Below are 230686 nucleotides of genomic sequence, written 5' to 3' on the forward strand. Positions count from 1 at the left end.
GGCGGGTACTGACCGCCGGCAGGCGGCGGGGTGTCTCCCGTGTTCGGCGGGGGAGTGTTCGGCGTTTCGGGTCGGCCGGGATCGGATCCCTGGCCGGGCCGCGGTTCGTCGGTCGGATCGTCGTTCACGTCGTTCTCCTGGTCTGTGGTCGGGACGCGTGGGGTGGTTCGGAGCACCGAGACCCCGAAACACTGTGAACGCAGACGAGCGGGCCTCCGCCTGATGTCGGAGGTCCGCTCGTGCGTGGACAGGTTGTTACGAGACGCTGATGACCTGGGTTCCGCCGGCGATCTCGTCGTGCTTGCCCTGTTTGGTCGGGCTGGAGTTGATGGTCACCGCAACGACGATGTACGCCACGATCACCAGGAAGCTGCCGACGACCGGCACGATGTTGAGCAGCAGGAAGGCATTGCGCTTGGCCGCCTCGGCCTGAGTGGGCAATCCGCCTGTTGCGCCGAGGGTGCGCAGGCCGAGGAGCTGCTTGCCCAGAGTCTGGCCGCGGGAGGACTCGAGCAGCGTGAAGTACGCGAAGCCGAGGAGCGCAGTCGCGAGGCCCATCAGGAAAGTTCCGAAGAACCCGCTGGGGAGAATCAAGTACAGGATGATCTGGACGAGCGCGAGAATGAGCAAGTCCAGGAAGCGCGCCGCGAAACGCGATCCGAGGCTGCCGGGCTGCGCGCCGCCGGGCAACTGCGAGCCCAGTCCGAATCCGGCGTTTCCGCCTACCGGCGGCGGTGGGTAGTTGCCCGGGGGCGGGTAGCTGCCGGGTGGTGGGTAGTTGCCGGGCGGCGGGTAACCGGACGCTGGATTCGTGGGGTACTGGGGTTGGTTCGGATCGGAGCCGTACTGCGGTCCGTTGGGTGGATTGTCACTCACGAGATTCCCTTTGGTTGCAAAGTGTGGCGTGCGTCGAACGAATACTCGATTCTCGCCGAGCGAACCCCACCACGAAGAGGGTGTCAAGCACTACACACCTGCCCGGTCGGTACATTTCGGACACGATTTCTCGCCGAGCGCACCGGGCCCGGTCCTACTAGGGTTGGGTGTTCTACCCATACCGGGACTATCACGAGGGGCTCGCCGTGGGCATCAAGGTTGCACTCGAACACCGCACCAGCTACCGATTCGACCGCACCGTCAAGATCTTTCCGCACGAAATTCGGCTGCGACCGGCACCGCATTCGCGCACTCCCATCGAGGCGTACTCGCTGAAGATCGAGCCGGCGGAGCATTTCGTCAATTGGCAGCAGGACGTGTTCGGAAACTTCCTCGCTCGGGTGGTCTTCCCCGAGCGAACCGATCACCTGTCGATCACCGTCGGACTCGTCGCGGACATGGCGTCCATCAATCCCCTCGACTTCTTCGTCGAGGAATGGGCCGAGCACTACGGCTTCGCGTACGAAGAGCACGACCTGCCCGACCTCGAGCCGTATCTACGGCCGGTGGACGAGGGCAAGGCCGGATCCGGACCGGGACCGGTGGTCTCGGCCTGGGTGGAGAAGCTGCAGGCGGCTGTCACCGAACGCGGAGAGTCGTTGCGCACCATCGATTTTCTCGTGATGGCAAACCAAGCCGTCATGGGCGACGTCGGGTACTCCGTGCGCATGGAACCCGGAGTGCAGACCCCCGATCTGACTCTGACGTCCGCCGTCGGGTCGTGCCGCGACTCGGCGTGGTTGCTGGTGTCGGTACTGCGTCAGATGGGTCTGGCAGCGCGGTTCGTCTCGGGTTACCTGGTTCAGTTGTCCTCCGACGTAAAGTCGCTGGACGGCCCGTCCGGGCCGGTGGAGGACTTCACCGATCTCCATGCCTGGACCGAGGTCTACCTCCCCGGTGCGGGCTGGGTCGGGATGGACCCGACATCGGGTCTGTTCGCCGGCGAGGGCCACATTCCACTGTCGGCCACACCGCACCCGTCGACGGCCGCCGCCATCTCCGGTGCGACGAGCAAGTGCAAGGCCGAACTCGACTTCTCGAACACCGTCGTCCGCGTCCACGAGGATCCGCGAACGACGTTGCCGTACACCGCCGAGCAGTGGGAATCGATCAAGGCCACAGCCGAGAAGATCGACGAGCGGATGCTCGATCAGGACATTCGGTTGACCGTCGGCGGCGAGCCCACGTTCGTCGCGATCGAGAATCAGGAAGCGCCCGAGTGGAACACCACTGCCGACGGTCCGCACAAGCGCAAGCTGGCAAGTGTGCTCGCCGAACGGCTTCGCACCATCTACGCACCGGACGGTCTGGTGCAGCGCAGCCAGGGCAAGTGGTACCCCGGCGAACCTCTGCCGCGGTGGCAGGTGGGACTGTTCTGGCGTACCGACGGTCAAGCTCTGTGGCACGACTCCGATCTGATCGCCGATCCCTGGTTGGCCGAGGACCTGCGCCCGGATCCGGTGGACAATTCGGCGTCGCAGGCATTGATCGACGAGTTGGTCAAGGCGCTCGGACTGCCCGCCTCACAGGCGCGTCCCGCCTACGAGGACCCGTTGGTGAAACTGTTGGACCTGGTTCGCCAGCCCTACGGTGATCCGCCCGCCGACGACGAGGATCTCGAACCGGGAGCCGATTCCGCGGATGCCAGAAAGAAACTGCTCGAACGGCTCGATGCCAGTACCGACGAGCCTGCGGCATTCGTTCTGCCCATCTCGCGCACCGAGGACGGCTCCGGCTGGGAGAGCTCGGACTGGAAGTTGCGCCGCGGCCGAATAGTGTTGCTGGAGGGCGATTCTCCCGCGGGCCTGCGGCTGCCACTTCGCGCGATCTCCTGGGACGGCGGTCCCGTCGAGAACCCGGCAGACCCCACCGCGCCCAAGCCGGATCTGCCCACACCGCAGCTGACCCAGCAACCGCCGCGTGCGGTGAACCCGGCCGAGTCGCGTTACGCGCAGTTGGTGAACGAGACGTCCGGGGTGGGCGGCACCGCCGTCACCGCACTGGTCGCCGAGGTTCGCGACGGCGTCCTGCACGTGTTCATGCCGCCGATGGATCGGTTGGACGACTTCGTCGATCTCGTCTCGCGGGTCGAGCAGGCGGCGTCGACCATCGACACGCCCGTCGTGATCGAGGGCTACGGTCCGCCGTCCGATCCGCGTATCCAAACCCTCACCGTCACACCGGATCCCGGTGTGATCGAGGTCAACGTGCAACCGACCTCCTCGTGGGCGGAACAGAACGATCTGATGGAGCGTCTCTACCTCGAGGCGCGTCAGTCCCGTTTGAGCACAGAGGGATTCGACAACGACGGCACCACTCGTGGAACGGGCGGTGGAAACCACATCACCCTCGGCGGCGTGACGCCGGTGGATTCACCCGTTCTGCGTCGACCGGACCTGTTGGTCTCGCTGCTGACGCACTGGCAGCGGCACCCGTCGCTGTCGTACCTGTTCTCGGGCCGCTTCATCGGCACCACGTCGCAGGCTCCTCGCGCCGACGAGGGACGCGAGGAATCGCTCTACGAGCTCGAGGTCGCATTCAGCGAGATCGAGCGACTGACCGGGGCCGACCGATCGGCGTCGCCCTGGGTCGTCGACCGAGCGCTGCGGCACCTGCTCACCGACATCACCGGCAACACGCACCGCGCCGAGTTCTGCATCGACAAGCTCTACAGTCCCGATTCCACTCGCGGACGACTGGGACTGCTCGAACTGCGCGGGTTCGAGATGCCGCCGCACCATCAGATGGCGATGGTGCAGTCGCTGCTCGTGCGATCGATGGTCTCGCGGTTCTGGGACACCCCGCTGAAGGCACCTCTCATCCGGCACGGTGCCAATCTGCACGGTCGGTACATGTTGCCGCACTTCGTCATCAACGATATCGGTCGTGTCGTCGAGGACCTCCGCGAGCACGGCATCGATTTCGACACCAGCTGGCTCGATCCGTTCACCGAGTTCAGATTCCCCCGAATCGGTACCACCGTGGTCGGTGACGCCGAGATCGAGCTGCGGGGTGCGATCGAGCCATGGAACACTCTCGGCGAAGAATCGACGTCCTCGGGCACCGCTCGGTACGTGGACTCTTCGGTGGAACGAATCCAGGTTCAGGTCGCCGGAGCCGACGCGGGCCGCTACATGGTGACGTGCAACGGGGTGCCGGTGCCGATGTTGCGGACCGAGCGTCAGGACGTGCAGGTCGCCGGTGTGCGTTACCGCGCTTGGCAGCCGCCGAGTGCTCTGCACCCGACGATCGACGTGCAGAGTCCGCTGCGTTTCGATCTGGTGGAAATGCAGACCGGACGTGCGGTCGGCGGGTGCTCGTACCACGTGGTGCACCCGGGCGGTCGCTCGTACGAGGGACCGCCGGTCAACTCCGTGGAAGCCGAAGCGCGCCGTAACGGCCGCTTCGAGGAGGGCGGGTTCACCTCGGGCAAGGTGGACGTAGCAAGATTGCTCGAGATGCACGCTCGCCAAGCGATCGATGTGTCCGCGCCCGGCATGCTCGACCTGCGCCGGACCGGAGTCATCACGTCCTGACGCGCGACTGCACAGGAGAACGAGTCGACCGGTAGCGATCTCGGTCCGACGCGTATCGGGTGGTTCCGCAGGCAGCGGAGTCACCCGGCGGCGGAGTGTGATCGACCGACGGAAGGAACAACGGCTCGATGGTGCCCGTGGATACCACCCTGAGTGGAGCCGGCAGGAACGACGATGTTTCGAGTGGTGCCGGCAGGAACGACGACGTTTCGAGTGGGGCCGGCAGGAACGACGACGTTTCGAGTGGTGCCGGGTCGCCGTGGCTGGCGTATCGCGGTCGGCGTGAGGCCGTGACCGGTCGTGTCGATCGGTTCGACGAGATGCTCGATGCCGACGACGCCGTCCGTCCGCACTGGGCGGAGTTGGTCGACGGTATGCGTGAGGCCGGCTCGGGTGCCATGCAGACGTTGCAGTCGCGGGTGAGCCGTTTGGTCGACGACCACGGCATCACCTACAACCCGATTCCGTCGGGTGGCAGCGAGGCGTTGCCCAGTGCTGTTCGGTGGGGGTTGGACAGTGTTCCGTTGGTCGTCGCGGCCGACGAGTGGGACCGTCTGGAAGCAGGTTTGGTTCAGCGGTCGATGTTGCTCGATGCGATGCTCACCGACATCTACGGTGCCCAGGAAACCGTTCGTCGGGGGTTGATTCCACCGGAGTTGGTCTTCGGCAACCCGGGCTATCTGCGGACGGCGCATGCGATCACCATTCCGGGGCCGCATCAGCTGTTCATGCATGCCGCCGATGTCGCCCGAGGTTCCGACGGCGACTTCCGGGTCGTCGCCGACCGCACGCAGGCACCGTCGGGAGTGGGCTATGCGCTCGCCGATCGTCGGGTGATGTCGCGCGCGATGCCGGAGTTGTTCCAGGCCAGCAATCCCAGGCCGCTGTCCACGTTCGCTCGGGCGGTTCGTCTGGCTCTTCGCGATGCGGCACCCGCATCGGCCGAGAATCCGGTCGTGGTGGTGCTCAGTCCCGGTTCGCACTCCGAGACGGCATTCGATCAGGCTTATCTCGCAACGGTTCTCGGCTTTCCTCTAGTGGAGAATGCCGATCTCGTGGTCCGCGACGGCTGTCTGTGGATGCGGTCGCTCGGCAAGCTGCGCCGGGTCGATGTGGTGCTGCGCCGAGTCGACGCCGAGTTCGCCGACCCACTCGATCTGCGCCCGGATTCGCATCTGGGAGTCGTCGGTCTGGTCGAAGTGCTGCGGCGCGGGGCCGTGAGCGTGGTGAACACGCTCGGTAGCGGTGTGCTCGAGAACCCGGCTCTGCTTCCGTTGCTTCCGGCGTTGAGTCGTGCCCTGCTGGACGAGGATCTGATTCTCGGTTCGGTACAGACCTACTGGGGTGGCGACCCGGATCAGCTCTCGCACATCGGAAGCCGGATGCGTTCGCTGGTGCTGCGCTCGACCACCTCACGTCGCACGGTGGTGGGGCACGATCTCACCGACGTCGCCGCGGAGGAGCTGTGGAAGCGAATTCTCGCCGAGCCGTGGAAGTGGACCGGGCAGGAAGTCCCCGAGTTCTCGTTGGCTCCGGTCGGTTCGTCGATCGACGGCGGCTCGGGTTCGCAGTTGTCGGTGGCGCCGGCGCAGGTGGGGATGCGGCTGTTCACGGTTGCGCAGCGGGGCGGGTACACGCCGATGCGCGGCGGACTGGGGCAGGTGGTGCTCACCGCACCGGTCACCGAACCGCTCATCACGGTGGCGTCGAAGGATGTGTGGGTCAAGTCGGTGGAACGGGTCACCCCGGCCGACTCCGCTCCGCACACCCCGCCCGCCACGGTGGAGGAGTTGCCGCAGTACGCCGCGTCCAACGTCGATGTCGTCAGTTCCCCGCGTGTGCTCGGCGACCTGTTCTGGTTCGGCCGCTACAGCGAGCGTGCCGAGGACATGACTCGATTGCTCATCGCTGCGCGCGAACGCAATCAGGACTATCGATCGATGCCCTGGCTCGAAGGCAGCGAAAGTCTGCCGATTCTTCTCGAAGCGGTCACGAAGGTCTCGCGCACCTGGCCGGGATTCCTCGACGAGAAGAACCGCGGTGATGCGAGCGTGGAAATGCGCTCGCTGATGCTCTCGACGGGACGTCCGGGTTCGCTGGCCCAATCGGTGGATCGGATGCAGCAAGCGGCGCGCGCGGTGCGCGACCAGCTCTCGAACGACACCTGGGCGGTGCTGAACCGCATCGACACCGCGCTCGAGGAGCTGGCCGAGTCGCCGGTTCACAACGGCGCGCAATTGGCGTCGTCGCAGTCGAGTGTGCTGCGCGGGTTGCTTGCGCTGGCCGGCTTGGCATCGGAATCGATGGTGCGAGACGCGGGCTGGTACCTGATGGATGCAGGCAAACGGATCGAGCGTGGTCTGCAGCTGACTGCGCTGCTCTCGGCCACGCTGAGCCACGCTCTCACGCCCTCCACCGAACAAGCGGTCATCGATTCGGTGCTGTCCGCGGCCGAGTCCTCGGTGATCTACCGCAGACGCAACAGCGGGCGCGCGCGTCCGGCTGCCGTCGCGCAACTGTTGTTGTTCGACGAGGGCAACCCGCGAGCGTTGGTCTACCAGCTCGATCGGCTGCGGGACGACCTGGGTTCGTTGCCCGACGCCTCGGGTACGTCGCGGCCCGAGCAGCTCGTCGAGCAGATGCGGGTGCGGTTGCGGCGCGTCGACCCGGGCGATCTGGAATCGGTCGATGCGAACGGCAGGCGAGTGGAGTTGCTCGAGCTGGTGGACGGCATCCACGACTCGCTGGAGGAATTGTCCCGCGTCGTCCTCGCCACGCACATGTCGTTGCCCGGTGGCACGCAGCCGCTGTGGGGCAGCGCCAACATCCGAACTGCGAACGGAGTGCGGTGATGAGTCGTCGGTACCGAATCAAGCACATCACCACCTACACGTATTCCGACCGCGTGACCTCGTCCTACGGGCGCGGATTCCTCGCGCCCCGCGACATGGACGGGCAGCACTGTCTGGAGAAGTCGGTCACGGTGGAGCCGGCTCCCACCGATCAATCCTTCGGCGTGGACGTCTACGGCAACGAGGACGTGTACTTCCACGTCACGCACGACCACGAGAAGCTGGTGGTCACGGCGGATTCGCTGGTGGAGGTCTATCCTCGTCCGGCGGACGAGACGACGTCGTGGCCGGCGACGGCATCCTGGGAGTCGGCTCGGATGGCGCTGTTCGATGCGAGCGTGCCTGCGGATCCGGCCCGCGCGTCGGCCGTGGAGTTCGCTCTCGATCTGCCGACTCCGGAGATAACCGACGAGGTGCGCGCCTACGCGGCCCCCAGCTTCTGGCCCGGTCGTCCCCTCGCGGACGTCGTCGTCGATCTGACGCATCGGATCTTCACCGACTTTCGCTATCTTTCCGGCTCGACGACGGTCTCGACCACCGTTGTCGACGTCCTCGCCGCGAGGTCGGGAGTGTGTCAGGACTTCGCTCGCCTTGCGATCGCGTGCTTGCGGTCCCAGGGTCTGGCGGCCCGGTACGTGTCGGGATACCTCGCAACCGAACCTCCGCCCGGCAAGGAACGGATGATCGGTGTCGACGCGACCCACGCGTGGGCTGCGGTGTGGATGCCGAACGATCGGTGGCTCGCGTTCGATCCCACCAACGATCAGCTGGTCGACGAGCGATACGCGACCGTGGCGTGGGGACGTGACTACGCCGACGTGCCGCCCCTGCGCGGGGTGATCTACACCGAAGCGGAGGAGAGCACCATCGCCGTATCGGTGGACGTTGCACCGCAGTAGCGAACCCGGCATAATTCGGTGGCTCGGGGGTAACCGACCATCTGGTCGAATCTACGAATGCAACGTGCGAAAAGCCGCAAAACGGACAATCGTTTCCCATTCGTAGTCACCGAGACGGCACAGCAGAACACACCGAACGGGTAGCTTGGATATCGATGACCGCAACACTGGCAGACCCTGTATCAGAGGTAGTAGCAGCAGCCCAGCGACTCCTCACCAAACGCACCGGAGCTCCGGTGACGTTGATCGACCCGGTGAATCTGGGGGGTAGCGGTCAAGCGATCGTGTTGCGAGTCAGAGTGTCCGAGAACCCGTTTCAGCTGCCCCGCACCCTGGTGATCAAGCAGGTCCGGGAGCTGCCCGCCGAATCGGAACTGCATGCCGAGCTCGCCGACGTCTCCGGTTCCAGCGCCTTCCTGCGCGAGGCGGCGTCGTACCAGTTCGCCAACGCTCTGGCCACGGACAGCAGGCCCGGACCCGAGCTGCACGCATACGACCTCGACGCGAGGTTGCTGGTGCTCAGCGATCTCGGCGACGCCAGTCCCATCACTGCTCTGCTGCGCAACTCGGACGAAGCCGCGGTGACCAATTCCTTGATGGCCATGGCGCAGGCGCTCGGCCGCATGCACGCCGCCACCGTCGGCCGTGAGGACGATTTCGCCGCTCTGCTGCGACGGGTGGGACAACCCGACTCCACCGACGGGATCTCCGCCCAGATACCCGACGCTCTTGCCGAGGTCCCCGGCCTGCTGACCGATCTTCTGGGCGTCGGAACGACTCCGGATGCCATTCTCGATCGAGTCTCTCGCAGCGGGCGACTGTTCGCGCACGGTGCCTTCCGCGCCTTCAGCCCGTCAGACCTGTGTCCCGACAACATCATCGTCAACGACGAAGGCGTGCGGTTCCTCGACTACGAGTGGGGCGGATTTCGTGACGCCACCCTCGACATCACCTACGCGTTGGCGTCGTTCCCCGGTTGCCTGTGCAGCTTCGAGCTCTCACACGATCGCGAGCAGGCGATGATCGACGCGTGGCGCTCGGAAGTGGTGGGGATCTGGCCAGCGTTGGCCGACGACACCACGCTGGCGAGCAAGATTCTCGACGCGCGTCTGATCTGGGTGTGGCTGAGCACCTACTGGTTCCTGCCCGACGACCACACTCGCATCGCAGCGGCGCGTGCTCATCACCTGTCGGTTCCGCGGTCGCAGGCACTGATCTCGCGGTGGACGACGCTGGCAGACAGTGCCGCGCGCGTCGGTGAGACCGACATCGCCGACTACGCGACGTCGGTCGCCACCGCTCTGCGCACCAAGTGGGAGCGCTGAGGAAGACGTCGTTCGCGCATCCGCCGGTCGCATCGGTAGCGTTCGACGGGTGAGCGGCGGCATCGGTAGTGACTTCTCCGGCGGGGACATCTCGGGAAGCGACGAGTTGGGCGACGGACTGTTCGACGCGCCTGCGCCCCCGGAGGCGATGATCGCCGAGTCCCGTCCCACGTCCACCTACGTCAGGCCCGACGCACCTCTGGCGGTGCGTATGCGTCCGACGAGCCTCGACGAGGTGGTGGGGCAGTCTCATCTGTTGGCTCCGGGCGCACCGCTGCGCCGGCTGGTCGAGGGCTCCGGTGCGTCCTCGGTGATGCTCTACGGTCCACCGGGAACCGGTAAGACGACGCTGGCGTCGCTGATCTCGGGGGCTACCGGACGCAAGTTCGAGGCGCTGTCGGCTCTCTCGGCCGGTGTCAAGGAAGTACGCAACGTCATCGAACTCGCGCGCCGCCGACTGCTCTCGGGCGAGCAGACGGTGCTGTTCATCGACGAGGTGCACCGATTCTCCAAGACGCAGCAGGATGCACTGCTCGCTGCCGTCGAGAATCGGATCGTGTTGTTGGTGGCTGCGACCACGGAGAACCCGTCGTTCTCGGTGGTGTCGCCGCTGCTGTCCCGGTCGTTGGTTCTGCAGTTGCAGCCGCTGGCATCCGAGGACATCGAGTTGTTGCTCACTCGCGCCGCCAACGATCCGCGCGGACTGGACGGTGCGGTGACCATCGCCGACGACGCGATGGATCACCTGGTGCGTCTCGCGGCCGGCGACGCCCGACGGGCGTTGACGGCACTCGAGGCGGCAGCGGGCGCTGCAACCGACGGGATGCTCGACCTCGCGACGGTCGAGGCCAGTGTCGACAAGGCCGCCGTGCGTTACGACCGCGACGGAGATCAGCACTACGACGTCATCAGCGCGTTCATCAAGTCGATCAGAGGGTCCGACGTCGACGCCGCCCTGCACTATCTGGCGCGGATGATCACGGCAGGCGAGGACGCGCGGTTCATCGCGAGACGTCTCGTGGTGCACGCCAGCGAGGACATCGGGATGGCCGACCCCACGGCACTGCAGACCGCGACGGCCGCTGCCAGCGCCGTGCAGATGATCGGTATGCCCGAGGCACGGTTGGCGCTGGCGCAGGCGACGATTCATCTGGCCACTGCGCCCAAATCCGGTGCCGTGATCGGCGCACTCGGTGCTGCCATGGCCGACGTGGCTGCAGGCAAGTCGGGATCGGTGCCGCCGCATCTGCGCGACGGCCACTACAAGGGCGCTCAAGGGCTGGGGAACGCCGTCGGGTATCGGTACCCGCACAGCAGTCCTGGCGGCGTACTGGGGCAGCAGTATCCGCCGGACGAACTGGTGGGCGTGAACTACTACGAGCCCACCGAGCACGGTGCCGAGCGGGAAATCGCGACCAGGGTCGGGAAACTGCGCCGCATCATCCGAGGCCGATAGGCCCTCGAGTCGGTGCGGGGTCCGACGACGCTAACCTGTATCCGTGCAGACCCATGAGATCCGCAGGCGTTTCCTCGACCATTTCGTGAAGGCGGGACACACCGAAGTACCCAGTGCGTCGTTGATCCTCGACGACCCCAATCTGCTGTTCGTCAATGCGGGCATGGTTCCGTTCGTGCCGTTCTTCCTCGGTCAGCAGACACCGCCGTACAAGACGGCGACGAGCGTCCAGAAGTGCGTGCGCACCCTCGACATCGAGAACGTCGGTATCACCACCCGCCACAACACGTTCTTCCAGATGGCAGGAAACTTCTCGTTCGGCGACTACTTCAAGCGAGACGCCATTCGGCACGCCTGGTCTCTGTTGACCGACAGCGTCGAGGACGGCGGATACGGGTTCGATCCCGAGCGCATCTGGGCCACCGCGTATCTCGACGACGACGAGGCGATCGAGCTTTGGAAGGAGATCGCAGGCCTGCCCGACGAGCGAATTCAGCGCCGAGGAATGGCCGACAACTACTGGTCCATGGGCATTCCCGGACCCTGTGGCCCGTGCTCGGAGATCTACTACGACCGAGGACCCGAGTTCGGTGCCGAGGGCGGTCCCGAGGCCGACGAGGATCGGTACATCGAGATCTGGAACCTCGTGTTCATGCAGAACGAACGCGGCAAGGGAATCAGCAAGGACGACTTCGAGATCCTCGGTCCGCTGCCGAAGCAGAACATCGACACCGGCATGGGCGTCGAGCGCGTCGCCTTCCTGCTGCAGGGCGTGGACAACGTCTACGAGACCGACCTCGTCCGACCGGTGATCGCCAAGGCCGAGGAACTCTCGGGACGCGCCTACGGTGCCAACCACGACGACGACGTGCGTTTCCGAGTCATCGCCGATCACGCCCGGACCGCCGCGCTGCTGATCTCCGACGGAGTCAATCCCGGCAACGACGGTCGCGGCTACGTGCTGCGCCGATTGCTGCGCCGCATCGTCCGATCGGCACGCCTGCTCGGCGCACCCGACGAGACCATGGCGCAGTTCGTCACCGTCGTACGAGACACTATGACCGAGTCGTACCCGAATCTGGTCACCGACTTCGATCGCATTCTGACCGTCGCAGTGGGGGAGGAGACGGCGTTCCTCAAGACCCTCACCTCGGGTTCTCGGCTGTTCGAGGGCGCAGCGGAGGCAGTCAAGGCGTCGGGTGCGAAGAAGATCGGCGGTGCCGAGGCATTCGCGCTGCACGACACCTACGGTTTCCCGATCGATCTGACGCTCGAGATGGCCGCCGAGGCCGGCCTGTCGGTGGACGAGGACGGTTTCCGCTCGCTGATGGCCGAGCAGCGCAACCGGGCCAAGGACGACGCCCGTGCCCGCAAGCACGCACACGCAGACCTCACGGTCTACAAGGATTTCGTCGACGGTTCGCCGACCGAGTTCACCGGATTCGACGAACTCGGCTCCGAGGCAACGGTATTGGCCCTGATCTCCAACGGCGTCCGCGTCCCGACCGCGGTTGCGGGAGACTCGGTGGAGATCATCCTCGACCGCAGCCCGCTCTACGCCGAGTCCGGTGGCCAGATCGCCGACATCGGCACGATCACTGCACCCGGCCTCGGCGTCAAGGTCAACGACGTGCAGAAGATCGCCAAGAAGCTCTGGACGCACAAGTCGGTGGTCGAGTCGGGTCAGATCACCGAGGGCGACACCGTGCACGTCGACGTCGACCACGCGTGGCGCAAGGGCGCGACTCAGGGCCACTCGGGTACCCACATGGTGCACGCGGCACTGCGACAGGTGCTCGGGCCGAACGCGACGCAGGCCGGATCGCTCAACAAGCCCGGCTACCTGCGATTCGACTTCTCGTGGCAGGGCGCGCTCTCGGAGGCGCAGCGCGACGACATCGAGAACGTCGCCAACGACGCGGTGGGCTCGGACTTCGCGGTCAACACCATGGTCACCGACCTCGACAGTGCCAAGAAGATGGGCGCCATGGCCCTGTTCGGTGAGAACTACGGCGACGAAGTGCGCGTCGTCGAGATCGGCGGACCGTTCTCGATGGAACTGTGCGGTGGTACGCACGTGCAGCACTCGTCGCAGATCGGCCCGGTCACCATTCTCGGTGAATCGTCCGTGGGCTCGGGAGTGCGCCGAGTCGAAGCCTTCGTCGGCCTCGACTCGTACCGCTATCTCGCCAAGGAACGCGCGCTGCTGGCCGGCATCGCGTCCTCGCTGAAGGTGCCGTCCGAGGAGGTTCCGACCCGCATCGAGACCCTGGTCGAGCGTCTGCGGGTCGCGGAGAAGGAACTCGACGCGGTCAAGGCCGCCGCAGTGCTGGCCTCGGCAGGTGAGTTCGTCGGCAAGGCCGAGCGATTCGGCGACGTGCGAGCGGTCATCGCGCAGGCACCGGACGGCGTCGGCGGCAACGACTTGCGCACCTTGGTCACCGATATCCGAGGCCGGCTGGGCGCGGACCCGGCCGTGGTGGTGCTGTTCGGCACCGTGAACGGCAAGGTCCCGTTCGTGGTCTCGACCAACAAGGCAGCTCAGGATGCAGGCATCGCGGCAGGCGATCTGGTGGCGGCCTTCGGTCCGAGTATCGGTGGCCGAGGCGGCGGCAAGCCCGAGTTGGCTCAGGGTTCGGGATCGGACGTCGCCGGAATTCCAGCCGGTATCGACGCAGCCCGGGCTCGATTGACCGAACTCACCACCCACTGACGATCGTGGTAGCTCAGGGGCGCGGCCCCGATCGGCCAGGAGTCGACGATCCCGGCCGCGGCCGTCGTATCGGCATCGACGTCGGCAGTGTGCGCATCGGTATCGCCTCGAGCGATCCCGACGGTGTACTCGCCACGCCGGTCGAGACCGTGCCGCGATCGAAGATCAAGGGTCCCGACGCCCCGGACGTGGCGCGGGTGGCGAAGATCGTCGCCGAATACGAGGCCGTCGAGATCGTCATCGGGCTTCCTCGGACGCTGCGCGGAGAGCGCGGCAACGCCGTCGACGCAGCCGAGAAATTCGGCCGCTCCCTGCACCGGCGACTGGGTGATGTGCCGATTCGGATGGCCGACGAGCGACTGACTACCGTGAGTGCATCGCGCGCGCTACGGGACAGTGGAGTGCGAGCCAAGAACCAACGATCGGTGATCGATCAGGCTGCGGCGGTCGCGATACTGCAGGGCTGGCTCGACGAGCGCCGTGCCGTATCGGATCGTGCAGCGAACAATTCAGGATCGACGGAGGTCGACGAGTGAACTACAAAGGGTCCGATCGGGACCGGCGAGATGCGCGCTCGGACGAGGCGCACACCGACCCGATCGGCTATCGCGTGGACGAGGGCAGCGAGTTCCACCGCACTGTGCACGGCCCGCCGCAGCATCAGGAGCCGCATCCCCGGTCCTCTCGTGACGCAGATCGGGAGCACGAGGCCGAGCGCGGAGCGTTGCCACAGGAGGTCGGCCGCAGCCGTGCCGCGACCCGGAAGGACCGAGCTGCCTCCAGCCGCAAGCGCCGCGGCCGCCTGATCGCTCTGGTACTCGGGCTCGTACTGGTCGTGGCAGTCGCGGGAGGAGCGTATTTCGCGGTGAACAAGTTCGGCAATCGCACGACACCGAACGCCGACTTCACCGCGGGCTCACCGGGGGACGGCGTGGTGATTCAGGTTCATCCCAACGACACCGCGCAACAGATCGGTACCCAGGCAGCGGACAAGGGTGTGGTCGCCAGTTCGGGAGCCTTCCTCGAAGCGGCGCTCCTGAACAACGCCATCACCTCGGTTCAACCCGGTTTCTATCTGCTCGCCAGCAACGTGCCTGCCTCGCAGGCCGTGAACGAACTCGTCGACCCCGCGTCCCGGGTGGGCAACATGGTGATCTCGGAGGGCCGTCAGCTGCACGACGCGCGCGACGTGAACACCGGTGCCGTCAAGAAGGGCATCTACACCCTGATCTCCGAGGCCAGCTGCGTGGACCGAACCGGCAGTGGAACCCCCACCTGCGTGAGCTACGACGACCTCAACGTGGCCGGAGCCGTGGACGACCCGGCCGCCTTGGGCGTGCCCGACTGGGCCACCGATCGCGTCGAGGGAGTCCCGGACCGCGATCGCCAGCTCGAAGGCCTGATCGCCGCAGGAACCTGGGACTTCGATCCCAGCGCGGCTCCGACCGACATTCTGAAGCAGCTGGTGTCCGAGAGCGCGACCCGCTACGAGGACACCGGAATCCTCACCGCGGGTGCCAACTCCGGGCTGACTCCGTACGACACCCTCGTCGCCGCGTCGCTCGTCGAGCGGGAGTCGCTGCCGCAGGACTTCAGCAAGGTGGCCCGGGTGATCCTCAATCGGCTCGCGGTGCCGCAGAAGCTCGAGTTCGACTCGACGGTCAACTACTCGCTCGATACGACCGAGGTGGCCACCACCGACGCCGACCGCGCCCGCGTCACCCCGTGGAACACCTATGCCAGCGAAGGGCTGCCGGCAACCCCGATCTCCTCGCCGAGTATCGGTGCGGTGCAGGCGGTCGAGATGCCCGCCGACGGTGACTGGCTGTACTTCGTGACCATCAACCAGGCGGGCGAAACCCTGTTCACCCGCAGCTACGAGGAACACCTGGCCAACATCACCAAGGTCGAGGGTGGCTTCCTCGACAGCGGCCGCTGACGTGCGCGCCGCTGTACTCGGAAGCCCTGTCGAACACTCGAAGTCGCCGGTGCTGCACTGTGCCGCGTACCGCGCGCTCGGCCTCGCCGACTGGACCTACGAGCGCATCGACTGCACCGGAGAGCAGCTGCCCGGCCTGCTCGACGGTTTCGGCCCCGAATGGGTCGGTGTCTCGGTCACCATGCCGGGCAAGGTCGCGGCTCTGGCGTACGCGACCGAGCGCACCGCGCGGGCAGTTCTGGCCGGCTCGGCGAACACCCTGGTGCGCACCGAGTCGGGCTGGCGCGCCGATTGCACGGACGTCGATGGGATAGTCGGTGCACTGCGCGACGCCGGAATCGAGGACCTGTCCGGTCGCACCGTGACGGTGGTCGGCGCAGGAGGAACGTCGAGGCCGGCGATCGTGGCGCTGGCCGGACTCGGAGCGACTGCGGTCACTGTCGTCGCGCGGTCGGCCGACCGAGCCCGAGACACACTGGACTGCGCCGTCGCCGCGGGGATGCGCGCGGAGTTCGCGGACATGACCGACCCTCGGCTCGCCACCGTCGCAGCGGCGTCCGCTGTGCTCGTCAGCACCGTGCCCGCGGCCGGGGCCGCGGACATCGCGTCGGATCTCGCCCAGGCGCCCCTGGTCCTCGACGCCATCTACGATCCATGGCCGACGCCCCTGGCAACTGCCGTGGACGCGGCCGGTGGAACCGTCATCAGCGGATTGTCGATGCTGCTCAATCAGGCGTACGGGCAAGTGGAACAGTTCACCGGCAGGCCCGCTCCGCGAGCGATCATGCGGGACGCACTGTTCACCGCATTGTGAGTTCGAGCCGGCGGTAGCCCACGGGCCGCGAGTTGTCCACAGGCCGCGAGTTGTCCACAGGGCAATGTTCCACCTGGGCTTTCGTCACAGACGATCGCTGCCGTGGTGCAAGCCTTCGGTCATGATTGTCGTGTGTGGTGCGGTCGTGGTCGGTGCCGTTGTGGGGCTGGCGATGCGCCGCTGTTTGGTCCGATGGAGTCCTCGGCTCCTGCCGCTGTTGTCTGCGATCGGTACCGGATGGGTCTGGTGGCGTTTCGGCGGTACCGAGTACGCGGTTCCGTTGTGCGTGACGACGTGGTGGTTCGCCGCACTCAGCGCGGTCGACCTGCAGCGACGCCGGTTGCCGAACGCCTTGACCGTCCCCGGGGCGGTCGTGGTGACGATCGCGCTCGTGTTCACCGGTTCGCCGGGGGCACTGCTGGGCGGTGCTCTGTTGTTCGCGATCTATCTCGTCGTTCACCTCCTCGCGCCCGCGGCATTCGGAGCGGGGGACGTCAAACTCGCCTGGTCGGTCGGCTCGATCGCGTGCGTCGGCGGCGGGGGAGGATGGGCGATCGCCGCGCTGTCGGCACCGGTGGCAACTGCCGTGGTGGGGGCGATCGCCGCGGCGTTGGGGCACCGGCGAGCCCGCATCCCGCACGGCCCGTCCATGTGCGCGGCCACCCTGCTGGCATCCGCGGCGTCCCTGGCGTGAAAAGATGTTCGAGTGCTGCGCTGGATAACTGCCGGAGAATCCCACGGACCCGCTCTCGTCGCCATTCTCGAAGGAATGGTCGCGGGAGTAGAGGTGACCTCGGACGACATTGCCTCTCAACTCGCTCGCCGTCGCCTCGGCTACGGCCGAGGTGCCCGCATGAAGTTCGAGGCCGACAAAGTGACCCTCACCGGCGGTGTCCGACACGGACGCACGATGGGTGGTCCGGTCGCGATCGAGGTCGGCAACACCGAGTGGCCCAAGTGGGAGCAGGTGATGTCGGCCGATCCCGTCGACGAGGCAGTGCTCGCGGATCTCGCGCGCAACTCTCCGTTGACACGGCCCCGGCCCGGCCACGCCGACTTCTCCGGGATGCTCAAGTACGGCTTCGACGACGCTCGCCCCGTGCTCGAACGCGCCAGCGCGCGTGAGACCGCCGCCCGAGTCGCCATCGGCACGGTCGCCCGCCTGTTCCTGAAGCAGGCGTTCGGAGTCGATGTGGTGTCCCATGTGATCTCCATCGGGGCATCCGACCCCTATGTCGGGCCGCCGCCCGCAGGCGCGGACCTCGACGCGATCGACGCATCCCCGGTTCGCGCCTTCGACAAGGCCGCCGAAGAATCGATGATCGCCGAGATCGAAGCAGCGAAGAAGGACGGTGACACCCTCGGCGGCGTCGTCGAGGTCGTGGTGCACGGTCTGCCCGTCGGCCTCGGGTCGTTCGTCTCCGGAGAACGCAAGCTCGACGCAAGACTCGCCGCGGCACTGATGGGAATCCAGGCCATCAAGGGGGTCGAGATCGGGGACGGCTTCGAGACCGCGCGTCGACGCGGAAGCGTCGCTCACGACGAGATCAAGCCCGGTCCGGACGGTGTGTTGCGCTCGACCAACCGGGCAGGCGGCATCGAGGGCGGTATGACCAACGGTGAGGCACTGCGAGTGCGGGCGGCGATGAAGCCCATCTCGACGGTTCCGCGCGCGTTGGCAACGGTCGACATGACGACCGGCGACGAGGCCGTGGCCATTCATCAGCGCTCGGACGTCTGCGCTGTTCCGGCTGCCGGTGTCGTGGCCGAGACGATGGTTGCCCTGGTCGTCGCGCAGGCAGCGTTGGAGAAGTTCGGTGGGGACTCGCTGGCGGAGACGACGAGCAACGTCGACCACTACGTGAAGGGCACCGCCGCCCGACCTCCACGATGACCCCGTACGCGGTCCTCGTCGGACCGCCGGGAGCAGGTAAGTCGACGATCGGTCGACGGCTGGCACAGGCTCTCGACCTGGACCTGTTCGACACCGATGTAGCCATCGAGCGAGACACCGGTCGTACGATCGCCGATATCTTCTCGCACGACGGCGAGCCGGCCTTCCGGCAGATCGAGGAGCGGATAGTCGCCGGTGCTCTGGCCTCGCACGACGGGATCGTCTCCCTCGGTGGTGGTGCTGTGCTGTCGCCCGCGACCCGCTCCCTACTGTCCGGGCACACCGTGGTGTACCTGGAAATCAGTGTGGCCGAAGGGCTTCGGCGTACCGGTGCGAACACGGTTCGGCCGTTGCTCGCCGGTCCTGATCCGCGTGCGAAGTACCAGGAACTGATGCGCCATCGGCGACCTCTCTATCGATCGGTGGCCACGGTGCGAGTGCGCACCGACAGCCGCAGCCCCGCTCGGGTCGTGGGCCAGTTGGTGTCGAAGCTGACCGCCATCGCCCCAGTTCCCGGGCGCGATGCGAACGAGAAAAACCCCCAGTAGATGAAGGTGATTCGATGACAGAGCCAGTGCGCGTCCAGGTCGAGACTGCCAACCCGTACCCGGTGATCATCGGCCGAGGTCTGTTGACGGATCTCGTCGACCAGCTCGCCGGAACGGCCACCGTGGCGATCTTCCACCAGCCTCCGCTGGCAGAGACCGCGGAAGCAGTGCGAGCGGCTCTGGCGGACAAGGGAATCGACGCCCATCGCATCGAGATTCCGGACGCCGAGGACGGCAAGGATCTGGCCGTGGCCGGGTTCTGCTGGGAGGTTCTCGGCCGAATCGGTCTCACTCGCAGCGACGCCATCGTCAGTCTGGGCGGCGGCGCGGCGACGGACCTGGCCGGATTCGTGGCCGCGACCTGGATGCGCGGAGTTCGTATCGTCCACGTCCCGACGACGCTGCTGGCCATGGTCGACGCGGCCGTGGGCGGCAAGACCGGCATCAACACCGATGCCGGCAAGAACCTCGTCGGCTCTTTCCACGAACCGGCTGCCGTGTTGATCGATCTGGCGACCCTGGAGACCGTGCCGAAGAACGAGATCGTCTCGGGCCTGGCCGAGGTGATCAAGACCGGATTCATCGCCGATCCGAAGATTTTGGACATCATCGAAGCCGATCCTGCCGCGGCGCTGGATCCGACCGGCGACGTGCTACCGGAGTTGATCCGGCGCTCCGTCGAGGTCAAGGCGAAGGTCGTGGCGGCAGATCTGCGTGAGTCGAACCTGCGCGAGATCCTGAACTACGGGCACACGCTTGCGCACGCCATAGAGCGGCGGGAGCAGTACCGGTGGCGTCACGGTGCCGCGGTGTCGGTCGGTCTGGTGTTCGCGGCCGAGCTGGGACGTTTGGCCGGACGCCTGGACGACGCCACTGCCGACCGCCACCGTTCGATTCTCGAATCGGTCGGCTTGCCGGTCACCTACGACGAGCATGCGTTCTCGGATCTGCTCAAGGGCATGCAGACGGACAAGAAGAACCGGGCCGGGCTGCTGCGGTTCGTGGTTCTGGACGGTTTGGCCAAGCCCGGACGGCTCGAAGGTCCGGATCCGGCACTGCTCGTCGCCGCATTCTCCGCGGTCGGCCGCGAGGCCCCGGCCGCAGGTGGGTCGGCCATCATGTTGTGACGCCGTCGGCCCGTCTCGGGGCCTGACGACAACGGGCGGTGATCGACGCATACAGCGTCGATCACCGCCCGTTGGTCGATGTAGGGGAGTCAGGAACCGTCGGCGCTGCCGTGGCGGCCGCGCTTGTCCAGCCGCGGCTTGCCGTCCGCGTCCACTGCCGAGAACACCTCGGTGTCGGCGTCGCCGTGCTCGGGAGCCCACTGCGTTTCGGTCGGCGTGGGTTCGGTCCGCGTCGCCTCTGCCTGACCCGAACGGTTCTCCTGGCCGGCGTTGACCAGCTGGCGGTCGTGCGCGCGTTCGGCGTCCGAGGTGGCCAACTTCTTCTTGGCCTCGCGGTTGACGATCTGTCGTCCCACGAACACCGCGACGCTGGCGCCGATGAAGATGGTGAGAATCGTGAACGCGGCTCCGGACGTGAGCTCGAAGACCAGACCGTTCTGCCCCAGGCTGAAGTCGACGAAGAAGTCGACGATCCAGCTCAGGAGACCACCAAGGAGTCCACCGACCACAGCGGCTTTGAGCCAGACCATGGTGAGGTCCTCGCCGTCCTCGGGGTCGGGATGCTTGCGCCGGTCGCGGATTCCATCGATGCCGGCCCACACGATGATGACGAGCAGCACGAGGGCGTATGCCACCCAGCGCAGTGCCGATCCGCTCAGCGGCCACATCGACACTGCTGCCCCCAGCAGCAGTCGAACGACGACGTTGACCAATCCCATACTTATGCCACGCACTGCCCACCCAGTCATGCGGCACAGCATATCCGCACGTCGAAGTTTGTGTGTCGGGGCCCACAAGTTCGACGAGCCGGTCGAGGGAGGGGGAGCCTGGGGAGCGACCGGTAATGTCGGGCTCATGCCTGCCGATTTCGGTGCCCGTCGTGGTGCCCTACGAGAACTGTTGGCCGCCGACGGACTCGATTCGATGCTGATCACCGATCTTCTCAACGTGCGATATCTGACGGGATTCACCGGGTCCAACGCGGCGCTACTGGTCTCGGTGGCCGATTCGGCCGGTGACGAGGATCGGACGGTGATCTGCACAGACGGTCGGTACGTCACCCAGGTGGCCGAGCAGGTGCCGGATCTGCGGGCCGAGATCGACCGGGCGTCGGCGATACACCTGCTTCGATCGGGCGTGTCGGGTAGCGGTGGGCGGATCGGTTTCGAGAGTCACGTGGTGACCGTCGACGCCCATCGCGCGTGGTCCGAGCTCGACGGTGCTGCGGAGTTGGTGCGTGCACCGGGTGTCGTGGAGTCGTTGCGCATGGTCAAGGACGAGTTCGAGGTGGGGTTGCTCCGGGACGCCTGCCGCGCCGCCGACGAAGCCCTGGCTCGATTGATCGGTGGGTGCGGTATCCGAGCAGGCCGGACCGAACGTGAGGTGGCCCGCGAGCTGGAATCGGCGATGCTCGACCACGGTGCCGATGCCATCTCGTTCGAGACCATCGTTGCGGCGGGTGCCAACTCGGCGGTCCCGCACCACCGGCCCACCGATGCAGTGTTGGCCGACGGCGACTTCGTCAAGCTCGACTTCGGTGCACTCGTCGGCGGCTACCACTCGGACATGACTCGAACCTTCGTCATCGGTAGTCCCGCGCAGTGGCAGCGCGATCTGTACGAGCTGGTGCAGCGGTCGCAGACTGCCGGTCGCGAAGCCCTGGCACCGGGAGTGACCACCGCCTCGGTCGACGCCGCGTCACGCTCGGTGATCGAGGACGCAGGGTACGGGGAGTACTTCCTCCACGGGCTCGGCCATGGCGTCGGCCTGGAAATCCACGAAGCGCCGGGAATCGCGAAGACGAGCACCGGTACACTGCTGAGCGGTGCAGCGGTCACCGTCGAGCCGGGTGTCTACTTCTCCGGTCGCGGCGGCGTTCGGATCGAGGACACACTCGTCGTTCGCGACGGGGGTCCGGAACTGCTCACCCTGACAAGCAAGGAACTCACGTCCGTCTAGCGCGCGGGCGGGAGCGAATCCCGCACGTGACCGACGGCGCGTCACGCGCACAAACGATTGAGGAGACGCGAAGCAAGTGGCTTCCACCAGCGATTTCAAGAACGGACTGGTTCTCAACCTGGAGAACCAGCTGTGGTCGATCATCGAATTCCAGCACGTCAAGCCCGGTAAGGGACCCGCATTCGTGCGGACCAAGCTCAAGAACGTGCTCTCGGGCAAGGTCGTCGACAAGACGTTCAACGCCGGTGTGAAGGTCGAGACCGCAACGGTCGACCGCCGCGACATGACGTACCTCTACCACGACGGCAGCGACTATGTGTTCATGGACGCCGACACATACGACCAGCTCTCGATCGGTGAGGCCACCGTCGGTGACGGCGCACGCTTCCTGCTCGAGAACCTCCGCGTTCAGGTCGCCATGCACGAGGGCGTTCCGCTGTACGTCGAGCTTCCCGTCACCGTCGAGCTCGAGGTCAAGCACACCGATCCAGGCCTGCAGGGCGATCGCTCCACTGGCGGCACAAAGCCGGCGACCCTCGAGACCGGAGCCGAGATCTCGGTGCCGCTGTTCATCAACACCGGCGACAAGCTCAAGGTCGACTCACGTGACGGAAACTACCTCGGGCGTGTGAACTCCTAACGTGTCATCGAAGAAGTCGACATCCTCCGCCTCGCAGAACGGTGCCCCCGGTGCGAAGAAGCTGGGTGCGCGTCACAAGGCCCGCAAGCGGGCGGTGGATTTTCTGTTCGAGGCGGAGGCGCGCAACGTCGACCCGGTGAACCTGACCACCGAGCGCATCGAACTCGCACGCGGCGACGACACGATCGCTCCCGTCAGTGATTACACCTCCACCTTGGTCGAGGGCGTCGCCGAGAATCTCGATCGACTCGACGGCGTGATCGCCGATCACCTCAAGGACTGGACGCTCACCCGTCTGCCTGCGGTGGACAGAGCCATCCTGCGCGTTGCGGTATGGGAGTTGTTCCACGCCACCGACGTGCCACCGGTCGTCGCCGTCGACGAAGCCGTCGAGCTGGCCAAACAGCTGTCCACCGACGATTCGCCCGGCTTCGTCAACGGCGTGCTGGGTCAGATCGTCCTGGTCGCGCCGCAGGTACGCGCCGCGGCCGCGGCCGTCTCGAGTCGTACACAGTCCGATGCGTCCGGTGAAGCGTCGGTCGACGCCGAGCAGTGATAGCACGGTCGACGCACGTGTGACCGAACGCTCTGCGAGCCTGCTGGTCTCGGTTCGCAGAGCGTTGCTAGGCTCTACGCAGTTCTTGTCAGACATCCTTTAACGATCCGTCCAGAGAGGCGGAGAAGGAGGTCGTAGTTTGCCTGCGCCCGAAAGCTCGTCCGCGAACCCCGCCGTTCGCGAATTGCTGTCCTCGGCCGATGTGGGACGCACCATCTCCCGCATGGCCCATCAGATCATCGAGAAGACGGCCCTCGACGCCGCGGACTCGCCGCGCGTGGTGCTACTGGGCATCCCCACGCGCGGGACCACGCTGGCGGAACGACTCGCAGAACGTATCGAGGCATTTTCGGGCGTGCGGCCTCCGCTCGGGTCCCTCGACATCACTCTCTACCGCGACGATCTGCGGAACAAGCCGCACCGACCACTCGAGCGCACCTCGGTGCCCACAGGCGGCGTCGACGACGCACTGGTCGTACTGGTCGACGACGTACTGTTCTCCGGGCGAACCGTACGGTCCGCGCTCGACGCACTGCGTGACCTCGGTCGCCCCCGCGCGGTGCAGCTGGCGGTCCTCATCGACCGCGGCCATCGCGAACTTCCGCTTCGTGCGGACTACGTCGGCAAGAACGTCCCCACAGCGCGCACCGAGGACGTGTCGGTGCTGCTCTCCGAACACGACGGCCGCGACGGCGTGAGCCTGTCCGAGGGAGGATCCGCTCGATGAAGCACTTGCTCTCGGTCGCCGACCTGACGGCCGAATCGGCCACCGAGATTCTCGACGAAGCCGAACGATTCGAGCAGGCGCTTCTCGGCCGCGAGGTCAAGAAACTACCGACACTGCGCGGACGCACCATCATGACGGTGTTCTTCGAGAACTCGACGCGCACCCGCGTCTCGTTCGAGGTCGCAGGCAAGTGGATGAGCGCCGATGTCATCAACGTCAGCGCCAGCAGCTCGTCGGTGTCGAAGGGGGAGTCGCTCCGCGACACCGCGATGACGTTGCGCGCCGCAGGAGCCGACGCCCTGATCGTCCGACACCCGGCATCGGGTGCTGCACACCAGATCGCACAATGGACCGCCGATCAAGGAGCTGGAGGGGGTCCTGCGGTGATCAACGCAGGCGACGGTACCCACGAACACCCCACCCAGGCCCTGCTCGACGCCCTGACGGTTCGTCAACGACTCGGGGACATCGCGGGCCGTCGGGTGGCGATCGTCGGCGACATCCTGCACAGCCGGGTGGCGCGCTCGAATGCGATCCTCCTGGCCACGCTCGGTGCCGAAGTGGTGCTGATCGCACCACCGACGCTGCTGCCCGTCGGAGTGACCGGCTGGCCGGTGCGGGTCTCGCACGATATCGACGCCGAACTGCCCGGTCTGGACGCGGTGCTGATGCTCAGAGTGCAGGCCGAGCGAATGAACGGCGGGTTCTTCCCCTCCGCTCGTGAATACTCGATCACGTACGGGCTCTCGCAGCGCCGCCTCGACCTGCTGCCCGAGCACGCCGTCGTCCTGCACCCGGGTCCGATGCTCCGCGGTATGGAGATCGCGTCCTCGGTGGCGGATTCTCCGAAAACTGCAGTTCTGCAACAGGTTACGAATGGAGTTCACGTGCGGATGGCGGTGCTGTTCCGATTGCTGGTCGGTTCGGACGGGGGTGCATCGTGAACGCACCTGCGACCTCCGTCCTGCTCCGCGGCGTGCTGCTGTACGGCGAGGGCCCCGAGACCGATGTTCTGATCACCGGCGAAGAGATCGCCGGAATCGGTGCTGACCTCGACGCCGACGGAGCCGAGGTGGTCGATGCCCGCGGCCAGATTCTGCTGCCCGGATTCGTCGACATGCACACGCACCTGCGCGAACCCGGCCGCGAGGACACCGAAACGATCGAATCCGGTTCGGCGGCAGCGGCTCTGGGCGGCTACACCGCGGTGTTCGCGATGGCGAACACCGATCCGGTTGCCGACTCGGTGGTGGTCACCGATCACGTCTGGCGTCGGGGGCAGGAAGTCGGCCTCGTCGACGTCCACCCGGTCGGTGCGATCACGGTCGGTTTGAAGGGCAAGCAGCTCGCCGAGATGGCCACGATGGCAGCGGGAATCGGCCGGGTGAAGATGTTCTCGGACGACGGCCACTGCGTCGACGATCCACTGATCATGCGTCGGGCGTTGGAATACTCGAGTTCGCTCGGTGTCCTAATCGCTCAGCACGCCGAGGAGCCCAGGCTCACCGTCGGTGCCGTCGCCCACGAGGGCCCCACTGCGGCGCGGCTCGGACTGGCCGGTTGGCCGCGTGCGGCCGAGGAATCGATCGTGGCACGGGACGCCCTGCTGGCCCGTGATGCGGGTGCGCGGGTGCACATCTGCCACGCGTCCACCGCGGGCACCGTCGAACTGATGAAATGGGCACGCGGACAGGGCATTTCGGTCACTGCCGAGGTCACCCCGCATCACCTGCTGCTGGACGACTCACGGCTCGAGACGTACGACGCGATCAACAAGGTGAACCCGCCGCTGCGCGAGAAGTCCGACGTCGACGCCCTGCGCAGAGGCCTGGCCGACGGTGTGATCGATTGTGTGGCAACCGATCACGCGCCGCATGCCGAACAGGACAAGTGCTGTGAGTTCTCGATCGCCCGTCCCGGGATGCTCGGGCTAGAAACCGCACTGTCGATCGTCGTCGACACGATGGTGACCCCGGGCCTGCTCGATTGGCGCGGCGTGGCGCGGGTGATGAGCGAGCGTCCCGCCGAAATCGTCGGACTGGCCGATCAGGGTCGACCCATCGAGGTCGGTGAGATCGCCAATCTGACGCTGGTGGATGCGAATTCGAGCTGGACGGTCTCGGGCAAGAAGCTGGCCAGCGTCGCACACAACACGCCGTTCGAGGACATGACCTTCTCCTCGAAGGTGACCACGACGGTGTTGCGCGGACGAATCACCGTCCGCGACGGAGTCGTGGCGAACAGAGCGGGAGAGTAGAGCCGTGGACAGAGTTCTCATCGTCATCGGATTCGTCCTGTTCTGGGCGCTGATGATCGCCCTGATCTTCTGGGGTTGGCGAGGACGGCAGAAGCGTCAGGAAGACCGAATCGGTGAGTTCCCGGCCGTGCCCGAAAATCTGGGTGCCACTCACATCGAGCCGGCCACCGGCCTGTACGTCGGCAGCACCATCGCGCCGAGCTGGCAGGACCGTATCGCCGTCGGCGACATCGGCCATCGCGCCACCGGCGAACTGTCGCGATACGAGAAGGGCATTCTGCTCGATCGAGACGGTGAATCTCCCATCTGGATTCCAGCGGAATCGATTCGTGCGATCCGCACCGAGCGCGGGTTGGCGGGCAAGGTCATGACCAAGGACGGGCTTCTGGTCATTCGTTGGGAGCTCCCGACGGGGACCGAGATAGACACCGGCTTCCGGGCCGACGACAAGCAGATCTACCCGGTGTGGACAGCGAGTTCCACCGGAGAAACCAAGGAGGAAACCGCGTGAGCAGCGCAGTTCTTGTTCTGGAGGACGGCCGGACATTCCGCGGCACCACATTCGGCGCACAGGGGCGCACCCTCGGCGAGGCCGTGTTCTGTACCGGAATGACCGGGTACCAGGAGACACTGACCGACCCGAGCTATCACCGACAGATCGTCGTCGCGACCGCGCCGCAGATCGGCAACACCGGCTGGAACCAGGAGGACGGTGAAGCCGCCAGCGCCCAGGATCCCAACAAGATCTGGGTCGCCGGATACGTCGTTCGAGATCCGGCGCGCCGCACCTCGAGTTGGCGCGCGACCGGAACTCTGCAGGATCAGCTCGAGGCCCAGAACGTCGTCGGCATCGCCGGAATCGACACACGCGCCCTGGTACGGCACCTGCGCACCCGCGGATCGATGCGAGCGGGAGTGTTCTCCGGCGACGCACTCGGCACCTCGGAGGAGATGCTCGAGCAGGTGGTCGGTCAGCCGTCCATGCTCGGTGCCGACCTCGCCGGTGAAGTGACCACCGGAGCCGGCTACACCATCGAGCCGTCCGGTGATGCTCGGTTCACCGTCGTCGCAGTCGATCTCGGTATCAAGACCAACACTCCGCGGATGTTCGCCGAGCGCGGTATCCGCGTGCACGTGGTGCCGTCGAACACCACCATCGAGCAGGTTCTGGAACTGAACCCGGACGGTGTCTTCCTCTCCAACGGACCAGGCGATCCGGCCACGGCGGACACCAGCGTCGCGTTGACCAGGCAGGTACTCGAACGTGAGCTGCCGCTGTTCGGTATCTGCTTCGGAAATCAGATCTTCGGGCGGGCACTGGGCCGTGGCACCTACAAGATGAAGTTCGGCCACCGCGGCATGAACATCCCGGTCATCGAGCACACCACCGGACGCATCGCGATCACCGCGCAGAATCACGGATTCGCACTCGAGGGCGAAGCGGGCGAGGAGTTCGACACCGACTTCGGCCGTGCCCGCATCAGCCACACCTGCGCCAACGACGGCACCGTCGAAGGCGTCGAACTGATCAGCGGTAGCGCCTTCTCCGTGCAGTACCACCCCGAGGCCGCGGCCGGTCCACACGATGCCGCCTACCTCTTCGACCGTTTCACCAGCGTCCTTCAGGAGAAGAAGTAATGCCACGCCGCACAGACCTGAACCACGTCCTGGTCATCGGATCCGGCCCGATCGTCATCGGTCAGGCCTGTGAGTTCGACTACTCCGGCACCCAGGCCTGCCGAGTGCTGCGCGAGGAGGGACTGCGCGTCAGCCTCGTCAACTCCAACCCCGCGACGATCATGACCGACCCCGAGTTCGCCGACGCCACCTACGTCGAGCCGATCACCGCGGAGTTCATCGAGAAGATCTTCGCCCGCGAGGCCGAGCAGGGTCACCCCATCCAGGCCGTGCTCGCCACGCTCGGTGGGCAGACAGCACTCAATGCCGCTGTCGCACTGCACGATCAGGGCATTCTCACCAAGTACGGTGTCGAGCTGATCGGTGCCGACTTCGACGCCATCCAGCGCGGCGAGGATCGCCAGAAGTTCAAGGACATCGTGGCCAAGGTCGGTGGCGAATCCGCCAAATCGGCCGTCTGTTACACGATGGACGAGGTGCGCGAGACCGTTGCCGAGCTCGGCTTCCCGGTCGTCGTCCGGCCGTCGTTCACGATGGGTGGTCTGGGTTCGGGACTGGCCTACAACGACGAGGATCTGACCCGGATCGCCGGCGGCGGGCTGGCCGCCTCGCCCACGGCGAACGTCCTCATCGAGGAGTCCATCCTCGGCTGGAAGGAATACGAGCTCGAGCTCATGCGCGACGGCCGCGACAACGTGGTCATCGTGTGCTCCATCGAGAACGTAGACCCAGTGGGCGTGCACACCGGCGACTCGGTGACCGTCGCCCCGGCCATGACGCTGACCGACCGCGAATACCAGAAGATGCGCGACCTCTCCATCGACATCCTGCGTGAGGTGGGCGTCGACACCGGTGGCTGCAACATCCAGTTCGCGATGGATCCGGCGGACGGCCGCCTCGTCGTCATCGAGATGAACCCCCGCGTGTCGCGCTCGTCGGCACTGGCATCGAAGGCAACCGGTTACCCGATCGCGAAGATGGCCGCCAAGCTGGCCATCGGCTACACCCTCGACGAGATCGTCAACGACATCACCCGCGAGACCCCGGCCTGCTTCGAGCCGACCCTGGACTACGTGGTCGTCAAGGCACCGCGGTTCGCGTTCGAGAAGTTCCCCGGTGCCGACGGCACGCTGACCACGACGATGAAGTCCGTCGGTGAAGCGATGTCCATTGGCCGCAACTTCACCGAGGCATTCGGCAAGGTGATGCGCTCGCTCGAAACCAAGCGCGCGGGGTACTGGACCGGCCCCGAGGTCGAGGCCGAGAGCCTCGACGCTCTGCTGAAGGACCTGTCCGTTCCTCAGGACGGTCGGATGTACGGGATCGAGAAGGCCTTCGCGATGGGCGCCACCCTCGAGCAGCTCTTCGAGGCCACCAAGATCGACCCCTGGTTCCTCGATCAGTTCCAGCAGATCCACGAACTCGGCGTCCAGGTCCGCGAGGCGGCCGAATTCGACGGGGCGCTGCTGCGTCAGGCGAAGTACCACGGACTGTCCGACCGACAGATCGCCGCTCTGCGTCCCGAACTCGGCGGTGAGGACGGTGTGCGTGCGCTGCGTACCGAGCTCGGTGTGCATCCGGTCTACAAGACGGTCGACACCTGCGCCGCCGAGTTCGAGGCCAAGACGCCGTACCACTACGGCACCTACGAACTCGACCCCGACGCCGAATCCGAGGTGGCCCCGCAGCCGGACCGCCCCAAGGTGCTCATCCTGGGCTCGGGTCCCAACCGCATCGGTCAGGGCATCGAATTCGACTACAGCTGTGTGCACGCGGCGCAGACACTGTCCGAGGCCGGGTACGAGACGGTGATGGTCAACTGCAACCCGGAAACCGTCTCCACCGACTACGACACCGCCGACCGCCTGTACTTCGAGCCACTGACCTTCGAGGACGTCCTCGAGGTGTACCGGGCCGAGGCCGCGTCGGGCACGGTGCGAGGCGTCATCGTCCAGCTCGGCGGTCAGACCCCGCTCGGACTCGCCAAGCGACTGAAGGCCGCGGGCGTCCCGATCGTCGGAACGTCGCCCGAGGCCATCGATCTCGCCGAGGACCGGGGCGAGTTCGGCAAGGTGCTCGACGCAGCCGGACTGCCGGCAGCGAAGTACGGCACCGCAACGACGTTCGACGGAGCCCGTGAGATCGCCGCCGGAATCGGTTACCCGGTGCTGGTGCGCCCGTCCTACGTGCTCGGCGGACGCGGCATGGAGATCGTGTACGACGAGGCATCGCTGGCCACGTACATCTCCAACGCGACGGAGATCTCGGACGACCGTCCGGTGCTGGTCGACCGGTTCCTCGAAGACGCAGTCGAAATCGACGTCGACGCACTGTGCGACGGCACCGAGGTCTACATCGGCGGCATCATGGAACACATCGAGGAGGCCGGTATCCACTCCGGCGACTCGGCCTGTGCGTTGCCGCCGATCACGCTGGGCAAGACCGACATCGAGAACGTCCGACGGTCCACCGAGGCGCTCGCGAAGGGCATCGGCGTACGCGGTCTGCTCAACGTGCAGTACGCACTCAAGGACGACATCCTGTACGTCCTCGAAGCCAATCCTCGCGCGAGCCGCACGGTTCCGTTCGTGTCCAAGGCGACGGCAGTTCAGCTCGCGAAGGCCTGCGCTCGCGTGATGCTCGGGGAGAGCATCGCCGAACTCCGGACCGCGGGAATCCTGCCCGAGACCGGAGACGGTGGCACCGTCCCGGCCGGATCCCCGATCGCCGTCAAGGAAGCGGTGTTGCCCTTCAACCGGTTCCGCCGCGCGGACGGGACCGGAGTGGACACCTTGCTGAGCCCGGAGATGAAGTCCACCGGTGAGGTGATGGGAATCGACTTCGATTTCGGTACCGCGTTCGCCAAGAGTCAGACTGCGGCGTACGGCTCGTTGCCTGCGGGTGGCGCGGTGTTCGTATCGGTGGCCAACAAGGACAAGCGATCACTGATCTTCCCGGTGAAGCGACTGGCGGATCTGGGCTTCACGATCCTGGCGACCGAAGGAACCGCAGATGTGTTGCGGCGCAACGGAATCAAATGCGAACAGGTCTACAAGCAGTCCGGTGAGGACGTGCCCGCAGGGGAGCGGACCATCGTCGACCGGATTCTCGCCGGTGACATCGCCATGGTGATCAACACCCCGTACGGCAACTCCGGCCCCCGCGTCGACGGATACGAGATCCGCAGCGCGGCAGTGGCGCAGAACATTCCGTGCATCACCACGGTGCAGGGTGCGTCGGCAGCGGTGCAGGGCATCGAAGCCGGCATCGCCGGAGGAATCGGTGTTCGCTCGTTGCAGGACCTGCACGCCGGTCTGAAGCAGGGTCTCGAAGGCTGAGGTAGGTCAGGGAGAGCGGGGAAAGCAATGAGTCATCACACGTGGTCGGATCGGTTGCGCGCCGCGGTTGCGGCCCGTGGTCGACTGTGTGTCGGAATCGATCCGCACCCGGCGCTGCTCGAGGCGTGGGGCCTGCCTCGCTCGGCGGACGGTCTCGAGGTGTTCGCCGAGCTGTGCGTCGAGGCGTTCGTCGGCGAGGTGGCCATCGTCAAGCCTCAGGTGGCGTTCTTCGAGGCGTACGGATCTGCCGGGTATGCGGTGCTCGAACGCACTGTGAGTGTTCTTCGGGATGCGGGCACCCTGGTGATCTCCGATGCGAAGCGCGGCGACATCGGAACCACGATGGATGCGTACGCGCAGGCCTGGCTGGAACCCGATTCTCCGTTGTCCTCGGATGCTGTGACGGTGTCGCCGTACCTGGGCTTCGATTCACTGGGGGAGACCGTCGATCGAGCGGTGCGACACCGGCGCGGTCTGTTCGTGCTGGCTCGGACCTCGAATGCGGAGGGCTCGGCCCTGCAGCAGGCGGCGACCTCGGACGGCGAGACGGTGGCTCAGTCGATCGTCGACGCGGCGGGGAAGCGCAACCGCGTCGACGCCGACACGGTGGGCTTGGTCGTCGGTGCCACTCGTGATCACGGTCTCGACCTGTCGAACTACACCGGACCCATCCTCGCGCCGGGTCTGGGAGCGCAGGGAGCAACGGTTGCAGATCTCGCGGAGATCTTCCGCGATTCGCGTGAGCTGTTGCTTCCCAACTCCTCTCGGGGTGTCCTGGCGGTAGGCCCGTCGGTGACGGCATTGCGCGACGCGGCGACGCGGTTGCGCGACGAGATCGAAGCCGGTCTCGCATAGTCGACGCTGCCGCGCTCCGGCATTCGGGGTCGGGTTAGCGGTGAGCGGCAGTCGTCGGTACGGTCGCTAGCGCTGCCGACGAACAGTGCGGATCTCCGGTGCGGAGCGCCGATGAACGTGGTCCGTGGCAGTGGAACATCGATGGTCGACGTGCCGACAGCGATCGTGCACGTCGTATCGCCCAGAACGAGAAGACGGAGGAACCGACAGTGGCCCTTCCCCAGTTGACGCCCGAGCAGCGTGCCGCTGCCCTCGAGAAGGCAGCGATCGCCAGGAAAGCGCGCGCCGAGCTCAAGGAGCGCCTCAAGCGCGGGGGCACCGATCTCAAGCAGGTGCTCACGGATGCCGAGACGGACGAGATTCTCGGAAAGATGAAGGTCTCCGCGTTGCTCGAGGCCCTGCCGAAGGTGGGCAAGGTCAAGGCCGCGGAGCTGATGACGGAATTGGAGATCGCGCCCACCCGTCGACTGCGCGGTCTCGGAGATCGGCAGCGCAAGGCGCTGTTGACGAAGTTCGATTTCGAGGCCTGACGACGGTGAGTGACACTGCGGCGACTTCGGTCCCGGAGATCGAGCGCGGCCGGTTGGTGGTGTTGTCCGGCCCCTCCGGCGTCGGCAAGTCCAGTGTCGTTCGGCTCGTGCGTGCTGCGCTGCCCGAGCTGGTGTTCAGCGTGTCGGTCACGACGCGAGCACCGCGGCCCGGTGAGGTGGACGGTCAGGATTACCACTTCGTGTCGGCCGATGAGTTCGATCGGATGATCGCCGACGACGAGTTGCTCGAGTGGGCGAGCATTCACGGTGGTCTGCAGCGGTCGGGGACTCCGGCCGCACCCGTGGAGGCCGCATTGGAGGCGGGTAGCCCGGTGTTGCTCGAGCTCGATCTGGCCGGTGCCCGTGCCGTGCGGGTGTCCAAGCCCGAGGCGATGCTGGTGTTCATGGCTCCACCGACGTGGGACGACCTCGTCTCTCGTCTGGTCGGGCGCGCGACCGAGGAGAGCGCGGCCACCGAGCGGAGATTGGAGACCGCACGGGTGGAACTGGCCGCACAGGACGAGTTCGACACGGTGGTTGTCAATACCGATGTCGACCATTCGTGCGAACAGTTGGTATCCTTGTTGGTCGGTAGGTCGTCGGTCGGCAACAGCTGACCAGTTTCACGGCGCACGAGGCCCCGACCAGCTAGTTCGTAGCACCAACGATGCAATTTCAGGAGATCATCAGTGAGCAGCATTTCAGCGGCCGTTTCCGACTTCGACGGACGCAGCGCTCTGCCGGCCTACGACACGCCGCTCGGCATCACCAATCCGCCCATCGACGAGCTGCTCGCCCGCACCTCGTCCAAGTACGCCCTCGTGATCTACGCAGCCAAGCGTGCCCGCCAGATCAACGACTACTACAACCAGCTCGGTGACGGCATCCTCGAGTACGTGGGACCGCTGGTCGAGCCGGGTCTGCAGGAGAAGCCGCTGTCGATCGCTCTTCGCGAGATCCACGCGGACCTGCTCGAGCACACCGAAGGCGAATAAGAACCTCACAGAGGACATCTGACTTGCACGTTGTCGTCGGAGTCGGCGGAGGTATCGCCGCCTACAAGAGTTGTTCGCTCATCCGTAGTTTCACCGAGAGCGGGCACCAGGTCCGGGTGATTCCGACCGCATCCGCCCTGGAGTTCGTCGGGCGTGCGACATTCGAGGCGTTGTCCGGCCAACCGGTACACACCGGGGTGTTCGCGGACGTGCCGGAGGTTCCGCATGTGCGCCTGGGTCAGGAGGCAGACCTCGTCGTCGTCGTCCCCGCCACCGCGGACCTCATGGCCCGCATCGCCGGGGGACGTGCAGACGATCTTCTGACGGCCACCCTGCTCACGGCGCGGTGCCCGGTGGTCCTGGCTCCGGCGATGCACACCGAGATGTGGGAGCACCCCGCCACGGTCGCCAACGTCGCGACCCTTCGTTCTCGCGGAACACACGTGATCGAGCCGGCATCGGGCCGTCTGACCGGGCGAGACACCGGATCGGGTCGGCTGCCGGAGCCGGACGAGATCTTCGCGCTCTCCATGCTGGTGACCGAGCGAGGGGATGCGCTCCCTCGGGATCTCGAAGGACGCCGTGTTCTGGTCTCTGCCGGGGGCACTCGCGAGCCTCTCGATCCGGTTCGTTTTCTGGGCAACCGAAGCTCGGGCAAGCAGGGATATGCGCTCGCCCGAGTGGCAGCGCAACGAGGAGCCCAGGTGACGTTGGTCGCCGGGTACACCAGTGACCTCGACGCTCCGGCCGCGGTCGACGTGGTGCACGTCAAGACTGCGTCGGACATGCAGGAGGCCGTTCGCAAACTTGCCGTCGGTGTCGACGCCGTGGTGATGGCGGCCGCGGTCGCCGACTTCCGCCCGGAGTCCATCGCGGGCAGCAAGATCAAGAAGGGGGCCGACGAGCCGTCGTCGATCCCGCTGGTCCGCAACGACGACATACTCGCCGGCCTCGTGTCGGCTCGCCGCGACGGTGAGCTCGAACCGTCGACGGTCATCGTCGGATTCGCCGCCGAGACCGGGGACGCGGACGGCGACGTGCTGACGTACGCGCGGGCCAAGCTCGAACGCAAGGGCTGCGACCTGCTCGTGGTCAACGCTGTCGGGGACGGCAAGGCGTTCGAGGTCGACCACAACGACGGCTGGCTGCTCGGTTCCGACGGTTCCGAGGCGGCGCTCGGCGAGGGCTCCAAAGCACTTCTCGCGAGCCGCGTGCTGGATTCGGTGGCGCAGATGCTCGATGCGCGGAGTACTCGACCGAAGTCGAATCCGTGACGATGCCGAGAGTGCACGATCGATGTCGTACCGGCTACCGTGCTGGGCACCACGTGTAGTGCCGTAGAGGTTTGCGCGGCTCCGGCAGGGGCGATAACACCGAGGGAACGTCAATTTTCGTGGAGTGCCCGACCGGCGCGAGGCGTCGGGTCGGGCAGGAACATGCGTCGAGAGGAAGTCCGTGAGCAAGTCCGGTAGTCGGCTTTTCACCAGCGAGTCCGTCACAGAGGGTCACCCCGACAAGATCTGTGACGCCATCAGCGATTCCATTCTCGATGCTCTGCTGACGGAGGATCCGCGTGCTCGGGTGGCCGTGGAGACCCTGGTCACCACCGGCCAGGTGCATGTCGCGGGTGAGGTCAACACCACCGCATACGCCGACATCCCCAAGATCGTGCGCGAGAAGGTGCTCGAGATCGGGTACGACTCGTCGGCCAAGGGGTTCGACGGAAATTCGTGCGGTGTCAACGTCGCGATCGGCGCGCAGTCGCCCGAGATCGCTCAGGGCGTCGATCACTCGCACGAGGCCCGGGTCGAGGGACTGTCCGACGACGAGATCGACCGTCAGGGCGCGGGGGACCAGGGGTTGATGTTCGGCTACGCCAACACCGACACTCCCGAGCTGATGCCGCTGCCGATCGCGTTGGCGCACCGGCTCTCTCGGCGACTGACCGAGGTTCGCAAGAGCGGAGTGCTGCCGTATCTGCGTCCGGACGGCAAGACACAGGTGACTATCGAATACGACGGTGACAACGCCGTTCGCCTCGACACCGTCGTGATCTCGACTCAGCACGCAGCCGACATCGACCTCGACAACCTGCTCACTCCGGACATTCGGGAGAAGGTGCTCGGCTCGGTGCTCGCCGAGTTGGACGTGCCGACACTGGACACGTCCGACGTGCGTCTGTTGGTCAATCCCACCGGAAAATTCGTGCTCGGCGGACCGATGGGCGACGCCGGGCTGACCGGTCGCAAGATCATCGTCGACACCTACGGCGGTATGGCACGCCACGGTGGTGGTGCGTTCTCCGGCAAGGACCCGTCCAAGGTCGACCGCAGTGCTGCGTACGCGATGCGCTGGGTCGCTAAGAACGCTGTCGCCGCCGGTCTCGCCGATCGCATCGAGGTCCAGGTGGCGTACGCCATCGGCAAGGCGGCACCGGTCGGGTTGTTCGTCGAGACGTTCGGCACCGAGAAGACCGATCCCGCGCGTATCCAGGCGGCGATCAGCGAGGTGTTCGACCTGCGTCCCGGTGCCATCATTCGTGATCTGGACCTGCTGCGACCGATCTACGCGCCCACCGCGGCGTACGGTCACTTCGGCCGCACCGACATCGATCTACCGTGGGAGTCCACCGACCGCGCCGGCAAGCTCCGGGAGGCTGCCGGACTCTGAGTTCGGTTTCGACCGTTCTGCACGTACCCTGCTCGCACCGGCTGGGTGCTCCGACATCGAGTGTGGGGTGAGAATCGAGGAGGAGGTGCGGTGGCGGGCGTAGCGCGGGTGGCGGCGTCGGATCTTCCGATCGCGCGCATTCTCCCGATGTTGCCGCTGCCGCATCTCGACCGCGAGTTCGACTACCTCGTTCCCGAAGAGGTGAGCAGTGATGCTCAGCCGGGTGTCCGAGTTCGGGTGCGGTTCGCAGGCCGGCTGGTCGACGGTTTCGTGCTGGCCAGACTGGCCGAGACCGAACACTCCGGCAAGCTCGGCTGGCTCGATCGGGTGGTGTCGGCGGAGCAGGTTCTGACCCCTGAGATCGCGGAACTCGCCGTGGCGGTGGCCGATCGATACGCCGGCACCAGGGCGGACGTGCTGCGGCTGGCGATCCCGGCTCGCCACGCCCGAGTCGAGGCGGAACAGACACCCGTCGTCGAGCCCCCGGCCGAGCCCGACATCGACCGGGCCGCCTGGTCGGCGTACACCCATGGCTCGAACTTCCTCGAGGCGTTGGCGTCGGGACGCATACCGCGCGCGGTATGGCAGGCGTTGCCCGGTGAGCTGTGGCCGGTGCGGTTGGCGGAGGCCGCCGCCGTGACCGTGGCCGGCGGTCGGTCCGCGGTGGTCGTGGTGCCCGATCAGCGAGACCTCGATCGTCTGGAGACGGCCTGCACGGCTCTGCTCGGTGCCGACCGGGTGGTGGCGCTGTCGGCCGGATTGGGCCCGGCGAAGCGGTATCGGCAATGGTTGCGTGGTCTGCGATCGGGCCCGGTCGTCGTGGTGGGGACGCGCAGCGCCGTGTTCGCTCCGGTGTCCACTCTCGGCATGATCGCCATCTGGGACGATGGTGACGACAGTTTCGCCGAGCCCCGTTCGCCGTATCCGCATGCCCGAGAAGTGGCGTTGCTGCGAGCGCACGTGTCCGCAGCCGCGGTGGTCATCGGCGGACATGCGCGGACTGCGGAGGCGGAAGCTCTCGTGGATTCCGGTTGGGCACACGACCTGGTGGCTCCTCGTGAGCTTGTCCGTGAGCGTCAACCCCACGTGGTGGCCTTGGCCGACTCGGACCATGCGCTCGCGCGGGATCCGGCAGCCCGTGTCGCCCGGTTGCCCGCGATCGCGTTCGAGGCGGCTCGGGCCGCACTGAAGGCGGATTCGCCTGTGCTGATTCAGGTTCCGCGCGGGGGCTACGTGCCGTCACTGGCGTGCGCGAAGTGTCGACATCCGGCTCGGTGTCGCCGGTGCAACGGTCCGTTGGCGCTTCCGTCGGCCCCGGGGAGCGACGGAGCAGGGAGTCCGACGTGCTCGTGGTGCGGAATCGCAGACACCGCGCATCGGTGCACGGCATGCGGATCGCGCAACCTGCGTGCGGTCGTGATCGGCGCGGGCCGTACCGCCGAGGAACTCGGACGGGCATTTCCCGGAGTACCGGTTCACAACTCGGGAGGCGCCGCCGTGCTCGACGCCGTCCGACCCGGTGCCGGTCTCGTCGTGTCCACCGTCGGTGCCGAGCCGACGGTCGACGGTGGATACGGTGCGGCCCTCTTGCTGGACGGCTGGGCCCTGCTCGGCCGGGCAGACCTGCGCGCGGCCGAGGAGACACTGCGTCGGTGGATGACCGCCGCGGCTTTGGTTCGGCCGGGCACGGCAGGCGGCCGAGTGGTCGTCGTCGCCGAGTCCGAGATACCCACGGTGCAGGCACTGGTTCGCTGGGACCCGCTGTGGCACGCCAGAAGTCAGTTGGACGAGCGAGTGGAGGTACGGTTCCCGCCTGCCGTGCACGTTGCGGCCGTCGACGGAACCACCGATGCGATCACCGCGCTGGTGGAGAGCGCAGATCTGCCCGAGTCGGTGGAAATACTCGGACCGGTCGATCTGCCGGACGGCCAACGGGCGCCGGCGGGCGGCGGTGAGGACGCACTTCCCGGTGATGTGCAGCGGTTGTTGATACGCGTGCCGCGCAGCACCGGGGCGGCGTTGGCGCGGGCACTGGCCACCGCGCAGGCATCGCGCAGTGCCAAGAAACTCGGCGGCGGAGTGCGGGTCCAGATAGACCCGATTCGAATCGGCTGATTCCGCCGTCCCGGCTCGACGTGGCCTAGGGTTGCCTCGGGGCGGCGCACGGGGCGCCGATGAAAGGTGGGTCGGGGACATGAAGAGAAGGCAGCTCTTTCGCCGTGCGATAACAGGTTTGGCAGTGGTGATCGGTGCCCGTCTGGCCGCACCTGCCACCGCCGACGCCCTGCCGGGTACCGGCTCGGCGCAGCCACCGACACCGGCCGTTCCGTTGGATCGAATGCTCCGGATCGTGTCCCTGTCGCACATCAACGATCCGGCGCTCACTCCGATCTTTCCCGGCGATCCCGAATTCTCGCTCGAGACGGCGTTCACCGTCGCAGACGACGGCTTCTACCTCCAGTACGTCAAGGAGGGCGAGCATACCGGCACGCACTGGGGCGCACCCGCGCACTTCCAGGAAGGTGGCCTGACCGCCGACCAGCTCGATCCGGAGGATCTGTTTCTGCCCGCGGTGAAGATCGACATTCGTGATCGGGCGGCGGCCGACGCCGACTACGCCGTGACCGTGGCCGACCTGCAGAACTGGGAAGCAGTCAACGGTGCCATTCCACCAGGGGCGGCTGTCGTTCTGTGGACGGGATGGGCGTCACGCTGGGGGACCGATGCGTACGCCAACGCGGACGCGGACGGTGTGACGCACCAACCCGGGTTCTCTCCGGAAGCAGCGCAGTGGTTGATCGACACGGGCAGGCTAGCCGACAGAGGTGCCCTCGGCACCGACACCTTCGGACCCGATCTGGGCAACGACGACACCTATCCGGTGTCGGTCAAGCTCTACGACCGGCGTCGGATCAGTCTGGAGAACCTGACCAATCTGGAGTCGATTCCGACCACGGGTGCCTACGTTCTGGTCGGCGGCCCGATCAACCGAGCCGGATCCGGTTCACCTGCAACCATTTTCGGCCTGGTCCCCAGGGTCGCCTGATCTGAGGTGCTCGGCACCGCGGTGAGTGCACCCGCGGTGTCGTAGGCGTAGATACCGGCCTTGCCCTCGCGTTTGGCCTCGTACATCGCTCGATCGGCCAGCCGCATCAGCTCGTCCTCGTCGGCGGTGTCGGAGCCGGCCACGGTCGTGGTGTCGTGGGGTGTGCGGTCGAGCTGACCGATCTGCACCACGCCCACGCACACGCCGACCGACACCGAATGGCCGTCGATCTCGTGGGCGGTCCGCATCGTCTCGGCGATGCGGACCGCCGTCGCGCGACCGGCATCGAGGTCGGCGTACACCAGGGCGGTGAACTCGTCGCCGCCGAAGCGCGCCACAACTCCGTCCACGACGCATCGCTCGAGGCGGCGTGCGAGTTCGACCAGTAGTCGGTCGCCGCCGCCGTGTCCGAATCTGTCGTTGACGCTCTTGAAGTCGTCGAGGTCGATGAGCAGCAGGACGGCGCGGCCCCGGCCCGCTCGGGCGTCGTGCACCGCCGCTCGAAGGTGCTCGTCGAACGACGACCGGTTGAGCAATCCGGTCAACCCGTCGTGATGCGCGCGGTACGTCAACTCGGCCTGCGCCCGAGTCAGGCTTCGCAGCAGATTGTCGTTCTGAACCAGGGTGATCACCTGGCGAACGAGTGAGAGCAACACCACTGCAACCCCGAGTACCACCACGGTCGAGTCCAGCTCCCCGGTCTGCACACGCAGTATCGCCAACACGATCCCGATCGCACCCATGAGTGCGTACGGCAACAGCAATTGCGTTCTCGCGCCGGTGACGGCCTCGGTGCAGTCCGACTCGGTGGGCTTCGATTCGTGCAGCGACGATCCGTACAGCGACGAGCTGTGTGTCGACGAGTCACGCGGTGCCGGGTTGTCGTCCACGGTCCTCGGGGCAGCAGCCGCGAGAGCGATGAGCGCTGTGCCTGCGATGAATCCGCCGTCGGTCAGAACCGGCATGAAGTCCGCACCCGTGGCGATGAGATACGCGTAGATGCTGTCGGATATCGCCATCATCAGGATTCCGGCGCCGAGCAGGGTGAGCTGCGTCCGATATCGCGCGGCGATCCTCGGGATCACGGCGAGCAGCACGATCATGGCCACGAGTACCAGGTCGGTGATGGGGTACATGATCGCCACCAGGAACTCGATCGAGTCGGATTCCGACGAATGCACGACCGCGCCGAGCACGGTTGCCCAGGAGAGAACGAAGAGCGACCCGACGACGACGGCCCCGTCGAGCAACGACATCACCCAGACATGGCGTGCACTGGAGGCAGCCCGCCAGGGCGACGGGCCGACGAAGGCCAGCAGGGCAGGCACGGCGAGGATCGGGAAGAGAAAGAATCCGACGTCGGCGACGGACGCGGTCGGCAGCGGCATGCCGAGAGCGGATCGATAGAAGGCCCAGACCGCCATGCCTGCACTCCAGCAGGCCATTCCGGCGGCCATCAGAACGCGCCACTGCCGTTCGGTGCCCGTTCTTCTCGACGCCGTCCGCCAGCAGACGATCGTCGCCGTGATACCTCCCGCGAGCTGTGCGATGTCGTCGATCAGTACGGAGGTTCGTTGGCCGAGAACGTTGGAGCCGGCGAGCAGGACGATGGCGAGGACGCATCCGAGCACGACGGTCACGCATCGCCTCGTCGATCCGGCCACACGGCCTCCCTCGTTGGTGCGCGAGCGTGGTTGCGCGAGCGCGGTAGAGCCGGCCGCTGTTTCGGTCCGTTGGACGAGAGCTCGTACCGACCGCGTCATCCTAGCGAGCGAGAGCCGTCCAGGGCGCGTTCCTCGGAGTCGGAAACGTAGAGGTTGCCTCTGGACCTTACCAAAGATCTATTGTCGATATATCGTCGATGTGTCAATCGATACTAAGGAGTACGACATGAATTACGCATTCGAAGGTTTCGCACACGAATTCGGACGTCGCGCAGGAGCACGTCGACACATGCGTGGCGCGCCGTTCCAGATGTGGGTCGCGCAGAGTGAGGACCGCGGCCCGTCGGACGATCACGGTCCACGAGAGCGCGGCCGCGGCAGGAGAGGTCACGGTGAACGGAGCAGGCACGGTGCCGGTGGGCCGTTCGGACGGGGACCGGAAGGCATGCGCCCCGGTTTCGGTCCCGGTGGTTTCGGGCCGAACGCAGATTTCGGTCGAGGTCGCGGTCGGGGAGGGCGAGGGCGTCGCGGGGACGTGCGCGCTGCAATCCTCCTGCTGCTCGAGGAACGTCCGATGCACGGATACGAACTGATCCAGCAGATCGCCGAGAAGAGCAACGGCACCTGGAAGCCGAGTCCTGGCTCCATCTATCCGGCCCTGTCGCAACTCGAAGACGAGGGCCTGGTCCTCATCGACAAGGTGGCCGGCCGCAAAACCGCTGCACTGACCGACGAGGGTCGAACGCACATCGAGGCCCATCGTGCCGACCTGGGCAGCCCGTGGGACGACGTGGCAGAGTCCGTCGGAGTCGACGCCCGGGATCTTCGGGCGCTGATCGGCCAGTTGATGGGCGCAGCCGGTCAGGTCGCCGGAGTGGGCACACCGAAACAGGTGGAGCAGGCCGCCGAGATTCTCACCGAAGCCCGCAGGTCGCTGTATCGGATACTCGCCGAGGACGGTTCGACCTATCGAGATCCCGACGACACGGTCGACGCCCCCGACGCGCCGTGACCGGCAGGTGCGGAATCGTCCGCAGTGCTCGTGACTCCCTAGGATGGACACCCGAGATCCTTTCGTCCATCCCAGGGAGTTGCTCGAGTGCGCGTCGTCTTTGCCGGTACACCGGAGCCCGCGGTCCCGTCGCTGCGGGCACTGCTCGAGTCCGAACGCCACGAGGTGATCGCCGTGGTGACTCGGCCCGACGCCGCTGCCGGTAGAGGTCGCAAGACGATGCGGTCACCGGTTGGGCAGCTGGCCGACGAGCACGGAATCCCCGTGTTCACACCCGCGAAGCCCGCGGATCCGGATTTCGTCTCACAGCTCACCGAACTCGCACCCGACGTGTGTCCGGTGGTCGCGTACGGGGCACTGCTGCCGCAGCCGGTGCTGGACATCCCTCGCTTCGGCTGGATCAATCTGCACTTCTCGTTGCTGCCCGCATGGCGAGGTGCCGCGCCGGTACAGGCCGCCATCGCCGCAGGCGACGAGATCACCGGTGCCTCCACCTTCCTGCTCGACGCGGGAATGGACACCGGCCCGGTACTCGGCGTCGTCACCGAGCGGGTACGCGCAACCGACACGACGGGGGACCTGCTCACCCGGCTGGCGTCGAGCGGAGCAGACCTACTCGCTGCCACCCTCGACGCGATCGAGGACGGGACGGCATCGGCGCATCCGCAGCCCGAGGACGGGATCTCCTACGCGAGCAAGGTCAGCGTCGACGCCGCACGCATCGACTGGACGCGGTCTGCTGCATTCGTCGATCGGCACATCAGATCGGTGACCCCCGCACCGGGCGCATGGACCACGATCGGTGAACTCCGCGTCAAGATCTCACCGGTTCAGCACTCCGAGGACACGCTCGCGCCGGGTTCGATCGAGGTGCGCAAGTCCGGGGTGCACATCGGAACAGGTACGACGGCAGTGGTTCTCGGCGAAGTTCAACCGCAGGGCAAGAAGCTCATGAAGGCACTCGACTGGGCGCGCGGCGCTCGGCTGGACGATACGGCGGTAGCGCGATGACAGAACCCGACAGGCCTCGAAAGCGCGAGTCGAGTCCGGCCCGAAAGACCACCAAGAAGTCGCCCGGTGCGCGTGGTCCGAAGGGAAACCGGCCCCCGCAGGGCGGGGGACCCCGTGCCGTCGACGCGATCGACCCGGCCCGTCGCGCGGCCAGGGACGTGCTGAAGGCCGTGCGCGAGCGGGATGCCTACGCCAACCTGGTGCTGCCCGGTTTGCTGCGAGAGCGCAAGCTCGACTCACGCGACGCGGCACTGGCCACCGAACTCGCGTACGGCGCGTCCCGAGCTCGTGGTGTGCTCGACGCGGTGATCGCCCACGCCGCCGGTCGGCCCGCCGCCGAGATCGACGGACCACTACTCGACATTCTGCGGCTCGGCTCGTATCAACTGCTGCGTACACGGGTGGCTCCTCACGCCGCCGTCGCCACGTCGGTGGACCTGGCTCGGTCCGAATTCGGTTCCGGCAAAGCCGGTTTCGTCAACGCCGTGTTGCGGCGCGTGTCCGAACGCACGGCGGCGCAGTGGGTCGACGAACTTGCGCCCGAGGCGGGGGTCGATCCCGTCGGCCACCTCGCGTTCGAGTACGCGCATCCCAACTGGATCGCGCAGGCCTTCGCCGATGCACTCGGTGCCGACGCCGGTGAACTCGCCGCCGTCCTCGAGGCCGACGACGCGCGCCCCTCGGTGCACCTGGTCGCCCGGCCCGGAGAGATCTCTGCCGAAGAACTGGCGCTGATCACCGGGGGAGAAGAGGGGCCCTATTCGCCGTATGCCGTGCACCTCGACGGCGGTGATCCCGGCAAGATCGACGCCGTCCGTGACGGGTTGGCCGGAGTGCAGGACGAAGGCAGTCAACTCGTCGGCCGGGCGCTCACCCTGGCACCGCTGGTCGGCGAGGACGGTGGCCGGTGGCTGGACCTGTGCGCCGGACCGGGCGGTAAAGCTGCCCTGATCGGTGCCATCGCCGAAATCGACGGTGCCACGGTCGACGCCGTCGAACCGACCCCGCACCGAGCCGATCTGGTGTCGAAGACGACGAAAGATCTTCCGGTGACGGTGCACACCGTCGACGGTCGAGCGTCCGGACTCGACGGCGGCTACGACCGAGTGCTCGTCGATGCGCCGTGCACCGGACTCGGTGCCCTGCGACGCAGGCCCGAAGCACGCTGGCGTCGACAACCTTCCGATGTGGCGGCGCTCGTGACTCTGCAGAAAGAACTGCTGGCAGCAGCAATAGAGCTGGTTCGCCCCGGTGGAGTGGTGCTGTACTCGACCTGCTCGCCGCATCTGTCCGAAACCACGGCCGTCGTCGCCGACGCGATCCGCCGCTACGGCGTCGAGCCGCTCGATACCCGTGAGCTGGTGCCGGGTGTCCCACAACTCGGAGACGGCACGTCGGTGCAACTGTGGCCGCACCGACACGGTACGGACGCGATGTTCATGGCGGCGCTGCGTAAACCGATGTGACCAGCAAACCGATGTGATCAGTCGCCGGCCAGGAACGTCTCGGCCACATCCTTCGGGGCGTAGACCAGCCAGCCGTCGACGATCAGTTCTCGCAGTTCGTCGTCGCCGGTGTTGTCGATGTCGACCAGAACGGCGGCGAACCCGTCGAAATGCGGGATGGTGAAGCACGCCCGCGGGTGGGCGGCGAGGATGGCTTCCTTTTCGTTCGGATCAGCGGTGCGGACCGCGAGGATCGGCCCGCTGGGCGGGATCTCGCTGCCGAACCGCTTCAGATCGGCCTTGCTGAACGGCCGAATCCACGCGAAGACGTTCTTGCCCACCGACCATGCCGGATGGCCGTACCGAACACCCTCGGTGACCTCGGGCAACTCGGCGATCACCGTCGCCGCGTAATCCATGGTGGTCATGGGCGAACGATACCGGCTGGGCTAGGCTCGTCAATCGTGGTTTCCCCGATGATTGCCCCCTCGATCCTGTCCGCTGATTTCGCTCGTCTGGCTGCCGAAGCCGAGGCGGTGGCCGGAGCCGACTGGCTGCACGTCGACGTCATGGACGCGCACTTCGTGCCGAACCTCACCCTGGGTCTGCCGGTCGTGGAGAGCTTGCTGAAGGCGACGAACATCCCCCTCGACTGCCACCTGATGATCGAGGACCCGGCCCGCTGGGCTCCGCCCTACGCCGAGGCCGGGGCGTACAACGTCACCTTCCACGCCGAGGCAACCGACGACCCGTCCGCAGTGGCACGCGACATCCGCGCCGCGGGCGCGAAAGCAGGCCTGTCCATCAAGCCGGGAACACCCATCGAGCCGTACCTCGAGATCCTGCGCGACTTCGACACCCTGCTGGTGATGAGCGTGGAGCCGGGCTTCGGCGGACAGTCGTTCATGCCCGAGGTGCTCTCCAAGGCGAAAGCTGTTCGGGCACTTGTCGATTCCGGTGATCTCCGGCTGATAGTGGAAATCGACGGCGGCATCAACTCCGATACGATCGAGCAGGCCGCGGAGGCCGGTATCGACTGTTTCGTGGCCGGATCGGCGGTCTACAACACCGCCGACCCCGCGGTCGCCGTGCGCGACCTCCGTGCCCGCGCCGCCCGCGCATCACATCACCTGTCGTAATGAACGGCCAGGGCGCAGCACTGTCCGTCGCGGACGCCATGGCCCTCGCCGTCGAGGCATCCGAAGCCGCCCGGGGCATCAGCAGTCCCAACCCCCCGGTCGGCGCGGTGATCCTCGATGCCGACGGCATCGTCGTCGGCATCGGTTCGACTCGCCCGCCCGGCGGGCCACACGCCGAGATCGTCGCGCTGGCCGAGGCCGGGGACCGAGCTCGCGGCGGTACCGCGGTGGTGACCCTCGAACCCTGCAACCACACCGGCCGCACCGGACCGTGCTCACAGGCCCTGATCGATGCGGGCATCGCCGCAGTCGTGCATGCCGTCGCAGATCCGAATCCGCTCGCATCGGGCGGCGGGTCAGCCCTGCGAGCGGCGGGCATTCGCGTCGAACAGGGGACCGGCGAGACCGAGGTGCGGCAGGGGCCGCTGCGAGCCTGGTTGCACAAGCAACGCACCGGGCGGCCGCACGTGACGTGGAAGTATGCCGCCACCCTGGACGGCCGTAGCGCGGCGGCGGACGGCACGAGCCAGTGGATCACCGGACCGCAGTCCCGGGCGCACGTCCACGCCGAACGGGCCAAGCTCGACGCCATCGTGGTGGGAACCGGCACCGTACTGGCCGACGACCCGCGCCTGACCGCACGACGTCCCGACGGAACCCTCGCACCCCACCAACCGGTGCGCGTTGTCGTCGGATCGCGGCCGACACCCCCGACCGCGGCAATCCGTGGATCCGACGCACCCACCGTGTTCCTGGACACACACGATCCCGCCGCCGTCATCGATGCTCTGCACGAGCACACCGACATCCAGCTCGAAGGCGGTCCGACGTTGGCCGGGGCGTTCCTCGCCGCCGGGCTCGTGGACCGCGTCGTGGCGTACGTCGCGCCGGCCGTGTTGGGCAGCGGGCCCGCAGCGGTGGAGAATGCGGGTATCGGAACAATTGCCGACGCAATTCGGTTCCGCACGGAGACAGTCACCATGATCGGCAACGACATTCTGATCGGCGTCGTGCCCGAAGGAGCGAAGTAGATGTTCACCGGAATTGTCGAAGAGCTCGGCGAGATCGTGGCCAAGGACGAACTTCCCGACGCCGCGCGGTTCACCGTCCGCGGACCGGTGGTGACCTCCGATGCAGGCCACGGCGACTCCATCGCCGTGAACGGGGTCTGCCTGACCGTCGTCGAGGTGCTGCCCGACGGCGGATTCACCGCCGACGTCATGCAGGAAACTCTGAACCGCTCGAGCCTCGGCGCCCTCGATGTGGGCAGCCGCGTCAACCTCGAGCGGGCAGCCGCGCTCGGCAGCCGTCTCGGTGGGCACCTGGTGCAGGGCCATGTGGACGGCACCGGGACCATCATTAGCCGGTCCCCGTCGGAGAACTGGACGGTCGTACGCATCGCACTGCCCACCTCGGTCGCACGCTACGTCGTAGAGAAGGGCTCGATCACCGTCGACGGCGTCTCGCTCACCGTCTCCGGACTCGGCACCGACGACGGTGCGCACTGGTTCGAGATCTCCCTGATCCCCACCACCCTCGACCTGACCACTCTCGGCACGGCCGAGGTCGGAACGCCGGTCAACCTCGAAGTCGACGTCATCGCCAAGTACGTGGAGCGGCTGCAGACGATCGACGCACAGTAAGTACTGTTGACGTGCACGCAATCGATGGTGCATCGGAGAATTTCCAGGGCGCTGAGCCAGGCCCGAGACGTATGGAGCACACCGTGGTGACCAGGTTCGACAGTATCGAGCGCGCAGTTGCGGACATCGCTGCGGGCAAAGCAGTGGTGGTCGTCGACGACGAGGACCGCGAGAACGAAGGCGACCTCATCTTCGCCGCCGAGAAGGCCACACCGGAACTGGTCGCCTTCATGGTCCGCTACACCTCCGGTTACCTCTGCGTTCCGCTCTCCGGTGAGGACTGCGACCGGCTCGGCCTGCCACCGATGTTCGCCACCAATCAGGACAAGCACGGCACCGCGTACACCGTCACCGTCGACGCCCGCGAAGGCATCGGCACCGGAATCTCGGCATCCGACCGGGCGGCCACCATGCGACTGCTCGCCGATCCCGACACCGGAGCCAACGACTTCACCCGGCCGGGCCACGTCGTACCCCTGCGCGCCAAGGACGGCGGAGTGCTGCGTCGCCCCGGCCACACCGAGGCGGCCGTCGACCTCGCGCGCATGGCAGACCTGAGGCCTGCGGGCGTCATCTGCGAAATCGTCAGTCAGAAGGACGAGGGCGCGATGGCCCAGACAGACGAACTGCGCGTCTTCGCCGACGAACACGACCTCGCTCTCATCTCCATCGCCGACCTCATCGCCTGGCGTCGCAAGCACGAGAAGCACGTCGTCCGCGTCGCCGACGCCCGAATCCCCACCAGCCACGGCACCTTCCGCGCCGTCGGCTACCAGAGCATCTACGACGAGGTCGAGCACGTCGCGCTCGTGCGCGGCGACATCGCGGGCCCCGACGGAGACGGCAACGACGTGCTCGTTCGGGTGCACTCCGAATGCCTCACCGGCGACGTGTTCGGATCACTGCGCTGCGACTGCGGACCACAGCTGGACGCGGCGCTGGAAATGGTCGCCGCCGAGGACCGCGGCATCGTGCTGTACATGCGCGGACACGAAGGTCGCGGCATCGGTCTGCTGCACAAGCTCCAGGCCTACCAACTCCAGGACGCAGGCTCCGACACCGTCGACGCCAACCTGCAGCTCGGACTCCCCGCCGACTCGCGCGACTACGGAATCGGTGCCCAGATCCTCGTCGACCTCGGCGTGTCCTCGATGCGGCTGCTGACCAACAACCCCGCCAAACGAGTGGGACTCGACGGCTACGGACTGCACGTGACCGAGCGAGTGCCGATGCCGTTGCGCGCCAACGCCGAGAACCTCACCTACCTGCGCACCAAGCGCGACCGCATGGGCCACGACCTCACCGGGCTCGACGACTTCGAAAATGGTCATTCCGCAGGCTCCACTCCCGCCCACGAGAATGGGGCCACATCATGAGCGGCGAAGGCGAACCCACCCTGCAGCTGGCAGGCGCGAGTGATCTCAAGCTGGCGATCGTGGCCGGTCAATGGCACCAGAAGATCTCCCAGGCGTTGCTCGACGGTGCACTTCGCAAAGCCGAGTCGGCGGGGATCGAGGACGTCACGGTCATCCGTGTCGCCGGAGCCATCGAACTGCCCGTCGTCGCGCAGGCGTTGGCCCGCAACCACGACGCCGTCGTCGCACTCGGCGTCGTCATCCGCGGTGGCACACCGCATTTCGAGTACGTGTGCGACGCCGTCACGGCCGGTCTGACGCGCGTCTCGCTCGACGAGGGCACTCCGGTCACCAACGGTGTGCTCACCACCAACGACGAGCAGCAGGCGCTCGATCGCGCAGGGTTGCCCGGTTCGTTCGAGGACAAGGGCGCGCAGGCCACGGCGGCCGCGATCGACACAGCGCTGACTCTCAAACACCTACGCCAACCCTGGACGAATCAGGAGTTCACGTGACCGGCAGCGCACCGTCCACCGAGTGGGACATGGTGGTGAAGTCGCGCAAGTCGGCTCGTTACGCCATCGCGACGGCGGTGTTGCTCGTGGTGGCGCATTCGACCGTCGCCGTCCTGCTGAGGGTCTCGCCGACCGGGGTGTACTTCAGAACCGCGGACCAACTGGCGATGGCAGGTATCGGACTTCTTCTGGGAGGCCTGGCGCTCGTGCTGACGCGCCCGCGCATTCGCGTCGGGCCTGCAGGTGTCGCGGTGCGGAACCTGTTGTCGGAGCGTCTGATCGAATGGGATCTGGTGCGTGGTCTGTCCTTCCCCGAAGGAGCGATGTGGGCCAGGATCGACATTCCCGACGACGAGTTCATCAACGTGATGGCCATCCAGTCCAACGATCGTGACCATGCGGTCGCGGCCGTACGAAAGTTCCGCACTCTCGAACGCACGTACGCGCCCGCCGCCTCCGTTCCGGACATCCCGGTCGATCGGGACTGACGTCCTACCTCCGCACCGCGGCTGAGCTGCGGATGCGGAGAACGTCGGACCCGACGGCTAACGTGGATGCCGTGTCCGACCCCGCTACCTACCGCCCGGCCACCGGAACCATCCCGGTGGAGCCGGGGGTGTACAAATTTCGCGATCCGCACGGCCGCGTCGTCTACGTGGGAAAGGCCAAGAGCCTCCGCAGTCGACTCAATTCCTACTTCGCAGACATAGCCTCGCTGCATCCGCGTACTCGCCAGATGGTCACCACCGCGGCATCGGTGGAGTGGACCGTGGTGACCACCGAAGTCGAGGCCCTCCAGCTCGAGTACAACTGGATCAAGGAATTCGATCCACGGTTCAACGTCCGCTACCGCGACGACAAGAGCTATCCGATGCTCGCGGTGACGATGAACGAGGAGTTTCCTCGGTTGTTCGTCTACCGCGGACCCCGGCGCAAGGGTGTCCGCTATTTCGGCCCCTACGCGCACGCGTGGGCCATTCGCGAGACGCTGGATCTGTTGCTGCGAGTATTTCCCGCGCGCACGTGCTCGACCGGAGTGTTCAAGCGCCACAATCAGATCGGCCGGCCCTGCCTGCTGGGCTACATCGACAAGTGCTCGGCACCGTGCGTCGGACGGGTCAGCGCCGACGAGCATCGGCGCACCGTCGAGGATTTCTGTGACTTCTTGGCCGGAAAGACGGACAAGCTCGTTCGTCAGCTCGAGAAGAAGATGCAGGCTGCATCCGAGGACCTGGATTTCGAGACCGCCGCACGTCTGCGAGACGACGTCGGTGCGCTGCGTCGGGCATTGGAGAAGCAGGCGGTGGTGCTCGGCGACGGCACCGACGCCGATCTCGTCGCCTTCGCCACCGACGCCCTCGAAGCTGCCGTTCAGGTCTTCCACGTCCGAGGCGGCCGCGTGCGCGGGCAGCGCGGCTGGGTGGTGGAGAAGGCAGGAGAGGTGATCGAACGCCAGGACGAGGCCGATCTGCCCGCTCTGGTCGAGCAGTTCCTGACGCAGTTCTACGGCGAGCAGGCCGCCCTGTCCGCACAGGCACCGGGCGGTGACGACGGTGGTTCCAACGCCGTCCCGAGGGAAGTGCTGGTTCCGGTCCTGCCGGACAACGCCGACGAGGTTCAGGCCTGGCTCAGTGAACTTCGGGGCTCGAACGTGACTCTGCGTGTTCCCCAGCGCGGCGACAAGAAGGCGTTGGCCGAGACCGTCGAACGCAACGCCAAGGAAGCCCTGCAGCAGCACAAGCTCAAGCGCGCGGGCGACTTCACATCGAGATCGGCTGCGCTGCAGGGTATTCAGGAGGCACTCGATCTGGACTCGGCACCGCTGCGCATCGAGTGCATCGATATCTCCCACGTGCAGGGAACCGATGTGGTGGCCTCGCTCGTCGTCTTCGAGGACGGATTGCCCCGCAAGAGCGACTACCGCCACTACGCGATCAAGGAAGCGGCAGGCGACGGGCACTCCGACGACGTGGCGAGCATCGCCGAGGTGACCCGTCGCCGGTTCCTACGGCACTCCGCGGACGGTTCGGCCGAGGGGACCGGAGGCGATCTCGCCCCCGAAGCGGCGTTGGATCCACAGACCGGCAGACCGCGCAAATTCGCGTATCCACCCAATCTGTTCGTCGTCGACGGCGGTGCCCCTCAGGTGGCCGCTGCCGCGGCCGTGCTGGACGAGCTCGGCGTGACCGACGTGGCCGTGGTCGGTCTGGCGAAGCGGCTGGAGGAGGTATGGGTTCCGGGGGAGGAGGATCCGGTGATCCTTCCGCGTACGAGCGAGTCGCTCTACCTGCTCCAACGGGTCCGCGACGAAGCGCACCGGTTCGCGATCACGTTCCATCGCAGCAAGCGATCGCGACGCATGACGGCCTCGGCTCTGGATTCGGTTCGCGGACTCGGCGAGTCGCGTCGAACGGCGCTGGTGGCACACTTCGGTTCGGTCGCCAACCTCAAGCGTGCAACGGTCGCGGAGATCGTCGAGGTTCCGGGAATCGGAGAGACCACGGCCAAGTCGGTGCTGGCCGCGCTGGGTTCCGACACGGACGACGCCGATGTAGGCGATGATGGCAACGCAAGTGCAACGACATCGGGCGAGAACACGGCGGAACATGCGATCGCACCGCGTGTGGAATCGGCGGGACAGGCTTCGTAGTGAGCGAACACCAGACACAGAGACATCCACCGTCCGAAGAACACCTCGAGCAGTCCATCGAGGGGGAGTCGCAGCACGACGAGATCGAGGTGGCGTTGGTCACCGGGGTGTCCGGTGCAGGATTGCGCACTGCGGCCAAGATTCTCGAGGATCTCGGCTGGTACGTCGCCGACAATCTACCGCCGGAGCTCATCTCCAAGATGGTCGATCTCGGACGCGAGTCCAAGCCCAGAATCGAGCGACTGGCACTGGTGATGGACGTCCGAAGCCGCCTGTTCACCGGCGATCTGGGCTGGGTGGTGAAAGAACTCGACTCCAAGGGCGTGCGCAACAGAGTGCTCTTCCTTGACGCGTCCGACGCCGTGCTGATCCGTCGATTCGAGTCCAACCGGCGTAGCCATCCCCTGCAGAACGACGGTCAGGACGGAACGCTGACCGAGGGCATCACCGCCGAACGGTTGCGACTCGCTCAGGTCAAGGCAGCTGCGGATCTCACGGTGGACACCACGTCCCTGTCCGTGCATCAACTCCGGCGCAAGATCGAGACGGTGTTCGGCGCGGCCGAGACCACAGGAGTGGGCGTCACCGTGCAGTCGTTCGGCTTCAAGTACGGCCTGCCGATGGACGCCGACCTGGTCTGCGACGTGCGCTTTCTGCCCAACCCACATTGGGTGCCCGAGCTGCGCGAACACACCGGCCAGGACGCGGACGTTCGCGACTACGTGTTGGGGCAGGACGGGGCACGCGATTACCTGCAGACGTACACGCACCTGCTGAATCTGACCATCGAGGGATACGTGCGGGAAGGCAAGAGGTACATGACGGTGGCCGTTGGCTGCACCGGAGGGAAGCATCGAAGTGTCGCGATGACCGAGGCACTGGCGGCAATTCTCGCCGACCAGGGTGATGTGTCGGTGCGCGTGCTGCATCGGGATCTGGGTCGCGAATGAGCGAGGTCGACACCGAAGTACCGACAGCGGGCCCCAGGATCGTCGCGCTCGGCGGCGGGCACGGCCTGTACGCCACGCTGTCGGCGGCCCGGCTGCTCGGTCCCGACGTCACCGCCATCGTCACGGTCGCCGACGACGGGGGATCCTCGGGGCGTCTGCGGGCCGAGCTCGGCGTCATTCCGCCCGGAGACCTGCGCATGGCACTGGCTGCGCTGGCACGATCGGACGAGAGGACGCAGCTCTGGACGGACGTCCTGCAGCACCGCTTCGGCGGCACGGGCGCTCTGGCCGGACATTCGGTGGGCAACCTCATCCTCGCCGGCCTCACCGAGGTACTGGGCGATCCGATCGCCGCACTCGACGAGATGGTGCGGATGCTCGGAATCGACGGACGGGTGCTTCCGATGTCGCCGATCGCACTCGACATCGAGGCCGATGTCTCCGGTCTGGAGGACGACCCACGTGTGAGCCGCGTCATTCGCGGACAGGTTGCGGTGGCGACGACTCCTGGCAAAGTTCGCCGCGTTCGACTGTTGCCACCCGAACCGCCTGCCTCGGCGGATGCACTCGCTGCGATCGATAAGGCCGACCTCGTGGTGCTCGGACCGGGATCGTGGTTCTCCAGCGTCATCCCGCACGTGTTGGTGCCCGATCAGCTCGCCGCGCTCGCTCGCACGAGCGCGCCGAAGGTACTGGTGTTGAACCTGGCACCGGAGCTGGGGGAGACCACCGGATTCTCCGCCGAGCGCCATGTCCACGTACTCTCCCAACACGCACCGGATTTGGGAATCGACTACGTGTTGGTCGATTCCGCCTCGGTCCCGGAAGGCAGCAACCGCGAGCACGTGGCGCGGGCAGCGGCCCGGCTCGGTGCCGAGGTCGTCTACGTCGACGTTGCCGAAAACGGCACCCACGCACATCATTACGGCAAGCTTGCTGCGGCTCTCGGTTCCATCGTGTCGTCCACCGACGGCACCGCACCGACTACCGCACGCAGAGAGGGGATCACTTCGTGGCCATGACAGCGGAGGTCAAGGACGAGCTGAGCAGGCTCACCGTCAGTCAGGTCAGTTGCCGCAAGGCCGAGGTGTCCGCACTCCTGCGATTCGCCGGCGGACTGCACATCGTGGCAGGCCGCGTGGTGGTCGAGGCAGAGGTGGATCTCGGGTCCATTGCGAGACGGCTGCGTCGGGAGATCTTCGAGCTGTACGGCTACTCCTCCGACGTGCACATGCTCGGAGCAGGCGGGCTCCGCAAGACCTCTCGCTACGTGGTGCGCGTGGCCAAGGACGGCGAGGCACTGGCGCGGCAGACCGGCCTGTTGGACCTGCGCGGTCGCCCGGTTCGCGGCCTGCCCGCCCAGGTGGTCGGCGGCACGGTGGGGGACTCCGAGGCGGCATGGCGGGGCGCATTCCTGGCGCACGGTTCACTCACCGAACCGGGTCGATCCTCGGCTCTGGAGATCAGCTGCCCGGGTCCCGAGGCAGCTCTCGCGCTCGTCGGAGCCGCTCGACGCCTCGGCGTGGCCGCCAAGGCACGCGAGGTCCGCGGCACCGATCGAGTGGTCGTCCGCGACGGCGAGGCGATCGGGGCACTGCTCACCCGCATGGGCGCACAGGACACCCGGTTGATCTGGGAAGAACGACGGATGCGACGCGAGGTCAGGGCAACCGCGAACCGGCTCGCCAACTTCGACGACGCCAACCTGCGCCGCTCGGCCAGGGCCGCCGTCGCCGCCGCAGCGCGCGTCGAGCGGGCCCTGCACATCCTCGGCGAGGACGTGCCGGATCATCTGGCCGCCGCGGGCTCGCTCCGGGTACAGCATCGCCAGGCGTCGCTCGAAGAACTCGGCCAGTTGGCCGACCCGCCGATGACCAAGGACGCTGTGGCAGGCCGAATTCGACGCCTGCTGTCCATGGCCGACCGCAAGGCGAAGGAAACCGGAATTCCGGACACCGAGTCCGCCGTCACCGCCGAGTTGCTCGACGAGGCATGACCGGCCCGATCACGTGATGCGCGCGCTCTGCCTGCGCGCACACTAGGGTGGGAACCGCGTGTGGCACCCCGCACGCAGGCACAATCAGACATCTGTTTTCACAACTTTTAGGAGCGAACAGTGACGATCCGGGTAGGCGTCAACGGCTTCGGCCGCATCGGGCGTAACTTCTTCAGGGCTGTCGATGCGCAGAAGGCGCTCGGTACCACCGACATCGAAATCGTTGCTGTCAACGACCTGACCGACAACGCATCGCTCGCACACCTGCTCAAGTACGACTCGATCCTGGGTCGCTTGCCGCACGATGTCTCGCTCGAGGGCGAGGACACCATCGTCGTCGGTGGCCAGAAGATCAAGGCGCTGTCGCTGCGTGAGGGCCCGTCCGCACTTCCGTGGGGTGACCTGGGTGTCGACGTCGTCGTCGAGTCCACCGGCATCTTCACCGACGCTGCCAAGGCACAGGGCCACATCGATGCCGGTGCCAAGAAGGTCATCATCTCCGCGCCCGCCAAGGGCGAGGACATCACCATCGTGATGGGCGTCAACGACGACAAGTACGACGGCAGCCAGAACATCATCTCCAACGCGTCGTGCACCACCAACTGCCTCGGCCCCATCGCCAAGGTTCTCGACGACGAGTTCGGCATCGTCTCGGGTCTGATGACCACCATTCACGCGTACACGCAGGACCAGAACCTGCAGGACGGCCCGCACAGCGATCTGCGTCGCGCCCGCGCTGCAGCCCTGAACGTGGTCCCGACCGGCACCGGCGCGGCCAAGGCCATCGGCCTGGTTCTCCCGCAGCTGCTCGGCAAGCTCGACGGCTACGCGCTTCGGGTACCGATCCCCACCGGCTCGGTCACCGACCTGACTGCGCTGTTGAAGAAGAAGGCAAGCGCCGACGACATCAACGCCGCCATGAAGGCCGCAGCCGAGGGCCCCCTCAAGGGCATCCTGAAGTACAACACCGATCCGATCGTCTCCTCGGACATCGTCACCGACCCGCACTCGTCGATCTTCGATGCGCCGCTGACGAAGGTCATCGACGATCAGGTCAAGATCGTCTCCTGGTACGACAACGAGTGGGGCTACTCCAACCGCCTCGCCGACCTCATCGGTCTCGTCGGCAAGTCCCTCTGACACCGATGGCTGTCAAGACACTGCAGGATCTGCTCGATGCCGGTGTCGAAGGCCGTGGCGTCCTCGTGCGATCGGACCTCAATGTCCCGCTCGAGGACGGCACGATCACCGACCCCGGCCGCATTCAGGCGTCGATCCCGACTCTCCGGGCACTGGTCGAGGCGGGTGCCAAAGTCATCGTGACCGCGCACCTCGGTCGTCCCGACGGCAAGCCCGACGCGAAGTACAGCCTGGCTCCGGTCGCAGCGAAGCTCGGCGAACTGCTCGGACGCCACGTTCAGCTCGCGGGCGACGTGGTGGGTCAGGACGCCGAGGCTCGGGCCGAGGGTCTGACCGACGGCGACGTGCTGCTGCTCGAGAACATTCGCTTCGATCCGCGCGAGACCAGCAAGGACGAATCCGAGCGAGCTGCTCTGGCTCGTGAGCTCGTTGCTCTGGCCGGCGACGACGCGGCCTTCGTCTCCGACGGATTCGGCGTCGTGCACCGCAAGCAGGCATCGGTCTACGACGTGGCGCAGTTGCTGCCCCACTACGCGGGCACTCTCGTCGCGGCCGAGGTCGAGGTACTGGCCAAGCTCACCGAGGACGCCGCGCGTCCGTACGCGGTGGTGCTCGGCGGCTCCAAGGTCTCGGACAAGCTCGGCGTCATCGAGGCGTTGGCCCCCAAGGTCGACACCCTGGTCATCGGCGGCGGCATGGCGTTCACTTTCCTTGCCGCGCAGGGATATTCGGTCGGCAACTCGTTGTTGCAGGAGGATCAGATCGGGGTCTGCAAGGACCTGCTCGAGCGTTTCGGTGACGTGATCCACCTGCCCGTCGACATCGTCGTCGGAGACAAGTTCGCGGCGGACGCCGAGGCGAAGACCGTGAAGGCATCCGAGATTCCGGACGGCTGGATGGGCCTCGACATCGGACCCGATTCGGTCAGCCGCTTCGCCGTCGTTCTCTCGAATGCCAAGACCGTCTTCTGGAACGGACCGGCCGGAGTGTTCGAGTTCGACAAGTTCTCGGCCGGCACCAAGGGTATCGCCGAAGCGATCATCGGAGCCACCGAGAAGGGCGCGTTCAGCGTCGTCGGTGGCGGCGACTCGGCCGCTGCGGTACGCACCCTCGGACTGCCCGACGACGGTTTCTCGCACATCTCCACCGGCGGCGGTGCATCCCTCGAATACCTCGAAGGCAAGCAGCTCCCCGGCCTATCCGTCCTGGAGGCGTAACGCATGGCACGTAAGCCGCTCATCGCGGGCAACTGGAAGATGAACCTCAACCACCTCGAGGCCATCTCGCTGGTGCAGAAGATCGCATTCTCGTTGCCCGAGAAGTACTTCGACAAGGTCGACGTGACGGTGATCCCGCCGTTCACCGACATCCGCAGCGTGCAGACCCTGGTCGAGGGCGACAAACTGCTGCTCACCTACGGTGCGCAGGACGTCTCGTCCGAGGACAAGGGTGCCTTCACCGGCGAGATCAGCGGATCGATGCTGGCCAAGCTGGGGTGCACCTTCGTCGTCGTCGGTCACTCCGAGCGACGCACGCTGCACAGCGAGGACGACGCCGTCGTGCTCGCCAAGACGAAGGCGGCCCTGAAGAACGGCCTCACTCCGATCGTGTGCATCGGCGAGGGTCTGAACATCCGTGAGGCCGGCGAGCACGTGGCCTACAACGTGGCACAGCTGCGAGGGTCACTCGAAGGACTGTCGGCCGACGACATCTCCAAGGTCGTCATCGCCTACGAGCCGGTATGGGCCATCGGTACCGGCCGGGTCGCGTCGGCGTCGGACGCTCAGGAAGTGTGCGGTGCCATTCGTGAGGAATTGAAGGCGCTGTCCTCGGACGAGGTCGCCGCGGGCGTGCGCGTGCTGTACGGCGGCTCGGTCAACGCGAAGAACGTCGGTGAGATCGTCGGACAGCCCGACGTCGACGGTGCCCTCGTCGGTGGCGCTTCGCTCAAGGCGGACGAGTTCGCCACGTTGTCGGCCATCGCCGCAGGTGGACCCCTGCCCTGATCGGCCATCGGCAACGCTGTATCGGACGGTTTTCGGACACCTCGCTTCGGCGGGGTGTCCGAAGCCGTTCGCGGGGCCAGGTAGGCTGCTGAAGGCATCGAATCGAGTTTGAGGTGGACATGGATCTGTTTCTGGATATTCTGCTGGTCGTCACCAGCCTGGCACTGATCTTGCTGATCCTGCTGCATCGCGGCAAGGGCGGCGGATTGTCCAGCCTGTTCGGTGGCGGAGTGCAGTCCAGCCTCTCCGGTTCCACCGTCGTCGAGAAGAACCTCGATCGCCTCACGGTCTTCACCGGCATCATCTGGCTCATCGCCATCCTCGGTATCGGCCTGGAGATCAAGTACACCTGATCGGATTCGGCTCCGAGTGCGAGTTGGTGACGGAGCGACGATACTGGGTGGATGAGCGAATCCTCCTACGAGTCAGTCGGTTCCCCAGCCTTCGTCCCACCGACAGCTCAGGGTCGGGAGTTGACAGAGCCTCTCCGTGAGGACATCCGCTATCTCGGCGGCATCCTGGGTGAGATCATTCGCGAGCACGAGGGCGACGACGTCTTCGAGCTGATCGAGTCGGCTCGCGTCGAATCCTTCGCGGTACGCAGGTCGGAGATAGAACGCGACGATTCCGTCGGACGTTACACCGACGTCGAAGTGGCACAGGCAGTTCCACTGATTCGCGCGTTCAGTCACTTCTCGCTGCTGGCCAATCTTGCCGAGGATCTACACCGCGAACGTCGTCGAGCGATTCACCTCGACCGCGAGGACCCGCCACAGAACAGCAGTCTCGACGCCACCTGGCTCAAGATCGATGCCGCAGCACCGTCGCGCGAGCAGGTGGCCGCGGCCCTGACGGATGCGTTGGTCGCGCCGGTGATCACCGCGCACCCCACCGAAACACGTCGACGCACCGTGTTCGATGTGCAGTCGAAAATCACCGAGCTGATGCGGCGCCGCGATGTCGCCGCTGCGGCACGTGAGGGCAAGGCCGCCACTGCGGCGAAGGAACTGGCCGCCATCGACGTACAGATCCGCAGGCAGGTACTGACCCTGTGGGAGACGGCTCTGATTCGGTTGTCACGGTTGAGGATTCAGGACGAGATCGAGGTCGGCCTCCGGTATTTCGAGTCCTCCCTGTTCGATGTCATGCCGGCGTTGAACGCCGACGTGCGGGCAGCGCTGCGGGCACGGTGGCCCGAGGAGGATCTACTGCCGCGCCCCATTCTCCGGCCCGGTTCCTGGATCGGCGGCGACCGCGACGGCAATCCGAACGTGACCGCAGAGGTGGTCCACACCGCGACCCATCAAGCGGGATACGTGGCGTTCGAGCATTACCTCGACGAATTGGTCGCGCTGGAGAAGGAATTGTCGATGTCCGCGCGTCTGGTGGATGTCACCGAGGATCTCGAGGCTCTGGCCGGCGCATCGACCGAGCCGGACGACCGTCGATCGGACGAGCCGTATCGCGTCGCCGTCGCCGGTATCCGGGCGCGGCTCACGGCCACCGCCCGGGCTGTGCTCGACGCGGTGCCGGTCTCCGGGATCGACCTAGGTGCGGAGAAGTACGCCGGTCCGCAAGACGTTCTCGACGACCTCGACGTGATCGATCGGGCTCTACGCGCCGACGGGGATGCATTGATCGCCGACGATCGTCTGCTGCGGCTTCGGCAGTCGGTCGAGACGTTCGGATTCCATCTGCAGGCGTTGGACATGAGGCAGAACTCCGAGACCCACGAAGAGGTGGTCGCCGAGCTGTTGGCCTGGGCCGGTGTCCACTCCGATTATATGTCCCTCGGGGAGGACGAGCGGGTCTCGGTTCTGTCGCAGGAACTTGCGACCAGGCGGCCGCTCGTCGGCCCCAACGCGCAGCTCAGTGAACTCGCCACCAAGGAACTGGGCATCGTCAGGGCCGCCAAAGAGGCCATCGATCACCTCGGCCCCGACACCATCCAGAACTACATCATCAGCATGTGTCAGTCGGTCAGTGACATGCTCGAAGCGGCGTTGCTGCTCAAGGAAGCAGGAATCTTCGACCCCGGCACCGACGGCTCGGCACCGACGTCGACAGTGGGTGTCGTGCCACTGTTCGAGACCATCGAGGATCTGCAGCAGGGCGCCGCGACCCTGCTCGCCACGCTCGACGTTCCGATCTACCGCGCGCTGGTGGCCGGGCGCGGCATGAACCAGGAAGTCATGCTGGGGTATTCGGACTCGAACAAGGACGGTGGATACCTCGCGGCGAACTGGGCGCTGTACCGCGCCGAGTTGGATCTACTCGAGGCCTCACGCAAGACGGGTATTCGCTTGCGGCTCTTCCACGGTCGCGGCGGTACGGTCGGCCGCGGCGGCGGTCCCAGCTACGACGCGATCCTGGCGCAGCCGCCCGGAGTGGTACAGGGTTCGTTGCGGCTCACCGAGCAGGGCGAGATCATCGCGGCCAAATACGCCGAGCCGTCCATGGCGCGCCGAAATCTCGAGTCTCTGGTCGCGGGAACTCTCGAATCGACTCTGCTGGATGTGGAGGGTCTCGGAGACGGCGCAGAAGCCGCATACGACATCCTGGACGACCTCGCCGCGAAGGCGCGTGCGGCCTACGGCCGGCTGGTGCACGAGGAGCCCGGTTTCGTCGAGTACTTCCGAACGTCCACACCGGTCGCCGAGGTCGGTGAGCTGAACATCGGCTCCCGTCCGGCATCGAGAAAGCCGACGAACTCGGTGTACGACCTGCGTGCCATTCCTTGGGTGATGTCGTGGAGTCAGTGCCGGGTGATGCTGCCCGGCTGGTACGGCACCGGTTCGGCATTCGAGGAGTGGGTCGGCGACGACGATTCCAAGCTCGAGGTGCTGACCGAGCTGTACCGAAAGTGGCCGTTCTTCCAGACCGTTCTGTCCAACCTCGCGCAGGTCATGGCCAAATCGGATCTGGGCATCGCGGCTCGGTACGCGGAGTTGGTTCCCGACGCAGACCTGCGCGCGCGGATCTTCGGGATGATCGAAGCCGAACATGCCACGACGGTGCGGATGTACCTGAAGATCACCGGTCACAGTCGCCTGCTCGAAGACAACCCGTCGCTGGAGCGCTCGGTGCACAATCGCTTCCCGTACCTGGAGCCGCTCAATCAGATGCAGGTCGAGATGCTGCGTCGATACCGCAACGGTGACGACGACGAACGGGTCAAGCGAGGAATTCTGCTGACGATGAACGGTCTCGCGACGGCGCTGCGCAACAGCGGTTAGCCACGCACGAGGGGCGAGGAACCGGTTGTCGGTCGATCGCGTCCAACGAGGTATGACGCAGTGCAGTAGTTCGATCGATACCTGGAGAGACGGATCCGCCTACCGCGGGAGCAGTAGGCGGATCGGTCGTTCGATATCAGGATATGCCCGGGGCGTCGGCGACTACGACTGCGAGCGGCCGGGATGTGACCCCGACGCTGCCGACCCCGATTAGTCGGGTGGGATCAGACGGTGTCCAGCTTGGACGCTGCGCCGGCATCGAGGAACCAGACCGTCGATTCGGTGCCCAGCGCGCCTGCCGACGGGACGTCGTCGGAATCGGCTCCGCCCACCGCAGCGGCGACGGCGTCGGCCTTGTTCGCTCCCGAGACGAGCAACCACACGTGCTGTGCGCGGCGAACCGCAGGCAGTGTCAGTGTGATGCGCACCGGCGGGGGCTTGGGGGAGTCCTCGACCGCCACGACGAAGCGGTGCTGTTCACGCACTGCATCGGTGTGGGGGAAGAGTGAATTGATATGGCCTTCGCCGCCCATACCGAGGAGATGGACGTCGAACCGGGGCGTCGGCTCACCCTCCGATCCGGAATGCAGGATCTGTGCGTACGTTGCCGCGGCCACCTCGGGGTCGCTTCCGTGCGGTCCGTCCGATGCGGCCATCCGGAACACCCGATCCGGGTGGACATCGACGTGATCGAGCAGCGCCTCCGAGGCCTGGACCTCGTTGCGTTCGGGATCACCCGAGGGTAGGAAGCGTTCGTCGCCGAAGTAGATGTCGACTTTGCCCCAGTCGATCGATCCGGAGTCCTCACGTAGCGCTTGCAGCAGCGCGATTCCGGTGCCGCCGCCGGTGAGCACCACCGATGCGAAGCCGCGCTCGGCCTGCGCGGCCGTGACCACGTCGACGAAGCGAGATCGTGCAGCGTCGACCAGGGCCTGCGCGTCCAAGTACTGGAGTACCGATGTCTTACTCATAGCTCACTTTCGACAGTCCGTGCAGGGCGAGTTCGTAGATCTCATCCGTGTCGAGTCTGCGCAGTTCCTCGGCGAGGCACTCGCGCGTGTTGCGACGCGCCAGTGCGACCTCCGCGTCGGGCTGACCGGTGCGTCGCAGGGTTGCGGTCTTGCCGGTCTGCGGACGCGTCAGCGAGATGCTGCTGTTCTCTCTGATCAGCTCCACCTTCAGCTCACCCGCACGGCGGTGGACCGGCACGTCGAGTTTGGCGGCCAGCCAACCTGCCAGGATGTCGAGTGCGGGTTCTTCGGCCAGTCCGGACACCGTGGCCGAGACGACCGCCTCGAACGGAGCCTGGTCGAGCGCGGTGGCCAACAGGCCGCGCCAGTACGTGATGCGACTCCAGGAGAGATCGGTGTCGCCCTCGGTGTAGCTGCTGAGCCGACCCTTGATCGTCGCCGTGGTGTCGGGCGAGTTCGTGGCATCGGTGATCCGCCGAATTGCCAAGCGCCCCAGCGGATCTTTCGCCGGAACGGTCGGTGCCTCGTCCGGCCACCACGCCACGATCGGAGTATCGGGCAGCAGGAACGGGATCACCACACTGTGTTCGTGATCGGCGAGTTCGCCGTTCAGGCGCAACACGACGACCTCCGATGCACCGGCGTCTCCGCCCACCCGGATCTGTGCGTCGAGGCTCGATTCGGCGGATCGGTCTCCGTGGATGAGCACGATGACGCGGCACGGGTGCTCGCGGCTGGCCTCGTTCGCTGCGTCGATCGCCCGTTCGGCCTTGGCCGGATCACGGCTGGCGACGATCAGTGTCAGCACCCGGCCGATGGTCACCGCACCGCCTGCTTCGCGCACCTCCACCAACTTCTTGCCGACCTCGGCCGTCGTCGTGGCGGGGATGTCGACAATCACGGTCTTCTCCATTCGCGTCCGGTGCGGTGCATCATCTCGTCACCCGAGGAAGGCCCCCAGGTACCGGCTTCGTACGGTTCCGCGGTGCCGCCGGAAGCCCAGAATTCCAGAATGGGATCGAGGATCTTCCACGACAGTTCCACTTCGGCATTGACCGGGAACAGCGACGGCTCACCGAGCAGCACGTCGAGGATGAGGCGTTCGTACGCCTCGGGCGAGGATTCGGTGAACGCTTGGCCGTAGCTGAAGTCCATGCTGACGTCGCGCACCTGCATGCTCGATCCCGGCACCTTGGAGCCGAACCGCATCGTCACACCCTCGTCGGGCTGGACCCGGATCACCAGGGCATTCTGGCCGAGTTCCTCGGTCATGGTGGCGTCGAACGGCAGGTGTGGAGCGCGCTTGAACACCATCGCGATCTCGGTGACTCGACGCCCGAGTGCCTTGCCGGTTCGAAGGTAGAACGGCACCCCACCCCAGCGCCGCGTATCCACCTCCAGGGTGATGGCGGCGTAGGTTTCGGTGTTCGACTCGGAGTCGAAGCCCTCTTCCTCCTTGAGGCCCTTCACCTTCTGGCTGCCCTGCCACCCCGCGGAATACTGACCGCGCGCCGAGGTTCGGTCGAGTGGCTCGGCGAGTTTGGTGGCCGAGAGCACCTTGATCTTCTCCGATTGCAGCTCCTTGGGGTTGAAGCTGACCGGCTCCTCCATCGCAGTGATGGCGAGAAGCTGCAGAAGGTGGTTTTGGATGACGTCGCGGGCGGCACCGATTCCGTCGTAATACCCGGCTCGACCGCCCAATCCGATGTCCTCGGCCATCGTGATCTGAACATGGTCGACGTAGTGCGCATTCCAGATCGGATCGAACAGCTGGTTGGCGAAGCGCAGCGCCAGGATGTTCTGCACCGTCTCCTTGCCGAGGTAGTGGTCGATGCGGAACACGGTGTCCTCGGGGAACACTCGGTTCACGACCGCGTTGAGCTCTTTCGCGCTCTGCAGATCGTGTCCGAACGGCTTCTCGATGACGACGCGTCGCCAATTGCCGTCCTTGCTCTGCGCCAGGCCCGAGCGCGACAGCTGCTCGAGGACGACCGGGAACGCGCTCGGCGGAATGGACAGATAGAAGGCGTGATTCCCGCCGGTGCCGCGGGTCTCGTCGAGTTCGGTCAGCGTCCGTGACAGCTCGTCGAACGCGGCGTCGTCGTCGAAAGAGCCTTGGACGAACCGGAATCCTTCGGCGAGGGTGTTCCACACCTCCTCGCTGAACGGTGTTCGCGCGTGATCGCGCACGGAGTCGTGCACGATCTTGGCGAAGTCCTGGTTCTGCCACTCCCGTCGGGCAAATCCGACCAGGGCGAAACCGGGGGGTAGCAGCCCCCGGTTCGCCAGGTCGTACACCGCAGGCATGAGCTTCTTACGCGCGAGATCGCCGGTCACCCCGAAGATGACCATGCTGCACGGGCCCGCGATACGGGGGAGCCGCTTGTCTCGGGCGTCGCGGAGAGGGTTGCGCCAGTCCGCGGAGTGGAGAGGTTCGGTTTCTGCGGTGGGCACAGTCGGTCAGCTCTTCTGACCTGCTTGGCGAAGCTGTTCGCCGGTGGCCTCGAGCAACTCGTTCCAGGCAGCCTCGAACTTCTGGACGCCTTCGTTCTCCAACGTCAGGAAGACATCGGAGATGTCGATACCGAGTGCCGAGATGCGGTCGAAGATCTCCTGGGATTCCGGTCCCTTGCCCGAGACCGTGTCGCCGACGATCTCGCCGTGATCGGCAACCGCGTCCATGGTCTTCTCCGGCATCGTGTTCACCGTGTTCGGCGAGACGAGCTCGGTGACGTACATGGTGTCGGGGTAGGCGTCGGACTTGACGCCGGTCGAGGCCCACAGCGGACGCTGCGGACGTGCGCCACTGCCGACGAGCTCGCGGAACCGAGGAGCGACCTCGAAGATCTGCTGGTACGCCACGTATGCGAGACGAGCATTGGCCAGCGCGGCCTTGCCCTTGAGCGCCTCGGCATCGGGAGTGCCGATCGCATCGAGTCGGGAATCGATCTCGCTGTCCACGCGGGAGACGAAGAACGACGCGACCGAGTGGATCTTGTCGAGGTCGTGACCGGCCGCGCGGGCCTTCTCGAGACCCTCGAGGTACGCGTTCATCACCAGCTCGTAGCGCTCGACGGAGAAGATCAGCGTGACGTTGACGCTGATGCCCTCGCCGATCACCTTGGCGATTGCGGGAATTCCGGCCTCGGTGGCCGGAATCTTGATGAGCAGGTTCGGGCGGTCGACGATCTTCCACAGCTCGACGGCCTGCTCGTACGTCTTGTCGGCGTCGTGGGCCATGCGGGGATCGACCTCGATCGACACCCGGCCGTCGACGCCTGCACTCGCCTCGTACTGAGGCATCAGGATGTCGCATGCTTCCCGGACGTCGTCCGTGGTGACCGTGCGGATCGTGGTCTCGACGTCGGCACCTTCACCGGCGAGCTTGGTCACCTGCTCGTCGTAGGCCTCGCCCGTGCTCAGGGCTGCCTGGAAGATCGACGGGTTGGTGGTCACTCCGACGACGCTCTTGGTGTCGATCAGGTCCTGGAGGTTGCCCGAGCGGATGCGGTCGCGGGACAGGTCGTCCAGCCATACCGAGATGCCGGCGGCGGAGAGCTCTGCAAGATTCTTGTTCTGGGTCATGAATTATCCCTTCACATTGGTGATGGAGCGCTGTGCGGCTGCGGTGACGGCCTCGGCCGTGAAGCCGAACTCGCGGAAAAGTGTTGCAGCGTCGGCAGATTCGCCGTAGTGCTCGAGCGAGATGATCTCGCCGAAGCCACCGACGATCTTCCACCACGGCATCGCGATGCCGGCCTCGATCGACACCCGGGCCTTGACGGTGGGCGGGATCACCTGATCGCGGTAGTTCTGATCCTGGCTCTCGAACCACTCGACGCACGGCATCGAGACGACGCGGGCGGCGATGCCCTGCGCCTCGAGCTGCTTCTGCGCCTCCACGGCGTACTGCAGCTCGGAGCCGGTGCCGATCAGGACGACGTCCGGGGTCGCCTTGGACGACTCGACGAGAATGTATCCACCCTTCGAGACGCCCTCGTAGCTGGTGCCCTCGAGAATCGGGATGCCCTGACGCGTCAGCGCGAGACCGACGGGTCCGCTGCTGCTGGACTTGGCCAGCACGGCCTGCCATGCGAATGCGGTTTCGTTGGCGTCACCGGGGCGAACCACCGACAGGTTCGGAATCGCCCGCAGCGCCGCGAGATGCTCGACCGGCTGGTGCGTCGGTCCGTCCTCGCCGAGGCCGATGGAGTCGTGCGTCCACACGTAGATGGGGTCGATGTCCATCAACGACGCGAGTCGAACTGCCGGCCGCATGTAGTCGCTGAACTGCATGAACGTTCCGCCGTATGCGCGGGTCGGGCCGTGCATGACGATGCCGGACAGGATGGCACCCATCGCGTGCTCACGGATGCCGAAGTGCAGCGTGCGGCCGTACGGCTCGGCGTCCCAGTCGTCGGTGGAGATCGACGTGGGGCCGAAGGACTTCGCACCCTTCATCGTGGTGTTGTTGCTGCCGGCCAGGTCGGCGGAGCCGCCCCACAGCTCCGGGAGGACAGGTCCGACGGCGTTGAGGACCTCGCCCGACGCCGCTCGTGTCGCGACGGCTTTGCTGCCGGGCTCCCAGGTGGGCAGAACGTCGGTCCAGTTCTCGGGCAACGTGCCCTGGGTCAGGCGGTCCAGTAGCTTCTTGCGCTCGGGCTCGCGCGCGGCCCAGGCGTCGAATTCGACGGTCCACTCGGCGTGAGCCTTACGGCCGCGTTCCTGCAGCTTGCGGGTGTGGCCGATGACCTCGTCGGTGACCTCGAACGTCTTGGCGGGGTCGAAATCGAGTGCCTGCTTGACCTTTGCGATCTCCTCGTCGCCCAGTGCGGCACCGTGAACAGCACCGGTGTTCATCATGGTGGGGGCCGGGAAACCGATGATGGTGCGCAGGACGATGATCGACGGCTTGTCGGTGACAGCCTTGGCAGCCTCGACGGCCTCTTCGATGGCAGTCACGTTCTCACCGCCCTCGACCACCTGCACGTGCCAGCCGTAGGCCTCGTAGCGCGCGGCCGTGTTCTCGGACAGGGCGATGTCGGTGGAGTGCTCGATCGAGATCTTGTTGTCGTCGTAGAACAGGATCAGGTTGCCGAGCTGCTGCGTACCGGCCAGCGACGACGCCTCGGACGTGACGCCTTCTTCGATGTCGCCGTCGGAGGCGATCACGTAGATGAAGTGGTCGAACGGACTCTCGCCGAGTGCGGGCTCGGGATCGAACAGGCCACGCTCGCGGCGCGCCGCCATGGCCATACCCACGGCGGAGGCGAGTCCCTGACCGAGCGGGCCGGTGGTGATCTCGACGCCGTCGGTGTGGCGGAACTCGGGGTGCCCGGGAGTCTTGGACTTGTAGGTGCGCAGCGCCTCGATGTCGGCGAGCTCGAGTCCGAAGCCGCCCAAGTAGAGCTGCAGGTAGAGCGTCAGGCTCGAGTGACCGCACGAGAGGACGAATCGGTCGCGGCCGATCCAGTGCGTGTCGGTGGGATCGTGGCGCATGGTGCGCTGAAAGAGGGTGTAGGCGAGAGGGGCCAGGCTCATCGCGGTTCCGGGGTGGCCGTTGCCGACCTTCTGCACTGCGTCCGCTGCCAGAACACGAACGGTGTCGACCGCTCGGGTGTCCAGGTCCGTCCAGTCGCTCGGGTGGTGCGCCGTGGTGAGGACGTCAATATCGTCTGTGATCGACACGAGCAGAAATCTCCTGACATTCGTTCGAGTTGTGGCTCCGAGGAATCGTCGCTCGGCGTCCGCTGCAATGCGCCTGGGTGGAGCGCGCGCGCAGTCGGTGCCGAAGGACGTCCCCCACCAGCCTAGTTCCGTCCGACCCTACTGTCGTGCCTTCCCCCGGGCGATTGCGCGCGGGTTACTCGTAGGCGACGTATTCCTCACTTTGGGTGCCCTGCGAATTGGAGGTGCAAACCCAGCCGTCTACCATCGGTCGTAGTAGGCGTACGTTCGTCGGCTGCCGCGATAGTGAACGCGGGGGTCGGCGCGTGCGCGAAGGCGCCGAAGTGTCGCCATGAAGAGTCAACCCGCGTGCCGGTGGCATGCGAGCAAGTGGCCGAGCGCCAGAGAACGACAGTCGTGCGAGGAGACGCAGTGCGAATTGGGCAGCAGCCGGGCGGACACGGTTTCGCCGGCGGCCCCGGATTCGGAGCAGACGACGAGGGTGAGCCCACGCAGGCCGCGCCGGCGACGTCCGCCCCGCGCAGAGCACTCGCACTCTTTCTTGCGTATGTCGCGCTCACGAAGCCCCGGGTCATCGAACTCCTCCTCGTCACGACCATTCCGGCGATGCTGCTGGCCGACCGAGGAAACGTCGATCCCTGGCTGATCCTCACCACACTCTTCGGCGGAATGCTGGCCGCAGCCAGCGCCAACACTCTGAACATGGTCGTCGACGCAGACATCGACAAGGTGATGAAGCGCACCGAGAAGCGCCCGCTCGCGCGCGGTGCCATGCCCGTCTCGCACGCCCTGATCTTCGGGCTCGTCCTGGGTGTGTTCTCGTTCTTCTGGCTGTGGGCCACCACGAATCTGCTCAGCGGTGTGCTCGCCGTCGTGACGATCTGCTTCTACATTTTCGTCTACACGCTCGTGCTCAAACGGCGCACCTCGCAGAACGTGGTGTGGGGCGGCGCGGCCGGATGTATGCCGGTGATGATCGGTTGGTCCGCCGTGACCGGCACGATCGGGTGGCAGGCGCTGGTGATGTTCCTGGTGATCTTCCTGTGGACGCCGCCGCACACCTGGGCACTCATGCTCCGCTACAAGGAGGACTACCAGGCCGCCAACGTGCCGATGCTGCCTGCTGTCGCCTCGGAAACGAAGGTCACCAAGCACATCGTGCTCTACGCGTGGGCCACCGTTGCCGCAACGCTCGCGTTGGCCCCGGGCTCGGGCATCGTCTACGCAGCCGTCGCTGTGGCGTCGGGAGTGTGGTTCCTCGTCGTGGCCCACCGTCTCTACGCAGGCGTGCGTGCGGGAACACCGGTCAAGCCGCTCAAGCTGTTCATTCTCTCGAACGAATACCTGGCACTGGTGTTCTGCGGCTTGGCCGTCGACTCCGTTCTCGGCTGGCAGACGCTCGCTCAGATCCTTTCCTGAGCGAGCCGTCCGGCACAGTCGGCGTCAGGGAACCAGCACGATGGACCCCATCGTCTTGCGTGACTCCAAATCGATGTGGGCCCGAGCAGCATCCTCCAGCGCGTACTGCGCACCGATCTCGACCGTCAGAGCGCCGCTGGCCATCGCTGCGAACACATCTCCGGCGCGCCACTCCAGTTCGGCCCGGTTTCGGATGTGATGTGCGAGCGTGGGCCGGGTCAGGAACAGGGAGCCCGCGCCGTTCAGGCGCTGCGGATCCATGGGCGGGACGGGACCGCTCGCGGCACCGAACAGAGCCAGAGTCCCTCTGATCCGAAGCGACGCAAGACTTGCCTCGAACGTGTCGGCACCCACGCCGTCGTACACCGCATGGACACCCTCACCGTCGGTGATCTCACGCACGCGGGCGGCGATGTCGTCCTCGTAGCGCAACACGTGGGCGGCACCGGCCTGCGTCGACCGCTCGGCCTTGGCATCCGTGGAGACCGTGGTGATCACGTTCACGCCCTTCGCCACCGCCATCTGCGTCAACAACAGTCCGACGCCACCTGCGCCTGCATGTACCAGCACTGTGTCGCCCCGCTGGGCGGGATAGGTGGACTCGATCAGGTAATGCGCAGTCATGCCCTGGAGCAGCGCCGAGGCGGCCTGATCGGCAGGAACACCGTCGGGAACCGCGATGGCCGAGGAAGCGTCCACCAGGACGTATTCGGCGTAGCTGCCGGGTGCTGCGGCCCAGGCGACGCGAGCTCCCGGAGCAAAGTCCGTGACGTCCGCCCCGACCTGATCGATCACTCCGGACCCCTCGTCGCCGGGAACGTAGGGGAGTGCGCGCGGATACAGGCCGCGCCGAAAGTACGTATCGATGTAGTTGATGCCGATGGCGTCCGTCCTGACCAGGAGTTGAGCAGGTCCTGGCGTCGGTATCGGAACATCGACGACGTTCATGACCTCGGGTCCGCCGGTGTTGTCTATTCGAATGGCACGCATGAAGTCCGTTCTACACCGGCGCGTCGCACCCGGTGGCATCGATCCGCTCGATGTACGCACGCGGGCGAAGTTACCGATCAGTAACGACTGGACGGGTCGATGCGGGGACTGCGAACGGCCTCGGTATCGTGTCGGCATGGCTACCGAAATCGACAGTGCGGGCATCGAGAAGAACGAGTCGAACGACGTTCCCAAGGGAACGCTTGCGGCGGTGAAGAGCTTCCTCGCCGACCACGGCAACTCTGCCAACGTGGTGATTCAGCCGGTCGGTCGCGCCGGGACTCGGCTCACCATGGTCGGTGCCGACGGAGTTCTGGGGGACCAGGTGGTGGCGACGACCGCCATCGCCCGCGCGATCGTCGACGGTCTCGACCAGTTGACCGAGGCCGAATGGGACCGCGAGTTGACCAGTTCGGTCAATCCGGCACCCGGACACCACGAGAAGATGGCCGGGTGGGTAGCCCATCAGAAGAAGTTCCCGAAGGCGCGTAACCAGGCGATCGTCTGAGCGGAGAAAAGTCGCAAAACTTGTTCGATTCAGCGGGAACCATCTGGGCACCCGGTGCGTCGAAGTCAGTGGAGGGGCAGTCGGCCATCTGAGGGGGAGGTCGGCTGCCCCTCCACCCTGTTCGAAGATCGATCGATCGTCACGAGTGAACTGCGACGTCCTCGGCGGTCTCGATCTTGTCGGTCGCGGCCGGGCCGCGAGTTCGGCAGGCCGCCCAGACGGCAGCGGTGGCGGCGGTACACGCGCCCGCACCGGCCACATGGAAGGCGACGAGTACGGCTGGAACCCCGGTGAAGTACTGGACCAATCCGATCAGAGACTGTGCCAACACCAGAACGATCAGGACATTGAGTCGAAACGTGACAGTCTTGGGTGCGCGAACGGCATACAGGGCGAAGGCCAGTCCGACGAGCAGCGCCAGGTAGCCGACCAGGAACTGCGAGTGCGCGTGCACCAGCGTCACGATCTCGATACCGAGGCGCGGTACCGGTTCCTCGATGCTCTTGTCACCTGCGTGCGGACCAGCTCCGGTCACCATGGTGCCCGCGATCAGCACACCCGCCAGAGCGATCCCGGACAGTCCCGTCAGCGCTCGCAGAGCACCGGGCACCGTCGGCGTCGACTCCGATGCCGCATCGCTCTCGCCCACCTTGGCGTACAGCAGCGTGGCCAGCCAGACCATCGCCATCGAGACGACGAGGTGAACGGCGACGGTCCACCACAGCAGTCCGGTCAGCACGGTGAATCCACCGATCACGGCCTGCACGACGGTACCGAGCGGCATCAGCCACGCGAAGAACAGCACTCCGCGACGACGCCGCGCCCTGGTGACGGCGATGACGACAGCGGCAGCAGCGAGCACGACCACGAACGTGAGCAGGCGGTTACCGAACTCCACGGCCTGATGCAGAATCGGCACCTCGGACACTCCGACGGGGGTGAAGCTCCCGGGGAAGCACTGCGGCCAGGTGGGGCAACCGAGACCGGATCCGGTGACGCGAACGACTGCACCGGTGACGGCGATGCCGCCCTGCGTCAGGATCGCGATGAAAGCCAGAATTCGCTGTACGCGAAGCGACGGCAGTGGCAGGAGATCGACGACGCGCAGGAATACGCCATAGAGCTTCCGTGGGAGGTAAGGCACTCCACGATGGTAAACGCCGATCAACTACACAGCGTCGTTGGGTAGCGAGCGTGACTCAGGTGAACTTGAACGTGCGGACGGCGAGCGTGCTGCACACCGCAGCCCACACCAGCAGTACGACCACACCGAACACGTCGAACGACGACGCCACACCCCTGCTCAGTGCCTCACCCAGTGCGCCGGACGGAACGATGCGTGCCACGTTCTGCAGTCCCTGGGGGATCTGGTCGTCGACGAACACAGCGCTTCCGACGCCCAGCATCACGAACCAGGCGATGTTCGCCAGCGCCAGCACGATCTCGGCGCGCAGGGTGCCGCCCAGCAGCAACCCCATGGACGCGAAGGTGACGGTTCCCAGAGCGATGATGACGGCACCGAGCAACAGCCCCGTCGCGCTCGGGCGCCATCCGAGAGCGACGCCGATCGAGCCGAGCAGAATCGACTGCAGGATCACCACGATCACCACGGCGGCGGATTTGCCGCCGATGATGCCCCACCGCGGAAGTGGTGTCGCCCCGAGCCGCTTGAGAGCGCCGTAGCGGCGATCGAAGCCGACGGCGATCGCCTGACCGGTGAACGCCGTCGACATGATGGCAACCATCATCACGGCCGGGACCACTCGGGCAACTCGGTCGACGCCGAGCTCGCCGAAGGGCAGCAGGGTCAATCCGATCAGCAACGTGATCGGGATGAACATCGTCAGCAGCAACTGTTCACCGTTGCGCAGCAACAACTTCAGCTCGAGGCGGGTCTGCGCGAGCAACATACGTGCAGCCGACGCGGGCTGCGGGCGAGGCGCGAACAGACCTGTCTCGAATCGGTTGTCGGCGAGCCGGGCTTCTCTGCGCACGGTCACTTCCTCAATTCTCTGCCGGTCAGTTCGAGGAACACGTCCTCGAGGCGGCGCTGGTCGACCTGCAGTTCGGTCGCCAACACGTCCTGCTGTGCACACCAGGACGTGACGATCACCAGGATCTGCGGCTCGATCACACCGGCGACCACATAGGAACCGGGCGTCGGTTCGGACGGTACGTACCCCGGGGGAAGAGCCGCGTCGAGCATGGAGAGTTCGAGCCCAGGGGGTGCGGTGAAGCGTAGCTGGCCCTCGGCACCCTGCTTGGTCAGCTCCGAGGGGGTGCCCGAGGCGACGACGCGGCCGTTGTCGATGATCGTCAGCCGGTCTGCGAGCTGCTCGGCCTCGTCCATCAGATGTGTCGTGAGCAGAACGCCGACTCCGTCGCGGCGCAGGGCGTCGATCAGCTCCCACACGAGCAGCCGGGCCTGGGCGTCGAGCCCGGCGGTCGGTTCGTCCAGGAACACCAGTTCGGGCCGTCCGACGATGGCGCACGCCAGGGCGAGCCGCTGCTGTTGCCCACCGGAGAGCCGCCGGTACGGGGTGCGGACGGCCGAGGTGAGGCCGAGGCAGTCGAGCAGCCATGCCGGATCGAGGGGGTCGGCGGAGTACGAGGCGACGAGTTGGAGCATCTCGCCGGCTTTGGAACCAGGGTATGCACCTCCGCCCTGGAGCATGACGCCGATGCGTGGCCGCAGCTGTGCCGACTGCGCGACGGGGTCGAGTCCGAGGACTCGGACCGAGCCGCCGTCGGGGACGACGAATCCTTCGCACATCTCGACGGTGGTGGTCTTTCCGGCACCGTTGGGGCCCAGCAGTGCGAGAACCTCGCCGGGGCCGATGTTCAGGCTCAGTCCGTCGACGGCACTGACACCGTCGTACGACTTGCGTACGTCGGTCAGCTGTACGACAGGTTGCGTCGCGTCGGACGTCCCGGAGATCACGAGGACTCAGCGTATTCGTCTGCGCTGCGGTCGCGTGCCGGTGGTCCGGTGCGGGTGGGCCACGGCATCCGGTTTCGCGTGAACAGGTAGAGCACTGCGATCGTCAGGATGGTCATGACTGCGGCCTGCACGATCTGGAACGGCTGGTACTCACTGCCGTTCGGCATCAGGATCACACTCACCAACGACGAGAAGGCGATGGCCGGACGCCGGAACGAGGAAGTGGTGGCCCATGCCGCCAGCGGAATCACCGCCCACAGCAGGTACCAGGGTTGGACCACGGGGAACAACAGGACGACGGCACCGAGCGCGACGCCGAGTGCGCCGACCGGATGTAGCCGGCCGCGCAGAACGGCGATCAGCATGCGGACCACGATGATTCCCGCGACGACGGCAGCGATCGGGCGAGTGAGACCCAACACGGCGGTGGTGTGGTCGCCGAGGCCGAGGAGTACACCGACGAATCCGGTGCCCAGCCCGAGAATCGTGGGAATCGACATCCAGCTGCGCACCACGCCGGCGGTCCCCAGAGTGTTGATCCAGCCGAAGCCGAGCCCACTGCCCAGGCTCACCGCGACTTGGACCGCGACGGCGATCGAGCCGAGCAGGATTGCCGCGTACACCACGGATCTGAGGGTCCCGCCCCACCGCCTCGACAGGGCCATCCCCACGAAACCGAGTGCGATGAGCGAGGGAATCTTGATCGCAGACGACAGCGCGATCAGGCCTGCTCCGCCGACGAGGAATGCAATATCGGTGCTGCGGAGGGGACCCGAGCGCTCGATCGCGCGAAGCGCCAGTTCGGTACCGGCCAGCATGAGCCCGATCATCAGGGCCTCGTTGTGGATACCGGCGACCAGGTGGAACAGCAGCAACGGGTTCGCGGCACCGAGCCACAGTGCCGTCACCGACGCAACCCCGCAGCGTCGGGCGAGGCGGGGCAGCGACCAGACGATCAACGCCACGCCCGCCAGTGCGAGCAGACGATGCAGAAAGATGCCGGCGACGATGTTCTCGCCGGTCAGGTACGTGATGCCACGCCCCATCCACAGGAACAGTGGGCCGTAGGGTGCCGGGGTCTCCCGCCAGATGTTGGGAACCGTTCGGGTCAGTACGTTGTCGGCCCCGAGTGCATCGACCGGACCGACCTCGTACGGGTCGAGTCCGCGTGCGGTGATCTCGCTCTGAGCCAGGTACGAGTAGACGTCGCGCGAGAACATCGGCGGTGCCACGCACAACGGCAGGATCCACAGCAGCAACGTGCGGTCCATCTGGGAGCGGGTGAGTCGCCGCGGGGTCGCTCCCGATCGCAAGCGTCCCAACGCGAATCTTCCCAGCAGCAACCACGCGAGCACCACGATGACGGTTCCGGTCATCGTGACGGTCAGTGCGGTGGTCGCCATCCGGGACGGCAGGCTCAGAAGTCGGACGCCTGCGATCGGGTTCTGCAGCACCGGCTGCGCGCCTGCGCCGAGTGCTCCGATCGCCATCAGCAGTGCGCCCGCGGCACCGAAACGGCGGATGTTCCTGAGCTGGTTCGTCTCCGCCGGATTCAGCCCCGGTGCCTCCTGCTCGTCTCCGTGCAGGGTGGCGACCACCCCGCCCGGAGGCGTGGGCTCGAGGCCGATGACTCGACGTGCCGGGGCCACGACGAACCTGTGGACGAATGCAGTCGGCGTGGACTTCGATGTGCCGGACACCGGGGGAGACCCGGGACCGCCCGCAGAAGGTGAGCTCTCGAAACTGGGCTCACTGTCGGTCGATGGCACAGTGGGAGCGTAGCGGGGCACTCGCTCACCACCTGCACCGTGCTCCACCCGACGACATGCGCATCGGCCGCCGCGCTGGGTGAGCCGCCCGCATAGGGCACCCTTGCTGGACCGAGTACAGCAATTCCGTCACACTGGTGTTGTGAAAACAACCGAGAGCTCGCTCGTGCGTCCGGGAAGTGTCGAGTCGTCGGCCTCCGGCGCAGGCGTTTCGTCGGTGCGACCCACGTCGGCGCCCGAGGGGCAGACGCGGAGCGCTGTGGTCACGCTGCTGCTCGAGGAAGGCCCCATCACCGCCTCGGACATCGGCACTCGACTGGGGTTGAGCGCGGCGGGTGTCCGACGTCACCTGGACGCACTCATCGACGCGGGCGAGGCCCGCATCACCACCCCCGCAGGTGCGCGGCAACGGGGCCGCGGCCGACCGGCGAAGCACTTCCAGCTCACTGCAGCCGGACGCAACCGTCTCGGCCACACCTACGACGATCTTGCCGGTGCCGCCATGCGGCAGTTACGCAAGATCGGCGGGGATGCGGCCATCGAGACATTCGCGCGGCAACGCGTCAACACCATCGTGGCCGACGTGGAGCCGGCCACGGGTTCCGATGCGCATGCCGTGGAGGACGCTGCCGACCGAATCGCCGACGCGTTCAGCGCGGCGGGCTTTTCTGCCACCACCCGTCAGGTGGGCAACGGTGTGCAGATCTGCCAGCACCACTGCCCGGTGTCGCACGTCGCCTCCGAGTTTCCGGAGCTGTGCGAGGCCGAGCAGATCGCGTTTGCCGAGATCCTCGGCACGCACGTGCAGCGTTTGGCGACCATCGCCAACGGCAATTGCGCATGCACGACGCACGTACCGCTGTCACCGACGCGGTATTCGAACACCGATAGTTCCGACAAGAAGACTCCCGACGCGCAGCCCCGTGTCGGAGAACGCCCACGCCTCCGGAAGGAGCCCGCATGACCGTCACACCAGACCAGGTGACACCCACCGCGCCGCTGACCCAGGACGAGACCATCGCCTCGCTCGGCACCTACGGATACGGCTGGGCCGACTCGGACGTAGCCGGTGAGAGCGCCAAGCGCGGTCTTTCCGAGGCCGTCGTTCGCGACATCTCGCAGAAGAAGAGCGAGCCCGAGTGGATGCTCGAGGCGCGCCTGAAAGCGCTCAAGACGTTCGAGCGCAAGCCGATGCCGAACTGGGGTTCCAACCTCGACGGCATCGACTTCGACAACATCAAGTACTTCGTGCGGTCCAGCGAGAAGCAGGCTGCCACGTGGGAAGACCTGCCGGAAGACATCAAGAACACGTACGACAAGCTCGGCATCCCCGAGGCGGAGAAGCAGCGCCTCGTCTCCGGTGTCGCTGCCCAGTACGAGTCCGAGGTGGTCTACCACTCGATCCGTGAGGATCTCGAGGCCCAGGGAGTGTTGTTCCTCGACACCGACACCGCCCTGAAGGAGCAGCCGGAGCTGTTCCGGGAGTACTTCGGCACCGTCATCCCCGCAGGCGACAACAAGTTCTCCGCACTCAACACCGCGGTGTGGTCCGGTGGATCCTTCATCTACATCCCGCCGGGCGTCCACGTGGACATCCCGCTGCAGGCCTACTTCCGGATCAACACCGAGAACATGGGTCAGTTCGAGCGCACGCTGATCATCGTCGACGAGGGTGCCTACGTGCACTACGTCGAGGGCTGCACCGCACCGATCTACAAGTCGGATTCGCTGCACTCCGCCGTGGTCGAGATCATCGTCAAGAAGGGTGGTCGGTGCCGCTACACGACCATCCAGAACTGGTCGAACAACGTCTACAACCTCGTCACCAAGCGTGCCAAGGCCGAGGCGGGCGCAACCATGGAGTGGGTCGACGGCAACATCGGCTCCAAGGTCACCATGAAGTACCCGGCCGTCTGGATGACCGGTGAGTACGCCAAGGGTGAGGTTCTCTCGGTCGCGTTCGCAGGCCCGGACCAGCACCAGGACACCGGCTCGAAAATGCTGCACCTGGCACCGCACACGTCCTCGAACATCGTCAGCAAGTCCGTCGCTCGCGGCGGTGGCCGGACGTCGTACCGCGGTCTGATCCAGATCAACAAGGGTGCACACGGCTCGCGCTCGACGGTCAAGTGCGACGCGTTGCTCGTCGACACGATCAGTCGTTCCGACACGTACCCGTACGTCGACATCCGCGAGGACGACGTGTCGATGGGCCACGAGGCCACCGTCTCGAAGGTCAGCGACGATCAGTTGTTCTACCTGATGAGCCGCGGCATGACCGAGGACGAGGCCATGGCGATGGTCGTGCGCGGCTTCGTCGAGCCGATCGCTCGCGAACTGCCGATGGAATACGCGCTCGAGCTCAACCGGCTCATCGAGCTGCAGATGGAAGGGTCGGTCGGATAAGTGAACAACCCCCTCACCGGAGTCATGGGTGCTGTGGCATCCGAGAATCCAGAGTCGGCCAAGGAAGACAAGTCGAAGCTCGTCGAGAACAAGGGCGCTCAGTTCACGTCCTACGACGTGAATGCGTTCGAGATCCCGTCCGGCCGTGACGAGCTGTGGCGTTTCACGCCGCTGCGTCGGCTGCGCGGCTTGCACGACGGTTCCGCTGTCGCCGACGGGGCCGCTCGGGTCACCGTCGGCGCCCCGGAGTCGGTGGTCGTGGAGACCGTCGGCCGCGACGACGAGCGACTGGGCAAGGCCGGGGTCCCGGCCGATCGTATTGCTGCGCAGGCTTTCTCCGCGTTCACCGAGGCCACGATCGTCTCCGTGCCGAACGAGGTCGAGGTGGCCGATCCGATCGAGATCACCGTCGACGGTCCCGGTGTCGACCACGTCGCCTACGGCCACGTGCAGATCAGGCTCGGCACGTTCGCTCGCGCCACCGTCGTGATCGACCAGCGAGGTAGCGGAACGTACGCCGAGAACGTCGAGTTCGTTCTCGGCGACAGCTCGCAGTTGCACGTCGTACTGATCCAGGACTGGCAGTCCGACGCCGTGCACGTCGCAGCACACCACGCGATGCTCGGACGCGACGCCGTGCTGCGGCACTACAACGTCAGTCTCGGCGGCGACCTGGTGCGCATCAGCCCGACCGTGCGCTACAGCGCACCCGGCGGCGACGCGAACATGCTCGGTGTGTATTTCGCCGACGCAGGCCAGCACCTCGAGCAGCGACTGCTCGTCGACCACTCGGCACCGCACTGCAAGTCCAATGTGATGTACAAGGGCGCGCTGCAGGGCGAAACCGGACCCGGAACCGTCGACGCGCACACCGTGTGGATCGGAGATGTTCTGATCCGAGCCGAGGCCGAGGGCACCGAGACCTACGAGCTCAACCGGAACCTGGTCCTGACCGACGGCGCTCGCGCCGACTCGGTGCCGAACCTCGAGATCGAGACCGGGGAGATCGTCGGAGCAGGCCACGCCAGCGCCACCGGCCGGTTCGACGACGAGCAGCTGTTCTACCTGCGCGCTCGTGGCATCTCGGAGGAGGTTGCTCGTCGACTCGTCGTCCGGGGCTTCTTCCACGAGATCATCGACAAGATTCCGGTCCCCGCCGTACGCGAGCGTCTCGACGCCGCCATCGAGACCGAACTCGCCGTCGCCGGCGCGTAGGTCTCACCCGAACCTTTCTCGACTGCACAAAGGAACTGTGATGTCCACACTCGAAATCCGCGATCTGCACGTCAGCGTCGCCAACTCCGACTCGACCGCGGAGCCCATCAACATCCTCAAGGGTGTCGACCTCACCGTGAAGTCCGGTGAGACGCACGCGATCATGGGGCCCAACGGTTCCGGCAAGTCCACGCTGTCCTACGCCATCGCGGGCCACCCCAAGTACACGGTGACCTCCGGCACCATCACCCTCGACGGTGAAGACGTGCTCGAGATGAGTGTCGACGAGCGCGCCCGTGCCGGCCTGTTCCTGGCGATGCAGTACCCGGTGGAGGTGCCCGGCGTCTCGATGTCGAACTTCCTGCGTACCGCCGCCACCGCCGTGCGCGGTGAGGCCCCCAAGCTTCGGCACTGGGTCAAGGAAGCCAAGACCGCCATGAGCGAATTGGAGATCGAGGCCAACTTCCTCGAGCGCAACGTCAACGAGGGCTTCTCCGGCGGCGAGAAGAAGCGTCACGAGATTCTCCAGCTGGGACTGCTCAAGCCGAAGATCGCCATCCTCGACGAGACCGACTCCGGCCTCGACGTCGATGCTCTGCGCGTGGTGTCCGAGGGCGTCAACAAGTACAAGGAGCGTGAAGACGGCGGAGTGCTGCTGATCACGCACTACACCCGCATCCTGCGCTACATCAAACCCGACTTCGTCCACGTCTTCGTCAACGGCGAAATCGTGAAGTCCGGCGGTGCAGAGCTGGCCGACGAGCTCGAAGCCAATGGATACGCCGGTTACGCGCAGGCCGCGACCACCGGAGCATGAGTATGGCTGCACCCGCAGCTGCGGCGGTGGCGACATCGTTCGATGTCGCCACGGTTCGTCGCGATTTCCCCATCCTCTCGCGCACCGTCCGCGACGGGAAGCCGTTGGTGTACCTCGATTCCGGTGCCACTTCGCAGCGGCCCGTGCAGGTACTCGACGCCGAGCGTGAGTTCCTGACCACGTGCAACGCCGCTGTGCATCGCGGGGCGCATCAGTTGGCCGAAGAGGCCACCGACGCCTACGAGGGTGCGCGCGCGGCCATCGCGTCGTTCGTCGGGGCGGATGTCGACGAGATCGTGTTCACCAAGAACGCGACCGAGTCGCTCAACCTCGTGACGTACGTGCTTGCCGATCAACGATTCGATCGTCACCTCGGTCCCGGCGACGAGATCGTCGTCACCGAACTCGAGCACCACGCCAATCTCGTTCCGTGGCAAGAGCTTGCTGCTCGAACCGGTGCAACGCTGCGCTGGTACGGCGTGACCGACGACGGACGCATCGATCTCGACTCGCTCGAATTGTCTTCCGCCGTCAAGGTTCTCGCCTTCACGCATCAATCCAACGTGACCGGCGCGGTGGCCCCGGTCGAGGAGTTGGTGCGTCGGGCCAGGGCGGTCGGTGCGCTCGTCGTTCTCGACGCATGCCAGTCGGTGCCACACATGAAGGTCGATTTTCACGCGCTCGATGTCGACTACGCCGCGTTCTCGGGTCACAAGATGCTCGGTCCCTCGGGAGTGGGCGTGCTCTACGGCAAGGCGGCGCTCCTCGCGGCGATGCCTGCGTTCATCACCGGCGGTTCGATGATCGAGACCGTCACCATGGAGAAGACGACGTACGCCGCGCCTCCGCAACGATTCGAGGCCGGGGTTCCCATGACCTCGCAGGTCGTCGGACTCGGTGCCGCTGTGCGGTACCTGGAGAACATCGGCATCGATGTCATCGCCGCGCACGAAAAGGCCTTGGTCGCAGCAACTCTCGCCGAGTTCGTCAAAATCGACGGTGTTCGCGTGATCGGCCCGACCGAGAACGTCGACCGCGGTTCGGCAGTGTCGTTCGTGGTCGACGGCATTCACGCCCACGACCTCGGACAGATCCTGGACGACGAGGGCGTCGCCATTCGCGTCGGGCATCACTGCGCGTGGCCGCTGCACCGACGGTTCGGTGTGGCTGCTACAGCGCGCGCCTCGTTCGCGCTGTACAACACGGTCGAGGAAGTGCAGGTTCTCGCACAGGCGATTCGCCGCGCGCAAACGTTCTTCGGAACCGCTCGCTCCGACGACCACGGCGGGGGAGGGCAGCTCTAGATGCGGATGGAACAGATGTATCAGGAAGTGATCCTCGATCACTACAAGCACCCGCACGGCCGTGGACTGCGTGAGCCCTTCGGCGCGGAGGTACATCACGTCAACCCCACCTGCGGCGACGAGGTCACCCTGCGTGTTCAGATCGAGGATGGCGCCGTTGCAGACGTCTCGTACGACGGCCAGGGTTGCTCGATCAGTCAGGCAGCGACGTCCGTTCTCACCGATCAGGTCGTCGGCCTGAGCGTGGCCGACGCGCTGAAGACGGTCGACGCGTTCAGCGACATGGTCGGCAGCAGAGGTACCGTCGAGGGTGACGAGGACGTCATCGGCGATGGCATTGCGTTCGCCGGTGTGGCCAAATACCCGGCTCGCGTGAAATGCGCTCTGCTGGGATGGATGGCTTTCAAGGACGCGGTTGTTCAAGTAGTGGACGCAGATTCGACAGCCACGACGGGCGAGACCGCCCGGTCGGCACTTTCCGGAGGACAGCAATCATGACCGAAGCAACAGAGACGACGCAGGCAGTGACAGCCGAGACCACGCCGGTGGAACTGACCGCCGACGAGATCAAGGTGCTCGAGGACCTCGAAGAAGCGATGCGCGATGTCGTCGATCCGGAGCTGGGAATCAATGTCGTCGATCTGGGACTGGTGTACGACATCAAGATCGACGCCGACGACATCGTCACCGTCGACATGACGCTCACCTCGGCGGCATGCCCGTTGACGGACGTCATCGAGGATCAGGCGCGCGGCGCGCTCGTGCGCAGCGGACTGGCTGCCGATCTCAAGATCAACTGGGTCTGGATGCCGCCATGGGGCCCGGACAAGATCACCGACGACGGTCGCGAGCAGCTCAGGGCCCTCGGCTTCACCGTCTGACGCACGGCCCGAGTCGGCCCCCTACGCACCCTTCGCTTCGTCGGCTTTCGAGTCGGCGGACTTGGCCGAGGCTTTCTTCGCAGCCGCCTTCTTGGCCGGAGCCTTCTTCGCAGCTGCCTTCTTGGCGGGTGCCTTCTTTGCCGGAGCCGATGTGGCCGACCCGGACTTCGCGTTCTTGCCTGCCGCCTCGACGCTCCGCTGCAAGGCCGCCACGAGATCGACGACCTCGGCGTCCTCGCCGTCGTCGTCTTTTTCCGTTTCGGTGTGGATGACCTTCTCACCGCCGTTGGCGAGCGTCTCGTCGATCAGCTTGCGCAGTTCGGTCTGATAGTCGTCCGTGTACTCGGTCGGATCAAATTCCGAGGACATGCTTTCCACGAGGGACGTCGCCATCTTCACTTCCTGCGGGCGCGCGGACGGCGCGTCCTCGAGCGAAGGAAATTCAGCCGCCCTGACTTCGTCCGGCCACAGCAGTGTCTGGATCACCAGGACGTCGTCGCGCACACGCAGTGCGGCCAGGCGGGTCTTCTGTCGCAGAGTGAAATGCACCAACGCGGTGCGCTCTGTTTCTTCGAGAGTCTCGCGCAGCAGCACATAGGCCTTCGGTGAGGCAGAGTCCGGCTCGAGGAAGTAGCTCTTGTCGTACAGGATCGGATCGATCTGCTCGGTCGGCACGAATTCGAGAACCGGAATCTCGTGTTTCTCCGCCGCAGGCAGCTTGTCGAAGTCGTCGTCCGTGAGAATGACGCGTTCACCGTCGGGCGAGTCGTAGGCCTTGTCTATATCGGCGAACTGCACCGACTTGCCGCATTCCTGACAGATCCGGTCGTACTTGATGCGACCGCCGTCCTTCGCATGCACCTGATGGAACCGAATGTCGTGCTGCTCGGTGGCCGAGTAGACCTTCACCGGAACATTGACCAGTCCGAAAGCGATCGAGCCCTTCCAAATGCTGCGCATCTGTCCATGATCGCCGACCGGGCGCCCGTGTGTCGACCGTTGGCGAGAAACTCAGCCACGGCCCGGCGAGCGCGCGATCGTGCGCGCGATCGCGAGCCTGGCCGACGCCGGAAGCGTCGGAAACATCTTCAGCATCGCGGTCATCGTCCCGAAGGCGTCGTCGTGGCCCGATAGGTAGGAGCGCTGCAGTTCGACCGGGAGCGAGAAGAAGCTGGTGAAGAACTGGGGGACCATCTCGGGTTCGAGAGCCAGTGCCGTGCGCAGTCCGAGGTTACGAAGTTTCTGGACCGTCCAGACGTGCACCGGGCGGTTCGCGCGCGACCGACCGCCACCTCGGAAACGCTCGACGAGGTGATCCGCCGACGCCAGCGACGCCGCGACGCTGTACCCAGTGGCGGGATGCATCAGATTCGAGCGAGACCCGAACAGCACCGGACCGCCTCGCCCGGTGTGCAGTCGGGACCGAGGCGGCGGTTCGACCGAGAAGCGGACTCGTTCGACATCCTCCTTGCCGGTCGGTTCCAGGTTGCGATGGGTCAGACGGTGGTGCAGCCGCGACCGAAGAACTGCGAGTTCCAGCGGGGGTCGGCCCACCAAGCAGGTCTCTTCGAGCAGGATTCGATCGTCGTCGAGTGCCACGGCGTACAGAAAACTCGGGGCTTCACCGTGCCGAGCCCCGTTGTCGGTGCGCCAGTCCATGAACCACGCGTCGGCCCCTTCGAGGATCGGTTCGGCGCGGTCGCGTTCGACGACGATCCCGTAGGCGGTCTGCTGGGCGAGGTCGCGCGAATCGAGTGTGCCACGGGCGTCGACGACGTGACGGGCATCGACGATCGAGCCGTCGGCGGTCGTCACCCGCGAACCGGTGACGTCGACAGCCGTCGCGGCCAACACCCGCACCAGGTCGACAGACAAGGCCGCTTGCAGTGCAGGAGTGTCCAGCACGCAGTACGTCCTGTCGATGATCCGCTGGTGATCGGTCCACACCGCGGGTTTGCGTGCAGTCGAGGCGACCGCGGTCTCGGGCAACCACGACGGCAACTCGTCGGCCCAGGCGGAGTACGTCGGTGTCCACGTGCGCGACGGGTGTGGATCGACTGCGATCACATCGAGTCCGGCTTCGGCACATCGATGGGCGACCGCCCGTCCGGCTGGACCGAGTCCGACGACCGCGACGTCGGCCGAGAAATCGTTCACATTCCGCCGGTGGCGAGCAAACCACCGTCCACGCGCACGGTCTCGCCGGTGATCCAGGAGGAGGCGTCCGAGACCAGGAAGGCCACCAACGCAGCCACGTCCTCCGGGTTTCCCAGACGCTTCATCGGGTAGCCGGCCGCCGCCGCGTCTTCTCCGTTGGCGACGAGGGCCTCGGCGAATTTGGTCTTCACCACGCCCGGTGCCACGGCATTGACGCGAATTTTCGGACCGAGCTGCCAGGCGAGCTCCTCGGTGAGGCGGATCAGAGCGGCCTTGGATGCGCCGTACGCGGCGATCACCCCGGTCGAGCGGATGCCGGCCACGCTCGCGATGTTGACGACCGCGCCGCCGTGCTCGCCCATCCAGGCATGGAAGGCCTGCTGGACGAAGCCGAGAGTCCCCACCACGTTCGTGTCGAAGATCTTGCTCACGCCCGCCAGGTCGGCATCCATCAGCGAACCGTAGACGGGATTGATACCGGTGTTGTTGACCAGGATGTCCAGCGAACCGAAGGTCTCCACCGTGCTCGCCACCGCGGTGCGTCGGTGCTCCGGGTCGCCTGCGTTGCCGTCGATCGCGAGCACGGAATCGCCGAGCTCTGCTGCCGCCGCAACGAGTGGTTCGCGCTTGCGGGCGGTGATGGCGACGTTCGCGCCGCGAGCGAGCAGTTCCGCGGCGATGGCCTTGCCGATGCCTCGGCTGCCGCCGGTGACGAGTGCGGTGCGCCCGGCCAGGTCGGGGATCGGCGCGCTGGACGGGCTGACGGTTTCGGGGGCGTCGGTCATCGATCAGACGTTACCGGTGTCACCGTCGTTCCTGGGTGAGGGCACGTGAATGCTGAGCTAAAATGGGGGTTTGCTGTGCCGTTCGACGGCACACCTGAGTTCGCCCGTCGGTCGACGGGCAACGGTCTTGTTCGGCAATCGCTAGGAGCGCACGCGTGATCACCGCCACCGACCTGGAAGTTCGTGCCGGTGTGCGGACCCTTCTGTCCACCGAGGGGCCCGCGCTCCGCGTACAGGCAGGCGACCGCATCGGGTTGGTGGGCCGCAACGGTGCAGGCAAGACCACCACGCTGCGCATCCTGGCAGGTGAGGGTGAGCCGTACGCGGGCGAGGTCGTGCGTACCGGAGAGCTCGGCTACCTTCCGCAGGATCCCAAAGAGGGCGACCTCGACGTGCTGGCCAAGGATCGAGTGCTCTCGGCCCGGGGCCTGGACACCCTCCTGCACAGCATGGAGAAGCAGCAGGCACTGATGGCCGAGGTCGCAGACGAGGCGCTGCTCGACAAGGCCGTGCGCAAGTACGGCGAACTGGAAGAGCGGTTCGCATCCCTCGGCGGCTACGAGGCCGAGAGCGAGGCGGCCCGAATCTGCAACAGCCTCGGTCTGGCCGACCGCATCCTCGGTCAACCGCTGCGGACCCTCTCCGGTGGTCAGCGCCGACGCGTCGAACTGGCTCGAATTCTGTTCGCCGCGTCCGACGGCAGTGGCGGACGCTCGAACACCACATTGCTGCTCGACGAGCCCACCAACCACCTCGACGCCGATTCCATCACCTGGTTGCGCGGATTCCTGCAGAGCCACGAGGGCGGACTCATCGTGATCAGTCACGATGTCGAACTGCTCGGAGACGTGGTGAACCGGGTGTGGTTCCTCGACGCAGTGCGCGGCGAAGCCGACATCTACAACATGAATTGGAAGAAGTACCTCGACGCCCGCGCCACGGACGAGCAGCGTCGTCGCCGTGAGCGCGCCAACGCGGAGAAGAAGGCCGGCGCACTACGGGTGCAGGCCGCCAAGATGGGGGCCAAGGCAACGAAAGCCGTTGCGGCACAGAACATGGCAAAGCGCGCGGACAAGCTGCTCGCCAACCTCGACGCCGAGCGGGTGTCCGACAAGGTGGCGCACATCCGTTTCCCCGAGCCCGCACCGTGCGGCAAGACGCCGCTGATGGCGAAGAACCTCACCAAGATGTACGGATCGCTGGAAATCTTCGCGGGCGTCGACCTGGCCATCGACCGAGGCAGCCGTGTAGTGGTGCTCGGGCTCAACGGTGCAGGCAAGACGACGCTGCTGCGAATCCTCGCCGGAACCGAGAAGGCCGACACCGGCGAGATCGAACCCGGCCACGGCATGCGCGTCGGATACTTCGCACAGGAACACGACACCCTCGACGACCACGCGTCGGTCTGGGAGAACATCCGGCACGCGGCTCCGGACACCGGCGAGCAGGAACTGCGGTCGCTCCTGGGAGCCTTCATGTTCACCGGCCCCCAGCTCGACCAGCCTGCAGGGACACTGTCGGGAGGTGAGAAGACCCGCCTGGCACTTGCGGGCCTGGTCTCTTCGGCGGCGAACGTGCTGCTGCTCGACGAACCGACCAACAACCTCGACCCGATCTCACGCGAGCAGGTCCTCGATGCACTCCGCAGCTACAAGGGTGCCGTCGTGCTGGTCACGCACGATCCCGGTGCCGCCGAAGCGCTCTCACCCGAGCGGGTGATTCTGCTTCCCGACGGTACCGAAGACCACTGGTCGCAGGAGTACCTGGAACTGATCCAGCTGGCCTGACCCGCTCGCCAGAGTCATTCCGATCGGTCTTGCCTGCGAACCGACTCCTCGACCAGGTCCAGGATCGCCGAGAGGTTGGACCTACCGTGGCCCGACGCGATGCGCGCCACCAGGCCGTCCAGCACGAGATCCAGGTAGTCGGCGAGGACGTCGTTGGGAATGTCGTCGCGCAGTCTTCCTGCGGTCTTCTGACGCTCGAGTCGCCCCAGCGTCGCGTCGGTCAGCTCTGCAGACCGTTCGGCCCAGCTGCTCCGGAAGTCCGCGTCCGTGCGTAGTCGTCGGGTGATCTCGAGCCGCGTTCCGAGCCACTCGAATTGTTCGGGTTGCGCCAACATGTCTCGCATGACCTGCACCAGACCCTGGGTGGACGCGACCTCTGCCATGCGTCGGGCATCTTCCTGCGCCAGCGCGAGGAAGAGACCGTCCTTGTCCTTGAAGTGATGGAAGATGGCTCCGCGCGACAGGCCGGTGGCCTCTTCCAGGCGCCGTACCGTCGCGCCCTCGTAACCGAACTCGCCGAAGCACTTGCGCGCGCCGTCGAGGATTTCACTTCGACGGGCGGCCAGGTGGTCTTCGCTGACCTTGGGCACGTGTGGGTTTCCTACTTTCGATGAGGGCCTCGACCGATACGGCGATGGGCCCGGAAACACGTTGTCGGTTCCGGGCCCATCGCCGTTCGAGGCATACGTCAGACGACGCGCACTCAGCCTCTGATCATGTTGCGCAGCACGTACTGCAGGATGCCGCCGTTGCGGTAGTAGTCCGCTTCACCCGGGGTGTCGATGCGAACCACGGCCTCGAATTCGACCTTGGAGCCGTCTTCCTTGGTGGCGATGACGGTCATCGTCTTCGGGGTGGTGCCTTCGTTCAGCTTCGCGACGCCGACGATGTCGAACGTCTCGGTGCCGTCCAGCTTGAGCGACGCTGCGCTCTCACCGGCCGGGAACTGCAGGGGAACGACGCCCATGCCGATGAGGTTGGAGCGGTGGATGCGCTCGAACGATTCGGTGATGACGGCCTTGACTCCGAGGAGCGAGGTGCCCTTGGCCGCCCAGTCGCGCGAGGAGCCGCTGCCGTACTCCTTGCCGCCCAGCACGACCAGCGGGATGCCGGCCTTCTGGTAGTTCTGCGACGCGTCGTAGATGAAGGACTGCGGTCCACCGTCCTGCGTGAAGTCACGGGTGTAGCCGCCCGAGACATCGTCGAGGAGCTGGTTCTTCAGGCGAATGTTCGCGAACGTTCCGCGAATCATGACCTCGTGGTTTCCACGACGCGAACCGAGCGAGTTGTAGTCCTTGCGCTCGACACCGTGCGAATCGAGGTACTGCGCGGCAGGCGTGCCTGCCTTGATGGGGCCTGCCGGGCTGATGTGGTCGGTGGTGACCGAATCGCCGAGCAGGGCCAGCACGCGTGCACCCTTGATGTCCTCGACCGGAGCCGGATCCATCGTCATGCCGTCGAAGTACGGAGGCTTGCGCACGTACGTGGAGTTGGGATCCCACTCGAACGTATCGCCCTCGGGGGTGGAGAGGTTCTGCCAGCGGCTGTCGCCGGCGAAGATGGTGTCGTAGGACTTGGTGAACATGTCCCGGCTGATCGAGGACTGGATGGTCTCTTCGATCTCCTGCGTGGACGGCCAGATGTCCTTCAGGAACACCGGGTTGCCCTCGTGATCCTCGCCGAGGGCGTCGGTCTCGAAGTCGAAGTCCATCGTGCCCGCGAGGCCGTAGGCGATGACCAGCGGCGGTGAGGCCAGGTAGTTCATCTTGACGTCGGGGGAGATGCGGCCCTCGAAGTTGCGGTTACCCGACAGCACAGCGGTGACCGAGAGGTCGTTGTCGTTGATCGCCTTCGAGATCGGCTCGAGCAAGGGACCGGTGTTGCCGATGCACGTGGTGCAGCCGTAACCGCCGAGGTAGTAGCCGAGCTTCTCGAGGTACGGCCAGAGGCCGGCCTTCTCGTAGTAGTCGGTGACGACCTGCGAGCCGGGTGCCATGTTGGTCTTGACCCAGGGCTTGGTGGACAGGCCCTTCTCGACGGCGTTGCGGGCGAGCAGTGCCGCGCCGAGCATGACCGACGGGTTCGAGGTGTTGGTGCAGGAGGTGATGCCCGCGACCACGACGGCACCGTGATCGAGCACGAATTCGCCTGCCTCGTCGGTGGTGACGCGAACCGGCTTGCTCGGACGACCCTCGGAACCGTATGCGGCAGAACGAACGTCGACGGAATCCTCTTCGGCGAAGCTCAGCGACGCGGAGTCGCTGGCCGGGAACGATTCGTCGAGGGCCTCGTCGAGCTTGCTGTCACCCTCGTGCTTGGGGTGGTTCTCCTCGACGTAGTTGTGGATGTCCTTGCGGAACGCAACCTTGGACTCGGACAACAGGATTCGGTCCTGCGGGCGCTTCGGGCCTGCGATGGACGGAACGACCGTGTTGAGGTCGAGTTCGATGTACTCGGAGTACACGGCCTCGTTCTTCGGGTCGTGCCACATGCCCTGTTCCTTGGCGTACGCCTCGACGAGAGCGAGCTGCTCGTCGCTGCGGCCGGTCAGGCGCAGGTAGTTGATGGTTTCCTCGTCGATCGGGAAGATCGCTGCGGTGGAACCGAACTCGGGGCTCATGTTTCCCAGGGTGGCGCGGTTCGCCAGCGGAACCTCGGCCACGCCTTCGCCGTAGAACTCCACGAACTTGCCGACGACGCCGTGCTTGCGCAGCATCTCGGTTGCGGTCAGCACCACGTCGGTCGCGGTGACGCCGGGCTGGATCTCACCGGAGAGCTTGAAGCCGACGACGCGGGGGATGAGCATCGAGACGGGCTGGCCGAGCATGGCCGCCTCTGCTTCGATGCCGCCGACGCCCCAGCCCAACACACCGAGGCCGTTGACCATCGTGGTGTGCGAGTCGGTGCCGACGCAGGTGTCGGGGTAGGCCTGGCCCTTGCGGGTCATGATCGTCGGTGCGAGGTACTCGATGTTGACCTGGTGCACGATGCCCATGCCCGGGGGGACGACCTTGAAGTCGTCGAATGCGCCCTGTCCCCAACGCAGGAACTGGTAGCGCTCACCGTTGCGCTCGTACTCGAGGTCGACGTTGCGCTCGAGGGCGTCGGCGCGGCCGAAGACGTCGAGGATGACCGAGTGGTCGATGACCATGTCGGCGGGGGAGAGGGGGTTGACCTTGTTGGGGTCGCCGCCCAGGGTGGTGACGGCTTCACGCATGGTGGCGAGGTCGACGATGCACGGAACACCGGTGAAGTCCTGCATGATGACGCGTGCAGGGGTGAACTGGATTTCGAAGCTCGGCTCTGCGGACGGATCCCACGAGGCAATCGAACGAATGTGGTCGGCGGTGATGTTCGCACCGTCCTCGGTGCGAAGGAGGTTCTCCGCGAGGACCTTCAGTGCGTAGGGCAACTTCTCGGCACCGGGCAAAGCCGACAGTCGGAAGATCTCGTACGAGTTCTCGCCGACTTCGAGGGTGCCCTTTGCACCGAATGAATCTTTACTTGCGGTCACTTCAGCTCCACTCGTCTATGAGGCACACCGCCGACGGGGCTGTGTCGACGGTTGAAGCGAGGCTCCGGCTGCGGGCCTCGGCCTCGAATCTCGGTAACGAGAGTTCGAGGCGGACGCACAGTCGGTGTCTCGATGGAAGTCTAACAGTACGCTTGTCCTGTGAAAACCTGCGGTCCGGTCCTCGGTGGGTGTCGCGAGACCGATCCACAGGACGATCCTCACGTAGTGCTCCCGGCTGCGCAATGAAGGGCGACCTCAGTAGTTGCGTCGGACCTGCGGGCCTACCAGGTACGGGCGCGGCGGTGACGTAGGGTTCGATCCGACTGGTTCCTACCGACTGGACGAGAGATGCCTGAGCCGATTCACGCCGTTTCCCCACTTGCCACCGACATACCGGCAGGTCTGGACGTCGACAGCATCGTCGCCACGGTCCGCGAGTCCGGTGTCAGTGCCCCCGCCGACGAAGAAGCCGGGTTGTCTGCGGCCGTCGCGCGCGCCGAGGACCACGGCATCGACCTGAGCATCGTGATCGTGCCGACCGAACCTCGCCACGACTCGCAACTTCGAGACCTCGCGACCGCTGTCGGAGCGCGCGAGGGCGGCACGGTTCTCGTGCTCAGTCCCGGTCAGGTGGGCACGTTCAGCGACTCGATCAGTCGGGTGACCCTCGAAGCAGGCCAGGACCGTACCTATACCGGCAACCACGTCGTCGCCGCGGACAACTTCGTCGACACCCTCGTCGAGGACCAGACGCCGTGGGGCCTGCTCACCGGCGGCCTGGTCATCGTCGTCGCCGCGGTCGCGACCCTGACCGCTGCCGTCAAGGTCCGCAGATACCGCTCTCGTTCGGAGTCGAAGGATCACGCTCACAGCGAGCCCGTCAGCGACTGAGCACTCTCCTGCGCGTGTCGTTCGAGTGACCGACACCCGCACTGTCGGACCCGGTCGCGATCGTGACCGTGAGGTCGTCCGAAAAAGTCGGAAAAATTGTTTCCGGTAAACCCCGAGTTCACGGCGTTGTGCCTGGTGGAATTACCAATGTGTCATTTGTGACTGGAGTTTCCTTAGGGTGCGAAGTGTCGTACGGTGCCATTGGCACTGCTGGGGAAGGAGTGTCGCAGAAGGCGGTTGTCATCCGTGGGGAACTCGGGAGGCCACTGCTTCGGGTGTGACTGACGTGGTTCGCACCTGTCGTATCGCTGCGTGTTTCTTTCCTGCCCGGCGAGAACGCTCACCGTCACCTGCGATCGGGGTGGAGGACGGAGAGCACCTCGACGGCACGACGGTTCGACGCGAACCCGAGTGAGTGCCGGACCCGAGGGAGACATTTGTGAGCCGACGTCAAGTCCGCGGAACTCACCGCCGTGCACTCGTCCGTACCCGATTCGTGCTGGTGGGCGCAGGCCTCGTTCTCGCGTTGACGGCGACCCTTCCCGGGGTTGCCGCCGCGGTACCTCCGCCACCGCCCAACCCCTCGGACACCGACCTCGCCGCCGCAGGCAGCGCCGTCGATTCGAGCCTCGGCCAGGTGGGCCAGCTGATCGACGCGATCGCGTCGGCCAACCAGCAACTCGCCCAACTCGACGACGAGGTTGCGTCGAAGCGAGAAGGCGTCAACAAGGCCCTTGTCGATCTGCAGAATGCGCGTGACGCGGCCGATGTCGCTGCGGCCGTCGTCGGTGCCGCGCAGCAGGCTCTCGCCGATGCGGGCACCCAGATCCAGGCAGCCCAGAAGAAGTTCGACGAGTTCGCCAAATCCAGCTACACCCAGGGCTCCGGGGTTGCCTCGATGGCGTCGTTCCTCGGATCCAGCGGACCGGACGATGTGCTGGACCGGGCCCAGGTCCTCAAGGTGCTCTCCAACAGCCAGAACGCGGTACTCGACGGGTTGCAGCGGGCCCGTACCGAGCAGGCGAACCGCGATTCGGCGGCCCGTGAATCCAAGCAGCAGGCCGACGCGGCCGCGTCGGAGGCCGAGGCCAAGAAGGCCGAGGCCGAGCAGGCCATCGCAGAGGCGCAGGCAGCGCTGCAGGCAGAGGCCGACCGGAAGGCCACGATCGAATCGCAGCGTGACTCGGCGCAGGCCGAACTCGATGCCGCCCGCAGCAACGTCGCCGGTCTGCAGGATCAGCGAGCGGCGTACGGCACCTGGGAGGCGCAGAAGGCGGCCGAGGACGCGGCCATCGCCGCCGCCACGGCCGCAGCGAAGGAAGCTGCCGTGCAGGCAGCGGCGCGAGTATCGGCCAACCTGGCGGCGCAACAGCGCGCGGCGGCCATCGCCGAGGGCCAGCGCTCACACGTGGACGTGGACGAGGATTCGAGCTCATCGACCGACTCGGACAGTTCCACCGCGACCACCCCGACCACGCCGAGCACTCCCACCACGCCGAAGACGCCCGCCAAACCGAAGACGTCCACGACCCCGTCGGTGACCGGAAGCGCAGCCGTCGAATTGGCGATCGACCGCGGCATGAGTCAACTCGGCGTGCCGTACTCGTGGGGTGGCGGCGACGAGAACGGACCGACCAAGGGCATCAGGGACGGCGGAGTAGCGGACAGCTACGGCGACTACAACAAGGTCGGCTTCGATTGCTCGGGGCTGATGATCTACGCCTTCGCGGGCCTGGGGATCTCGCTGCCGCACTACACCGGTTACCAGTACACAGCGGGCAAGCAGGTGCCGTCCTCGGAGATGAAGCGGGGCGACATGATCTTCTACGGACCCAACGCCAGCCAACACGTCGCGCTCTACCTCGGCGACGGCAAGATGCTCGAAGCTCCGCAGTCGGGTTCGGTGGTCAAGGTGTCCGACGTGCGATACAGCGGAATGACGCCGTACGCCGTGCGCATGGTGTCCTGAGCCCGGATCCGGCGCGCGCGTCGGGGGTGCCTTTCGGCGCGCGTGCCGAACACCTGGAATAGTTGATTGCGACGGTATGAAACGTGCCCGACGACGATCGACTGAAAGCGGTGAATTCTTGGTGACATCACGTGACGGCCGGATTTCGAACGACGAGGGGTCGACGCGAGTCGAGTCCGAGACGTCGAATCCACCGGGTGTGGAGCCGAAGCGGGTGGACAGTCCGGCCTTGGCCGAGGACGTCCAGCTTCTCGAGAAAGCCGTGTACGAGGTCAAGCGCGTGATCGTCGGTCAGGATCGGCTGGTCGAGCGCATTCTGGTGGGGTTGCTCGCCCGCGGACACGTGTTGCTCGAGGGTGTTCCCGGCGTCGCGAAGACTCTTGCCGTCGAGACGTTCGCACGTGTGGTCGGTGGCTCGTTCTCGCGAGTTCAGTTCACACCCGACCTGGTTCCCACCGACCTCGTCGGCACTCGAATCTACCGTCAGGGTCGTGAGGAGTTCGACACCGAACTCGGACCCGTCGTGGCCAACTTCGTGCTGGCCGACGAGATCAACCGTGCACCGGCCAAGGTTCAGTCCGCTCTGCTCGAGGTCATGGCAGAACGACACGTGACCATCGGCGGCAAGACGTTCCCGATGCCGGATCCGTTCCTGGTGATGGCAACGCAGAACCCCATCGAGAACGAAGGTGTGTACCCGCTTCCCGAAGCGCAGCGAGACCGATTCCTGTTCAAGATCGTCGTCGACTACCCGACGGTCGAGGAAGAGCGCGAGATCGTCTACCGCATGGGAATCAAGGCTCCCGAGCCCAAGCAGATCCTGGACCCGGTCGAATTGGTTCGCCTGCAGAATCTGGCCAGCTCGGTGTTCGTGCACCATGCGCTCGTCGACTACGTGGTCCGGGTCATCTCTGCTACTCGAACTCCCGAGCAGTTCGGCATGGACGACGTGGCCAGCTGGATCGCCTACGGTGCATCGCCGCGTGCGACGCTCGGCATCATCGCCGCCTCCCGCGCACTGGCTCTGCTCCGTGGTCGCGACTACGTCGTTCCCCAGGACGTTCTCGAGGTCATCCCCGATGTGCTCCGGCACCGTCTCGTGTTGTCCTACGACGCTCTGGCCGACGAGGTGACCCCGGAGACGGTCATCTCCCGGGTGCTGCAGACCGTCGGGTTGCCGCAGGTGTCACCGCAGGCGGTACCGGTGCCGCAGGGCAACGGAGCCGGTCCGGACGCCCCGCACTTCGACGGACGTCAGCCACAGGGCCCCTACCCGAGCCAGGGTCAGCATCCCGGCCAGTTTCCCGCTCCGGGGCAGTTTCCCGCGCAGGGCCAGATGCCTCCGTCGCAGCAGCCCGGACCTCAGCAGCAGCCCGGACCTCAGCAGCCACAGGGCGGTCAGTACGGTCAGCCGGCACCGTCGTTGCAGGAGCCGTCGGGTGACGGATCGGCGATCGGTACGCCGGGGCAGTGAGCGGATCCGACACCGCTTCCGTGACCGCATCCCGTGCCGTCGTGTCTCGTCCGCCGTCCTTTCGATCGGGTGAACTGCGCGATCCGAAACTGGCTGCCGCGCTGCGGACCTTGGAGCTGACCGTCCGCCGCCGATTGGACGGGGTGCTGCACGGCGATCATCTCGGGCTGATTCCCGGTCCCGGTTCGGAACCGGGCGACGCCAGGGAATACCAGCCGGGCGACGACGTCCGCCAGATGGACTGGTCGGTCACCGCGCGTACGACGCATCCGCACGTGCGGCAGTCCGTGGCCGACCGCGAGCTGGAGACCTGGCTCGTCGTCGACTTGTCGGCCAGCCTCGACTTCGGCACCACCGGGTGCGAGAAGCGCGATCTCGCGGTCGCGGCCTCGGCCGCCATCACTCATCTGTCCGGCGGTGGCGGTAATCGAATCGGCGCGGTGGTGGCCACCGGTTCCGAGACCAACCGCATTCCTGCACGCGGCGGCCGCGTGCACACTCAGTCGATGCTCCGTGCCATTGCCACGACGCCGGCTGCGGCCGACGGTGTGCGCGGTGACCTGCGCGCCGCCATCGAAGCGCTGCGACGGCCCGAACGCCGCCGCGGAATGGCTGTGGTGATCAGCGACTTCCTCGGGCCGATCGATTGGGAGCGGTCGCTTCGGGCCATCTCCGCTCGACACGACGTGCTGGCCGTCGAGGTACTCGACCCACGTGATCTGGAACTGCCCGACGTCGGTGACGTGGTTCTCCACGATCCGGAATCCGGCCGCACTCGCGAATTCAGTACCACGCCTCGGCTGCGTGCAGATTTCGCGCGCGCAGCTGCAGCACACCGCGACGACGTCGAGAAGGCGCTACGTCGGTGCGGCGCACCCCGATTGACGCTCCGCACCGACGGTGACTGGATCGCAGACGTCGTACGGTTCGTGACCGCACGCAGGCACACCATCGGGTCCGGGTTCACCAACACAGCGCGGGCACCGCGATGAGCCTGACCGATTTCGCCTCGCCGTGGTGGCTGGGCTTTCTCCTCGTCGTCATCGCACTGACGGTCGGCTACGTCGTGATCCAGCGGCGCAAGCAGAAGCACGTGCTGCGGTTCTCCAACATGGAACTGCTCGAGTCCGTTGCGCCGGATCGGCCCAATCGACTGCGACACCTGCCGACGGCACTGGTTCTGGTCGGCCTGATGTTCCTGACCGTCGCGTTGGCCGGTCCCACGGCGGACCAGCGGGTGCCACGGAACCGAGCGACCGTCATGCTCGTCATCGACGTGTCGCTGTCGATGGAGGCCACCGACGTGGAGCCGACTCGGTTGGCAGCCGCGCAGGAAGCAGCCAAATCCTTCGCCGACGGTCTGACGCCCGGCATCAATCTCGGGTTGGTCGCGTTCGCCGGAACGGCGTCCGTCCTGGTCTCGCCCACGGCCAACCGCGAAGCCACCAAATCCGCCATCGACAGGTTGCAACTCAGCGAACGAACGGCCACCGGCGAGTCGATCTTCACCTCGCTCCAGTCGATCGACACTCTCGGCGCGATACTCGGCGGCGGCGACGCGGCGCCGCCTGCGCGCATCGTGCTGCTCTCGGACGGTAAGCAGACCGTTCCGCAGAACCTCGACGACCCCCGCGGCGGGTACACCGCAGCGCGTGCCGCCAAGGACAAGAACGTGCCCATCTCCACCATCTCGTTCGGCACGAGCTACGGCTCCGTCGAGATCGAGGACGAGAACGGCGTCGAACGTGTGCCCGTACCGGTCGACGATCCGTCGTTGCGGGAGATCGCGAATCTGTCCGGCGGCAGCTTCTTCTCCGCGTCGTCGCTCGAGGATCTCAGAGACGTCTACGACACCCTCGAGGAACAGATCGGGTTCGAGATCACCCGCGGGGACGCGTCGCGTCCGTGGCTGATACTCGGCGTCCTGTGCATCTCGGCTGGCCTCGGTTCGGCATTGGTGATGCGGCAACGTCTCCCGTGATCGTTGTTCTTACTCACCAGTAAGTTTCGCTTTGTCATTCCAGGACGAACAGATAGGTTGCTAGGCATGTCCACACCTGACTTCATCGCGCGATCGGTACTCGTCACCGGAGGTAACCGGGGAATCGGTCTTGCCATCGCCCAGCGACTCCAAGCCGACGGCCACAAGGTGGCCGTCACCCACCGTGGCTCCGGCGCTCCCGACGGGCTGTTCGGGGTCGTCTGCGACGTCACCGACTCCGCCTCGGTGGACGCGGCCTTCAAGGAGGTCGAAGAGAAGCAGGGACCGGTCGAGGTGCTCGTGGCCAACGCCGGCATCACCGACGACACGCTGCTGATGCGTATGACCGAGGACCAGTTCCAGCGTGTGATCGACGCGAACCTGACCGGAGCCTTCCGCGTCGCCAAGCGCGCCAACCGAGCCATGTTGCGCGCGCGCTGGGGTCGGATGATCTTCCTGAGTTCTGTCGTGGCCATGGCCGGCGGACCGGGGCAGATCAACTACGCAGCGTCCAAGGCGGGCGTCATCGGAATGGCTCGATCGATCACGAGGGAACTGGGTTCGCGTTCCATCACGGCGAACGTCGTGTCCCCGGGTTTCATCGAAACCGACATGACGGCAGAGCTCTCGGACGACTTGCGCGGCAAGGCGAAGGAATACATCCCCCTCCAGCGTCTCGGTCAGCCCGAGGACGTTGCGGCAGTGGTGAGCTTCCTTGCCGGACCTGACTCGTCGTACGTGTCCGGTGCGGTCATTCCCGTCGACGGTGGTATGGGCATGGGGCACTGAAGTCCTACTCGCACAACGATTTCGACAGACGTACACCTCCGAATAAAGGAATACAGCACTATGGGCGGATTGCTCGAAGGCAAGACCATTCTCATCACCGGCATCATCACCGACGCCTCGATCGCGTTTCACGCTGCAGCCATGGCGCAGGAGCAGGGTGCCAAGGTGATCATCACCGGGTTCGATCGACTCCGACTCATCGACCGCATCGCGCAGCGTCTGCCCAAGGAGGTGCCCCCGGCGATCGAGCTCGACGCCACCAACGAGGAGCACCTCGCGGCGCTGGCCGACCGCGTACGCGAAGTGGCACCGGAAGGTATCGACGGGGTTCTGCACTCGATCGCATTCGCGCCCCGCACCCTCATGGGCCCCGATGCGAAGCCGTTCCTCGACGGCCCCGGACCCGATGCCGCGAGGGCATTCGAGATCTCCGCGTGGAGTTACGCGTCGCTCGCGCGCGCCGTGCTCCCGGTCATGAACGAGGGTGGCTCCATCGTCGGAATGGACTTCGATCCGCGCACCTCGATGCCGTACTACAACTGGATGGGTGTGGCGAAGGCCGCCCTCGAGTCGGTGAACCGTTACGTGGCACGGGAAGTGGGCGCAGCCAAGCGCATCCGCTCCAATCTTGTTGCAGCAGGGCCGATCAGGACTCTCGCCGCCAAGGCGATTGCGGGTACCGCGACCGGTGATGCCGCCAAGATGGACCAGCTCAACGTCTACTGGGACGGCGCCGCTCCCATCGGTTGGGACGTCAACGATCCGACCGTCGTCGCGAAGTCGATCGTCGCGCTGCTGTCCGATTGGCTGCCCGGCACCACCGGATCCATCGTGTACGTCGACGGTGGAGCCAGCCACAACACGTACCTCCCCGAGAACATGTGACGCCGCGGTGGGCGGAACCGCACGTGGTTTCGCCCACCGAGAGGTTTCGATCGCCGATCGGACCCCCACCGGGGCCGGTCGGCGACGGGGGCACAATGGACACATGACCACCCCTGGAGACTTCGACGCATTGTTGGTGCTCTCGTTCGGCGGGCCGGAACAGCCCGCCGACGTACGCCCTTTCCTGGAGAACGTCACTCGCGGACGTGGAGTGCCGCCCGAGCGGCTCGACGCGGTCGTCGAGCATTACATGCACTTCGGGGGCGTCTCGCCGATCAACCGGCTCAACCGAGACATCATCGACGCCCTCCGCGTCGAATTCGATTCCGCTGGAGTGGATCTGCCGATCTACTTCGGAAACCGCAACTGGCATCCGATGATCGAGGACACCGTCGCGACCATGAAGTCGGACGGAATCAGGAACGCACTCGTGTTTCCCACCTCCGCGTGGGGCGGATACTCCGGATGCAGGCAGTACCACGAGGACATCGCCCGGGCCCGCGCCGCCGTCGGTGACGATGCGCCGCATCTGCTCAAGATTCGGCAGTACTACGACCACCCGCTGATGGTCGACGCGTTCAGCGACGCCGTCGCATCGGCGCGAGCCACACTGCCCGAGCAGCACCGCGCCGGTGCGCGTCTGGTGTTCACCGCACACTCCATTCCCTCGGCCGCCGACGCCAATGCCGGCCCGCCCGAGGACGGCGGTCATCTCTACAGCCGTCAGGTGGCCGAGGCCTCGAGGCTTGTTGCAGCCGCGTCGGGTGTCGACGACTACGACCTGGTGTGGCAGTCCCGCTCCGGGCCCCCGCAGGTGCCGTGGCTCGACCCCGACATCTGCGACCACCTCGAAGCGCTGTCGGAGAAGTCCGTGGACGCCGTGATCGTGTGTCCGATCGGATTCGTGTCCGACCATCTCGAGGTCGTGTGGGATCTGGACACCGAAGCGGAGGAGAAGGCTCGCGAACTCGGTATGGCCTTCGCGCGCGCAGGCACGCCCGGATCCGACGCGCGTTTTCCACGGATGATCCGCGAGCTGGTGGACGAATACCGAGTCGGCGGCCGATGCCGCGGTCTCGGCAGTGTGCCCGGCTACGGCTCGACACTGGACGGCAGTCGCTGCGCCGTCGGGTGCTGTGAGCAGCCCACCAGGCCCTCCCGGCCCGCCGCTGCCACGTCGTGAACGTTGCCGCCTGACACCGCGGCCGGGCGCGGTGTCAGGCGGAATGCATCGCCGCTGCGATGCTCGTCGCGACCGCGATGGTGCGTGCGGTGCGCACCGCAACCCAGAGCGGTCGAACGAGTTCTTCCCGTGCTGCAGCTGCCGTCGCGGTCGGTGCCTCCGACGGAGCCGATCCCGCCGCGACCGTCAGAATGGCGGCCACCCGATCCGCCGATTCGAGGACGCGGAACGCCCTGTCGGACATGTCTGCGGGGTAGCGATGCCGTGCCGCGTCGGCGATCAACTCGGCGATACGAGTGCGCGGATCGGCGTCGAGGGTCCGGGTGGGTAGCGACTGCATCCGTGCGAGAGCGTCGGCCGCACCGCGTACGGCCTCACGCATCTCGTACTCGGCCTCACCCAACCCCCGATCCCGATGACCGTGCTCGGGGACGACGATCGAGTAGACGGTCCAGCGCAACACATCCGGCCCCTCCACGACGGGTACCAACCCGATCCCGGTGTTGCCCGAGGTACCGATCACCACCGCTTGACCGGTGTTCAGGGCAGCTCGGGAGAAGTCGGTGTTGGCGGGGAGGCCGCTCACCGCGCCGGGGGCGGGCAGAACGAGCTTGATCCGATCGTCCCCGGCCGTGGGCGTCGACGCAGTTGCGGCCGCTCTGATCGCGTGCAGCAGGCCCGCTATTCCCTCGGCGTAGCCGGGGTACTGCAGCCCGAAATCGTTGGCTGCGTCCACATCACCTGCACCGACGAGATGCATCGGAGCCCACTCGGACATCGCGTCGATGACGTCGTCGGGAGAGCTGGAACCGGCCAGCCAGGAACCGGCCCACAGGGCGAGACTTGCGCTAGAGGAACACACGACTCACGAGCATAGGTCGGCGTGGCGAACCGTGCTGGAGAGGCCGGTGTCGCTAGCGTTGGTTGCCGTGAACGACATGTACGGCGGAGACATTCTCAGAGGGCACAGTCGCATGCGCAAGGTTCCGGCACCGGAGGTGTCGGCCGATCGTGGATTGGTTGTCGAAGACGCCGGTACCGGGTACTGCGGTGCCGTGGTCGGCTTCGAGCGCACCTACGACGGAGATTTCGTCCGTCTCGAGGACGGTGCCCGTACGACGCGGCTGTTCGCCCTGCGCGAGGCAGCATTCCTGATCGACGGACGTCGGGTGACTCTGGTTCGACCCAAACCTGCGCCGGCAGCGGCGGCACAGACGCGCTCCGCATCCGGTTCCACCAAAGTCGAGGGACTGCGCGCGCGCACCGCCCGTGCGAGCCGCATCTGGGTCGAGGGCGTGCACGACGCGGCCCTGGTGGAAAGTGTGTGGGGACACGATCTTCGGGTGGAGGGAGTGGTCGTCGAGCATCTGGAGGGTCTGGACAATCTGGGGGAGCGGTTGGCCGATTTCGGTCCTGGCCCCGGCCGTCGCGTCGGAGTCCTGGTGGATCATCTGGTGACCGGGTCCAAGGAGTCGAAGTTGACGAGGTCGCTGGGCGAACACGTGTTGGTCACCGGTCATCCGTTCATCGACGTCTGGGAAGCGGTGAAGCCGGCGGCCGTGGGAATCGCTGCGTGGCCGAAGATTCCGCGCGGCGAGGATTGGAAGACCGGGATCTGCCGAGAGCTGGGGTGGGGTACTCCCCGGGAGGGGTGGCGTCGGGTGTATTCGTCGGTGTCGAGCTTTCGGGATCTCGAGGCACCGTTGATCGGTGCCGTCGAACAATTGGTCGACTTCGTGACCGAGTAGGGCTCTGTCCAGCAACGCACCGGCAATTGTCCGATTCGTGATTGTATGGAGGCTGTGGCAGCGATCATTTGGCTCATAGCGGCAGTGGTGCTCGCCGGTGCCGAGGCACTGACGGGCGACTTCTTTCTTCTGATGATTGCCGGCGGTGCGCTCGGTACTGCCGGTGTCTCTGCTCTGACGGATTTCCCGGTGTGGGCCGATGCGATCGTCTTCGGTGTCCTGTCACTGGCGTTGGTGCTCGGGTTGAGACCGATTCTGTTGCGGCGCTTCGCGAATCCGCCCGATACCCCGATGGGCATGGCGGCGCTCACCGGCAAGAGTGCGGTCGTTCTCGAACAGGTCACTGCCCACGAAGGCCAGATCAAGCTCGGTGGTGAGGTGTGGACGGCTCGTCCTCTCGACGAGACCGAGGTCTATGCCCCTGGCACCACCGTGACCGTGATGGAAATTGACGGCGCTACCGCCGTCGTATGGAAGGGACCGTAGCCAAGTGGAAGCACTCATCGCACTGGCTGTCATCGTCGCGTTCGTTGCGGTGTTGATGGCCAAGTCCATCTCGATCGTCCCGCAAGCCGAGGCCGCCGTCATCGAACGGCTGGGCCGCTACACACGCACCGTGTCCGGACAGCTCACGTTCCTCGTGCCGTTCGTCGACCGCATCCGCGCCAAGGTCGACCTGCGCGAGCGGGTCGTGTCGTTTCCCCCGCAGCCGGTGATCACCAAGGACAACCTGACCGTGTCGATCGACACCGTCGTGTACTTCCAGGTGACGAACCCGCAGTCGGCCGTGTACGAGATCAACAACTACATCGTCGGCGTCGAGCAGTTGACGACCACCACACTGCGTAACGTCGTCGGCGGAATGACGCTGGAGGAGACGCTCACCTCGCGTGATTCGATCAACGGTCAACTCCGCGTCGTGCTGGACGAGGCGACCGGCCGCTGGGGTCTGCGAGTGGCCCGAGTGGAGCTCAAGAGCATCGATCCGCCGCCCTCGATCCAGGAATCGATGGAGAAGCAGATGAAGGCCGATCGCGAGAAGCGAGCGACCATCCTCACTGCCGAGGGCCATCGTGAGTCGGCGATCAAGACCGCCGAGGGCGACAAGCAGAGTCGGATTCTCGCGGCCGAGGGTGGCAAGCAAGCGTCCATCCTCACCGCCGAGGGTGAGCGGCAGTCACGCATCCTGCGGGCGCAGGGTGATCGAGCTGCGAAGTATCTCGAGGCCCAGGGCCAGGCCAAAGCCATCGAGAAGGTGTTCGGTGCCATCAAGGCCGGCAAGCCGACCCCCGAGTTGCTCGCGTACCAGTACATGCAGACCCTGCCGCAGATGGCGCAGGGCGATGCGAACAAGGTGTGGATGATTCCGAGCGATTTCGGCGATGCGCTCAAGGGCTTCGCCAAGACACTCGGTGCGCCCGGGGAGGACGGTGTCTTCCGCTACGAGCCCAACGAGTCGGCGGGCAACGAGCCCAAGCCGGAGGACGACTCCGACGAGGTCGCCGAATGGTTCGAGACCAAGGCCGATCCGGCGGTCGCCGAGGCGGTCAAGGCGGCAGAAGCAGTGGCGCGCAAGCCGGTCGACACGTCGCTGGCTGCGTCTCCCGAACTGTCCAAAGGGTTGGACCTCGGTGCCCTGGCGGCGTCGCCCGAGGCGGAGCCGGAACAGCGCTGAGGTCCGCCCTGATCAGCTGATCAGGGCGGTTCCGACGCCGGCAGCGGCCAGGGCCCACAGCACGCTGGCGAAGGTGCCGATGATGAACTGTTCGGAGGCATGGGATTCGCGCAGTTCGGGATAGCGCGCGAGTCCCTTGACTGCCAGCACGATGGCGATCCCTTCCGGCCAACCGGCGAGAATCGACACGGCAACGGCCACGCGTTCGAGGATGCCGATGGTCAGTCCACCACGAAGCGGCTCGATCGGATCTTCTCCGGTCGAGTCGCTTCGTCGTCGTGCGACGCGAAAAACGGTGGGTACCATCGCTGTTCCACCCAGTGCCGCAGCGACGACGCTCAGGACCACTCCGATGGCGTGGCCGAGGCCGTAGGCCGGTCCGGCGACAGTGGCCAGGACTGCCGCTGCCGCGAGCAGACTCGACGCGGCGGCGGTGGGCAACCATCGTCGAATTCCGGTGCCGGCCGGGACCGTAGCGGCGATTGCGGTCAGTGCCAGCAGCACGAGGGTGGCGACGATCATGACCGATGGCTTTCCGTCGTGTTCGCGGTGTCGAGCAAGCGAGTCGCCAGGGTGCGGCCCGCGTTCTCGACGTGCCAGCCGGCTACCGAGAGTCGTTGTGACATGGCTTGTTTGCTGATCTTCAGTCGTTCGGCCGCGTCGGTCTGCGACAACCCGCGAGCCATGAGTTCGACTGCTTCTCGGCCCTGGTCCGAGCGTCTGCCGACGAGCAGCGCAACCAGGGTCGATGCGGTCTCCGCATCCTCGGCGGCAGCGGCGTCGGGGCCGCTGACGGCGAGTGCAGCCGGTGCGTTCTTGGCTCTGGTCACGGCGTCCCGGGCTGCCTCGAACGCCGGTCCGCGTCCGGCGCGCGTGGTCTCGGGCAGCGGGAGTTCGACGGAGCCGATGCCGATGCCCACGCTCCAGTGCGGGGTGGATACCAGTTCGAGGGCGATCGAGACGACGATGGCGGCCTCCTCGCAGACGGCTTGCACTTCGTCTCCTGCGGTTCGCTCGAAGGGACGGATCAGCTCGTGGTCGCGGTAGCGATCGAGCAGTTCGGGTACGCGATCGATATCGCGCCTACTGCGGCGCTGGTCCACGGTCAGTACGAACATCGGACAAGGCTAGATCGTTGATGTGACCCAGTCAAGCTTCAAGGCTTGATTAGTCAGAATCAAGGTTCCCGGCCTGTCGACTGCCCGCGGGTGTGGGCTCGGATCGCGAACCGCGCGACAGACGCCAATCCACGACCAGCCCACTGAGGCCGATCGCGATACAGACCGCGGACAGCACCAGCAGCGCCGGATGTGTCTCGCCCCCGATCGCTCCGCCGATCACGACGATTCCGAGAGTGCCCGGCAGCATCCCGACGGCCGTCGCCAGCGCGAACGGGACGGGCCGAACCGCCGACACACCACACGCGTAGTTCACCACCGAGAACGGCACCGGCGCTATCAGGCGTAGAGAGCCGACGGCCAGCCATCCGCGCCGCCGCAGACTCTCGTCCACCGAATCCAGGACCGAGTGCGACATCCGCGCTGCCACGGCTTCTCGACCTATCGCGCGGACCAACAGCAGAGCCAGAATCGCACTTACCGTCGACGCGCCGATGGTGACCGCCAATCCGGTCAGGGGCCCGAACAGCACTCCTGCGCTGAGCGTGAACAGTGTTCTCGGGACGGGTGCGACGGTCACGATCGCGTGCACGCCGAAGAACACGAGCGGAAATGCCGGGCCGACTGAGACGCCCCACTCGCGAATCTGTTCGACACTCGGATGGGGTGCGAACACCGCCACGAGAGCGAAGACGGCAACAACCGCCAGCAGCGCGATCAGTCGAACGTCACGCAGGTGCCGGGTCACGAGAGGCAAGCGTACCGGCGCGAGACGACACCTCGCTGTTTCGGCGAGTGCGAGAGCTGAGCCGTCCTACCGAACGTGAGGTGATCCTCACGATAACCTGCAAGGCGGTGGGGTTAGCATCACTTCAAGTCGGGCGCAGGACTACCCGCCGAACCGAGGGAGCAGCACACGTGTCCATCGCGTCGCACGAAGATGCCGCACGCAGCGCTCATGCGGCCTGGCAGAAGGCAGTGGCCGGTGTCCTGGCCAAATCTCGTCGGGTCGAGGTGGCCGATCTGCCCGCCGACGCCGAACATCTACTCGATTCGACGACGTACGACGGGGTCACCGTGTCCCCGCTGTACACCGCGTTCGACGAGCGCCCGGAAGGTCCACTGCCGGGGCAATTTCCCTACCTGCGGGGCCGCGACCCCCACCGCGACGTCAACGCCGGCTGGAAGGTGTGCACCCGCCACGGTTCGGTCCGCGGCGACGGCGCCGACGACGCGTCGACCCTCAACACGCAGATACTCGATTCCCTCTCCAACGGCACCAGCGCTCTGTGGTTGACGGTCGGCGCCGGTGGTGTGGATCCGACTGCGCTCCCGGAGGTTCTCGGTGGAGTGTTTCTCGAGCTCGCACCGCTGACGCTCGATGCGCGCGGGGATGTTCGGGCAGCAGCTGCAGCAGTGTTCGGGGTGCTCGACTCGACCGATATCGACGATCGCGCCGCAGTCGACATCCGACTCGGCGTGGCCACTCTCACAGCGCCGTTGGGTGGAACCGAGTCGATCGAGATGGACGAGGCACTCGAACTGGTTCGTGGATCGATCGGTCGCACCGAGACGGTTCGTGCGATCACCGTCGACGGCACCGTGTTCCACAATCTCGGAGGCGGCGACGCGCAGGAGCTCGGTTCTGCGATCGCCGCAGGCCTCGAGTACCTACGGTCCATGACCGATGCCGGTATCGGCATCTCGGATGCCCTGAGACAGATCGAGTTCCGATTCTCCGCCACCGACGACCAGTTCCAGACCATCGCCAAGTTCCGGGCCGCTCGCACGTTGTGGGCGCGCATCGCGCAGGTCTGCGGAGCCCCCGACGCCGGTGACGCTCCTCAGCACGCGGTGACCTCGGAGGCGATGATGTCGCAGCGGGATCCGTGGGTGAACATGCTGCGGACCACGCTGGCGTCGTTCGGCGCGGGAGTCGGCGGCGCCGATGCGGTGACCGTGCTCCCGTTCGATGCGGCACTCGATGGCGGCGCAGCCGGGGTGTCGAAGACGTTCGCGGCCCGCATCGCCCGGAACACCCAGCTGCTGCTGCTCGAAGAGGCGCATCTCGGACGGGTCCTGGATCCGGGTGCCGGGTCCTGGTACATCGAAGAACTGACCGCTGCGGTCGCCGCGAAGGCCTGGGAGTTCTTCCAGACCGTCGAAGCGTCGGGCGGATTCCGTGCCGCCGTCGCCGACGGTTCGCTCGTGGCCGCGATCGAGAAGACCCGCGCCGAACGCGATTCCGACATCGCTCACCGAGTGACCCCGCTGACCGGCGTCAACGAGTTTCCCAACCTGGCCGAGGCACCACTGACCCCGGAGCAGACCGAGCCGCAGGATTCGGCAACCGTGTACAGGTACGCCAGGGCTTTCGAAGCTTTGCGGGATCGCTCGGATGCTCATCTGGCTCAGCATGATTCACGGCCGACCGTGCTTCTGGTACCGCTGGGCAGCGTTGCCGAACACAACGTCCGGACGACATTCGCGTCGAATCTGTTGGCCTCGGGCGGGATCGAGGCCGTCAACCCGGGTCCGCTGACCGTCGAGGCTGTTGCCGGGGCAGTGGAGACGTCCGGAGCTCACATAGCGGTGGTGTGTGGAACCGACAAGAGGTACGTCGACGAGGCCGCCACTGCCGTGGAGGCACTGCGGGCAGCAGGCGTCACGCAGGTGCTGCTCGCCGGTCCCGAGAAGATCTTCACCGGCGTCGAGGGTGACTCGCGTCCCGATGGATTCCTGACCGCGAAGGTCGACGCCGTCGCCGTGCTGACCGAACTTCTCGACACCCTGGGAGCCTGAGATGAGCGAGCCTGAAGTGAATACCGACGAGCGCAGAATCTCGCACACCATCGGCAGTTTCGCCGAGGTGCCACTGGTCGATCCCGACGAGCCGACTCCGCCGCCGCCGTCGGCCGAGGACGTCAACGCTCACGTGGAGAAGGGCGCGAAGGCCAACTTCTACACACCCGAGCAGGTGGTGTGGTCCACCCCCGAGGGCATCGACGTCAAGCCGGTGTTCACCGAGGCCGATCGCGCCGCCGCCGAGGCCGAGGGCTACCCGCTGCACAGCTACCCGGGTGCCCCGCCGTTCCTTCGCGGGCCGTATCCCACGATGTACGTCAACCAGCCGTGGACCATTCGTCAGTACGCGGGCTTCTCCACCGCGGCCGAGTCCAACGCGTTCTATCGTCGAAACCTCGCGGCCGGCCAGAAGGGTCTGTCGGTTGCGTTCGACCTGGCCACCCACCGCGGCTACGACTCCGATCACCCGCGAGTACAGGGTGACGTCGGAATGGCCGGTGTGGCCATCGATTCCATCTACGACATGCGTCAGCTGTTCGACGGCATCGACCTGGGCAGCGTCTCGGTCTCGATGACCATGAACGGTGCGGTGCTGCCGATCCTGGCGCTGTACGTCGCGGCCGCCGAGGAGCAGGGCGTCGGGCCGGAGAAGCTCGCCGGCACCATCCAGAACGACATTCTCAAAGAGTTCATGGTGCGCAACACCTACATCTATCCGCCCAAGCCGTCGATGCGCATCATCTCGGACATCTTCGCGTACACCAGCGAGAAGATGCCCAAGTACAACTCGATCTCCATCTCCGGCTACCACATCCAAGAAGCCGGAGCCACTGCCGATCTCGAACTCGCGTACACCCTCGCGGACGGTGTCGAGTACATCCGGGCCGGTCTGGATGCGGGCATGGACATCGATACGTTCGCGCCGCGACTGTCGTTCTTCTGGGCCATCGGAATGAACTTCTTCATGGAGGTCGCCAAGCTGCGTGCCGGGCGTCTGCTGTGGGCCGAGCTCGTCCAGCAGTTCGAGCCCGAGAGCGCCAAATCCCGTTCGCTGCGCACTCATTCACAGACGTCGGGTTGGTCGTTGACGGCACAGGACGTGTTCAACAACGTCGCCCGTACCTGTGTGGAGGCGATGGCGGCAACCCAGGGACACACCCAGTCGCTGCACACCAACGCCCTCGACGAGGCTCTCGCCCTGCCGACGGACTTCTCGGCGCGGATCGCCCGCAACACCCAGCTGCTCATCGCTCAGGAGTCCAACACCGTTCGCCCGATCGATCCGTGGGGCGGCTCGCACTACGTCGAGTGGCTCACTCATCAGCTCGCGAATCGGGCCCGGGCACACATCGCCGAGGTCGAGGAAGCGGGCGGCATGGCTCAGGCCATCGGCGAGGGCATTCCCAAGCTACGCATCGAGGAGGCGGCGGCCCGCACCCAGGCGCGTATCGACTCCGGCCGTCAGCCCCTGGTGGGCGTCAACAAGTACGTGCCCGACGAGCCCGACACCATCGAGGTGCTCAAGGTCGAGAACTCCAAGGTTCGACGTGAGCAGATCGAGAAGCTCGAGCGGCTGCGGGCCGAGCGGGACACCGCCGAGGTCGAGGCCGCCCTGGCGAACCTGACCAGAGCTGCGGCGTCGGATCAGCCGGGTATGGAGAACAATCTGCTCGCCCTCGCCATCGACGCGGCACGCAAGATGGCCACCGTCGGCGAGATCTCCGACGCGCTCGAGAAGGTCTACGGGCGCCATCAGGCCGAAATCCGGACAATCAGTGGTGTGTACCGCGACGAGGCAGGCAAATCCGAGAACATCACCCGCGCCACGACGCTGGTCGGGCAGTTCGCCGAGGACGAGGGCCGTCGGCCTCGCGTCCTGGTGTGCAAGATGGGTCAGGACGGGCACGACCGTGGTCAGAAGGTCATCGCCACGGCGTTCGCGGACATCGGCTTCGACGTGGACGTCGGCCCGCTGTTCCAGACCCCCGAGGAGGTGGCCCGACAGGCCGCCGACAACGACGTTCACGTCGTCGGAGTGTCGTCGCTGGCGGCAGGCCATCTGACGCTGGTGCCCGCGCTGCGACAGGCCTTGGCCGATGTCGGCCGCGAGGACATCATGATCGTCGTCGGTGGCGTCATCCCACCCGGCGATTTCGACGAGCTGTACGCCGCGGGCGCTGCGGCGATCTTCCCTCCGGGCACCGTCATCGCCGACGCAGCGATCGGCCTGGTGGAGAAGCTGTCCGTTGCGCTCGGGCACGCACCACGCGAGGCCAACGCCTGAGCATGGGTTCTCCGAACGACAACACGAGTTCCACGACCGGTGCAGCGTCGCCGAGAGGCCGAACCATCGACATCGATGCGGTGGCCGACTCGGTTCGAGCGAACGAGCGATCCGGTTTGGCGCGTGCCATCACCTTGGTCGAGTCGACCCGATCGGATCATCGAGACCTGGCTCAGCAATTGCTGCTGCGGGTGCTGCCCGATGCCGGTGGCTCCCATCGAGTCGGCATCACCGGCGTGCCGGGGGTCGGCAAATCGACCTTCATCGACGCGCTCGGAATGCGGTTGATCGAGAAGGGGCACCGAGTCGCGGTGCTGGCCGTCGATCCGTCGTCGACGCGGACCGGTGGTTCCATCCTGGGTGACAAGACCCGGATGTCGCGTCTCGCGGTGCAGGAGAACGCGTACATCCGGCCGTCTCCGACGTCGGGAACCCTGGGCGGGGTCGCACGTGCGACGCGGGAGACGATCGTGCTCCTCGAAGCAGCAGGCTTCGACGTCATTCTGGTGGAGACGGTGGGCGTCGGGCAGTCCGAGGTGACGGTCGCGAACATGGTCGACTGTTTCACGTTCCTGACGCTTGCGCGCACCGGAGATCAGTTGCAGGGCATCAAGAAGGGCGTTCTCGAACTCGCCGACCTGGTGGCCGTCAACAAGGCCGACGGCAAGCACGCGACCGACGCGAAGAACGCGGCCCGGGAGTTGGCGGGCGCCCTGCGGCTGATCTATCCGCACGACGCGATCTGGAAGCCCCCGGTGTTGACGATGAGTGCCATCGAGGGCACCGGTCTGGACGAGTACTGGGACACCGTGCTACGCCATCAGCAAGTGCTCAGCGACGCAGGCGAATTCGCGGAAAAGCGTCGCAAGCAGCAGGTCGATTGGACGTGGACGATGGTCAACGATCAACTGCTGCGAAGGCTGGCGCAAAATCCCTCCGTCAAGGCGATTCGCGGCGACGTCGAGGCCCGGGTGCGCGACGGTTCACTGACCGCCGCGCTGGCTGCGCAGGAACTACTCGACGCCTTCGATTCCTGAATCTGTCTCGGCGATCGGGATTGCGGGGTAGAGTCGGGCGGCGAGATCCCCGACACGCTCGATCAAGCGGTCGAAGAATGCCTCCGGGTCCGTACGAGTCGCGATCGCGGCATTCGGTTCTCGACCCCACATCCCGCGCCAATCGGCCACTGTCGTTCCGCGCGTGAGAGTCCCGACGAGTTCGACGTCCACGCTCGCGTGTCGGTAGGTGGCGATGTCCGCGTCGAGCGCGAGCGCGGCCGCAAACGGATCGTGCATGTGCGCCAGGAAGCCTTGATCGTGATCGCGATGGAATTCCAGGTAGAACCGCACCGCGTCGGAGAAGTGCCGCACGATCGGGTTCGACGCGGCCGAGCGAACACCCGGAGCATCGCTCGACGAGATCGATTCGGCCGGAACGCTTCCGGCGCGCTCGGCAAGACGCCGGATGTGTTCGGGGGTCATCTCGATGGTCTCGGTGATGTCGAGCGCGCAGACGACGGGACGGCGTTCCGGCGGTAGCCCGGAGAAGGCCGCGAACACTTCTGCGGCGGCCTCGGGGTCGACGGCGATGTTCCACTCGCTGGTCGGTGTCGTGTTGCCCTGGTGCTGAAATGCGCCGCCCATCAACACCAGTCGCTTCAACAGTCGAGGTAGCTCGGGATCCCGACGGATCGCCAGCGCGAGATTGGTCAGCGGACCGGTGACCAATCCGGTGATCTCGCCCGGCCGCGAACGAACCAGCTCGATCCACATCGTGGTGGCGTCCCGGTCGGACAGCGGCCGCGTCGACACCGGAAGCTCCGCGTACCCGATGCCCTGCGGACCGTGGGTGTCCTCGGTGGTCATCAGTGGTGCGACGAGGGGCACCTGTGCGCCGAGCGAGACCTCGACATCGCCCGCGCGGCACACGTCGAGCCAGGCGAGATTGTTCGCGGCAACCTGGTTCACCGGCACATTGCCCGCGGTGGATGCGATGCCGAGGATCTCGGCATCCTCACTGGCGAGCAAGTAGAGCAACGCGAGAGAATCGTCGATTCCGGTGTCCACGTCGACGATCAAGGGGACGGTCACGACGCCACCTCCGTCGTCGGGGTGTGCCGCACCGGGAAGTTGACCGATCGCGCGATGAAGCACTTCGAAGACGCCGATGCGTGCAGTTTCTCGGCGCGCGGCACCATCGACGGGTCCACGACGGTCACGACCGGAACGAGGGTGACCTCGACGAACTGACCCGAACCGTCGGATAGCTCGGTCATCACTCCGGTGGGGGAGTCGGTGTAGTCGGTGACGACCACTCCCGAGGCGGCGGCGAGCCCGAGGTACCACAGCATATGGCAACTGGACAGCGAGGCGACGAGCATCTCCTCGGGATTCCAGCGTTCGGGGTTGCCGCGAAAGCTCGGATCGGAGCTCGCGTGGAGGTCGGGCTTGCCGGGTGCCGAGACGATGTGATCGCGGTCGTAGGCGGCGGCACCGGTGGTACCGACGCCGCGGTTGCCCGTCCAGCTCACCGTGAGTCCGTAGTTGTGGTTCGGCACGGGTCCATCCTGCCAGCTGTGCGTCGATCGGTGTCGTTGCCCCGCGACAGTCTCTGTCCGGATTGGCCGAATTGCTCCAATTGTCAACGTGGTGTGGCACATTCGACGTCCTGCCGTTCACCTGGAGGAACATCGGTAGACCGAGTTCGGTCGTTTGAAATCACATCGTTTGTCTGGCTAACGTTGCTGGAATGACCGTAGCCCGAGAGCCTGAGACAACCCCGCAGCACACGCGGTGGGGACATCGACACGTCCAGCTTCTTCGACGCGACGCGTTCACGAACCGAATGCGGAGGAAGCCGGCGCTCTCGCAGGAGAGCATCACCGTCGTGGATCAGCCGATGCTCAAGCGCGCGGTGTCGGCCGCTGCTCTCGGCAACACGATGGAGTGGTTCGACTTCGGTGTGTACGGCTACCTGGCCGCGACGTTGGGCAAGGTGTTCTACCCCGACGCCACGCCCGCAGTGCAGCTCATCTCGACGTTCGCCACGTTCGCGGCAGCGTTCGTCGTCCGTCCACTCGGAGGCTTGTTCTTCGGACCACTGGGGGACCGAATCGGGCGGCAGAAGGTACTCGCCGCGACGATGATCATGATGGCGATCGGCACGCTGGCCGTCGGACTCATCCCCAGTTACGCGACCATCGGGATCTGGGCACCGATTCTCCTACTCGTCGCGCGGCTGGTCCAAGGGTTCTCCACCGGCGGCGAGTACGGCGGTGCCACGACGTTCATCGCCGAGTACTCCCCGGACAAGCGTCGTGGTTTTCTCGGTAGTTGGCTCGACTTCGGCACTTTCGTCGGTTATGCCATGGGCTCCGGCCTGGTGACGATCCTCAACGCGGTGTTGGGCGACGCCACGATGGTCGAATGGGGCTGGCGCATACCGTTCTTCGTCGCAGGACCGATGGGTCTGATCGGGCTGTACCTGCGGCTGAAGCTGGAGGACACCCCTGCGTTCCGCAAACAACTCGACGAACACGACAGCAAGGTCAAGGCGCAGGAGAGCGGTCGGAGATCGATCGGGAAGATCTTCACCGACCATTGGCGGGCTCTGTTGATCTGCACGGGAATCGTGTTGCTGTACAACGTGACCAACTACATGGTCACGTCGTATCTACCCACGTACTTCACCGAGGTCGTCGGCCGCAGTCAGCTCAGCGCCGATTTGCTCGTCCTGTCGGCGATGGTCGTCGTGGTGAGCGTCATCGTGGGTGTCGGCAGGCTGACCGATCGAATCGGCCGCAAACCGGTGTTCGTGTTCGGTGCTGTCGGGCAGATCGTTCTCGCCGTGCCCTGCTTCCTGCTGCTCCGCGAGAGCGGGTGGATCGGCCCGCTGATCGCGTGCCTGTTGCTCGGTCTCGTGCTGGCGTGTTTCGCGGCGCCGAGCGCGTCGACGCTACCGGCCCTGTTTCCCACCCGAATTCGCTACGCCGCGCTGTCGATCGGGTTCAATCTGTCGGTGTCGATCTTCGGTGGTACGACGCCACTGGTCACCTCTGCGTTGGTCAGCGCAACGGGTAGCCCGATGATCCCTGCGTACTACCTCGTCGTGAGCGGTGTTATCGGCCTCGTCGCGGTCGGGTTTCTGCGCGAGTCCGCCACCCAACCGTTGGAAGGCTCACCGCCACAGGTCGACTCGACCGCAGAGGCCGAGGAGCTCTACTCCGAGCTGTCCTCGGCCTCCCCGCGGTCGTAGTTCGCGGTCGATCAGTTCCGCTTGGCCCAGATCTCCATTCCGGCAGCATTGAGACGATCGACGAGGACGTCACCGATCGCGGTGGCGGGAGTGAGAACTCCTGAGGCCTTCGGCAAGGCGTCGCCGCCGTACACGAGTGCGAGTGCCGACTCCGCCAGCATGACCGCGGTGGCCTTGTAGCCGGGGTCTCCCGACGCTTTGACGCGAGCCCGGTAGCGAGCCCCCGACGTGGTGAGGGTGTACAGGTCGACCGTGAAATGTCCCTTCTCACGGGCTTTTTCACTGGGGCCGGTGCCCGGCTTGGGCAGAATGCGGTCGAGCACCTTGGCCGGAAGCACAGTCATCGCGGACACGCCGACGAACAGCCCGGCAGACAGAGCACCGGCGAGGACGGGGCTGGCGAACGACGAGCCAACGCTCATCACCTCGCTGTAGCGGAACTGCTTTCCGTAGGCCCAGTCGCGAAGTGCATTGGTGCGCCGGACGACTCGCGTGTTGTACGAGGCCATCACGAACGGGGCTTTCCAACCACGCAGGCTCGGGTCGATCTTCTTGCCGTCGATCAGCACGGTGTCGAGCTGACGGCCGAGTTGCGGCTCGAGGCCCCGGTCGGGACTGAGGGAGTACGGCCGCGCGGCGATGCGTCGGGCTCGCTTGTCCTTCTTCATCGCCTCGATCTGCCCGCGCAGCGAGTCGATGGTGCCGCCGCTGACCCCGCCGGACATCGACGTGACCACCAGGGTCGTGTCGGTCAGCTCACCGGCGTTGTCCGCGGTAACGGCCTCGTACAGCGCGTGTACGCCGATGTCGGACGGGATGGAATCGAAGCCACACGAGTGAACGATGCGGGCCCCGGTGCGCTGAGCGATTTCGTGGTTGGTATCGATGCTCTCGCGAGCGAACAGGACCTCGCCGGTTAGGTCGACGTAATCCGTCCCGGCCTCGGCGCACGCCGTTGCCAATTCCAAGCCGTACTTGGCGTAGGGACCGACCGTGGTGATGACGACTCGGGTCGATCGGGCCATGGCCTCGAGCGATGCGAGGTCGGTGGCGTCGGCCTCGAGAACGGACCACTGCTGAGCCCTGGAGCCCAGTTCTTTCCTGGCGGCCTCCACCCTCGCCGTAGAGCGCCCGGCGAGGGCGATGCGGGTGTCTGCCGGTGCATGCTCGGCGAGGTACTTCGCCGTCAATTTCCCGACGAAGCCGGTGACGCCGTAGACGACGATGTCGTGAGTGCGATCGGGGGAGTCGGATGCAGGCGAATTCATACCAGCGACACTAACGCGGGTCACCCCGGCGAGTCGACGCGCCGTCAGTTCGTCCAGGTGTGCACGGGTTCTCCGGCATTCATGAGGGTGACGTAATCACCGAGCATTCCCGCAAGCGCTCTATCGCGCTTCTCACCGGCGCGTTCGCGGGCGACGACGGCGTTGCGCTGCCACACCGAGCCGGACTGCTTGGCCAGGCACCGCGCCTCGATCACCCCCAGATAGCGGTCGCGGACCGCCGCGTCCACGCCGTAGGCGGCCAGCCCGGCGTCGGCCAGGGGCAGCAGCCGACGCAACACCAGTTCCTGCGGACTCACCCAGCCCACCTCGGGCCAGTAGAGCATCGAATCGAACCCGCCGCGGGCCGCGGAGTGCACGTTCTCCTCGGCGGCGTCGAACGACATCTGCGACCACAGCGGGCGGTCGGCATCGGCCAGCGCGCGGACGGTTCCGTAGTAGAACGCCGCGTCGGCGAGAGTGTCGACCACCGACGGTCCGGCCGGCAGAACGCGATTCTCCAGCCTGATGTGATGGCCGTCGCCGGACCGGTCGTAGATCGGCCGGTTCCACCGGTAGACGGTTCCGTTGTGCATGCGCAGTTCGGACAGCGACGGTGTCTTGCCCTCGGCCAGCGCAGCCTTGGGATCCTCCTCGCTGCAGACCGGCAGCAACGCAGGGAAGTAGCGTGAATTCTCCTCGAACAGATCGAAGATCGAGGTGATCCATCGTTCGCCGAACCACACCCGCGGTCGGACACCCTGATTCTTGAGCTCCTGCGGCCTGGTGTCGGTGGCCTGCTCGAACAGCGGAATGCGAGTCTCGTGCCACAGCGCGCGTCCGGCGAAGAACGGCGAGTTGGCGGCGAGCGCCACCTGTACACCCGAAAGGGCTTGCGCTGCATTCCAATACGACGCGAACTCGTCCGGAGCCACCTGCAGGTGCAGCTGAACCGACGTGCAGGCCGCCTCGGGCAGGATCGTGTCGGTCACGATGTCGAGATCCTCGGCGGCAGCGGCACCGGGCAGTCGAACTCCGCCGATCTTCAGTTCGATGTCCTCGCCCCGAGCGGCGAAGATCTGCTGATTGAGCAGGTCGTAGCGCGGATTCGCCGAGAGCCACCGGTGCTCGAAGTGCTCCTCGTCCAGAGTCGGGAGCATGCCGATCATGGCGAGCCGACTACCCGAGGTGCGGGCGCGTTCGTCCGCTGCATACAGCGATCTGCGCAGGTCGGTCTCCAACTCGGCGATCGAGGCACCGCGCAGTGGCCGAGGGTCGACGTTGATCTCGATGTTGAACTGGCCGAGCTCGGTTTGATAGTCGGGATCGGCGATGGCGTCGAGCACCGCCGCGTTGGCCATCGACGGTTCCATGTCGTCGTCGACGAGATTGAGCTCGATCTCCATGCCGATCTGCGGTTCACCGACGTGGAAGGTCTCATCGGCCAACATGATCGCCAGGGCATCGAGACAGTCCTGCACCTTCTGCCGAAACTCGTGCCTGTCCTGCCTGGTGAACTTACGGCGCTCGACGTCCTCGCCCATGGTGCCCGCCTATCGGTGCGTGAAGAAGGGCCGTTCGCTCGCGCGCAACGACTTCGGCTTACGAGTATCGCAGCCCATGTTCGCCGAGGGGCACGCACGCGAAAATCACCAGGGTGACGGCTGGTAGTCCTTGAGGAACGAGCCGTGCAGATCGACTCCGAGTTCGCCCTGCACGATCGGGTCGTACACCCGGGCGGCACCGTCGACCAGGTCGAGTGGAGCGTGGAAACCTTCGTCGGCGAGCCGCATCTTGGTGGGGTGTGGCCGTTCGTCGGTGATCCAGCCGGTGTCGACGGCGGTCATCAGGATCCCGCTCTCGAGCATCTCCTTCGCGCTGGTGCGCGTCAGCATGTTCAGCGCGGCCTTGGCCATGTTGGTGTGGGGATGGCCCGGCCCCTTGTACGCGCGGCCGAACTGGCCTTCCATGGCCGAGACGTTGACCACGTACTTGCGCCGCGCGTCCGAGGCCTCCATCGCGGTGCGTAGCCGCGAGACCAGGATGAAGGGTGCGACGGAATTGCAGAGCTGCACCTCGAGCAGTTCCACCGGGTCGACCTGCTCGACGGTGTGGATCCAGCTGTTGGTCTCGGCGAGATCGGGCACCAGACCCCCGGCGTCGATGGCGAGCCCGCTCTCGATTCTCTCGGCCGTGACCGAGCCGGCGACCATGGCGAGCGAGGCCACGTCGTCCGCGCTCAGGGCAGCAGTCGACCGGCCGCCGATCGCGGTGGCGGGCAACGAGCTCGCCAGTGACGCGGGGTGCGCATCACTGGTCTTGCCGAACGTGATGCGCTCCGGTCCTGCGCCTTCCGTCAGGGCTGCGGGCAACGGTTCGGCTTCCGCATCGGCCAGTGCGCTGTAGGAACCGGGGGAGCGTTTGACGGTCTGTGCGGCGTTGTTGATCAGAATGTCCAGAGGTCCCTCGGCCGCGACCGAATCGGCGAGCGCCACAACCTGAGCCGGATCGCGAAGATCGATACCGACGACGCGCAGACGGTGCAGCCACTGGTCACTGTCGTCCATCGCGGCGAAGCGACGCACGGCATCGTTGGGGAATCGGGTGGTGATGGTCGTGTGGGCACCGTCGCGCAGCAGTCGAAGTGCGATGTACATCCCGATCTTCGCCCGACCACCGGTCAGCAACGCCCGCCGGCCGGACAGATCGGTTCGCGCGTTGCGCTTGCCTCGATTGAGCGTTGCGCACTCCGGGCACAGCTGGTGATAGAACGAGTCGACGTGGGTGTAGCGCTGCTTGCAGATGTAGCAGGGACGAGCCTTGATCAGAGTGCCTGCGATGTCTCCCTCGGCGCGGGAGGTCAGGGACAGTCCTGCGGTCTCGTCGTCGATTCGGTCCGGGGATCCGGTTGCGGTGGCGGCGACGACGGCACGGTCGGCCGCGTTGACGGCGTTGCGCGCCGCGACGCGTCGGGCACGCTTGAGATCTTTGAACATGGCACCGGATGCGCGCTGCACAGCGATCGAATCCGGATGGTTCTTGTCCAGCTCTGCGGCCTGCTTCAGCACGCGCAGGCACGTCTCGAGATCGGTCGGGTCGATCGCGTCCATCGTCGGTCTCCTAGCATCGGCCCCTTCGAGCCGAACGAAAGCGAGTGCAGAACGAAAAAGACCCCGATTCCGAAGAATCAGGGTCAGTTTCGTCTGTCTCAACTCAGATCTGTGAAAATCTTTGTCTGACTACATCTTTCAGACGGTGTCCGAGGGGGGACTTGAACCCCCACGTCCGTTAATAGGACACTAGCACCTCAAGCTAGCGCGTCTGCCATTCCGCCACTCGGACAAGTGCGACCTCTGCCGCATATTCTTTTGTTGCTTTCACAGCCGGCCGCTGTGTGCTGCGTAAGATTATCCGACGGGTTCCCGATAACCCAAATCCCCACGTCAGTTCATGCTCGAGGCCGTTTCTCATGGTGCCCGGAGCCGATTCTGGTGGTAGGAACGACGTGTGCCCAACGATGTGAGCAATCCCGGAAACACAACCGATATCGACGCCACCGTTGCCCTCGACGAAGTCGTGGATCTCGTCAGTTCCCTCATCCGGTTCGACACCTCGAACACGGGGGAGCTCGACACGACCGTCGGCGAGAAGGAATGCGCCGAGTGGGTGGCGAGCAAGCTCGAGGAAGTGGGCTACGAGACGGAGTACGTCGAGTCCGGTGCCCCGGGTCGAGGCAACGTGTTCGCGTGGCTGCGCGGAGCGGACTCCTCTCGCGGCGCGCTGCTGGTCCACGGACACCTGGATGTCGTACCGGCCGAACCGGCCGACTGGAGCGTGCATCCGTTCTCCGGGGCCGTCGAGGACGGTTACGTGTGGGGCCGAGGCGCGGTGGACATGAAGGACATGGTCGGCATGGCTCTCGCGCTGGCCCGCCAGTTCAAGTCCAACGGAACCGTCCCACCCCGCGACATCCTGTTCGCGTTCCTGGCGGACGAGGAGGCGGGCGGTAAGTACGGATCGCACTGGTTGGTCGACAACCGACCCGATCTGTTCGAGGGCGTCACCGAGGCGGTCGGCGAGGTCGGCGGGTTCTCGCTCACCGTCGCTCGTCCGGACGGCACCGAGAAGCGGCTCTACATGGTCGAGACGGCGGAGAAGAGCCTGGCGTGGATGCGGCTGACGGCCAAGGCCCGCGCCGGACACGGATCCTTCCTGCACGACGACAACGCCGTGACGTACCTCGCCGAGGCAGTGGCCAAACTGGGCAATCACACGTTTCCGCTGGTGCTCACCGAATCGGTCTCGCAATTTCTGCAGGCGGTCTCGGAGGAATCGGGTCTCGATTTCGACCCGACGTCACCGGACATCGACGGCACCCTGCTCAAACTCGGCAGCATCGCCCGCATCGTCGGAGCGACCCTTCGCGACACCGCGAACCCGACGATGCTCTCGGCCGGCTACAAGGCGAACGTGATTCCGCAGACGGCGACGGCAGTGGTGGACTGCCGAGTGCTGCCGGGGCGGCAGGCGGCCTTCGAGAAGGAGGTCGACGAGTTGATCGGCCCGAACGTCGAACGCGAATGGATCACGAAACTCGAACCGTACGAGACCACGTTCGACGGCGATCTCGTCGACGCGATGAACGACGCAGTCCTGGCACACGATCCGAACGGTCGAACCGTTCCCTACATGCTGTCCGGCGGAACCGACGCAAAAGCGTTCGCGCGCATCGGTATTCGCTGCTTCGGCTTCGCTCCGCTGAAGTTGCCACCGGAACTGGATTTCGCGGCGTTGTTTCACGGCATCGACGAACGAGTACCCGTGGAATCGTTGGAGTTCGGTACACAGGTACTCGAACACTTCTTGCTGCACAGCTGATACGAAAGGAACCATCGTGGCGTACAACCCATACGACTCGCTTCCGGACCTACCATCCTTCGAGTTGACGTCCGAGGACGTCGAGGACGGCCAGACCTTGGCCGCTCAGCAGGTCAGTGGAATCATGGGAGCCGGTGGGCACGACAACTCTCCGCAGCTGTCCTGGTCCGGATTCCCCGAGGGCACCAAGAGCTTCGCTGTCACCGTCTACGACCCCGACGCGCCGACAGCATCCGGCTTCTGGCACTGGGCAGTGGCGAACATCCCCGTCGAGACGACATCGCTGGTGTCGGGCGCAGGCGACGACGGCGGGACCGGGGTGCCCAGCACCGCGGTGACGCTCAAGAACGACGCCGGTCTGTTCCGCTACATCGGTGCTGCTCCGCCCGCAGGCCACGGCCCGCACCGCTACTTCATCGTGGTTCACGCGGTGGACGTCGAACGGCTCGAAGTGGACGAGACGGCCACCCCGGCCTACCTCGGCTTCAACCTGTTCTCGCACGCCATCGGTCGTGCGGTCCTCACCGGCATCTACGAGGCCTGAGCTCGAACGTCGGGTGTCGGAACACCGGTTCCGACACCCGACGGTTCAGGGCTTGTTCGCCGAGCCCACCGCATCGGTGATCGTGGCGAAGCCGTGTTCCTCGAGCCGAGTTGCCAGTCCCCGGTGAATGTTCTTGATCCACAGCGGGCCGCCGTAGATGAACCCGGTGTAGCCCTGCACCAGTGACGCTCCCGCGGTGATGCGTTCCCACGCCTGCGCCTCGGTCTCGATTCCGCCGACGGAAATCAGCGTCAGCCGGGTGCCCACTCGGCGGTAGAGACGTCGCAGCACCTCGATCGAGCGGTCTGCCAGCGGAGCACCGGACAGGCCACCTGCTCCTGCTGCGGCGACCACGTCGGCGTCGGTGCGCAGCCCGGTGCGGGAGATCGTCGTGTTGGTGGCCACGATCCCGTCGAGACCGAGTTCGACGGCCAGATCGGCCACGGCGTCGATGTCCTCGTCGGACAGGTCCGGGGCGATCTTGACCAATACCGGCACCGTCACCACGGACTGAACCGCCTCGAGGATCGGCCGCAGCGATTCGACGGCCTGAAGGTCACGTAGCCCAGGGGTGTTGGGGGAGCTGACGTTGACGACCACGAAGTCCGCCAACGGGCCCAGAAGCCGGGCGCTGGCCGTGTAGTCCGCGGCGGCATCCACCGGCTCCACGATCTTGGTCTTGCCGATGTTGGCACCGATAGGGATGCCCGTGCGCCTGGCGCGGACACGCTGGGCGGCGTGCTCGGCACCGTAGTTGTTGAACCCCATGCGGTTGACGATGGCGCGGTCCGCAGGCAACCGGAACAATCGCGGCGTCGGATTGCCCGGCTGGCTCTGCGCTGTCACGGTGCCGATCTCGGCGAAACCGAATCCGATCGGCCCCCACGCGTCGATTCCGTCGGCATTCTTGTCGAACCCGGCCGCGAGGCCGAGCGGAGCCGGGAATTCGACGCCGAACACCGTCGAGCGAAGTCGTGGATCGTCGACCACGAACGCCTTCTCGGCCAGGTAGCGGAGCGGCGGCACGACGGCGACGACGCGGAGCACCCGAAACGCCAGGTGATGGATCCTCTCCGGTGGCACGAGGAACATCAGGCGCAACAGAACTCGGTACAGGCGGTCTCCCACGGTCTTCTCTCCGGTCGATCTGGCTCGGTCGAACTCATGCGGTGGTGTCAACGATCGTGCGGTCGAACAGTACTGCGACGGGCTCAGATTCCGGGCTCGGGGATGTGATGCGCGGTCTTCTTGCGTTTGAGCAACACACGCCTGCTGCCATCGGTGTACAGCCGAACCCGCGACAGTTCCCAGCCGCCGAACTCCGCCTGAATCGCCAGCCGCATCGAGGCCGTCACCCGGGTCACATCCGGCGGCAGCCGCAACGGCACGTACTCCCAATCGTCGGACGCAGACACTTCCCATCCGACGGGCATCTTCGCGCGCCCCGGTGCCGAATTGTCATAAGCGTTCATATGCCTCCTCATCCCCTATCGGTCGTTCCTGCAGGCTCCACTCCCGCGTCCACGCGGGTCAACGACCGGCAGCGGGGATGCGCTGCAGTCCGTCACCGGTTGCCGATCCCACGTACAGGTCGCCGGTGTCGGCGTCGACAGCAACCGAATTCGGCTGCCGCACAGTGGGCAACCGCTCGGCCTCGACCGGAATTCCGGTATCGAGTGTGTACCCGACCACCTCGTTGAGAGCGGGCAGCGTCACCCACACGACACCGGACTGCTCATCGTAGGCGATCGCCCACGGCTGCGACCCGACCGGAAAGCGTTGCCGCATCAGCAGATCGTGCGAGGTGAAGACGAGCAACTCGGTCCCCGTCGAATCGGTGACCAGCAAGCGGCCGAACTCGTCGCTGGTCATCTCCGCGGCACCTTCGCCTGCGCGCAAGGCCACTCCGAGGGTGCCGTCGTCCAGATTCAGGTCGGTCACCGACGTCTGACGACGATCGAGAACCGAGACCCCGTTCGGTGTACTGGCCAGAGCATCGGCCGAGGTCACGCTGCCGCCGGAGACCGTGGTGGTGACCTCACCGTTCGTGTCGAGTACACGGACCGCTCCGGTGTCGTCTCCGACAGCTGTCGTGCCGTCGGGTAGGTCCGCTGCGGACAGCGCGTCACCGTCGACAGGCAGGGCGGTCCGCTGTCCGTCCACCACGGAGATCCTCGCGACAGAACCGTCCATGGGCACCAACACTGTCGAGTCCCGTCCGGCGACGAGTGCGGCTCCCGTGGCGCCCAGATCGACCACCTGGGTCTGCGCTGCGGCACCGTCGCGGGCCAGGGTCACGGTTGTCGATGCGTCGGTCAGCGCCACGAGGGTGCGGGTGACGGGGTCGAACGTGAGGGCGTCCACGGGCGCGAATGCGCTGACGGTTCCGGCGGGGGTGGCAGTGGCTTCGGGGGACTCGGCCGGCGGTCGGGGGTCGACGGAGATGTCGTCGGCGTTCTCGTCGTCGCTGGAACACCCGCCGACCGACAGGACTGTGACGACGGCGAGCGCGGACGCGACTGCCGCTCGAACGGAACGAGCCGACGGTGTTCGCATGAGGCCGAACCTACTTCCTCGAGAAGACGCTGCCTGTGGAGGCGTTGCCACATCTGTACCAGCGTGCAGCGACCTCGGCGAAATCGACCGCGCCGGATCGGTTGTCGTTCGGTCTCGCCCGAACAGGCGGTAGCGTGATCGGGCGAGGTGAGTACACGACATGGGAGTGGACGTGGGAACCGAGGAAACACACTTCGTCGTCGAGGAAGTGAACGCGGGAACGCACCCGAACGGCTTCGGACGCACCGACGACGGTCGGGCGTTCGCGTTTCGTGTGCATCGAAGCACCCTGTACGTCGAGATATACCGCCAAGATGTGCAATCTCCGGTACCGGATCGGTCCGAGGTCGAAGCGGTTGCCGAGCATTCGGTCACCGAGGTCGATCTGACGGATGAGCGCAGCATCGTCGGTGTGGTGCGTGACGCGGTCGCCCATGCGCAGCAGCTGTCCGATGCGTCACAGCGAGACACCACCGCAGTTCGAGCCTTCTTCAACCGAGTCAATTCCGTGCTTGAGGGTTTCTGACACGGTGGGGAACCACCAGTTGTTCGCCCGTCACGGGATGGTCGAACACGTCGACGGGATGTCGGTAGACCCGGGCCAGTCGCTCGGCGGTGAGCACCTCCCGCGGCGGACCGGTTGCGACCAGTTCACCCGAGTCCAGGATCGCGACGCGGTCGGCGTAGGCCGCCGCGAGGCCGAGATCGTGCAGCACGACAACGACGGCACGGCCGGCGGCAGCGAGCGAGCGCACCACGGCCATGACCGACTCCTGATGTCCCAGGTCGAGTGCGGCAGTGGGCTCGTCCAGCATGATCGTCGCGGTGTCCTGGGCTATGACGCGCGCCAGCGCAACTCTGGCCTGCTCGCCACCGGAGAGCGACGCGAACGGTCGATCGGAGAAGTCCGCTACGTCGCATGCGGACATGGCTGCGGAGACGCGGTCGTCGTCGTTGCGCGCAGCCGACGTACCGACCCAGGGGGCTCGACCCATTCGAACGATCTGGCCGGCCGTGAACGCGAACCCGACGCTGTGTTGCTGAGGAAGCACCGCACGCCGCCTGGCCACGTCGACCGTGCGGAGGCGGTTCAGCGGTTTCTCGTCCAGTAGAACCGACCCGGCGCTGGGCTCGGTGTCTCCCGCCATGACCGACAGCAGCGTCGATTTGCCCGCGCCGTTGGGGCCCACCAGCGCCAGTATCTCGCCGGCGACCACGTCGAGGTTGACGTCGGACAACACCGTCGCGTCCCCGCGCCGAGCGGAGACTCCGCGGGCGACGAGGGTATTCGAACCCGGTTCGGGGATGACCGGGATGTCGTTGCGTGCCGTGCCGATTCGCTTCGTCACGCCCAGCCGCCCTGGCGAGCACGGGTACGGCGGAGCAGCCAGAAGAAGAACGGCGCACCCGCCAGTGACGTCACCATGCCGAGCGGCAGATCGACGTTCGCGACGAGGGTGCGGGTGACGAGATCGGCAGCGAGCAGCACGACGGAGCCGGCGAGGGCGCTGGCCGGGACGAGGAGTCGATGGGCGGGACCGAGCACCATCCGCACGGCGTGCGGAACCACCAGCCCCACGAACAGAATGATTCCGGTGAAGGCGACGCCGGACGCAACGAGCAGGGCGACGACGACGATGGCGAACTGTCTGAGTCGTTCGACGTTCACTCCCAAATGGCGTGCCACGTTCTCTCCGAGCGCAAGCAGGTCGAGTCGGCGCGCGATCGCCAGGGAAGCTCCGATTCCGAGCAGTGCGAGCGGGCCGACCACGGCCACCGACTGCCAGGTCGCGCCCGCGAGTGACCCCAGTTGCCAGAACACGATCTGATCGCGGGCTGCGGGACTGGCGACGAACGTGAAGAACGCGATGGCACCGCCGGCGAATGCATTGACTGCAACGCCGGTGAGGATGAGCGTCACCACGTCGGTGCGTCCTGCGTTGCGGGCGAGGAAATACACGGCGATCGTGGTGACGAGCCCGCCGACGAATGCTGCGAACGCCACACTCCAGACTCCGGCGAAGCTGCCGCCGAGCACGATGACCGAGCTGGCACCGACGGCAGCGCCCGAGGAGACCCCGACGACACCCGGCTCGGCCAACGGATTGGCGAACACCCCCTGGAGCAGCGCACCCGCGCACCCCAGACACGCGCCGACGACGATTGCCAGAGTCAGGCGCGGGAATCGGACCTGCCACAACGTCACCTCGCCACTGGGGTGTGCGGGCATCGGGCCGATGTCGAGTCCCACCCGATGCGCGAGGCTGCCCAACACTTCCAGCGGTGTCGTCGGCACCTGCCCCACGACGGCCGAGATCAGGGCCAGACACACCAGTGCCACGACCAGGGCTCCGAATGTTGCAAGAACCCGCCCTCGGCCCGTGCGCGTTGCGGCGAGTGCGCGGTCGGTCATGACGCGGGGTCGTACACGGCCTTCGACAGTGCGCCCAACACCTTTCCGGTGTTCGGGCCGAAACTGAGGATGGTGCCGTCGTCCATGTCCACCACCCGGCGATCTCGGCCTGCCGGTGTCTGCGCGATTCCGGGGATCTGCTCGAGCCCCTCGATACCGCCGATCGATTCCAGGCCCTTGGTCATCATCAGAATGACGTCGGGTGCCGCGGCGATCAACGCCTCGCTGGTGACCGGCACGAACTGTTCGGTCAGACCCGATTCGACACCGGCGTCCCTGGCGCCGAGAGCCTCGATCAGTGCGTCCGCTCCCGAGCCGGGTCCGGCGAGCATCTTGATCGCCGGGCCACGCATGTACAGAAACGCGATCTTCGGCGGTTCCGAGGACTCGGGTGCGGCGTTCTCCGCTGCCGAGATCTCGGTGTTCGTTCGTTCGGCGAGTGCGGCACCGGCGTCGGGCACACCCAAGGCAGCTGCGACGGCCTCGATCTGAGGGGCGACGCCGGCCAGAGTGCGCGTGGGATCGAAGTACACGAGCGGAATGCCCGCGGCTCGGATCTGATCCTGCACGGCACGTGGACCGATGCTGGTATCGGTCAGTACGACGGTCGGCGACAGTGCCAGAATTCCCTCGGCGCTCAGCGAATGGCCGGTCGGGGTGACGTCGGGCACGTTCTCGGCCGCGGGAAATGCAGCCGAGGTGTCACGCCCAACGAGGTTGTCCCCGAGTCCGAGTGCGAAGACGGTCTCGGCGAGCGTGCCGTACTGGTCGGCAGCGACGATGCGGCTGTTGTCCGTCACCGTGACGGGGACGCCGTCGAATCCGGTCACGGTCACGGGGAGTACCTCCGCCGGATCGTCGACGACGGGTTCCGGATTCGGATCGTCGACGACGGCAGTGCGGGGGCCGATGGAGTCCGAGGATGCGGTGCCGGGGGTGTTCGCCGAGCAGGCGACCAGGACTCCGGCGACGAGGAGCACGGCGGCGAGACGGTTGACGGTCACCACGGAAGGTTAGCCTGTCCGATGTTGGTGCGTGATCAGGCGCTGACGTCGTCCAGGGCCGACGCGATCGCTGGCGGCAGCTCGAGTTCCTCGGCCATCAGTGCGCCCATCAACTGCGCGAGGTCCCGCGCTCCCACGATCGCGCTGCTCACTCCCGGTCGGTCCCGTGCCCACGCGAGTGCGACCACCAGGGGAGAGGTGGCCAGACCGTCGGCAGCGGTGACGGCCGCGTCGACGACGCCCACGGCAGAATCGGTCAGGTACGCGTGCACGGCCTCGGCGTGCAGCTCGTCGGCCCCGCGGGAGTCCGCGGGTACTCCGCTGCGGTACTTGCCCGTCAGGACGCCGCCTGCCAGGGGTACCGCCGCGAGGATGCCGATGCCGTGGTGGTGCGCGGCGGGAACCAGCTCGTCCTCGATTCCGCGCGCGAGCAGTGAGTACTCCGCCTGAGTGGCCACGATGCGCCCGGTACCGGCTGCGCCCGCTGCCGTCGCCAGTTGCCAGCCGAGATATCCGCGGGCTCCGGTGTAGCGAACCCGTCCGCTGGTCACGGCGTAGTCCAGCGTTGCGGCGACCTCGTCGACCGGCGTCATCGGGTCCCAGGTCGCGACCTGCCACAGGTCCAGGTAGTCGGTTCCCAGTTCGCGCAGCGTGGCGTCGAGTTGACCGAGCAGTCCGCGCCTCGAGCAATCCACGTGATAGCGGCCGTAGCGTGAACTCAGGCCCGCTGCGCTGCTGATCACCAATTCGTGCCGCGGGACGACGTCGTCGAGCAACTCGGCGAGTACTCGTTGTGCCCGTCCGTCGCCGTACGCCGGAGACGTGTCGACGAGCGTGCCGCCGGCCTCGGCGAACGCCGACAACTGTGCTGCGGCGTCGTCACCGTCGGTTCCGCTACCCCATCCGAGGGTGCCGAGGCCGAGTCTCGAGACTCGAAGTCCGCTGGTGCCGACCGATCTCTGCTTCATATGTGCCGAATGTCCTTTTACGTGTGATCGTCGGTGTCGAACTGCACTGCCGCCAGTGCACAGTAGTGCGCCGCGCCGCTCGGTGCGTACGTGCCGCGCCGGGTACGGTCGTGCCCGTGAATCGCGAATTCAGGGGGCAGGCCGGCGGCCGCGCATCGACACTGGACAGTCCATCGACACCGATCTCGGAGGGTGGCCCCGCATGATCGACATGACGTGGCTGCAGGCGATCATCCTCGGCGCGGTGCAGGGCTTGACCGAATTCCTGCCGATCTCCTCGTCCGGGCACCTGCGCATCATGTCCAGCGTGTTCTGGAACGAGGACGCAGGCGCGTCCTTCACCGCGGTGACCCAGCTCGGCACCGAAGCCGCTGTGCTGCTGTTCTTCTGGCGCGACATCGTCAGAATCGTCAAGGCCTGGTTCGTCGGACTGAAGCACAAGAACGAACGCGGGCTCGACTACCGAATGGGGTGGTACGTGATCATCGCCACCATCCCCATCGGCGTTCTCGGCCTGCTGTTCAAGGATCAGATCCGAACCGGTGCCAGGAACCTGTACCTCATCGCGTTCATGTTGATCGCGTTCGCCGTCGTCATCGCGATCGCCGAGAAGGTCGGCCGCAAGGAACGTCCCATCGAGAAGCTGACCACCCGCGACGGCATCGTCATGGGTCTGGCGCAGTGCCTCGCGTTGATCCCCGGAGTGTCCCGTTCCGGTGCGACGACCAGCGCCGGCCTGTTTCTCGGACTCGAACGAGAAGCGGCTGTACGATTCTCGTTCCTGCTTGCCATCCCGGCGGTCACCGCCTCCGGTCTCTTCTCGTTGCCCGACGCCTTCGAGCCGGTCGGCACGGGTCTGGCCGCGTCCGGCCCGCAGCTGCTGGTCGCCACGATCGTCGCCTTCGGTCTCGGCTACGCCTCGATCGCCTGGTTGTTGAAGTTCGTCGCGAACCATTCGCTGTACTGGTTCGTCGGTTACCGCATCGTGCTGGGTGTCGTCGTGCTCGGGCTGCTGGCCGGCGGGGTCGTGTCGGCCACCTGAGTGCGGGAGTGGAGCCTGCGGAACGACCTGGTGGTGCGGGAGTGGAGCCTGCGGAACGACCCAGAGGTCAAGACTGGCTAGGCTCGATGCAATGACAGTCATCTTGCTTCGGCACGGACGCTCGACGTCGAACACCGCAGGCACGCTCGCGGGTCGGAGCGCGGGAGTCGAGCTCGATGATCGGGGGCGTGAGCAGGCGCAGGCGGTGGCGGATCGTCTCGGCGAGCTTCCCGTGGCCGAGATCGTGCGCTCGCCGTTGCTGCGGTGCGAGCAGACAGTGGAGCCGTTGGCGGCCAAGCTCGGGCTCTCGCCGGTGGTCGAGGACCGGTTGGTCGAGGTCGACTACGGACAGTGGACCGGCCGGACGATCAAGGAGTTGCTGGCGGAACCGCTGTGGAAGGTGGTGCAGCAGCACCCGTCGGCTGCGGTGTTCCCGGAGGGCGAGGGCTTGGCGACGGTGCAGCAACGCGCGGTGCAGGCCGTGCGTGAACATGACGCCCGGTTGGCCGCGCAGCACGGCCGCGACGTGTTGTGGGTGGCGTGCTCGCACGGTGACGTCATCAAGTCGGTGCTCTCGGACGCCATGGGGGCCCACCTCGATTCCTTTCAGCGGATAGTCGCCGACCCGGCCTCGATCAGCGTCGTCCGCTACACCTCGACGCGGCCGTTCGTACTACGGACCAACGACACCGGGTCCGATCTGAGTGCGTTCGTGCCGAAAGCCGAGGAGCCCGCCACGCCGGAATCGGTCGATGCGGACCCTTCCGACGCGGTCGTCGGTGGTGGGGCAGGCAGCTAGAGCGCCCTTTCGGCGCTGACACCCCTATCGGTGGCAGGCTGGAGGGCAAGCAATACCGTCCACGGTCGATCCGTGGCCGATAATGAAAGTTCCGAGAATCACTTCGCGGAGCTGTTCGAGTCGTTAGGAGGTGCAATGCCGCGCGCCATACACGTTTTTCGCACCCCTGATCGTTTCGTTGCCGGGACCGTTGGGGAACCGGGCGACCGAACGTTCTTCCTCCAGGCGGTGCACGACGCCCGCGTGGTGTCCGTTGCGCTGGAGAAGCAGCAGGTCCAGGTACTCGCAGACAGGATGGGGCTGCTACTCGAGGAAGTGCACCGCCGGTTCGGAGCGGACGTTCCGGCCGAGGAGGCCGATTCGGTCGACACCAGTCCGTTGCTGACCCCGATCGACACCGAGTTCCGCGTCGGAACGATGGGACTCGGCTGGGATGCCGACGCCAACGCCGTCGTGGTGGAACTTCTCGCCGTCAGCGAAGTCGAGGTGGACGAATCGGTCGTTCTCGACGACACCGACGAGGGCCCGGATGCCGTCCGGGTGTTCCTCACTCCGGTGCAGGCCCGCGAGTTCGCGGTGCGGTCCGAGCGCGTCATCGCGGCCGGCCGTGCGCCGTGCCCGCTGTGCGGACAGCCACTGGCCCCCGAGGGACATGTCTGCATCAGAACCAACGGCTACCGCCGCGGTGCGACGTTCGGACCGGTGACCGAGGTCGACGAGTCTTGACCGTCGAACTGCCGCCGTTCGAGGGCCGCGAAACCATGGAGACAGGCGACCTGACGATCGTCGGTCGCGTGGTGTCGGCCAGCAACGCCACGCTGGTGTGCGAGGCGGGCGAGGGCGACTCGGCCGTGCGGTGCGTGTACAAACCCGTTCGCGGGGAGGTTCCGCTGTGGGATTTTCCGGACGGCACTCTCGCGGGCCGCGAAGTGGCATCCTACGAAATCTCCGAGGCCCTCGGTTGGGGAGTCATCCCGCCGACGGTTCTGCGCGACGGGCCGTTCGGTCCCGGGATGGTGCAGAAGTGGATCGACACGCCCGACGATCATGCCGAGGGACGCGTCGACCTGGTCGATATCTGCCGTCCCGATCTCGTACCGGCGGGCTGGATTCCGGTACTGCAGGCGTACGACGGCGAGGGCGAGGAGATCGCGCTGATCCACGCCGACGATCCGCGGCTGCAGCGGATGGCGGTGCTCGACGTGATCCTCAACAACGCCGATCGCAAGGGCGGGCACGCGCTCGAAGGTCTGGACGGCTACGTGTACGGAGTCGATCACGGCATCTGCCTGCACGCCGAGAACAAGCTGCGCACGGTGCTGTGGGGGTGGGCAGGCCAGGCGGTGGACGACGCGTTGATGACCGACGTCGTGCGGTTCGTCGAGACGTTCGACGCGGTCGTCGCTCCACGCCTGGTCGACAAGATCACCCTCACCGAAACGGTCGCGGTTCTCGACCGGGCGCAGGAGCTGATCGCGCGGCCGGTCATGCCGGAGCCGCGCTCGAGCAGACCCATACCCTGGCCCGCCTTCTGATCGGGCTCGGATAGGCTCGGTTGCATGCATTCTTGGTCGAGCCCGGAGATCCCGACAATTCCAGGACAGGGTCCAGCGCTTCGATTGTTCGATACCGCAGACCGTCAGGTTCGACCCGTCACCCCCGGTTCGACGGCTCGGATGTACGTCTGTGGAATTACCCCGTACGACGCCACCCACCTCGGACACGCAGCGACGTATCTGACGTTCGACCTGATCAACCGACTGTGGCGAGACATGGGCATGGACGTGCATTACGTCCAGAACGTCACCGATGTCGACGACCCACTGTTCGAGCGCGCCGACCGCGACGGTGAGGACTGGCGCGATCTGGGAGCGCGTGAGATCGAGCTCTTCCGTGCCGACATGGAAGCGCTGCGCGTGCTCCCTCCGCGCGACTACATCGGCGCCGTCGAGTCCGTCGACGAGGTCGTCGAACTCGTGGAGAAGCTCGTCGCGTCCGGTGCCGCGTACGTCGTCGACGATGCCGAGTACCCGGATGTGTACTTCCGTGCCGATGCCACGGAGCAGTTCGGTTACGAGTCCGGCTACGACCGCGCCACGATGGACACGTTCTTCGCCGAACGCGGAGGTGACCCCGATCGGGTCGGTAAGCGGGATCCGCTCGATGCGTTGCTCTGGCGCGCGGTGCGGCCGGGCGAGCCGTCGTGGCCGTCGCCGTGGGGTCCCGGCAGGCCCGGGTGGCACATCGAATGCGCGGCGATCGCGCTCAACCGCATCGGTACCGGCTTCGACATCCAGGGCGGCGGAAGCGATCTCATCTTCCCGCACCACGAATTCTCGGCCGCCCACGCGGAGGCGGCGACCGGTGATCCGCGTTTCGCGCGGCACTACGTGCACACCGGCATGATCGGGCTCGACGGCGAGAAGATGTCCAAGAGCCGCGGCAATTTGGTGTTCGTCTCCAAGCTCCGGGCCGAGAACGTCGACCCCGCAGCCGTGCGACTCGGTCTGCTGGCCGGGCACTACCGGCAGGATCGGCCGTGGTCCGACGAGGTTCTCGAACGGGCTCACACCCGGCTCGCACTGTGGCGTCGGGCCGCTGCGCTGGAGAGCGCAGCGTCGGCCGACGATGTGATCAATCGGTTGCGGCAGCATCTGGCCGACGATCTGGACACCCCCAAGGCTCTCGATGCGCTCGACGCGTGGGCGAGTTTCGCGGTCGAGCGCGGCGGATCGGATGCGGGTGCACCCGCCGCCTTCGCCGATGCAGTCGACACGTTGCTCGGAGTTCCGCTGCGTTAGGTCGAATCCCTGGCTCGTAGATCCATCAACAGATCCGGGACGAGTCGTTCCTCCATGACTGCCCGGCCCGAACCACGAAGAGCAGCAGCCAGTTCCGTGTCCCACGGACTGTCCGTCGGATGGCCCTTCAGCGGTTCGGAATTTCGTGCGTCGAGAGCAAGTCGATAGGAGTCGACGTCCATGCGCCACGGCACCGCGTCGTACCGGGAGAGTGCTCGTTTCACCATGTGCACTCCGGCCCAGTCGAAGTCGGCACGCCAGCGAATCGTGGTGCCTGGTGCGCGGGAGGCCAGCAGCCGGTGTACCGCGGCGGAGGGCTGACCGTCCGTGCAGATCAGGCTCGCGCAGTTCGACCCGAGAGTGCGGGCTGCCGCGGCGAGAACCGCCACGTTCTCGCAGACGAACACCGTGGCCGAACTGTTGGTGAGCGTCCCGCGCATGAGCATGTCCACGGTGACGGAGAAGGGGATGCCCTCGTCGGCAGCCTCGTTCAGCCACCCTGCCACGGTATGGGTCTCGTCGACGCGGTAGCCGAGCACCAGCACCCGGCTGGACACCGCGTCGACCGACACACCTGCGGTCTCCCACAACGCCCTGATACCGACCGGATCGACGGGCCGAGGGACGTTCTCGCGCAACGACAATGCATCGAGGACAAGTTTCGGGGCACCGCCGGCCGAGAGTGCCTTGGTATCACCGCAGGCGAGTTCGGCCAGCTCGGTGAGCGACATCCCGTCCACCGGCAGCATCGCGAGGACCTTCGTGGCCACCTCGAGCGCGTCGACGGCGACCCGGCCACCGAGGGTGCCGTCCTGGTTGAGCAACGAGGCGATCCAATGTTCGATCCATTCTCGGTCGGTGCCGCCGCCGAGAACATCCCTGGCCCGATCGAGTGCATCGGCGCGCACCTGAGCCTTGTCGGCGGCGATCCGCTTCTTGTCCTGCAACGGGGCCTGCGACGTGAGGGTGTCGATCAGTCCGAGGCCACCGTTGAGCGGATGGCTCAGCCACGCGTCGAATCGCTCCAGGTCGAGTCTGGTGCTGCGCGCCCGAGAATGCAGACTCGAATTGGACCGAGAGATCGCGCTGCACAGACGCCACAGCTCCGGAGCATCGCTCAGATCGACGGTGATGTTGCCGCCGACCCGAAGCCAGTTGGACTCCAACTTCTTTCGTGCCGCATCGAGCAGCGCACCCAATTCCACGCTGCCGCGCCATTCGCTGTTACCGCTCAAACTCCAGCCCACCTTCGGTTCGGGTCGGCACCCGGCGCGTCAGCGGTGACCCGAGTGCCGCGGCGAGGTCGGTACCGTCGTGCTCGGCGAACAGTTCGCCGTTCTCCCACACCAGAAGTGCTGCGCTGACGGTGTTCTCGGCTGTCGAATGCGCCAGGTCGTAGTGCGCGCAGCCGGGGACGTCCCCGTAGGTGATCCACAGGTCGTATCCGGTCATGAACAGGTCGAGGTCGAATTGCACACTCAGGCCGAGCAATTCGCTGCGGCCGTTGTCGTCGACACCGGCGAACGCCTCGTCCAGCGCCAGCAGCCGAGGTGAATGTGGATCGGCGGAGGACAGCATCACGTGCGCGGCGGCGAACAATGGCAGGTGCAGCGACACCGACTGCTCACCGCCCGAGAGCGCACTGTGGCGTGCGACGGTGAGACGATCCTCGTTGCCGTCACCGCTGATGAGCGTGAAGGCGAACACGCGCCAGCGGCGATAGTCCAGTGTCGTGGACAGGATCTCGGGGTAGGACCGTTCCGGATGCGCCGCGCGAGCGATTCTGATCTCCGACGCGAAGTGGGCGCGCATTGCGGCCAGATCGTCCTGGTTCAACGCCGAGGCGTCGCGGTCGAGCAGTTTGGACACCGCCCGGGCCCCGTCGTCGAGGTTGTCCGCGAGCACCCAGTGCACACCGATCGTGTTGCCCGACGACATGCGGCGCTGCTTCATCTCCGCAGACATCTGGGCGATCAGCTCGCGTGCGTCGACGGTGCGCTCGTGAATCTGCTGCGCCAGGCCGGTCAGCAGTGCATCTTCGAGTATTCGGCGCTCCTGCTCGGTCAGCAGCAACTCCTGATCGGCCCTCGCCGCGCCGATGCGGTCGGCGAAATCTCCGACCGACGAATAGCCCTGCTCGTCCTGAACTCGTACGACGGTCAAACCGTCCGGCGCATCCCACTGCAAACGGTAGTCCTGCCCCGATGCGGCGAGTTGCGAATCGAACTCCTGGAGCGCACTCGTCAGGGCCGTCCGGGTCGACTTCCGGCTCGAGTCACTGACTTTCACCGACGCCGTCGCTGCGTCGAGTGCCGAATGCAGTGCGCTCACGACCGGCGGTAGTACCGGAACCTCGTCGTCGGGACCGTCGGCCTGCTGAACTCGATACAGAATCTGCTCCACGGTCAACCAGGCAGAATCACTGGCAGGCCAGGCGTACGCCTCGTGGACACCGAGGATGCCGAGCAGGTCCTTGCGAGCGTAGGGCGCCAGCCGCACGGCGTCGCCCAGGGTTTCGGTGACGGCACCGCGCAGGCTTTCCAGCGCGGTGTTGCAGGCACCCTCGGCCTTGCCGATCGCTTCGCCGGCTTCCTTGTCCGCTTTGCGCGCGGCCCGCTGCTCGGCGCGGCATTTCTCGATGCGTTCGCGTGCGTTCTCCAGATCGGTGTCGATCTGTTCGGCGGTGGCACCGAGCTTCTCGCTCAGGAGCTCGAGGCGTTGCACCTGCTGTCGGTAGTTCTCTTCGGCTATTGCCGCTTCCTCGGCGAGCTCCTCGGCCAGGCCGGTCGCCTCTTCGAGCCGGTTGGTTGCTTCGCGGGCGCGTTCTGCTTCGCGCGTGTGATCGCCACGCTTGCGGATGACCACCGAGCCCTGATGCTCGAAATGCCGAATCGCAGCGGCGAGGGCATCGATGTCGCGACCGATGTGGGGGGTGCGGTGAGCCACGGCGACGGTGCGCAGCTGCTTCTCCTTCGCCGACAGGTCTGCGATCGCCTGGTCGAACTCACGGTCGGCCGCGGCAGCACCCTCCGTGGAGGTGCGTAGCGCTCCAGCGGCAGCGGTGACGGCGCGTTGCGCTCTCACGATGGCCGAGGCCCGGGGGAGCTGCTTGGCGGCCGCACCCAGTGCCTGCACCGATTCGCGCGCAGATCGTTCGTCGGCCGTCGCGGTCTCCAGCGCGGCCGTTGCGGTATCGATCGCGGCACCGAGCTCGGCGATGCGTTGCTCACGCCGACGAGCCCGCGCCGTCGCACCGATGTACTCGGCATCGGCCTTGGTGTGGCGACCCTGCTGCACACCCTGCCAGTACCGACCGTCGACGCCCACCGAGACGGCACCGCCGGAGAATGCGCTTTGGTCCTGTTGCAGTGCAACCGAATTCAGCACGTCGAGTATGCGCGATTCCGATACGGCAGTGCCGGGCTCGGGTTCGAGGACGGACGCCAACGTGGTTCCGGTCGGCCTCGAGGCCTCCGGCAGCGGCGACAGATACTGCTCCGAGTTCGAGTCGACGGGGAAATCCGCGATCGGATGGATCCAGCCGTCGAGCAGATTCGCCGCCTGCAGCGCGGATTCGATTCCGGCGGCGTCGGCAGGGGAGACCGAAACCGCGAACCGAACCAGCTGCCACAGTGGCGCTCCCGACAGATCCGCACGCGAGTCGGTCCGCGCGGCGAACGGCGGCGGCGCGTCATCGTGTTCGGCTCGCACCAGGGACAGTTCGTCGCGTAGCGCGTTCAGCTCGGCCGTGCGGGTCGATACGTCCACGCGGGCCTGTGCCTGCCGGGCACGAAGCGCGTCGATACCGTCCGCGGTCTGTTCGGCCAGCACCGATTCCAGGCTCGGGGCGTCGTCGTCGCCGACGTGTGCCAACGCCGCGTCGAGGGCCTCGAACGCGGCGGAGGTGATGCCCGCAGCAGAGTAGAGCGCCGAATTGTTCGACCACCAGGCTCGTAGTCCCGAAGCGAACTGCGCCTTCTCCAGGTCCACGGTCGCCTCGGCCTCGGTGACCGCGGCCGACGCGGCCTCGAGCATCTCTCTGGCCTTCGACGCGGCCTTCTCCGCACGAGTGCGTTCCGTCGACGCCTTCTCGACGGTTCCCAGCGCCTCGCGAACCGCCCGCACGTCGCCGTCGCGTTCCTCGGCGTGGCCACGCAGCGCGGTGCTGATCTGGTCGCTACGGGCGGTTCCCGGCAGTGGTGTCCAGACGATCCCCGCGTCCTCGGCTGCAGACTGCAGTTCCTCCTCGGCGCGGGTGACCCCGGCAACGGAATCCCGGAGTGCGGAATCGGCCCGAGCCGCTTCGGTGGTGCGCTGCTCCAGTTCTACTCGAGCCTTGCGGGCGCGGTCGGCCTGCTGGGCGGTCGAGATCTCCAGCTTCGCAGCGGATTCGGCCAGATCGTCGAGTTGCTGCTTGCCCTCGTATGCGCTCGAGCGCTGTAGAGTCTCGCGGTCTGCGACGGCCTGATCCAGTGCGCGTTCGGCCTCGTCGAATCGGGTTTCTGCAGCCGCACGTTCGAGCAGACGGCGGTCCTTCAGAGCGGCAGCGGCGAAGTGTGCGGTGGTCGCATGAGTGACCGCCTCGAGCCGGCGCGAGACCTGCTCGACATCCGAACGCGTCTGCACCCGAAGGTATTTGGAGTACACCGAGACGAAGTTCTTGGCGGCGTGATCGGCCTGCGCCAGTCCTTCGAGAGCCCGGCCCACCTCTTCCATGTCACTGAAGGAGCGCGCTGCTTCGAGCACCAGCTGCTCGTCCAACGGACGCAGGCCGTCGGTCAACGCCTGCGAGAGCCCCTTCGGGTCGAGGTTTTTGGCCAACTGTGGGCGGCGGAGTGTCAAGATCAAGTTGATCAACTGGTCGTAGCGCTGTGCACCGAGCCCGAACATGCGGGCGTCGATCGCGGCGCGATAGTCCACCGGGCGATCTGTCAATGCGTCGGTGCCCAGCTGTTCACCGAGTTGCTTCTTCGTCAACGGACGGTCGTCGGAACCCAACAGCGAGAAGTCGACGCCCACTCGGCCGTCGGCCACGAAGTACCAGCGGGTCACCTTGTCGTTGTGGCGGCTCGCCCGCATGCCGATTCCGACCGTCACCGATTCGGGGTCCTCGCGCGACCCGCGGCCGAACTCCATCCACACATACGAGTGCGCGCTTTCCTGCCCTCGGTAGAGCAGGTTGGACTTCATCGTCCGCTCTTCTCCGGCGAACGGATTGAGCCGGCGCGGTTCGATACGACCGTCGAGGACGAACGGGAACAGCACTTCGAGAGCCTTGGTCTTGCCGGAACCGTTGGGCCCACGCAACACCAGACGACCGTCGGCGAAGGAGAACTCCTGATCACGGTAGTCCCACAGGTTGACGATCCCTGCTCGCGTCGGCCGGAAACGTGACGAGTGTGCGGTCATCTACTCAAGCCTCTACTTCGGATAAATCGGTGATGTCGGCCTGGTCGGTTCTGGGGGACTGGTCGGTACTGGGGGACTGTTCGGTACCGAACAGCGAATCCTGCGGGGTCCGATCGCGCACGCTGACCATCACGTCGCGGTAGCGCGCGATCACCGGCAGCACCAGCACGCCGCCGGACACGCTGTGTATCAATCGAAGTCGATGCAGCATCGCGATCGCTCGGAGCCGTAGGCCGTCGCGATCGGTCTGCCACTGCGCGGCGAACGTACGACCGAACCGTTCGACGAGATCGTCGACCACCGAGACCAACCAACTGTCCTCGATGAGCGGATACTGCTTCTTGTCCACCGCATCGTCGAATGCAGTTGCATCGGAACCGAACCCGAATTCTGCGAGATCACCGAAGACTCCACCGTCGGGAATGGCACCGTCCAACTGCTCGATCAGGGCGTCACCGTCGGGAAGGGGGTAGGTCGCCAGCGCGGGTGCATCCGGATCGATCACCCGGTCCGAGATCTCGCCCGCGATCAGCAATGCGACCTGGGCAATGGTTCCGGTGCTGGGGAATCGGTAGTCCGAGAGTCGTCCCGAGGTGTCGATGAGGGCCACTCCCTCGGCGCGACGCTCGGCGACGAGGCCGGTCAGCAACTCGACGTCGGCAACGGTGCGCGACGCGGCGAGGGCCGTGCGGCCGTCCGGGTCGAGATCGTCGAAATAGACCACCGGTTGCTCCACCAACGCACGGCGTACCGCACGCAGCGTTTCCTTCGGATCTGCCTCACGCCCGGAATCGGTCTGTCCCGCATCGGATTCCTCGGGGTCGATCGCGGCGTTCGAGCCGGCCAGCAACCCGCGAATCGATCGCAGATGCTGCACGGCGCGGGGCGGCCTGAACATGGCAACGACGACGGGACGGTCGATGTCGTAGAGCGCCTCGCCTGCGGACGGGTTGTTCGCCCAGCCGCTCGCGTCACCGTCGGCCAACGCGATGGCCCCGCGTGTCGCGAGCCACCCGATCGCGTCGACGAACGCGTCTCGGTCGCTTGCCCGATCGGTTGTCAGCTCGACACCGTCGACCTGACTCGCCTCTGCTGCAACATGATCGGCGAGTTCGGACAGGGTGATCTGGTTGCCCGCCCGGCCGAGTGCCGCCAGCGCCAACGCCAGGTACGCGTACCTACGGCGGTCGAAGACTCGGTCGGTGGGCGTTCGCGCGGGTTGACTGTCGTCGAGTGCGTCGATCACCGGGAACAGGCGAGCCGTGGTCTCGGTGACCTCGAGGCGATACCCGAACAGCTCGAGCAGATCCTCGCGCAACTCGGTGGCCCATCTGCGCAGCAGTGGCAGCGCGATCCGATCGGGGTACGTCGTGGTCACCAGGTGATTCGACAGCGCAACCCGGGCGGCCCGCTGGTAGGAATCCAGTGCGAGGGTGGAGATCTCGCGAGCTCTCATCGGCGTGCCACCTCGCTGACCTCGAGCGCGAGGCGGTCCAGATGCAGCCGGCCTCTGCTGGTCCGCACGATCGTCGAACGGTCACTGTCGCTGAGCGTCAGGCGCACGCCGCTGTCCGATCCGGACGAGTCGGAGGTGCGTCCGCTCACGCGTACCCGGGCGGTCAACGCAGCATTCAACAGACTCAACAGCACCTCGGTTTCCTGCTCGTCGAGAATCCGGTCGTGGATTCCGGCGGAGGCAAGCGACTGCGCTGCGGCACTGCGTGATCGCTGCGACTCGAGTTGCTGCTCGCGCAGCCGTCTGATGCCGCCGTCGTTGCGCTGCACCCGTCCCGGAACACCGGGGGTCGGGGTGCGTCCGGTCTCGGCCAGGGTGCGCGAGATCTCGACCGGTGGTGCCTCCCACCACGATCGGGACGTGGGGATGATGTCGGCGTCGGGATGCACCATCGACAGATGCCGCGGTCTGCCGAGGCCGAACACGGCATGGAACAGAGCGTGCGCGCTGTCTTCGGTCGGCGCGGCAGCGAACCAACCGGCCAGGTGGCGCAATTGGCTCTCGCGACTGACTCCGCCCTTGCGGGTCTCGGTCACCCGGCGCAGCAGCGACAGCACGGCGGCGATCGCGCTCATCGTGCCCTCGCGGAGTCGCTCGGACTCGCTGAGTTCGGACTCGGCCGAGACGAACCAATGCGAGAGGCCGGCCCAGCGATCGGTCCAGTCGGCGCGGCGTTCGGCGACGGTGAGAAAGACTCGTTCGTCGCTGATCGCGGCTCGCTCGACGAGTTCCTCGATTCCGGTGCTCTCGACGAGTGCTATCGCCTCGGCGAGTTTCGGTGCGTAGCGGGTCAGATCGGAGCTGAATTCACGCATGTGTGTCAGCAGGGCGTCCTTGTGGACCAGGAACGACTCCGGCGTGATCTCGGTGGTGCGCACGAGGTCGCCGAGCACCAGATAGAAGTGCGCGGCGCGGGTAGCCATCTCCGACAGTGTCGAATCGAGTCGGCTGAGCTTGCGGTAGATGCGATCGCCGTCGGCCTGACGGTTCGCCTCGGCCAGCTCGTGCATGTCGGCCAGTAGCTCGGGCAGCACCAGCCGCGACAGCGCGGCGTCGTCCAGGCGCGCACCGAGCACGTCCTCGACCGCTCGGTAGGCCTTGTAGCCGGCTTGGCCGAACTGGTAGACGAAGTGACGGTTGCGGTACTCGGCGAGGGTGGCGGCGCGGGTGCCGTCGTAGCTGCGTTCGAGCAGGCCCCAGGCGTGGAGCTGATCGAGCAGAGGCGCGATGTCGAGGGTGCTCAGCGCTTCGTGGTGCCCGGAGCTGCGTGCGATGAGGTCGGCGACGTCTCCGGAGTGCAGCAGGACGACGTAGTTGGCTCGTGCAGTGTCGAATGCCCGGAGAACAGCCAGGTACTCGGAGCGCTTCTCGGCAACGGCGAACGAGAAGAGACCGAGACGATCTTCCTCCACGAACGCATTCACGACTCCCTGTCGTGCGTCCTCGCCTGATTCGCTCACTGGAACAGGGTAGGGGGTCAGGCTCTCGGTCGTTCAACCGTGCCGGTTAGAGCTCCAGGGTCACTTTTCCGTCCACCACTGCGGCGGGGTAGGTGCGCACCGAGTCGATGCCGCTGGGGCAGGTGCCGTCGTCGAGCGAGAAGGTGTACTGGTGCAGTGGACACACGACTATGGATCCGTCGATCTGACCGTCTGCCAGCGGCCCGCCCTTGTGCGGGCACACGGCGTCCATGGCCCGGACCGAGCCGTCACGGAGGAGGAACACCGCCACCTGCTTGCCGTCCACCACGTAGGCCCGTCCCTCGCCGGGCGTCAGGTCCTCCACGGCCCCGACAGGCACGCTCATCGGACCGGCACCTGTGGCAGCGGAAGCAGGGGCAGCGATGGGGTGAACTGGGCGGGTGACTTCGGTGCGGCGCGGTCCTGCCACGGGTCGATGTACCCGTCCACCGATGCCTGCATTCGTTCGTCGAGTCCGGCGACGATGCCGTCGCGGTCGTCGATCAGCACGCTCTGCAGTTCTTCGAGACCGACACGCGGAACCCACGCGTACGTTCGCTCGAGCCACTGGGCGTTCTCACGGTAATGCTGGATGAACCTGCCTGCCACGGTCAGAACCTCCTCGGCCCCCGTCACGGTGGCCAGTAGATCGCCCTTGCGGATGTGTGCACCGGCCGCACCTCCGACGTAGATCTCCCATTTGTCCTCACCCACCGAGACGACGCCGAAGTCCTTGCACAGTGCTTCCGAGCAGTTGCGCGGGCAGCCCGCGACCGCGAGCTTCAACTTCGCCGGGGTCTCCAAGCCCTGGAACCGTTCTTCGAGGGCGATGCCCAGTGCCGTCGAGTCGCCGAGGCCGAAGCGACAGAAGTCGCTGCCGACGCAGGTCTTCACCGTGCGCATACTCTTGCCGTAGGCGAAGCCGGAGGGCATGTCCAGATCGCCCCACACCTTCGGCAGGTCTTCCTTCTTGATGCCGAGGAGATCGATACGCTGACCGCCGGTGACCTTGACCAGCGGAACGTGGTACTTGTCCGCGACGTCGGCGATCTTGCGCAACTGATCCGGGGTGGTGACGCCACCCTTCATCTGCGGCACCACCGAGAACGTGCCGTCCCGCTGGATGTTGGCGTGAACTCGGTCGTTGATGAACAGCGCGCCGCGCTCGTCCACCCAGTCCGGGCCCCACACCGTCCGCAGCAACGACGCCAACGGCATCTTGGCCGCGGCATCCTCCGCTCCACCGGTCGCCAACGCGGCGAAGACCGCAGACACCGCCCGAAGATCCTGCGCGCGAATCGCGTCGATCAGCTCCGGCTTGGTCATCGGGATACACGGCACGTACCAGTCTGCGGTCGGGTCGGCCTCGACGGCACCGCCTGCTGCGCACGCGATGATGCCCTTCACCAGTCCCTTGCACGATCCGCACCCCTTGCCCGCCCGGGTCTTCGCGGTCACGTCGCCGAGGTTCTTCGCGCCTGCGTGTACGCAGGCCACGATGGCTCCCTTGGTGACGCCGTTGCAGTTGCACACCTGGACGTCGTCGGCCAGCTCGGCGGCTCCTGTTGCCGCAGAGGGGGTGCCCATGTCGAAGAGCATGCTGATGCGCTCGTCGGGCAACGGCACTTTCTCGTCGAACGCCTGGGTGAGGAAGTTGGCCTTGGAGATGTCGCCCAGCAGGGTGGCACCGACGAGTTTGTTGTTCCGCACGATCACCGACTTGTACGTACCGCTGCGCGGCTCGTAGAACTGGACGAACTCGTCGTCGTCTCGTTCGGGGGCGGTGATCCCCATCGAGGCGACGTCGACACCGGCGACCTTGAGCTTGGTGGTCAGACGCGAACCGTGATACGCCGCAGTGGGATCGGCTCCGGTGAGCACGTCTGCCAACACGACGGCCTGCTCCCACAGCGGAGCGACGAGGCCGTAGACCTCGCCGCGGTGTTGGCAGCATTCACCGACGGCATAGATGGAACCCTCGTCCTCGCAACGTAATTGGTCGTCGACGACGATTCCGCGTTCGATCACCAGTCCGCCGGCGCGAGCGAAATCGACGCTGGGACGAATGCCCGCGGTGACCACCACCATGTCAGCGGCGAGCGAGGTGCCGTCGTTGAACCCCACGCCGGTGACGACGCCGTCCTCGGAGCGCAACACCGAGGTGGTTCGCTTGGAGGTGTGCACGCCGACGCCGAGTGACTCGATCTTGTTACGCAGTACGCGGCCGCCACGCTCGTCGAGCTGCTGATTCATCAGGTGACCGGGGGAGTGCACCACGTTCACTTCCAGGCCCTGCGTGCGCAAGCCGTATGCGGCTTCGAGTCCGAGCAGTCCGCCGCCGATGACGACGGCGCACACGTCGTCGCGCGACTGCGCCATCTGCAGCATGCCGTTGGTGTCGGCGATGGTGCGGAACCCGAACACGCCTCGCGCCAGCCTGCCGTCGGACTCGCGGAGACCGTCCATGTTGGGGAAGAACGTGTTGCTGCCGGTGGCGATGATCAGCACGTCGTAGTCGACGGACCGACCGCTCTCGCAGACGACGGTCTTGGAGAACCGGTCGAGCGAGATCGCGCGGTCTCCGGCGTGCAGCGTGACGCCGTTCTCGCTGTACCAGCTCATCGGGTTGAGGATCAGGTCCTCGTCGTCGACGGTGGCCTCGCCGGACAACACGTGCGAGAGCATGATTCGGTTGTAGTTGCCGTACGGCTCGTCGCCGATCATGGTGATCTCGAACGACGAACTGCCGCCGCGTTTGATGATCTCCTCGACCGCCCTGGCACCGGCCATCCCGTTACCGACCACCAGCAGCCGCTGCTTGCCCGCGGTCATCAGATCAACACCAGACCGAAATCGACGACGACCTCTCCGCTGGTTCCGGCAGGGGCGGCGACGACCAATTCGAGCACCGTGTCGGGATCCACGTCCTCGACCACCCGCAGCGGAATGTTCACGCCGCTCTTGGCACCCATCGGGAACATGCGCATCGGACTGCCGTCGCGCAGCAAGGTGACGACCACCAGCTCGTCGCTCGAATTTCCGCCGCGAAAGTACAGTGGCTGAGCCGTCGTACCCTCGGGGACAACGAAGCTGAGGCTGGGATCGATCAGCTCGGGCTTGTCCAGACCGTGTCCGGTGAACGAGAAGACGCCTTGCAGGAATCGCGGTGTGCTGGCCATACCCACAAGGTTGCGGGGTCGGGGTGACGTCACCGCTGCGGTGACGTTACGTCGGGATCAGAAAGACCTCACCGGCCCCCGGCTCTTCCTGTGCGGTCGGTCAGAGCCCGAAGTTGCCCGGACCGCGTCGCCTCAGGTACTTCTCGAACTCGGCCGCGATGGCGTCGCCGTCGATCTTGGCGATCGCATCGGACATGTCCACCTCGGCGTCGCCGCGTTCCTCGAGGCTGCGAACGTATTCGCTGATCTCCTCGTCTTCCTTCGTCATCTCGGTCACCGCCTCTTCCCATTCCTCGGCCTGGGTGGGCAGTTCGCCGAGCGGTACCTCGATGTCGAGCACGTCCTCGACCCGCTGCAGCAGCGCCACGGTGGCCTTGGGGTTGGGCGGCTGGGAGACGTAGTGCGGGACCGCAGCCCAGAAGGAGACCGCAGGCACCCCGGCCTTGACGCACTCGTCCTGCAGCACACCGGTGATCCCGGTCGGTCCCTCGTAGCGAGTCTGTTCCAGGTTGAACTGTTCGGCCGATTCGGTGCTGTAGGCGGTGCCGGTCACCGGAACGGGTCTGGTGTGGGGAGTGTCCGCCAGCAGTGCGCCCAGGATCACCACGGTCTCGACGCCGAGCTGTTCGACGAATTCGAGGAGGTCGTCGCAGAAACTGCGCCAGCGCATGTTCGGCTCGATGCCGCGTAGCAGCACCACATCGCGCGAGCTGCCGGGAGGCGAACACACCGACAGCCGAGTCGACGGCCACTCGATCTCGCGCGTGACACCGTCCACCTGCCGGACCGTCGGGCGGTTGACCTGGTAGTCGTAGTAGTCCTCCGAGTCCAGTTCGGCCAGCGGACTGGCGTCCCAGATCAGCTCCAGATGCTCGATCGCGCCGCTGGCTGCATCTCCCGCGTCGTTCCAGCCCTCGAAGGCAGCGACCAGGATCGGGGAGCGCAACTCGGGAATGACGTCGTCGAGATCGTCGAGGTCGTCGAGGTCTGTGGCATTGGCCACAGCATCGTGGACGGCCTCGATCAATGCAGCATCCAGAGGCACATCCGATCCGGCACCTGAAATGTCCGTATTTTCGTTTCCGTCGTCGATCGGGGACTGGCCATCGAGGTTTCGGGGACTCACCACGACAGCCTACGACCCGACGTAACTTCGGTGCCCACTACTCTGTAGTGATGCCCGCTCAACACAAGCCCAGTCTGCTCGATGCGATTTCACGTCGTGTTGTCATCGGCGACGGAGCGATGGGCACGATGCTCCAGGACGCCGACCTCACTCTCGACGACTTTCTCGGTCTGGAGGGATGCAACGAAATCCTGAATGCCACCAGGCCGGACGTGCTGCGTGAGATTCACCGCGAGTACTTCGCGGCCGGTGCGGACGCCGTCGAGACCAACACCTTCGGCTGCAATCTACCCAACCTGGCCGATTACGACATCGAGGACCGCATCCGCGAGTTGGCCGAGAAAGGCACCCGGCTCGCGCGTGAGACCGCCGACGAGATGGGCCCGGGCCGCGACGGGATGGGCCGCTTCGTGTTGGGTTCCATGGGCCCCGGTACCAAGCTCCCCACTCTCGGCCACGCCCCCTTCGCCCGACTGCGCGACGCGTACACCGAAGCCGCCCTCGGCATGATCGACGGCGGTGCCGACGCCATCCTGGTCGAGACCTGCCAGGACTTGCTACAGGTCAAGGCCGCGATCATCGGCAGCCAGCACGCGATGGACAAGCTGGGCGTCCGCATCCCGATCATCACCCACGTCACCGTCGAGACGACGGGCGCGATGCTCGTCGGCAGCGAGATCGGTGCCGCACTGACGGCACTCGAACCCCTCGGTATCGACATGATCGGGCTCAACTGTGCGACCGGCCCGGCCGAGATGAGCGAGCACCTGCGCCATCTGTCCAAGCATTCGCGTCTTCCGGTGTCGGTGATGCCCAATGCCGGCCTGCCCACCCTGGGCGCGAAAGGGGCCGAGTACCCACTGACCGCTCCCGAATTGGCCGAGGCCCTGAGCGGTTTCGTCAGCGAATACGGGTTGGCTCTGGTGGGAGGTTGCTGTGGCACCACGCCCGAGCACATCCGCCAGGTTGCCGACATGGTGCACGGGGCAACGAAACTCGAACGGCAGCCCGCGCCCGAGCCGGGCGTCTCCTCGCTGTACACCGCCGTTCCGTTCGAGCAGGATGCCAGCATCCTGATGATCGGTGAGCGCACCAACTCCAACGGGTCCAAGGCATTTCGCGACGCGATGCTCGCCGAGGACTACGAGAAGTGCCTCGACATCGCCAAGGACCAGACCCGCGACGGCGCGCACATGCTCGACCTCAACGTCGACTACGTCGGCCGCGACGGCGCCGCGGACATGGCCGCGTTGGCCAGCCGACTGGCGACGGCGTCGACCCTGCCGATCATGCTCGACTCCACCGAACCTGCCGTTCTCGAAGCAGGTTTGGAGCACCTCGGTGGTCGCAGCGCGGTCAACTCGGTCAACTACGAGGACGGCGACGGACCCGACTCGCGATTCCAGAAGATCATGCGTCTGGTCAAGGAGCACGGCGCCGCCGTCGTTGCGCTGACCATCGACGAAGAGGGACAGGCACGTACGGCCGAATGGAAGGTGCGCGTCGCAGACCGGTTGATCACCGACATCACCGAGAACTGGGGCCTGCGCCACGAGGACATCATCGTCGACACCCTCACTTTCCCGATCTCGACGGGCCAGGAAGAGGTGCGACGCGACGGCATCGAGACCATCGAGGCGATCCGGCAGCTCAAGGAGAAGTACCCGAAGGTGCACACCACCCTCGGGCTGTCGAACATCTCGTTCGGCCTCAATCCCGCTGCACGCCAGGTGCTGAACTCGGTGTTCCTGCACGAGTGCACACAGGCCGGCCTCGACACCGCCATCGTGCACGCGTCGAAGATCCTGCCGATGAACAAGATTCCCGACGAGCAGCGCGAGACGGCCCTCGATCTGGTGTACGACCGCCGCAGCGAGGGCTACGACCCGCTGCAGAAGCTCATGCAGCTCTTCGAGGGGGTCTCCGCAGCGTCGGCGCGGGAATCTCGCGCGGAAGAACTCGGCCGTTTGCCGCTGTTCGAGCGACTCGAACGACGCATCGTCGACGGCGAACGCAACGGCCTCGACGCCGATCTCGACGCCGCGATGGCCGAGAAGCCGCCGCTGGAAATCATCAACGAGACTTTGCTCTCGGGGATGAAGACCGTGGGCGAGCTGTTCGGCTCAGGTCAGATGCAGCTGCCGTTCGTGCTCGCCTCCGCCGAGGTGATGAAGGCTGCTGTGGCGTATCTCGAACCGCACATGGAAGCAACCGACGACGACGGCAAGGGTCGCATCGTGCTCGGTACCGTCAAGGGCGACGTGCACGATATCGGTAAGAACCTCGTCGACATCATTCTGAGCAACAACGGGTACGAGGTGGTCAATCTCGGTATCAAGCAACCGATTTCGACCATTCTGGAAGCCGCGATCGACAAGCGCGCCGACGTGATCGGCATGTCCGGGCTACTGGTCAAGTCCACCGTGGTCATGAAGGACAACCTCATCGAACTCAACTCGAAGGGTGTCGCCGAGCAATTCCCGGTTCTGCTGGGCGGAGCGGCCCTGACCCGGTCGTATGTCGAGAACGACTTGCAGGACGTCTACGAGGGCGACGTGCACTATGCGCGTGATGCATTCGAGGGCCTTCGCCTGATGGACACCATCATGACCACCAAGCGCGGTGGCGGACCGGCCCCGGACAGCCCCGAGGCACTCGCTGCGAAGGCCAAGACGGCCGAGCGCAAGGAACGCCACGAGCGGTCCAAGCGCATCGCCGAGAAGCGCAAGGCCGCCGAAGCGCCGGTGGTCGTGCCCGAACGATCCGATGTCGCTGCCGACATCGACATCCCGGTGCCGCCGTTCTGGGGCACGCGCATCGTCAAGGGCGTGTCACTGTCGGAGTACTCGGGGCTGCTCGACGAGCGGGCCCTGTTCCTGGGGCAATGGGGTCTGCGCGGTGCCCGCAAGGGCGAAGGTGCCACGTACGAGGACCTGGTGGAGTCGGAAGGCAAACCGCGCCTGCGGTATTGGCTCGATCGACTGAGCACCGACGGCATCCTCGCACACGCGGCATTGGTGTACGGGTACTTCCCGGCGGTCTCGGAGGGCGACGACGTCGTCGTGCTCACCGAACCCGAACCCGATGCGCCCGAACGCTTTCGGTTCACGTTCCCACGGCAGCACCGCGACCGCTTCCTCTGCATATCGGACTTCGTTCGGTCGCGTTCGGCGGCACGGGAATCGGGCAAGGTCGATGTTCTGCCGATGAACCTGGTGACGATGGGCCAGCCCATCGCGGACTTCGCCAACGAGCTGTTCGCCGCCGACTCGTACCGTGACTACCTCGAGGTCCACGGAATCGGCGTTCAGCTCACCGAAGCCCTGGCCGAGTACTGGCACCGCCGGGTACGCGAGGAACTGAAGCTCTCCGACGGCAATTCCGTCGCCTCGGAGGATCCCACCGAGGCCGAGGGCTTCTTCAAACTCGAATATCGCGGTGCGCGTTACTCGTTCGGCTACGGCGCATGCCCCGATCTCGAGGACCGCATCAAGCTCGCCGCACTTCTCGAACCCGAGCGAATCGGCGTGAAGCTCTCCGAGGAACTGCAGCTACACCCCGAACAGTCGACCGATGCGTTCGTACTTCATCACCCGGAGGCCAAGTACTTCAATGTCTAGAACCCACCTGCAGGGTGTCCTGTGGGACATGGACGGCACACTGCTCGACTCGGAGAAGATCTGGGACGTCGCCATCGGTGAGTACTCCCGCTCACTGGGAACGGAACTCAGCGCGGAGGTGCGTGAAAGCACCCTCGGCAACTCGATGTGGGATGCACTGCGCAAGGTCTTGGCGAATGCCGGGGTCGAGGTCACCGACGAGCGCCTGATCGAGGGCCGTGAGTGGCTGACCACACGAGTCGGAGACCTGTTCGCCGAGGGGATTCCGTGGCGCCCCGGTGCCAAGGACGCTCTTGCGCTCGTGCGCGAGATGGGTCTGTCGACCGGGTTGGTCACCAACACCGAGCGGGGTCTGGTCGAGCGGGCTCTGGACACCCTGGGGCGCGAGTACTTCGACATCACGGTCACCGGCGACGAGGTCGAGGCAGGCAAACCGCATCCGGCCCCGTACCTGCGCGGTGCAGCGTTGCTCGGACTCGACGCAGCTTCGTGCCTTGCGGTCGAGGATTCGCCCACCGGTTCGCTGTCGGCGCACACCGCCGGTTGTCCGGTGCTGGTGGTTCCGTCCGAAATCGCGGTGCGGGCCGCACCGGGGTACACCATCCGCGATGGTCTCGTCGGATTGACCGCCGACGAGGTGCGACGAGCCTGGGCATCCTGATCTCGACCGATTCGTACCCCTGAGCGACGACGTGAAAGAATATCCATCCGTGAAGACTTTCGATTCGCTGTTCGCCGAGCTCACCGACCGCTCGAAGACCCGCCCCGAGGGTTCGGGCACCGTAGCAGCGTTGGACGCGGGAGTTCATTTCCAGGGCAAGAAGGTCCTCGAAGAAGCCGGTGAAGTGTGGATCGCCGCCGAGCACGAGAGCGACGAGGCACTCGCCGAGGAGATCTCGCAGCTGCTCTACTGGGTCCAGGTGATGATGGTGGGTAGAGGCCTCGAACTCGAGGACGTCTACAAACATCTGTGAGTTCGATCCGCATGTCGCTCACGAACTCGTCGAACAAGGAAAACTGCATGCTGCGCGTAGCCGTACCCAACAAGGGCGCTCTCTCCGAGTCCGCCGCCGAAATTCTCAGTGAAGCCGGCTACCGACGCCGAAGCGATTCCAAAGACCTGACGGTTCTCGATCCGGCGAACGGCGTCGAATTCTTCTTTCTGCGCCCCAAGGACATCGCGATCTACGTCGGATCCGGGCAGCTGGATCTGGGCATCACCGGACGCGACCTGGCTCTCGATTCCGGTGCTGCTGTCGAAGAGCGGCTGGCACTCGGATTCGGCCGATCGACCTTCCGCTATGCCGCACCCGCGGGCAAGGAGTGGGCACCCGAGGATCTGGGTGGATTGCGCATCGCGACGTCCTATCCCAACCTGGTGCGCAAGGATCTGGCCGCCAGAGGACTCGAAGCAACGGTCATCCGCCTCGACGGTGCGGTGGAGATCTCCATCCAGCTCGGGGTCGCCGACGCGATCGCCGACGTCGTGGAGTCGGGTCGCTCGCTGCGTCAGAACAACCTCGTGGCATTCGGCGAATCTCTCTGCGATTCCGAGGGCGTCTTGATCGAACGAGCAGGCACACCGGGCACCGACTCCGCACGCAAGCAACTCATCGCCCGCGTACAGGGCGTCGTCTTCGCACAGCAGTACCTGATGCTCGATTACGACTGCCCCAAGTCGATCCTCGACGAGGCCGTCAAGATCACTCCTGGAATCGAATCGCCCACCCTGGCGCCGATGGTCGACGACAACTGGGTTGCCGTGCGCGCCATGGTCTCTCGTAAGGTCCACAACAACGTCATGGACCAGCTCGCCGATCTCGGTGCCAAGGCGATCCTCGCCTCCGACATCAGGTCCTGCCGCGCGTTCTGAATCCGAATTCACGTCGTCACAGCGCTGACGTCTCGATCGGACGAGACGTCAGCTGCGACGTCTAACCAACACCGTCTGAGCGATGCGACCGACAGGTCCTCGTTCGTCGCTGAGGGTGCCCGCGCACATTGCGATTCCGTCCGGCCCGGTGGAGGTCTCGGCGGACACCCCGATCCAATCTCCCTGCGGCACGCGGAACACGTGCACGGTCAGATCGGTGTTCAGGAACGTCCATTCGTCGATCGGGAGCTTGGCTCCGATTCCGTTGGCGATGTCGGCAATAGAGAACAGTCTCTCCAACGGAGTCATCGATTCACCCTGCACCAGAACGGGTCTGGGCCTCGCCCACACCTGGCCCGGCCCCGGCTCGCCGAGTCCGGTGAGAGTCCTGAACTCGACGGCGTCGAGATAACCCGACGACCAGGTGCCACCGAAGGTGTAGTCGACTCCGTCGCTCACCGGTCGCATCACCGGATCCCCGGAGTGTGCAACGTCGTCGGTCGGCGTGGTGCGCAATCGCCATGCGCTGCCGCGGGCCACCGCCCGCGCAGTTCCCGACGTGCCGTCCGCCCAGAGTTCCGCGACGACGAGCTCGATATTGGCACCGGGACGCTCCGTCCATGACCGGATCTCGATGTCCCCGACCGGAACCGGTCCGAGGATGTCGACGGCCACGCGACTGATACGGGTGTCCTCCCTGGCGTCGACTCGCTCGAGCGCCCGGACCAACAGGGCCGACGGCGGAGCGCCGTGTTGCATCGTCGGTGCCCACAGACTGACGGTGTGCTCGGTAGCGGTGACCCGCTCGTGGCCTTCGCTGCCGACACCGGCGGGAACGAAGAAGGCGTTCGGCAGTGCCTTCGCGGTGAGGGTCACAGCTCGGCCCCCGCCGGATCGGCAGCGGCCGTGGGCCAACCCGGATACGCCGGGGGAGTACCACCGAATTCCGGACACAGCGCCTGGTGGTCGCACCACTTGCACAACGCGCCCCGTTTGGCGCGGAAATCGCCGGTCTCGCCCGCAGCCAGAATCGCTTTCCAGATGGCCGAGAGCATGCGCTCGAACCTCCGCAACTCGCCCTCGTCCGGGGTGTAGGTCAGCTCCTGCTTGTCGGAGAGGTACATCAACTTCAGTTGTGCCGGAACGACTCCGCGCATCCGCATGATCATCAGCGCGTAGAACTTCATCTGGAACAGCGCCTTGGACTCGGTGAACTCTCGCGGTGCCCGGCCGGTCTTGTAATCGACGACGCGGATCATCCCGTTCGGTGCCACGTCGATCCGATCGATGAATCCGCGCAGCGGCGTACCGTCGTCCAGCACTACCTCCACGCGCTGTTCGCAGGACTCGGGCTCGAACCGAGTGGGGTCTTCGAGCTCGTAGTACCCGGCGACCAGCGCGCGAGCCCGGTCGAGAAACGCCGGTCTTTCGTCCGCCGGAACCAGACTCTCGATGTCGGGTGACCGAGCGACCACTCGCTCCCACGCCGGATCGACGAGTTCTCGCGCAGTGGCCGGAACACGATCCTGTGCGGGCAACGCGTACAGGGCCTCCAATGCGGCATGCACCACAGTTCCCTTCACCTGAGCTTCGGTGGAGACCTCGGGAATCCGGTCGACGGCACGCAGGCGATAGAGGAGTGGGCACTGCTTGAAATCACCTGCGCGCGAAGGCGACAACGCCGGTGTACTGCGGGAGCCGGACGTCGCCGGCGACGTCTGCTCGCTGTCGCCGAGATCGAGTAGAGGCAAGTCGACGGGCGTCGACGCGGAAATACTCACGACTGCGACCCTATGCCGTTGGTCCGACATCTTCGGTCAAGGCCGTAGTCTGGCACGTCGAGTCGTCCCAGGTGCCGGACCGCAACAGGTCGGGCACCGAACAGAGCAACGAAAGCAGGTTCCGCTGTGCCGTCCGGTGATGCTGTGTCCTTCGGTGATTCCGCGTCCGCGTCGACCGACGGGCCCGAGGTCGACGCGATCGTCGATGCCCCGGTCATCGGTGCGGACGAAGTGGTCACCGCAACTGTCGACGAAATCGAACTCGACGAAGCTCTCGCGACCGATGACGACGTGCCGGTCGAGTCGGTACCGCCCGGACCCGCACGCAGCGGACCGTTCCGCGTCGGAGATCGAGTCCAGCTCACCGACGGTAAGGGCCGCCACTACACGGTGGTGCTCGAGGCGGGCAAGGAGTTCCACACCCACCGGGGCGGAATCACCCACGACAAACTGCTCGGCGCCGACGAGGGCAGCGTCGTCACGTCCGTCAACGGCACCCCTTACCTCGCACTGCGGCCGCTGCTGACCGACTACGTGCTGTCGATGCCGCGTGGCGCGCAGGTCATCTACCCCAAGGACGCAGCCCAGATCGTGCACGAGGGCGACATGTTCCCCGGCGCGCGAGTGCTCGAGGCCGGTGCCGGATCGGGCGCGCTGACGTGCTCGCTGCTGCGTGCCGTCGGTACCGCAGGAACGGTCATCTCCTACGAGATCCGCCAGGACCATGCCGACTACGCGATCAAGAACGTCGAGACGTTCTTCGGCGAGCGGCCGTCCAACTGGCACCTGACGGTGGCCGACGTGGATCAGTTCGGTGTCGATCGTCCCGGCGAGCAGGTCGACCGCGTCGTCCTCGACATGCTCGCGCCCTGGGACGCACTGCCTGCCGTATCGAAGGCTCTCGTCCCCGGCGGCGTGCTGCTGGTCTACGTCGCTACGGTGACGCAGTTGTCCAAGGTCGTCGAAGCCCTTCGCGCGCAGGAGTGCTGGACCGAACCCCGCTCGTGGGAGTCGATGGTGCGCGGGTGGCACGTCGTCGGATTGGCGGTTCGTCCCGAGCATCGGATGCAGGGCCACACGGCATTCCTCGTCAGTGTCCGACGCCTCGCCGAGGGCACCGTCACGCCGAAGCCTCAGCGTCGGTCCGGCAAGGGCTGACTATCCCAGCGGCGTCGCCGAGGATTCCCGGCCTCTAGGCGCAGGGTGCCTGCCCCATGGCGAGAATCTGGCAGGTACTGGCATCGGAGAGCTTCCAGTCGCCGTCGATCAGCACCCAGGTCTGCGGGGACGGTGCTGCCGTTCCCCGCGGAGTGGCGATCGCGACGTCGGCGGTGGACGTCTGGCCCTCGACCGTCGGTTCGGCAACCTCGAATGTGATGGCGCCGTAATTCGCCAGAGCCGCGGTCATCGTTTCGAGGTTGGTCAGGCGTGCCTGCCCGTTCTCGACCGAAGCCGCTTTCGTCGCCGCGTCGACATCCGGTGCCACCAGTTGCAGCAGAGATGCTTCGAGTTCAGCCGCGGTAGGTGCTGCGACGGTGGGTGCATCGGTTGCGGGATCGCTGATTTCGGCGGCCGCCGTCGAATTGTGATCGGTGTGATCGGAATCGTCGGCCGAACTGCAGCCGGCCACCGAAATCATCGCTGCCGCGAGCGCGACACCTGCCGAGAAAATGCGCATCTTCACTGGTGAAGCCCCTGATTCCATGGTCGGTCCGCTGCTTGGTCAGGTGAGGCTAACATGAACTCGACCGACGCTCGGGTGCGGTCGAGACACACTGCTTCTCCGTCCCGATCGTGGTGTCGGTCCGCACATTCGGGCCGGTGCCGGTAGCGTTGGTAGATCGTCACTGGGAGGAGTCGCTCATGAGCTCAACAGACAATCCGGATGTGGCCGCGGCCAGAGCCGAACTGGACGCCGTGCGAGCCGAAGCTGCTTCACTGCGCCGTCAGCTGGGGGAGTCCCCCGAACAGGTACGCGAACTCGAAGGACGCGTCGATTCTCTGTCGCTGCGCAACGCGAAGTTGATGGACACCCTGAAAGAGGCCAGGCAACAGCTCATCGCACTTCGCGAGGAAGTGGACCGCCTCGGCCAACCGCCGAGCGGCTACGGCGTTCTGCTGAGCGTCTTCGACGACGGCACGGTGGACGTGTTCACCTCCGGACGCAAGATGAGGCTGACGTGTTCACCCAACATCGAGGCGGACTCACTGGCACCGGGGCAGACGGTGCGCCTGAACGAAGCGCTGACCATCGTCGAGGCCTGCACCTTCGACCAGGTCGGCGAAATCAGCACTCTGCGTGAGATTCTGGGCGACGGATCCCGAGCACTCGTCGTCGGTCACGCCGACGAGGAACGAGTGGTGTGGCTGGCCAAGCCGTTGATCGACATGGTCAACGACGAAGGCCCCATCGACCCGGACGAACCGTCCCGCAAACTCCGTCCCGGCGACTCCCTGCTCGTCGACACCAAGGCCGGCTACGCCTTCGAGCGTGTCCCCAAGGCCGAGGTCGAGGACCTGGTCCTCGAAGAGGTGCCCGACGTCGGATACGAGGACATCGGTGGCCTCGGTCGGCAGATCGAGCAGATTCGCGACGCCGTCGAACTCCCGTTCCTGCACAAGGATCTGTTTCGCGAGTACTCCTTGCGTCCGCCCAAGGGTGTGCTGCTCTACGGCCCTCCCGGCTGCGGAAAGACGTTGATCGCCAAGGCGGTTGCCAACTCGTTGGCCAAGAAGATCGCCGAGGCCCGCGGCCAGGACGCCAAGGAAGCGAAGTCGTTCTTCCTCAACATCAAGGGCCCCGAGCTGCTCAACAAGTTCGTCGGCGAGACCGAGCGTCACATCCGCATGATCTTCCAGCGTGCACGGGAGAAGGCGTCCGAGGGCACCCCGGTCATCGTGTTCTTCGACGAGATGGACTCGATCTTCCGCACCCGTGGTTCGGGCGTCTCGTCCGACGTCGAGACGACGGTGGTCCCGCAGCTGCTCGCCGAGATCGACGGCGTGGAGGGCTTGGAGAACGTCATCGTGATCGGTGCCTCCAACCGTGAGGACATGATCGACCCCGCGATCCTGCGGCCCGGTCGCCTGGACGTGAAGATCAAGATCGAGCGGCCCGACGCCGAATCGGCACAGGACATCTTCTCCAAGTACCTCACCGACTCGCTGCCGGTCAACGCCGACGATGTCGCAGAGTTCGGCGGAGACCGCGCTGCCTGCATCCGAGGGATGATCGACCGCGTCGTCGAGCGTATGTACGCCGAGAGCGACGACAACCGCTTCCTCGAGGTGACGTATGCCAACGGAGACAAGGAAGTTCTGTACTTCAAGGACTTCAATTCCGGTGCCATGATCCAGAACATCGTCGACCGCGCCAAGAAGTACGCCATCAAGTCGGTACTCGAGACCGGCAACGGCGGGCTGCGCATTCAACACCTCTTCGACTCCATCGTCGACGAATTCGCCGAGAACGAGGACCTACCGAACACCACGAATCCGGACGACTGGGCTCGAATCTCCGGCAAGAAGGGCGAGCGGATCGTCTACATCCGCACGCTGGTCACCGGCAAGAACGCCAGCGCGAGCCGGGCGATCGACACCGAGGCCAACACCGGCCAGTACCTGTAGCTTCGTCGAACATCACTTTCGGGGCGCGTCCGCACAGGGCGCGCCCCGAAAGCGCTCTGCGGCCGACGTCTAGGCTCGACATATGCAGCGCATCATCGGTATCGAGGTCGAGTACGGCATATCTTCGCCCACCGAACCCACCGCCAACCCGATCCTGACATCGACCCAGGCAGTGCTCGCCTACGCGGCAGCCGCCGGGGTACCCCGGGCCAAGCGCACACGCTGGGACTACGAGGTCGAGTCGCCGCTGCGTGATGCCCGCGGATTCGACCTCGGACGCTTCAGCGGTCCGGCACCGGTGATCGACGCCGACGAGATCGGCGCGGCCAACATGATTCTCACCAACGGGGCTCGTCTGTACGTCGACCACGCGCACCCGGAGTACTCCGCCCCGGAGGTCCGCGATCCGTTGGACGCAGTGATCTGGGACAAGGCCGGCGAGCGCGTCATGGAGGCCGCCGCTCGCCACGCCTCCAGTGTGCCAGGTGCCCCGCGACTGCAGCTCTACAAGAACAACGTCGACGGTAAGGGCGCGTCGTACGGCACCCACGAGAACTACCTGATGTCGCGCGAGACGCCGTTTTCGGCGGTCATCGCCGGTCTGTCGCCGTTCTTCGCCTCCAGGCAGGTCATCACCGGATCGGGACGCGTCGGAATCGGCCAGTCCGGTGACGAAGCGGGCTTCCAGCTCTCGCAGCGGGCGGACTACATCGAAGTGGAGGTGGGCCTCGAGACCACCCTCAAGCGCGGCATCATCAACACGCGCGACGAACCACACGCGGACGCGGACAAGTACCGCCGCCTGCATTGCATCATCGGCGACGCCAATCTCGCCGAGATGTCGACCTACCTCAAGGTCGGCACCACCGCGCTCGTGCTCGACCTCATCGAAGCAGGGGTCGATCTGTCCGATCTGCAGCTGGCCAGGCCGGTGACCGCAGTCCATCAGATCAGCCACGATCCGACGCTGCGCAAGGCCGTCGCGCTCGCCGACGGCCGCGAGCTGACCGGGCTTGCGCTGCAGCGGATCTACCACCAGCGTGCTGCGAAGTTCGTGGCCGCCGAGGGCAGCGACGACGCGCGCGCTCTGGATGTGCTCGACAAGTGGGCGATGGTCCTCGACCTTCTCGAACGCGATCCGATGGAGTGCGCCCATCTGTTGGACTGGCCCGCGAAATTGCGCCTGCTCGAAGGGTTCCGCCAGCGGGAGGGGCTCGGGTGGTCGGCTCCTCGGCTGCATCTGGTGGACCTGCAGTATTCCGATGTTCGCCTGGACAAAGGCCTGTACAACCGGCTGGTTGCTCGTGGGTCGATGGATCGACTGGTCACCGAGCAGCAGGTGCTCGATGCCGTCGGCACGCCGCCGGATGATACGAGGGCGTACTTCCGCGGTGAGTGCCTGCGCAAGTTCGGTGCCGACATCGCCGCCGCGAGCTGGGACTCGGTCATCTTCGATCTCGGCGGCGACTCCCTTGTCCGCATCCCGACCCTCGAGCCGCTTCGAGGCACGAAATCGCACGTCGGTGCGCTGCTCGAGTCGGTCGACAGTGCCGCCGAACTCGTCGATCAGCTCACCAACTGACGCGCCCGAGGACCGGTACCGACTATTCGCGGTGTCTTGCCGACCGACGGAGTCGGTCTGTCGGTAGGGTAAAGGTCCGTGCACTTTCGGCGGAACGTTCGGTTGCACTTGCACATCCACGACGGTGCACCTCGGATCGACCGGTGAGAGTGCAGTAGATCTGTTTTCTCGATACACGGAGGAGGTCGGCGACTATGGCACAGGAGCAGACACGGCGCTCTGGCGGCGGCGACGACGATGAGGTTCCAGGCGACACCGGAGCCGGTGGTCAGGAACGACGCGAGAAGCTGGCCGAGGAGACCGACGACCTTCTCGACGAGATCGACGACGTGCTCGAGGAAAACGCCGAGGACTTCGTGCGCGCCTACGTTCAGAAGGGCGGCCAGTGACGGTGGATCGTTCGGACCCACGGTCGGCCGGCGACGGAACGGCGATTCCGTTCGGGTCGAGCAGCTCGTCGTTCTCCGATTATCTTCGTCAGCACGCCCCTCATCTGTTGCCCGAGAGCGGTATCGCAGCGGACCTGGCGTCCCACACCGCGAACGGCGGGTCGGACAAGTCCGGTATTGCCCCGCACGGGACGACGATCGTCGCGCTGACCTACGCGGGCGGCGTTCTGATCGCGGGTGACCGGCGAGCCACGCAGGGCAATCTGATCGCCAATCGCGACATGCAGAAGGTCTACGTCACCGACGATTACTCCGCAGCGGGTATCGCCGGAACTGCCGGCATAGCGATCGAACTGGTGCGGCTCTTCGCCGTCGAACTCGAGCACTACGAGAAGATCGAGGGCGTGCCGCTCACGTTCAACGGCAAGGCCAACAAGCTGTCGTCGATGGTCCGAAGCAATCTCGGTGCCGCGATGCAAGGGCTCGCCGCGGTCCCGCTGTTGGTCGGATTCGACATCGACATCTCGGATCCGGATCGTGCCGGAAGAATTGTGTCCTACGACGTGGTCGGCGGGCGATACGAGGAGCGTTCGGGCTACCACGCGGTGGGATCGGGATCGCTGTTCGCCAAGTCCGCGCTCAAGAAGCTCTATCGCCCCGGAATGACCGAGGAGGAGGCGATTCGCGCAGCGGTGGAATCGCTGTACGACGCCGCCGACGACGACTCGGCCACCGGTGGTCCTGACGTCACCCGCGGGATCTACCCGACGGCTGTCGCCATCACCAGCGTCGGTGCGGACGATGTTGCGCACGACAGGATTTCGGCCGCGGCTCGGTCCGTCCTCGCGGAGCGGACCGAGAGCGCCGCACATTCCGGCGGTGCCGAGCATCACACCCGGGCCGGTCAGCAAGTGAGCGAAGGGGGTAGCGCACCATGACGATGCCGTACTACGCATCTGCCGAACAGATCATGCGCGATCGTTCGGAGTTGGCGCGCAAGGGAATCGGCCGCGGCCGCAGCGTCATCGTGCTGACGTACGCGGACGGGGTGCTCTTCGTGGCCGAGAACCGTTCGACCGCGTTGCACAAGGTGAGCGAACTGTACGACCGGATCGGTTTCGCGGCCGTGGGCAAGTACAACGAGTTCGAGAACCTGCGCAAGGCCGGAATTCAGCACGCCGACATCAAGGGATACACCTACGATCGGCGTGACGTGACCGGCCGTTCGCTCGCCAAGACGTACGCCCAAGCACTCGGCACGATCTTCACCGAGCAGCTCAAGCCGTACGAGGTCGAGATCTGTGTCGCGGAGGTCTCGCATCAGGACGAGCCGATCGCGACCCAGCTCTACCGCATCACCTACGACGGATCCATCGTCGACGAGCAGGATTTCGTCGTCATGGGCGGAACGACCGAGCCGATCGTGGCTGCGCTCAAGGACACGTACCGGTCCGGACTCGACCTGGCCGACGCGGTCCGTGTCGCCGTCGACGCACTCACGGCAGGTCCGGCGACGCCGCCTGCGGCGGGCGGTGAGCCGGAGAAGAAGGTTCTCGAAGTATCGGCGCTCGAGGTTGCGGTGCTGGACCAGGGTCGGCCGAGGCGAGCGTTCCGACGCATAGCCGGAGCTGCGCTCGAGGACATGTTGCCGACGCCGTCTGCGGCGGCCGAGGCAGTGACCGATACCGAAGCGGCACCGCCCTCCTGATCGGTGGCCCCGATTTTCCCACGGTCTCGCGCTCTATCGCTTCCGATAGAGCGCGAGACCGTTCTCGTCACTGGTGAACTCGAACCACGTTCCGTCGCCCACCACTTCGCCGTCGGCCGCCAGCGCAACCGGGGCGCCCTCCACCTCGACGGTCAGTTTCTTCACCGCTCGACGGACGTAGGCGGGTGACGAGCCGAGGGTGCCGGTCAACGTTGCCCACAGCAGTCTGGTTCTCGATGCCTTCGGCTCCGACGGTAGAAACCTGACATCGAGGGTTCCGGTGTGAATGCTGCTGCGAGACATAGGAACTTGATCTGCCGGTACGTAGTTGCCGTTGCCCACGAACAGCATCCAGACCGAATGCCTGGTGCCGTCGAGCCCGATGTTCAGTGGTTCCGCAGCCGCCAGCACCCTCGTCATCGCAATGGCGGCGGCCGGCCATTTGCCGATTCGGCGCTGCAACTTCTGACGCAGCCGCACCGAGTCGGGGTAGCCACCGAAGGTAGCGGTGTTGACGAACGACACGCTGCGGCCGTCGACGGACACCTCGGCGATGTCGACCAGTTCCGCGGTGCCCGCTTCCACAGCGGCAGCGGTGTCCTCCACGACGGTCAGCCCGGTGTCGCGAGCGAAGTGGTTGAGGGTGCCGCCCGGAAATGCTGCGAGCGGCAACCCGTTGCGTACCGCCGACGCGGCGACGCTGACCACTGTTCCGTCGCCGCCGCAGACACCGAGCGCACGCGGGGAGGTGCTCCGAATTCGCTGCTCGAGTTGCTCGTTGAAGTCCCGGTCGGGATCGGGGACGAACAGATCTGCGTCGGGAAGTGCTCGACGGATCGAGTCGGGCACGGCTTCCGAGTCGTCGCCCGAACCCGGATTGACGAGCACCAGCAGCCCCCGGCCGCCCGGCAGCGGCTCGACGTCGACCGGCGAGCCCAGATCGGCGGGCTTGCCCGACCGTACGGCCCACCAGCGACGGGTGGACAACGCGATGGCCGAGCCGAGAGCGGCACCGGCGATGACGTCTGTCGGCCAGTGCACCCCGACGTGGACCCGCGAGTAACACACCGCAGCCGCAACGGGCGCCAGCAGCACACCCGCTACCGGGGATTCGATTGCCACCGCCGTGACGAACGCAGCCGCCGACGCCGAATGACCGGAGGGGAACGACGACGACACCGGTGGAGCCAGCACCTGACGCAGGACGGGAACCGACTCGGAATCCGGACGAGTTCGCGGAAACAACGGTTTGAGCAGGCCGTTCGCGACCGAGCTCGCACCTGCCAGAGCGACGAGACCCCGAACGCCCCCGCGTCGAGCCGGGCCACCTGCAGCCACGAGAAGCGCAGCCGCACCGAGCCACAGACGACCGTGATCGGCGGCGTTGCTCAGCGCGCGCAGGCCGCCGTCCGCCCGGCTCTGCCGCAGAGCGGCACTTCGTGCCACCAGGGACAGATCCCACGCGTGAACGGCCGTCGAGATCGAGGTGCGCGTGGAAGTCATGACGCCCAGCCTAAGCACGTGCGACGACATCCTCACCGACGGACGACATCGGGGCGCTCCGACACATCGTTTCGAGGGTTGCGTTGTAGTGTCGAAGTGTGCAGCGACGAATTATGGGCATCGAGACAGAGTTCGGTGTCACATGTACTTTCCACGGACATCGACGCCTGAGTCCGGACGAAGTGGCTCGCTATCTGTTCCGCCGAGTCGTCTCGTGGGGTCGCAGCTCGAATGTGTTCCTTCGCAACGGTGCCCGCCTGTACCTCGATGTGGGCTCGCACCCCGAGTACGCCACCGCCGAGTGCGACAGTCTGCTGCAGTTGGTCACCCACGACCGCGCCGGCGAACGGGTACTGGAAGACCTGCTGATCGATGCCGAGCAGCGCCTGGCAGAGGAGGGCATCGGCGGCGATATCTACCTGTTCAAGAACAACACCGACTCGGCCGGCAACTCGTACGGCTGCCACGAGAACTTCCTGGTCCAGCGAGCGGGGGAGTTCTCCCGAATCTCGGACGTTCTGCTGCCGTTCCTGGTCACGCGTCAATTGATCTGCGGCGCAGGCAAGGTACTGCAGACGCCGAAGGCTGCGACGTTCTGCCTGTCGCAGCGCGCCGAGCACATCTGGGAGGGCGTCTCCTCGGCCACCACTCGTTCGCGGCCGATCATCAACACTCGCGACGAGCCGCACGCCGACGCCGAGAAGTACCGCCGGCTGCACGTCATCGTGGGCGACTCCAACATGGCCGAGACCTCGACGATGCTCAAGGTCGGAACGGCGGCCCTCGTTCTCGAGATGATCGAAGCGGGAGTGTCCTTCCGAGACTTCGCACTGGACAATCCGATTCGCGCCATTCGGGAGGTCAGCCACGATCTCACCGGACGCCGTCCCGTTCGACTCGCCGGCGGACGACAGGCCAGCGCCCTCGACATTCAGCGTGAGTACTACGCGCGAGCCGTCGAGCATCTCAAGACACGCGAGCCGAACACTCAGGTGGAGCAGGTCGTCGATCTGTGGGGACGCACGCTCGACGCCATCGAGACACAGGATTTCGCGAAGGTCGACACCGAGATCGACTGGGTCATCAAGCGCAAGCTGTTCCAGCGTTACCAGGACCGGTACTCGATGGAGTTGTCCGATCCCAAAATCGCACAGTTGGACCTGGCGTACCACGACATCAAGCGTGGCCGGGGGGTCTTCGACCTGTTGCAGCGCAAGGGTCTTGCGAAGAGAGTCACCGAGGACGAACAGATCGACGAGGCCGTCGATCTACCGCCTCAGACCACCCGAGCCAAGCTGCGCGGAGAATTCATCACGGCCGCCCAGGAGGCAGGTCGCGACTTCACGGTCGACTGGGTGCACCTCAAGCTCAACGATCAGGCTCAGCGAACCGTGCTCTGCAAGGACCCGTTCCGCTCGGTCGACGAGCGGGTCGAGCGGTTGATCGCGTCGATGTAGCCAGGTGGACCTCCGGTAGCTCGGGTCGCTACCGCTCGGTCCTCCGATGAGCAACTAGGCTCGACTGTCGTGGCCACCACCAAAGTCGAACGCCTGATGAACCTGGTCATCTGTCTGTTGTCGACACGTCAGTTCCTGACCGCGGAGTGGATCCGCGAGAGCGTTGCCGGGTACGACGACTCCACCAGCCACGAGGCGTTCAGCCGGATGTTCGAGCGGGACAAGAACGAACTGCGTGACCTCGGAGTCCCGTTGGAGACCGGCACTGCCACCAGGTTCGGGGGCGTCGAGGGCTATCGCATCAACCGCGACGCGTACGAACTGCCCGACATCGACCTCACCAGCGCGGAATCGGCCGCCGTCGCGGTCGCCGTCAAACTGTGGGAATCACCGGAGCTCACCTCCGCGGCGCAGAGCGCGCTGCTCAAACTTCGAGCGGCGGGAATCCAGGTCGACCAGAGCGAGTCCGCTGCGGCGGTGACCGCGGTTCCCGCACGCACCCGGGGCTCGGAACCTGCGCTGGGTGCCTTGCTGGCCGCGATCGACGACGGTAGATCTGTACGTTTCCAACACCGACCCTCGCTGACCGAGCCGTTCACCACCAGAACCGTCCAGCCGTGGGGTGTCGTGACGTTTCGCGGCCGCTGGTATCTGGTGGGACACGACGTGGATCGCAACGACACCCGCACGTTCCGCCTCTCCCGAATCGGCGACGACGTCAAACCGTTCGGCACCGCGCAGAGCGTGCGCAAGCCCGACGGCATCGACCTGCAGGACATCGTCCGCCGAGTGGCGGGCACGTCCTCGGTGGCGGGCACGGCCCGGGTATGGCTGCACGACGGCAAGGCGCTGGAACTACGCAGGATGGGAACGGTGGTGGGTGTGCAGAGTCTCGGTGCCCGCAGCGGCACCGTCGTGGAGGTTACCGTGCGGTCCTGGGACTGGATCTCGCGGTTGATAGCAGGTCACGGCGCGGATGCGGTGGTACTCGAACCCGCCGAACTGCGCGCCGATGTGATCTCGACACTGCGGACGGCGGCCGATGTGGAGAACGAGCGATGAGCGCGCGACTGTCGGTTCGGCTGGCCAGGTTGCTCAACATGGTGCCGTTCTTCATGGCCAATCCCGGGTTGAGCGCCGAGGAGGCCGCCCAGGAGCTGGGGGTGTCGACGGCGACGCTGATGGCCGATCTCAATCAGCTCTGGATGTGCGGTCTGCCCGGCTACGGCCCGGGTGATCTCATCGATCTGTCGTTCTCCGAGGAGAGCATCGACGTGACGTTCTCGGCCGGCATCGATCGACCGCTGCGCCTGACGTCGACCGAGGCGACGGCCCTGTTGGTTGCGCTTCGATCTCTGACGTCGATGCCAGGGATGGTCGACCCGTCCGCTGCTCAGCGCGCCATCGCGAAGATCGAGACCGCGGCAGGATCGGCGGCGGCCAACGTGCCACTCTCGTCCGATCACGACGGCACGGATACGGAGGAGGGGCCGGTCCCTGCCACCGTCCGATCCGCATTGCGGCACCGGCACGCTCTGGAACTGACCTATTACTCCGCGTCGCGGGACGTCCTGACCGAGCGGACCGTGGACCCGATCAGGACGGTGGTCGTCGACGACAACAGCTATGTCCAGGCGTGGTGCCGAAGCGCCGAGGGTGTTCGGCTGTTCCGGTTCGACCGCATCGACTCGGCCACCGAACTCGACGAACCGGCCGCGCCGCCGGAATCGGTGCAGGACGAGGACGCCTTCGAGATCTTCAACGACGATCCCTCGCTGTCGCAGGCGCGGCTGAAGGTCTCACCTGCATTCACCTGGATCCTGGACTACTACCCGATGACACAGGTCGCGGCGAATGCGGACGGGTCGATCGTGGTCACGATGCGATTCGCCACGCTGCAGTGGATGACACGGTTGACGTTGGGCTTCGGCGGCGGAGTCACGGTACTGGCACCTGAATCCTTGGTGAACTCCGTCCGCGACCGAGCACGTTCGGCCCTGGACGCGTACGCAGAGTTCGACGCGACCAGCGCGGACGGTCCCGTCGCCACATGAACACCGGGCAAACCCGGACCCGCCGCTGCCGAAGTCGGCACCCGTGGTCGGGTACGCTCGATTCATCTGATCTGTAGGAGGTTCACATGGGATTCACCAGTCCCTGGCACTGGGCCATCGTTGCGGTGGTCGTCATCATTCTGTTCGGTTCCAAGAAGCTGCCCGAGGCTGCTCGCGGACTCGGCCGGTCGTTGCGCATCTTCAAGAGCGAGGTGAAGGAGATGCAGAACGACGGCAAGTCCGACACCGACACCGCTCCCGCTCAGCAGCCCGTCGCTCCCGCTCAGCTGCCCTCGCCCGCCCCGGTCGCGCAGCCGAACACCGAGACCCAGCACGACGCGAAGTCTGCCTGAGCGCACGGCCGCTCAGCACACCTTCGGTGCCAGTTCGGCACCGAAGGTTCACTGCTGTCGGTGACGGCTTCTCGCTGTCGTCCGACCGACGAAGGCTGACCGTAGAACACCATGCGCATTCCGTTCGATCCGCGGCGAAGCAAGCGCCGAATCAATCCCGACGGCACCATGTCGTTGGTCGATCATCTGTACGAGCTGCGAACCCGGCTCCTGTGGTCGCTGGTAGCAGTCGCAGTGACGACTGCCTTCGGGTTCTTCTGGTACTCGCACACCATCTTCGGCGTCGAGAGCCTCGGCGACCTCCTACGCGGTCCCTACTGCACACTCGACCCGAGTCTGCGCGCGAATCTGAGCAACGACGATCAGTGTCGTCTGCTCGCCACCGGACCGTTCGATCAGTTCCTTTTGCGATTCAAGGTCGCGTTCACCGCCGGTGTCGTACTGGCCTGCCCCATCTGGCTGTACCAGATCTGGGCTTTCATCACCCCGGGTCTGTACGCCAACGAACGGCGACATGCGGTCTCGTTCGTCTCCGGAGCGGCTGCTCTGTTCGTCGCCGGAGCCGTCCTAGCCTACTTCGTGGTCGCCAAAGGCCTGCACTTCCTGCTCTCCATCGGCGACAACGTGCAGATCACCGCGCTGAGTGGTGATCAGTACTTCGGATTCCTGATCAACCTCCTCATCATCTTCGGCGTCAGCTTCGAGATTCCGTTGCTGGTCGTTGCCTTGAATTTCGTCGGCGTACTCACCTACGAGCGACTCAAGGCGTGGCGTCGAGGTCTCATCTTCGGATTGTTCGTCTTCGCGGCCATCGCAACTCCTGGCCAGGACCCGTTCTCCATGCTGGCCTTGGCCTTGGCGTTGACGGTGCTCTTCGAGATGGCAGTGCAGATTGCGCGAATTCACGACAAGCGTAAGTTGCGCAAGAGAAGAGACGAATGGGGTGATGTGTCAGATGACGAAGCAACGCGCATCGACGGCGCAAGTTCGATCGAATCACCGGATGCTGTCGGTCCGACACCGCCGTCCAGCGGTCTCGGTACCGCGACCCGAGTACAGGCGCAGTACGACGACACGATCTGACATCGACCGGCCCGTAGGGTCGAAAGCATGACCGAGACGGTTCTCGATACGGGGACGAGCCCCCGACCCACCCAGCTGCAACGATTCTCCGCCGAGCTCGGCTTTCCCCTCGACCGGTTCCAGGTGGATGCCTGCACAGCGCTGGAGAACGGTCACGGGGTACTGGTCTGTGCCCCCACCGGTGCGGGCAAGACGGTCATCGGCGAGTTCGCGGTGCACCTGGCGCTCGCCGCGGGACGTAAGTGCTTCTACACCACCCCGATCAAGGCGCTGAGCAACCAGAAGTTCGCGGAGCTGACCGCACGGTACGGGCGCGACACGGTCGGGCTGCTGACCGGAGATTCGTCGATCAACCCAGACGCGCCCATCGTCATCATGACGACCGAAGTGCTGCGCAACATGCTGTACGCATCCTCGGATGCATTGCGAGGACTCTCGCACGTCGTCATGGACGAGGTGCACTATCTCGCCGACCGTTTCCGCGGGGCGGTGTGGGAAGAAGTCATCCTGCACCTGTCCGACGACGTTCGACTGGTCAGCCTGTCGGCAACGGTGAGCAACGCCGAGGAGTTCGGTGCCTGGATGAGCACGGTTCGCGGTGACACCGCGGTCGTGGTGGACGAGAACCGTCCGGTGCCCCTTTCGCAGCACATCATGGTCGGTCGCCGACTGTTCGATCTGTTCGACACGCGAGCCCAGTCGGCCGACGGCAGTCAGAAGATCGTCGTCGACCGTGAACTCGTCCGACACGTCAAACAACGCCAGTCCCTCGACTCGATGGACCGCTGGCACGCGCCGCACAGCAGGGGCCGCGGCGGACGTTCGGGTGGCGGAGGTCGCGGTGGCGGTCAGGGCAGCGGCGCGAACAACAGACCACTGGCCAGACCCGATGTGATCGCCAAACTCGACGAAGAGGGTCTGCTCCCGGCCATCACGTTCATCTTCAGCCGTGCCGGCTGCGACGGCGCGCTGACCCAGTGCATGCGTTCGCGGCTGGTGTTGACCACGCCCGAGCAGGCCGAGGAGATCCGGTACATCGTCGAGAAACACACCTCGGAGCTGCCGCGCGAGGACCTCGAAGTCCTGGGCTTCTGGGAGTGGCGCGACGCACTGGAACGGGGATTCGCCGCCCACCACGCCGGGATGTTGCCGGTCTTCCGGCACACCGTCGAGGAATTGTTCGTCAAGGGTCTCGTCCGAGCGGTGTTCGCCACCGAGACCTTGGCTCTCGGGATCAACATGCCGGCCCGAACCGTCGTGCTCGAGAAGTTGGTCAAGTTCAACGGTGAGACACACGCCGAATTGACGCCGGGGGAGTACACCCAGCTGACCGGCCGGGCCGGACGCCGCGGCATCGACGTCGAAGGGCATGCCGTCGTGCTGTGGCAGCCCGGCACGGAGCCGACCGAGGTCGCGGGCCTGGCGTCGACGCGTACGTTCCCGCTGCGCAGTTCGTTCGCGCCGGCATACAACATGTCGATCAACCTCATCGAACAGTTCGGTGCGGCCGATTCGCGTCTGCTGCTCGAACGGTCCTTCGCGCAGTTCCAGGCGGACCGCTCCGTCGTCGGGATGGTTCGCGGTATCGAGAAGAACATGCAGACGTTGGAGGCACTCGGTGCACGCCTCGGTGGCCCCGAGGGCGAGTACTTCGAGTATGCGAAGCTCCGCGAACGACTGAAGGACCGGGAGAAGACCCTCGAACGCCAGAGCAGGTCCGATCGGCGGGACAAGGCCGTCGATTCGCTGCGTGCCCTGCGCCGCGGCGACGTGATCTCGGTGCCGACCGGTCGCCGCAGCGGCCTTGCCGTGGTTCTCGAGCCCGACGACGACCGGGCCGATCCGCGCCCGCTGGTGCTGACCGAGGACAAGTGGGCCGGCCGGCTCTCGGCAGCGGACTTCCCATCGCCCGCAACGTCTCTGGGAACGATGCGACTGCCGCGATTCGTCGACCACCGCACCGCGAAGACCCGACGCGATCTCGCGGCCGCCCTGGTCACCCGCGGAATATCGCAGCCGTCGGACCGTATCCGACGCAAGTCGACGGCAGCGGACGACAAGGAGCTCGCCACCCTTCGGCGAGCAATCCGCTCGCATCCGGTGCACGCTCGTCCCGATCGCGACGAGCTCGGTCGCACCGGCGAACGCTACAACCGGTTGGCGCGAGAGACCGAAACGATGCGCCAGAAGGTGTCGGCCACGACGAACTCCCTCGCCCGAACGTTCGATCGCATCCTGGCTTTGCTCGCCGACCGCGGTTACGTGACGGCAGGCAAGGATCCGAAGGTCACCGAGGACGGTGCCAGGCTGAGCCGAATCTATTCCGAGTCCGATCTGCTGGTTGCCGAATGCTTGCGCGGCGGCCTGTGGCAGGGGCTTTCTCCGGCAGAGTTGGCGGCGGTGGTCTCGGCGGTGGTCTACGAGTCCAGATCGGAGGGTGACATCACCCCGCACGGACCGACGGGTCCGATTCGGCACGCGCTGACCGAGACCGTCCGGGTGTGGCACGAGCTGCGGTCCGACGAGGTGCGACACAAGCTGCCGCCGACGAGAGAACCCGACATGGGCTTCGTGAAGGCGATCTACAAGTGGGCGTCGAACCATTCGTTGGTCGATGCGCTCGTCACCGCGGGTGACAACGGCAAAGCACTCTCGGGTGGAGACTTCGTGCGCTGGTGTCGGCAGGTGATCGACCTGTTGGACCAGGTTCGGCTCGCGGCCCCGGAGCCGGAACTGTCGCGAACTGCGGCGCGCGCGATCGCGGCCTTGCGCCGCGGCGTGGTCGCCGTAGATGCCGCATGACAGCACCGAATCGGACTGCCGGGTCGGTACAGCGGAGAGTCGTACGGGCGGGTTACTGTACCCCCGACGAATCCGAATTTTCAGTGGAGGCGAGATGAGCGGCCCATACGGTCCGACCGATCCGGACAACAGCTGGTCGCGCACGCCTGATCAGCAGGACGGTGCCGCGAACGACACACCGGACACGCAGCCTGCTCCTTCCTCTGAGTCACAGACTCCGACGCCATCGGCGTGGGGTCAGTACGGACAGCCGCAGGCCACGCCGTACGGCGAACCCGGTCAGAGCTACGGGCAGAGCCCGCAACAACCCGGCGGCCAATACCCGCAGGGCCAGTACCCGCAGGGCCAGTACCCGCACGGGCAATATCCTCAGGGTCAGTACCCACAGGGCCAGTACCCCCAGGCCCAGTACCCCCAAGGTCAGTACCCACCTGCCGCCTATCCGCAGGGGCAGTACCCCTCGGCCCCGAATGCACAGGGCGGCTACCCCCAGGGACAGAACCCCACCGCGCACTACCCCGCCGGTCAGCAGTACGGCGCGCCTGCATCGGGCGATGCGGCGTACCAGAATCCTTACGCACCACAGCAATTCGGTGGTGGGCAATACGGGCCGGGTCCGTACGGCCAGCAACCACAGCAGCCATGGAGTCCCAACCAGCAGTATCCCAACCAGCAGTATCCGAATCAGCAGGGGCCAGGGCAGGCCGGGGCTCGATCGAAGAAGCCCCTGATCATCGCGGGTGCCGTGGTAGCAGTCCTCGCCGTGATCGCTGTGGTGTCGTTCTTCGCTTTCGGTCGAACGACCACCCTCGATACTGCGGCGGCCGAGGAGGGTGTTCGCACGGTCGTCACCGAGTCCTACGGTGCGTCCGACGTCTCCGGTGTGTCCTGTCCCCAGGACATCGAGGTCGTGGCCCAGACCAGTGTCGAGTGCACCCTGACTGTCGACGGTGCGTTCAAGACCGTGACTCTGACCTTCCTCGACGACGACGCCAACTACGAAGTCTCCCTGCCCGAGTAGACCCGCTCAGGTCGCACGATCAGGTCGTCGACGCCGTGGCCGCCATCGCGGCGACGAGGCGTGCCACGGCGTTCTCGATGCCGAGAGTCTCGGCGAGCGAGTTCAGTGCATCGGCATCGGCGGGCTCGGCGGGAATCTCGTCCGACTTCGACAGGACGACGTCGGCGTCGGTGACGACTCGGACAACCGGCAGCGCCGCGTCCAGGTAGTCGCTCGCATTGGCCAGCTTCGCCCGGATGCCCTTGGCCATGTCCGACGACGGGTCGAGTGCAGCAGCGCGCAACGCTTCCACGGATTCGTACTGCATCATCAGCGTCGACGCTGTCTTCTCCCCGATGCCCTTAACTCCGGGCAGACCGTCCGAGGCATCGCCGCGCAGCAAGGCGAGTTCCGCGTACGCCGCACCCGCTCGATGAAGTGGCACCCCGTAGCGCTCGGAAACCAGTGCGGGATCGAACAATTCGGCTTTGGCCAGCCCACGTCCCACGTACAGAACGCGCACCTCGTTCGGCTCGTCGGCGGCAACCTGAAGCAGGTCTCGGTCTCCACTGACCACGACCACGGGGTCCTGACGCTCACGCGCGGCCAGGGTTCCCAGGACGTCGTCGGCTTCGAGACCGTCTGCGCCTGCTGTCGCGATCCCCAACGCGGCGAGCACATCCATGATCATGTCCACCTGTGGTGTCAGCGTTTCCGGAACTTCTTCGCTCTCGGCGACGTCCGGGGCACCCTCGGCCACACGGTGCGCCTTGTAGGACGGCACGAGGTCGACGCGGAACTGTGGCCGCCAGTCCAGATCGAGACACACGGCCAGTCGGCCGGGTTCGGTGCGCGCGATCAACGCCGAGATCATGTCGAGGAAGCCGCGAACGGCATTGACGGGTCGCCCGTCTGGGGCCGTAATCGACTCGGGCAGTGCGTAGTAAGCCCTGAACCACAGGCTCGCACCGTCGAGGAGCAGCAACGGAGACTTTCCGGGGGCGGTCATGGCGCTCATCTTGCCGTACGGCATTAGCCTGAAGGTATGAGTGTCGATTCTTCGGTCAGTTCCTCACGTTTCTCCAGCGATGTCTATGCGTCCAGGCTCGCCCGCGCGGCTCGCCTGACGTCGGATGCAGGCCTGGATGCCCTGCTGATCACCCCGGGGCCGGATCTGCAGTACCTGATCGGGTCGAAGGCCAGCTCGTTCGAGCGGCTCATCGCGCTGGTCGTTCCGGCGGACGCTAGCACCCCCACGGTCGTCGTTCCGCGGCTCGAGCTCGCCGCACTGGGCGACTCCGCAGCGCAGGAACTGTCTCTGACTCTCGTCGACTGGGTCGACGGTGTGGATCCGTACGCACTGGTGGCAGCAGCGGTTCCCGGCGGAACGAGAACAGCCGTTGCCGACGCCATGCCCGCCCTGCATTTCGTGCCGCTGGCGGGTGTCTTCAGCACGATCCCGGTTCTGGCCACCGACGTGCTTCGCGAACTCCGAATGGTCAAGGATGCGGCCGAGATCGACGCGTTGCGGCGAGCCGGGTATGCCATCGATCGCGTGCACGCCCGGATGGGCGAATGGCTTCGGGTGGGCCGAACGGAAGCGCAGATCGCCGCGGACATCGCTGCCGCGATCGTCGAAGAAGGCCACACTGCACCGGAATTCATCATCGTCGGTTCCGGGCCCCACGGTGCCGATCCACACCACGAGGTATCCGATCGAGTCGTCGAGGCAGGAGACATCGTGGTGATCGACATCGGCGGACCCGTCGCACCGGGATACAACTCCGACTCGACCCGCACCTACAGTCTCGGCGAACCGTCGGCGGAGATCGCCGAGCAGTACGCGGTACTCGAGCGGGCGCAGCAGGCGGCTGTCGACGCGGTGGTGCCCGGTGTCACGGCGCAGTCCATCGATGCGGCGGCTCGCGACGTCCTGGTCGACGCCGGTCTCGGCGAGGCGTTCCTGCACCGCACCGGTCACGGGATCGGCCTGTCGGTGCACGAGGAGCCGTACATCGTTGCGGGCAACGACATCACGCTGACCGAAGGGATGGCGTTCAGCATCGAGCCGGGAATCTATTTCCGCGGGCAGTGGGGTGCACGCATCGAGGACATCGTCGTGGTCACCGCTGACGGGTGCGAATCGGTCAACCTCAGGCCTCACGCTCTGGCCGTCCTGCCGGTGTGACGCGTCCGGGCGAGGACGAGTTCGTCTCGGTCGTCAGGTCCAATCCGGCCGTCGCCGAAATACTGGGGCGCGCGCCGCAACTCGGGCTTCCCGGGTGGTATCTGACGGCAGGTGGCCTCTTCCAGACGGTCTGGAACCACCTGGCCGGCCGGGACCTTCGTGCCGGCATCCGGGACTACGACTTCTTCTACTTCGACGACTCCGATCTGTCCTACGACGCGGAGAACGAGGTCATCGAGCGCGCGGCCACGGTGTTCGACGACCTCGGGGTGGACGTCGAAGTGCGCAACGAGGCGCGCGTACACCTGTGGTACGAACAGCATTTCGGCACTCCGATCGCGCCGTACCGAAGCACCGAGGATGCGATCGATCATTTCGTGTCCACCACGTGCTGCTTCGGCATCACCACCGACCAGGGCGGAACCGATGTCGTGTACGCACCGCACGGATTCGACGATCTCTTCGGGGGAATCGTGCGGCCGAACCCGCGGCTGCCGATGCGACACGTGTACGAGGCCAAGGCTGCCCGATGGACGACGGAGTGGCCGAACCTGACGGTTCTGCCGTGGCCGACGGGGCCGACGACGCGTTAGCGGTTCAGCAGAGAACGGCTACCCAATACACGCTGCACCTGTATCTCGATGACGACTCGGGTCGGGTTCTCTCTGGGTACGCGATAGCGCTGCGCATAGCGGTTCTCCGCATCGACGACCGATTCACGGTCGTTCCGGACCGACGCAGGCCCTTCCAACGTCAGCCAGCGGGCACCGTCGATCTGAGTGACGGCGGCGTAGGCACCGCGACCGGCGTTGATCGCCTTCTGCGACACATCGTTGGTGATGACCCGAGCACACCGGGCCTCGGCGTCGTAGGTGAAGCCGACGGCGACGACGTGCGGGGTTCCGTCGGGTCGCAGTGTCGTCAGAGTGGCCAGGTGTCGCTCGGCAAGGAACTCGAATGCGTCGTCGGCGAGGGCAGTCGCGTCTGCGGGGATGGCGGCCATGCCCCGACTGTAGTGAATGCGATTTCATCGGCAAGACTGGTCGTCGTGAGCAGACGAGCAGAACCCGCGGCCGGAACGCTGTTGCTGTTGGGCGGGCGCAGCGAGATCGGACTCGAGGTCACCACCCGACTCGCTTCGGGGCGAACCGTCGTACTGGCAGCTCGGCGCAGTACCGACCTCGATGCTCAGCAACGACGAGTGGAGCAGGCAGGCGCGGACGCCGTTCACACCGTCGAGTTCGACGCGAACGAGATGGACACTCACGCCGAGCTCCTGAGCCGGGTGGCCGAGCGATACGGCCCGATCGGGATCGTGGTGCTGGCGTTCGGGATCCTCGGGGATCAAGCGCGCGCCGAGGACGACGCGCAGCACGCTCTCGACGTCATCACCACCGACTTCCTGGCTCAGGTCTCGGTGCTGACGCACGCATCGAAGATCCTCCGAGCACAGGGGAGCGGCGACCTGGTCGTGTTCTCTTCGGTCGCGGGGGTTCGAGTGCGACGCGCCAACTACGTGTACGGATCCGCGAAGGCCGGTCTCGACGGCTTCGCCAGCGGACTGAGCGACTCACTGCACGGCAGCGGAGTGCACCTCCTGCTCGTTCGTCCCGGATTCGTCATCGGTTCGATGACCGAGGGGATGACCCCGGCACCCATGTCGAGTACGCCGGATCAGGTGGCCGACGGCGTCGTCGCTGCGCTGCGCACGCGTCGGGCCACCGTGTGGATCCCCGGCACACTGCGACCGGTGTTCTTCGCCATGCGTCTACTGCCGCAGCGGCTCTGGCGCAGGATGCCGCGCTGATGGTGGCACCCGTGCCCACTCCGATCGTGGTCGTGGGAATCGGTGCGGACGGCTGGGACGGACTGCCTCTTGCGTCGCGCAGGGCCGTCGAGCAAGCAGATGTGGTGTTCGGCTCCGCGCGCCAGGTCGCTGGAGTACAGGAGCACTGCAGCGAGACCAGGACATGGCCCAGTCCGTTGGTGCCGAATCTGCGGCCGATGATCGACGCCTGCACGGGTTCTCGCGTGTGCGTGCTGGCCAGCGGCGATCCGATGTTCCACGGCATCGGGGTGACGTTGGCGCGGGAGTTCGGTGCCGATCGCTTGCGGGTGTACCCGGCCCCGTCCTCGGTCTCACTGGCGTGCGCTCGCTTGGGCTGGGCGCTGCACCACACCACGACGGTGTCGCTGGTGAACAGCCCGGCCGAGACCGTGTTGCCCGAACTGGCCGACGGCCGCCGGATACTGGTGTTGAGCCGGGGCAGCAGCACTCCAGGTGAGATCGCGGTGGTGTTGTCTGCCAACGGTTTCGGCGCGAGCGAGATGACGGTCCTCGAGCAGCTAGGCGGACCGGCCGAGCGGGTCGCCCGCGGGATCGCCGAAGAGTCGACGTTCGAAGGCGTCGATCCACTCAATGTGGTTGCACTGCTGTGCGTCCGGGATCCCGACGCTGCCCGCCACACCCGCATTCCAGGCCTGGCCGATTCCGCGTACACCGGAGACGGTCAGATGACCAAGCGGGAGGTTCGCGCACTGACGCTCAGCGCGTTGGCACCGGCGCCAGGAGAGCTGTTGTGGGACATCGGGGGCGGATCGGGAACCATCGCCATCGAATGGATGCGGACCGACGAATCCTGTCGTGCAGTGACGTTCGAGAGTTCGCATGCGCGCCGTGAGCAGATCGAGACCAATGCACGGCTTCTGGGAGTTCCGAGCCTCGTGGTGCATGGCGGCGCCCCGGAGAGTTTCGCGGCGGTCTCGAACGCAGACGCTGTTCCCGACGCAGTGTTCATCGGTGGTGGGTTGACCGGTGCCGACATGCTCGAGGGCTGCTGGGACGCGGTGCGGACCGGTGGACGGGTGGTTGCGAATTCGGTGACGGCCGAATCGGATTCGTTGCTGCTGACCGCCGCGGCGAAGTACGGCGGCGAGCTCCGCAGGTTCCAGATCTATCGCGGTGAACCGCTGGGCGCGTTCACGACGTGGAGACCGCAGCTGCCGGTCACGCAATGGAGTGTGACCAAACGGTGAAGGTCCTGATTCTCGGTGGTACGACGGAGTCGAGGGCACTTGCGGCCGCTCTGGACACGGTGCACGGGATCGAGACGATGACCTCACTGGCCGGCCGGGTCGCCGAGCCGATGTTGCCCGTAGGCGACACTCGAATCGGCGGATTCGGAGGTCCGGATGCCCTTGCAGTGTGGCTGCGAGACAACGCAATCGACGTGGTGGTGGACGCGACGCACCCGTTCGCCTCCACCATCGCCGCACACGCCGAGCAGGCCACTCGGGCAACGTCGGTCGCGCTCCTGGTGCTGACGCGGCCACCGTGGACCGCGGGCGAGGGTGATCGATGGACCTCGGTTGCCTCACTGCCCGACGCGGCGTCGGCGATCTCCCCCGGCAGCCGGGTGTTCCTCACGACAGGCAGGCAGGGTGTTCACCATTTCGCGAGTGTCGATCACTCGTGGTTTCTGGTGCGGGCGATCGACCCTCCGACCGGTGCGGTGCCGCCGCACATGGCACTGCAACTGAGCCGTGGCCCCTTCGACGTCGACCACGAGTCGATGATGCTGGCAGACAACCGAATCGACCTGCTGATCACCAAGAACAGCGGCGGCGACATGACGCGAGCCAAGCTCGATGCCGCCCGAGCGGCATCGATTCCGGTGATAGTGGTCGACCGTCCCACGCGAACCGGCTCGGCACCGACGGTGTTCGACGTCGCAGCCGCCGTGGACTGGTTGACGGATCGCTAAGAACTGCCTGCCGACGGATAACGCCTGGAGGTGAACACCTTCGGCCCGCTTCCCGTCTCGACCACCGTCGTCATCGACGATCCGATGATGAGCAGGCATCGCATGTCGATCGACTCGGGGTCGAGTTCGCCCAGCGCCACGGTGCGAACGGATTCCTGCGGGCTGCCCACCGCGCGTCCGATGACCACGGGGGTCTGTGGCGAACGATGCTCGAGCAGAATCTCTTTCGTTGCCGCAACCTGCCAGGTCCGCGACTTCGAAGCGGGGTTGTAGATCGCGATCGCCATATCGGCTCCGGCGACCGCCGAGAGCCGCGCTGCGACGACGTTCCAGGGCTTGAGGCGGTCGGACAGAGAGATGACGGCGTAGTCGTGTCCGAGTGGTGCGCCCACCCGACTGGCGACGGCGTTGGCTGCCGTCATCCCGGGCACCACCCGCACCGGGACCGAGCTCCACTGCTCCTCGGCCGCGACCTCGATGACCGCGGTTGCCATCGCGAACACACCGGGATCGCCCGAGGAGACCACGGCGACGCGGTGACCCTGTTTGGCGAGATCGAGAGCGAACGCCGCACGTTCCGACTCGACCTTGTTGTCGCTCGCGTGCCGGATCTGACCGGGGCGCTGCGGTACCCGATCGATGTAGGTGACATAGCCGACCAGATCGGTGGCGGCGGCGAGTTCGGCGCGCACTTCGTCCGTCGTCCATGCGTCGTCCCCGGGTCCGAGGCCGACGACCACCACTTCACCGGCGCAAGTACGTGTTTCGGTTCGATTCGAGGGACTCGGTACGACGATCATCGAGAAGTAGGGAACGTTGTCTGCGTCGACGGCGTCGAGCACCCGTTGCTCGGATGTGCTGGCCCGTTCCACGTAGCGCGCTTCACTCAGCCGACCGGAACGTTCCAGGGCCTCGAGCACCGTCGGGTAGGTCCGGCCCAGTTTCATGATGACGGCCGCGTCGGTGCCGCGCAGTCGCCGAGTGAGCTCGTCTGCCGGGAGCGTGCCGGGCAACACGGTGAACACCTCGTCGCGCTCCACGAGCGGGGTGGCCAACGCAGCCGACGCGGCACTGACCGAGGTCACGCCCGGCACGATCTCGACCTCGAAGCGGTCGGCCAACCGCTTGTGCATGTGCATGTAGGAGCTGTAGAACAGCGGATCACCCTCGGCGAGAAGCACTACGGAGCGTCCCGCGTCCAGATGAGCCGCCAACCGCGAAGCCGCGGACTCGTAGAACTCGTCGATCGCACCCTGATATCCACCGGGGTGCGCCGTGGTCTCGGTGGTCACCGGATAGACCAGATGTTCCTCGAGCTGCCCGTCCCGCATGTACCCGGCTGCAAGCCCGCGGGAGATGCTACGACCGTGCTGTGCACTGTGGAAGGCAACCACATCGGCCTCGGCGATCACACGAGCGGCCTTGACGGTCAACAACTCCGGATCGCCGGGACCGACTCCGACTCCCCACAGTTTTCCGGCGCCGGTCATTCTTGTTCGCTCGCAATGGCATTGACTGCGGCCACGGTGATGGGGCTGCCACCACGCCTACCGCGGACCACCAGGTACTCGACGCCGAGGCCCGCGGCGATCAGATCTTCCTTCGACTCCGCTGCCCCGATGAATCCGACCGGGCCGCCGACGATCGCTGCGGGTTTCGGTGCCCCTGCCTCCAGCATCTCCATCAGGTGGAACAGTGCGGTCGGAGCGTTTCCGATGGCGACGACGGCACCGCCGAGCTTGTCGCCCCACAACTCCAGTGCGGCAGCGGTTCTCGTGGTGTTCATACTTCGAGCCAAATCCGGTACCCGAGGATCGGACAGAGTGCACAGCACCTCGTTGTCGGCAGGAAGACGGCGACGAGTGATGCCGGCGGCGACCATGTTGGCGTCGCACAGAATCGGCGCCCCCGAGTTCAGTGCCGCGCGAGCGGAGGTCACGACTGCTGGGGTGTAGCCGATGGTCTCGGTCAGATCGATCTCTCCGACCGCGTGAATCATGCGCACGACGACCTGTGCGACCTCCGGTGCGAATCGAGACAGATCTGCTTCGGCTCGGATGGTCGCGAACGATTGTCGGTAGATCTCCGCGCCGTCGCGGACGTAGTCGTGCATGCGTGTCACGATAGGGGAGAGGGGCCCCTCAGCCGGAAGCCGGTCTGGGTCCCCTCACTCGACGCGGTAGCCGATTCCTGTTGCGATGACGTCGGTCACCTCGCCCTTGGGTCGTCCGCAACGCCGTTCGCACCCGGACCAGTGTTGCCGTTCGTCGCGCGGGGTCATCCGGGCATCGACCGCGGCGGAGAGGTCGGCTCGTACGTCGGCCAACGACTTCTCGCACCCCGGCGATCCGGTGCATGCGCTCACTCGAATCCACGGTGATGCCGCATCGAAGATCAGTCCCATCGGGGCGAGCACGCGGACGACCTGTTCGGCCGGTTCCTCGTCCAGATCACACACGATCAGCGATCGCCACGGGGTCATGATCAGCGGGCGGTCGATGGCCGCGAGGAACTCCGCGAGCCGCGCCTCAAGAACACCGTTGGCCAGTCCCGCAGCCAGCGCCACCAGGCCGTCGTCCTGGCCGAGCCATCCGATCGGAGGCACCTCCACGGGTGTGGGCATCGGCAGGACGGGGCCGGCCGCGAGACCGAGTCGGTCGAGGATCCGGGCCGGGCCGTCGTCCATTTCGGCTACCCGCCACTGGGACTGCCGAAGTTCCACGAAGGCACCCGCGCAGTTCAGCAGCATCGACACGACACTGTCGCGGTCCACGCGCACGCCACTGTCCCGGCCCGCCAACAGCAGTGCGTACGACCCGTCGGATTGGGCGTAGGCGCCGAAATCCGGTTCGAGTCCGCACAGGTCGCCTCGGCCGTCGTCGAGCCCGAACAGCGTCCTACCCGGCAGGTCTGCCAGATCGGGTCGTGCACACAGGCCCTCGTCCAGCGCACCGACCAGCGCGCGCACATCGGTGAGACCTCCCACCCGGCCCGACAGGGGAGAGGCGAGGATATTGCGTACACGCTCGTGCGTCGAGGACGGAAGCAGCCCGGCGTCGGCCAACCTGCTCGCCAAGTCGTCCGGGTCCGATACCGCCCGCACCTGCATATTGCCCCGCGAGGTCAGTTCCAACGTGCCATCGCCCAGCTCGGCAGCGGCCTGCGCCAACACCTGCATCTGCCCCGGCAACACGACGCCACCCGGCAGCCGGATTCGTGCCAGCGGCCCGTCCGCCGCCAGATGGGTCGTCAGCGCTCCTGGGCAGCCGTCGGGCACCGACCTCTCTGGCGAACTCATGGTCACCAGGCTACAAGCGCAACGGGTGGCCCCATTCCCCGCTCGCCCCGGTAGCATTCGATGTCGACGGCTCCGGCCGAGAGGAAACCGGCGAGAATCCGGTACGGTCGCGCCACTGTGACGGCCTTCGATCCTTCGGGTCGGGGCTGGAGTCAGACCCTCTCGCCGACGAGTCGAAGAGCAGTTTCCACCGATCATTCGAACCACCGAAGTTCAGGGGCGCGAAACCCCCGAGGAGGGCGTTACCCGTGTTCTTGTTGCTGTCCACGTCGGACACCGATCTGCTCAGCGCCCGTGCGAGCGGAGCCGACTTCGCCTGGGGCAACCCTTCCCGGCTGCTCGCCGCGGACATTCCGGCGATGGCCGAGTCGGCCGAGTTGATCATCGTGCGCATCCTGGGGTCGAGGCGATCGTGGGAGTCGGGCATCGACGCGGTTCTGGCCACCGGACTGCCGGTCGTCGTGCTCGGCGGTGAACAGGCACCCGACGCCGATCTGATGGAGATCTCGACGGTGCCTGCCAACGTCGCGGCGCAGGCACACAACTATCTGGCCGAGGGCGGATCGGACAATCTTCGTCAGCTGTACAACTTTCTCTCCGACACGGTGCTGCTGACCGGGCACGGTTTCGATGCACCACAGCACCTGCCTACCTGGGGCCACCTCGAACGAACCTCAGCTCCGCAGTCCGCGGGACCGACGGTCGCGATCCTGTACTACCGAGCCCAGCATCTGGCCGGAAACACCACGTACATCGATGCTCTCGCCACGGCTGTGGAGAACGCCGGGGCCACCGCACTTCCGATCTACTGCGCCTCCCTGCGCACCGCGGAAGCCGATCTGCTCGAGTCCCTGAAGTCGGCGGACGCCCTGATCGTGACCGTGCTCGCGGCCGGTGGCACCAAACCTGCCGGCGCGTCTGCCGGCGGCGACGACGAAGCCTGGGACGTCGCCGAGCTCGCCGCGCTCGATGTGCCGATTCTGCAAGGACTGTGCCTGACGAGTTCTCGCGCGACGTGGGCCGAGAACGACGACGGACTCTCCCCTCTGGACGTCGCCACGCAGGTCGCCGTTCCGGAGTTCGACGGCCGCCTCATCACGGTCCCGTTCTCGTTCAAGGAGATCGACGACGACGGCTTGACCACGTACGTCCCGGACCACGAGCGGGCCGCTCGAGTAGCAGGCATTGCAGTACGGCACGCGCGGCTGCGGCACATTCCAGCCGCCGATCGCCGTATCGCCCTGATGTTCTCGGCCTATCCCACCAAGCATGCGCGGATCGGTAACGCCGTCGGCCTCGACACTCCGGCCAGCGCGATCGCGTTGATGTCCGATATGCGCACCGCCGGCTACGACCTCGGTCCACTCGACGGCCCGGATTCGGTGCCGGGTCTGGCTGCCCGCGACGGTGACGCCCTCATCCATGCGCTGATTGCCCGCGGCGGCCAGGATCCCAACTGGCTCAACGATGCCCAGCTCGAGGGCAATCCCATTCGTATCTCGGCCGCGCAGTACGGCCGGTGGTTCGAGAAGCTTCCCGCGGATCTACGCGACGGCGTCGTCGAGCACTGGGGCCCGGCACCGGGTGATCTCTACGTTGATCGATCTGCCGATCCGGACGGTGAGATCGTCATCGCGGCAATGCAATTCGGCAACGTGGTGATCATGGTGCAACCGCCGCGCGGATTCGGCGAGAAGCCGGTTGCGATCTATCACGACCCGGACCTGCCGCCGAGCCATCACTATCTGGCGGCCTACCGGTGGATCTCGGCCACGCAGGCCGACGGCGGCTTCGGTGCCGACGCCATGGTGCACCTGGGCAAGCACGGCAACCTGGAATGGCTGCCGGGCAAGACACTCGGTATGTCCGCTTCCTGCGGAACCGACGCGGCTCTGGGAGATCTGCCGTTGATCTACCCGTTCCTGGTCAACGATCCGGGGGAGGGCACGCAGGCCAAGCGTCGAGCGCACGCCACCCTCGTCGATCACCTGATTCCGCCGATGGCGCGCGCGGAGAGCTACGGCGACATCTCCCGCCTCGAGCAACTGCTCGACGAGCACGCGAACATCTCGGCCCTCGACCCGGCCAAGCTGCCCGCCATCCGCCAGCAGATCTGGACCCTGATGACAGCGGCGCAGATGCACAAGGACCTCGGACTCGAGGAGCGCCCCGACGAAGAAGTGTTCGACGACATGCTGCTCAACGTCGACGGGTGGCTGTGCGAGATCAAGGACGTACAGATCCGCGACGGACTGCACATCCTGGGCCAGGAACCCGTCGGAGACGCCGAGGTCGAACTGGTGCTCGCGATGCTCCGAGCTCGGCAGATGTGGGGCGGAGAGCAGACGGTTCCCGGTCTGCGAGAAGCACTGGGGCTCAGCGAGGACGGCGACGAGGACCGGACCCGCGTCGACAGTATCGAGGCCGTGGCCCACGGGTTGGTCGCGGCGATGCAGGCAGCGCAGTGGGATCCCGCAGCTGCCGCACGGGTCGCGGGCGAGCACGGCGGCGTGGTCACCCAGATTCTCGAGTTCGCCGCAGCCGAGGTCGTTCCGCGTCTGCGCGGGACCTCACGCGAGATCGCCCAGGTACTGCACGCTCTCGACGGCGGGTTCATCGCGGCCGGGCCGAGCGGTTCCCCGCTGCGCGGGCTGATCAACGTTCTCCCCACCGGCCGCAATTTCTACTCCGTCGACCCGAAGGCCGTGCCCTCGAAGTTGGCATGGGAGACCGGGCAGGCGATGGCGGAATCACTTCTCGCTCGCTACCGCCAGGATCAAGGCGAGTGGCCGAAATCCGTCGGACTCTCGGTGTGGGGTACCTCTGCCATGCGCACCTCCGGCGACGACATCGCAGAAGTGTTCGCCTTGCTGGGGGTCTCGCCGGTGTGGGACGAGGCATCGCGCAGGGTGACACGGCTCGAGGTGATCGACCTCGTCGAGCTCGGCCGTCCCCGCATCGACGTGACGGTCCGGATCAGCGGCTTCTTCCGCGACGCGTTTCCCCACGTTCTCGCATTGCTCGACGATGCGGTCCGGATGGTCGCCGCGTTGGACGAGCCGGCCGAGCAGAACTACGTGCGAGCCCATGCGCAGGCCGATCTGGCCGAGCACGGCGACGAACGACGTTCCACGACGCGCATTTTCGGATCGAAGCCGGGCACGTACGGTGCCGGGTTGCTCCAGCTGATCGACAGCAAGACCTGGCGCAGCGACGACGACCTGGCGCAGGTCTACACCACCTGGGGTGGCTTCGCGTACGGCCGCGGTCTCGACGGCGTACCGGCCTCGGACGACATGCGCACCGCCTACAAGCGCATTGCCGTCGCCGCCAAGAACACCGACACGCGTGAGCACGACATCGCCGATTCCGACGACTACTTCCAGTACCACGGCGGCATGGTCGCGACCGTGCGCGCGTTGACCGGAAAGTCGCCCGAGGCGTACATCGGTGACAGCACACGGCCGGAATCGGTTCGCACGCGCACACTGTCGGAAGAGACCGCGCGAGTTTTCCGCGCCCGGGTGGTGAACCCGAAGTGGCTCGACGCCATGCGCAGGCACGGTTACAAGGGCGCGTTCGAGATGGCGGCGACCGTGGACTACCTGTTCGGCTACGACGCGACGACCGACGTGGTGCAGGACTGGATGTACGAGAAGCTGGCCGAGACGTACGTGCTCGACGAGCAGAACAAGAAGTTCATGCAACAGTCCAATCCGTGGGCCCTGCACGGTATCGCGGAGCGACTGCTCGAGGCCGCGGAGCGAAAGATGTGGGCCGAGCCGGACAAGCAGGTTCTCGACGGCTTGCGCCAGGTGTATCTGGAAACCGAGGGCGAGCTCGAAGGGGAGTAGCGACGTACTCTGAGCGGTATGGCTGCCACCTTCGAAGACATTGCCAAGGGCAAGTACGTACTGCTGACGACGTTCAAGAAGGACGGCACCGGGGTACCGACCCCACTGTGGGGTGCCCTCGACGGTGATCGGCTGCTGGTATGGACGGTATCCGATTCGTGGAAGGTCAAACGGATTCGCCGCAACCCCGCAGTCACCCTGGCACCGTGCGACATGCGCGGTAACCCCCAGGGCGACGCGGTAGACGCACGGGCCGAAATACTCGACGCGGACCGGACGGAGAAGGCACGTGCAGCGATCGCATCGAAATACGGAATTCTCGGGTGGCTCACCGTCAAGGGCAGTGTGCTGCGCCGGGGCAAGAGCGGCTCCGTCGGGCTGGCGATCACTGCCGCCAGCTAGCGAAAGTCGGCACCATCGCTCGTATGCGCAGTTCCGAATGCTTCGTGAGGCAGCTTCCCCTGCTGCCGGAATGGAGCACCACGTGCCTATCGCAGTGACCGATTACAACCATGTTCGCCTCACCGTCAGTGACATCGACCGGTCCCGATCGTTCTACGACTCGGTGTTCGGCTTCGACGTCGCCTACGCCTGGGATCCCGACGCGGACGAAGAGACCAAGAAGGCGCTGTGGTTCCTCTTCGGCGGCGTCATCTACAAGTTCGGCGGCGGTCTGCTCGGGCTGCGCCCGGTCGCACCGAGCGACGACACGTTCGCCGAGGACCGGTGCGGGCTCGATCACCTCAGCTTCACCGTCGACACCCGGGCCGCACTCGAGGATGCCGTGAAGACCCTCGACGAGCTGGGCATCGCACACGAGGGCATCAAGGATGCTGGGCCCGGCATGTCCATCGTCGAGTTCAGGGATCCCGACAACATCGCTCTCGAGCTCACCGGACCCGACAAGTAGTTCGGACCGGCCCTACTGGGCGGCGCTGACCGACGACATGTGGAAGTCGGGAATGCGTAGCGGCGGCATCGCCGTGCGAGTGAACCAATCCTTCCACTCGCGCGGCAGTGTCGCCTCGGTTGCGCCCGCCTCGGTGACGCGTCGTAGCAGATCCAGCGGGCTTTCGTTGAAGCGAAAGTTGTTCACTGCACCGGTGATTCGACCGTTCTCGATGGCATAGACGCCGTCTCTGGTCAGTCCGGTGAGCAGTAGCGAGGTCGGATCGACCTCACGGATGTACCAGAGCGTCGTCAGGAGCAGCCCGCGTTCGGTGTCGGCAACCATCTTGTCCAGACCGACGTCGGTGCCGCCCGTCAGAACGAGGTTCTCGCCCGGGACCGCGACAGGGGCTCCGAACTTCTGCGCCGCTGCACGTGGGTAGGCCAGGGCGGAGACCGATCCGTCGCGGATCCAGTCGACGCGCTCGATGTCCATGCCGTTGTCGAACACCGACACCGAATCACTAGACGACCCGGCCACCACGAACGGCGCGTACTCGAGTCCGGATGCGTGTGGATCGGAGTACAGGGTGAGCGGCAGGTCGGTGAGTTTCTCGCCGACTCGCGTCCCACCTGCCCGCGAGAGTGCGGTGCGGCCTTCCTGCGCTCCGCGGCCTTCCATGGTCCACATCAGATAGATCATCAGGTCTGCCACCGCCGACGGGGGCAGCACAGTCTCATAGCGACCGGCGGGCAGTTCGATGGTGTTCCGGGCCCAGCCGAGCCGGGTGGACAGCTCCGCCAACATCGACTCGGCCGACACGTTCCGGAAGTCGGTGGTTCCGGTGCCCACCCAGGCGCTCGCACCGGATCGCTTTCCATTGATCTCGACCGATCCGGTGGGCTGTGTGAAAGTACGACGCACCCCGGCCGAGGTTCCGAGCCAGACGTTGTCGACGGTGTGCTGCGCGAATCCGTACAGTGCATCCTCACCATCGAATCCGACGTTCAATTCCGTTGCCAGCGAACCGAACACGTCGATCGACGTATGTTGTGCTCGGCGGTCCCAGTCGTGTGGGTCCGAGACCGACTCGCGAGGCAGCAAGGGCATCGCGTCCTCGGCGGGCTCTGCCGATCGCGCCGCCGCCTCGCTGGCCCGGACCACAGCCTCGATGTCCTCCGGATCGACACTCGTCGACGACACGGTGCCGACTCGAACGGTCGTTCCGCCGGCTCCACTCCTGCCCCGAACGACGTCGGCCTCTCGCACGATCGAGATCACCTCCCAGCGCCGGGAGGTGGCAATTCCGTTGGTGGTCATGGAGTTTCCGGCCCACCGCAGCGTTGCGTCGCTGGAGTCGGTGACGATCACGATGGTGTCGTCGACACTCGCGTGGGCGAGTGCACGTTCGATCACGAGCTGCGGAGCGATCATCGGCCTGCCTCCGATCGGGTGTTGAGAACGTTGACGCCGCGGAACAACGCGACGGGGCAGCCGTGGCTGACGGCGGCAACCTGCCCGGGTTGGGCCTTGCCACAGTTGAATGCGCCGCCGAGTCGCCACGTGGACTGTCCACCGAGCAGTTCCATCGAACCCCAGAATTCGGTGGTGGTCGCCTGGTACGCCACATCACGCACCTGGCCGTCGAGCACGCCGTTGCGGATTCGGTAGAAGCGTTGGCCGGTGAACTGGAAGTTGTACCGTTGCATGTCGATCGACCAGGATTTGTCGCCGACGACGTAGATGCCGTCCTCCACCTCACCGATGACGTCGGCGGTGGAACGATCGACATCGGGGTCGGGCTGCAGCGATACGTTCGCCATCCGCTGGATCGGAACATGATGCGGAGAATCGGCGTACGAACATCCGTTGGACCGCTCCAGACCGAGTTTGGGGGCGAACACTCGATCGAGTTGGTAGCCCACCAGTGTGCCGTCGCGGACCAGGTCCCATCTCTGCGACGCCACTCCGTCGTCGTCCCAACCGATGCTGGCCAGGCCGTTGATCTCGGTCCGGTCGGCGGTGACGTGCATGATGGGCGATCCGTAGCGCAGCGTCCCCAACTGGTCCGGGGTCGCGAACGACGTGCCGGCGTAGGCGGCCTCGTAGCCGATGGCACGGTCGTATTCCGTTGCGTGCCCGATCGACTCGTGAATGGTGAGCCACAGGTTGGTCGGATCGATGACGAGATCCGTTGGGCCTGCCACGACGGACGGTGCCTTCACCTTCTCGGCCAGCCATTCGGGGATCCGGGCCAGCTCGTCGGCCCAGTCCCAAGTGCTGTGCTCACCCAGGTACTCCCAACCTCGTCCGACGGGTGGCGCGAGGGTGCGCATGGTCTCGAATGCACCGGCGGATCGATCCACCGTGGTGGCCTCGAACTGGGGATGCAGTCGCACCCGCTGCTGCGTGATGCCGCTGCCGGCCAGATCCGCGTAGAACGACTGCTCCTTGACCTGCAGAACCGAGGCGGTGACGTGATCGACGCCGTCCGACGCCGCCAGCCGGGACGAATACTCCGCCAGCAGTGCCACCTTCTCGGCGGTGGGTACCTCGAACGGGTCGATGTCGTACTCCGACACCCACGTCGCATTCGAGTACACCGGCTCGGAGGCGAGTTCGACGCGTTCGCGATTGAGCGTGCGCAGCGCTGTGGCCACCTCGACCGCACTGCGGGCCGTGGCTGCGGCTGCGTCGGTACCGAGTTCGGCGTGCGACGCGAAACCCCAGGTGCCGTCGACCACGACCCGCACGGCGAGCCCGATCTCCCCGGCGTCGATTGCGGATTGAACCGAGCCGTCGCGCAGCGAGATCGACTGAGTCGTCAAGCGCTGCACGCGAACATCGGCATGCGTTGCCCCGGCGGATCGAGCCGTGCTCAGGGCGGCGTCCGCGAGGGCCTGCAGGGGCAGAGCAAGGAAGTCGGCGTCGACCGACCGATCCGATTGTCTCGTCACGCCTGAAGACGCTAGCCGAATTGTTGCCATCCGAGTCGAACGACCATGCCCACGACCACAACCAGCAGGACGATTCTCACGAATCCGGCACCGCGGGCGACCGCCGTCCTGGACCCGAGGACGGCACCGAACACGTTGCACACCGCCATGACTGCTCCGAGTTGCCAGTAGACGCTGCCGGTGACGGCGAAGAAGGCGAGGGCACCGACATTGGACCCGACGTTGATCACCTTGGCCATCGCGGCACTGCGCACGAACTCGGTGCCGAGCATCGTGGCGAAGACGATGATGAGGAACGTTCCGGTGCCGGGCCCGAGAATGCCGTCGTAGAAGCCGATTCCGGCAGCTGCACAACCGATGACGATCAAAACCTTGCGATGGGTCGGCGGCGACGGTGCCGCGGTCAGGCCGATGGTCGGACGGCAGGTGACCAGTACTGCCACACCCACGAGAACCACCATGATGATCGGGATGAACAGCTCGCGGTCGATCAACGACACCGCAGCAGCGCCGGCCGCCGAGGTCACGGCGGCGAGGACGCCGGCCGGAACGAGCACCGCCCAATTCAGCGAAACCTTCCGTGCGAAGGTCACGACGGCGGCGACGGTACCGAATACGGCAGTCGCCTTGTTCGTCGCCAGCGCTGCCTGCTGCGTCAGCTGAGGTGCCACGAGAAGAATCGCCGGCAACAGGATGAGGCCACCTCCGCCCACCACGGCGTCGACCCAACCGGCGGCCGTGGCAGCGACCATCAGCAATCCCCAGTCGGCAGCAGTCATACGGCAAACTCAATCACATGCGTCGATTCAGTCTGTGGCTCCGTGGGCAGCCGTTCGTGGCCGATGCCCTGCTGGCCGTCGGGCTGTTCGTCGTCGACATTCTGGTGTTCGTCAGCTCGGTCGACGGTCTGAACGGGCCGTTGTTCCTGGTCTTCTCGGTCGTGCTGACGATTCCCGTCGCGTGGCGGCGGCGTCTGCCCCGCACGATCGCAGCACTGACTCTCGTCACCACGCTCAGCTCCGACATAGCGGGCAGCCTGGTGGGCGATGCGTACAACGGTCACCCGGCAGCGCTCGCCCTGCCGATCATGCTCTACACGCTGGTCGCGTACGTCGGTCGAGTTCAGGGCGGCGTCTATGCCGCCGCACTCGCCGTGTACACCGCCGCGAACCTGCTTCTGTTCGCCCAACCGGTGTTCACGACACTGCTGTTCAGCGCGCTGATGTACGCCCTGTCGTGGGTTGCGGCGGAATTTCTCGGTGCCCGCCGGGCGTACGACGAAGCGACTCAGGCCCGACTCGTCGTGGCCGAGTACGACAGGGACCGACGCGCCGAAGAGGCCGTGCTCACCGAGCGCACTCGCATTGCACGCGAACTGCACGACGTCATCGCCCACAGCGTCAGTGTCATGGTGGTGCAGGCCGACGGCGCCTCGTACGCCATCAGGCGCAATCCCGATCGCGCAGAGCAGGCCGTGGCCAACATCTCCGCAACGGGCCGTTCGGCATTGGCCGAGCTGCGTCGAACGGTCGCGTTGCTGCGGACCTCGCCCGACTCGGACGACATGCCCCAGTACGGCACCGCCGGTCTGGCCCGTGTCGTGGAGATGATGGGTCGCGCCGGATTGAACGTCGAGCTCGAACAGACCGGAAACCTGGACGACATCAGTCCGGCGATCAGCCTGGGAGTGCACCGGTTGGTGCAGGAATCGCTGACCAACGTCCTCCGCCACGCCGGTCACGCGCCACGCGCTGTCGTCAAGGTGGTTCGCGGAGAAGATGCGGTCACCGTCGAGATCTCCGACAACGGCTCCGGCGCACCACCGTCCGAGGACGGTGGTGGACACGGACTTCTCGGAATGCGCGAGCGAGTAGCGGTGCTTCGAGGCACCCTGCACGCCGGGCGGACGCCGCACGGCAATTGGCTCGTGCGGGCAACGCTGCCGATCGAGTGAGGGCTAGGTTGGGTCGGTGCCGATCACCGTTGTCGTCGTGGACGACCAGGAACTCATGCGCATGGGATTGAACATGGTGCTCGAGGCGCAGGACGACATCGAGGTGGTGGGGGAGGCCTCGGACGGGGCGGGTGCCGTCGAGGCCGTCGCCAGACTGGCACCGGCGGTAGTGCTGATGGACGTCCGCATGCCCGGCATCGACGGCGTCGCCGCCACCCGCAGCATCACCGAATCGGGTTCGGACGCCAAGGTTCTGGTGATGACGACCTTCGATCTCGACGAACACGTCCTCGGGGCACTCCGGGCAGGGGCCAGTGGATTCCTGCTCAAGGACACTCCACCCGAGGACCTGGTCTCCGCGATTCGCAGCGTGGCCGCAGGCGATGCCGTCGTCTCGCCGAAGGTCACCAAGCGTTTGCTGTCGAGGTTCGTCGAGCAGTCCGTGTCGACCACCGATGCCGCCGTTCTCGATGCGCTCACCGGACGCGAGCGCGAGGTGCTGGTGCACTTGGCTACCGGCTTGTCCAACGCCGAGATTGCGGCCGCCCTGCATCTGTCCGAGGCGACGATCAAGACTCACATCGGCCGAATCCTGACGAAGTTGGACGTCCGCGATCGAGTCCAGGCCGTCGTCGTGGCGTACGAAACCGGCCTCGTCCGGCCGGGTTCCTGAGAATCTGCCGACAAACACGGCAAGTCGGGAGCTATTTCGATGCCCCGCGCGTTGTACCGGTGAAGCGAAGAAAGGACCGTCATGCTCGCTCTGTTCGTACTCTATGTCGTGGTCGAGGTCGCAGCGCTGGTCGCCGTAGGAAGCGCGCTCGGTGTGCTCTGGACCGTCGTGCTGCTGATCGGTGGATCGCTGGTCGGGTCACTCCTCGTGCGATCGCAGGGCAGACGTGTGTTGGACGGTCTGCAGCGGGCATCGCGAGGCGAGCGATCGGCCGGCGGTGCCGTGGCCGACGGCGCTCTCTTCGCCGCAGGGTCGGTCGCGATGTTCGTGCCCGGCCTGGTGACCACGGTGATCGGGTTGCTGCTGTTGATCCCGCCGACCAGGTGGCTACTGCGCCCAGCAGTGATGTGGGCCGCCGCGCGCTGGTTGCCACAGGTCGCTACCGCCACCCGGCGCATGCGCCCCACCGTCATCGACGGTGAGATCCTCGACGACAGCACGCGAGCACCGAATGCATCCGGTTCTGCGCCGATACTCGAGGGACAGGTGATCGAGGCCGACCGCTTCGATCCCGCAGCCGGGGATTTCCGGAAGCCACACCGGTAGGGGCAGACTGGTCGTTCGTGACCACCGAATTGTTCTGCGGCGGACGGATCTACAGTCCGATGGCCTCCGACGCCACCGCCATGGCCGTGACCGATGGAATCGTCAGCTGGATCGGTGAGGACCGCACCGGGCGAGCGCTGCATCCAGGAGTCCGCATCACCGACTTGGCGGGCTCCTTCGTGGCACCGGCGTTCGTCGACACTCACGTGCACGTCACCGATCTGGGTCTGTCGCTGATCGGACTCGATCTGTCCGGCTGCACTTCGCTCGAGCACTGCCTGCGGGTGCTCGCCGAACACGCATCATCGTCCTCGGACGCACTGATCTGGGGACACGGCTGGGACGAAACCGGGTGGCCCGAACATCGTGCACCGTCCACAGCCGACCTCGATGCGGCAGCTCCTGGTCGTCCGGTGTACCTCACTCGCATCGATTCGCATTCGGCCGCCGTCTCGACGCCGTTGCGCGTCGCCGCGACCGGTATCGAATCCGTCACCGGCTTCTCGGAGCAGTCCCCACTCACCGCTGCCGCGCATCACCTCGCGCGGCAGACAGCGCGGTCGATGATCACGCCCGACACCCGAAATCGGGCACGAACGGCTGCGCTCGACAGTGCTGCGGCGCAGGGAATCGTCGCAGTCCACGAATGTGCCGGTCCGATCGTGTCGGGTATCGACGACTTCCGTGAACTGATGGCCACCGAACACGGGGTGGAGGTTCGCGGATACTGGGGCGAGCTGGTCGAGACGGCCGAGCAGGCGCGGCAGCTGCTCGGCGACACCGGTGCCCACGGACTGGCCGGCGACATCTTCGTCGACGGCTCGCTGGGGTCGCGGACCGCGTGGCTGTCGTCGCCCTACGCCGACGGCTCCGGATCTGGCGTCCGGTACGAGGACGTCGATGCGATCGCCGAACACATCTCGGCGTGCACGACCGCCGGGATACAGGCGGGTTTCCACGTCATCGGCGACGCGGCTGTGTCTGCTGCCGTCACAGCGTTCGGGCGGGTGGTGGCCGAGCTCGGAACTCCTGCCGTCGCCGCGTGCGGGCATCGGCTCGAACATCTGGCGATGGTCGCACCCGAACAGGCCGACAAATTGGCCTCGTGGGGCGTCATAGCCAGCGTGCAACCGATGTTCGATGCCCTGTGGGGCGGTTCGGACGGGCTGTACTCGGCGCGACTCGGCGCAGATCGTGCGTCGGCGCTCCATCCGTTCGCGCGCCTGGCATCGGCGGGGGTGGCGCTCGCATTCGGTTCGGATGCGCCGGTCACCCGACTCGATCCGTGGGCGACGATCAGAGCCGCGGTCAACCACCGCACGCCGGGCAGTGCCATCTCGCCTCGGGCCGCTTTCTCGGCCGGTACCCGCGGAGCGTGGCGTGCGGGCGGAGTCCGAGACGGATTGGCAGGAACGTTGGTGCCGGGAGCGCCCGCGTCCTTCGCGGTGTGGGAGGTCGACGAACTCGTCGTCCGAGCGCCCAAGGACAGCGTGCAACGCTGGTCGACGGACCCCCGTGCGGGGGTGTCCCCGTTGCCCGGTCTCGACCCGTCGTCCACGAGCCCACGGTGCTCGATGACCGTCCATCGCGGGCAGGTCATCCATGAGAACTGAGTCCGCCTCGGGTGTCGGGGCCGGGGCCTCGTCGGCGGGGCGACTACGACGAGCCTCGATGTCCACTGCACTCTCCGTTGCCGGTGGTGCCCTGATATTCGCGAGCTTTCCTCCGCGAACGCTGTGGTTTCTGGCACCGCTCGGGATCGCGCTGCTGGCCCTCGTCCTGACCGGCTTCGGCGGCCGACGTCCGTTGTCGCTGAAAGCGGGATTCGGCTACGGCTGTGCCGCCGGACTCGGATTCTTCGTTCCACTGCTCCCGTGGATCGGTGTCTACGTGGGACCGATGCCCTGGCTGGCGCTCGCCGCCGCCGAGTCCGTCTTCGTCGGCTTGTTCGGAGTGCTCGGTGTGGTCGCAGCACGGAGTGCCTGGTGGCCCGTGTCGATGGCATTGGCCTGGAGCCTGACCGAGTGGCTCAGATCCAGTGTTCCCTTCGGCGGTTTCCCGTGGGGCCGGTTGGCGTTCGGACAACCCGAGGGCTGGCTGCTTCCCTTGGCGAGCATCGGGGGTGCACCGTTGCTCAGTTTCGGTGTGGCACTGACCGGAACCGGAACGGCCGCGCTGCTGGTCGCGGGCAGTCGGCGCGACGGAGTGCGCTCGTTCCTCGGGCCGGTCGCCGCCACGACGGTCGCGTCCATAGCGGCCGTGGCGCTGCTACCCACGCTGCACAGCAACGACGCACCGGAAGGCGACGAACGGACCGTGACGATCGCAGCCGTCCAGGGAAGCGTTCCGCGTCTGGGTCTGGACTTCAACGCACAGCGGCGAGCGGTCCTGGACAATCACGTCCGTGAAACGATGAGTTTGGCCGCCGACGTCGAGGCAGGCAGGCAACCTGCCCCGGATCTCGTCGTGTGGCCCGAGAATGCGTCCGACATAGATCCATTGAGAAATGCCGATGCCTCAACTCTCATCACACAGGCGTCCGTGGCTGTGGGGGCTCCGATTCTCGTCGGGACCGTACTCGTCAATGCTGATGGCACGAACACGAATTCGGTAATTGCGTGGAACGGTACGGACGGGCCCGGTGAGCGGCACGACAAGAAGATAATTCAACCGTTCGGCGAATACTTGCCATTCCGAAGTTTTTTTCGATTGTTCTCGGAATATGCCGACCGAGCGGGTTATTTCGTTCCCGGTAACGGAAACGGAGTTGTCCGCACCGGGGGAATAGCAGCCGGAATAGCGACCTGCTACGAAGTCGCATTCGACCGTGCCCTCGAGGAATCGGTCCGATCGGGCGCGGAGTTCATCGCAATTCCAACCAACAACGCGACCTTCGGCGACACCGAGATGACCTACCAACAACTCGCGATGTCCAGGGTGCGCGCCGTCGAGCACGGAAGAACTGTCGTGGTGGCCGCCACGAGTGGTGTGAGCGCGATCGTGGCACCGGACGGAGAGGTTCTGCAGGATTCGCCACTGTTCACTCCCGACGTGCTGGTTTCCAGTGTTGTACTGCGACAATCCCTCACCGTCGCGACACGACTCGGCTTCGGATCGGAACTGGTGTTGTGTCTGGCAGCAGTCGCAGCCCTCGGCGCGACGCTCGTGGTCGGGCGCCGCCGCTCCGCCTCCTGAAACAATCGTCGAGTCGGTAAACGGCGGGTCGATCAGAACGACAGGTCCGATACGGGTCGGACAATGCTGTGCGACGCGGCGTGAGCAGTCATTCGTTCGACCGAATAGCGCCTGTTCGGGTGGCACTCGGGGTCACTTCTGTAACAGGCTGGAGTCGGCGATCGATGGTTCTTATGATTACTGCACAAAAGAATCCTGCCGATGTTGTATCTTTGAAAGCCGCTGGGATGCTCGACGCGGAATTTCGGGTCGGCTTTCGGCGGTTGGCCGACGGTCTCGTGTGTGTATGTGAGTGCAGCACGAACGCCGACGTGGTCGAACGTGTCGTACGCCTGGTGGGGAGGGGAGTTCATGTCGGACAGGACGTCGAATTCGAGAGTCACCACGCACTCGGTTTGCGAACTCGAGGTTGGTTCTCTTCGGTAGAACCGTACCCTTTCCCTGTTTCAATCCAGTGGGCCGTGCGCGACGAATCGATACGACGGCATATCACCACCGAACGTGTGTGAATCGACACGAACGCAGACCAGAACGGAAGCCAGAATTGCTCAATCGCGCGCACAGGCCGCCGCGGCTCGACAGTCCGAACCGAACCGAGGTCTCCGGGTCCACCGACCCGATGTCGGCCATCGTGACCGTGCCGTCGAAGGGCAAGTGAATGCGCGCAGCAATTTCCGGTGGATCTCAGACGCCCCCGACCGGCCCCGGCTTCGAGAACGGTTTCCCGCTGTCGTCCGCTCAGCGTGGCATGTGGTTCGCTCAGCAGCTTGCCCCTGACGTCCCGGTCTGTATCGCACAATATGTCGACCTTCGCGGCAACCTCGACATCGGCGTTCTGCAAGAGGCCTCGGCTCAGGCCGGACACGAGTTCCAGTCCGCATATCTCCGACTGGCCGAGGTGGACGGCGAACCCGTACAGCTGGTCGATCACTCCATCGACCAGTCGGTGCACTACCTCGATCTGCGTGATGCCGAGGACCCGATGGCGTCGGCGCTGAGGTGGATCGACGAGAACTACGTCAAGCCCGTCGACATGGAACACGACCCCCTCGTCGACAGTTGGATCATTCAGGTCGAGGACGATCGCAACCTCTGGTATAGCAAGATTCACCACGTCGCACTCGACGGCTACGGTGCCATGACTCTCGTCAACCGAACCGCCGCGCTGTACACGGCGGCCGTCGAACACGTCGAGCCTGCTCCCAACAAGGCGGCCGAGCTTCGCCGACTCTACGAGCTCGATCAGGAATACCGGACGTCGTCGCGCTTCGAGTCCGACAAGGCGTACTGGACTGCTCGCGCCGCGGACATCCAGGACGGAGCTTCTCTGTCCAACACGGCCGGTCGCACGATCGCTGCCAGCAAGTTGCGCAGCGTCGCTCTCCCCGAGGACGTCGTCGCCGAGCTCGAGGCGTCCGACGCGACCAAGGGTGGAACCGCGGCTGCGGTGTTCATCGCCGCTTTCGGCTGCTACCTCTCGCGAATGACCGGGCGAGAAGACGTCTCGGTCAACATCCCGGTGTCCGCGCGCACCACCGCGTTGCTTCGCCGATCCGGTGGAATGCTCGTCAACGTCGCCCCCATTTCGATCCACGTGCCCCAGGACGCGACCGTCGGCGAGCTGGTTCAGCAGGTGCAGCTCGAACTGATGGGAGCGCTGCGGCACCAGCGCTTCAGCATCGAGGACATTCGGCGCGAGCTGGCGGCCTCGGGTAGTGACAAGCAGCTGTCCGGCCCGATGGTCAACATGATGCTGTTCCATCAGCAGATCGAACTCGGGTCGATCGTCGGCGAGTTCAACATCGTGACCTCGGGTCCGGTCGAGGACCTCCTGGTCAACGTCTATCAAAGCGGATCTCCGGCCCGGACGTTCGTCGATTTCAGGGCCAACCCCAACCGGTACGACGACGACGACCTCACCGCGCACCACTCGAGCTTCGTCGACATGGTGGAAGCCTTCATCGCGGCCGGGCCCGAGACCGCTGTTCTGGACGTCCATCCGGTCAGCGCACGCGAGGGCCAGCGCCGGCGGCGCGCGGCAGCCCAGCTCGCCTACTGGACCGAACGGCTCGCCGACGCCCCCGATCTCCTCGATCTTCCGACCGACCGCTCGCGCGCCTCGCACATCGGACACGTTCGCGCATCCCACGAGGTGACGATCGGATCCGAAACGTGGTCCGGCGTGACTCGATTGGCGGCAGAACGGTCCACGACGCCGTTCGTGGTTCTCGAATCCGCTCTCGCCGTGCTGCTTTCGCGACTGGCGAACACCGACGACCTGGTGATAGCCGCACCCGCGGGTCACGGAAACACCGTCGCGCTACGAAGCCGACCCGAGGTTCGGCAGTCGTTCACCGAACTCGTCGATGCGTCCGCAGCCGACTTCGATGCGGCGATGGCACACGGTGACACGTCGTTCGACGACGTCGTTCAGGCCTTGAATCTGCCTCGAACGGAATCGCACAGCCCCCTCGCTCAGGTTGCGCTCCGGTTCGGTCCGTCCGCACTGCCGCGTGACGGAGTCGGCATGGATCTGGTCGTCACCGTCGACGAGTCCGATTCTGTCACCGTCGTTTTCGATTACGCCACAGAACTGTTCGATGCCGCGAGCACGGCTCAACTCGCCCGTCGCCTCGTCCGCGTTCTCGACACATCGACCAACGAGCCCGATCTGCCGATAGGCGATGTGGATCTGCTGTCCACCGCCGAGCGAGCGCGCCTGGCTCCGGTTCGTGGTCCGCGGTCTGTGGTGGGTGTGGTGTTGCCGGAGTTGTTGGCTGGTGCGGTGGGTGTTGCTGGTGTCGGTGGTGTTGCGGTGGTGTCGGGGTCGCGGTCTGTTTCGTATGGTGAGTTGGATGCGGCGTCGTCGCGGTTGGCGCGGATGTTGATGTCGTGTGGGGTGGGTCCGGGGTCGTTCGTGGCGTTGGCGTTGTCGCGGTCGGTGGAGTCTGTGGTGGCGGTGTGGGCGGTGGCGAAGGCCGGTGGTGCGTTCTTGCCGGTGGATCCGAATTATCCGGTGGATCGGATCGAGCACATGTTGGTCGATTCGGGTGCTGTGGTGGGTGTGACGTTGGGTGCGGATGTGGGTGCGCTCTCGGGTGTGGGTGGGGTGTCGTGGGTGGTGCTCGATGATCCGGATGTGGTGGCGGATCTGGCGTTTCGGTCGTCTGCTCCGGTGTTGGATGTGGAGCGTTCGGGTGTGTTGCGGCTCGATGATGCGGCGTATCTGATTTACACGTCGGGGTCGACGGGTGTGCCCAAGGGTGTGGTGGTCACGCATCGTGGTGTGGGGAACTTGGCTGCCGAGGAGCGGGTTCGGTTCGGTGTGGGTCCGTCGTCGCGGGTGTTGGCGTTCGCGTCGCCGAGTTTCGATGCGTCGATTCTCGAGTTCGTGTTGGCGTTCTCGGGTGGAGCGACGATGGTGATCGCTCCGCCGTTGGTGTTCGGTGGGGTGGAGTTGGCGTCGTTGCTGGCCGAGGAGCGGGTGTCGCATGCGTTCGTCACGCCTGCGGCGTTGGCGTCGGTGGATCCGGTGGGGTTGGAGTCGGTCGAGGTGGTGGTGACCGGTGGTGATGTGTGTGCGCCGGAGTTGGTGGCGCGGTGGGCGCCGGGTCGGCGGATGTTCAATGCGTACGGTCCGACGGAGGCGACGATTTTTTCGTCGATCTCGTCGGCGTTGGTGGTGGGGGAGTCGGTCGATATCGGTTCGCCGACGATCGGTTTCGCTGAGGTGGTGTTGGATTCGCGGTTGAATCCGGTGCCCGTGGGTGTGGTGGGTGAGTTGTATCTGGCGGGTCCGGCGTTGGCTCGTGGGTATCACGCGCGGTTGGGTTTGACGGCGGAGCGGTTCGTGGCCGATCCGTTCGGTGGTGCGGGTTCGCGGATGTATCGCACCGGTGATGTGGTGCGGTGGAATGCCTCGGGTGCGTTGGAGTATGTGGGGCGTAGCGATTTTCAGGTGAAGGTGCGTGGTTTCCGGATCGAGTTGGGTGAGATCGATTCGGTGTTGGCTGCGGTGTCGGGTGTCGATTTCGTGGTCACCATCGGACGTGAGTCTGCTGCCGGGGCAACGGTGTTGGTCTCGTATGTGTTGCCGGTGGCCGGTACGGTCCTCGAGGTCGATGCGTTGCGTGAGCATGCCGGTTCGGTGCTGCCTGCGCACATGGTGCCCTCTGCGTTCGTGATGTTGGAGTCCATTCCTCTGACTCCGGCAGGCAAACTCGACCGCACCGCACTCCCCGAACCCGAACTCGGTTCACAGGGTGCATTCGAGGCCGCGGAAACGGAATACGAGGCCGCGGTGGCGTCCGTGTTCTGCGACGTTCTCGAGGTCGATCGAGTCGGTGTCACCGACAGCTTCTTCGATCTCGGCGGAAACTCCCTCGTGGCCACGCGTTTGATCGCACGGGTCAATTCGGCTCTCGGAACCGATCTGAAGGTACTGGATCTGTTCGAGGCATCGACGGTTCGGACTCTGGCGGAACGTGCCGAAGCCATGGGCGCGTCGCTGCATCGCCGCCCGGCACTCGTCCCCGTCGACCGCCCCGATTCGATCCCGCTGTCTCTCGCGCAGCAGCGGATGTGGTTCATCAACCAGTTCGACGTGTCCTCGCCCGCGTACAACATCCCGCTCACCGTGCGCCTGACCGGCCGTCTGGACGTGAGTGCGATGGCTGCTGCCGTCGGCGACGTCCTGTCCCGGCACGAGTCGCTCCGCACGGTGTTCCCGACTGTGGGCGATCTGCCGATTCAGGTCATCGCACCCGTCGAGGACGTCACCGGATCGAAGCTCCCCCTCGACGTGGTCGACGTCGACGCCGGTTCGGTCGATGAGCTCGTACGTGCAGCTGCGACAACAGGATTCGACGTCACGGTCGATCTTCCGTTCCGCGCGGTGCTGTACCGGACCGGCCCGGAGAGCTTCGTGCTCTCCATCGTCGTCCACCACATTGCGGCCGACGGTGCCTCGATGGCACCGCTGGCCCGAGACGTGATGGTCGCCTACGGCGCCCGCTCCGCCGGCTCGATTCCGGCGTGGGAGCCACTCACCGTTCAGTACGCGGACTTCGCACTGTGGCAGCACGCCGTTCTCGGCGACGAGAGCGACTCCACCTCGGTGGCGTCGCGGCAGATCGAGTTCTGGCAGACGGCTCTGGCAGACCTGCCGGACGTGCTGCCGATGCCACTCGATCGCCCGCGGCCCACCCGGCAGTCGATGCGTGGCAGCGTCACCCCGTTCACGATTCCCGCCGATGTCGCCGCTCGGTTGAATTCGGTTGCTGCCGAACACGACTCGACGCTGTTCATGGTCGTCCATTCTGCGCTTGCATTGCTGCTCGCGCGCCTGAGCGGCACCCAGGACATCGCTGTCGGTACTCCGATCGCGGGTCGCGGCGACGCGGCCCTCGACGACCTCGTGGGCATGTTCGTCGGGACCCTGGTGCTGCGAACGCAGGTCGAGCCTCGAGCCACCTTCGCCGAACTGCTCGCCGACACTCGTCGCTCCGACCTCGCCGCCTTCGACAACACCGACATCCCGTTCGAGCGACTGGTCGATGTACTCGATCCGGCCAGGTCCACCGACCACTCGCCGCTGTTCCAGGTTCTCCTCGAATTCCAGAACAATGCAGCTGTCACGTTGGAACTACCCGATCTCACCGTCGGTTTCGAGGAGATCAGCACCGACACAGCCAAATTCGATCTGCAGCTGCGCGTGGATCAGGAGCCCGTGGATCCGTCCGGGGCACTGTCGGCCTCGTTCACCTACGCCACAGATCTGTTCGATCCCGAAACCATCGACAGGTTCGTCGATCGCTTCCTGCGGATCGTGTCGACCGTCGGGGCGTCGACGGACGTACGCACCGGCGACATAGACATCCTGTCCGCCGCAGAGCGGGAACTCGTCCTGTTCGAGTGGAACGACACTGCACGGCTGATCGAACCTCCGGTCCACCAGCACATCCCGGCCGGCGACGTCGACATGACGCTCAGCAGTCTGTTCGACCGACAGGTGCAGCGCAGCCCGTACTCGACCGCGTTGGTGTTCGAGGACGAGCACGTCACCTATCTCGAACTGGACGAACGTGCGAATCAGCTCGCGCGACATCTCATCTCGCTCGGCGTGACGACCGAATCGCACGTCGGCCTCGCGATCCGACGGTCGATCGACCTGCTCGTCGGCATGTACGCGATCGTCAAGGCCGGTGGTGCCTATGTGCCGATCGACCCGGACCATCCGGTCGAGCGTTCGTCCTACGTCCTCTCCAGCGCCCAGCCTGTGTGCATCCTCACCACGAGCCGCGACTGGATCAACATCCCGGTCGCAACTCCGGTCCTCGCCGTCGATCTGCTCGACGTGTCCGATCGCGACCACACCTCTGTCACCGATTCGGATCGACTGGGAAGACTGCACGGCTCCAACACCGCGTATGTCATCTACACCTCCGGTTCGACCGGTCGACCCAAGGGTGTTGCAGTCACGCACTCGGCCATCGTGAATCGGTTGCTGTGGATGCAGCACGAGTATCACCTCGAGCCTGCGGACACCGTTCTGCAGAAGACGCCGGCCACGTTCGACGTCTCGGTGTGGGAATTCTTCTGGCCCCTGCAGGTCGGTGCCAAGCTCGTCGTGGCCGAACCCGACGGACACCGCGATCCGGTCTACCTGTCCCGCATCATCGCGGACGAGCACATCACCACCGCGCACTTCGTGCCGTCCATGCTCGCGGTGTTCGCGGCAGGTGGACGAGCTGCGGAATGTGTCTCGCTCCGACTCGTCTTCTGCAGTGGCGAGGCACTTCCGCCTGCCACCGCGGCACAGTTCGCGCAGTTCTCCAACGCAGAACTGCACAACCTTTACGGTCCGACCGAAGCGGCCGTCGACGTCAGCTATTACCACGTGACCGGCCGCGACGCCGTCTCGATCCCCATCGGCGCACCGGTGTGGAACACACGCTTGTACGTGCTCGACGCCTCGTTGCGACCGGCTCCCATCGGTGCTCCTGGCGAGCTGTATCTGGCCGGCGTGCAACTCGCTCGTGGGTACGTCGGTCGCGGCGATCTCACAGCGGATCGCTTCGTCGCGGATCCGTTCGGCGAGCCCGGCGAGAGGCTCTATCGCACAGGCGATCTGGTGCGCTGGCGCGCCGACGGCGAACTCGAGTACATCGGCCGAACGGACTTCCAGGTCAAGCTGCGCGGCCTGCGCATCGAACTGCCCGAGATCGAATCGGTTCTCCTTCGATCCGAGTCGGTCGCACAGGCGGTCGCGTTGGTGCACAAGGACCCGAACACCGGTGAGACCCTTGTGGCCTACGTGGTCGGTGCACCCGGCTCCGCAGTCGACCCCGCACAGTTGACGGCCGAGGCCGCGCGCCGCCTGCCGGGGTACATGGTGCCCTCACACGTGGTGGTACTGGACTCGCTGCCGGTCAACGCCAGCGGCAAACTCGATCGCAAGGCATTGCCTGCGCCGGAATTCACCGTCGCCGCGTCGGAGTTCTTCGGCCCCGAGAACCCGGTCGAAGAGATCGTCGCCGGTGTCTTCGGTGATCTACTCGGTATCGCTCAGGTCAGTGTCACGTCGAGTTTCTTCGAGATCGGTGGCAACTCGCTGATCGCGATGCGTTTGGTCGCGCGCGTCAACGCGGCCCTCGGAACGGACATCGGCATCAGGGATCTGTTCGACGCCCCCACGGTGCGAGCGTTGTCTGCAGGCATCGACATCGGCGAGCACGACGCTGCGGCTGCCCCTCGACTGGTCCCGCAGGAGCGACCGGATGTGGTGCCGCTGTCGCTCGCGCAGCAGCGAATGTGGTTCATCAATCAGTACGACACCGAGTCGGCTGCCTACAACGTCGCATTCGCCATGCGCCTGAGCGGTGTGCTCGATGTCGATGCGATGCACTCGGCCATCGGTGACGTGTTGAGCCGGCACGAGTCGCTGCGCACGATGTTCCCGCTGACCGACGACGTTCCCGCGCAGTCCATCCTCGACGTGGCATCGGCACTGCCGGATCTGACTCCGATTCACGCGAACGACGAGCGTCATGTCCTCGAATTGATCGCCGACGTCGCCGGCTCGGGTTTCGACGTCGTGGCGGATGTTCCGCTGCGGGTCCGACTGGTTCGGGTGCGCGAGAACGAACACGTGCTCGTGATGGTGGTGCACCACATCTCCTCCGACGGGTTCTCCAGCGCTCCGCTGGCCCGTGACTTGATGGTGTCCTACAGCGCCCGCGCCGCAGGACACGCACCGAGCCAGGAACCGTTGCCGGTGCAGTACGCCGATTACGCGCTGTGGCAGCGCCGGTTCCTCGGTGCGGAGTCCGATCCCGAGTCGATGATGGCCAAGCAGCTCGCCTACTGGGTCGACACACTGTCCGGCAGCCCCGAGGTCCTGGCGTTGCCGACCGATCGCCCGCGTCCCGCGGTCGCATCCCTGCGTGGCGACAGCGTCTCCTTCGAGATCGACGCCGCAATCCATGCTCGTCTTGCTGCTGTTGCCGCCGAGCACAATTCCAGCGCGTTCATGATCGTGCACGCCGCTCTGGCCGTCCTTCTGGCCCGACTCTCGGGCACCGAGGACATCTCGGTCGGCACGCCGATCTCGGGCCGAGGAGACGCCGCACTCGACGAGCTCGTCGGCATGTTCGTCAACACCCTCGTTCTGCGCACCCAGGTGCCCGGCTCGACACGGTTCGAGGACCTGCTCGCAGAGGTTCGCTCGGTCGACCTCGCCGCGTTCACTCATTCGGATGTCCCGTTCGAGCGAGTGGTCGATGCGGTCGATCCCGCGAGGTCGACTGCCCATGCGCCGTTGTTCCAGGTGATGCTCGAGTTCCAGCAGACCGACCGACCGACGGTGACGTTGCCCGGACTCTCGATCGAGAGCATCGAGCTACCCAACGACATTTCCAACTTCGACCTGCAGTTGACGGTCTCGGAAGAATTCGACAGTTCCGGCGCACCGGTCGGCATGGAAGCCGGATTCCGCTACGCCACAGAACTGTTCGATGCAGACACCGTCCGGGTTCTCGCCGATCGCCTCGTACGGATCCTCGACGCCGTGACGGCAACGCCGTCCATCCGAGTCGGTGACATCGAGATTCTGTCTGCCAACGAGTACGACTCGTTGGCTCCGGTTCGTGGTCCGCGGTCTGTGGTGGGTGTGGTGTTGCCGGAGTTGTTGGCTGGTGCGGTGGGTGTTGCTGGTGTCGGTGGTGTTGCGGTGGTGTCGGGGTCGCGGTCTGTTTCGTATGGTGAGTTGGATGCGGCGTCGTCGCGGTTGGCGCGGATGTTGATGTCGTGTGGGGTGGGTCCGGGGTCGTTCGTGGCGTTGGCGTTGTCGCGGTCGGTGGAGTCTGTGGTGGCGGTGTGGGCGGTGGCGAAGGCCGGTGGTGCGTTCTTGCCGGTGGATCCGAATTATCCGGTGGATCGGATCGAGCACATGTTGGTCGATTCGGGTGCTGTGGTGGGTGTGACGTTGGGTGCGGATGTGGGTGCGCTCTCGGGTGTGGGTGGGGTGTCGTGGGTGGTGCTCGATGATCCGGATGTGGTGGCGGATCTGGCGTTTCGGTCGTCTGCTCCGGTGTTGGATGTGGAGCGTTCGGGTGTGTTGCGGCTCGATGATGCGGCGTATCTGATTTACACGTCGGGGTCGACGGGTGTGCCCAAGGGTGTGGTGGTCACTCATCGTGGTGTGGGGAACTTGGCTGCCGAGGAGCGGGTTCGGTTCGGTGTGGGTCCCTCGTCGCGGGTGTTGGCGTTCGCGTCGCCGAGTTTCGATGCGTCGATTCTCGAGTTCGTGTTGGCGTTCTCGGGTGGGGCGACGATGGTGATCGCTCCGCCGTTGGTGTTCGGTGGGGTGGAGTTGGCGTCGTTGCTGGCCGAGGAGCGGGTGTCGCATGCGTTCGTCACGCCTGCGGCGTTGGCGTCGGTGGATCCGGTGGGGTTGGAGTCGGTCGAGGTGGTGGTGACCGGTGGTGACGTGTGTGCGCCGGAGTTGGTGGCGCGGTGGGCGCCGGGTCGGCGGATGTTCAATGCGTACGGTCCGACGGAGGCGACGATTTTTTCGTCGATCTCGTCGGCGTTGGTGGTGGGGGAGTCGGTCGATATCGGTTCGCCGACGATCGGTTTCGCTGAGGTGGTGTTGGATTCGCGGTTGAATCCGGTGCCCGTGGGTGTGGTGGGTGAGTTGTATCTGGCGGGTCCGGCGTTGGCTCGTGGGTATCACGCGCGGTTGGGTTTGACGGCGGAGCGGTTCGTGGCCGATCCGTTCGGTGGTGCGGGTTCGCGGATGTATCGCACCGGTGATGTGGTGCGGTGGAATGCCTCGGGTGCGTTGGAGTATGTGGGGCGTAGCGATTTTCAGGTGAAGGTGCGTGGTTTCCGGATCGAGTTGGGTGAGATCGATTCGGTGTTGGCTGCGGTGTCGGGTGTCGATTTCGTGGTCACCATCGGACGTGAGTCTGCTGCCGGGGCAACGGTGTTGGTCTCGTATGTGTTGCCGGTGGCCGGTACGGTCCTCGAGGTCGATGCGTTGCGTGAGCATGCCGGTTCGATGCTGCCTGCGCACATGGTGCCCTCTGCGTTCGTGATGTTGGAGTCCATTCCTCTGACTCCGGCAGGCAAACTCGACCGCACCGCACTCCCCGAACCCGACTGGTCCGCTCAGGTCACGGCCGGTCGCGACGCGGACAATGCGGTCGAGAAGACGTTGGCCGGACTGTTCGCCGAGGTGCTTCGACTGGACCGTGTCGGCGTCGACGATTCGTTCTTCGCTCTCGGCGGCGACAGCATCATGTCGATTCAGTTGGTCTCGCGCGCCAAGGCGGCCGGGCTGTCTCTGTCGCCACGAGATGTCTTCGAGCACAAGACGGTTGCAGCGCTCGCAGAGGTGGTCGCGTCCTCGGACGGCACCGCACCTGTCGTACTGGAGGAGTTGCCCGGCGGCGGCGTGGGCGATGTACCTCTGACTCCGATCGTGGCGTGGATGCTCGATCGGACGGACGTTCTCGACAAGCACACGCAGACGGCGGTTCTCACACTTCCGGTGGACATCGAACTCGATGTGCTCGAAGCCACCGTCCAGACGGTCCTCGATCACCACGACATGCTTCGCGGTGTTCTGCACCGGGGTGAGCACCCCGCGATGGAGGTCCTTCCCGTCGGATCGGTCTCGGCGAATTCGGTCGTGCACCGCGTGACCTCGACAACCGTTCGGGGACCAGAGTTCTCCAAGCAGGCAACGGCCGAGGCAGAAGCAGCAGTCGGCCGGCTGGCACCCGATTCCGGTGTCATGATCCAGATGGTGTGGTTCGACGCCGGCTCCGAGGGGAGCCGTCTGCTCGTCGTCGCCCACCACCTGGTCGTCGACGGCGTGTCCTGGAGAATCCTGGTTCCCGACCTCGCGTCGGCGTGGGCCCAGATCATCGGTGGAAGCACTCCCGAGCTGGCTCCGGTCGGCACCTCCATGCGTCGTTGGTCCCACGGGTTGCGTGAGGTCACCGCCACCCGCGGCGACGAGCTGGCGATCTGGCGCGACGTTCTGGCACAACCGGATCCGCTCATCGGATCGCGCGCACTCGATCGCGAGATCGACGTGTACCGAACAGTGGACAAGGTCGAGTTGACGCTGTCCACCGACGTCACCGAGGGGCTACTGACGGCGCTGCCCGACGCGTTCCACGGCAGCGTCAACGACGGCCTGCTCGCGGCTCTCGCCCTCGCCACGGCGGTGTGGCGACGTGGCCGGGGAGTGGTCGTCGACGACGCTCTCATCTCGCTCGAGGGTCACGGCCGCGAGGACCACGTGGTGCCCGGTGCAGATCTCGGCCGGACCGTCGGTTGGTTCACCACGATCTACCCGCTCAGGCTGACCCTCGCCGATCTGGACCTGGACGACGCACTCGCAGGCGGCGTCGACGCAGCGCGTCTGATCAAGTCGGTCAAGGAGCAGCTGCTGGCAGTTCCCGACCACGGAATCGGGTACGGCATGCTCCGCTACCTGGACGAGGACGGTGCCGCTGCACTGCGCGACTTCCCGGCTCCCCAGATCAGTTTCAACTATCTCGGGCGCTACAGCACCGACGTTCCCGACGAGCTTCGCGGACACGGCTGGCTGCCGGTCGACGACTCCGGTGTCGGCGATTCGCAGGACGAGGATCTGCCGGTCGCAGCCGTTCTCGACATCAATGCCGTCACCACCGCGACGCCGACCGGCCCGCGGCTGGAGGCGACGTTCGCTTTCCCCACCGGCGTACTCGACTCTGACGAGGTCACCGAGCTGGCGGAGCTCTGGCGTCAAGCCCTCACCGCGCTGACACAGCTGGCCCAGCGACCGGGGGCCGGTGGCTTCACGCCCTCCGACCTCGATCTGGTGCAGCTCGATCAGAGTTCCATCGACGACCTCGAACGGGTCTATCCCACGCTGGACGACATCTGGTCCATGACGCCGCTGCAGGCCGGATTGCTCTTCCACGCCGAGCTGTCGGACCAGTCCGTCGACGCCTACATCGTCCAACTGGTGCTGGAGCTGCGCGGAAGCGTCGACGAGGCGCGGTTCCGGCGTGCTGCTCGGGGGCTGCTGCGTCGACACGCGAACCTGCGGACCGCTTTCGTGCACAACAGCGACGGCGAGTCGATCCAGATCGTCCACCACGACGTGGATGCTCCCTGGTCGTCGATCGACCTGACCGGACTGGATCCGGAGGCTCGAGCCGTCGAGCTCGATCGCATCGAACACGAGGACCGTGCCACCCGATTCAACATGGCACAGGCGCCTCTGTTGCGATTCATGCTCATCACCGTGGCACCGGGCGAGTGGCGTCTGGTGATGACCAACCACCACATCCTGCTCGACGGCTGGTCCACGCCGCTGTTGCTCAAGGACCTGCTGACGCTCTATGTGGTCGACGGCGACGAGACCGTTCTCCCACGGGTTCCGGCCTACCGCGACTACCTGTCGTGGCTGGCCAAGCGTGATCGCTCGTCGGCTCTCGAAGCGTGGACGAACGCTCTCGCCGGTTTGTCCGAGCCGACCCTGTTGACGCCGGTCGAGAGCCGACGCCAGGAATCGACGTTGGCGGGCCGCTCGTTGGTCTCGCTCGATGTGGAGCAGACGAACCGGTTGCGCAGCGTCGCTCGCGCCCGTGGCGTGACGATCAACTCCATGGTGCAGGCATCGTGGGCGCTGGTTCTCGGCACTCTGACCGGTCGCTCCGACGTCGTGTTCGGTGCCACCGTGTCCGGACGCCCGCCGGAGGTCTCCGACATCGAGTCGATGGTCGGACTGTTCATCAACACTCTTCCGGTGCGGATCGTGCTCGATCCGTCGGAGACACTCGGTGAGTACCTCGAACGGGTGCAGTCCGAACAGGCCGCGCTACTCGATCACCACTACCTCGGCCTCACCGACATTCAGCGAGCAGTGGGACCGGCCGTCTCCTTCGACACCCTGACGGTGTTCGAGTCGTACCCGATGGACCGCGCGGGATTGTCGGCCGAGACCGACCTCGCCGGAATGCAGGTGCACGACGTACACGACGGAAGCGACACCGCGCAATATCCTCTGACCTTGGTCGCCATGGTCGACGACCGACTGCACATCGAGGCGAAGTACCTGCCGGAGTTGTTCGAGCACAGCATCGTTGCGGCGACGGTCGACAGAATCGTTCGGGTTCTCGCGGCCATCGCAGCCGACACCGGTCGACGCGTCGGCTCGTTGTCGTTGCTGTCCGAGGACGAGCTGCACCGGCTGGCACCGGTTCGTGGACCGGAGTCGTCGGATACTCGACTGCTTCCCGATATCTTCGCCGACGCCGCTGCGATCGATCCGCACGGCACCGCTCTGTGGAGCGACGGCCGCACCATGGACTATGCCGAACTCGACGCGCAATCGTCTGCTCTCGCAAGAACATTGATCGCTCGCGGAGCCGGCCCGGAAACTGTCGTCGCGCTGGCTCTGCCACGGTCCGTCGAATCCGTACTCGGAATCTGGGCAGTCGCCAAGACCGGGGCGGCATTCCTGCCGATCGATCCGAGCTACCCGCGCGATCGCGTCGAACACATGCTCGTCGACTCGAACGCGTCGATCGGTCTGACCCTGTCCGAGCACGAGGCCGCGGTCTCCGGTCTCGGCTCTGCTGGGTGGACCGTGCTCGACAACGACGACACGCGCACCGAACTCGCCGGTCACTCGACCGGCCCGGTTCGCGACGGCGACCGAGTTCGCCCGATGCACATCGATCAGCTTGCGTACCTGATCTACACCTCGGGCTCGACGGGCGTTCCCAAGGGCGTCACCGTCACCCACCGCGGACTGGCGAATCTGGCCGAGGAGGAGCGGACTCGTTTCGAGGTGACCCCGGGTGCTCGGGTTCTCGCGTTCGCGTCCCCGAGCTTCGATGCCTCCATCCTGGAACTGCTGATGGTGTTCTCCGGTGCTGCGACCATGGTCATCGCGCCGACCTCTGTCTACGGCGGCACCGAGTTGGCCGAACTGCTTGCGGCACAGCACGTCACGCATGCGTTCGTCACGCCCGCCGCGCTGGCATCGGTGGATCCGGACGGCCTGACCGAGTTGGCCGTGGTGGCCACCGGTGGCGACGTATGTCCGCCCGAGCTCGTGGCTCGCTGGGCACCGGGCCGTCGGATGTTCAACGCCTACGGTCCCACCGAGGCGACGATCTTCTCGTCCATCAGTGATCGACTCGACGTCGACTCCGCAATCGACATCGGTTCTCCGACAATCGGTTTCAGCGAGGTTGTCCTCGACGCACGACTGCATCCCGTTCCGGTCGGAGTTGCAGGTGAGCTCTATCTCGCCGGGCCTGCACTGGCTCGCGGCTACCATTGCCGATTCGGTCTGACCGCAGACCGTTTCGTCGCGAATCCCTTCGGCGAGAGCGGCGCCAGGATGTACCGCACCGGCGACGTGGTGCGGTGGACCGAGTCGGGAACGCTCGAGTACGTCGGACGCAGCGACTTCCAGGTCAAGGTGCGCGGCTTCCGCATCGAACTGGGCGAGATCGACGCTGTCCTGACCGACCATCCGATGGTCGAGTTCGCCACCACCGTGGGTGTCGACGGTCCGACGGGCAACACGATTCTGGTCGCCTACGTCCTCCCGAGGTCCGGCGAGCAGGTCGATGCAGCAGCTCTGCGCACTCATGTCTCGAGTTCGCTACCGACCCACATGATCCCGACGGCCTTCGTCGCACTGGAGTCGATTCCGCTGACACCGGCAGGCAAGCTGGACCGCAATGCCCTGCCTGCACCCGATCTCCATCTCGGGGGCGACTCGCGTGCACCGCGCAACGACACCGAGCAGGTCATCGCCGATATCTTCGGCGAGGTACTGGGGATCGACGGCGTCGGAATCGATTCGAGTTTCTTCGATCTGGGTGGCGACTCGCTCAGTGCCACCAGACTCACTGCACGCGTCAACTCCGCGCTCGGGACCACGATCAGCGTCCGCGCATTGTTCGAGGCTCCCACCGTCGAGTCACTTGCGGTGCGAGTGCTCAGCAACCCGGTCGGCACCCTTCGCCGTCCCGCACTCGTGGCGAAGCCGCGACCGGATTCGATTCCGTTGTCGCTTGCGCAGCAACGAATGTGGTTCATCAACCAGTTCGACGTGACCTCGGCGGCGTACAACATCCCGCTTGCGGTGAGACTGACGGGTCGACTCGACATCGCCGCGATGAGCGCGGCCGTCGGGGACGTCCTGGAACGTCACGAGTCGCTGCGCACGGTGTTCCCCACCCGCGGGGATCGTCCTGAGCAGAAGATCCTCGACGTGCAGGCGGCGAGAACCGAACTCGCCGTCGTCGATCTGGACGCCACCGAGGTCGTTCCGGCCATCTCGGCCGCTGCCGCAACAGGATTCGACGTCTCGACCGATCTACCGTTCCGTGCGGTCCTGTACCGGATCGCACCGGACGAGTTCGTGCTCTCGATCGTCGTGCATCACATTGCTGCCGACGGCGCGTCCATGGCACCCCTGGCGCGAGATGTCATGGTCGCCTATGGCTCTCGTGCGGCGGCCGGCGCTCCGATGTGGACACCGCTCGACGTTCAGTACGCGGACTTCGCACTCTGGCAACGCGCCGTCCTCGGCGACGAGTCCGATCCCGCGTCCCTCGCCGCGCAGCAGTTGGACTTCTGGAAGACCGCCCTGGCGGATCTTCCCGATGTTCTGCCGCTACCGCTCGATCACCCGCGGCCCGCTCGGCAGTCCATGCGCGGCAACAGCGTTCGGTTCGAGATCGACCGCACCACTCATGCCGGACTGGTCGACCTCGCGCGTACCAACGAGGCGACCGTCTTCATGGCCGTCCACGCAGCGTGGTCGATCCTGATGGCGCGCATCAGCGGCACCGAGGACATCGCTGTCGGAACGCCGATCGCCGGACGAGGTGACGCTGCACTCGACGATCTGGTCGGCATGTTCGTCGGCACCCTTGTTCTGCGCACGGAGGTGGCACCGCAGCTCTCGTTCACCGATCTGCTTCGGGCCACGCGTACAGCCGATCTCGCTGCGTTCGAGAACACCGATGTACCGTTCGAGCGGTTGGTCGACGTTCTCGACCCCGCTCGTTCGACCGACCGTTCACCGTTGTTCCAGGTGCTTCTCGAGTTCCAGAACAACACGTCCGCGACGCTCGAACTGCCGGACCTCACGGTCGAAGCCCTCGACATCGATGCACACATTGCGAAGTTCGACCTGCAACTGACCGTCGCCGAGGAGTTCGACGAGGCCGGTGCACCGGCCGGGATGACCGCCGCGATCACCTACGCGACCGACTTGTTCGAGGAATCGTCCGTCGAGGAGTTCTCGGCACGATTCGGTGCCGTGCTCGCCTCCGTGACGAGCGATCCCGGGGGCGCAGTCGGCGATATCGATCTGCTCCTGCCGGGTGAGCTCGACGCCATGTCGCATGACTGGAACCACGCGGGCAGCGTGGCATCCGACGCGACGCTGGCCGATCGATTCGCAGCTGCCGCAGCGCGATTCCCCGATTCGCGCGCAGTCGTCTTCGGAGATCACACGCTGACCTACGCCGAGCTCGACGACCGCTCCAGCCGACTCGCACGGCTTCTCGTACAGCGCGGTGTGACCTCGGAATCACTGGTGGCAGTCGCGATGCCGCGCAACGAGGAGCTGATCGTCGCGCTGCTCGCGGTGATCAAGTCCGGTGGCGGCTACCTTCCGATCGACGTGTCCTACCCCGCGGACCGGTTGGCGTTCATGCTGGAAGACGCCTCGCCCGTCTGTGTGATCTCCACCGTCGCCGACAGTGCGTCGGTGCCCGCCTCGGATCTCGATGTCCTCGAGATCGATTCGCCCGAGCTGATCGCCAAGCTGGCCGGCATGTCGGGTGCCCCGCTGACCGATGCGGACCGCTCGGGTGGCACCAGCGCCGATTCCATCGCCTACGTCATCTACACCTCGGGTAGCACCGGTCGCCCCAAGGGCGTGCAGATCGCGCACCGCAACGTGGCGACGCTGTTCGCGAACACCGCTGATCTCTTCGATTTCGACAATCGTGACGTCTGGACGATGTTCCACTCGTACGCGTTCGATTTCTCGGTGTGGGAGCTGTGGGGACCGCTGCTGCACGGTGGAACACTCGTGGTCGTCGACTACTACACGGCACGCTCCCCGGAGCTGTTCCGCGAGTTGCTGGTCCGCGAGCAGGTCACGGTGCTCAACCAGACACCGACGGCGTTCTACCAGTTCGCGGAAGCCGATCGTGTGGCCACCGGAAACCTCGCCGGCACCACGGACTCCGATCTCTCGCTGCGCTACGTGATCTTCGGCGGCGAGGCACTCGATCTCGGGCAGTTGGCTCGCTGGTACGCCCGGCACGACGAGTCCGCCCCGACTCTGGTCAACATGTACGGCATCACCGAGACGACAGTCCACGTAAGCCACCTGGCCTTGACCGAGCAGTTCGCGGCATCGGCCTCGGCCAGCGTCATCGGTCAGGCCATCCCCGCACTGCGCGTCGCCGTTCTCGACGCGCGTCTCAATCCGGTACCACCCGGCGTCACCGGTGAAATGTACGTCTCCGGGGCACAGCTCTCTCGCGGATACCTGGGCCGGGCCGGCCTGTCGGCCACCCGTTTCGTGGCAGATCCGGCCGGAGAAGCCGGTGCCCGGATGTACCGCACCGGTGACACCGCACGGTGGAATCGTGACGGCGCGCTCGAGTACCTGGGCCGCAGCGACATGCAGGTGCAGCTGCACGGCTTCCGCATCGAACTCGGCGAGATCGAAAGCGCGCTGTTGGCATTCGACGGCGTCGCGGCGTCCGTGGTCTCGGTTCGAGACGACGGATTCGGTGATCGACTGATCGGATACGTCGTCGCCGAGGCGGGCCGAACACTCGACCACTCCGCCGTTCTCGAATTCGTCGGACACTCACTGACGTCGTACATGGTTCCGGCCGCTTTGATCGTGCTGGACGAGCTGCCGCTCACCGCCAACGGAAAGCTCGACCGCCGGGCTTTGCCGGCTCCGGACTTCTCCGCCAATGTCACCGAGAGCCGTTTGCCGGCAACCGAAGTCGAGTCCATCCTCGCCGGATTGTTCGCCGACGTCCTCGGCCTCGACACCGTCGGCGTCGACGACTCGTTCTTCGCGCTCGGCGGCGACAGCATCATGTCCATCCAGCTTGTCTCACGCGCCAAGGCGGCCGGTCTGGTCCTGGCTCCGCGCGACATCTTCGAGCGCAAGACCGTCGCGGCATTGGCCGAGGTCGTGGTCCTCGGAGGCGACGTCGTCGTACTGGAAGAACTCGACGGTGGGGGAGTCGGCCCGCTGCCCCTCACTCCGGTCGTGCGTTGGATGTTGGAGCGCAGCACCGACTTCGGGCGCTACACCCAGACGGCACTGCTTCAGCTCCCGGTCGGTATCGAGAGCGTCACGCTCGAGCGCACCGTGCAGGCCGTGCTCGATCGTCACGACATGCTGCGATCGCGACTGTTCCAGGACACGGACGGAATCTGGCACGAGGAAGTAGCTCCGATCGGCACTGTGTCCGCCGCGTCGGTGATCCACGCGGTCTCGGTCGATTCCGTGGACGGTCCCGAATTCTCCTCCCGCGCCGCAACGGAACTCGACGCTGCAGCAGATCGACTGGTCCCCGCCGACGGGGTCATGGTGCAGATGGTGTGGTTCCAGGCCCCGAACGGGTCCGGCCGACTTCTCGTCGTCGCACATCACCTCGTGATCGACGGCGTGTCGTGGCGCATCCTCGTCCCGGATCTGGCGACGGCCTGGAGCCAGATCGTCGCGGGCGACACACCTGCGCTGGCACCGATCGGCACATCGATGCGACGGTGGTCCACCGGTTTGACCGAGGTCACCGCGAGCCGCGCCGACGAAATCGGCCTGTGGCAGCGGATTCTGAGCGGTGACGATCCGACGATCGGTTCGCGACCACTGGACAAGCGCGTCGATGTCGACGCGACCGTCCAGCGCATCCGCACATCGCTCCCGGTCCAGGTGACCGAGCGACTGCTGACAGCGGTGCCGAATGCCTTCCGCGGCAGCGTCAACGACGGTCTCCTGGCCGGGCTGGCATTGGCACTGACGGCGTGGCGTCGCGAACGGGGAGCCTCGGTTCGCAGTGCGTTGATCACACTCGAAGGCCATGGCCGTGAAGACGCCGTGGTGCCCGGAGCCGATCTCGGCAGGACCGTCGGCTGGTTCACCACGATCTTCCCGGTTCGACTCGATCTCGGCTCGCTGGACATCGCCGACGCGTTGTCCGGTGGCGACTCCGCCGGAGCCTTGATCAAGGCCGTGAAGGAACAGCTGCTCGAGATCCCCGATCACGGAATCGGCTACGGCATGCTGCGGTACCTGGACTCCGACGGGACCGAGGCACTGTCCGGTTACGCCGCTCCGCAGGTCAGCTTCAACTACCTCGGGCGCTTCTCGACCGGATCGTCCGAGGGCATGGAAGACGTGGGCTGGATTCCTGTGGCCGACGCCGAACTGGGCGACGCACAGAACCCGGACATGCCGGTACCGGCCGCGCTGGACATCAACGCCGTCACCACCTCGACACCCGACGGGCCCCAGCTCGACGCCACCTTCGCGTTCCCGGCCGGCATCCTGGATGCGGACGAGGTCGATCGGTTGATCGAACTGTGGACGCAGGCACTGACCGCGATAACCGAGCACGCCTCGACCGAGGGTGCGGGCGGCTTCACCCCGTCCGACCTCGAGCTGGTGGACATCGATCAGCGCTCCATCGAGGTGCTCGAGAAGCAGTTCCCCGATCTCGACGATGTGTGGTCGATGTCGCCGCTGCAGGCCGGACTGCTCTTCCACGCCCGTCTCGCAGGCGAGGTCGGCAGCGACAGTGCTGGAGTCGACGCCTACATGGTGCAGCTCGGTCTGGAGCTGCGCGGCGTCGTCGATGCCGAGCGGATGCATTCCGCCGTGAACAAGCTCGTCTCTCGTCATCCGAACTTGCGAGCAGCGTTCGTGCACAACAGCACCGGCGAATCTCTGCAGATCGTGCAGAGTTCGGTCACGGTGCCGTGGTCCGAGGTCGATCTCCGCGGTGAAGCCGATGTCGAGGCAGCACTGGAAGCCGTACTTGAGGCCGATCGCGGCGTGCGATTCGAGATGGACTCGGCACCGCTGCTTCGGTTCACGCTGATCACCCTCGCCGACGATCACTGGCGACTGCTGCTGACCAATCACCACATCCTGCTCGACGGCTGGTCGACGCCGCTGGTGGTCAAGGAACTGATCACCCTCTACGTCACCGAGTCCGACGATTCGATGCTGCCGCGAGTTCCCGCGTATCGGGACTACCTCGCGTGGATGCGGCAACGCGACGTCGCCATCTCCACCGCGCAGTGGGTCAGTGCGATGGCCGGCGTCGAGGAGCCGACACTGCTCGTCACCGGTGACCGGGGTCGTCAGTTGTCCACTGTCTCGAGCGAGACCGAGCGGTCGTTGTCGATCGAGACCACAGCGGCGTTGCGCGATTTCGCGGCGCGCCGCGGGTCCACTCTGAACACACTCGTTCAGACTGCGTGGGGCATCGTGCTCGCCACTCTGACCGGTCGCGAGGACGTCGTCTTCGGTGCCACGGTGTCGGGTCGTCCGCCCGAGGTTCCGGGCATCGAAGGCATGATCGGGCTCTTCATCAACACACTTCCCGTTCGGGTCACGCTCGATCGGGCCGAGACACTCGGCGCTCTGGTCGATCGTGTGCAGGCCGAACAGGCAGCGCTGCTCGATCACCATTACCTCGGTCTGACCGACATCCAGCGCGCGGCCGGAGCCGGCGTCGCATTCGACACGCTGACGGTGTTCGAGTCCTACCCGGTCGATCGCGCCGGAGCCTCTGCTGCAACGGATTTCGCAGGTATGCAGGTGACGGACATCCTCGGCACCGACGCGGCGCACTATCCGCTGACACTGGTGTCTTCGGTCGACGAGCGCCTGAACCTCAAGGCCAAGTACCTGCCCGAACTCTTCGAGCTCCAAGACGTGCACGCCATCGTCGATCGGGTCGAGCGGGTGCTCGACGCAGTGCTGGCCGACGAGCAGCAGCCACTGGCTCGGCTGCGATTGCTGGCCGACACCGAATTCGCTTCTCTGGCTCCGGTATTCGGCCTCGAAGGCCGATCGACTCGGCTGCTACCGGAGATCTTCTCAGACGCAGCTGCCGTCGACCCGGACGCCATCGCGGTGCGCAGCGTCGACGGCGAGTTGACGTACCGAGAGCTGGATCGACAGTCGAACCGGCTCGCTCGCATTCTGATCGGCCGCGGTGTCCGCACCGAGACGTTCGTCGCTCTCGGGATCGCACGATCCATCGAGTCGGTGTTGACCGTCTGGGCCGTCGCGAAGTCCGGTGCCGCCTTCGTACCGGTCGATCCGAACTACCCGGCCGATCGCATCGAGCACATGCTGGCCGACTCCGGAGCAACCTTCGGTGTCACCACCCGCACTCACCTCGACGACCTGCCGTCGACCGTGCCGTGGATCGTCCTGGACGACCTCGCCACCGACGGTCCGAACGCGGTGAGCGACGAGCCCGTCGCCGACGACGAACGCCGTGGTCGCGTCACCCTGTCGAGTGCGGCGTACACGATCTACACGTCGGGTTCGACGGGTGTACCGAAGGGGGTCGTGGTCACCCACTCCGGCCTCGACAACTTCGCGACCGAGCAGCGCGAGCGCTATCGAGTCACGAAGGACTCACGCACGCTTCATGTTTCGTCACCCAGCTTCGACGCGTCCGTACTCGAGTACCTGCTCGCGTTCGGCGTCGGTGCCACGATGGTGATCGTTCCACCCACGGTGTACGGCGGAGCCGAGCTGGCGTCGTTGCTGGCCGAGGAATCGGTCACTCACGGCTTCATCACCCCGTCCGCCCTCGCCTCGGTCGATCCGGCCGGTCTCGACACGTTCGCCGATGTCGTGGTCGGCGGCGAGGCCGTTCCGTCCGAGTTGGTCACCAAGTGGGCTCCCGGTCGCAACCTGTTCAACGGGTACGGACCGACCGAGGCCACGATCATGTCCAACATCAGTGCACCGATGGTCGCCGGCGAGCCGGTGTCGATCGGTGGGCCGGTGCGGGGTGTGTACGAGGTGGTTCTCGACTCGCGACTGCAGCCGGTTCCCGTCGGGGTCGCGGGTGAGCTCTATCTCGCAGGCGTCGGCCTGGCCCGCGGCTACCACGATCGGATGGGGCTGACGGCCGAACGATTCGTTGCCGACCCGTTCGGTGCTCCCGGTGCCCGCATGTACCGCACCGGAGATGTGGTGCGCTGGTCGCCGGATCTGACCATCGAATATGTCGGTCGCAGCGACTCGCAGGTCAAGGTCCGCGGCTTCCGCATCGAACTCGGCGAGATCGACGCCGCGCTCTCGGCACATCCCGCGGTGAATTTCGCAGCCACCTTCGGAACTCCCGGGCCGTCCGGTGCCACTGTTCTCGTGGCGTACGTGCGCCTGACGGGGGACAACCCGGCACACGCGGTCGACACCTTCGACACAGCGGTTCTGCGTGACCATCTTGCCGCCGCGCTGCCGTCGCACATGGTGCCCAGCGCCATCGTCGTGCTCGAGTCGATTCCGCTCACTCCGGTGGGCAAGCTCGATCGCGCCGCACTGCCCGTACCGGAGTTCGGCTCGGCCACCTCGTACCGAGAGCCGAGTACGCCGGCCGAGCTGACGGTCGCGGCGGTCTTCGCCGAGATCCTCGAGGTGGATCGAGTCGGTGCAGACGACGGATTCTTCGAGCTCGGTGGTGACTCGCTCAGCGCAACGCGGGTGATCGCTCGCGTCAACGCCGAGTTCGGTACCTCCATCGGTGTACGCACGATCTTCGAGACCCCGACGGTGTCGGGACTGGCGAGCGCAGTCGGCACTGCCGACACTCGGGCGCAGCGCCCGGCTCTCGTAGCGGCGGCACGTCCAGAGAACATTCCGCTCTCGCTCGCTCAGCAGCGGATGTGGTTCATCAACCAGTTCGACACCTCGTCGGCCGCGTACAACGTGCCGTTGGTCGTCAAGCTGACCGGGCGGCTCGACACCGCTGCGCTGGCCGCCGCGGTGGTCGATGTTCTGGGACGCCACGAATCTCTGCGCACGACCTTCCCCGACGGCCCGGAGTTCCCGGTGCAGCTCGTGCACCCGGCTGCCGAGGTCGCGCCTGCGGTCGAATCCGAACGGATCGATGCCGCAGTTCTGACCGATCGCGTCGCCCTGTTGGCCGGTCGAGGATTCGACGTGACCACCGAGATCCCGGTGCACGTCGAGCTGTTCGAGGTGCTCGATGCCGGCGTCGACGCGTCCGAGGATCCTGTCTTCGTACTCGCCATGGTGGTGCACCACATCGCCGCCGACGGCGCGTCGATGGCACCGCTCGCTCGCGACGTCGTGCTCGCGTACTCGGCGCGCAGTGCAGGTCAGGCACCGAACTGGCAGCCGCTGCCCGTCCAGTACGCCGACTACACGATCTGGCAGCGTTCGCTGCTCGGAGACGAGCAGGACCCGTCGAGCGTGGCCGCGGCCCAGCTCGAGCACTGGTCCACCGCGCTCGCGGGTCTTCCCGACCTGCTGCCGTTGCCGACGGACCGACCGAGGCCGACCACGCAGGACTTCCACGGTGGCCGAGTTCGCTTCACGGTCGATGCCGACATCCATCGGACGCTCGTCGACATCACTCGGGAACAGAACGTCAGCATGTTCATGGTGCTGCACGCGGCGTTCGCGGTCGTTCTGGCTCGTTTGAGCGGCACCGACGACATCGCGATCACCACTCCGGTGGCCGGGCGCGGGGACGCGGCGCTCGACGACCTCGTGGGTATGTTCGTCAACACGCTCGTGCTGCGCAGCCGAGTCGACGAGTCCGCGACGTTCGACGATCTGCTGAACCAGGTCAAGGCACACGATCTCGACGCGTTCGATCACACCGAGATGCCCTTCGAGAGAATCGTCGAGGTTCTCAATCCCACCCGTTCGACGGCATACGCTCCGCTGTCACAGGTCGCGCTGTCGTTCCAGAACAACGAGAAGGCCTCGCTCGAGCTTCCGGACCTCCGCGTCGAAGGCTTCGACTTCGACGTTCCGGTAGCCAAGCAGGATCTTCAGCTGCTGCTGTCCGAGACCTTCGACGAGGCGGGACGTCCGTCCGGCTTCGAGGCCGCATTCGACTACGCCACAGCGCTGTTCGACGCGGCCAGCGTCGAGGCCATCGCGGCGCGACTGATTCGAGTTCTCGACGCCGTCGGACGCGACCGGCACGCGGTGGTCGGAGACATCGAAATTCTGGGCGCCGACGAGCAGCGCGCGTTGGCGCCGGCGCGAGGAAACCCGGACGCAGCAGTCCGGACGTGGCCGGAGTTGCTCGCGGCGGCGGTCGCGCTCGACCCGTACGCAGTGGCCGTCACCTACCGAGGCATCAGCCTTTCCTACGCCGATCTGGACAGCTGGTCCAACCGAATCGCTCGAATGCTGATCGACTACGGCGTCGGGCCCGAGACGTTCGTCGCGTTGGCGCTGCCTCGATCGATCGAGTCGGTGCTGTCGGTGTGGGCCGTGGCCAAGACCGGTGCTGCATTCCTGCCCGTCGATCCGAACTACCCGGCGGACCGAATCGCGCACATGCTCGAAGATTCCCATGCCGCAATGGGTCTGACCGACATCGACAGCAGGGGATCGCTGCCCGACACCGTCCCGTGGCTGGTTCTGGACGATCCGGAAATTTCCGCGGAGTTGTCTCGCTACCCGGCGGACGCGGTGACCGACGTCGAGCGTACGGCGACCCTGCACATCGACCACCCCGCCTACCTGATCTACACATCGGGTTCGACCGGTCGCCCGAAGGGCGTTGCAGTGCGGCACCGTGGCTTGGCCAACCTCCAGGCCGAGGTGCTCGAGCGATTCCGCCCCACTCGGGATTCGCGTGTTTCGCACATCGCGTCACCGAGTTTCGACGCATCGATCTACGAGCTGACGATGGCGTTCGGCGTCGGTGCCACCGTCGTGATCGTGCCGCCGGGAGTCTTCGGCGGCGGCGACTTGGCCGACCTGCTCGAATCCGAACACGTCACGCACGCGTTCCTGACGCCCGCGGCGCTGTCGTCGATCGACGAGACACGTCTGGGCAACGTTCGGGTCCTCGCCGTCGGAGGTGAGGCCTGTACTCCGGAGTTGGTGGCGAAATGGGCACCGGGCCGCCAGATGTTCAACGGCTACGGTCCGACCGAGACCACCATCCAGGCGAGTGTCGGTGGTCCGCTGGTGCCCGGTGGCACGGTGGACGTCGGCAGGCCTGGAACCGGATTCCGGTTCCAGGTGCTCGACGCACGACTGCGGCCGGTTCCGGCCGGAGTGTCGGGCGAGCTCTACATCGCCGGTCCCGGTACCGCCCGTGGATACCTCGGGCGTTTCGGGCTGACATCCGAGCGCTTCGTCGCCGATCCGTTCGGTACTCCTGGCGACCGGATGTATCGAACCGGTGACGTCGTGCGCTGGGGAAGTGCCGGAGCCGTCGAGTTCGTCGGACGCAGTGACTTCCAGGTCAAGGTGCGCGGTTTCCGCATCGAACTCGGCGAGATCGACTCCGCACTCACCGAGAACGAGCAGGTCGGATTCGCCGCCACGATCGGGCACACGGCGGCGTCGGGTGACACCGTTCTCGTGTCCTACGTTCTCGCGGCCGACGGCGAATCGGTCGACACCGAAGCACTTCGAGACCGAGTCGCCAAAGTGCTTCCGCGTCATATGGTTCCGTCGGCGATCATCGAGCTGGACGACATTCCGCTGACGCCTGTGGGCAAGCTCGATCGGCGGGCCCTGCCGGTTCCGGAGCTGACGACGTCGACCACTCCGTACCGGGCACCGGCCACCGACGTGGAAGCTGCGATCGCCGATGCGTTCGCGCAGGTTCTCGGAGTCGATCGGGTCGGCATGGACGACAACTTCTTCGAGCTGGGCGGGACGTCGCTGGTGGCCACGAAGATCGTGCCTGCCATCGAGAACGCCATCGGAGTGCGGGTGCCGCTGCAAGCGCTGTTCGTCGATCCGACACCGTCGGGGTTGGCAGCGCGGGTCGCCGCGGATGCCGACGCCGGGGGCGCGGATCTCGATTCGGTGTTCGGGGTCGTGATTCCGCTGCGCGGCAGCGGGTCCAAGGCACCGTTGTTCTGCGTTCACCCGGGAATCGGGTTGTCGTGGGGCTACGCCGGTCTCGTCTCGCATCTGAGCGACGACCGTCCCGTGTACGGCCTACAGCTGCCGAGCATCGTCGAAGGGTCGACGTTCGGGTCCATTCGCGATCTCGCGCACCGCTACGCCGACGAGATTCGCGCTGTTCAGCCGGTGGGTCCGTACCACCTGCTCGGGTGGTCGCTCGGCGGCTCGCTCGCTCATGCGATAGCGGTGGAACTGCGCAGCACCGGCAGCGATGTTCGCACCCTCGCACTGTTGGACAGCTACGTCGACGGGCACGACGGCGAAGCGGTCGAGGGAGCGTTGAGCGTCGAGAACCTGCTTGCGGGATTGGGGCTCGATCTGACTGCTCAGCCCTCGACCGAGCCGTTGACCTACGAACGGGGCGTCGAACTACTCGACGAGTCGTTGGGACAGACGACCGGCGTTTCCGCCGATCATCTGCGACGTATCAATGCGGGATTCGAGAACTCGACTCGAATAATGGCCGAGTTCATCCCGGACGTGTTCGACGGAGATGTTTTGTTCTTCTCCGCAACGAAGGGTGCGAGCGATGGAATTGTTCGATCTCCGCAGGAATGGCGGCCGTATGTGACAGGAGATATCGTCATCCACGATGTCGACGTTTTCCACAACGAGATGACCAATGCAGATGCGGCCACTGTGATCGGGCCGGTCGTCGATTCTCATCTCGGGAATACACCTGAATAACAATTGATGTGTTCTTCACATCGCAGGGCACATCTACGAATACCATCGGCACTCGAGACGAATGCCGTCGAATACGAATCACTACCACCAGGGGACAGAAGTGAAACTGATCAGAACAGCAACGGTAGCGGTGGCGTTGACCGCTGCGGTGGCCACCGGAGCAGGCCATGCTGTGGCAGACCCGTCGTCGGACCCGGTGAATTACGAGACTTCGGTCAACCCGGACGGCACGGTCACCACCATCCTCGATGCCGGGCTGTTCCGGGTCGACGCCACGAGCGAGAACGTGTCCGTCATCGACCAGGCCGGTGCCACGCTCGCAACCGTTCCGCTGGAATACACCATCAACGGCACCGTCTACTCGATCGCACCGCTGATCGGTGCCGAGGGTCGCGAACTGACGTTGACTCCGCAGACGGTTCCCGTCGCCGAGGTCGCAGGTCCGCGGACCAAGCAGCAGGCATTCGACAACATGGTCAACCAGCTCGCAATCGGCTGGAACAACGGTGGCGGTGTCGGCACGGCGATCGGCGCAGGCCTCGGCTTCGCCATCGGCTGTGTATCGATCTTCCCGAACTTCATCTCCGGGTGCATCATCGGAACCGTCATCGGTACGGTTGCCGGCGCGGTCATCGGTACGTCCAACGGAAACCCGCAGGCTCAGCCTGCCGTGTTCGAGTACTTCACCACTCCGTAAGGCAGAACGGCCCCGAGCCGACGGAGGTCCGAACAGCGGGTGGAGCGCGTGCGCTCTACCCGCTGTTCGCTGTCCGCCCGGTCAACGCCCGGCGCATCGACACGGCTTTGACCATCGTCTCCTCGAACTCCTCGTCGGGATCCGACAGTGCCACGATTGCACCACCCACTCCGTACGTCACTTCGTGCTCGGTGGCCACGATCGTGCGAATGACGATCGAGAAGTCTGCGGTGCCGGTGATCGAGAAGTAACCGATGGCACCCGAGTACACCCCGCGCGGTCCGTCTTCGAGCTTGTCGATGATCGCCATCGTGCGGATCTTCGGGGCTCCTGTCATCGAACCACCGGGAAACGCGGCACGGATACAGTCCGCCGCGGATGCGTCCTCGCGCAGGCGGCCACGAACGGTCGAGACCAATTGGTGCACGGGAGCATAGGTTTCGACATCGAACAGCTTCGGTACGTGAACCGACCCCGGCACGCAGACCTGGGCGAGGTCGTTGCGCACCAGATCCACGATCATCAGATTCTCGGCCTTGTCCTTCTCGTTCGCGACGAGATCGGCCTTGAGCGCGTTGTCTTCTTCCGCCGTGGCTCCGCGGGGACGCGTCCCCTTGATCGGCTTGGACTCGACTACGCGGTCGGCGTCGATGCGCAAGAAGCGTTCCGGAGACGCACTCAACACCGACAGCTCGGGAAACTTCAGCAGCGCACTGTACGGAGTGGGGTTGATTTCACGCATGTACGAGTAGGTGGCGGTCGCGTCGATGGAACCGGCTACGGTCGCCGTGTTGGTCAAACAGACCTCGTACGTCTCACCGGAGCGAATCTCGGCGAGGCACTGGGAAATCAGATCGAGGTAGTGGGCACGGTCGTGGCGTAGACGGGGCTCGAGCGATCGATCTGCTCCGAGCAGGGGAGTGCCCGACGCTGGCGCATCCGCGTGGTCGTTCGGGACTGCCTTTCGAGACAAGCCACGCAGGGTCTCGGTGACAGAGTCGAACCACTGCGCCAACACAGGATCCCCGGGGGTGGTGGCCAACCCCATCAGATACAGGGTGCCGGCTTCGTGGTCGAACACCAGCGCGCGATCTGCGAAGACCATCGACGCGTCGGGAGTCGAGGCCGTGTGAACCAGTTGGCCACCGGTATCGGCCTTGAGCTCGTATCCCAGATACCCCACGTAGCCGAGTCCGAAAGCAAACGGTAGGTCGTGTCGAGGGGGAGTGGACCGCTCTCGCAATCGCTCGTCGATGTAGTCGAAGAATGTCGAGTGGATGCGCTCGGTCGTACCGTCGGCACCTTGCACGGTCACCGTGGTCTCGGCAACCGAGTAGGTCACGTACTCCGCATGAGGACCCGAGCAGTCGCCCATGACGGTGAATCTGCAGTCGGGTTCGAGAGCCGCGCTACCGTCCAGCCAGAAACTCTTCGAGCCGTCCGCGAAAAGAGCGTCGAATACCTGCTCGGAGTCGAAAGCCTCGTCGAGCGAACGTGTTTCGATGGTGAAGATCGAATCCTGAGTCCGTGCGGCGCTCGATGCGGCCGATTGAGCCAGTGTCAGATCGCGGAAGTTGGCGAGTAGTTCGCGGCCGTATTCGGTACTGATCGACTCGGGATGGAACTGAACGCCCCACATGGGCTTGCTCCGGTGCCGCACGGCCATGACCAGTCCGTCGGGCGTCCATGCGACTTCCTCGAAGTCGGCAGGGGTGCGGGTCACCACGAGCGAGTGATACCGCACCACCGAGTAGGGCGAGGGGATTCCGGCGAACAGGTCCACGCCGGAATGAGTGATGTCGGTGATCCTGCCGTGCATCGGCGCGGGCGCGAGATCGACACTGCCACCGAACAGATGGCACAGACCCTGATGCCCGAGGCACACGCCGAGTATCGGTAGACCGGACTCGAGTATCACGCGAGAACTGATCCCGAAGTCCTGCTCCACATCGGGCCGCCCTGGACCGGGTGAGATCACGACGTTGTCGAAAGCCTCGAAATCCAAAGACGTCCACTCGACGTCGTTCTTGACCACCGTCGGCGGCCGTCCGTTCACCTCGGTGAGAAGGCTGTACAGGTTGTAGGTGAACGAATCGTAATTGTCCACCAGGAGCGTATGAATCGTCATCGGCGTGCTTCTACCGTTTCCTGTCGAGGCCCGGCCCGGGCGTCGGAGAATCGATGATCGAATCCTCGACGCGACATGCCTCTGCAATCATCGTTCGGTACAGATCTTCGAGAAAGTCGGGGGACATCCCATTGGCCGACGCGAATTCTCTCGCTCGCTCTGTCACCAATCCGACACGGCCTGGTTGCATCATCGGAATGGCGTGTTCTCGTTTTACGTGTGCAACACGTACACACACATCGATGCGGTCTCGAATTGCAGCGCGCAGAACTTCGTCGATTCCGTCCAACTCGCGCCTCAACTCCGCAAGCTTCTGCTCGCCGACTGCGCGATGGCCTTCCGATTCCGCTTCGGAGGCCGCCGTGCGCAAAGCGTCGGTCGAGCGCTGATCAGAATCCTGGCTCACGAGTTATTGCCCCCTGATTTTTCGAGTGCGATGCCGCTGTTTATCGGTATTGTCCGACAACTGTTACGGCGACCGTTCACGAATCGTCCACTTGTGTGACAACCGATACCCGATGATGGCACCTCGGACAGCCACCTCGCCACTCGATCGTATTGGAATAGCTGGTCAGGCGACAATGAATGCAACAAAGGTCCGCGAAAACATCCGATAAGTTCGATATACATAAAAAAACTGCACCGCCGGATTGTTTCCAATCAGGCGGTGCAGAGTGCGGTGAACGTCATGCGCCGCGGCGCTTGACCTTCAGCAGGTCCAAACGCTCTTTGAGAAGCTCCTCGAGCTCGTCGACCGAACGACGCTCGAGCAGCATGTCCCAGTGCGTACGGGGAGGCTTGACTTTCTTGGCCTCCGGCGCGGTTCCCTCGATCAGCGACCCTTCCAGACCGTTGCGGCAAGCCCAGGTTCCGGGAATCTCGGCATCGTCGGCGAACGGTACGTCGAACTCCTCGCCGTTGTCGCACCGGTAGCGCGCAACGCGGCGGGGTGCCAGGTCGTGATCACGGTCGGTCTCGTAGCTGACCGCTCCCAGTCGGCTACCTCGAAGTACACGATCTGCCATGGTGAAGTCCTCTCCATCGATAGTAGGTACGTGCGTCGAAGCCATCCGTCGACATCGAACTACACCGTCTACCCACTGATCTACAACGTAGCCGCGCGTCGGTTCGTTCCCGGGCCGATGAGTCCCGGTGCGATCCCATCGGCGCAGCTTATCGGGCGATCTTACCTCGCGGCCGCAGTAGGCTGAACGACCATGTCCGCCAGAACCCGCCGCGACCAGACATGCGCCTGGTGCGGGCGCCCGGTCGCCGATACAGGAACCGGCCGTAAGCGGCGGTACTGCCGTCAATCGTGCCGTCAGCGAGCCTACGAGCAGCGCAGCGCGACGAAAGGGACGTCGATTCCCGACGACGCCGTCGTGCTGACCGCGGAGGAGGTGTCGGCCGTGGCAGACAGAGCGTTCGAGGTTCGGTGTGCCGCCGAGGACGTCAGCACGGCGGTGGCGGAAGGTGCCGACGCTGCGGAACTGCACCGACTGTGCGCCGAGCTGTTGGCCAAAGCTCATGACGCAGAGCGACTGCGCTGAACTGCGGTTCCTTACTCGTTCACCGACTCCATGGACAATGGTCGTACCGCCCGCGCGACTGCGCAGGCGGTACGACCTAGTGAGGAGCTCCATGGCGTTCTGGGATCAACTCAAATCCAAGGCACAGGAATTGAACGGCCAGCTGCAGACCAAGACCAGCCAGTTCAAGAACAAGGAATTCGCCAACGGCAGCATGGCCATGTGTGCCCTGATCGCGGCGGCGGACGGCACCATCGATCCTGCCGAGCGCCAGAAGACGGCATCACTGATCGCCGGCAACGAGGCTCTGAGAGTGTTCGAGCCCGACGAGCTTCGGCAGAAGTTCGACTGGTACTGCGACAAGCTGCAGGGAGACTTCGACTTCGGGAAGGTCGAGGCGACAGCCACGATCGGCAAGCTGAAGTCGAAGCCCGACCAGGCACGGGCCGTCATCCAGATCGGCATCATCATCGGCGGCGCGGACGGCCACTTCGACGATCACGAGAAGGCTGCCGTGCGCAATGCGTGCTTCGCAGTCGGAATCGATCCGGCCGAGTTCGAGCTCTGAGTCCTTCCGTACGAAAGGACCGCGGTAGTCGATCGTGCTGACGGCGATCGACGAAGTCATCAGGCGACTTCGTCGATCGCCGTTCTCGTCGGCAGTCGTCCGCTGTGAAATGTGGCGTATGCCGGGATACTAGGGGCACTCCGACGGCTTGTGCCGACGTCGAAAGATCCGTTGGAGATCCGGTTGCAGCCCACCAGCAAAGGGACCGTGCATGACAGTTGCCGCGATCTACCTCGTCATCGCCTTCGGTCTGGGCGGACTCGCCATGGTGGTACGGCTACCTCCCTTGGTCGGGTTTCTCGCTGCCGGTTTCGTCATCAATGCGCTCGATGTCGGTGAGGTGCCCCAGCTCGAGCTGATCGCCGACCTGGGCGTGACACTGCTGTTGTTCGCAATCGGTCTCAAGCTCGACGTTCGTATTCTTCTGCGCCGGGAGGTGTGGCTGACAACATCGGTGCATCTGGTGGCGAGCATCGTGGTCGGTACCACCGTGCTGTGGCTCGCCGCCGTCGCCGGGTTGGCCATGTTGTCCGGCCAAAGTCTGACGACGATAGCGTTGCTCGCATTCGCGATGTCGTTCTCGAGCACAGTGTTCGTGGTCAAGGTTCTGGAAGAGCGAGGGGAGTCGCACGCCCTCTACGGACGGGTGGCGATCGGTGTCCTGGTCATGCAGGACATCGTTGCCGTGGTTTTCCTCACCATAACCAGCGGCTCGCTACCGAGCCCATGGGCGGTGACGCTCGTACTGCTGTGGCCGGTGACGCGGATCCTTCGGAAGATCTGGAGCGGACTCGGCCACGGCGAGATGCAGTCGCTGTTCGGCATCGTGATGGCGCTGGTCCCGGGTTACGCCCTGTTCTCCGCCCTGGGGCTCAAGGGGGATCTGGGCGCACTGGTCATCGGCGTGTTGCTGGCATCGCATCCGGCCTCGTCGGAACTGTCACGATCGCTGTTCCACATCAAGGAACTGCTCCTGGTGGGCTTTTTCGTCTCGATCGGTTTGTCCGGGCTGCCGGACCTACCCAGTCTCGGTGTCGCCCTCCTCATGGTGCTTCTGCTGCCACTCAAATCCGTCCTGTACTTGGCGCTGTTCGCCCTGATGAAGTTGCGATATCGGACCGCGCTCCTGGCCGGACTGAGCCTGATGAACTACTCCGAATTCGGCCTGATCGTCGTGTCGGTAGGAGTGACGACCGGCCTACTCGCACCGGCCTGGCTGGTCGAGATGTCGATCGCCGTGGCTTTGAGTTTCGTCGCGTCGGCCCTGGTGAACGGTCGTGGCCACCTGATGGTCGAGAAGATCGCGACCCGTCTACCCGAGCAGGACGAGTCGAGCTTGCATCCCGAGGAACGCTCCGGCGATGCCGGCGACGCCGAGGTGGTCGTGATCGGAATGGGGCGTGTCGGGTTCGCGGCATATCAGCGGCTCACCGATCACTACGGCCTCGATGCCGTAGGAGTCGACTACGACGGGCCTCGCATTCGTCGCCTGGCCGATCAGGGACTACGAGTCATCGAAGGGGACGCAACCGATCTCGATTTCTGGCATCAACTACGGCATTCCGAGTCGGTACGCATTGCCGTGCTCGCGATGCCGCGTCACGGTGCCAATGTCACAGCACTCGCCTGTCTGCGCGAATCCGGATTCAGTGGAACAGTTGCCGCAGTGGCCCGCTACGACGACGAAGTGCAGTGGGCCAAGGAGCACGGCGTCGACATCGCGTTCAATGTCTACGCAGGTGCGGGGTTGGAATTGGCGGATCAGGTGGCCACCACTTCGCCCGATCCCGTCGGCGACGAAAGCGACTCCGACCTCGATACCTCACAGTCCGAGAAGGTCCATCGGCCGACCACGAAACCGGTACCGCTCGACGAGCATCCGTGACCGACCCCGCCTGGAGCATACGAAGGCCAGGGGAGGTACACCGACTCGGCCATTGGACCGCGGCCTACTCGTCCCAACTCCACCCTTGCAAAACGTCACTGTGACGATTCGTAGGGTTGAAGATGGGCGAGGGGAATGCAAGAGAGTGGCGCAAGCTCCATCGGAATCGCACATTTCGTTCAACCGTCGCAAGGAGCTGCCCGTTGGACAACAGCGCCGAGTGTCCGCCGCAGCGCTCGAGTGGGACGTGCACACAGCGTTCGACGCGGAAGCGTTGTGAATGGGTCGGCCACAGGAACCGAAGTCGCGCGGCGTCCGTCGAGACACCCCTGAACTGCGGCTCCTTTTTGCCGATAATCAACATTATGTCAACTAGTCGGAACCAACAGCTATACGTCAGTTACAGCGCAATACCTCTCTGTTTCAGCGGGCCTGGCTAGGCGGGGAAATCCGCGCTGCGAGATAGTATTTCGTTCGACCGGATGTCGCTCAGGTTTTCTTCCAGCGCGTCGATCACGGCATCGTATCCGCTGTTGCCCAGGATCAGCCGGTGTGGCGGTGGGTCCTGGGCCATCGCTGCGACCACCGCACGGGCACCGCGATGCGGGTCTCCCGGTTGCACCCCGTTCATGTCGACGAAGGCGGCCCGCACCTTCTCCAGCATCTCGCGGTACTCCGGAATCACCTCCGCGATGGGCTCGTCGGCGAATCCGGCGTACGCGTTCGTGCGGAATGCGCCCGGTTCGACTGCCAGGACGGAGATGCCGTGCTCGGCGACTTCCTGGCGGAGCGCGTCGGTGACGGCCTCGATCGCGTATTTCGTGGCGCTGTAGTAGCCGAATCCGACCGCCGCCAGAAGCCCGGCCACCGAGGACACGTTGACGATCCACCCGCTTCCGCGAGTGCGCATACCTGGTAGCACTGCGCGCGTGACGGACAGCACGGCGAAGAAGTTCAGCTCGAACATCGCCCGTATCGAAGACTCGTCCATTCCCTCGATCGATCCGTACCAGCCTCGACCGGCGTTGTTGACCAGCACGTCGATACTGCCGAAATGCTCCTCGGCCGTGTGCACCGCGCGGAGCACCTGTGCCGCGTCGGTGACATCCATGGGCACGACGAGAACGCGGTCACCGTAACGATCGGCCCACGACACCAATTCCTCCGGACGCCGGGCGGTGAGTACCACGCGGTCCCCCGCCTCCAGCGCCACCTCGGCGTACGCCATGCCGAAACCGCCGGGTGTGCCACCGGTGATGAACCATCGCTTGCTCATGGCTCGATCACCAGCCGCTGAATCAGCGCGCCGTCGAGCGTGAAGCGGTAGTGCAGGTCGACGACTCCCCCGGGGAAGTTGCCTTCCAGATGCTGCTCGACGTCGACAGTCGTACCGGTCGTGGTCGCTCCGGTGAACTCGCTCGTGTAGGTGTACTCACTCTCACTGACCGAGGCGATCAGCCAGGCCTCGATCTCGTCTCGGCCCGAGTAGTCGTGGCCCTCGTCGGTTACCACGGCATCCGCGGTGAATACGGTGAGCCCGCGAGCGCCTTGCTTGGAGTCGAGTGCGGTCATGAACTTCTTCACGTTGTCCGGGAGTCCATCCCATTGTGTGGTCATGACCTCACGGTGATGCCTCCCCCAAGGGGAGTGTCAACACCAGGTCCACCCCGGTAAAACACTGCTCACAAATATTCAGACGGATCGTAGAAAACAGCGAGCAGAATCGAGCCGATCGGCGTCGTAGTCCTCCCACTTCGCTACAGGCACATCCTGACGCCCGACCTCGACGAAACTGCGTTTGGCGAAGAACTCCGCGGCCTCACTGCTGACGGTGACCGCGAACAGGGTCGAGATGCCCTTCGTGCGGCAGACCTCCAACAATCCGTCCATCAACAAGCCGCCTGCTCCCAGTCCGGAGAACTCGGCGACTGTGATCAAACCGGACACTTCGCCGAATCCGGTTCCGGCGTAACGGTCCACCTCCAGTCCGACGATGCCGGCGAGGTGCCCCGTGCGCAGTACCCGAGCTCCGAGCCCACCAACAGCCATCCTGGCAATCTCGATCCGACTGCGCTGCTTGAGAACCCCCTCTCGCACTCCCTGTGCCACCAAAGCCTCGATTGCCGGGAAATCGTCCACCTGTAGCGAGGCCAAGTGCAGGTAGCGGCCTTGGGTCAGGACGGTCCCTCGGCCGTCGAATGTGAACAGCTCGAATTCGAGATCCTCAGCACAACAGAGGTTTACGCTGTATGCACCACCGGCAAGTGCTGCCTCGGCGGCTGGGGGGAAATCGTCGAGCCCCCGTTCGGCCAGGTGGGCGACCAGGCGCTCGCGGTGCAGGTCGATGTCGGCGAAGCTACGAGGAGGATTACCCCAGCCCCCGCCCGGATCGGTCAGGACCATCTTCGATGCCCGCACGCTCGCAGACACGGTGCCGGCAGTACGCGCGACAGCGTCCGCCTCCGCCCCGATCACGACGCATTCCGAGTCCGCGATTGCGAGCCACAGGCGGGCGACGGACTCGTCGTTCCAGACAGTCGCACCGGTCATTTCCACACCACCGACTGCAGCAGTGACTTCCGGAACATGGTCGGCCGGAACCACGAATATGAATCGCGTGTCGCCAGTGCCGAACTCGCCGACCGTCCGTTCCACTGCCTCCAGAGCCGCGACGCTCACCATGGGCAGGGCGATCACGATCGTGACCCCGCGGAACTCCTCGACGAAGAAGTCTCGCTCGGCAACAGGCACCCCGCTGGACGTCAGCTCTACCGCCGCCTCGCGCGGGACCGCTGGTCGCGGCCGCAATTTTCGTGGGTTCGCGCGCAGATCGTGGTTCGTCATGATGGGTCCCAGTGTGGACTGTCGACTCACACCCCGCAACGTCCGAATCAGTAGGTGTAGTTGATATCTCGGGAGAACGTGAATCCGCCCGTGGGTGCGGTACACCCGATTATGTCGTCGGGCCCGGACCGGCACACCACGTCCTCGACCGACAGCACCTGGCCGAACTCGAGTATTGGGGCGTTCGCATCCACGTAGATGCCCTGTGTCGTGCACATGCTTTCCGAGCCCGCCGCGGTTACGCGAACAGCGACCTTGTCGTTCTCTGCGTTCGAGCATTGCGGTCCGTCGAAGTGATTTCTGCCGTCCACGGCCTGACATCCCACTCGCCCCTCGGGCCCGTCGGCGTCCCAGATGCCGCAGTGAATGTTGCCCGTCGGCGACGTGAAGTTGTATTTGTCACTCCCCGTCCGGAACGTCACGGGATCGACGTTGCCTGGTTCGTCTCCCGACGGCTGCAAGATCGCACCACCACCCGGCACCAGGTCCGCTGCTTCCTCCGGCGTTCGCGTCGGCGGAGCGACTGCCGATTCCTGTGGGGATTCGGCCTCGAGCCGAGTCGGCGGCTCGGCCACAACCGACGACTCGGTAGTCGTCCTCGCGGGCGACGTCGTCGTCTCAGCGGGCACACGCGTCGTGTCCGGCGCGGCACTGGTGTCCGAATCGCCACTTGCACAACCACCTAGGGCCAATCCGCACACAGTCGCGACCAGAACAACTGACTTCCTAGCAATTGTCACGTTTTCTCTTTTCTCTTTCGAGTCGACATGAAGACGTCACGGCTCTCGCCCGCCGGGAGCCGGTTCGGCGCTGTTCAGCGGGCCGGCACCTCGAAGGTGGGGCTAGGTGTATGCGCGGCACTCGTTCTGAAGGTGACCGTAAGCGGACCCTCCCCTGTCTCGATGTCCACGTAAGGGTTTGCCACATTGGGGCCCTGGAACCGCCAGCTCGCCACCCGCTGCTCGGCGGTTCCACTGAGTCCGGTGTCGTGGTTACGCCAATCCGCATAGATGCTCAGATAGCACTCGTAGTCGGCTGATCCTGCCCATGCCGGGCTGTACAGGTGGGTGGTGAAATTCGCACGAATCTCGTTGGGCGCGTAGCCGCTCTGGACATTCACATCGACGGTACCGCCGAGACATTGGGGAACCTCGGCGAGCGTGTAAATCCGTTGTTGCGGCGAGAAGTATCTCTCCTGGGCACCGGCTTGCGCGG

At 65.7% G+C, this 230686-nt stretch carries 179 protein-coding genes and 1 tRNA gene (1 of these 180 cut by a window edge); 116 read left to right on the top strand and 64 right to left on the bottom strand.

Annotated features, from left to right (window positions below; genetic code table 11):
• Positions 1–255 precede the first annotated feature (255 nt).
• Positions 256–876 (bottom strand): RDD family protein, encoded by a 621-nt coding sequence (locus CH283_RS07860; RefSeq protein ID WP_255183135.1) that lies wholly within the window; start codon positions 874–876, stop codon positions 256–258.
• A gap of 206 nt (positions 877–1082) precedes the next feature.
• Between CH283_RS07860 and CH283_RS07865 the strand changes: the two genes are divergently transcribed.
• The 13 genes from CH283_RS07865 to aroB all read left to right on the top strand — a co-directional run bounded on the left by CH283_RS07865 (position 1083) and on the right by aroB (position 20039).
• On the top strand, positions 1083–4472 hold the full coding sequence (locus tag CH283_RS07865; protein WP_094642381.1) for a transglutaminase family protein: 3390 nt from the start codon (positions 1083–1085) through the stop codon (positions 4470–4472).
• 320 nt (positions 4473–4792) lie between these two features.
• Positions 4793–7324, top strand: coding sequence for a circularly permuted type 2 ATP-grasp protein (locus CH283_RS07870; protein WP_373557667.1), 2532 nt, complete (start codon positions 4793–4795; stop codon positions 7322–7324).
• A complete protein-coding gene (locus CH283_RS07875) occupies positions 7324–8223 on the top strand; it encodes a transglutaminase family protein (RefSeq protein ID WP_094641925.1) in 900 nt (299 codons plus the stop codon). Before CH283_RS07870 ends, CH283_RS07875 begins: the two co-directional genes overlap by 1 nt.
• 155 nt (positions 8224–8378) lie before the next feature.
• A complete protein-coding gene (locus CH283_RS07880; protein WP_094641923.1) occupies positions 8379–9548 on the top strand; it encodes a kinase in 1170 nt (389 codons plus the stop codon).
• Positions 9549–9696: 148 nt separating this feature from the next.
• Complete coding sequence (locus CH283_RS07885; RefSeq protein ID WP_255183163.1) at positions 9697–11004, top strand: replication-associated recombination protein A; 1308 nt, start codon at positions 9697–9699, stop codon at positions 11002–11004.
• Between the two features lie 43 nt (positions 11005–11047).
• A complete protein-coding gene (gene alaS, locus CH283_RS07890) occupies positions 11048–13717 on the top strand; it encodes an alanine--tRNA ligase (protein WP_094641921.1) in 2670 nt (889 codons plus the stop codon).
• A gap of 5 nt (positions 13718–13722) precedes the next feature.
• Positions 13723–14253 carry a Holliday junction resolvase RuvX gene (gene ruvX, locus CH283_RS07895; protein ID WP_094641919.1) on the top strand — a complete coding sequence of 177 codons (531 nt, stop codon included), beginning with the start codon at positions 13723–13725 and terminating at the stop codon, positions 14251–14253.
• A complete protein-coding gene (locus CH283_RS07900; RefSeq protein ID WP_094641917.1) occupies positions 14250–15656 on the top strand; it encodes an endolytic transglycosylase MltG in 1407 nt (468 codons plus the stop codon). The genes ruvX and CH283_RS07900 overlap by 4 nt, the downstream gene beginning before the upstream one ends.
• Position 15657: 1 nt before the next feature.
• Positions 15658–16470, top strand: coding sequence for a shikimate dehydrogenase (locus tag CH283_RS07905; RefSeq protein WP_094641915.1), 813 nt, complete (start codon positions 15658–15660; stop codon positions 16468–16470).
• 121 nt (positions 16471–16591) lie between these two features.
• Positions 16592–17164 (top strand): prepilin peptidase, encoded by a 573-nt coding sequence (locus tag CH283_RS07910; RefSeq protein ID WP_255183137.1) that lies wholly within the window; start codon positions 16592–16594, stop codon positions 17162–17164.
• Between the two features lie 12 nt (positions 17165–17176).
• Positions 17177–18364: a chorismate synthase gene (gene aroC, locus CH283_RS07915; protein ID WP_094641913.1), complete on the top strand. Its 1188-nt coding sequence runs from the start codon at positions 17177–17179 to the stop codon at positions 18362–18364.
• Positions 18361–18912 (top strand): shikimate kinase, encoded by a 552-nt coding sequence (locus CH283_RS07920; RefSeq protein WP_094641911.1) that lies wholly within the window; start codon positions 18361–18363, stop codon positions 18910–18912. Before aroC ends, CH283_RS07920 begins: the two co-directional genes overlap by 4 nt.
• A 14-nt stretch (positions 18913–18926) precedes the next feature.
• Positions 18927–20039 (top strand): 3-dehydroquinate synthase, encoded by a 1113-nt coding sequence (aroB, locus tag CH283_RS07925; RefSeq protein ID WP_094641909.1) that lies wholly within the window; start codon positions 18927–18929, stop codon positions 20037–20039.
• Between the two features lie 89 nt (positions 20040–20128).
• Here the strand turns inward: aroB and CH283_RS07930 are convergent, their stop codons facing one another.
• Positions 20129–20788: a B-4DMT family transporter gene (locus CH283_RS07930; RefSeq protein ID WP_094641907.1), complete on the bottom strand. Its 660-nt coding sequence runs from the start codon at positions 20786–20788 to the stop codon at positions 20129–20131.
• 106 nt (positions 20789–20894) lie between these two features.
• Between CH283_RS07930 and CH283_RS07935 the strand changes: the two genes are divergently transcribed.
• From CH283_RS07935 to CH283_RS08015, 17 genes are all read left to right on the top strand, one after another.
• Positions 20895–21998 (top strand): M24 family metallopeptidase, encoded by a 1104-nt coding sequence (locus CH283_RS07935; protein WP_094642377.1) that lies wholly within the window; start codon positions 20895–20897, stop codon positions 21996–21998.
• Between the two features lie 76 nt (positions 21999–22074).
• Positions 22075–22638, top strand: coding sequence for an elongation factor P (gene efp / locus CH283_RS07940; RefSeq protein ID WP_027496978.1), 564 nt, complete (start codon positions 22075–22077; stop codon positions 22636–22638).
• Position 22639: 1 nt separating this feature from the next.
• Positions 22640–23194: a transcription antitermination factor NusB gene (gene nusB, locus CH283_RS07945; protein WP_094641906.1), complete on the top strand. Its 555-nt coding sequence runs from the start codon at positions 22640–22642 to the stop codon at positions 23192–23194.
• A gap of 139 nt (positions 23195–23333) precedes the next feature.
• On the top strand, positions 23334–23921 hold the full coding sequence (gene pyrR / locus CH283_RS07950) for a bifunctional pyr operon transcriptional regulator/uracil phosphoribosyltransferase PyrR (RefSeq protein ID WP_094641904.1): 588 nt from the start codon (positions 23334–23336) through the stop codon (positions 23919–23921).
• Positions 23918–24865, top strand: a complete 948-nt coding sequence (locus CH283_RS07955) for an aspartate carbamoyltransferase catalytic subunit (RefSeq protein WP_094641902.1) — start codon at positions 23918–23920, stop codon at positions 24863–24865. Before pyrR ends, CH283_RS07955 begins: the two co-directional genes overlap by 4 nt.
• Positions 24862–26178, top strand: coding sequence for a dihydroorotase (locus CH283_RS07960; RefSeq protein WP_094641900.1), 1317 nt, complete (start codon positions 24862–24864; stop codon positions 26176–26178). The genes CH283_RS07955 and CH283_RS07960 overlap by 4 nt, the downstream gene beginning before the upstream one ends.
• 4 nt (positions 26179–26182) lie before the next feature.
• Positions 26183–26689, top strand: coding sequence for a PH-like domain-containing protein (locus CH283_RS07965; RefSeq protein WP_068050555.1), 507 nt, complete (start codon positions 26183–26185; stop codon positions 26687–26689).
• Positions 26686–27816: a glutamine-hydrolyzing carbamoyl-phosphate synthase small subunit gene (carA, locus tag CH283_RS07970; RefSeq protein WP_094641898.1), complete on the top strand. Its 1131-nt coding sequence runs from the start codon at positions 26686–26688 to the stop codon at positions 27814–27816. The genes CH283_RS07965 and carA overlap by 4 nt, the downstream gene beginning before the upstream one ends.
• Complete coding sequence (gene carB, locus CH283_RS07975; protein ID WP_094641896.1) at positions 27816–31154, top strand: carbamoyl-phosphate synthase large subunit; 3339 nt, start codon at positions 27816–27818, stop codon at positions 31152–31154. The genes carA and carB overlap by 1 nt, the downstream gene beginning before the upstream one ends.
• Before the next feature lie 27 nt (positions 31155–31181).
• Positions 31182–32009, top strand: coding sequence for an orotidine-5'-phosphate decarboxylase (gene pyrF / locus CH283_RS07980; RefSeq protein WP_094641894.1), 828 nt, complete (start codon positions 31182–31184; stop codon positions 32007–32009).
• 209 nt (positions 32010–32218) lie between these two features.
• Complete coding sequence (gene mihF / locus CH283_RS07985) at positions 32219–32539, top strand: integration host factor, actinobacterial type (protein ID WP_008716579.1); 321 nt, start codon at positions 32219–32221, stop codon at positions 32537–32539.
• 5 nt (positions 32540–32544) lie between these two features.
• The gene (gmk, locus tag CH283_RS07990) at positions 32545–33156 is read left to right on the top strand and encodes a guanylate kinase (RefSeq protein ID WP_094641892.1); all 612 of its coding nucleotides are present in this window, start codon (positions 32545–32547) and stop codon (positions 33154–33156) included.
• A 72-nt stretch (positions 33157–33228) separates the two neighbouring features.
• Positions 33229–33534 carry a DNA-directed RNA polymerase subunit omega gene (rpoZ, locus tag CH283_RS07995; RefSeq protein ID WP_032377808.1) on the top strand — a complete coding sequence of 102 codons (306 nt, stop codon included), beginning with the start codon at positions 33229–33231 and terminating at the stop codon, positions 33532–33534.
• 23 nt (positions 33535–33557) lie between these two features.
• Positions 33558–34808, top strand: a complete 1251-nt coding sequence (gene coaBC / locus CH283_RS08000; protein WP_094641890.1) for a bifunctional phosphopantothenoylcysteine decarboxylase/phosphopantothenate--cysteine ligase CoaBC — start codon at positions 33558–33560, stop codon at positions 34806–34808.
• A 181-nt stretch (positions 34809–34989) separates the two neighbouring features.
• Positions 34990–36204, top strand: a complete 1215-nt coding sequence (metK, locus tag CH283_RS08005) for a methionine adenosyltransferase (RefSeq protein WP_032397994.1) — start codon at positions 34990–34992, stop codon at positions 36202–36204.
• Positions 36205–36351: 147 nt separating this feature from the next.
• The gene (locus CH283_RS08010; RefSeq protein ID WP_176460529.1) at positions 36352–38319 is read left to right on the top strand and encodes a primosomal protein N'; all 1968 of its coding nucleotides are present in this window, start codon (positions 36352–36354) and stop codon (positions 38317–38319) included.
• Between the two features lie 79 nt (positions 38320–38398).
• Positions 38399–39250, top strand: coding sequence for a cyclase family protein (locus tag CH283_RS08015; protein ID WP_094641888.1), 852 nt, complete (start codon positions 38399–38401; stop codon positions 39248–39250).
• Here the strand turns inward: CH283_RS08015 and CH283_RS08020 are convergent.
• Positions 39166–40890, bottom strand: coding sequence for a diguanylate cyclase domain-containing protein (locus CH283_RS08020; RefSeq protein ID WP_255183138.1), 1725 nt, complete (start codon positions 40888–40890; stop codon positions 39166–39168). The two genes, CH283_RS08015 and CH283_RS08020, sit on opposite strands and share 85 nt — an antisense overlap.
• A gap of 313 nt (positions 40891–41203) precedes the next feature.
• Here CH283_RS08020 and CH283_RS08025 point away from each other — a divergent pair, with 313 nt between their 5' ends.
• The 3 genes from CH283_RS08025 to CH283_RS08035 all read left to right on the top strand — a co-directional run bounded on the left by CH283_RS08025 (position 41204) and on the right by CH283_RS08035 (position 44403).
• Positions 41204–41926: a PadR family transcriptional regulator gene (locus CH283_RS08025; protein WP_094642374.1), complete on the top strand. Its 723-nt coding sequence runs from the start codon at positions 41204–41206 to the stop codon at positions 41924–41926.
• An 87-nt stretch (positions 41927–42013) separates the two neighbouring features.
• Positions 42014–42937 (top strand): methionyl-tRNA formyltransferase, encoded by a 924-nt coding sequence (fmt, locus tag CH283_RS08030; protein WP_094641886.1) that lies wholly within the window; start codon positions 42014–42016, stop codon positions 42935–42937.
• On the top strand, positions 42934–44403 hold the full coding sequence (locus CH283_RS08035) for an RsmB/NOP family class I SAM-dependent RNA methyltransferase (RefSeq protein ID WP_094641884.1): 1470 nt from the start codon (positions 42934–42936) through the stop codon (positions 44401–44403). The genes fmt and CH283_RS08035 overlap by 4 nt, the downstream gene beginning before the upstream one ends.
• 17 nt (positions 44404–44420) lie before the next feature.
• On the opposite strand, the gene CH283_RS08040 is transcribed toward CH283_RS08035, so the two are convergent.
• Positions 44421–44810 (bottom strand): MmcQ/YjbR family DNA-binding protein, encoded by a 390-nt coding sequence (locus CH283_RS08040; RefSeq protein WP_068050537.1) that lies wholly within the window; start codon positions 44808–44810, stop codon positions 44421–44423.
• Between the two features lie 36 nt (positions 44811–44846).
• Between CH283_RS08040 and rpe the strand changes: the two genes are divergently transcribed.
• From rpe to ppc, 15 genes are all read left to right on the top strand, one after another.
• Positions 44847–45521 (top strand): ribulose-phosphate 3-epimerase, encoded by a 675-nt coding sequence (gene rpe, locus CH283_RS08045; protein ID WP_094641882.1) that lies wholly within the window; start codon positions 44847–44849, stop codon positions 45519–45521.
• Positions 45521–46552, top strand: coding sequence for a bifunctional diaminohydroxyphosphoribosylaminopyrimidine deaminase/5-amino-6-(5-phosphoribosylamino)uracil reductase RibD (gene ribD, locus CH283_RS08050; RefSeq protein WP_094641881.1), 1032 nt, complete (start codon positions 45521–45523; stop codon positions 46550–46552). The genes rpe and ribD overlap by 1 nt, the downstream gene beginning before the upstream one ends.
• On the top strand, positions 46553–47164 hold the full coding sequence (locus tag CH283_RS08055; RefSeq protein WP_094641879.1) for a riboflavin synthase: 612 nt from the start codon (positions 46553–46555) through the stop codon (positions 47162–47164).
• 86 nt (positions 47165–47250) lie between these two features.
• Positions 47251–48540, top strand: coding sequence for a bifunctional 3,4-dihydroxy-2-butanone-4-phosphate synthase/GTP cyclohydrolase II (locus CH283_RS08060; RefSeq protein ID WP_068050543.1), 1290 nt, complete (start codon positions 47251–47253; stop codon positions 48538–48540).
• The gene (ribH, locus tag CH283_RS08065; protein ID WP_032398003.1) at positions 48537–49034 is read left to right on the top strand and encodes a 6,7-dimethyl-8-ribityllumazine synthase; all 498 of its coding nucleotides are present in this window, start codon (positions 48537–48539) and stop codon (positions 49032–49034) included. Before CH283_RS08060 ends, ribH begins: the two co-directional genes overlap by 4 nt.
• Before the next feature lie 29 nt (positions 49035–49063).
• Complete coding sequence (locus tag CH283_RS08070; RefSeq protein ID WP_032398448.1) at positions 49064–49522, top strand: PH domain-containing protein; 459 nt, start codon at positions 49064–49066, stop codon at positions 49520–49522.
• Between the two features lie 71 nt (positions 49523–49593).
• A complete protein-coding gene (gene uvrC, locus CH283_RS08075; RefSeq protein WP_094642372.1) occupies positions 49594–51684 on the top strand; it encodes an excinuclease ABC subunit UvrC in 2091 nt (696 codons plus the stop codon).
• Positions 51685–51740: 56 nt separating this feature from the next.
• A complete protein-coding gene (gene rapZ, locus CH283_RS08080; RefSeq protein ID WP_094642373.1) occupies positions 51741–52634 on the top strand; it encodes an RNase adapter RapZ in 894 nt (297 codons plus the stop codon).
• Positions 52631–53656 (top strand): gluconeogenesis factor YvcK family protein, encoded by a 1026-nt coding sequence (locus tag CH283_RS08085; protein WP_068050530.1) that lies wholly within the window; start codon positions 52631–52633, stop codon positions 53654–53656. The genes rapZ and CH283_RS08085 overlap by 4 nt, the downstream gene beginning before the upstream one ends.
• The gene (gene whiA / locus CH283_RS08090) at positions 53647–54630 is read left to right on the top strand and encodes a DNA-binding protein WhiA (protein WP_068050529.1); all 984 of its coding nucleotides are present in this window, start codon (positions 53647–53649) and stop codon (positions 54628–54630) included. The genes CH283_RS08085 and whiA overlap by 10 nt, the downstream gene beginning before the upstream one ends.
• A gap of 120 nt (positions 54631–54750) precedes the next feature.
• Positions 54751–55770 (top strand): type I glyceraldehyde-3-phosphate dehydrogenase, encoded by a 1020-nt coding sequence (gap, locus tag CH283_RS08095; RefSeq protein WP_032365753.1) that lies wholly within the window; start codon positions 54751–54753, stop codon positions 55768–55770.
• Positions 55771–55775: 5 nt separating this feature from the next.
• Positions 55776–56987 (top strand): phosphoglycerate kinase, encoded by a 1212-nt coding sequence (locus tag CH283_RS08100; RefSeq protein ID WP_094641877.1) that lies wholly within the window; start codon positions 55776–55778, stop codon positions 56985–56987.
• Positions 56988–56990: 3 nt separating this feature from the next.
• Positions 56991–57776, top strand: coding sequence for a triose-phosphate isomerase (gene tpiA, locus CH283_RS08105; RefSeq protein WP_068050527.1), 786 nt, complete (start codon positions 56991–56993; stop codon positions 57774–57776).
• 119 nt (positions 57777–57895) lie between these two features.
• Positions 57896–58129 (top strand): preprotein translocase subunit SecG, encoded by a 234-nt coding sequence (gene secG, locus CH283_RS08110; protein ID WP_068050526.1) that lies wholly within the window; start codon positions 57896–57898, stop codon positions 58127–58129.
• A 51-nt stretch (positions 58130–58180) separates the two neighbouring features.
• On the top strand, positions 58181–61012 hold the full coding sequence (ppc, locus tag CH283_RS08115; RefSeq protein ID WP_094641875.1) for a phosphoenolpyruvate carboxylase: 2832 nt from the start codon (positions 58181–58183) through the stop codon (positions 61010–61012).
• A gap of 224 nt (positions 61013–61236) precedes the next feature.
• Here the strand turns inward: ppc and pgl are convergent, their stop codons facing one another.
• Genes pgl through tkt form a run of 5 tightly spaced genes read right to left on the bottom strand, consistent with a single transcriptional unit; the run spans position 61237 to position 67671 of the window.
• Entirely contained in the window at positions 61237–61983 is a 747-nt protein-coding gene (gene pgl / locus CH283_RS08120; protein ID WP_068050524.1) for a 6-phosphogluconolactonase, read from the bottom strand.
• Positions 61976–62884 carry a glucose-6-phosphate dehydrogenase assembly protein OpcA gene (opcA, locus tag CH283_RS08125; protein ID WP_170946023.1) on the bottom strand — a complete coding sequence of 303 codons (909 nt, stop codon included), beginning with the start codon at positions 62882–62884 and terminating at the stop codon, positions 61976–61978. The genes pgl and opcA overlap by 8 nt, the downstream gene beginning before the upstream one ends.
• Positions 62881–64437, bottom strand: a complete 1557-nt coding sequence (gene zwf, locus CH283_RS08130; protein ID WP_094641873.1) for a glucose-6-phosphate dehydrogenase — start codon at positions 64435–64437, stop codon at positions 62881–62883. The genes opcA and zwf overlap by 4 nt, the downstream gene beginning before the upstream one ends.
• 6 nt (positions 64438–64443) lie before the next feature.
• Positions 64444–65568: a transaldolase gene (tal, locus tag CH283_RS08135; protein ID WP_094641871.1), complete on the bottom strand. Its 1125-nt coding sequence runs from the start codon at positions 65566–65568 to the stop codon at positions 64444–64446.
• Between the two features lie 3 nt (positions 65569–65571).
• Positions 65572–67671: a transketolase gene (gene tkt / locus CH283_RS08140; protein ID WP_068050519.1), complete on the bottom strand. Its 2100-nt coding sequence runs from the start codon at positions 67669–67671 to the stop codon at positions 65572–65574.
• A gap of 411 nt (positions 67672–68082) precedes the next feature.
• Here tkt and CH283_RS08145 point away from each other — a divergent pair, with 411 nt between their 5' ends.
• The gene (locus CH283_RS08145) at positions 68083–69090 is read left to right on the top strand and encodes a heme o synthase (RefSeq protein ID WP_068050518.1); all 1008 of its coding nucleotides are present in this window, start codon (positions 68083–68085) and stop codon (positions 69088–69090) included.
• Positions 69091–69114: 24 nt separating this feature from the next.
• Here the strand turns inward: CH283_RS08145 and CH283_RS08150 are convergent, their stop codons facing one another.
• Positions 69115–70080 carry a quinone oxidoreductase family protein gene (locus tag CH283_RS08150; protein ID WP_094641869.1) on the bottom strand — a complete coding sequence of 322 codons (966 nt, stop codon included), beginning with the start codon at positions 70078–70080 and terminating at the stop codon, positions 69115–69117.
• Positions 70081–70216: 136 nt separating this feature from the next.
• Between CH283_RS08150 and CH283_RS08155 the strand changes: the two genes are divergently transcribed.
• On the top strand, positions 70217–70588 hold the full coding sequence (locus CH283_RS08155) for a hypothetical protein (RefSeq protein ID WP_068050522.1): 372 nt from the start codon (positions 70217–70219) through the stop codon (positions 70586–70588).
• A 139-nt stretch (positions 70589–70727) separates the two neighbouring features.
• Here the strand turns inward: CH283_RS08155 and CH283_RS08160 are convergent, their stop codons facing one another.
• From CH283_RS08160 to mptB, 4 genes are read right to left on the bottom strand one after another with little or no spacing between them, the layout of a single operon-like run.
• A complete protein-coding gene (locus tag CH283_RS08160) occupies positions 70728–71732 on the bottom strand; it encodes a COX15/CtaA family protein (RefSeq protein ID WP_094641867.1) in 1005 nt (334 codons plus the stop codon).
• Between the two features lie 55 nt (positions 71733–71787).
• A complete protein-coding gene (locus CH283_RS08165) occupies positions 71788–72582 on the bottom strand; it encodes an ABC transporter permease (RefSeq protein WP_373557666.1) in 795 nt (264 codons plus the stop codon).
• Positions 72583–72584: 2 nt separating this feature from the next.
• The gene (locus tag CH283_RS08170; RefSeq protein WP_176460513.1) at positions 72585–73529 is read right to left on the bottom strand and encodes an ABC transporter ATP-binding protein; all 945 of its coding nucleotides are present in this window, start codon (positions 73527–73529) and stop codon (positions 72585–72587) included.
• Complete coding sequence (gene mptB, locus CH283_RS08175; protein ID WP_373454845.1) at positions 73526–75229, bottom strand: polyprenol phosphomannose-dependent alpha 1,6 mannosyltransferase MptB; 1704 nt, start codon at positions 75227–75229, stop codon at positions 73526–73528. The genes CH283_RS08170 and mptB overlap by 4 nt, the downstream gene beginning before the upstream one ends.
• A gap of 286 nt (positions 75230–75515) precedes the next feature.
• Between mptB and CH283_RS08180 the strand changes: the two genes are divergently transcribed.
• Genes CH283_RS08180 through CH283_RS08210 form a run of 7 tightly spaced genes read left to right on the top strand, consistent with a single transcriptional unit; the run spans position 75516 to position 81921 of the window.
• Positions 75516–76262, top strand: coding sequence for a helix-turn-helix transcriptional regulator (locus CH283_RS08180; protein WP_373557665.1), 747 nt, complete (start codon positions 75516–75518; stop codon positions 76260–76262).
• The gene (gene sufB, locus CH283_RS08185) at positions 76259–77704 is read left to right on the top strand and encodes a Fe-S cluster assembly protein SufB (protein ID WP_032377835.1); all 1446 of its coding nucleotides are present in this window, start codon (positions 76259–76261) and stop codon (positions 77702–77704) included. Before CH283_RS08180 ends, sufB begins: the two co-directional genes overlap by 4 nt.
• Positions 77705–77728: 24 nt before the next feature.
• Positions 77729–78919 carry a Fe-S cluster assembly protein SufD gene (gene sufD, locus CH283_RS08190; protein WP_094642369.1) on the top strand — a complete coding sequence of 397 codons (1191 nt, stop codon included), beginning with the start codon at positions 77729–77731 and terminating at the stop codon, positions 78917–78919.
• A gap of 40 nt (positions 78920–78959) precedes the next feature.
• Positions 78960–79736, top strand: coding sequence for a Fe-S cluster assembly ATPase SufC (gene sufC / locus CH283_RS08195; protein ID WP_094641863.1), 777 nt, complete (start codon positions 78960–78962; stop codon positions 79734–79736).
• A gap of 2 nt (positions 79737–79738) precedes the next feature.
• Positions 79739–81040, top strand: a complete 1302-nt coding sequence (locus CH283_RS08200; RefSeq protein WP_094641861.1) for a cysteine desulfurase — start codon at positions 79739–79741, stop codon at positions 81038–81040.
• Positions 81041–81538: a Fe-S cluster assembly sulfur transfer protein SufU gene (gene sufU / locus CH283_RS08205; protein WP_094641859.1), complete on the top strand. Its 498-nt coding sequence runs from the start codon at positions 81041–81043 to the stop codon at positions 81536–81538. It abuts the gene before it with no gap.
• A complete protein-coding gene (locus tag CH283_RS08210; RefSeq protein WP_068050507.1) occupies positions 81535–81921 on the top strand; it encodes a metal-sulfur cluster assembly factor in 387 nt (128 codons plus the stop codon). Before sufU ends, CH283_RS08210 begins: the two co-directional genes overlap by 4 nt.
• Before the next feature lie 21 nt (positions 81922–81942).
• Here CH283_RS08210 and ku read toward each other — a convergent pair whose 3' ends face one another.
• From ku to CH283_RS08225, 3 genes are read right to left on the bottom strand one after another with little or no spacing between them, the layout of a single operon-like run.
• Complete coding sequence (ku, locus tag CH283_RS08215; protein ID WP_068050506.1) at positions 81943–82881, bottom strand: non-homologous end joining protein Ku; 939 nt, start codon at positions 82879–82881, stop codon at positions 81943–81945.
• A gap of 51 nt (positions 82882–82932) precedes the next feature.
• Entirely contained in the window at positions 82933–84078 is a 1146-nt protein-coding gene (locus CH283_RS08220; RefSeq protein WP_094641857.1) for a lycopene cyclase family protein, read from the bottom strand.
• Positions 84075–84863, bottom strand: coding sequence for an SDR family oxidoreductase (locus CH283_RS08225; protein ID WP_068050504.1), 789 nt, complete (start codon positions 84861–84863; stop codon positions 84075–84077). Before CH283_RS08225 ends, CH283_RS08220 begins: the two co-directional genes overlap by 4 nt.
• Before the next feature lie 155 nt (positions 84864–85018).
• Here CH283_RS08225 and CH283_RS08230 point away from each other — a divergent pair, with 155 nt between their 5' ends.
• A complete protein-coding gene (locus tag CH283_RS08230; protein ID WP_068050503.1) occupies positions 85019–86650 on the top strand; it encodes an ABC-F family ATP-binding cassette domain-containing protein in 1632 nt (543 codons plus the stop codon).
• 14 nt (positions 86651–86664) lie between these two features.
• Here CH283_RS08230 and CH283_RS08235 read toward each other — a convergent pair whose 3' ends face one another.
• Entirely contained in the window at positions 86665–87240 is a 576-nt protein-coding gene (locus CH283_RS08235; RefSeq protein ID WP_068282405.1) for a TetR/AcrR family transcriptional regulator, read from the bottom strand.
• Positions 87241–87353: 113 nt separating this feature from the next.
• Positions 87354–90164 carry an aconitate hydratase gene (locus tag CH283_RS08240; RefSeq protein ID WP_068050501.1) on the bottom strand — a complete coding sequence of 937 codons (2811 nt, stop codon included), beginning with the start codon at positions 90162–90164 and terminating at the stop codon, positions 87354–87356.
• Positions 90165–90512: 348 nt separating this feature from the next.
• Here CH283_RS08240 and CH283_RS08245 point away from each other — a divergent pair, with 348 nt between their 5' ends.
• The 8 genes from CH283_RS08245 to CH283_RS08280 all read left to right on the top strand — a co-directional run bounded on the left by CH283_RS08245 (position 90513) and on the right by CH283_RS08280 (position 99336).
• On the top strand, positions 90513–91055 hold the full coding sequence (locus CH283_RS08245) for an Rv1476 family membrane protein (protein ID WP_068050500.1): 543 nt from the start codon (positions 90513–90515) through the stop codon (positions 91053–91055).
• A 439-nt stretch (positions 91056–91494) separates the two neighbouring features.
• The gene (locus tag CH283_RS08250; protein WP_094641855.1) at positions 91495–93024 is read left to right on the top strand and encodes an NlpC/P60 family protein; all 1530 of its coding nucleotides are present in this window, start codon (positions 91495–91497) and stop codon (positions 93022–93024) included.
• 76 nt (positions 93025–93100) lie between these two features.
• Positions 93101–94498: an AAA family ATPase gene (locus CH283_RS08255; protein WP_373557662.1), complete on the top strand. Its 1398-nt coding sequence runs from the start codon at positions 93101–93103 to the stop codon at positions 94496–94498.
• Between the two features lie 20 nt (positions 94499–94518).
• On the top strand, positions 94519–95490 hold the full coding sequence (locus CH283_RS08260; protein WP_068050497.1) for a DUF58 domain-containing protein: 972 nt from the start codon (positions 94519–94521) through the stop codon (positions 95488–95490).
• Positions 95487–96479, top strand: a complete 993-nt coding sequence (locus CH283_RS08265; RefSeq protein WP_068050495.1) for a VWA domain-containing protein — start codon at positions 95487–95489, stop codon at positions 96477–96479. Before CH283_RS08260 ends, CH283_RS08265 begins: the two co-directional genes overlap by 4 nt.
• Positions 96480–96545: 66 nt before the next feature.
• Positions 96546–97268, top strand: coding sequence for a 3-oxoacyl-ACP reductase FabG1 (gene fabG1 / locus CH283_RS08270; protein WP_068050494.1), 723 nt, complete (start codon positions 96546–96548; stop codon positions 97266–97268).
• A gap of 60 nt (positions 97269–97328) precedes the next feature.
• Positions 97329–98153, top strand: a complete 825-nt coding sequence (gene inhA, locus CH283_RS08275) for an NADH-dependent enoyl-ACP reductase InhA (RefSeq protein ID WP_032377850.1) — start codon at positions 97329–97331, stop codon at positions 98151–98153.
• Between the two features lie 103 nt (positions 98154–98256).
• Entirely contained in the window at positions 98257–99336 is a 1080-nt protein-coding gene (locus CH283_RS08280; RefSeq protein ID WP_068050493.1) for a ferrochelatase, read from the top strand.
• A 34-nt stretch (positions 99337–99370) separates the two neighbouring features.
• Here CH283_RS08280 and CH283_RS08285 read toward each other — a convergent pair whose 3' ends face one another.
• Positions 99371–100198: a hypothetical protein gene (locus tag CH283_RS08285; RefSeq protein WP_176460581.1), complete on the bottom strand. Its 828-nt coding sequence runs from the start codon at positions 100196–100198 to the stop codon at positions 99371–99373.
• 76 nt (positions 100199–100274) lie between these two features.
• Here CH283_RS08285 and CH283_RS08290 point away from each other — a divergent pair, with 76 nt between their 5' ends.
• The 3 genes from CH283_RS08290 to CH283_RS08300 are packed head-to-tail and all read left to right on the top strand — an operon-like array spanning position 100275 to position 102759.
• Positions 100275–101084 (top strand): DUF3097 domain-containing protein, encoded by an 810-nt coding sequence (locus CH283_RS08290; protein ID WP_068050496.1) that lies wholly within the window; start codon positions 100275–100277, stop codon positions 101082–101084.
• A 54-nt stretch (positions 101085–101138) separates the two neighbouring features.
• Positions 101139–101570 carry an NfeD family protein gene (locus CH283_RS08295; RefSeq protein ID WP_032378478.1) on the top strand — a complete coding sequence of 144 codons (432 nt, stop codon included), beginning with the start codon at positions 101139–101141 and terminating at the stop codon, positions 101568–101570.
• A gap of 4 nt (positions 101571–101574) precedes the next feature.
• On the top strand, positions 101575–102759 hold the full coding sequence (locus tag CH283_RS08300; protein WP_094653725.1) for an SPFH domain-containing protein: 1185 nt from the start codon (positions 101575–101577) through the stop codon (positions 102757–102759).
• Between the two features lie 12 nt (positions 102760–102771).
• Here CH283_RS08300 and CH283_RS08305 read toward each other — a convergent pair whose 3' ends face one another.
• From CH283_RS08305 to CH283_RS08315, 3 genes are read right to left on the bottom strand one after another with little or no spacing between them, the layout of a single operon-like run.
• Positions 102772–103281, bottom strand: a complete 510-nt coding sequence (locus tag CH283_RS08305; RefSeq protein ID WP_094641854.1) for a hypothetical protein — start codon at positions 103279–103281, stop codon at positions 102772–102774.
• Positions 103278–103877 (bottom strand): hypothetical protein, encoded by a 600-nt coding sequence (locus CH283_RS08310; protein ID WP_094641852.1) that lies wholly within the window; start codon positions 103875–103877, stop codon positions 103278–103280. The genes CH283_RS08305 and CH283_RS08310 overlap by 4 nt, the downstream gene beginning before the upstream one ends.
• A gap of 49 nt (positions 103878–103926) precedes the next feature.
• Positions 103927–104625, bottom strand: coding sequence for a TVP38/TMEM64 family protein (locus tag CH283_RS08315; protein WP_094641850.1), 699 nt, complete (start codon positions 104623–104625; stop codon positions 103927–103929).
• Between the two features lie 170 nt (positions 104626–104795).
• On the opposite strand from CH283_RS08315, the gene mutA reads away from it, so the two are divergent.
• From mutA to meaB, 3 genes are read left to right on the top strand one after another with little or no spacing between them, the layout of a single operon-like run.
• Positions 104796–106679, top strand: a complete 1884-nt coding sequence (gene mutA, locus CH283_RS08320; RefSeq protein WP_094641848.1) for a methylmalonyl-CoA mutase small subunit — start codon at positions 104796–104798, stop codon at positions 106677–106679.
• A 1-nt stretch (position 106680) separates the two neighbouring features.
• The gene (gene scpA / locus CH283_RS08325; protein WP_094641846.1) at positions 106681–108966 is read left to right on the top strand and encodes a methylmalonyl-CoA mutase; all 2286 of its coding nucleotides are present in this window, start codon (positions 106681–106683) and stop codon (positions 108964–108966) included.
• Between the two features lie 2 nt (positions 108967–108968).
• Positions 108969–110003, top strand: coding sequence for a methylmalonyl Co-A mutase-associated GTPase MeaB (gene meaB / locus CH283_RS08330; RefSeq protein WP_255183141.1), 1035 nt, complete (start codon positions 108969–108971; stop codon positions 110001–110003).
• Here meaB and CH283_RS08335 read toward each other — a convergent pair.
• Positions 109980–111056, bottom strand: coding sequence for a nucleoside hydrolase (locus CH283_RS08335; protein ID WP_094642366.1), 1077 nt, complete (start codon positions 111054–111056; stop codon positions 109980–109982). The genes meaB and CH283_RS08335 overlap by 24 nt on opposite strands.
• Positions 111053–111523, bottom strand: a complete 471-nt coding sequence (locus CH283_RS08340; RefSeq protein ID WP_094641844.1) for an OsmC family protein — start codon at positions 111521–111523, stop codon at positions 111053–111055. Before CH283_RS08340 ends, CH283_RS08335 begins: the two co-directional genes overlap by 4 nt.
• A 191-nt stretch (positions 111524–111714) precedes the next feature.
• Between CH283_RS08340 and proP the strand changes: the two genes are divergently transcribed.
• The gene (gene proP / locus CH283_RS08345) at positions 111715–113220 is read left to right on the top strand and encodes a glycine betaine/L-proline transporter ProP (RefSeq protein WP_094641842.1); all 1506 of its coding nucleotides are present in this window, start codon (positions 111715–111717) and stop codon (positions 113218–113220) included.
• A gap of 11 nt (positions 113221–113231) precedes the next feature.
• On the opposite strand, the gene CH283_RS08350 is transcribed toward proP, so the two are convergent.
• The 4 genes from CH283_RS08350 to CH283_RS08365 form a co-directional block, all read right to left on the bottom strand.
• Positions 113232–114488 carry a saccharopine dehydrogenase family protein gene (locus CH283_RS08350; protein ID WP_094641840.1) on the bottom strand — a complete coding sequence of 419 codons (1257 nt, stop codon included), beginning with the start codon at positions 114486–114488 and terminating at the stop codon, positions 113232–113234.
• A 44-nt stretch (positions 114489–114532) separates the two neighbouring features.
• Entirely contained in the window at positions 114533–116029 is a 1497-nt protein-coding gene (locus tag CH283_RS08355) for a glutamate-cysteine ligase family protein (protein WP_094641838.1), read from the bottom strand.
• A 105-nt stretch (positions 116030–116134) separates the two neighbouring features.
• The gene (locus CH283_RS08360; RefSeq protein ID WP_068050810.1) at positions 116135–117595 is read right to left on the bottom strand and encodes an SDR family NAD(P)-dependent oxidoreductase; all 1461 of its coding nucleotides are present in this window, start codon (positions 117593–117595) and stop codon (positions 116135–116137) included.
• Between the two features lie 146 nt (positions 117596–117741).
• A tRNA-Leu gene (locus tag CH283_RS08365) sits at positions 117742–117827 on the bottom strand.
• Between the two features lie 204 nt (positions 117828–118031).
• Here CH283_RS08365 and CH283_RS08370 point away from each other — a divergent pair.
• Both CH283_RS08370 and CH283_RS08375 read left to right on the top strand, forming a co-directional pair.
• Positions 118032–119363 (top strand): M20/M25/M40 family metallo-hydrolase, encoded by a 1332-nt coding sequence (locus CH283_RS08370; protein WP_082898618.1) that lies wholly within the window; start codon positions 118032–118034, stop codon positions 119361–119363.
• A 16-nt stretch (positions 119364–119379) separates the two neighbouring features.
• Entirely contained in the window at positions 119380–119907 is a 528-nt protein-coding gene (locus CH283_RS08375) for a YbhB/YbcL family Raf kinase inhibitor-like protein (protein WP_068050809.1), read from the top strand.
• Between the two features lie 45 nt (positions 119908–119952).
• Here CH283_RS08375 and CH283_RS08380 read toward each other — a convergent pair whose 3' ends face one another.
• The 3 genes from CH283_RS08380 to CH283_RS08390 form a co-directional block, all read right to left on the bottom strand.
• Complete coding sequence (locus CH283_RS08380; RefSeq protein ID WP_094642365.1) at positions 119953–121023, bottom strand: quinone-dependent dihydroorotate dehydrogenase; 1071 nt, start codon at positions 121021–121023, stop codon at positions 119953–119955.
• A gap of 95 nt (positions 121024–121118) precedes the next feature.
• Positions 121119–121379: a DUF5703 family protein gene (locus tag CH283_RS08385; RefSeq protein WP_094641836.1), complete on the bottom strand. Its 261-nt coding sequence runs from the start codon at positions 121377–121379 to the stop codon at positions 121119–121121.
• Between the two features lie 58 nt (positions 121380–121437).
• On the bottom strand, positions 121438–122463 hold the full coding sequence (locus tag CH283_RS08390) for a YncE family protein (protein ID WP_094641834.1): 1026 nt from the start codon (positions 122461–122463) through the stop codon (positions 121438–121440).
• Positions 122464–122623: 160 nt separating this feature from the next.
• On the opposite strand from CH283_RS08390, the gene CH283_RS08395 reads away from it, so the two are divergent.
• On the top strand, positions 122624–122989 hold the full coding sequence (locus CH283_RS08395; protein WP_082898619.1) for a hypothetical protein: 366 nt from the start codon (positions 122624–122626) through the stop codon (positions 122987–122989).
• Here CH283_RS08395 and CH283_RS08400 read toward each other — a convergent pair.
• From CH283_RS08400 to CH283_RS08415, 4 genes are read right to left on the bottom strand one after another with little or no spacing between them, the layout of a single operon-like run.
• The gene (locus CH283_RS08400; protein ID WP_094642364.1) at positions 122964–123818 is read right to left on the bottom strand and encodes a heme ABC transporter ATP-binding protein; all 855 of its coding nucleotides are present in this window, start codon (positions 123816–123818) and stop codon (positions 122964–122966) included. The two genes, CH283_RS08395 and CH283_RS08400, sit on opposite strands and share 26 nt — an antisense overlap.
• Positions 123809–124876: a FecCD family ABC transporter permease gene (locus tag CH283_RS08405; RefSeq protein WP_094641832.1), complete on the bottom strand. Its 1068-nt coding sequence runs from the start codon at positions 124874–124876 to the stop codon at positions 123809–123811. The genes CH283_RS08400 and CH283_RS08405 overlap by 10 nt, the downstream gene beginning before the upstream one ends.
• Positions 124873–125880 carry a heme/hemin ABC transporter substrate-binding protein gene (locus tag CH283_RS08410; RefSeq protein WP_176460516.1) on the bottom strand — a complete coding sequence of 336 codons (1008 nt, stop codon included), beginning with the start codon at positions 125878–125880 and terminating at the stop codon, positions 124873–124875. Before CH283_RS08410 ends, CH283_RS08405 begins: the two co-directional genes overlap by 4 nt.
• A gap of 35 nt (positions 125881–125915) precedes the next feature.
• The gene (locus CH283_RS08415) at positions 125916–126848 is read right to left on the bottom strand and encodes an aldo/keto reductase (RefSeq protein WP_094641830.1); all 933 of its coding nucleotides are present in this window, start codon (positions 126846–126848) and stop codon (positions 125916–125918) included.
• Between the two features lie 211 nt (positions 126849–127059).
• Here CH283_RS08415 and CH283_RS08420 point away from each other — a divergent pair, with 211 nt between their 5' ends.
• From CH283_RS08420 to mshC, 5 genes are all read left to right on the top strand, one after another.
• Positions 127060–127890, top strand: coding sequence for an undecaprenyl-diphosphate phosphatase (locus tag CH283_RS08420; protein WP_094642362.1), 831 nt, complete (start codon positions 127060–127062; stop codon positions 127888–127890).
• A 91-nt stretch (positions 127891–127981) separates the two neighbouring features.
• Positions 127982–128689, top strand: a complete 708-nt coding sequence (locus CH283_RS08425; protein ID WP_068050797.1) for a histidine phosphatase family protein — start codon at positions 127982–127984, stop codon at positions 128687–128689.
• 135 nt (positions 128690–128824) lie between these two features.
• Positions 128825–129415, top strand: coding sequence for a DUF3090 domain-containing protein (locus CH283_RS08430; protein ID WP_068050796.1), 591 nt, complete (start codon positions 128825–128827; stop codon positions 129413–129415).
• Between the two features lie 35 nt (positions 129416–129450).
• The gene (locus CH283_RS08435) at positions 129451–130224 is read left to right on the top strand and encodes an SCO1664 family protein (RefSeq protein WP_176460530.1); all 774 of its coding nucleotides are present in this window, start codon (positions 129451–129453) and stop codon (positions 130222–130224) included.
• 24 nt (positions 130225–130248) lie between these two features.
• A complete protein-coding gene (gene mshC / locus CH283_RS08440; RefSeq protein WP_094641828.1) occupies positions 130249–131490 on the top strand; it encodes a cysteine--1-D-myo-inosityl 2-amino-2-deoxy-alpha-D-glucopyranoside ligase in 1242 nt (413 codons plus the stop codon).
• Here the strand turns inward: mshC and CH283_RS08445 are convergent.
• From CH283_RS08445 to CH283_RS08480, 8 genes are all read right to left on the bottom strand, one after another.
• Positions 131487–132725 (bottom strand): DUF2399 domain-containing protein, encoded by a 1239-nt coding sequence (locus CH283_RS08445; RefSeq protein WP_255183143.1) that lies wholly within the window; start codon positions 132723–132725, stop codon positions 131487–131489. The genes mshC and CH283_RS08445 overlap by 4 nt on opposite strands.
• Entirely contained in the window at positions 132715–136899 is a 4185-nt protein-coding gene (locus CH283_RS08450; protein ID WP_094641826.1) for a TIGR02680 family protein, read from the bottom strand. Before CH283_RS08450 ends, CH283_RS08445 begins: the two co-directional genes overlap by 11 nt.
• A gap of 4 nt (positions 136900–136903) precedes the next feature.
• The gene (locus CH283_RS08455) at positions 136904–138355 is read right to left on the bottom strand and encodes a DUF2398 family protein (RefSeq protein WP_094641824.1); all 1452 of its coding nucleotides are present in this window, start codon (positions 138353–138355) and stop codon (positions 136904–136906) included.
• Entirely contained in the window at positions 138352–139839 is a 1488-nt protein-coding gene (locus CH283_RS08460; protein ID WP_373557664.1) for a TIGR02677 family protein, read from the bottom strand. The genes CH283_RS08455 and CH283_RS08460 overlap by 4 nt, the downstream gene beginning before the upstream one ends.
• Before the next feature lie 82 nt (positions 139840–139921).
• Positions 139922–140221, bottom strand: coding sequence for a Rieske (2Fe-2S) protein (locus tag CH283_RS08465; protein WP_068050791.1), 300 nt, complete (start codon positions 140219–140221; stop codon positions 139922–139924).
• Complete coding sequence (gene nirB / locus CH283_RS08470) at positions 140218–142707, bottom strand: nitrite reductase large subunit NirB (protein ID WP_094641820.1); 2490 nt, start codon at positions 142705–142707, stop codon at positions 140218–140220. The genes CH283_RS08465 and nirB overlap by 4 nt, the downstream gene beginning before the upstream one ends.
• On the bottom strand, positions 142707–143054 hold the full coding sequence (locus tag CH283_RS08475) for a molybdopterin oxidoreductase (RefSeq protein WP_068050787.1): 348 nt from the start codon (positions 143052–143054) through the stop codon (positions 142707–142709). Before CH283_RS08475 ends, nirB begins: the two co-directional genes overlap by 1 nt.
• Positions 143055–143154: 100 nt before the next feature.
• Complete coding sequence (locus CH283_RS08480) at positions 143155–144057, bottom strand: PAC2 family protein (protein WP_068050790.1); 903 nt, start codon at positions 144055–144057, stop codon at positions 143155–143157.
• A 173-nt stretch (positions 144058–144230) separates the two neighbouring features.
• On the opposite strand from CH283_RS08480, the gene metH reads away from it, so the two are divergent.
• Genes metH through hisG form a run of 4 tightly spaced genes read left to right on the top strand, consistent with a single transcriptional unit; the run spans position 144231 to position 149673 of the window.
• Positions 144231–147800: a methionine synthase gene (metH, locus tag CH283_RS08485; protein WP_068050786.1), complete on the top strand. Its 3570-nt coding sequence runs from the start codon at positions 144231–144233 to the stop codon at positions 147798–147800.
• Positions 147793–148461, top strand: a complete 669-nt coding sequence (locus CH283_RS08490) for an HAD family hydrolase (protein WP_068050785.1) — start codon at positions 147793–147795, stop codon at positions 148459–148461. Before metH ends, CH283_RS08490 begins: the two co-directional genes overlap by 8 nt.
• A 49-nt stretch (positions 148462–148510) precedes the next feature.
• Positions 148511–148774 carry a phosphoribosyl-ATP diphosphatase gene (locus CH283_RS08495; RefSeq protein ID WP_032398466.1) on the top strand — a complete coding sequence of 88 codons (264 nt, stop codon included), beginning with the start codon at positions 148511–148513 and terminating at the stop codon, positions 148772–148774.
• Between the two features lie 47 nt (positions 148775–148821).
• Entirely contained in the window at positions 148822–149673 is an 852-nt protein-coding gene (gene hisG / locus CH283_RS08500; protein ID WP_094642360.1) for an ATP phosphoribosyltransferase, read from the top strand.
• A 48-nt stretch (positions 149674–149721) separates the two neighbouring features.
• Here the strand turns inward: hisG and CH283_RS08505 are convergent, their stop codons facing one another.
• Both CH283_RS08505 and CH283_RS08510 read right to left on the bottom strand, forming a co-directional pair.
• Positions 149722–150528, bottom strand: coding sequence for a thioesterase family protein (locus CH283_RS08505; protein ID WP_068050784.1), 807 nt, complete (start codon positions 150526–150528; stop codon positions 149722–149724).
• A 17-nt stretch (positions 150529–150545) separates the two neighbouring features.
• Positions 150546–151424 (bottom strand): RecB family exonuclease, encoded by an 879-nt coding sequence (locus CH283_RS08510; RefSeq protein ID WP_373454840.1) that lies wholly within the window; start codon positions 151422–151424, stop codon positions 150546–150548.
• A gap of 321 nt (positions 151425–151745) precedes the next feature.
• On the opposite strand from CH283_RS08510, the gene CH283_RS08515 reads away from it, so the two are divergent.
• On the top strand, positions 151746–152612 hold the full coding sequence (locus tag CH283_RS08515) for a tRNA (adenine-N1)-methyltransferase (RefSeq protein ID WP_176460531.1): 867 nt from the start codon (positions 151746–151748) through the stop codon (positions 152610–152612).
• Between the two features lie 34 nt (positions 152613–152646).
• Here the strand turns inward: CH283_RS08515 and CH283_RS08520 are convergent, their stop codons facing one another.
• Positions 152647–153132 (bottom strand): hypothetical protein, encoded by a 486-nt coding sequence (locus CH283_RS08520; RefSeq protein WP_068050782.1) that lies wholly within the window; start codon positions 153130–153132, stop codon positions 152647–152649.
• 185 nt (positions 153133–153317) lie between these two features.
• On the opposite strand from CH283_RS08520, the gene arc reads away from it, so the two are divergent.
• From arc to prcA, 5 genes are all read left to right on the top strand, one after another.
• On the top strand, positions 153318–155081 hold the full coding sequence (arc, locus tag CH283_RS08525; protein WP_094642358.1) for a proteasome ATPase: 1764 nt from the start codon (positions 153318–153320) through the stop codon (positions 155079–155081).
• A gap of 82 nt (positions 155082–155163) precedes the next feature.
• Positions 155164–156663, top strand: a complete 1500-nt coding sequence (dop, locus tag CH283_RS08530; protein WP_068050780.1) for a depupylase/deamidase Dop — start codon at positions 155164–155166, stop codon at positions 156661–156663.
• Between the two features lie 194 nt (positions 156664–156857).
• Positions 156858–157052: a ubiquitin-like protein Pup gene (locus CH283_RS08535; RefSeq protein ID WP_008716348.1), complete on the top strand. Its 195-nt coding sequence runs from the start codon at positions 156858–156860 to the stop codon at positions 157050–157052.
• Positions 157049–157990: a proteasome subunit beta gene (prcB, locus tag CH283_RS08540; RefSeq protein ID WP_068050779.1), complete on the top strand. Its 942-nt coding sequence runs from the start codon at positions 157049–157051 to the stop codon at positions 157988–157990. Before CH283_RS08535 ends, prcB begins: the two co-directional genes overlap by 4 nt.
• The gene (prcA, locus tag CH283_RS08545; protein WP_068050778.1) at positions 157987–158760 is read left to right on the top strand and encodes a proteasome subunit alpha; all 774 of its coding nucleotides are present in this window, start codon (positions 157987–157989) and stop codon (positions 158758–158760) included. Before prcB ends, prcA begins: the two co-directional genes overlap by 4 nt.
• Before the next feature lie 33 nt (positions 158761–158793).
• Here the strand turns inward: prcA and CH283_RS08550 are convergent, their stop codons facing one another.
• Positions 158794–160263, bottom strand: a complete 1470-nt coding sequence (locus CH283_RS08550) for a bifunctional phosphatase PAP2/diacylglycerol kinase family protein (RefSeq protein ID WP_068050777.1) — start codon at positions 160261–160263, stop codon at positions 158794–158796.
• Between the two features lie 98 nt (positions 160264–160361).
• Between CH283_RS08550 and pafA the strand changes: the two genes are divergently transcribed.
• The 7 genes from pafA (at position 160362) to CH283_RS08585 (ending at position 169033) form a co-directional block, all read left to right on the top strand.
• Positions 160362–161720 (top strand): Pup--protein ligase, encoded by a 1359-nt coding sequence (gene pafA, locus CH283_RS08555; protein ID WP_170944814.1) that lies wholly within the window; start codon positions 160362–160364, stop codon positions 161718–161720.
• 69 nt (positions 161721–161789) lie between these two features.
• Positions 161790–162782, top strand: coding sequence for a helix-turn-helix transcriptional regulator (locus tag CH283_RS08560; RefSeq protein WP_094641816.1), 993 nt, complete (start codon positions 161790–161792; stop codon positions 162780–162782).
• Complete coding sequence (locus CH283_RS08565; protein WP_094641814.1) at positions 162779–163774, top strand: helix-turn-helix transcriptional regulator; 996 nt, start codon at positions 162779–162781, stop codon at positions 163772–163774. The genes CH283_RS08560 and CH283_RS08565 overlap by 4 nt, the downstream gene beginning before the upstream one ends.
• Positions 163775–163860: 86 nt before the next feature.
• Entirely contained in the window at positions 163861–164127 is a 267-nt protein-coding gene (tatA, locus tag CH283_RS08570) for a Sec-independent protein translocase subunit TatA (protein ID WP_068050773.1), read from the top strand.
• Between the two features lie 111 nt (positions 164128–164238).
• Complete coding sequence (tatC, locus tag CH283_RS08575; protein WP_094641812.1) at positions 164239–165210, top strand: twin-arginine translocase subunit TatC; 972 nt, start codon at positions 164239–164241, stop codon at positions 165208–165210.
• A gap of 27 nt (positions 165211–165237) precedes the next feature.
• Positions 165238–168012: a DEAD/DEAH box helicase gene (locus tag CH283_RS08580; RefSeq protein ID WP_094641811.1), complete on the top strand. Its 2775-nt coding sequence runs from the start codon at positions 165238–165240 to the stop codon at positions 168010–168012.
• Positions 168013–168106: 94 nt separating this feature from the next.
• Positions 168107–169033 carry a DUF4333 domain-containing protein gene (locus CH283_RS08585; protein ID WP_094641809.1) on the top strand — a complete coding sequence of 309 codons (927 nt, stop codon included), beginning with the start codon at positions 168107–168109 and terminating at the stop codon, positions 169031–169033.
• A 19-nt stretch (positions 169034–169052) separates the two neighbouring features.
• Here CH283_RS08585 and CH283_RS08590 read toward each other — a convergent pair whose 3' ends face one another.
• The gene (locus CH283_RS08590) at positions 169053–170030 is read right to left on the bottom strand and encodes a 5'-3' exonuclease (RefSeq protein ID WP_094642357.1); all 978 of its coding nucleotides are present in this window, start codon (positions 170028–170030) and stop codon (positions 169053–169055) included.
• A 27-nt stretch (positions 170031–170057) separates the two neighbouring features.
• On the opposite strand from CH283_RS08590, the gene CH283_RS08595 reads away from it, so the two are divergent.
• Entirely contained in the window at positions 170058–171200 is a 1143-nt protein-coding gene (locus CH283_RS08595; protein ID WP_094641807.1) for a M24 family metallopeptidase, read from the top strand.
• The gene (locus tag CH283_RS08600) at positions 171197–171793 is read left to right on the top strand and encodes a nucleotidyltransferase family protein (RefSeq protein ID WP_094641805.1); all 597 of its coding nucleotides are present in this window, start codon (positions 171197–171199) and stop codon (positions 171791–171793) included. Before CH283_RS08595 ends, CH283_RS08600 begins: the two co-directional genes overlap by 4 nt.
• On the opposite strand, the gene CH283_RS28705 is transcribed toward CH283_RS08600, so the two are convergent.
• Complete coding sequence (locus tag CH283_RS28705) at positions 171790–172203, bottom strand: TIGR03618 family F420-dependent PPOX class oxidoreductase (protein ID WP_068050764.1); 414 nt, start codon at positions 172201–172203, stop codon at positions 171790–171792. The genes CH283_RS08600 and CH283_RS28705 overlap by 4 nt on opposite strands.
• Positions 172204–172248: 45 nt before the next feature.
• On the opposite strand from CH283_RS28705, the gene CH283_RS28710 reads away from it, so the two are divergent.
• From CH283_RS28710 to CH283_RS08615, 3 genes are read left to right on the top strand one after another with little or no spacing between them, the layout of a single operon-like run.
• Positions 172249–173007 carry an SDR family NAD(P)-dependent oxidoreductase gene (locus tag CH283_RS28710; protein ID WP_255183144.1) on the top strand — a complete coding sequence of 253 codons (759 nt, stop codon included), beginning with the start codon at positions 172249–172251 and terminating at the stop codon, positions 173005–173007.
• Complete coding sequence (cbiE, locus tag CH283_RS08610; protein ID WP_094642356.1) at positions 173007–174236, top strand: precorrin-6y C5,15-methyltransferase (decarboxylating) subunit CbiE; 1230 nt, start codon at positions 173007–173009, stop codon at positions 174234–174236. Before CH283_RS28710 ends, cbiE begins: the two co-directional genes overlap by 1 nt.
• A complete protein-coding gene (locus CH283_RS08615; protein WP_094641801.1) occupies positions 174215–174964 on the top strand; it encodes a cobalt-precorrin-6A reductase in 750 nt (249 codons plus the stop codon). Before cbiE ends, CH283_RS08615 begins: the two co-directional genes overlap by 22 nt.
• Here CH283_RS08615 and cobJ read toward each other — a convergent pair.
• From cobJ to cobG, 3 genes are read right to left on the bottom strand one after another with little or no spacing between them, the layout of a single operon-like run.
• A complete protein-coding gene (cobJ, locus tag CH283_RS08620) occupies positions 174961–176454 on the bottom strand; it encodes a precorrin-3B C(17)-methyltransferase (protein WP_094641799.1) in 1494 nt (497 codons plus the stop codon). The two genes, CH283_RS08615 and cobJ, sit on opposite strands and share 4 nt — an antisense overlap.
• Entirely contained in the window at positions 176451–177077 is a 627-nt protein-coding gene (locus tag CH283_RS08625; protein WP_094641797.1) for a precorrin-8X methylmutase, read from the bottom strand. The genes cobJ and CH283_RS08625 overlap by 4 nt, the downstream gene beginning before the upstream one ends.
• 54 nt (positions 177078–177131) lie before the next feature.
• Positions 177132–178262, bottom strand: a complete 1131-nt coding sequence (gene cobG / locus CH283_RS08630; RefSeq protein ID WP_094642355.1) for a precorrin-3B synthase — start codon at positions 178260–178262, stop codon at positions 177132–177134.
• 248 nt (positions 178263–178510) lie between these two features.
• Here cobG and cobN point away from each other — a divergent pair, with 248 nt between their 5' ends.
• The 3 genes from cobN (at position 178511) to CH283_RS08645 (ending at position 183026) form a co-directional block, all read left to right on the top strand.
• A complete protein-coding gene (cobN, locus tag CH283_RS08635) occupies positions 178511–182116 on the top strand; it encodes a cobaltochelatase subunit CobN (RefSeq protein ID WP_094641795.1) in 3606 nt (1201 codons plus the stop codon).
• An 18-nt stretch (positions 182117–182134) separates the two neighbouring features.
• The gene (locus tag CH283_RS08640; RefSeq protein ID WP_068050612.1) at positions 182135–182518 is read left to right on the top strand and encodes a PPOX class F420-dependent oxidoreductase; all 384 of its coding nucleotides are present in this window, start codon (positions 182135–182137) and stop codon (positions 182516–182518) included.
• A gap of 82 nt (positions 182519–182600) precedes the next feature.
• On the top strand, positions 182601–183026 hold the full coding sequence (locus CH283_RS08645; protein ID WP_068050614.1) for a VOC family protein: 426 nt from the start codon (positions 182601–182603) through the stop codon (positions 183024–183026).
• A 12-nt stretch (positions 183027–183038) separates the two neighbouring features.
• Here the strand turns inward: CH283_RS08645 and CH283_RS08650 are convergent, their stop codons facing one another.
• Genes CH283_RS08650 through CH283_RS08660 form a run of 3 tightly spaced genes read right to left on the bottom strand, consistent with a single transcriptional unit; the run spans position 183039 to position 186741 of the window.
• Positions 183039–184439, bottom strand: coding sequence for a metallopeptidase TldD-related protein (locus CH283_RS08650; RefSeq protein ID WP_094641793.1), 1401 nt, complete (start codon positions 184437–184439; stop codon positions 183039–183041).
• On the bottom strand, positions 184436–185962 hold the full coding sequence (locus CH283_RS08655) for a TldD/PmbA family protein (RefSeq protein ID WP_255183145.1): 1527 nt from the start codon (positions 185960–185962) through the stop codon (positions 184436–184438). Before CH283_RS08655 ends, CH283_RS08650 begins: the two co-directional genes overlap by 4 nt.
• Before the next feature lie 11 nt (positions 185963–185973).
• On the bottom strand, positions 185974–186741 hold the full coding sequence (locus CH283_RS08660; protein WP_094641790.1) for a TSUP family transporter: 768 nt from the start codon (positions 186739–186741) through the stop codon (positions 185974–185976).
• A 17-nt stretch (positions 186742–186758) separates the two neighbouring features.
• Here CH283_RS08660 and CH283_RS08665 point away from each other — a divergent pair, with 17 nt between their 5' ends.
• The 7 genes from CH283_RS08665 (at position 186759) to CH283_RS08700 (ending at position 220517) form a co-directional block, all read left to right on the top strand.
• The gene (locus CH283_RS08665) at positions 186759–187916 is read left to right on the top strand and encodes a sensor histidine kinase (protein WP_094641788.1); all 1158 of its coding nucleotides are present in this window, start codon (positions 186759–186761) and stop codon (positions 187914–187916) included.
• A gap of 16 nt (positions 187917–187932) precedes the next feature.
• The gene (locus CH283_RS08670; protein ID WP_094641786.1) at positions 187933–188589 is read left to right on the top strand and encodes a response regulator; all 657 of its coding nucleotides are present in this window, start codon (positions 187933–187935) and stop codon (positions 188587–188589) included.
• A gap of 81 nt (positions 188590–188670) precedes the next feature.
• Complete coding sequence (locus tag CH283_RS08675) at positions 188671–189195, top strand: FxsA family protein (protein WP_094641784.1); 525 nt, start codon at positions 188671–188673, stop codon at positions 189193–189195.
• 59 nt (positions 189196–189254) lie between these two features.
• A complete protein-coding gene (locus CH283_RS08680; protein WP_094642354.1) occupies positions 189255–190808 on the top strand; it encodes an amidohydrolase in 1554 nt (517 codons plus the stop codon).
• Between the two features lie 58 nt (positions 190809–190866).
• Positions 190867–192390 carry an apolipoprotein N-acyltransferase gene (lnt, locus tag CH283_RS08685; protein ID WP_094641782.1) on the top strand — a complete coding sequence of 508 codons (1524 nt, stop codon included), beginning with the start codon at positions 190867–190869 and terminating at the stop codon, positions 192388–192390.
• 658 nt (positions 192391–193048) lie between these two features.
• Complete coding sequence (locus CH283_RS08695; protein WP_094641780.1) at positions 193049–219820, top strand: non-ribosomal peptide synthetase; 26772 nt, start codon at positions 193049–193051, stop codon at positions 219818–219820.
• Between the two features lie 100 nt (positions 219821–219920).
• The gene (locus tag CH283_RS08700) at positions 219921–220517 is read left to right on the top strand and encodes a hypothetical protein (protein WP_094641778.1); all 597 of its coding nucleotides are present in this window, start codon (positions 219921–219923) and stop codon (positions 220515–220517) included.
• 55 nt (positions 220518–220572) lie between these two features.
• Here CH283_RS08700 and pabB read toward each other — a convergent pair whose 3' ends face one another.
• The 3 genes from pabB to CH283_RS08715 all read right to left on the bottom strand — a co-directional run bounded on the left by pabB (position 220573) and on the right by CH283_RS08715 (position 223670).
• Positions 220573–222645, bottom strand: a complete 2073-nt coding sequence (pabB, locus tag CH283_RS08705; protein ID WP_094641776.1) for an aminodeoxychorismate synthase component I — start codon at positions 222643–222645, stop codon at positions 220573–220575.
• 10 nt (positions 222646–222655) lie between these two features.
• Positions 222656–223051, bottom strand: a complete 396-nt coding sequence (locus CH283_RS08710; RefSeq protein WP_082898863.1) for a chorismate mutase family protein — start codon at positions 223049–223051, stop codon at positions 222656–222658.
• A gap of 280 nt (positions 223052–223331) precedes the next feature.
• Positions 223332–223670, bottom strand: coding sequence for an RNA polymerase-binding protein RbpA (locus CH283_RS08715; protein ID WP_027497120.1), 339 nt, complete (start codon positions 223668–223670; stop codon positions 223332–223334).
• Positions 223671–223862: 192 nt separating this feature from the next.
• On the opposite strand from CH283_RS08715, the gene CH283_RS08720 reads away from it, so the two are divergent.
• The 3 genes from CH283_RS08720 to CH283_RS08730 all read left to right on the top strand — a co-directional run bounded on the left by CH283_RS08720 (position 223863) and on the right by CH283_RS08730 (position 226627).
• Entirely contained in the window at positions 223863–224195 is a 333-nt protein-coding gene (locus CH283_RS08720; protein ID WP_068051195.1) for a hypothetical protein, read from the top strand.
• A 91-nt stretch (positions 224196–224286) separates the two neighbouring features.
• Entirely contained in the window at positions 224287–224742 is a 456-nt protein-coding gene (locus CH283_RS08725; protein WP_032398482.1) for a tellurite resistance TerB family protein, read from the top strand.
• A gap of 211 nt (positions 224743–224953) precedes the next feature.
• Complete coding sequence (locus tag CH283_RS08730; RefSeq protein WP_094641774.1) at positions 224954–226627, top strand: cation:proton antiporter family protein; 1674 nt, start codon at positions 224954–224956, stop codon at positions 226625–226627.
• A 436-nt stretch (positions 226628–227063) separates the two neighbouring features.
• Here the strand turns inward: CH283_RS08730 and CH283_RS08735 are convergent, their stop codons facing one another.
• From CH283_RS08735 to CH283_RS08755, 5 genes are all read right to left on the bottom strand, one after another.
• Positions 227064–227903 carry an SDR family NAD(P)-dependent oxidoreductase gene (locus CH283_RS08735; protein ID WP_094641772.1) on the bottom strand — a complete coding sequence of 280 codons (840 nt, stop codon included), beginning with the start codon at positions 227901–227903 and terminating at the stop codon, positions 227064–227066.
• Complete coding sequence (locus CH283_RS08740; protein ID WP_255183147.1) at positions 227900–228244, bottom strand: nuclear transport factor 2 family protein; 345 nt, start codon at positions 228242–228244, stop codon at positions 227900–227902. The genes CH283_RS08735 and CH283_RS08740 overlap by 4 nt, the downstream gene beginning before the upstream one ends.
• A 75-nt stretch (positions 228245–228319) precedes the next feature.
• The gene (locus CH283_RS08745; protein ID WP_094641770.1) at positions 228320–229471 is read right to left on the bottom strand and encodes a GNAT family N-acetyltransferase; all 1152 of its coding nucleotides are present in this window, start codon (positions 229469–229471) and stop codon (positions 228320–228322) included.
• A 47-nt stretch (positions 229472–229518) separates the two neighbouring features.
• The gene (locus tag CH283_RS08750; RefSeq protein ID WP_082899477.1) at positions 229519–230046 is read right to left on the bottom strand and encodes a hypothetical protein; all 528 of its coding nucleotides are present in this window, start codon (positions 230044–230046) and stop codon (positions 229519–229521) included.
• A 239-nt stretch (positions 230047–230285) separates the two neighbouring features.
• A protein-coding gene (locus CH283_RS08755) for a hypothetical protein (RefSeq protein WP_068047269.1) crosses the window boundary here: on the bottom strand, positions 230286–230686 show its 3' portion. 73 nt of this gene lie beyond the right edge of the window; the window shows 401 of its 474 coding nt (coding positions 74–474); the start codon falls outside the window, past its right edge — the gene reads right to left on this strand; the stop codon is at positions 230286–230288.

Source organism: Rhodococcus sp. 05-2254-2 (genome assembly GCF_002259095.1).
Lineage (GTDB): Bacteria > Actinomycetota > Actinomycetes > Mycobacteriales > Mycobacteriaceae > Rhodococcoides.

What these genes read in the sequence shown, in the direction of transcription:
- CH283_RS07870 (WP_373557667.1), top strand. Translation starts at nt 4,793, where the DNA reads ATGCTCGATGCCGACGACGCCGTCCGTCCGCACTGGGCGGAGTTGGTC.
- CH283_RS07875 (WP_094641925.1), top strand. Translation starts at nt 7,324, where the DNA reads ATGAGTCGTCGGTACCGAATCAAGCACATCACCACCTACACGTATTCC.
- CH283_RS07880 (WP_094641923.1), top strand. Translation starts at nt 8,379, where the DNA reads ATGACCGCAACACTGGCAGACCCTGTATCAGAGGTAGTAGCAGCAGCC.
- CH283_RS07885 (WP_255183163.1), top strand. Translation starts at nt 9,697, where the DNA reads ATGATCGCCGAGTCCCGTCCCACGTCCACCTACGTCAGGCCCGACGCA.
- CH283_RS07910 (WP_255183137.1), top strand. Translation starts at nt 16,592, where the DNA reads ATGATTGTCGTGTGTGGTGCGGTCGTGGTCGGTGCCGTTGTGGGGCTG.
- CH283_RS07920 (WP_094641911.1), top strand. Translation starts at nt 18,361, where the DNA reads ATGACCCCGTACGCGGTCCTCGTCGGACCGCCGGGAGCAGGTAAGTCG.
- aroB (WP_094641909.1), top strand. Translation starts at nt 18,927, where the DNA reads ATGACAGAGCCAGTGCGCGTCCAGGTCGAGACTGCCAACCCGTACCCG.
- CH283_RS07930 (WP_094641907.1), bottom strand. Translation starts at nt 20,788, where the DNA reads ATGACTGGGTGGGCAGTGCGTGGCATAAGTATGGGATTGGTCAACGTC.
- CH283_RS07935 (WP_094642377.1), top strand. Translation starts at nt 20,895, where the DNA reads ATGCCTGCCGATTTCGGTGCCCGTCGTGGTGCCCTACGAGAACTGTTG.
- CH283_RS07955 (WP_094641902.1), top strand. Translation starts at nt 23,918, where the DNA reads ATGAAGCACTTGCTCTCGGTCGCCGACCTGACGGCCGAATCGGCCACC.
- carB (WP_094641896.1), top strand. Translation starts at nt 27,816, where the DNA reads ATGCCACGCCGCACAGACCTGAACCACGTCCTGGTCATCGGATCCGGC.
- pyrF (WP_094641894.1), top strand. Translation starts at nt 31,182, where the DNA reads ATGAGTCATCACACGTGGTCGGATCGGTTGCGCGCCGCGGTTGCGGCC.
- CH283_RS08010 (WP_176460529.1), top strand. Translation starts at nt 36,352, where the DNA reads ATGTTGCCGCTGCCGCATCTCGACCGCGAGTTCGACTACCTCGTTCCC.
- CH283_RS08015 (WP_094641888.1), top strand. Translation starts at nt 38,399, where the DNA reads ATGAAGAGAAGGCAGCTCTTTCGCCGTGCGATAACAGGTTTGGCAGTG.
- CH283_RS08025 (WP_094642374.1), top strand. Translation starts at nt 41,204, where the DNA reads ATGCGTGGCGCGCCGTTCCAGATGTGGGTCGCGCAGAGTGAGGACCGC.
- CH283_RS08035 (WP_094641884.1), top strand. Translation starts at nt 42,934, where the DNA reads ATGACAGAACCCGACAGGCCTCGAAAGCGCGAGTCGAGTCCGGCCCGA.
- CH283_RS08040 (WP_068050537.1), bottom strand. Translation starts at nt 44,810, where the DNA reads ATGACCACCATGGATTACGCGGCGACGGTGATCGCCGAGTTGCCCGAG.
- ribD (WP_094641881.1), top strand. Translation starts at nt 45,521, where the DNA reads ATGAACGGCCAGGGCGCAGCACTGTCCGTCGCGGACGCCATGGCCCTC.
- CH283_RS08055 (WP_094641879.1), top strand. Translation starts at nt 46,553, where the DNA reads ATGTTCACCGGAATTGTCGAAGAGCTCGGCGAGATCGTGGCCAAGGAC.
- ribH (WP_032398003.1), top strand. Translation starts at nt 48,537, where the DNA reads ATGAGCGGCGAAGGCGAACCCACCCTGCAGCTGGCAGGCGCGAGTGAT.
- CH283_RS08070 (WP_032398448.1), top strand. Translation starts at nt 49,064, where the DNA reads ATGGTGGTGAAGTCGCGCAAGTCGGCTCGTTACGCCATCGCGACGGCG.
- CH283_RS08085 (WP_068050530.1), top strand. Translation starts at nt 52,631, where the DNA reads ATGAGCGAGGTCGACACCGAAGTACCGACAGCGGGCCCCAGGATCGTC.
- CH283_RS08100 (WP_094641877.1), top strand. Translation starts at nt 55,776, where the DNA reads ATGGCTGTCAAGACACTGCAGGATCTGCTCGATGCCGGTGTCGAAGGC.
- tpiA (WP_068050527.1), top strand. Translation starts at nt 56,991, where the DNA reads ATGGCACGTAAGCCGCTCATCGCGGGCAACTGGAAGATGAACCTCAAC.
- secG (WP_068050526.1), top strand. Translation starts at nt 57,896, where the DNA reads ATGGATCTGTTTCTGGATATTCTGCTGGTCGTCACCAGCCTGGCACTG.
- ppc (WP_094641875.1), top strand. Translation starts at nt 58,181, where the DNA reads ATGAGCGAATCCTCCTACGAGTCAGTCGGTTCCCCAGCCTTCGTCCCA.
- pgl (WP_068050524.1), bottom strand. Translation starts at nt 61,983, where the DNA reads ATGAGTAAGACATCGGTACTCCAGTACTTGGACGCGCAGGCCCTGGTC.
- tal (WP_094641871.1), bottom strand. Translation starts at nt 65,568, where the DNA reads ATGACCCAGAACAAGAATCTTGCAGAGCTCTCCGCCGCCGGCATCTCG.
- CH283_RS08150 (WP_094641869.1), bottom strand. Translation starts at nt 70,080, where the DNA reads ATGCGTGCCATTCGAATAGACAACACCGGCGGACCCGAGGTCATGAAC.
- CH283_RS08155 (WP_068050522.1), top strand. Translation starts at nt 70,217, where the DNA reads ATGGCTACCGAAATCGACAGTGCGGGCATCGAGAAGAACGAGTCGAAC.
- sufB (WP_032377835.1), top strand. Translation starts at nt 76,259, where the DNA reads ATGACCGTCACACCAGACCAGGTGACACCCACCGCGCCGCTGACCCAG.
- sufD (WP_094642369.1), top strand. Translation starts at nt 77,729, where the DNA reads ATGGGTGCTGTGGCATCCGAGAATCCAGAGTCGGCCAAGGAAGACAAG.
- sufC (WP_094641863.1), top strand. Translation starts at nt 78,960, where the DNA reads ATGTCCACACTCGAAATCCGCGATCTGCACGTCAGCGTCGCCAACTCC.
- CH283_RS08200 (WP_094641861.1), top strand. Translation starts at nt 79,739, where the DNA reads ATGGCTGCACCCGCAGCTGCGGCGGTGGCGACATCGTTCGATGTCGCC.
- sufU (WP_094641859.1), top strand. Translation starts at nt 81,041, where the DNA reads ATGCGGATGGAACAGATGTATCAGGAAGTGATCCTCGATCACTACAAG.
- CH283_RS08210 (WP_068050507.1), top strand. Translation starts at nt 81,535, where the DNA reads ATGACCGAAGCAACAGAGACGACGCAGGCAGTGACAGCCGAGACCACG.
- ku (WP_068050506.1), bottom strand. Translation starts at nt 82,881, where the DNA reads ATGCGCAGCATTTGGAAGGGCTCGATCGCTTTCGGACTGGTCAATGTT.
- CH283_RS08225 (WP_068050504.1), bottom strand. Translation starts at nt 84,863, where the DNA reads ATGACCGACGCCCCCGAAACCGTCAGCCCGTCCAGCGCGCCGATCCCC.
- CH283_RS08245 (WP_068050500.1), top strand. Translation starts at nt 90,513, where the DNA reads ATGCCTGAGCCGATTCACGCCGTTTCCCCACTTGCCACCGACATACCG.
- CH283_RS08255 (WP_373557662.1), top strand. Translation starts at nt 93,101, where the DNA reads ATGAAACGTGCCCGACGACGATCGACTGAAAGCGGTGAATTCTTGGTG.
- CH283_RS08265 (WP_068050495.1), top strand. Translation starts at nt 95,487, where the DNA reads ATGAGCCTGACCGATTTCGCCTCGCCGTGGTGGCTGGGCTTTCTCCTC.
- fabG1 (WP_068050494.1), top strand. Translation starts at nt 96,546, where the DNA reads ATGTCCACACCTGACTTCATCGCGCGATCGGTACTCGTCACCGGAGGT.
- inhA (WP_032377850.1), top strand. Translation starts at nt 97,329, where the DNA reads ATGGGCGGATTGCTCGAAGGCAAGACCATTCTCATCACCGGCATCATC.
- CH283_RS08280 (WP_068050493.1), top strand. Translation starts at nt 98,257, where the DNA reads ATGACCACCCCTGGAGACTTCGACGCATTGTTGGTGCTCTCGTTCGGC.
- CH283_RS08290 (WP_068050496.1), top strand. Translation starts at nt 100,275, where the DNA reads ATGTACGGCGGAGACATTCTCAGAGGGCACAGTCGCATGCGCAAGGTT.
- CH283_RS08305 (WP_094641854.1), bottom strand. Translation starts at nt 103,281, where the DNA reads ATGATCGTCGCCACCCTCGTGCTGCTGGCACTGACCGCAATCGCCGCT.
- CH283_RS08310 (WP_094641852.1), bottom strand. Translation starts at nt 103,877, where the DNA reads ATGTTCGTACTGACCGTGGACCAGCGCCGCAGTAGGCGCGATATCGAT.
- scpA (WP_094641846.1), top strand. Translation starts at nt 106,681, where the DNA reads ATGAGCGAGCCTGAAGTGAATACCGACGAGCGCAGAATCTCGCACACC.
- meaB (WP_255183141.1), top strand. Translation starts at nt 108,969, where the DNA reads ATGGGTTCTCCGAACGACAACACGAGTTCCACGACCGGTGCAGCGTCG.
- proP (WP_094641842.1), top strand. Translation starts at nt 111,715, where the DNA reads ATGACCGTAGCCCGAGAGCCTGAGACAACCCCGCAGCACACGCGGTGG.
- CH283_RS08350 (WP_094641840.1), bottom strand. Translation starts at nt 114,488, where the DNA reads ATGAATTCGCCTGCATCCGACTCCCCCGATCGCACTCACGACATCGTC.
- CH283_RS08355 (WP_094641838.1), bottom strand. Translation starts at nt 116,029, where the DNA reads ATGGGCGAGGACGTCGAGCGCCGTAAGTTCACCAGGCAGGACAGGCAC.
- CH283_RS08360 (WP_068050810.1), bottom strand. Translation starts at nt 117,595, where the DNA reads ATGGACGCGATCGACCCGACCGATCTCGAGACGTGCCTGCGCGTGCTG.
- CH283_RS08385 (WP_094641836.1), bottom strand. Translation starts at nt 121,379, where the DNA reads ATGAACGCTTATGACAATTCGGCACCGGGGCGCGCGAAGATGCCCGTC.
- CH283_RS08390 (WP_094641834.1), bottom strand. Translation starts at nt 122,463, where the DNA reads ATGCGAACACCGTCGGCTCGTTCCGTTCGAGCGGCAGTCGCGTCCGCG.
- CH283_RS08395 (WP_082898619.1), top strand. Translation starts at nt 122,624, where the DNA reads ATGGGAGTGGACGTGGGAACCGAGGAAACACACTTCGTCGTCGAGGAA.
- CH283_RS08405 (WP_094641832.1), bottom strand. Translation starts at nt 124,876, where the DNA reads ATGACCGACCGCGCACTCGCCGCAACGCGCACGGGCCGAGGGCGGGTT.
- CH283_RS08415 (WP_094641830.1), bottom strand. Translation starts at nt 126,848, where the DNA reads ATGAAGCAGAGATCGGTCGGCACCAGCGGACTTCGAGTCTCGAGACTC.
- CH283_RS08420 (WP_094642362.1), top strand. Translation starts at nt 127,060, where the DNA reads ATGACGTGGCTGCAGGCGATCATCCTCGGCGCGGTGCAGGGCTTGACC.
- CH283_RS08425 (WP_068050797.1), top strand. Translation starts at nt 127,982, where the DNA reads ATGACAGTCATCTTGCTTCGGCACGGACGCTCGACGTCGAACACCGCA.
- CH283_RS08430 (WP_068050796.1), top strand. Translation starts at nt 128,825, where the DNA reads ATGCCGCGCGCCATACACGTTTTTCGCACCCCTGATCGTTTCGTTGCC.
- CH283_RS08435 (WP_176460530.1), top strand. Translation starts at nt 129,451, where the DNA reads ATGGAGACAGGCGACCTGACGATCGTCGGTCGCGTGGTGTCGGCCAGC.
- mshC (WP_094641828.1), top strand. Translation starts at nt 130,249, where the DNA reads ATGCATTCTTGGTCGAGCCCGGAGATCCCGACAATTCCAGGACAGGGT.
- CH283_RS08450 (WP_094641826.1), bottom strand. Translation starts at nt 136,899, where the DNA reads ATGACCGCACACTCGTCACGTTTCCGGCCGACGCGAGCAGGGATCGTC.
- CH283_RS08455 (WP_094641824.1), bottom strand. Translation starts at nt 138,355, where the DNA reads ATGAGAGCTCGCGAGATCTCCACCCTCGCACTGGATTCCTACCAGCGG.
- CH283_RS08465 (WP_068050791.1), bottom strand. Translation starts at nt 140,221, where the DNA reads ATGAGCGTGCCTGTCGGGGCCGTGGAGGACCTGACGCCCGGCGAGGGA.
- nirB (WP_094641820.1), bottom strand. Translation starts at nt 142,707, where the DNA reads ATGACCGCGGGCAAGCAGCGGCTGCTGGTGGTCGGTAACGGGATGGCC.
- CH283_RS08475 (WP_068050787.1), bottom strand. Translation starts at nt 143,054, where the DNA reads ATGGCCAGCACACCGCGATTCCTGCAAGGCGTCTTCTCGTTCACCGGA.
- metH (WP_068050786.1), top strand. Translation starts at nt 144,231, where the DNA reads ATGCCCGCTCAACACAAGCCCAGTCTGCTCGATGCGATTTCACGTCGT.
- CH283_RS08490 (WP_068050785.1), top strand. Translation starts at nt 147,793, where the DNA reads ATGTCTAGAACCCACCTGCAGGGTGTCCTGTGGGACATGGACGGCACA.
- hisG (WP_094642360.1), top strand. Translation starts at nt 148,822, where the DNA reads ATGCTGCGCGTAGCCGTACCCAACAAGGGCGCTCTCTCCGAGTCCGCC.
- CH283_RS08520 (WP_068050782.1), bottom strand. Translation starts at nt 153,132, where the DNA reads ATGCGCATTTTCTCGGCAGGTGTCGCGCTCGCGGCAGCGATGATTTCG.
- arc (WP_094642358.1), top strand. Translation starts at nt 153,318, where the DNA reads ATGAGCTCAACAGACAATCCGGATGTGGCCGCGGCCAGAGCCGAACTG.
- dop (WP_068050780.1), top strand. Translation starts at nt 155,164, where the DNA reads ATGCAGCGCATCATCGGTATCGAGGTCGAGTACGGCATATCTTCGCCC.
- CH283_RS08535 (WP_008716348.1), top strand. Translation starts at nt 156,858, where the DNA reads ATGGCACAGGAGCAGACACGGCGCTCTGGCGGCGGCGACGACGATGAG.
- prcA (WP_068050778.1), top strand. Translation starts at nt 157,987, where the DNA reads ATGACGATGCCGTACTACGCATCTGCCGAACAGATCATGCGCGATCGT.
- CH283_RS08550 (WP_068050777.1), bottom strand. Translation starts at nt 160,263, where the DNA reads ATGACTTCCACGCGCACCTCGATCTCGACGGCCGTTCACGCGTGGGAT.
- CH283_RS08565 (WP_094641814.1), top strand. Translation starts at nt 162,779, where the DNA reads ATGAGCGCGCGACTGTCGGTTCGGCTGGCCAGGTTGCTCAACATGGTG.
- tatA (WP_068050773.1), top strand. Translation starts at nt 163,861, where the DNA reads ATGGGATTCACCAGTCCCTGGCACTGGGCCATCGTTGCGGTGGTCGTC.
- tatC (WP_094641812.1), top strand. Translation starts at nt 164,239, where the DNA reads ATGCGCATTCCGTTCGATCCGCGGCGAAGCAAGCGCCGAATCAATCCC.
- CH283_RS08580 (WP_094641811.1), top strand. Translation starts at nt 165,238, where the DNA reads ATGACCGAGACGGTTCTCGATACGGGGACGAGCCCCCGACCCACCCAG.
- CH283_RS08585 (WP_094641809.1), top strand. Translation starts at nt 168,107, where the DNA reads ATGAGCGGCCCATACGGTCCGACCGATCCGGACAACAGCTGGTCGCGC.
- CH283_RS08590 (WP_094642357.1), bottom strand. Translation starts at nt 170,030, where the DNA reads ATGAGCGCCATGACCGCCCCCGGAAAGTCTCCGTTGCTGCTCCTCGAC.
- CH283_RS08595 (WP_094641807.1), top strand. Translation starts at nt 170,058, where the DNA reads ATGAGTGTCGATTCTTCGGTCAGTTCCTCACGTTTCTCCAGCGATGTC.
- CH283_RS28705 (WP_068050764.1), bottom strand. Translation starts at nt 172,203, where the DNA reads ATGGCCGCCATCCCCGCAGACGCGACTGCCCTCGCCGACGACGCATTC.
- cbiE (WP_094642356.1), top strand. Translation starts at nt 173,007, where the DNA reads ATGGTGGCACCCGTGCCCACTCCGATCGTGGTCGTGGGAATCGGTGCG.
- CH283_RS08615 (WP_094641801.1), top strand. Translation starts at nt 174,215, where the DNA reads ATGGAGTGTGACCAAACGGTGAAGGTCCTGATTCTCGGTGGTACGACG.
- cobJ (WP_094641799.1), bottom strand. Translation starts at nt 176,454, where the DNA reads ATGACCGGCGCCGGAAAACTGTGGGGAGTCGGAGTCGGTCCCGGCGAT.
- CH283_RS08625 (WP_094641797.1), bottom strand. Translation starts at nt 177,077, where the DNA reads ATGCACGACTACGTCCGCGACGGCGCGGAGATCTACCGACAATCGTTC.
- cobG (WP_094642355.1), bottom strand. Translation starts at nt 178,262, where the DNA reads ATGAGTTCGCCAGAGAGGTCGGTGCCCGACGGCTGCCCAGGAGCGCTG.
- CH283_RS08640 (WP_068050612.1), top strand. Translation starts at nt 182,135, where the DNA reads ATGGCTGCCACCTTCGAAGACATTGCCAAGGGCAAGTACGTACTGCTG.
- CH283_RS08650 (WP_094641793.1), bottom strand. Translation starts at nt 184,439, where the DNA reads ATGATCGCTCCGCAGCTCGTGATCGAACGTGCACTCGCCCACGCGAGT.
- CH283_RS08660 (WP_094641790.1), bottom strand. Translation starts at nt 186,741, where the DNA reads ATGACTGCTGCCGACTGGGGATTGCTGATGGTCGCTGCCACGGCCGCC.
- CH283_RS08665 (WP_094641788.1), top strand. Translation starts at nt 186,759, where the DNA reads ATGCGTCGATTCAGTCTGTGGCTCCGTGGGCAGCCGTTCGTGGCCGAT.
- CH283_RS08675 (WP_094641784.1), top strand. Translation starts at nt 188,671, where the DNA reads ATGCTCGCTCTGTTCGTACTCTATGTCGTGGTCGAGGTCGCAGCGCTG.
- CH283_RS08680 (WP_094642354.1), top strand. Translation starts at nt 189,255, where the DNA reads ATGGCCTCCGACGCCACCGCCATGGCCGTGACCGATGGAATCGTCAGC.
- lnt (WP_094641782.1), top strand. Translation starts at nt 190,867, where the DNA reads ATGTCCACTGCACTCTCCGTTGCCGGTGGTGCCCTGATATTCGCGAGC.
- CH283_RS08695 (WP_094641780.1), top strand. Translation starts at nt 193,049, where the DNA reads ATGCGCGCAGCAATTTCCGGTGGATCTCAGACGCCCCCGACCGGCCCC.
- pabB (WP_094641776.1), bottom strand. Translation starts at nt 222,645, where the DNA reads ATGACGATTCATACGCTCCTGGTGGACAATTACGATTCGTTCACCTAC.
- CH283_RS08715 (WP_027497120.1), bottom strand. Translation starts at nt 223,670, where the DNA reads ATGGCAGATCGTGTACTTCGAGGTAGCCGACTGGGAGCGGTCAGCTAC.
- CH283_RS08720 (WP_068051195.1), top strand. Translation starts at nt 223,863, where the DNA reads ATGTCCGCCAGAACCCGCCGCGACCAGACATGCGCCTGGTGCGGGCGC.
- CH283_RS08725 (WP_032398482.1), top strand. Translation starts at nt 224,287, where the DNA reads ATGGCGTTCTGGGATCAACTCAAATCCAAGGCACAGGAATTGAACGGC.
- CH283_RS08730 (WP_094641774.1), top strand. Translation starts at nt 224,954, where the DNA reads ATGACAGTTGCCGCGATCTACCTCGTCATCGCCTTCGGTCTGGGCGGA.
- CH283_RS08735 (WP_094641772.1), bottom strand. Translation starts at nt 227,903, where the DNA reads ATGAGCAAGCGATGGTTCATCACCGGTGGCACACCCGGCGGTTTCGGC.
- CH283_RS08740 (WP_255183147.1), bottom strand. Translation starts at nt 228,244, where the DNA reads ATGACCACACAATGGGATGGACTCCCGGACAACGTGAAGAAGTTCATG.
- CH283_RS08745 (WP_094641770.1), bottom strand. Translation starts at nt 229,471, where the DNA reads ATGACGAACCACGATCTGCGCGCGAACCCACGAAAATTGCGGCCGCGA.